General features: G+C 43.6%; 203 protein-coding genes and 2 riboswitches (2 of these 205 running past the window's edge). Of the genes, 30 read left to right on the top strand and 173 right to left on the bottom strand.

From position 1 onward, the window contains the following. The 12 genes from rhaB to BQ7344_RS06430 all read right to left on the bottom strand — a co-directional run. Positions 1-746: the 5' portion of a rhamnulokinase gene (gene rhaB / locus BQ7344_RS06375; RefSeq protein WP_072521899.1), read on the bottom strand. 655 nt of this gene lie to the left of the window's left edge; only the first 746 of its 1401 coding nucleotides appear in the window; it begins with the start codon at positions 744-746; its stop codon lies off the left edge, out of view. A gap of 158 nt (positions 747-904) precedes the next feature. Continuing rightward, complete coding sequence (locus BQ7344_RS06380; RefSeq protein ID WP_022214484.1) at positions 905-1600, bottom strand: L-ribulose-5-phosphate 4-epimerase; 696 nt, start codon at positions 1598-1600, stop codon at positions 905-907. A 20-nt stretch (positions 1601-1620) separates the two neighbouring features. Next, entirely contained in the window at positions 1621-2466 is an 846-nt protein-coding gene (locus BQ7344_RS06385) for an L-ribulose-5-phosphate 3-epimerase (protein WP_072521900.1), read from the bottom strand. A 19-nt stretch (positions 2467-2485) separates the two neighbouring features. Continuing rightward, entirely contained in the window at positions 2486-4000 is a 1515-nt protein-coding gene (locus BQ7344_RS06390) for an FGGY-family carbohydrate kinase (RefSeq protein ID WP_072521901.1), read from the bottom strand. Positions 4001-4030: 30 nt separating this feature from the next. Continuing rightward, positions 4031-5425: a DUF4340 domain-containing protein gene (locus BQ7344_RS06395; protein WP_072521902.1), complete on the bottom strand. Its 1395-nt coding sequence runs from the start codon at positions 5423-5425 to the stop codon at positions 4031-4033. Further along, the gene (locus tag BQ7344_RS06400; RefSeq protein ID WP_072521903.1) at positions 5425-6861 is read right to left on the bottom strand and encodes a GldG family protein; all 1437 of its coding nucleotides are present in this window, start codon (positions 6859-6861) and stop codon (positions 5425-5427) included. Before BQ7344_RS06400 ends, BQ7344_RS06395 begins: the two co-directional genes overlap by 1 nt. Positions 6862-6872: 11 nt before the next feature. Continuing rightward, positions 6873-7736: an ABC transporter permease gene (locus BQ7344_RS06405; RefSeq protein WP_072521904.1), complete on the bottom strand. Its 864-nt coding sequence runs from the start codon at positions 7734-7736 to the stop codon at positions 6873-6875. After that, positions 7733-8674, bottom strand: a complete 942-nt coding sequence (locus BQ7344_RS06410; RefSeq protein WP_072521905.1) for an ABC transporter ATP-binding protein — start codon at positions 8672-8674, stop codon at positions 7733-7735. The genes BQ7344_RS06405 and BQ7344_RS06410 overlap by 4 nt, the downstream gene beginning before the upstream one ends. Positions 8675-8840: 166 nt before the next feature. Beyond that, positions 8841-9983: a substrate-binding domain-containing protein gene (locus tag BQ7344_RS06415; RefSeq protein WP_072521906.1), complete on the bottom strand. Its 1143-nt coding sequence runs from the start codon at positions 9981-9983 to the stop codon at positions 8841-8843. A gap of 70 nt (positions 9984-10053) precedes the next feature. Beyond that, positions 10054-11301 (bottom strand): ABC transporter permease, encoded by a 1248-nt coding sequence (locus tag BQ7344_RS06420; RefSeq protein ID WP_072521907.1) that lies wholly within the window; start codon positions 11299-11301, stop codon positions 10054-10056. Continuing rightward, entirely contained in the window at positions 11301-12287 is a 987-nt protein-coding gene (locus BQ7344_RS06425) for an ABC transporter permease (protein WP_072521908.1), read from the bottom strand. Before BQ7344_RS06425 ends, BQ7344_RS06420 begins: the two co-directional genes overlap by 1 nt. Continuing rightward, positions 12287-13792: a sugar ABC transporter ATP-binding protein gene (locus BQ7344_RS06430; protein ID WP_072521909.1), complete on the bottom strand. Its 1506-nt coding sequence runs from the start codon at positions 13790-13792 to the stop codon at positions 12287-12289. The genes BQ7344_RS06425 and BQ7344_RS06430 overlap by 1 nt, the downstream gene beginning before the upstream one ends. A gap of 376 nt (positions 13793-14168) precedes the next feature. Between BQ7344_RS06430 and BQ7344_RS06435 the strand changes: the two genes are divergently transcribed. Further along, complete coding sequence (locus BQ7344_RS06435) at positions 14169-15035, top strand: helix-turn-helix transcriptional regulator (protein WP_072521910.1); 867 nt, start codon at positions 14169-14171, stop codon at positions 15033-15035. A gap of 132 nt (positions 15036-15167) precedes the next feature. Here the strand turns inward: BQ7344_RS06435 and BQ7344_RS06440 are convergent, their stop codons facing one another. From BQ7344_RS06440 to BQ7344_RS06500, 13 genes are all read right to left on the bottom strand, one after another. Next, positions 15168-16283, bottom strand: coding sequence for a substrate-binding domain-containing protein (locus tag BQ7344_RS06440; protein WP_072521911.1), 1116 nt, complete (start codon positions 16281-16283; stop codon positions 15168-15170). A 136-nt stretch (positions 16284-16419) separates the two neighbouring features. Beyond that, entirely contained in the window at positions 16420-17400 is a 981-nt protein-coding gene (locus BQ7344_RS06445; protein ID WP_015542078.1) for an ABC transporter permease, read from the bottom strand. A 13-nt stretch (positions 17401-17413) separates the two neighbouring features. Beyond that, positions 17414-18928: a sugar ABC transporter ATP-binding protein gene (locus tag BQ7344_RS06450; protein WP_072521912.1), complete on the bottom strand. Its 1515-nt coding sequence runs from the start codon at positions 18926-18928 to the stop codon at positions 17414-17416. A gap of 20 nt (positions 18929-18948) precedes the next feature. Further along, positions 18949-19926 carry an ABC transporter permease gene (locus BQ7344_RS06455; protein ID WP_072521913.1) on the bottom strand — a complete coding sequence of 326 codons (978 nt, stop codon included), beginning with the start codon at positions 19924-19926 and terminating at the stop codon, positions 18949-18951. A gap of 160 nt (positions 19927-20086) precedes the next feature. Then, the gene (locus tag BQ7344_RS06460; protein WP_072521914.1) at positions 20087-21079 is read right to left on the bottom strand and encodes a substrate-binding domain-containing protein; all 993 of its coding nucleotides are present in this window, start codon (positions 21077-21079) and stop codon (positions 20087-20089) included. Then, entirely contained in the window at positions 21076-22863 is a 1788-nt protein-coding gene (locus tag BQ7344_RS06465) for a cache domain-containing sensor histidine kinase (RefSeq protein ID WP_072521915.1), read from the bottom strand. Before BQ7344_RS06465 ends, BQ7344_RS06460 begins: the two co-directional genes overlap by 4 nt. Further along, positions 22860-24479 (bottom strand): response regulator, encoded by a 1620-nt coding sequence (locus tag BQ7344_RS06470; protein ID WP_072521916.1) that lies wholly within the window; start codon positions 24477-24479, stop codon positions 22860-22862. The genes BQ7344_RS06465 and BQ7344_RS06470 overlap by 4 nt, the downstream gene beginning before the upstream one ends. 285 nt (positions 24480-24764) lie before the next feature. Continuing rightward, entirely contained in the window at positions 24765-25766 is a 1002-nt protein-coding gene (locus BQ7344_RS06475) for an aldo/keto reductase (RefSeq protein WP_072521917.1), read from the bottom strand. 41 nt (positions 25767-25807) lie between these two features. Continuing rightward, entirely contained in the window at positions 25808-26737 is a 930-nt protein-coding gene (gene pfkB, locus BQ7344_RS06480; protein ID WP_072521918.1) for a 1-phosphofructokinase, read from the bottom strand. 2 nt (positions 26738-26739) lie between these two features. Then, positions 26740-27792, bottom strand: a complete 1053-nt coding sequence (locus tag BQ7344_RS06485) for a galactitol-1-phosphate 5-dehydrogenase (RefSeq protein WP_072521919.1) — start codon at positions 27790-27792, stop codon at positions 26740-26742. Positions 27793-27937: 145 nt separating this feature from the next. Then, on the bottom strand, positions 27938-29446 hold the full coding sequence (xylB, locus tag BQ7344_RS06490) for a xylulokinase (protein ID WP_072523375.1): 1509 nt from the start codon (positions 29444-29446) through the stop codon (positions 27938-27940). 56 nt (positions 29447-29502) lie between these two features. After that, positions 29503-30513 (bottom strand): LacI family DNA-binding transcriptional regulator, encoded by a 1011-nt coding sequence (locus tag BQ7344_RS06495; protein ID WP_072521920.1) that lies wholly within the window; start codon positions 30511-30513, stop codon positions 29503-29505. 22 nt (positions 30514-30535) lie between these two features. Then, positions 30536-31387: a class II fructose-bisphosphate aldolase gene (locus tag BQ7344_RS06500; protein ID WP_072521921.1), complete on the bottom strand. Its 852-nt coding sequence runs from the start codon at positions 31385-31387 to the stop codon at positions 30536-30538. Between the two features lie 263 nt (positions 31388-31650). Between BQ7344_RS06500 and BQ7344_RS06505 the strand changes: the two genes are divergently transcribed. Beyond that, entirely contained in the window at positions 31651-32094 is a 444-nt protein-coding gene (locus BQ7344_RS06505) for an RbsD/FucU family protein (RefSeq protein ID WP_015542067.1), read from the top strand. 104 nt (positions 32095-32198) lie between these two features. Here the strand turns inward: BQ7344_RS06505 and BQ7344_RS06510 are convergent, their stop codons facing one another. The 16 genes from BQ7344_RS06510 to BQ7344_RS06590 all read right to left on the bottom strand — a co-directional run bounded on the left by BQ7344_RS06510 (position 32199) and on the right by BQ7344_RS06590 (position 59845). After that, complete coding sequence (locus BQ7344_RS06510; protein ID WP_072521922.1) at positions 32199-33233, bottom strand: PD-(D/E)XK nuclease family transposase; 1035 nt, start codon at positions 33231-33233, stop codon at positions 32199-32201. A 208-nt stretch (positions 33234-33441) separates the two neighbouring features. Further along, positions 33442-39849 carry a DUF5057 domain-containing protein gene (locus tag BQ7344_RS06515; protein ID WP_072521923.1) on the bottom strand — a complete coding sequence of 2136 codons (6408 nt, stop codon included), beginning with the start codon at positions 39847-39849 and terminating at the stop codon, positions 33442-33444. A gap of 77 nt (positions 39850-39926) precedes the next feature. Next, on the bottom strand, positions 39927-42104 hold the full coding sequence (locus BQ7344_RS15845; RefSeq protein ID WP_083585499.1) for a type II secretion system protein: 2178 nt from the start codon (positions 42102-42104) through the stop codon (positions 39927-39929). 66 nt (positions 42105-42170) lie between these two features. Next, complete coding sequence (locus BQ7344_RS06530; protein ID WP_072521924.1) at positions 42171-42764, bottom strand: prepilin-type N-terminal cleavage/methylation domain-containing protein; 594 nt, start codon at positions 42762-42764, stop codon at positions 42171-42173. 30 nt (positions 42765-42794) lie between these two features. Beyond that, positions 42795-45182 (bottom strand): type IV pilus modification PilV family protein, encoded by a 2388-nt coding sequence (locus BQ7344_RS06535; protein ID WP_072521925.1) that lies wholly within the window; start codon positions 45180-45182, stop codon positions 42795-42797. 18 nt (positions 45183-45200) lie between these two features. Continuing rightward, on the bottom strand, positions 45201-46790 hold the full coding sequence (locus tag BQ7344_RS06540; protein WP_072521926.1) for a type IV pilus modification PilV family protein: 1590 nt from the start codon (positions 46788-46790) through the stop codon (positions 45201-45203). An 82-nt stretch (positions 46791-46872) separates the two neighbouring features. Continuing rightward, complete coding sequence (locus BQ7344_RS06545; protein ID WP_072521927.1) at positions 46873-47787, bottom strand: hypothetical protein; 915 nt, start codon at positions 47785-47787, stop codon at positions 46873-46875. Between the two features lie 15 nt (positions 47788-47802). Further along, a complete protein-coding gene (locus tag BQ7344_RS06550) occupies positions 47803-49422 on the bottom strand; it encodes a type IV pilus biogenesis protein PilM (protein ID WP_072521928.1) in 1620 nt (539 codons plus the stop codon). Between the two features lie 141 nt (positions 49423-49563). Continuing rightward, entirely contained in the window at positions 49564-50328 is a 765-nt protein-coding gene (locus tag BQ7344_RS06555) for a prepilin peptidase (RefSeq protein WP_072521929.1), read from the bottom strand. Between the two features lie 77 nt (positions 50329-50405). Next, complete coding sequence (locus tag BQ7344_RS06560; protein WP_072521930.1) at positions 50406-50915, bottom strand: type II secretion system protein; 510 nt, start codon at positions 50913-50915, stop codon at positions 50406-50408. A 154-nt stretch (positions 50916-51069) separates the two neighbouring features. Next, entirely contained in the window at positions 51070-52284 is a 1215-nt protein-coding gene (locus tag BQ7344_RS06565; RefSeq protein WP_072521931.1) for a type II secretion system F family protein, read from the bottom strand. A 17-nt stretch (positions 52285-52301) separates the two neighbouring features. Then, positions 52302-53363 carry a type IV pilus twitching motility protein PilT gene (locus tag BQ7344_RS06570; protein ID WP_072521932.1) on the bottom strand — a complete coding sequence of 354 codons (1062 nt, stop codon included), beginning with the start codon at positions 53361-53363 and terminating at the stop codon, positions 52302-52304. Positions 53364-53460: 97 nt separating this feature from the next. Then, positions 53461-55134, bottom strand: coding sequence for a GspE/PulE family protein (locus BQ7344_RS06575; RefSeq protein WP_334292790.1), 1674 nt, complete (start codon positions 55132-55134; stop codon positions 53461-53463). An 807-nt stretch (positions 55135-55941) separates the two neighbouring features. Further along, positions 55942-57087 (bottom strand): hypothetical protein, encoded by a 1146-nt coding sequence (locus BQ7344_RS06580; protein ID WP_072521934.1) that lies wholly within the window; start codon positions 57085-57087, stop codon positions 55942-55944. 343 nt (positions 57088-57430) lie between these two features. Next, positions 57431-57886, bottom strand: a complete 456-nt coding sequence (locus BQ7344_RS06585) for a PBECR3 domain-containing polyvalent protein (RefSeq protein WP_072521935.1) — start codon at positions 57884-57886, stop codon at positions 57431-57433. A gap of 162 nt (positions 57887-58048) precedes the next feature. Next, positions 58049-59845 carry an L-fucose isomerase gene (locus BQ7344_RS06590; protein WP_015542048.1) on the bottom strand — a complete coding sequence of 599 codons (1797 nt, stop codon included), beginning with the start codon at positions 59843-59845 and terminating at the stop codon, positions 58049-58051. A 202-nt stretch (positions 59846-60047) separates the two neighbouring features. On the opposite strand from BQ7344_RS06590, the gene BQ7344_RS06595 reads away from it, so the two are divergent. Then, complete coding sequence (locus BQ7344_RS06595; RefSeq protein ID WP_072521936.1) at positions 60048-60896, top strand: helix-turn-helix transcriptional regulator; 849 nt, start codon at positions 60048-60050, stop codon at positions 60894-60896. A 67-nt stretch (positions 60897-60963) separates the two neighbouring features. On the opposite strand, the gene BQ7344_RS06600 is transcribed toward BQ7344_RS06595, so the two are convergent. The 16 genes from BQ7344_RS06600 to BQ7344_RS06675 form a co-directional block, all read right to left on the bottom strand. Beyond that, on the bottom strand, positions 60964-62022 hold the full coding sequence (locus BQ7344_RS06600; RefSeq protein ID WP_072521937.1) for a cob(I)yrinic acid a,c-diamide adenosyltransferase: 1059 nt from the start codon (positions 62020-62022) through the stop codon (positions 60964-60966). Between the two features lie 26 nt (positions 62023-62048). After that, entirely contained in the window at positions 62049-63200 is a 1152-nt protein-coding gene (locus BQ7344_RS06605) for a 1-propanol dehydrogenase PduQ (protein ID WP_072521938.1), read from the bottom strand. Between the two features lie 16 nt (positions 63201-63216). Further along, entirely contained in the window at positions 63217-63990 is a 774-nt protein-coding gene (locus tag BQ7344_RS06610; protein WP_072521939.1) for a DeoR/GlpR family DNA-binding transcription regulator, read from the bottom strand. Positions 63991-64024: 34 nt separating this feature from the next. Continuing rightward, positions 64025-64573 (bottom strand): BMC domain-containing protein, encoded by a 549-nt coding sequence (locus tag BQ7344_RS06615; protein WP_015542044.1) that lies wholly within the window; start codon positions 64571-64573, stop codon positions 64025-64027. A gap of 16 nt (positions 64574-64589) precedes the next feature. Further along, a complete protein-coding gene (locus tag BQ7344_RS06620; RefSeq protein ID WP_072521940.1) occupies positions 64590-65918 on the bottom strand; it encodes a 4Fe-4S dicluster domain-containing protein in 1329 nt (442 codons plus the stop codon). Between the two features lie 4 nt (positions 65919-65922). Further along, positions 65923-66189, bottom strand: a complete 267-nt coding sequence (locus BQ7344_RS06625; RefSeq protein ID WP_015542042.1) for a EutN/CcmL family microcompartment protein — start codon at positions 66187-66189, stop codon at positions 65923-65925. Between the two features lie 71 nt (positions 66190-66260). Next, positions 66261-66872: a phosphate propanoyltransferase gene (locus BQ7344_RS06630; protein ID WP_408609891.1), complete on the bottom strand. Its 612-nt coding sequence runs from the start codon at positions 66870-66872 to the stop codon at positions 66261-66263. Between the two features lie 82 nt (positions 66873-66954). Further along, entirely contained in the window at positions 66955-67233 is a 279-nt protein-coding gene (locus BQ7344_RS06635; protein WP_005427721.1) for a BMC domain-containing protein, read from the bottom strand. 35 nt (positions 67234-67268) lie between these two features. Further along, on the bottom strand, positions 67269-67586 hold the full coding sequence (locus tag BQ7344_RS06640; RefSeq protein ID WP_072521942.1) for a BMC domain-containing protein: 318 nt from the start codon (positions 67584-67586) through the stop codon (positions 67269-67271). Between the two features lie 27 nt (positions 67587-67613). Continuing rightward, positions 67614-67892, bottom strand: coding sequence for a BMC domain-containing protein (locus BQ7344_RS06645; protein WP_015542040.1), 279 nt, complete (start codon positions 67890-67892; stop codon positions 67614-67616). Positions 67893-67954: 62 nt separating this feature from the next. Beyond that, positions 67955-68269 carry a BMC domain-containing protein gene (locus tag BQ7344_RS06650; protein ID WP_005427726.1) on the bottom strand — a complete coding sequence of 105 codons (315 nt, stop codon included), beginning with the start codon at positions 68267-68269 and terminating at the stop codon, positions 67955-67957. Between the two features lie 25 nt (positions 68270-68294). After that, positions 68295-69524 (bottom strand): zinc-dependent alcohol dehydrogenase, encoded by a 1230-nt coding sequence (locus tag BQ7344_RS06655; protein WP_072521943.1) that lies wholly within the window; start codon positions 69522-69524, stop codon positions 68295-68297. A gap of 18 nt (positions 69525-69542) precedes the next feature. Then, positions 69543-70931: an aldehyde dehydrogenase family protein gene (locus BQ7344_RS06660; RefSeq protein ID WP_072521944.1), complete on the bottom strand. Its 1389-nt coding sequence runs from the start codon at positions 70929-70931 to the stop codon at positions 69543-69545. 42 nt (positions 70932-70973) lie between these two features. Beyond that, positions 70974-71843, bottom strand: coding sequence for a class II aldolase/adducin family protein (locus BQ7344_RS06665; RefSeq protein WP_015542037.1), 870 nt, complete (start codon positions 71841-71843; stop codon positions 70974-70976). 189 nt (positions 71844-72032) lie between these two features. Beyond that, positions 72033-72824 carry a glycyl-radical enzyme activating protein gene (locus BQ7344_RS06670; RefSeq protein WP_072521945.1) on the bottom strand — a complete coding sequence of 264 codons (792 nt, stop codon included), beginning with the start codon at positions 72822-72824 and terminating at the stop codon, positions 72033-72035. Between the two features lie 150 nt (positions 72825-72974). Further along, positions 72975-75494 carry a glycyl radical protein gene (locus BQ7344_RS06675; protein WP_072521946.1) on the bottom strand — a complete coding sequence of 840 codons (2520 nt, stop codon included), beginning with the start codon at positions 75492-75494 and terminating at the stop codon, positions 72975-72977. A 317-nt stretch (positions 75495-75811) separates the two neighbouring features. On the opposite strand from BQ7344_RS06675, the gene BQ7344_RS06680 reads away from it, so the two are divergent. Continuing rightward, positions 75812-76525 carry a phosphatase gene (locus tag BQ7344_RS06680; RefSeq protein WP_072521947.1) on the top strand — a complete coding sequence of 238 codons (714 nt, stop codon included), beginning with the start codon at positions 75812-75814 and terminating at the stop codon, positions 76523-76525. Positions 76526-77259: 734 nt separating this feature from the next. Here the strand turns inward: BQ7344_RS06680 and BQ7344_RS06685 are convergent. Continuing rightward, a complete protein-coding gene (locus BQ7344_RS06685; protein ID WP_072521948.1) occupies positions 77260-77565 on the bottom strand; it encodes a cysteine-rich small domain-containing protein in 306 nt (101 codons plus the stop codon). 330 nt (positions 77566-77895) lie between these two features. Continuing rightward, positions 77896-78088: riboswitch (cobalamin riboswitch) on the bottom strand. A gap of 283 nt (positions 78089-78371) precedes the next feature. On the opposite strand from BQ7344_RS06685, the gene nudC reads away from it, so the two are divergent. Both nudC and BQ7344_RS06695 read left to right on the top strand, forming a co-directional pair. After that, a complete protein-coding gene (nudC, locus tag BQ7344_RS06690) occupies positions 78372-79220 on the top strand; it encodes an NAD(+) diphosphatase (protein WP_072523377.1) in 849 nt (282 codons plus the stop codon). Between the two features lie 118 nt (positions 79221-79338). After that, complete coding sequence (locus BQ7344_RS06695) at positions 79339-81264, top strand: GGDEF domain-containing protein (RefSeq protein WP_072521949.1); 1926 nt, start codon at positions 79339-79341, stop codon at positions 81262-81264. A gap of 3 nt (positions 81265-81267) precedes the next feature. Here BQ7344_RS06695 and garR read toward each other — a convergent pair whose 3' ends face one another. The 7 genes from garR to BQ7344_RS06730 all read right to left on the bottom strand — a co-directional run bounded on the left by garR (position 81268) and on the right by BQ7344_RS06730 (position 88055). Next, entirely contained in the window at positions 81268-82155 is an 888-nt protein-coding gene (gene garR / locus BQ7344_RS06700) for a 2-hydroxy-3-oxopropionate reductase (protein ID WP_235816061.1), read from the bottom strand. A gap of 187 nt (positions 82156-82342) precedes the next feature. Further along, positions 82343-83644: a glycoside hydrolase family 32 protein gene (locus tag BQ7344_RS06705; protein WP_072521950.1), complete on the bottom strand. Its 1302-nt coding sequence runs from the start codon at positions 83642-83644 to the stop codon at positions 82343-82345. Between the two features lie 14 nt (positions 83645-83658). Next, positions 83659-83895, bottom strand: coding sequence for an HPr family phosphocarrier protein (locus BQ7344_RS06710; RefSeq protein WP_072521951.1), 237 nt, complete (start codon positions 83893-83895; stop codon positions 83659-83661). Between the two features lie 14 nt (positions 83896-83909). Continuing rightward, on the bottom strand, positions 83910-85004 hold the full coding sequence (locus BQ7344_RS06715) for an ABC transporter ATP-binding protein (RefSeq protein ID WP_005427758.1): 1095 nt from the start codon (positions 85002-85004) through the stop codon (positions 83910-83912). 6 nt (positions 85005-85010) lie between these two features. Continuing rightward, a complete protein-coding gene (locus BQ7344_RS06720) occupies positions 85011-85862 on the bottom strand; it encodes a carbohydrate ABC transporter permease (RefSeq protein ID WP_072521952.1) in 852 nt (283 codons plus the stop codon). Then, complete coding sequence (locus tag BQ7344_RS06725) at positions 85834-86706, bottom strand: carbohydrate ABC transporter permease (protein ID WP_330392820.1); 873 nt, start codon at positions 86704-86706, stop codon at positions 85834-85836. The genes BQ7344_RS06720 and BQ7344_RS06725 overlap by 29 nt, the downstream gene beginning before the upstream one ends. A 26-nt stretch (positions 86707-86732) precedes the next feature. Next, positions 86733-88055, bottom strand: a complete 1323-nt coding sequence (locus tag BQ7344_RS06730; RefSeq protein WP_072521954.1) for an ABC transporter substrate-binding protein — start codon at positions 88053-88055, stop codon at positions 86733-86735. A gap of 293 nt (positions 88056-88348) precedes the next feature. Between BQ7344_RS06730 and BQ7344_RS06735 the strand changes: the two genes are divergently transcribed. Continuing rightward, positions 88349-89386 carry a LacI family DNA-binding transcriptional regulator gene (locus tag BQ7344_RS06735; protein ID WP_072521955.1) on the top strand — a complete coding sequence of 346 codons (1038 nt, stop codon included), beginning with the start codon at positions 88349-88351 and terminating at the stop codon, positions 89384-89386. Positions 89387-89423: 37 nt separating this feature from the next. Here BQ7344_RS06735 and BQ7344_RS06740 read toward each other — a convergent pair whose 3' ends face one another. From BQ7344_RS06740 to pcrA, 28 genes are all read right to left on the bottom strand, one after another. Next, positions 89424-90164, bottom strand: coding sequence for an amino acid ABC transporter ATP-binding protein (locus tag BQ7344_RS06740; protein ID WP_072521956.1), 741 nt, complete (start codon positions 90162-90164; stop codon positions 89424-89426). Beyond that, a complete protein-coding gene (locus BQ7344_RS06745) occupies positions 90161-90952 on the bottom strand; it encodes an amino acid ABC transporter permease (protein ID WP_200793059.1) in 792 nt (263 codons plus the stop codon). Before BQ7344_RS06745 ends, BQ7344_RS06740 begins: the two co-directional genes overlap by 4 nt. Positions 90953-90967: 15 nt before the next feature. Continuing rightward, complete coding sequence (locus BQ7344_RS06750) at positions 90968-91765, bottom strand: transporter substrate-binding domain-containing protein (RefSeq protein ID WP_417182470.1); 798 nt, start codon at positions 91763-91765, stop codon at positions 90968-90970. Positions 91766-92029: 264 nt separating this feature from the next. Further along, positions 92030-93406: a C40 family peptidase gene (locus tag BQ7344_RS06755; RefSeq protein ID WP_072521959.1), complete on the bottom strand. Its 1377-nt coding sequence runs from the start codon at positions 93404-93406 to the stop codon at positions 92030-92032. A gap of 391 nt (positions 93407-93797) precedes the next feature. Beyond that, positions 93798-95450 carry an N-acetylmuramoyl-L-alanine amidase family protein gene (locus tag BQ7344_RS06760; protein ID WP_072521960.1) on the bottom strand — a complete coding sequence of 551 codons (1653 nt, stop codon included), beginning with the start codon at positions 95448-95450 and terminating at the stop codon, positions 93798-93800. A gap of 232 nt (positions 95451-95682) precedes the next feature. Beyond that, positions 95683-96669 carry a diaminopimelate dehydrogenase gene (locus BQ7344_RS06765; protein ID WP_072521961.1) on the bottom strand — a complete coding sequence of 329 codons (987 nt, stop codon included), beginning with the start codon at positions 96667-96669 and terminating at the stop codon, positions 95683-95685. Positions 96670-96830: 161 nt separating this feature from the next. Continuing rightward, positions 96831-97469, bottom strand: coding sequence for a J domain-containing protein (locus tag BQ7344_RS06770; protein WP_072521962.1), 639 nt, complete (start codon positions 97467-97469; stop codon positions 96831-96833). Further along, the gene (locus tag BQ7344_RS06775) at positions 97462-98307 is read right to left on the bottom strand and encodes a DUF5685 family protein (protein WP_072521963.1); all 846 of its coding nucleotides are present in this window, start codon (positions 98305-98307) and stop codon (positions 97462-97464) included. The genes BQ7344_RS06770 and BQ7344_RS06775 overlap by 8 nt, the downstream gene beginning before the upstream one ends. 35 nt (positions 98308-98342) lie before the next feature. Further along, positions 98343-98753, bottom strand: a complete 411-nt coding sequence (locus BQ7344_RS06780; RefSeq protein ID WP_072521964.1) for a hypothetical protein — start codon at positions 98751-98753, stop codon at positions 98343-98345. A 66-nt stretch (positions 98754-98819) separates the two neighbouring features. Next, on the bottom strand, positions 98820-100022 hold the full coding sequence (locus BQ7344_RS06785; RefSeq protein WP_072521965.1) for a class I SAM-dependent rRNA methyltransferase: 1203 nt from the start codon (positions 100020-100022) through the stop codon (positions 98820-98822). Positions 100023-100380: 358 nt separating this feature from the next. Further along, complete coding sequence (locus BQ7344_RS06790) at positions 100381-102057, bottom strand: DUF1002 domain-containing protein (RefSeq protein WP_235816062.1); 1677 nt, start codon at positions 102055-102057, stop codon at positions 100381-100383. A 157-nt stretch (positions 102058-102214) separates the two neighbouring features. Next, positions 102215-103249 (bottom strand): XdhC family protein, encoded by a 1035-nt coding sequence (locus BQ7344_RS06795; protein WP_072521967.1) that lies wholly within the window; start codon positions 103247-103249, stop codon positions 102215-102217. A gap of 168 nt (positions 103250-103417) precedes the next feature. Then, positions 103418-104602 (bottom strand): iron-containing alcohol dehydrogenase, encoded by a 1185-nt coding sequence (locus BQ7344_RS15850; protein ID WP_083585501.1) that lies wholly within the window; start codon positions 104600-104602, stop codon positions 103418-103420. Positions 104603-104644: 42 nt separating this feature from the next. Beyond that, the gene (locus BQ7344_RS15855) at positions 104645-106168 is read right to left on the bottom strand and encodes an APC family permease (protein WP_083585502.1); all 1524 of its coding nucleotides are present in this window, start codon (positions 106166-106168) and stop codon (positions 104645-104647) included. A 4-nt stretch (positions 106169-106172) separates the two neighbouring features. Next, positions 106173-106793: a cytidylate kinase-like family protein gene (locus tag BQ7344_RS06805; protein WP_072521968.1), complete on the bottom strand. Its 621-nt coding sequence runs from the start codon at positions 106791-106793 to the stop codon at positions 106173-106175. A gap of 108 nt (positions 106794-106901) precedes the next feature. Then, complete coding sequence (locus BQ7344_RS06810) at positions 106902-108119, bottom strand: aspartate aminotransferase family protein (RefSeq protein ID WP_072521969.1); 1218 nt, start codon at positions 108117-108119, stop codon at positions 106902-106904. A gap of 280 nt (positions 108120-108399) precedes the next feature. Beyond that, the gene (locus tag BQ7344_RS06815; protein ID WP_072521970.1) at positions 108400-109098 is read right to left on the bottom strand and encodes an HAD family hydrolase; all 699 of its coding nucleotides are present in this window, start codon (positions 109096-109098) and stop codon (positions 108400-108402) included. Between the two features lie 63 nt (positions 109099-109161). Next, entirely contained in the window at positions 109162-109722 is a 561-nt protein-coding gene (locus BQ7344_RS06820; protein ID WP_072521971.1) for a helix-turn-helix domain-containing protein, read from the bottom strand. Between the two features lie 3 nt (positions 109723-109725). Continuing rightward, the gene (locus BQ7344_RS06825) at positions 109726-110088 is read right to left on the bottom strand and encodes an ArsR/SmtB family transcription factor (RefSeq protein ID WP_072521972.1); all 363 of its coding nucleotides are present in this window, start codon (positions 110086-110088) and stop codon (positions 109726-109728) included. 41 nt (positions 110089-110129) lie between these two features. Further along, positions 110130-112016: a heavy metal translocating P-type ATPase gene (locus tag BQ7344_RS06830; protein ID WP_072521973.1), complete on the bottom strand. Its 1887-nt coding sequence runs from the start codon at positions 112014-112016 to the stop codon at positions 110130-110132. A 63-nt stretch (positions 112017-112079) separates the two neighbouring features. After that, positions 112080-112298 carry a cation transporter gene (locus BQ7344_RS06835; RefSeq protein WP_072521974.1) on the bottom strand — a complete coding sequence of 73 codons (219 nt, stop codon included), beginning with the start codon at positions 112296-112298 and terminating at the stop codon, positions 112080-112082. A gap of 215 nt (positions 112299-112513) precedes the next feature. Continuing rightward, a complete protein-coding gene (gene rlmD / locus BQ7344_RS06840) occupies positions 112514-113902 on the bottom strand; it encodes a 23S rRNA (uracil(1939)-C(5))-methyltransferase RlmD (protein ID WP_072521975.1) in 1389 nt (462 codons plus the stop codon). A 229-nt stretch (positions 113903-114131) separates the two neighbouring features. Next, positions 114132-114374 (bottom strand): hypothetical protein, encoded by a 243-nt coding sequence (locus tag BQ7344_RS06845; RefSeq protein ID WP_072521976.1) that lies wholly within the window; start codon positions 114372-114374, stop codon positions 114132-114134. A gap of 77 nt (positions 114375-114451) precedes the next feature. Further along, on the bottom strand, positions 114452-115357 hold the full coding sequence (locus BQ7344_RS06850; RefSeq protein ID WP_072521977.1) for a phosphatidylserine decarboxylase: 906 nt from the start codon (positions 115355-115357) through the stop codon (positions 114452-114454). Further along, the gene (locus BQ7344_RS06855) at positions 115354-116031 is read right to left on the bottom strand and encodes a CDP-alcohol phosphatidyltransferase family protein (RefSeq protein ID WP_072521978.1); all 678 of its coding nucleotides are present in this window, start codon (positions 116029-116031) and stop codon (positions 115354-115356) included. The genes BQ7344_RS06850 and BQ7344_RS06855 overlap by 4 nt, the downstream gene beginning before the upstream one ends. Next, the gene (locus BQ7344_RS06860; protein ID WP_072521979.1) at positions 116028-117074 is read right to left on the bottom strand and encodes a lysylphosphatidylglycerol synthase transmembrane domain-containing protein; all 1047 of its coding nucleotides are present in this window, start codon (positions 117072-117074) and stop codon (positions 116028-116030) included. The genes BQ7344_RS06855 and BQ7344_RS06860 overlap by 4 nt, the downstream gene beginning before the upstream one ends. Positions 117075-117081: 7 nt before the next feature. After that, positions 117082-117774 carry a phosphatase PAP2 family protein gene (locus BQ7344_RS06865; protein ID WP_072521980.1) on the bottom strand — a complete coding sequence of 231 codons (693 nt, stop codon included), beginning with the start codon at positions 117772-117774 and terminating at the stop codon, positions 117082-117084. Between the two features lie 97 nt (positions 117775-117871). Continuing rightward, positions 117872-120106 (bottom strand): DNA helicase PcrA, encoded by a 2235-nt coding sequence (gene pcrA / locus BQ7344_RS06870; RefSeq protein WP_072521981.1) that lies wholly within the window; start codon positions 120104-120106, stop codon positions 117872-117874. A 201-nt stretch (positions 120107-120307) separates the two neighbouring features. Between pcrA and BQ7344_RS06875 the strand changes: the two genes are divergently transcribed. Next, the gene (locus tag BQ7344_RS06875) at positions 120308-120931 is read left to right on the top strand and encodes a DUF1836 domain-containing protein (RefSeq protein ID WP_072521982.1); all 624 of its coding nucleotides are present in this window, start codon (positions 120308-120310) and stop codon (positions 120929-120931) included. Positions 120932-120976: 45 nt separating this feature from the next. Here the strand turns inward: BQ7344_RS06875 and BQ7344_RS06880 are convergent, their stop codons facing one another. Beyond that, positions 120977-121714, bottom strand: a complete 738-nt coding sequence (locus tag BQ7344_RS06880) for an SH3 domain-containing protein (protein WP_072521983.1) — start codon at positions 121712-121714, stop codon at positions 120977-120979. 118 nt (positions 121715-121832) lie between these two features. Between BQ7344_RS06880 and BQ7344_RS06885 the strand changes: the two genes are divergently transcribed. Further along, entirely contained in the window at positions 121833-123548 is a 1716-nt protein-coding gene (locus BQ7344_RS06885) for a serine hydrolase (RefSeq protein ID WP_072521984.1), read from the top strand. A gap of 114 nt (positions 123549-123662) precedes the next feature. Here the strand turns inward: BQ7344_RS06885 and BQ7344_RS06890 are convergent, their stop codons facing one another. Next, the gene (locus tag BQ7344_RS06890) at positions 123663-123977 is read right to left on the bottom strand and encodes a YerC/YecD family TrpR-related protein (protein WP_015541997.1); all 315 of its coding nucleotides are present in this window, start codon (positions 123975-123977) and stop codon (positions 123663-123665) included. Between the two features lie 103 nt (positions 123978-124080). Continuing rightward, entirely contained in the window at positions 124081-124803 is a 723-nt protein-coding gene (locus tag BQ7344_RS06895; protein WP_072521985.1) for a phosphatase, read from the bottom strand. A gap of 155 nt (positions 124804-124958) precedes the next feature. Between BQ7344_RS06895 and BQ7344_RS06900 the strand changes: the two genes are divergently transcribed. Continuing rightward, positions 124959-126278 carry a replication-associated recombination protein A gene (locus tag BQ7344_RS06900; protein ID WP_072521986.1) on the top strand — a complete coding sequence of 440 codons (1320 nt, stop codon included), beginning with the start codon at positions 124959-124961 and terminating at the stop codon, positions 126276-126278. Between the two features lie 51 nt (positions 126279-126329). Here the strand turns inward: BQ7344_RS06900 and BQ7344_RS06905 are convergent, their stop codons facing one another. From BQ7344_RS06905 to infC, 13 genes are all read right to left on the bottom strand, one after another. Further along, positions 126330-126842: a DUF4364 family protein gene (locus BQ7344_RS06905; RefSeq protein ID WP_072521987.1), complete on the bottom strand. Its 513-nt coding sequence runs from the start codon at positions 126840-126842 to the stop codon at positions 126330-126332. 25 nt (positions 126843-126867) lie between these two features. Continuing rightward, positions 126868-127833 (bottom strand): tRNA modification radical SAM protein MnmL/YtqA, encoded by a 966-nt coding sequence (locus BQ7344_RS06910; protein ID WP_200793037.1) that lies wholly within the window; start codon positions 127831-127833, stop codon positions 126868-126870. Beyond that, positions 127830-128495 carry a YesL family protein gene (locus BQ7344_RS06915; protein WP_072521988.1) on the bottom strand — a complete coding sequence of 222 codons (666 nt, stop codon included), beginning with the start codon at positions 128493-128495 and terminating at the stop codon, positions 127830-127832. The genes BQ7344_RS06910 and BQ7344_RS06915 overlap by 4 nt, the downstream gene beginning before the upstream one ends. A gap of 123 nt (positions 128496-128618) precedes the next feature. Then, positions 128619-129338, bottom strand: coding sequence for a polysaccharide deacetylase family protein (locus tag BQ7344_RS06920; protein WP_072523380.1), 720 nt, complete (start codon positions 129336-129338; stop codon positions 128619-128621). Positions 129339-129596: 258 nt separating this feature from the next. Next, positions 129597-130223, bottom strand: a complete 627-nt coding sequence (locus tag BQ7344_RS06925; protein WP_072521989.1) for a cytidylate kinase-like family protein — start codon at positions 130221-130223, stop codon at positions 129597-129599. Between the two features lie 12 nt (positions 130224-130235). Then, positions 130236-130946: an ABC transporter ATP-binding protein gene (locus BQ7344_RS06930; RefSeq protein WP_072521990.1), complete on the bottom strand. Its 711-nt coding sequence runs from the start codon at positions 130944-130946 to the stop codon at positions 130236-130238. Positions 130947-130958: 12 nt separating this feature from the next. Beyond that, positions 130959-131717, bottom strand: coding sequence for an ABC transporter ATP-binding protein (locus BQ7344_RS06935; protein ID WP_072521991.1), 759 nt, complete (start codon positions 131715-131717; stop codon positions 130959-130961). Between the two features lie 2 nt (positions 131718-131719). Beyond that, entirely contained in the window at positions 131720-132790 is a 1071-nt protein-coding gene (locus BQ7344_RS06940; protein WP_072523381.1) for a branched-chain amino acid ABC transporter permease, read from the bottom strand. A gap of 12 nt (positions 132791-132802) precedes the next feature. Beyond that, complete coding sequence (locus BQ7344_RS06945) at positions 132803-133687, bottom strand: branched-chain amino acid ABC transporter permease (RefSeq protein WP_015541988.1); 885 nt, start codon at positions 133685-133687, stop codon at positions 132803-132805. 104 nt (positions 133688-133791) lie between these two features. Further along, positions 133792-134952 (bottom strand): ABC transporter substrate-binding protein, encoded by a 1161-nt coding sequence (locus BQ7344_RS06950; RefSeq protein WP_072521992.1) that lies wholly within the window; start codon positions 134950-134952, stop codon positions 133792-133794. A gap of 228 nt (positions 134953-135180) precedes the next feature. Continuing rightward, positions 135181-135537, bottom strand: a complete 357-nt coding sequence (gene rplT / locus BQ7344_RS06955; protein ID WP_015541986.1) for a 50S ribosomal protein L20 — start codon at positions 135535-135537, stop codon at positions 135181-135183. Between the two features lie 45 nt (positions 135538-135582). Next, on the bottom strand, positions 135583-135780 hold the full coding sequence (rpmI, locus tag BQ7344_RS06960; protein WP_015541985.1) for a 50S ribosomal protein L35: 198 nt from the start codon (positions 135778-135780) through the stop codon (positions 135583-135585). Positions 135781-135867: 87 nt separating this feature from the next. Next, a complete protein-coding gene (gene infC, locus BQ7344_RS06965; protein WP_015541984.1) occupies positions 135868-136362 on the bottom strand; it encodes a translation initiation factor IF-3 in 495 nt (164 codons plus the stop codon). A 385-nt stretch (positions 136363-136747) separates the two neighbouring features. Here infC and BQ7344_RS06970 point away from each other — a divergent pair, with 385 nt between their 5' ends. Further along, complete coding sequence (locus BQ7344_RS06970; RefSeq protein WP_072521993.1) at positions 136748-137071, top strand: DUF1540 domain-containing protein; 324 nt, start codon at positions 136748-136750, stop codon at positions 137069-137071. 74 nt (positions 137072-137145) lie between these two features. Here BQ7344_RS06970 and ftsZ read toward each other — a convergent pair whose 3' ends face one another. From ftsZ to BQ7344_RS07110, 28 genes are all read right to left on the bottom strand, one after another. Further along, positions 137146-138297: a cell division protein FtsZ gene (gene ftsZ, locus BQ7344_RS06975; protein ID WP_072523382.1), complete on the bottom strand. Its 1152-nt coding sequence runs from the start codon at positions 138295-138297 to the stop codon at positions 137146-137148. Between the two features lie 146 nt (positions 138298-138443). Continuing rightward, positions 138444-139688, bottom strand: coding sequence for a cell division protein FtsQ/DivIB (locus BQ7344_RS06980; protein WP_072521994.1), 1245 nt, complete (start codon positions 139686-139688; stop codon positions 138444-138446). Then, complete coding sequence (murA, locus tag BQ7344_RS06985) at positions 139669-140958, bottom strand: UDP-N-acetylglucosamine 1-carboxyvinyltransferase (protein ID WP_334292785.1); 1290 nt, start codon at positions 140956-140958, stop codon at positions 139669-139671. The genes BQ7344_RS06980 and murA overlap by 20 nt, the downstream gene beginning before the upstream one ends. 106 nt (positions 140959-141064) lie before the next feature. Beyond that, on the bottom strand, positions 141065-142420 hold the full coding sequence (gene murD, locus BQ7344_RS06990; RefSeq protein WP_072521996.1) for a UDP-N-acetylmuramoyl-L-alanine--D-glutamate ligase: 1356 nt from the start codon (positions 142418-142420) through the stop codon (positions 141065-141067). A 21-nt stretch (positions 142421-142441) separates the two neighbouring features. Further along, the gene (mraY, locus tag BQ7344_RS06995; protein WP_072521997.1) at positions 142442-143398 is read right to left on the bottom strand and encodes a phospho-N-acetylmuramoyl-pentapeptide-transferase; all 957 of its coding nucleotides are present in this window, start codon (positions 143396-143398) and stop codon (positions 142442-142444) included. Positions 143399-143464: 66 nt separating this feature from the next. Continuing rightward, complete coding sequence (locus BQ7344_RS07000) at positions 143465-145174, bottom strand: peptidoglycan D,D-transpeptidase FtsI family protein (protein WP_235816063.1); 1710 nt, start codon at positions 145172-145174, stop codon at positions 143465-143467. A 146-nt stretch (positions 145175-145320) separates the two neighbouring features. Beyond that, positions 145321-147477 carry a penicillin-binding transpeptidase domain-containing protein gene (locus BQ7344_RS07005; protein WP_235816064.1) on the bottom strand — a complete coding sequence of 719 codons (2157 nt, stop codon included), beginning with the start codon at positions 147475-147477 and terminating at the stop codon, positions 145321-145323. A 105-nt stretch (positions 147478-147582) separates the two neighbouring features. After that, positions 147583-148125 (bottom strand): hypothetical protein, encoded by a 543-nt coding sequence (locus tag BQ7344_RS07010; RefSeq protein ID WP_083585504.1) that lies wholly within the window; start codon positions 148123-148125, stop codon positions 147583-147585. 39 nt (positions 148126-148164) lie between these two features. Further along, a complete protein-coding gene (gene rsmH / locus BQ7344_RS07015; RefSeq protein ID WP_072521999.1) occupies positions 148165-149109 on the bottom strand; it encodes a 16S rRNA (cytosine(1402)-N(4))-methyltransferase RsmH in 945 nt (314 codons plus the stop codon). A gap of 36 nt (positions 149110-149145) precedes the next feature. Then, the gene (gene mraZ / locus BQ7344_RS07020) at positions 149146-149577 is read right to left on the bottom strand and encodes a division/cell wall cluster transcriptional repressor MraZ (RefSeq protein ID WP_015541975.1); all 432 of its coding nucleotides are present in this window, start codon (positions 149575-149577) and stop codon (positions 149146-149148) included. Between the two features lie 437 nt (positions 149578-150014). Beyond that, positions 150015-151115, bottom strand: coding sequence for a prolipoprotein diacylglyceryl transferase (gene lgt / locus BQ7344_RS07025; RefSeq protein WP_072522000.1), 1101 nt, complete (start codon positions 151113-151115; stop codon positions 150015-150017). A 53-nt stretch (positions 151116-151168) separates the two neighbouring features. Then, positions 151169-152266 (bottom strand): redox-regulated ATPase YchF, encoded by a 1098-nt coding sequence (ychF, locus tag BQ7344_RS07030; RefSeq protein WP_072522001.1) that lies wholly within the window; start codon positions 152264-152266, stop codon positions 151169-151171. 102 nt (positions 152267-152368) lie between these two features. Further along, positions 152369-153199 carry an HAD family hydrolase gene (locus tag BQ7344_RS07035; protein ID WP_072522002.1) on the bottom strand — a complete coding sequence of 277 codons (831 nt, stop codon included), beginning with the start codon at positions 153197-153199 and terminating at the stop codon, positions 152369-152371. Beyond that, entirely contained in the window at positions 153196-154128 is a 933-nt protein-coding gene (locus BQ7344_RS07040; RefSeq protein ID WP_072522003.1) for a GTP-binding protein, read from the bottom strand. Before BQ7344_RS07040 ends, BQ7344_RS07035 begins: the two co-directional genes overlap by 4 nt. Positions 154129-154155: 27 nt before the next feature. After that, complete coding sequence (locus BQ7344_RS07045) at positions 154156-154758, bottom strand: GDSL-type esterase/lipase family protein (protein ID WP_072522004.1); 603 nt, start codon at positions 154756-154758, stop codon at positions 154156-154158. A 23-nt stretch (positions 154759-154781) separates the two neighbouring features. Beyond that, positions 154782-155327 (bottom strand): M48 family metallopeptidase, encoded by a 546-nt coding sequence (locus BQ7344_RS07050; RefSeq protein WP_235816065.1) that lies wholly within the window; start codon positions 155325-155327, stop codon positions 154782-154784. Positions 155328-155339: 12 nt separating this feature from the next. After that, a complete protein-coding gene (locus BQ7344_RS07055; protein ID WP_330392823.1) occupies positions 155340-156011 on the bottom strand; it encodes a thiamine diphosphokinase in 672 nt (223 codons plus the stop codon). Further along, positions 156008-156682: a ribulose-phosphate 3-epimerase gene (gene rpe / locus BQ7344_RS07060; RefSeq protein WP_072522006.1), complete on the bottom strand. Its 675-nt coding sequence runs from the start codon at positions 156680-156682 to the stop codon at positions 156008-156010. Before rpe ends, BQ7344_RS07055 begins: the two co-directional genes overlap by 4 nt. Then, entirely contained in the window at positions 156683-157561 is an 879-nt protein-coding gene (gene rsgA / locus BQ7344_RS07065; protein WP_072522007.1) for a ribosome small subunit-dependent GTPase A, read from the bottom strand. 3 nt (positions 157562-157564) lie between these two features. Continuing rightward, positions 157565-159793: a Stk1 family PASTA domain-containing Ser/Thr kinase gene (pknB, locus tag BQ7344_RS07070; protein WP_072522008.1), complete on the bottom strand. Its 2229-nt coding sequence runs from the start codon at positions 159791-159793 to the stop codon at positions 157565-157567. Further along, the gene (locus BQ7344_RS07075) at positions 159787-160533 is read right to left on the bottom strand and encodes a Stp1/IreP family PP2C-type Ser/Thr phosphatase (RefSeq protein WP_072522009.1); all 747 of its coding nucleotides are present in this window, start codon (positions 160531-160533) and stop codon (positions 159787-159789) included. The genes pknB and BQ7344_RS07075 overlap by 7 nt, the downstream gene beginning before the upstream one ends. Position 160534: 1 nt before the next feature. Beyond that, positions 160535-161575, bottom strand: coding sequence for a dual-specificity RNA methyltransferase RlmN (gene rlmN, locus BQ7344_RS07080; RefSeq protein ID WP_072522010.1), 1041 nt, complete (start codon positions 161573-161575; stop codon positions 160535-160537). Between the two features lie 2 nt (positions 161576-161577). After that, on the bottom strand, positions 161578-162930 hold the full coding sequence (gene rsmB / locus BQ7344_RS07085; protein ID WP_072522011.1) for a 16S rRNA (cytosine(967)-C(5))-methyltransferase RsmB: 1353 nt from the start codon (positions 162928-162930) through the stop codon (positions 161578-161580). Then, on the bottom strand, positions 162923-163633 hold the full coding sequence (locus tag BQ7344_RS07090) for a zinc metallopeptidase (protein WP_015541962.1): 711 nt from the start codon (positions 163631-163633) through the stop codon (positions 162923-162925). The genes rsmB and BQ7344_RS07090 overlap by 8 nt, the downstream gene beginning before the upstream one ends. 5 nt (positions 163634-163638) lie before the next feature. Next, positions 163639-164586, bottom strand: a complete 948-nt coding sequence (gene fmt / locus BQ7344_RS07095) for a methionyl-tRNA formyltransferase (protein ID WP_072522012.1) — start codon at positions 164584-164586, stop codon at positions 163639-163641. A 56-nt stretch (positions 164587-164642) separates the two neighbouring features. Further along, entirely contained in the window at positions 164643-165116 is a 474-nt protein-coding gene (def, locus tag BQ7344_RS07100; RefSeq protein ID WP_072522013.1) for a peptide deformylase, read from the bottom strand. Positions 165117-165167: 51 nt separating this feature from the next. Next, positions 165168-167387 carry a replication restart helicase PriA gene (priA, locus tag BQ7344_RS07105; RefSeq protein ID WP_072522014.1) on the bottom strand — a complete coding sequence of 740 codons (2220 nt, stop codon included), beginning with the start codon at positions 167385-167387 and terminating at the stop codon, positions 165168-165170. Further along, positions 167388-168863, bottom strand: a complete 1476-nt coding sequence (locus BQ7344_RS07110; RefSeq protein WP_072522015.1) for a UDP-N-acetylmuramoyl-L-alanyl-D-glutamate--2,6-diaminopimelate ligase — start codon at positions 168861-168863, stop codon at positions 167388-167390. A gap of 152 nt (positions 168864-169015) precedes the next feature. After that, a riboswitch (TPP riboswitch) is annotated at positions 169016-169124 on the top strand. A gap of 109 nt (positions 169125-169233) precedes the next feature. On the opposite strand from BQ7344_RS07110, the gene thiW reads away from it, so the two are divergent. The 5 genes from thiW to thiC all read left to right on the top strand — a co-directional run bounded on the left by thiW (position 169234) and on the right by thiC (position 173408). After that, positions 169234-169743, top strand: a complete 510-nt coding sequence (gene thiW / locus BQ7344_RS07115; RefSeq protein WP_072522016.1) for an energy coupling factor transporter S component ThiW — start codon at positions 169234-169236, stop codon at positions 169741-169743. A 3-nt stretch (positions 169744-169746) separates the two neighbouring features. Continuing rightward, the gene (locus tag BQ7344_RS07120) at positions 169747-170607 is read left to right on the top strand and encodes a hydroxyethylthiazole kinase (RefSeq protein ID WP_072522017.1); all 861 of its coding nucleotides are present in this window, start codon (positions 169747-169749) and stop codon (positions 170605-170607) included. Next, a complete protein-coding gene (gene thiE, locus BQ7344_RS07125) occupies positions 170564-171199 on the top strand; it encodes a thiamine phosphate synthase (RefSeq protein ID WP_072522018.1) in 636 nt (211 codons plus the stop codon). The genes BQ7344_RS07120 and thiE overlap by 44 nt, the downstream gene beginning before the upstream one ends. 39 nt (positions 171200-171238) lie before the next feature. Further along, the gene (gene thiD, locus BQ7344_RS07130; protein ID WP_072522019.1) at positions 171239-172024 is read left to right on the top strand and encodes a bifunctional hydroxymethylpyrimidine kinase/phosphomethylpyrimidine kinase; all 786 of its coding nucleotides are present in this window, start codon (positions 171239-171241) and stop codon (positions 172022-172024) included. A 73-nt stretch (positions 172025-172097) separates the two neighbouring features. Continuing rightward, positions 172098-173408 (top strand): phosphomethylpyrimidine synthase ThiC, encoded by a 1311-nt coding sequence (thiC, locus tag BQ7344_RS07135; protein WP_072522020.1) that lies wholly within the window; start codon positions 172098-172100, stop codon positions 173406-173408. Positions 173409-173439: 31 nt separating this feature from the next. Here the strand turns inward: thiC and BQ7344_RS07140 are convergent, their stop codons facing one another. Continuing rightward, positions 173440-174810, bottom strand: coding sequence for a COG1470 family protein (locus tag BQ7344_RS07140; RefSeq protein WP_072522021.1), 1371 nt, complete (start codon positions 174808-174810; stop codon positions 173440-173442). A gap of 407 nt (positions 174811-175217) precedes the next feature. Continuing rightward, positions 175218-176096, bottom strand: a complete 879-nt coding sequence (locus tag BQ7344_RS07145) for an aldose 1-epimerase family protein (protein WP_072522022.1) — start codon at positions 176094-176096, stop codon at positions 175218-175220. Positions 176097-176282: 186 nt separating this feature from the next. Between BQ7344_RS07145 and arcC the strand changes: the two genes are divergently transcribed. Together arcC and eutJ are read left to right on the top strand one after the other, a co-directional pair. Next, positions 176283-177215 (top strand): carbamate kinase, encoded by a 933-nt coding sequence (arcC, locus tag BQ7344_RS07150; RefSeq protein WP_072522023.1) that lies wholly within the window; start codon positions 176283-176285, stop codon positions 177213-177215. A 20-nt stretch (positions 177216-177235) separates the two neighbouring features. Continuing rightward, positions 177236-178075 (top strand): ethanolamine utilization protein EutJ, encoded by an 840-nt coding sequence (gene eutJ, locus BQ7344_RS07155; protein WP_072522024.1) that lies wholly within the window; start codon positions 177236-177238, stop codon positions 178073-178075. 68 nt (positions 178076-178143) lie between these two features. Here eutJ and BQ7344_RS16165 read toward each other — a convergent pair whose 3' ends face one another. The 6 genes from BQ7344_RS16165 to BQ7344_RS07180 form a co-directional block, all read right to left on the bottom strand. Further along, positions 178144-178311 (bottom strand): hypothetical protein, encoded by a 168-nt coding sequence (locus tag BQ7344_RS16165; protein ID WP_159431361.1) that lies wholly within the window; start codon positions 178309-178311, stop codon positions 178144-178146. A 305-nt stretch (positions 178312-178616) separates the two neighbouring features. After that, positions 178617-181646 (bottom strand): type I restriction endonuclease subunit R, encoded by a 3030-nt coding sequence (locus BQ7344_RS07160; protein WP_072522025.1) that lies wholly within the window; start codon positions 181644-181646, stop codon positions 178617-178619. A gap of 3 nt (positions 181647-181649) precedes the next feature. Further along, on the bottom strand, positions 181650-182942 hold the full coding sequence (locus BQ7344_RS07165) for a restriction endonuclease subunit S (protein ID WP_072522026.1): 1293 nt from the start codon (positions 182940-182942) through the stop codon (positions 181650-181652). A gap of 2 nt (positions 182943-182944) precedes the next feature. Further along, positions 182945-184726, bottom strand: coding sequence for a type I restriction-modification system subunit M (locus BQ7344_RS07170; protein WP_072522027.1), 1782 nt, complete (start codon positions 184724-184726; stop codon positions 182945-182947). Positions 184727-184979: 253 nt separating this feature from the next. Beyond that, positions 184980-187115, bottom strand: coding sequence for an anaerobic ribonucleoside-triphosphate reductase (gene nrdD / locus BQ7344_RS07175; protein WP_072522028.1), 2136 nt, complete (start codon positions 187113-187115; stop codon positions 184980-184982). Between the two features lie 172 nt (positions 187116-187287). Continuing rightward, positions 187288-188073, bottom strand: a complete 786-nt coding sequence (locus BQ7344_RS07180) for a hypothetical protein (RefSeq protein WP_072522029.1) — start codon at positions 188071-188073, stop codon at positions 187288-187290. 128 nt (positions 188074-188201) lie between these two features. Between BQ7344_RS07180 and asnA the strand changes: the two genes are divergently transcribed. Further along, positions 188202-189209 carry an aspartate--ammonia ligase gene (gene asnA / locus BQ7344_RS07185; RefSeq protein WP_072522030.1) on the top strand — a complete coding sequence of 336 codons (1008 nt, stop codon included), beginning with the start codon at positions 188202-188204 and terminating at the stop codon, positions 189207-189209. A 180-nt stretch (positions 189210-189389) separates the two neighbouring features. Next, a complete protein-coding gene (locus BQ7344_RS07190; RefSeq protein ID WP_072522031.1) occupies positions 189390-189836 on the top strand; it encodes a CBS domain-containing protein in 447 nt (148 codons plus the stop codon). A 63-nt stretch (positions 189837-189899) separates the two neighbouring features. Here BQ7344_RS07190 and BQ7344_RS07195 read toward each other — a convergent pair whose 3' ends face one another. From BQ7344_RS07195 to BQ7344_RS07210, 4 genes are all read right to left on the bottom strand, one after another. After that, positions 189900-191339 carry a M20 family metallopeptidase gene (locus tag BQ7344_RS07195; RefSeq protein ID WP_072522032.1) on the bottom strand — a complete coding sequence of 480 codons (1440 nt, stop codon included), beginning with the start codon at positions 191337-191339 and terminating at the stop codon, positions 189900-189902. A 120-nt stretch (positions 191340-191459) separates the two neighbouring features. Then, positions 191460-192236 carry an amino acid ABC transporter ATP-binding protein gene (locus BQ7344_RS07200; RefSeq protein WP_072522033.1) on the bottom strand — a complete coding sequence of 259 codons (777 nt, stop codon included), beginning with the start codon at positions 192234-192236 and terminating at the stop codon, positions 191460-191462. After that, positions 192220-193005 carry an amino acid ABC transporter permease gene (locus BQ7344_RS07205; RefSeq protein WP_072522034.1) on the bottom strand — a complete coding sequence of 262 codons (786 nt, stop codon included), beginning with the start codon at positions 193003-193005 and terminating at the stop codon, positions 192220-192222. Before BQ7344_RS07205 ends, BQ7344_RS07200 begins: the two co-directional genes overlap by 17 nt. A 240-nt stretch (positions 193006-193245) precedes the next feature. Continuing rightward, positions 193246-194103, bottom strand: a complete 858-nt coding sequence (locus BQ7344_RS07210; protein WP_072522035.1) for a transporter substrate-binding domain-containing protein — start codon at positions 194101-194103, stop codon at positions 193246-193248. Between the two features lie 274 nt (positions 194104-194377). Here BQ7344_RS07210 and hydF point away from each other — a divergent pair, with 274 nt between their 5' ends. The 4 genes from hydF (at position 194378) to BQ7344_RS07230 (ending at position 197355) form a co-directional block, all read left to right on the top strand. Beyond that, complete coding sequence (gene hydF / locus BQ7344_RS07215; RefSeq protein WP_072522036.1) at positions 194378-195604, top strand: [FeFe] hydrogenase H-cluster maturation GTPase HydF; 1227 nt, start codon at positions 194378-194380, stop codon at positions 195602-195604. Positions 195605-195756: 152 nt separating this feature from the next. Next, positions 195757-196614: a diaminopimelate epimerase gene (dapF, locus tag BQ7344_RS07220; protein ID WP_072522037.1), complete on the top strand. Its 858-nt coding sequence runs from the start codon at positions 195757-195759 to the stop codon at positions 196612-196614. Positions 196615-196667: 53 nt separating this feature from the next. Next, on the top strand, positions 196668-196958 hold the full coding sequence (locus tag BQ7344_RS07225; RefSeq protein ID WP_015541940.1) for a nucleotidyltransferase family protein: 291 nt from the start codon (positions 196668-196670) through the stop codon (positions 196956-196958). Further along, entirely contained in the window at positions 196945-197355 is a 411-nt protein-coding gene (locus BQ7344_RS07230) for an HI0074 family nucleotidyltransferase substrate-binding subunit (protein WP_072522038.1), read from the top strand. Before BQ7344_RS07225 ends, BQ7344_RS07230 begins: the two co-directional genes overlap by 14 nt. Positions 197356-197652: 297 nt before the next feature. Here BQ7344_RS07230 and aroE read toward each other — a convergent pair whose 3' ends face one another. From aroE to BQ7344_RS07295, 15 genes are all read right to left on the bottom strand, one after another. Then, a complete protein-coding gene (gene aroE / locus BQ7344_RS07235) occupies positions 197653-198519 on the bottom strand; it encodes a shikimate dehydrogenase (RefSeq protein ID WP_072522039.1) in 867 nt (288 codons plus the stop codon). Between the two features lie 270 nt (positions 198520-198789). Then, a complete protein-coding gene (locus BQ7344_RS07240) occupies positions 198790-198972 on the bottom strand; it encodes a tyrosine-type recombinase/integrase (RefSeq protein WP_072522040.1) in 183 nt (60 codons plus the stop codon). Between the two features lie 38 nt (positions 198973-199010). Next, positions 199011-199382: a hypothetical protein gene (locus tag BQ7344_RS16475; protein ID WP_235816067.1), complete on the bottom strand. Its 372-nt coding sequence runs from the start codon at positions 199380-199382 to the stop codon at positions 199011-199013. A 61-nt stretch (positions 199383-199443) separates the two neighbouring features. Further along, positions 199444-199836, bottom strand: a complete 393-nt coding sequence (locus tag BQ7344_RS16480) for a recombinase family protein (protein ID WP_235816068.1) — start codon at positions 199834-199836, stop codon at positions 199444-199446. Between the two features lie 45 nt (positions 199837-199881). Further along, the gene (locus BQ7344_RS07250) at positions 199882-200727 is read right to left on the bottom strand and encodes a recombinase family protein (RefSeq protein ID WP_235816069.1); all 846 of its coding nucleotides are present in this window, start codon (positions 200725-200727) and stop codon (positions 199882-199884) included. A 27-nt stretch (positions 200728-200754) separates the two neighbouring features. Next, the gene (locus tag BQ7344_RS07255) at positions 200755-201126 is read right to left on the bottom strand and encodes a helix-turn-helix domain-containing protein (RefSeq protein WP_072522041.1); all 372 of its coding nucleotides are present in this window, start codon (positions 201124-201126) and stop codon (positions 200755-200757) included. A 101-nt stretch (positions 201127-201227) separates the two neighbouring features. Next, entirely contained in the window at positions 201228-202121 is an 894-nt protein-coding gene (locus BQ7344_RS07260) for a ribokinase (RefSeq protein WP_072522042.1), read from the bottom strand. A 75-nt stretch (positions 202122-202196) separates the two neighbouring features. Beyond that, entirely contained in the window at positions 202197-203252 is a 1056-nt protein-coding gene (locus BQ7344_RS07265) for a nucleoside hydrolase (protein ID WP_072522043.1), read from the bottom strand. 22 nt (positions 203253-203274) lie between these two features. After that, the gene (locus BQ7344_RS07270) at positions 203275-204243 is read right to left on the bottom strand and encodes an ABC transporter permease (protein WP_072522044.1); all 969 of its coding nucleotides are present in this window, start codon (positions 204241-204243) and stop codon (positions 203275-203277) included. Between the two features lie 42 nt (positions 204244-204285). Then, the gene (locus BQ7344_RS07275; protein WP_072522045.1) at positions 204286-205422 is read right to left on the bottom strand and encodes a sugar ABC transporter substrate-binding protein; all 1137 of its coding nucleotides are present in this window, start codon (positions 205420-205422) and stop codon (positions 204286-204288) included. Positions 205423-205501: 79 nt separating this feature from the next. Beyond that, positions 205502-206455, bottom strand: coding sequence for an ABC transporter permease (locus BQ7344_RS07280; protein ID WP_072522046.1), 954 nt, complete (start codon positions 206453-206455; stop codon positions 205502-205504). 12 nt (positions 206456-206467) lie between these two features. After that, positions 206468-207970: a sugar ABC transporter ATP-binding protein gene (locus BQ7344_RS07285; protein ID WP_072522047.1), complete on the bottom strand. Its 1503-nt coding sequence runs from the start codon at positions 207968-207970 to the stop codon at positions 206468-206470. Beyond that, the gene (locus tag BQ7344_RS16170; protein ID WP_159431362.1) at positions 207928-208068 is read right to left on the bottom strand and encodes a hypothetical protein; all 141 of its coding nucleotides are present in this window, start codon (positions 208066-208068) and stop codon (positions 207928-207930) included. The genes BQ7344_RS07285 and BQ7344_RS16170 overlap by 43 nt, the downstream gene beginning before the upstream one ends. Before the next feature lie 112 nt (positions 208069-208180). Further along, entirely contained in the window at positions 208181-209743 is a 1563-nt protein-coding gene (locus BQ7344_RS07290) for a sensor histidine kinase (protein WP_159431363.1), read from the bottom strand. A 163-nt stretch (positions 209744-209906) separates the two neighbouring features. Further along, positions 209907-211481: a response regulator transcription factor gene (locus tag BQ7344_RS07295; RefSeq protein WP_072522049.1), complete on the bottom strand. Its 1575-nt coding sequence runs from the start codon at positions 211479-211481 to the stop codon at positions 209907-209909. A gap of 515 nt (positions 211482-211996) precedes the next feature. Between BQ7344_RS07295 and BQ7344_RS07300 the strand changes: the two genes are divergently transcribed. Further along, complete coding sequence (locus BQ7344_RS07300) at positions 211997-212848, top strand: hypothetical protein (protein WP_072522050.1); 852 nt, start codon at positions 211997-211999, stop codon at positions 212846-212848. Positions 212849-213279: 431 nt separating this feature from the next. Here the strand turns inward: BQ7344_RS07300 and BQ7344_RS07305 are convergent, their stop codons facing one another. The 4 genes from BQ7344_RS07305 to BQ7344_RS07320 all read right to left on the bottom strand — a co-directional run bounded on the left by BQ7344_RS07305 (position 213280) and on the right by BQ7344_RS07320 (position 218373). Beyond that, complete coding sequence (locus BQ7344_RS07305) at positions 213280-214074, bottom strand: Cof-type HAD-IIB family hydrolase (protein ID WP_072522051.1); 795 nt, start codon at positions 214072-214074, stop codon at positions 213280-213282. Between the two features lie 226 nt (positions 214075-214300). Continuing rightward, positions 214301-215191 (bottom strand): quinate/shikimate dehydrogenase, encoded by an 891-nt coding sequence (locus tag BQ7344_RS07310; protein WP_334290851.1) that lies wholly within the window; start codon positions 215189-215191, stop codon positions 214301-214303. Between the two features lie 123 nt (positions 215192-215314). Beyond that, a complete protein-coding gene (locus tag BQ7344_RS07315) occupies positions 215315-217336 on the bottom strand; it encodes an oxidoreductase (protein ID WP_072522052.1) in 2022 nt (673 codons plus the stop codon). 98 nt (positions 217337-217434) lie between these two features. Further along, on the bottom strand, positions 217435-218373 hold the full coding sequence (locus BQ7344_RS07320; protein WP_072522053.1) for a LysR family transcriptional regulator: 939 nt from the start codon (positions 218371-218373) through the stop codon (positions 217435-217437). Between the two features lie 254 nt (positions 218374-218627). On the opposite strand from BQ7344_RS07320, the gene BQ7344_RS07325 reads away from it, so the two are divergent. From BQ7344_RS07325 to BQ7344_RS07345, 5 genes are all read left to right on the top strand, one after another. Then, a complete protein-coding gene (locus BQ7344_RS07325) occupies positions 218628-219842 on the top strand; it encodes an MFS transporter (protein ID WP_072522054.1) in 1215 nt (404 codons plus the stop codon). Positions 219843-219883: 41 nt separating this feature from the next. Then, positions 219884-220645, top strand: coding sequence for a type I 3-dehydroquinate dehydratase (aroD, locus tag BQ7344_RS07330; protein ID WP_072522055.1), 762 nt, complete (start codon positions 219884-219886; stop codon positions 220643-220645). Between the two features lie 135 nt (positions 220646-220780). Further along, entirely contained in the window at positions 220781-221407 is a 627-nt protein-coding gene (locus BQ7344_RS07335; protein WP_072522056.1) for a TRAP transporter small permease, read from the top strand. Continuing rightward, the gene (locus tag BQ7344_RS07340; protein WP_072522057.1) at positions 221407-222696 is read left to right on the top strand and encodes a TRAP transporter large permease; all 1290 of its coding nucleotides are present in this window, start codon (positions 221407-221409) and stop codon (positions 222694-222696) included. Before BQ7344_RS07335 ends, BQ7344_RS07340 begins: the two co-directional genes overlap by 1 nt. Positions 222697-222706: 10 nt before the next feature. After that, positions 222707-223756 carry a TRAP transporter substrate-binding protein gene (locus tag BQ7344_RS07345; RefSeq protein WP_072522058.1) on the top strand — a complete coding sequence of 350 codons (1050 nt, stop codon included), beginning with the start codon at positions 222707-222709 and terminating at the stop codon, positions 223754-223756. Positions 223757-224380: 624 nt separating this feature from the next. Here the strand turns inward: BQ7344_RS07345 and BQ7344_RS07350 are convergent. The 5 genes from BQ7344_RS07350 to BQ7344_RS07370 form a co-directional block, all read right to left on the bottom strand. After that, positions 224381-225439, bottom strand: coding sequence for a substrate-binding domain-containing protein (locus BQ7344_RS07350; protein WP_072522059.1), 1059 nt, complete (start codon positions 225437-225439; stop codon positions 224381-224383). Beyond that, the gene (locus BQ7344_RS07355; protein ID WP_072522060.1) at positions 225436-227031 is read right to left on the bottom strand and encodes a response regulator; all 1596 of its coding nucleotides are present in this window, start codon (positions 227029-227031) and stop codon (positions 225436-225438) included. Before BQ7344_RS07355 ends, BQ7344_RS07350 begins: the two co-directional genes overlap by 4 nt. 41 nt (positions 227032-227072) lie before the next feature. Continuing rightward, positions 227073-228590, bottom strand: coding sequence for a sensor histidine kinase (locus BQ7344_RS07360; protein ID WP_072522061.1), 1518 nt, complete (start codon positions 228588-228590; stop codon positions 227073-227075). Continuing rightward, the gene (locus BQ7344_RS07365) at positions 228587-229609 is read right to left on the bottom strand and encodes a substrate-binding domain-containing protein (protein WP_235816070.1); all 1023 of its coding nucleotides are present in this window, start codon (positions 229607-229609) and stop codon (positions 228587-228589) included. Before BQ7344_RS07365 ends, BQ7344_RS07360 begins: the two co-directional genes overlap by 4 nt. A 105-nt stretch (positions 229610-229714) precedes the next feature. After that, positions 229715-230686: the 3' portion of an ABC transporter permease subunit gene (locus BQ7344_RS07370; RefSeq protein ID WP_072522063.1), read on the bottom strand. It continues 186 nt past the right edge of the window; the window shows 972 of its 1158 coding nt (coding positions 187-1158); its start codon lies off the right edge, out of view; its stop codon occupies positions 229715-229717.

The following is a 230686-nucleotide window of genomic DNA, read 5'->3' on the forward strand; positions in this document are numbered from 1 at the left end:
TTTGCCGGTACTGCAAGGACTGCGGATCCTGTATCATGTGTTGCCGGTGCGACAACTTCTACGTCAAAGCCGACTTCTTTCTGAAGTTCTTCAGTCAGATGTCCTACACTTGTGCCAGGCATGATCAGTTTCTGGAAAATTCTTCTCGGATATCCCAGTTTGTCGATGATCTCATAATCCCAGTCTTTTGTCTGTGCATTTACCATCTGGCCTGTTGTAGCCTCTGTATACTCACAGGTCTTCTGTCCTGTCAGAAGGAAGTGGAAGTAATCCGGTACATGAAGAAGAGTCTCTGCCTGCTCCAGATATTCCGGATGTTTTGTCTTAACTGCCATAAGCTGATAAATAGTATTGTAAATAGCTTTCTGAATACCTGTTCTTGCATACAGTTCTTCAAATGGAATGATCTTGTAAACTTCTTCATCCATTCCCTCTGTACGATGGTCGCGGTATCCGACTGTGTTACCAAGTACCTTGTCATCTTTATCAAGAAGAACGAAGTCAACACCCCAGGTATCAACGCCCATGCTTACCGGAATCTTGCCAATCTCTTTACATTTCTTAAGACCTGCAACGATTTCTTTAAAAATACGGTCAAATTCCCAGCAGAGTTCTCCATCTTTCTTTACCATACCATTCTCAAAACGATGAATCTCCTCAAGCTCCATTCTGCCATTCTCCATGTGTCCAAGGATCAGACGTCCACTGGATGCTCCCATGTCTACTGCTGCGTAATACTTAGCCATTGTAAAAACCTCCTAAATGTTTTTCTTTTATACAGCAAATTTCTTTGTGCAAACTGCTGTATATCCATTCTCGTTTTCTTCTTAATAATAACATAATACAACAAGGTTCTTCAAGTGTGAAGAACCTTGTTTGTTTAAAAAAGTGTCTTTATTTGCAATCATTTTACAATCTGCCCATAATAAGCGTTTGCGCCGTGCTTTCTGTAATAATGTTTATCCTGAAGTTCCTGTGGTGCCGGTTTTACCTGCGGATTGATAAGTTCACAGCGAGATGCCATTTTTGCAACTTCCTCAAGTACAACTGCATTATGTACTGCCTCATGAGCATCTTTGCCCCAGGTGAATGGTCCGTGGTTTTTGCAGAGTACTGCAGGAACTGCCTCGTAATCTTTGTCCTTAAAGTAATCAGCGATCAGCACTCCTGTATTTTTCTCATATGCCTCGTCGATTTCTTCTTTTGTGAGGTTTCGCACACAAGGTACTTCTCCATAGATATAGTCTGCATGTGTGGTTCCATAGCACGGAATGCCTCTTCCTGCCTGTGCCCAGCTTGTTGCCCAGGAAGAATGTGTATGTACGATTCCACCTATGTTCGGGAATGCATTGTACAGCACAACATGTGTTGCGGTGTCAGAGGACGGATTGTACTCACCTTCTACTTTGTTTCCCTGAAGGTCAACAACAACCATATCTTCCGGTTTGAGCTTATCGTAATCCACACCGCTTGGTTTAATTACAAAAAGTCCCTTCTCACGGTCGATGCCGCTGACATTGCCCCATGTAAATGTCACCAGCCCATATTTCGGCAGATCCATATTTGCTTTGTAAACTTCTTCTTTTAATTTTTCTAACATTGTTCTTTCCCCCTACCATTTTATTTCTGAACATCCAGTATCGGACACATCATTTTTACTGCACCATCAAGATCTTTTTTCCATTCCGGATTTCCTGTGTACCAGAATTCCGTCACAAATCTGCGCACTCCCAGATCCCATGCCTTCTTTATTGCCGCCTCAAAATCCACGTGTCCGGTTCCATACGGAATTTCCCTGAATTTTCCAGGAACTGTTTCCTTAAGATGAAGAGAAGTCAGATTTCCTCTGCCAAGTTCCATATCCTCAAGTACATCTGACTTGTAAAGAACCGCTGCATTGGTGAGATTTCCGATATCCGGATAGACTTTAAGATAATTGGAGCCACACAGTGTTACATATTTCATGGCTTTCTCAACCGTATTCATAAATTCATTTTCCATCGTCTCAAGTCCGATGAGCACGCCGGTCTTTTCTGCCAGTCTTGCAGCCTTTCTCAGATTTTCAAGAAATCTGTGTTTTGTATCCAGTGTTGATTCTTCATAATAAACATCATATCCCGGGATCATCACAACACGGATTCCAAGATCATCTGCTAGCTGAAGTGATTTTTCCAGGATCGCCATTCCTCTTGCACAGCATGCTTCATCACTGCTTCCGATCGCATATTTGGTAAGTGCACTGACACACATTGTCCGGATCGGAATTCCGGTCTCATACATGGTTTTTACAAGTTCCAGGCGTGATTCTCTGTCCATATCCAGCCGGGCGATTTTTTCTTCTGTTGCATCAATACTGATTTCAACATAATCATAGCCTGCTGCCTTTGCCGCCTCCAGTCGTTCTTTCCATGTCAGCGTACCCGGCATTGCCTTTTCATACAGTCCAAGCTCATATGCCTTACTCATTCTGTGGTTTCTCCTTTTCCTAGTTTCTGAAATACTTCCACGCACCATTCAGTCCGTCGATCACCGCACGGTATGCCTCATATTTTTCTTTGTAGATATCTGCATATTCCGGTCTTGGCTGTATTGTCTTGGTGATCTTCACTGTACGTCTCATTGCATCCTGATAATCTTTATAGATTCCTGCTGCGATACCGGCCGCCATAGCTGCACCCTGTGCACCAAGCTCTTTGTCCTCGATCACATCGATCGGAAGCTGAAGTGCGTCTGCAAAAATCTGTACCCATACATCTGAATTTGCAGCGCCTCCGGAAAGTCGTACACTCTTCGGACGTTCACGGTTTCTCAGCAGTTTGTTGACATGGGTCACATGGGAGAAAACAATTCCCTCATAAACTGCACGAAGCATATGTTTCTTATTATGGTAAGCAGTCAGGCCTACAAAGGTTCCCTTTGCCAGTGGATCTTCGTTGGAGCCGTTCAGGAATGGAAGGAAGATGATATTGTTGTCCTGCGGCTCGATAGAAGCTACCCACTCATTGGTGATATCGTATACGGAGCCTCCGTTTTCTTTCGCTTCTGCTTTTTCATAACTCATAAGATTGCGGATGAACCACTCCATATTTCCGGCAGATGTCGGGCTGCTCTCCTCGATCAGATAATATCCCGGCATACAGAACAGAGAATTCAGTGCAACTGTGCCGTTTGTCACAGGTTCTTTCGAAATATACTCGTTGATACTCCAGGTTCCGGCCACCATACACATCTGTTCTTCATCAGAAAGTCCGGATGCGATTCCGCATGCGTTGATATCAAACATACCTGCAGCTACCGGGATTCCCTCCGGAAGACCGGTCTTCTCACTCGCTTCTTTTGTCACATGTCCACAGATATCGGCAGCGTTGCGAAGCGGTGGAAGCTTGTCGTAGCATTCTTCCAGATCAAAAAGCTTCATCAGTTCACGGTCATGTTCGTGTGTGATCATATTGACAAGATTTGATCCGGAACAGTCTGTGTATTCACTGTATGCCTCTCCTGTCAGCATGTAACGGATATAATCTTTTACTGCAAAGATATACTGTGTTCTCTCAATGACTTCCGGCATATTTTCTTTGAACCATGCCAGGATGCTTACCGGCTGTACTGCCAAAATGTCCTGCAGAGTTTTCTCATAAACCTTTTTGTCAGTGCCATCCTCATGCCATCTTTTGACCTGTGCCCAGGCTCTTGTATCCGTAGAAATGATTCCGTTATAGGAAGGCTTTCCATCATAGCCTACCATGTACAGACCTTTTCCATGTCCTGAAAAAGAAACCCCTGCAATGTCCTTTGGATCGATATTACTCTTCTCGATCGCATTACGTACAGCCTGTGCATTTACCTCCCAGAGTTCATCCATATCCCTTTCTGTATAACCTGGCTTCGGAGTGATCGTCACAGTCGGTACACTGGCCACAGAAATCTGCTTTCCGTCTTCATCAAAGAGCGCTGCCTTTGAAAAAGTACCCCCATTGTCAATCCCCATTAAGTATTTCATGCCATACCTCCTCTTTTTATATATGATTTTTTATTTTAATTCTTCCAGAAGTCTGTCCAGCTTCTCTGTCATTGTCTTTACATACAGTTTATTTGTATGTGCTGCTTTTGTGCCATCCTCATAGATGACCGTGTAGAAATTCTGGTCTTCTTCATAATATGTAATTTCTTTCTTTGAACCATCCGTCAGTGTATATACAAGCTTCAAAGCCTCATCTCCGGTTTCTTCCGGCACGCTCTCCAGACGTTCCTGGGCGGTCACACTGACACATGCATAGTAGAAATCTGTAAATAATTTTTCATCCACTTCCTGCTCATCTACAAGCCATTTTACTGACTCCAGACCACCCTTTGTCGTCTGTGTTTCTTTTCTGAGCACATGCGTTGCACCATCTCTTGTAACTTCAAGTTTATCAAGATCCCCAATCGAAACAAAGCTGTATGTCAGACTCCAGTAAGAAGCCGCACTGGATTTCAGAAGGTCTGTCAGATACTCTCCACGAATCGTATGAATCTCCGGAAGTTCATTCAGCCTTGCATAATAGTTGCCGTTTTCATCCTCATCGCCTACGGAGAGTTCAAACTCTTTTGCTTCTTCTCCGTCTTTGTATTTTACGGTGAGTACCATCTGCGGATCGTCCAATCCATATTTTACATAATCGGAACAATTGTATTCAAGATCCTGATACCAGATAATATTGGACACATTATCCTGGACCATGCCGACCAGATTCAGGTTTGCAAGCTGGCTTTCTCCCTCTTCATCCTCCACCGTACACTGGTCATCCCCTGTCATGATAAGGACATAAGAATCTTCTTCCTTGTCCACATCAAACTCTGTCATCGTTTCCGGTTTTACCTTCGGGAAGTCCGTATAGGCTGCAAAATCCTGCAGCTTACCTGCGAAATCCGAGTCAAAGGCAGTTTTTGTCATATAAACCTTATCTAATTTTTCTTCTGTCTGGAAGTACAGTTCATGCGTGGACGTATTCTTATCTCCGATATACAAATCCCTCTCTGTTCCGTCAGAAAGTGATATCTGAATCGTATTTGCCGGTTCTTCCAGTCCGAACTGCGCCAGATCCCCCCTTGCGTCCAGCTCTCTGGTACAGCTCACAGAAGAAATATCTGCAAGCAGCTTCTGGATCTTATTTTCATTCATCTGAAATACAGAGTCATCCGGACAGATCCAGGTGTCATTCTTTTTTTCAAAGGTCAGTATCCCGTCGTCACCGCTGAAAGAAATACTGCTCACTTCATCCGTGTCTGTCTCAAACACAACAGATGCCGCAGCCTCTTCCTGCTCTTTCTGGCTCTCTGCCTCTTTTTGTTTATCTGAGTAACGCAGAAGAAACAGATAGGCCAGTCCTGCAAGGATGACCAGGATCAGTGCAATGACCAGTTTTTTTATTTTTTTTCCATCCATCAGCGTTTTCTCCTTGATGCCCAGACTGCCAGTCCTGCAATAATAAACAGAAGTGGAAGTGTAAATACACAGATCGCTGTCCATATATTTGCTGCCCGGTCTGTCAGTGTCAGATATTTGACCTGAAGGCTCTTGGTCTGTACTGCTGCTGAAGTTTTTTCTCCATTGCAGAGGTAATTTACAGTTCCGCCGAGAAGCTGTGCATTGCTTCCGGATACAGCCTGATTATAATTGGATTCCAGCAAATATCCTGTACTGTAATAGACGATCTCCGTATCAGCCTCATCATCGTTGTTCGTATCTTCCTGGATCAGCATACCGATCGTAAACGGACCGCTCTTATCTCCCTTTTCCTTCTCAGAGGTTGTCATGTTTTCCACATCTTCTTTGCTGTAGGATGTATCAGAAGTCGTCAGAAACGGCTGATAGGTGATGGAATCTCTGTGTGAATCCGAAGTAAGGATTCCCTGGCTCATCGGTGCCAGAACAGAACCATTGCCATATACATTTTCGGTAATTGCCGAATAACTGATATCCGGAACCAGACAATACTGATAAGACATATATTTATCAGAGTCGCCTTCCAGGATGATTCCTTTTTCTCTTTCAACTCCATAATTTGCGAGGATGGAGTCAAAATTCGGCATATCCTCTACGGTATAATTTGAGAAGATAATTGCTTTGCCTCCGTCTTCCAGATAATCAATGATCTTCTGTGCTTCTTCCTCAGAATAATCTACCGTCGGCGTATTGATAAGAATTGCATCTGCATCATCCGGAACCTTATCTGTGGTCATCAAATTCAGCGTCAGTGGATTTACATTATCCTTGGAGATCACATCTCCAAATGCACTTCCAAGTGCTGTCTCACCGTTTCCGCTTAAGATATACAGATTCGGGATGTCTTTGGCTGTCACATAATCTACAGCACTTGTTATCATTCCCTCGCCGTCAAATCCGGTCTTTACATAACTGTAAGTATTATAGTTCATGCTCTCCACATACATGGAATCCGCATTCACTACCTTGCTCACATCACCGCTGACCGCGATCACACTGTTATTCGCAACATCTTCCTGGGTATATTTGGAAGTAAATCCCGGATACAGTGCCGGATCGATCTGCTCTACCTTAATGTGGGAGGATGCAGACTCATAACGGTCCAGAAGCTTCTGGATCGTGTCGTCTTCTTTTCCGCCTTCACAGATATAATAAAGTTCCACATCCTGATCCAGATTTTTGAGTATTCCTGTCGTAGTATCGGTCAGTGTATACAGTTTTGCGTTGCTGAAATCAAACTGGGTTACTTTGACCGGAAGATGATTCACGATCAGATTCACTATGATCAGTCCTGCCAGAAGCAGTACGGTAAGCAAAATACTGTAAGAACCGTTTATCAAAATTTTGCTGCTCTGTTTGTTGTCTTTATTCTTCATGTCCCTACCTCCTAGTTCCAGCGTCTTTTTGCAATCGTCTGAACTGTCAGGAACAAAAAGAAAACAATAACAGATACATAGTACACGATCGCGGATATATCCAGAATACCGTCAAAGAAATTTGTCAGCCTTCCATTCATATAAAATACAGACAGAACCTTGCGGAAGCTTCCTTCCAGAAGAGATGCTTTTGCAAAATAAACCACCTGGAGTGCCACCTCAAGAAGCACGCCTGCTCCGATCACAACCTTGAGATTTCCGATCATATTATAGACCAGGGCCATCACAAGAACAATCACTACAGTAAATGCACTCACAGATGCGATTGCAGTATTAGGAACCATTTTTCCGATCGTGTTCATCAGATAGCAGACCAGCAGAGTTCCGAATGTCATAACCGCTGAGATCACCGGATTTTCTGTGACCGATGAGAAAAATACTCCGATTGCAATATTGGCACAGCCGAGGAGATAGAATCCAAGGATTGAAAAATATGCTGCCGGAAGGTTTACTGTTCCAAACATAGTAAGAATCAGCGGATAAATGCAGATGATCAGCATCGGAATGGTGAACAGAACTACAACTGCCAGATATTTACCGATCACAATGTCTTTTACTGTCATTGGCAATGTAAGTAATAACTGATCTGTTTTCTGTTTTTTCTCCTCTGCCAGAACACGCATCGTCAGGATTGGGACAAATACCAGAAAAATAAACTGAACATTCTGGAGTACCAGTTCAAATCTCGGCGAAGCAAGATTCAGATTCTGATAGGCAAAATATAGGCTTACGACTGCCAGCATAAATGCAATAAACACATATCCGATCATTGAGATCCGATAACTTCTTAATTCTTTTCTACATACAGCGATCATGCTCTTCCCTCCTCAGTAATTTCAAGAAAGATGTCTTCCAGCGACATTCCTGCCCTGCTGATCTCAAGAAGCGGGATTCCTGCCTCTGCAAAACGGAAGAATAACTGTTTTCTGTAATCCGCCTGATCCTGTACTTTCAGCTGGAACCTGTATGTCTCAGCTTCTTCTGCTTCTTTCATATCAGCGATACTGAGTGCCGGGAATTCACGCAGGATATTCTGGATCTTTTCCAGTTCTCCCTGTGCACTCAGACACAGGATATCCTGTCCCTTAAACAGTTTTTCCAGATTTTCTGTACTGTCACTCACTACCAGATGTCCCTTGTTGATAATGACTACATGGTCACACACTGCCCCGATCTCAGAAAGAATATGCGAGCTTATCAGAACGGTGTGATCTTCTCCCAGCCGCTTTATCAATGTGCGGATCTCTATGATCTGCTTCGGATCCAGTCCGACGGTAGGCTCATCAAGAATAATGATATCCGGATTTCCGATCAGTGTCTGTGCAATTCCGACTCTCTGTTTATATCCTTTGGAAAGATTTTTGATCAGTCGGTCCTTCATATTGGTGATCATCACTTTTTCCATGACATCTCCTATCATGGACTTTCGTTCTGATTTCGGCACGCCCTTGAGATCTGCCACTGTGAACAGATACTCCCAGACTGTCATGTCCATATACAACGGGGGAATTTCAGGAAGATATCCAATATGCTTCTTGGCCTCTTCTGCCTCTTTAAAAATATCATGTCCTTCAATAATGACTTCCCCTGATGTCGCGGCAATGTAGCCGGTCATTATATTCATTGTAGTTGATTTTCCGGCACCATTTGGTCCTAACAATCCATAAATCTTTCCTTTTTCAAGTGAAAAACTGATGTCCTGTATGGCAAAATGATCTCCGTATTTCTTTGTAAGATTTCTAACTTCAATCAAGATATTCCCTCCTGTTGATCAAACTCTTCCCCAATTATAATACATTATCAGAAAATATGCCACTGTCGTCCCTGATATGTATGAAAGAAAAGGCGTCCGCCCGCGGGCGAACGCCTTTGTTATCACACTTCTAATTTATTTCCATTAAACAGAACTGCAATACAGATTAAAGTTTGTCAACCCACTCTGCCATGTTGTCTTTGTAGAATACATAAGGCTGACCTGTAAGAACGCCTGTGCCACCATCGCCATTGTCTTCAGCGGTGAATGTCTCAGCATCATATTCGCCCCAAGCTTCCATATCAACAGTTGATCCTTCGGATCCGTCGAATCCATCATTCTGAACTGCCATCTGGATAGCTGCTGTAGAAGCTCCAAGATGAGATACATCCCACAGCATCATGTATGGGCAAACAAATGAGAACTCATCATCATCTGCTGTAGCCGGCATGTAGTTCTTCATTTCTGAAGGAAGTCCAAGACCTGTCAGTTTGATATCAGATTTAGCCTGTGTAAGAACTTCACCTGCTGCTGCGATACCAACTGTTGTTGGGGAGATGATTGCATCTACATTGTTTTCAGCCAGGAATGCCTGAGCCTGTGTAGTAGATTTTGTTGCTTCGTCATCACCATATTTCTTGTTGAGTTCCGGGCTTACCTTGCCTTTGTAGATGTCTTTCTGAAGTTCCTTCTCCATAACTGCGATCCATCCATTCTGTACAGGTGTATCAATACCAGCGGAAAGAACACCAAGTCTGATCTCGTCTCCGTCGTAATCAGCCAGAGCTGCCTCTACAGTTTTTTCCATTGTTGCGTCTTCCGGATCATAAGCTACGCCAAGAACCTGAAGAACTGCTGCACGAACCTGCATAGCTCCGATATCTTCTGTGGATGCCTGATTGTTGTGAGTTACACGGTAATCAGCAGATGCAGAAGAGTCAACGGATACGATCGGAACACCCTTTTCCTGAGCTTTTCCAAATACTTCATCAAATCCTGTGTCACCATTTGTAGAAATGGAGATGGATTTGCATCCCTGAGTAATTGCTTCGTCAATGAGCTGTACCTGAGCTGCTACAGTTGTCTCAGCCGGTGATTTCTCTGTGCAGTTTTCCCCAACCTGCTCCATATAAGATGAGAAACCTTCATACATGATAACACCAAATGCGTTACCTACGGATTTGAACATAAATACGTGGGAACCAGATACATCTGATGTGTCACCTGCTGCTGAAACTGCTGCCGGAGCTGCCAACGCCATTGTTGTTGCAAGGCCCATAGCCATTGCCTTTTTGAGATTTTTCTTCATGAAACACTTCCTCCTTTTTTATATATATAAACATCTTTGTGTTTATATTTCGTAGTTCAGACAGGTAAGATTATTTGAAACGCTCTTTTGCTTTCTTTGCGTTTTCCTGCTGTTCTGCCCACCACTGAGCAGATTTCTCTTTACATTCTTTCTGAGCTGCTTCGATCTTCTTATTGAGTTTCTCGATCTGAGCTGCCTTGTCAGATGCATTGCCTTTTTCAAGTTCTTTGATCTGTTTCTTCATATCTTTAACAGCAGCTGCTGTTCTGTCATTGATTGCTTCAATGTTCTTATTGTTATGATAGAACAGTCTCAGTTTGATATCTTTGAGCATCTGTTTGTTGATCGTGGAGATCAGGATCGTTACGATAAGGATAACACCGATAACGATTTTCTTTGTGTTCGGGTCGATACCCATAAGTCCCAGTGCATATGTAAGGAAAGCCATGATAAAGGTTGCAATGATAGGTCCCCACATTTTACCTTTACCACCATTGGTAGAAACACCACCTAATACCGCACAGGCGATCGCTGTCATTTCATATCCTGTACCCATGGAAGAGGAAAGACCTCCACCCATACGTCCGATAAAGAAGATAGAACCGATACCTGCCATGAATCCCATGAGGATAAATACCTGCATTTTGACTTTCTTAACACTGATACCTGAATAATTTGCACATGTCGGGTTGTTACCAACAATGTAAACTTTACGTCCAAATGGTGACTTGTGAAGAACAAAGATGAAGATAGCACCCATGATAAGGAAAAGCACCATACTCAGCGGAATGATTCCACCAATGTTCATCCATCCGATCTTGCTGTACCACTTCGGGAAATTCTTCAGAGAATTCTCACCCAGAACGATTTCCACGATACCTCTGAATAACATAGAAGTAGAAATTGTAGTGATAACGGCCGGCATTTCAAGGAAAGCAACACAGAATCCATTGAATGCTCCACAGAGCATACAAACAATGATTCCGACGATAACACAGATGAGTGACGGAAGTCCTTTGTCCATCAGAAGTCCTGTTACCATTCCACCCAGGATCATCTGTGCTGCTACTGACACGTCAATGTCACCCAGCAGAAGGATGAATACCATACCAAGTACAAGCGGAGAAACATCCAGACCTGCATTGATCATTGACTGAACTGTACCGTGGGTAAAATAAAGATCCGGTTTTATAACCGCCAACAGTACATTAATTAAAACCATGATATATACAAGAATCATTTCCCATTTGACAAGGAATTTCTTTAATACAAATCCTTCCTTGACACTGAGGTCTCTGTCGTAATTACTTCCTGGCATTAGATCAACGCACTCCTTTCTTTGAGAGCCTGTCTCTTAGCGGACTGCTCGGTAAAGTAGTTAATTGCAACGGCAACAATGATAATTCCGCCCTGGAGTGCTTTCTGCCATACACTCATACCAGGAATCATACTAATGAAATATGTGATCACAGACATGATAAGTGCACCGATTGCCACACCATCCATACGTCCTTTACCACCGGTGATAGATACTCCACCGAGAACGCAGATTGCGATCGCAGTCATTTCAAAACCGTCTGCCATTCCATAATAACCAATTGCATAGTTTGCAGTATAAAGCATACCTGCCAGACCTGTCACTGCACCACAGATCACGAAAGAATAAAATGTTACTTTTGGTTCTTTGATACCTGCAACTGCTGCAGATTCACGAGATGTACCGATTGCATAGATTCTTCTTCCTGCGGAAGTATATCCAAGGAACAGTCCTGCTACAACCAGCAGAATGATCGTGACCCAGAGGATGATCGGCAGTCCTAAAAACTGTCCGATTGCAAACGTACGGTATCCGTTCAGTTCTTCGTACTGTGCTGCGAACCACCACTGTCCGCCAGAAACAACAAACGCAAGACCACGGAAGATGTACATTGTACCCAGAGTACAGATCATCGGAACCATGTGAAGGTATCCAACCAGGAAACCATTCAGTGCACCACAGAGTGCGCCGAGAACAATTGCAAATAATACCCATACGATTCCAGGGATTCCCGGATGGCTGCATGCAAGAGTGGTACAGGAAATACCAACAAATGCAAGCTGGGAAGCGATGGAAATATCAATACCACCAGTAAGAATAACCATCATCTCAGCAATCGCAAGGAGTGCATAGATTGTATTGTTCTGAAGCATACTTACCAGAGATGTGGCAGTAAACATACCCGGTGTAAGGAAACGGGCGATCACCAGCAAAATGATCAGAACTGCGATCAATCCGGTATTTCTGGATTTTAATAAATTTTTCATTATTTATGCCCCTCTCTTTCTTTCAGAGATGCTTCGAGCAGCATTTCCTGGGTTACAGTTTCCATATCGCCAAACTCACCTGCCACACGGCCGCTCTTCATTACAACGACTCTGTCTGCAACACCAAGAACCTCCGGCATTTCAGAAGAAACCATAATGATTCCGTATCCTTTGCATGCCAGACTGTTCATAATCTCATAAATAGAATATTTTGCACCAACGTCGATACCCTTTGTAGGCTCGTCCATGATCAGAACCTTCTGATCGGAACTCAGCATCTTGGCAACAACGACTTTCTGCTGGTTACCACCTGACAGAGATGACGGCGGTGCTGTAATATCGTTTGCTTTCAATTGGATCTTCTTGCACAGGGCAATCGCATTTTCCATTTCTTTATCTACATCCATCTGTCCGCCCTTTACAAACTGCTTCATGGAAGCGGAAGATACGTTCTGATAAATAGGAAGTTCATTTACAAGGCCCTGGGTCTGTCTGTTCTCCGGAAGAAGTCCGATTCCAAGATTAAGAGCATCGATCGGACTCTTGATATCTACTTTCTTTCCTTCCAGACGGATCTCACCGCTGTCCGGATGCATGATACCATAAATTGTCTGACATACCTCAGTACGTCCTGCTCCTACCAGACCTGTCAGTGCAAGGATCTCACCTTTACGTACATTGAAGGAAATATTCTTGAAATATCCTTCTTTGCTGATATTATCAACCTCAAGTACCACATCACCGATCTTGGCTGTTTTCTCAGGATACATGGAATTCAGTTCACGACCAACCATTGCCTTTACAAGATCTGCATTTGTGATCTTGTCAACATCCCAGGAACCAACATATGTAGAATCACGGAATACGGTAACACGAGTAGCCAGCTCATACATATCTTCAAATCTGTGAGTGATAAAGATAATAGAAACGCCTTTGTCTCTCAGATCCTTTGCGATACGATATAACTGAAGACATTCATTTCTTGTAAGAGAAGCTGTCGGCTCATCCATGATCAGGATTCTTGCGTCACAGGAAAGTGCCTTTGCGATCTCAACCAGCTGCTGCTCTGCAACAGATAAGTTGCCCATCGGTTTGTTTACATCGATCTCTGCACTTAAAGGCTGAATCAGTTCTTTCGCACGCTGTCTCATTGTCTTCCAGTCATAGAAGCCAAATTTATTCTTAATCTCCCGTCCCATAAAAATATTCTCTGTAACAGTCAGATCAGGGAACGCTGTTACATGCTGATAAATAGCAGCAATTCCAAGTTTCGCTGAGTCTGTAGTGTTTCTTAATGTTACCTGCTCACCATCCAGCAGCATGATTCCGCTGTCCGGCTGATGTACACCGGTAATGACCTTAATAAAAGTTGATTTACCAGCTCCGTTTTCTCCCATCAGAGCATGAATCTCGCCTCTTTTTAACTGAAAGTGAACTCCATTCAGAGCTTTAACTCCACCAAATGTTTTTACTACATCTTTCAGTTCCAAGATATACTCACTCATTTTGTGTCTTACTCCTCCCTTTCCTTCGTTGTGATTGAACTGCGTTGCGTTCTTTATGTATCTGATTTTATACAAATCATAGAGTTTTTCAATATATAAAATTGCTTTACAGGTATCAAAAATTGTGTTTTTGGCACTTTTTTATATTTTACAACAAAAAACATCTTATCTTTTAACAATCTTCACATCAATTGCATCTACCTGTCAGTTTTTGTTTATCTATATTGCCAGTAACAGATTTTGCATGAATTTTTTTCTTTATTTTGGTTCTTTGTACACTTTTTTTTCTTCTATATTATTGTTATAATATAAAAATATTACAAGCTGCGTTCACTTTGTCCACAGCAGCTTGCTATCATTTCTTGTGGAGGTTTTTATGCGACTGCCAAAACACATTATGCCTGATGACTATTTTTCAGTCACACCCAAAACAGATATCCAGATCACATCACTTCCTTTCTATATAAAGGAAGCCGGATACTGCAATGACCGTAAATTTATCCGTGGGGCCTGCAATAATTATTCAGACTACTTATTCGTCTATTCCCTGTGTACCATGAAGTTCAAAAAAAACGACGAAAAGTACCCCGTTCATTCCCATGATATCATTGTATCTGCCTGCAACACGCCCCTGAGTTTTTCCCTTCCTCTCTCCTATGGAAAGACACGACGCGAATATCTGTATTTTATCATCGGCGGTTCCCACGCACAGCAGTTTTACAATTATATCAGACGGCATGACTGTACGTTTCATTTCAACAAGCTTCACCATATGCTGGATCTTTTTCTTGAGATTCTTGAGATCGACTATAAATCAGATCCTATGTCAGCACAAATGCATGCCAGTTCTGTAGTGCATCAGATCTACCTGGAGCTCTACATTCTGTCCCAGAATATTCTGAACGCAAAAAAGCAGACTCCTGTGCAGGACAATGCCGTAAACACAGCACTCAAATATATCCAGACGCATTATCAGAGCGATCTGAGCATCGACGCCGTCTGCAACAGTGTCAGTTTCTCAAAATATTACTTCTGCAAGCTGTTTAAAGAGCATATGGGAATCTCAATCCACCAGTATGTCACGGAATTCCGTGTTAATAAGTCCAAAGAACTTCTGAGTTATTCAAAACTCTCCATTTCTGCAATCGCAACCTCTGTCGGATTTAAAAATGCACTTACCTACACGAGAAACTTCGAAAAGCTGGAGCATATGACGCCTTCTGAATACAGAGAATTATACTAAATCTTTCATCGGAAGATATTTCTCTGGTAAGAATCCGGCAGATTCATAGAAAAAAGACATAAAAAGAAGCCCCGGAAAATCCGGGGTTTCTTTTTATGTCTTCAGAACACTGCTTCAAAAGCTGTGTTCAGATTAATCGTACAGGTTTGGAGCGATTTCTTCGTCATCCATGTTTGTGGAATCATACCAGTAACCATCTGTAGGAACATCTTCAAGTTCCTGTCCGTTAGCTGCTGCTGTCAGAGCGTAGATTGCATAGTAGCCCATCATCAGAGGAGACTGTGTAACTGCACCAAGGAATGTTCCATCCTGAACTGCTGCTTTGATGATAGAACCAGCATCGAAACCAACACCGATAACGTCGCCGTTAGCTGCATCAGAACCAAGAACGTTCAGGTTTGCGTTAGCTGCAAGAACACCTTCTGCTGCTGTCTGGTTGGAACCGAAGATAGCGATGCAGTTTTCTTTGGAAAGGATAGCCTGAGCTTCATTGGAGCAAAGCTCTACAGTTGTCTGTGCCGGAACAGCTACCTGGATAACAACATCTGCGTCAGCTTCTGTTGCATCAGCACCTTTAGCTGCGTTTACATAGAATTCGTTACCTGCAACTGCTACTGTTTTGCCATCAGCCTGAAGCAGTTCGATCATTTTGTCGATGAATCCGCCACCACGCTGCTGAATGTTCTGAGCTGTAGCATCCTGGTTAACTTCACCGATAACAACCTGTCCGTCAGCGTTAGCTACAACATCTTTGATTGCATTATACATATTTTCTGCTGCTACGGAACCAGCCTGTGCGTTGTCTGTACAAACTTCGCAAGCGATAGATCCTTCCGGAGCATCTGCGATACCTGTATCAAATGTTACAACCGGGATTCCTTTGTCAGCGCAATCCTTAAGAGCGTCAAGTACAGAAGATGTATCACAAGCTGCCAGACCTAATCCAGCCGGGTTGGAAGCGATTGCTGTGTTAACCATGTTAACCTGGTCAGCGATATCTGACTCACTGTTCGGTCCCTGTGCTGTATAAGTAACACCAAGTTCTTCAGCAGCCTTCTTCATACCTTCCTGAGCTGCATCCCAGTATGTGGACTGGAAAGATTTAACCATCATTGGGAACTCATAAGCTTCGTTTGCTTTGAGATCTTTGAACTGATCCGGAAGATCAGCGGCCATAACTGTTGATGCAGACATACCTGCTACCATTGCTGCACAGATGCTTAATGCTACTACTTTTTTGAAATTCATAATTTACTTCCTCCTTATAAATTATATAGTTTTTTATTATGATGATACGTCAGTAGGAAATTTCTGACGCCCCACATCCTTATGGAATTTTGGTTGTCAAAGCGGATATCAGTAATCCGCTTTGATTTTATACTGCTTACATAGCAGCTTTTTTCTTTTCTTTGATGATATCGATCAGGACTGCGATGATAAGTACAAGACCTGTGATGATCTGCTGCCAGTTTGCCTGCAGGCCGACATATGGAAGACCTGTTTTCAGAAGCATGATGACAAAGATACCAACAAATGTACCGATTACAGAACCGTAACCACCGGTTGCAGCAACACCACCGACGAATACACCGCCGATCGCATCCATTTCAAGTCCGGCACCGGTACCCGGCTGTACAGTAGGTGTAACTGCTGCATAAGCGATAGCTGCAAGACCTACAAACAGACCACATACTACATAAACCATTACATGGTAGAATTTTACGTTGATTCCTGAAAGAGCTGCTGCTTCTTTGTTGGAACCGATTGCGATGGTGTAACGTCCGAATTTTGTATGGTTCAGAACGAATTCCATCAGAAGTACCAGAATGATCATCCACAGGAAACCGATCGGGTAACGGGAAGCGCTTCTTCCTGTACCAACTGTAATCTTGAAGATTGTGTGGAACCATCCACCATCCTGTGTAAGTCCCGGCCATGGTGTAGCACTGCAGAGAGAGCCGGCACCACGGGTGATCATACATGTACAAAGAGTTGCAAGGAATGGCGGCAGGTTCATGATTCCGATCAGGACACCATTCAGTGCTCCGATCGCAATTCCCAGTACCAGGCAAAGTACCATAGCTGCTGCTACCGGCCATCCGTGGCTTCTTACCATTGTTCCGGCGATCAGTGCGTAACACACCATACCGGTTCCGATTGACAGGTCTACACCACCAGTGATAAGCGGGAATGTAACACCGATTGCCATCAGAAGATCATAGTAAGAAAAGTCCAACATACTTAAAAGTGTTGTATACTGTCTGAACTCCTTACTCATAATAGAGAAGATTGCAGACAGTGCAATGATAACAAGTAAAACAATAAATCTCTGATCACTTATAATACTTTTTTTCTTCTTAGTCATGACTGTCCTCCCCTTAATTGATATTTCTTGTTGCCTTATCCATGATGTGTTCCTGTGTTGCCTCAGAAATATCAATATTTCCTGTCACTTTACCTTCACACATTACGATGATACGGTCACTCATACGGAGAATCTCTGTCATTTCAGAAGAAATCATGATAATAGACTTTCCTTCTGCTGCCAGTTTACTCATTAACTTGTAAATTTCGTTCTTCGCACCGACATCGATACCTCTTGTCGGCTCATCGAAGATCAGGATATCACTGTCGCGGGTAAGCCACTTCGCAATAACGACTTTCTGCTGGTTACCACCGGAAAGGTTCACTACCAGCTGATCACCGTTCGGTGTCTTTGTAGCAAGTTCTTTGATGTATTTCTCAGAAACTTCTTTTTCTTTTGCTTTGTTGATGAAGATTCCGCTTGTGAACTGCTCCATCGTTGCCAGTGTTGTGTTTTCATTTACAGATTTCTGAACAACAACACCATATCTTCTTCTGTCCTCAGACAGATAACCGATACCATATTTAACAGCATCCTGTGGGCTGTTGATAGTTACTTCTTTGAGCTGGCCGCTCTGTTTGTCCATGATGGAAATCTTTCCGCTCTGTTTCGGATCGGCTCCAAACAGTGCTCTTGCAGTTTCGGTACGTCCTGCACCCATCAGACCGGAGAAGCCAAGGATCTCACCTTTTCTCAGTTCGAAGCTTACGTCCTGAACCATCTTACCTGCATTCAGGTTTTCTACTCTAAGAACCACCGGTGCATCCGGTGCTACCATGCTGTGTTCCTTAGGATCTTCATAAATAACACGACCAACCATCATGTTGATGATGTCTTCTTTTGTACTGTCTTTTGTAATCAGAGTTCCTACATATCCACCATCTCGCATGACTGTTACACGGTCTGTGATGACTTTGATCTCATCCATACGATGTGAGATATATACGATACCGAGGTTCTTCTCACGAAGATCTCTGATGATTACGAACAGGTCAGCGATTTCTTTTTCTGTAAGAGCTGCTGACGGCTCATCGAAGATGATAACTTCTGCTTTGTGGGAAATAGCTTTTGCAATCTCACACATCTGCTGTTTACCAACTGTTAAGTTGCTCATCTTTTCTCTTGGGTCGATCTCGATGTTCAGATCCTTGAATAATTTCTTTGAATCTTCGATCATTTTCTTATCGTCTACACGGATACCCTTTTTCGGCTCACGTCCGATAAAGATGTTCTGTGCAACGGTCAGGTCACCGACCATGTTTAATTCCTGATGTACGATTACGATACCATTGTCCTGTGCCTCACGTGTATTGTGGAAAGCCACTTCCTGACCTTTGTATGTAATAGTACCGGAATCCTTCTGATAAATACCGGTAAGAACTTTCATCAGTGTTGATTTACCGGCACCGTTCTCTCCCATAAGTGCATGTACTTCGCCGCGTCTTACTTCGAAATTAACGTGATCCAGGGCATGAACACCAGGAAAGGACTTATCAATATCCTTCATTGTTAAAATAACGTCACCCATTGTTTCATCCTCCCTTTCGATCAGTTCTTTCTACGTCTTGCAGAAACGTCGGCATATACAGCTACGATTACGATGATACCTGTGATGATCATCTGCTGTCCTTTACCAAGACCAAATGCCATGATTCCCTGCTGCAGAAGAGAGATAATAAATACACCGATTACAGTACCGCCGATGGAAGCAAGTCCACCAACCATGGATGTACCACCCATTACACAACCAGCAATTGCTTCGTTGTTGTACTGATCGCCATAACCAGGCTGAACGGTTGTATATGTAGCTACGAAAAACAGTGCTCCAATTCCAACTAAAACGCCGCAGATTACATATGAAAGCATGTTCCATTTCTTTGTATCTACACCAGAAAGTCTTACGGCTTCTGTGTTGGATCCGAGGCAGAGGATGTAACGTCCAGGTTTGGTATTGTAAAGAATGATTCCACAGATAATTGCTGCTCCGAGGAAGATCACCAGACCTACCGGAAATCCTTTATAAGATACAATGTTACGGAACCAGCCGTTTGTCGGGTCACTTGCCAGCGGCCAGCTTACGGACTGTGTTTTTGTGAATACAGATGCGATACCTTTTGCAATATTCATGGAAGCCATGGATACGATGAATGGCGGAACTGATAAGTAAGATACCAGCCATCCGTTAAAGATACCAAATGCAAGACCGATCAGTACACAGATTACCATTGCTGCTGCGCATGGAACCTTGTAGCTTGTCATGCAGTAACCGGAAACGAGTGCACAACAGAACATTACCGGTCCGATGGAGAAATCGATTCCTCCTGTTGCGATTACGAATGTGACACCAAGTGACAGGAAGCCAAGGAAATATACATAGTTCAGTGTGGACTTGATACTGTCTCCAACAGGGAACTTACTTCCGAGAACCACCTTAAAAACTACGAACATCAGAATCAGGATGCAGACAAGTAAGATCCTGTTCAGGCCGAGTTTTTTCACGATTGGATTTTGTTTCAGCTTTTCCAATTTTTCGCCCTCCTTAAAAGTTTTACACACACATCTTGCGTTTTCTATATAATACCGTGAATACCGCACAATTGTAATGGAAAATCTTACAAAAAAAGGTTAAATATTTACGGTTCGTCCATAAATATTTAACCCTTTTTATATTTTTTTTACTATTTTACTAGGAAAGCTTCAATGTATTGAACGGAAACAGCAGTTTTTCGATTTCACTGTCATACATATTATCCGGTGTCACAAGTTCGCACCCGGAATTTACATCTTTCTCATAGCTCTTACCGCGGAGCATCAGAATGGTCTCTTTTACACCAATATAACCCATCTTAAAAGCTTTCTGTACAACAAGGCCTTTAAATACTCCGTTTTCCATAAGCTGAACAGCCTCCTGTGAACTGTCGACGCCGACTACCTGGATTCTGTCTTTGGCTCCGGCCGCTTTTACTGCCCGCGCCGCTCCGACAGACGAATACTCATTCATTCCGGCAACCATCTTGAGATTTGGATATTTTTCCATAAGCTCCTGCGTAAGTTTACGTGATTTCTCATACTGGGAATCGCAGTAAACTACTTCAACAATATTTTTTGCCAGATCTCCGAGACCTTTGCGGAAGCCTTCTTCACGCTCGACTGCAGTTGATACTCCTTTGACATGAGCAACAATCGCGATCTGATCATCCGGATCAAGAAGTGTTGCCGCAAATTTCCCCAGTTTTTCTCCTGCCTCGAGGTTATCTGTCGCTACCGTCAGATTCTGTACCTTCTCCTCGGTATAAGAATCGATAAAGCTGATGCAGATACCTTTTTCTTTTGCCTCTTTCAGAAGATCATTGGATTCTGTAAAACTGGATGGTGAAAAAAGGATTGCATCCGGTTCTTCAGAAATAGCTTCTTTCAGAAGTTCATTCTGCCGCTCAATATCATTTTCCTCTGTCGGTGCTTTGATCTCAATATCGGCATTATATTCTTTGGCTGCCATTTTGGTTCCGAGAATCAGTGCTTTCCAGAAATCATTCGTGCTGTCCTCAACTTTTGGAATATAAACAAGGGACATTCTTCTTTCTTCAATTTTTTTCTGGCGGTACCAGGCTGCGCCTCCAATCCCGCCAATCAGGCAGATCACAAGGCAGATACTCAGCCATTTTTTCTTTTTTATCATTTCTGTCCCTCCTGTCTGCCCGGAATCGTGATCGTTGCTGTCGTGCCTTTGCCCACCACACTCTCGTAAGTAATGCCGTAATCTTCACCGTAATAAAGTTTCAGCCGCTTCTGTACATTATATACGCCAACTCCGTTTGAATGATAATTTACTTTGTGGCGGTCATAAATATGAGCCAGCGTTTCTTCATCCATTCCGACACCATCGTCAATGACCTGAAGAACAGCATTTCCGTCTTTCGGAAATCCCTTTATAATAAGAAGTCCTTTGCTCTCTTTGTACTTCAGACCATGGTAAATCGCATTCTCAATAATCGGCTGAAGCACCAGTTTGATCAGTGGGATATGTAATATGGAAGGATCTACATCAATCTGGAATTCCAGTTTATCTTTGTAACGCATTTTCTGGATTGTCAGATAGCCACGTGCATATTCTACTTCATTGGCAATCGGAACAACCTCATCCTCGTTACTTATACTCTGGCGAAGAAGCCTTGCAAGTGAAGCCGTCATCAGGACAACCTCCTCATTTTTCTTTCCTTCTGCCATCCAGATGATAGAATCCAGCGTGTTGTAAAGGAAATGTGGGTTGATCTGAGACTGAAGTGCTTTCAGCTCGCTCTTTCGCTTCTGCTCCTGCTCATGTACATTCTGCTCCATCAGTTCCTGAATACGGTGTGTCATCACATCAAATGATTTTGTCAGACTGCCGATTTCATTTCTGGAATCCACAACAACATCAGAAACGCTGAAATCTCCTTCCTGAACTTTTTTCATGGAATCACGCAGTTTCTGAATTGGAAGTGTAATACTTCTTGCCATAAATCTGGAAAAAAGGAGCGCCACAATCACCAGAACGACCGCTGTCAGCACATAGATACTCTGCGCCTGACGGCTTTTGCTGAGTAGTTCGCGGACATTGGTGCAGTCAACAACGGTCCATCCGGTTTTATCCGATCTGGAAATGGAATATAATTTTCCATTATTCCCGGTTCCGGTCAGTACTGTATCATCGTCTGTATCCATGATCAGACTGATATTCTCCGTCTGAAGTTCGTTATAAAGCTGCTGCTGCTGTGGATGATAGACAATATTTCCCTTTGCATCAAGGATAAATGCATATCCTTTTGTTCCTACTGTACTCTGGTCGCAAAGTCCACTGATCGCACTGTAATTCAGATCAATAAAAAAGACGCCCTCTTTTTCTCCGCTGCCGCTGCGATCACGGATTCCACGGCTTAAAGTGATCACCCACGGACGTTCCCCACTGATAATATGCTGCACATGAGAAGAGGTCAGTGTCGGCCCTTCCGGACTGTTCAGCGCCTGCGTATACCATTCCTGTGTATTGAGATTCAGATCATGATTAACAGATTTGCTTCCATTATTAATAAGCATCCTGCCGCTTTTACTGATGATTCCTACATTTCGAATATCGCTTCGGCTGTCCAGAATAGTCTCAAACTGTTTCAGGATACGATAACGTCCCTCGCTGTCAATTTCGTCCGAAAAAAGATAGTCCTGGACATCCTCGTTGCTCGAAATCAGATAGGCAATATTTTCCATGTAATCGATGTAGGAGTCAATGTTCTGGTTCATCTGCTGGATGATTGTCTGTGTATACTGTGAAGAGTTTTCAAAAATAGAAGTATTTGTAAAACGCATCGAGACACCTGTCACGATTACAACGGCACTCAGAACCAGAACGGCTACCGTCGCAAAAATAACACTCTGAATACTGCTGAATCTTCCGATAAATCTTGCTGACAGATTCTTTTTTTTCATCGGCGTTTCTCCCTTGCATATTCTGTCGGTGTATAGCCTGTCATCTTTTTAAACGAAATACCGAAATAGTGAGGATCGGAAAATCCGACTTTTTCAGCAATCTCATAGTTTTTCATCGTAGTATTTTCCAGAAGTTCCTTTGCCTTCTCCATACGGGTACGGATCAGAACTTCCGTAAAGGTCTCACCGGTTTCTTCTTTAAATATGGTACTGAAATAACTGGTGCTGATATTTAAATAAGAACAGATACTGTTCAGGCTGAGATCCGGAACCATGTAATTTTTCTGTATATAGTCGATTGCAAGACGTGCCTGACGCTCACTGCTTGACGTATTCATTGCAGAAAGAATACTGATCACACGTTTTGTATGGCGGGCAACTACTTCGCATGCCTCTCCGAAAAACTTCTGATCAGTGATCTCGCGGATCAGTTCATCTCGGCCTTCCCGGATCTGCTCCATATCTGCTGAAACATCTTCGCAGGCATTGTCCATGGTTCGTATAACCTGCTGAAGATACATACAGGCACGGCTTTTTTGCATAAGTGCATTACGAATCAAATCTTCAATTGATACAAGCGTCTGAAGAGCCAGGTCTTCCTGTCCGGTTTTTAATGCTTCTTTCAAAACAGAAAGCGGTTCATCTATCGATATTTCCTGTACCGGATGTTTTTCTTCCATATCAATAAGCAGATTTCCGCCCAGGAGATAGCGATACTGCAGGGTATCCTGCGCCATGTTGTGGGACTGTACCAGTTCTTCCGGTTTCTTCACCCATTTACCGATTCCCATAGATACGTCAAATCCCATAACTTCTTTGGTCTTATCCTGAATTTCCCGACAGATTTCTCTTGTCTTTTCGGTGAAGTTGCGGCTCCATTTTTCCTGAAACAGAATTCCGACACGATTGTTACCTTCCTGATATGCAAATCCTGCTTCTTCACGTGTCACGATCTCATCACTGATATTGTAGAGAACAAATGCCATGAGTGCACTTTCCTGCTGTTTTTCGGTATCCAGTTCATACATTCCTGAATAAAGGTCGATATCAAAAAGAGCCACACGATAGCTGATTGCAGAAATGTCGATTCCCATCTCTGCAAGGCGCTGGATGCTTTTGCTCACATCGGTGGTACAATTGACCAGAGCCTCCATGTTTTTAGAACGGATCACCTGTGCATTTTTGCGGTATTTCTCTGAATTTTCGGTCAGCTTGTTCATTTTGTTTTTTTCACTGCGAAGCTGATCGACTTTTTCTTTCATTTTATTGATCACACCGGTAAGTTCCATGGCAGTCACCGGTTTCAGAAGGTATTCGCTGACACCATACTGGATGGCCTTTTTGGCGTATTCAAATTCGCCGAAGCCGCTGAATATCACGATCACGACATCCGGATAATTGTCATGCAGAAATTTACTGAGTTCCATACCGTCCATATATGGCATGAGAATATCGGTCAGAACAATATCCACGGGATGTTCTTTTACAAATTCTGATGCCTGTTTGCCGTTTTCGCAGTCACCCACAAGTTCACAGTCCAGACTTTTCCAGTCGATGTTTTCTTTGATGGCATCACGAACAAGGATTTCGTCATCTACGAGTAGTATTCGATACATGTATTTTGCTCCCCCATCTATATCAATTCATGTACTTCTGGATATTTCCCAGTATTTTATTGTAACATGATTTGGGGTGTTTGGGTACAGGAAATGTGGGAGTTTTGTTAAAAAAAATACAATTCCACCATGTTATTTTCCCAATAAAATACCCCACACGGGCGCTTGCTTTGCGTGGCCAGGTGGGGTGCGCGAGGGGAGAGCGGCCTTCGCAACTGTGAGCGCCCTCCCCTCGCAAGTTTTTTTTAATTGTCAAATTATTTAACGGGTCTGAGGGCAGTTCCCTTATTTTACAATATATCCCTCTTCATCCCACAGATCATGCCAGTCTTTTGCGCCTTCCCACAGAAATACCTGGCCTTTAACCAGTCTGTTTCCTTTTTCGAGTGTACCGATCTTTGCCATTTCCTCATCGGTCAGCGGATCTTCTGTGACGCATTTCAGATTGCTTACATAGTTATGTACTGAGAACGGAATGGAGATTTCTCCTCTCTGATGAGCCCATTTCAGAGCGATCAGTGCCGGATGAACACCATGTGCTTTTGCAATCTCCTGCATTTCCGGTGTCTGCATATCAGCAACATCTTCCGGGCAGATATCTCTTTCCGGTCTTCTCGGTGAACCAAGCGGCATATAGCCTACCGGCTGGATGTTGTGTGCAACAAGATAGTCATACTGCTCCTGCTGCTGGAAGCATGGATGAAGTTCCAGTTCACATGCTGCAGGTTTGATTTTCATTAATGGAAGAACTGCTTCCAGTTTCGGAATGGTCATGTTGGAAATACCGATGTAACGGATTTTTCCTTTTTCTACCAGCTCTTCACACTGACGGTAGGTATCCATGAATTCTTCTACGCTGAACGGTCTGGAATCCGGATTTCTGGAATCTACATCACAAAATGGTGCATGGTAATTCGGGAATGGCCAGTGAATGAAGTACAGATCCACATAGTCGCATTTCAGATCCTGAATGCTCTTTGTGCATGCTTCTTCTACTTTTCTGTGCATGTCATTCCATACTTTTGTCATGATGAAGAGGTCTTTTCTTTCTACGACGCCTTCTTTGATCGCTGCTTCAAAAACTTCACCGATCTGATGCTCATTTCCATAGCATGCTGCACAGTCAAACATACGATATCCGCTGCGGATTGCTCCTGCAACTGCTGCAGATACATCTTCTGCGCTTACCCTGTCAGAACCAAATGTTCCCATACCCATACATGGTACTTCTTCTCCTGACGGAAGTGTTACTTTCGGCACAATTGCCGGATCGATAAATTCTGCCATTTTAATTTCCTCCTGATTTTGATTATATAGTTTTCGTTTTCTTAAAGTCTTTGTATAGCAATCTGCGGTAACAGTTTTTTCATATCTTCCATTACAAAGAACCCGGTCTCTTCACGCATTGCTGCCGCCGCAGAAATTGCGCTTGCTCTTCTTAATGTTTCTTCGAGAGAAAGTCCCTCGCTTAAGCCCAGTGCAAATCCGGCGATCATGGAATCACCACATCCTACAGTATTGACTGCATTGATCTTCGGAACGATTGCACGGAAGATTCCTTCCTCCCCTACTGCCAGCGAACCATCTGCGCCAAGTGAAACCGCAACGATCTCCACGCCATTTGCGTGAATCGTTTTTGCCGCATCAATGATATCCTGAATGTCATCGCAGTGTTTACCGGTCAGCATACGGATCTCATCAATGTTTGGTTTGATCAGTGTCGGGCATGCCTCGATGCCCATCTCCAGGAGCTTACCGCTCGTATCAAGGATTACCGGTCTGCCGGCTTCTTTTACGATCCTGACCAGTCTCTGGTATGCTGTTCCGTCAAGTCCTTTTGGCACACTGCCGGACATGGATACAACGTCTGCATCTTTTACCAGTTCTCTGAATTTCTTTTCGAATCCGGCAAAATCTTCTTCTGTCAGTGTAAATCCCGGCTCCAGAAATTCTGTCTGCACATGATTTACCTCATCCCAGATATTGATGCAGGACCTGCTCTCTGCATTCACATGATAAAAATCACCTTTGATGCCGAATGGTTTCAGCGCATCTTCGATATAGTTTCCTGCATGGCCGCCCACAAATCCGGTGGCAACAACCTCTGCCCCGTAAATGGATGCCGGTTTGGATACATTCAGACCTTTACCGCCGGGAACATAAGAACATTCCCGGACACGGTTGACTTCGCCTGTTTTAAAATCATCTACCACATATCTTTTGTCGATTGCGGCATTCAATGTCACTGTCAGTATCATTTTCACTCTTCCTCGTTTGATAAGAGAATCTTTCCTTTTACAAGTCCCGGTGTCTTAAATAACTGGAATGCTTCCTGTGCCTGACTCATCGGGATCTTTTTGTAAACGAAGCCCGGATCAAATTTAAGCTGGCCTGTTGCAAAATAATGTGCTGTCAGATCCCATTCACGTCCCGGGAATGGTGCACTGTAGGACATCCAGGAACCGGTCAGTTTGAACTCTTTACGATTCATGTTTTCCCACTGCGCAGGTGTGAAGGTCAAATTCTCATGTGGAGTACCGATAAAGCATACATGAGCTTTGTTTGCAGCAAGTTCAAATGCCATATGCATGGTCGGAACCTGTCCTGCTGTCTCGAATACAAATCCGTATCCTTTGCCGCCGGTGATCGCCATTGCTTTTTCCATGTAACCTTCTTCTTTTGTATTGATGACTTCATCTGCACCAAGACGTTTTGCAAGATCAAGACGCTCATCGCTGATATCGAATACAACAACTTTCTTTGATCCGAAGATTTTAGTCCACTGCATGGTGAACATTCCGACTGTACCGCCGCCGAGGATTGCTACATACTCTCCGCCATGATAATCGTTCTGGAATACACCATGGATAGCCACAGTTGCAGGCTCAAACATTGCGCCCTGCTCATAGGAAACGCTCTTGTCAAACGGAACTGCATTCTGCTCCGGAACTACAACATAATCTGCGTTGCTTCCCTGCTGTCTGGAACCGATAAAACTGTAATGTTTGCAAAGGGAGAAGTTGCCCTGCTGGCAGTCGTCACATTTCATGCATGGAAGAAGTGGTGCTCCGGATACACGGTCGCCGACTTTTACCTTTGTTACACCTTCACCGACTTCTACTACATCACCGGAAAATTCATGACCGAGAACGATCGGATAAAAATGAACGCCATGATTCAGAACACGCGGGATGTCAGATCCGCAGATACCGGAATATCTGACTTTGATCTTTACGGCACCTTTTGTTACCTTTGGTTCTTCAATTTCCTGATACTGTACATCTTCATTTGCAACTACTACTGCTGCTTTCATAATATATTACTCCTTTCGTGAAAGGAGGAAATACCGAGGGTGCGTGCGCCGCCCCCTCGAGCTCCCCCTGCGTTTTTTATAAAAACAATCAAGGTTTTTCAGAAAAAACTTCTATTAAACATTCAATTTGCCCAAAATCATTAAATCACTTTGTCATCATATGTGCCAGAGACTTGTAAAGTTCAAGATACGTCTCATAAGTCTTATCATACACTTCTTTATTCTCCGGGTTTGGCTCATGGCGACGTGTTTCTTTTACAGTGATGGAAACGGCTTCATCATAATCTTTGTAAAGTCCGACTCCGACACCTGCAAGGAGTGCGGCTCCAAGCGTTGTTGCTGTATCGGACGCCGGTACAACGATCGGTTTTCCTGTGATATCGGATTTGATCTGTGTCCAGAGAAGAGAATTCGCAGAACCGCCCATTGCTCTTAAGACTTCTGCATTTGCTCCGGCTGCCTCTGCCACCTCAAGATTGTGGCGCAGAGAAAGTGCCACGCCTTCCATGCAGGCACGTACCATATGGCCTTTGGTCTTTGCAAAATCAAGTCCGTAGAAAACACCTTTTGCATATGGATTCCAGATTGGGGAACGCTCACCGGACATATATGGAAGGAATACGACCCCGTCACTGCCCGGATTGATTTTTTCTGCAATCTCATTGAGCTGATTCAAAGAAGATGCTCCTGTCTGTTCCTTCATCATTCGCTCATAATCGGCAAATTCACGTTCAAACCAGCGCATCACTCCGCCGCCACCGGTCGTTCCGCCCTGCAAAAGCCATTTACCCGGAATGACATGATACCCAAGGATCAGTCGTGGATCTGCTTTGTATTCATCAATACAGATGCTCATTCCACCTGCCTGTCCGCCCTGTTCCTGTGTTTCTCCCGGATGAATGACACCGGCACCCAGAGTTCCACAGGCTGCATCCAGACCACCTGCTACAACCGGGGTTCCTTCTGCGAGTCCGCACTCTGCGGCTGCTTTTGCTGTCACGCTACCTACGACATGGTCACATTCGCAGATCTCCGGCAAAAATTCCATCGGAATTCCGAGGTGTCTACACATCTCTTCGTCCCAGCATCCCTTCTTCATATCGAAACAGTGAAGGCCGTATCCCTGAGACATATCCTGTGTGATCGCGCCTGTCAGCTTAAAGGCGATAAAACTGTTGGACTGGAGGATCTTGTCGATCTTTTCATAAACCTCCGGAAGATTTTCTTTGTACCAGATGATCTTTGCTGTCGTATAAGACGGCTGAAGTGAATTTCCTGCAACTTCAAAGATTTTATCCTCACCGATTTTCTTATTCAGCCGTTCACAGATTTCCTGCGCACGGGTGTCCATCCAGATCGGTGTATTGGTAAGTACTTTGCCCTCTTTGTCGAGCGCGATGGCCGACCAGCTCTGTCCGTCAATGCCGACTCCGGCAATCTCCGCCGGATCAATGCCTGCTTTCTGCACGGTTTCTTTCGTTGCCCTGCATACAGCACTCCACCATTCCTCCGGATTCTGCTCCGCCCAGCCTTCCTGTGGATAGTATACCGGATAGTCGCCATTGGCTGCGGCAAGGACTTTGCCCTCTTTATCAAACACCGCTACCTTACAGGCACTTGTTCCGATATCGATTCCAAGTAAATATGATTTCATCATTTTGCTGCTCCCATTTCTCCGGCTGCCCGGAGTTCCTTCTCTTTATCAGATGTTCATACTAAAACCCTTACGGATTTTCCGGCAATAATCTCGGTCTCAAGTTTCTCACTAAAAAGCTCTCCGGATGCCTCGCCGGTATTTTCCAGATGATTCAGCATAACCTTTGCCACTTCTTTTGCAATGCCGTCCGTCGGCTGCGCTACGATCGTCAGCTTCGGATTACATGCTCTCGCAAACTGCAGGTTGTCAAACCCGATCATCGACAGCTGCTCCGGAATCCGGATGCCCAGTTCGTTTACTCCGATCATGGCCCCCATAGTCATTTCATAGTTCGTCACAAACACTGCTGTCATCTCCGGATTATTCTGTACAAGTTCTTCAAGTCCCCGGACACCGCCCTGAATCGTATAGTCTCCATGCCAGATCAGAGATTCACTCACCGGGATCCCGGCACTTTCCAGTGCTTTATAATATCCCGCCATACGCTCCTGTGCAGTAAAAACTTCTTCCGGTCCGCCAATGATCCCAATATTCCGGTGTCCTCTCTCGATAAAATACCGGACTGCATCTTCAGCGGCTTTTTTATTATCAACCAGCACACTGTCACAGTTGATACCCTGAATCTTTCGATCAATCAAAACGATCGGTTTACCCGTCTTCTGAAACCTTTTCAGGTGGTTTCCCTCTTCATCAACCGGCATGTTGATGATACCGTCCACACGCCTGCGAGTCAGGAATTCAACCGCCTCCTGTTCCAGTTTCTTATCGGTTCGGCAGTCGCAGACGATCGTCGCATAACCATGACTTCGCAGGATATCCTCCATACCGGTGATGATCTCGGCACAGAAAGTATTGTTCAGCTCCGGAATGACAACGCCAATCGTTCTGGTCGCGTTCGTCTTTAAACCTCTTGCCACCTCATTGACTTCGTAATGAAGTTCTTCGATAGCTTCCTCAATCTTTATTCTGTTTTTTTCACGGACATTTCCTCCGTTAAAATAGGAAGAAATCGTAGCCAGCCCAAGTCCTGTCCGTCTGGCTATATCCTTCATGGTCGCTGCCATTTCGCCTCACTGCCTTCTGCTTTTATTCTGCTTTACCGTCGCATCCGCAGACTTTCATTCTTGCCATAACCAGTTCTTTCACTGCTGCGATTGCTGTCTTGCCATAAGCTTTCGGATCAATGGTATCCGGTTTTTCTTCAAGAAGTTCTTTGACTGCTTTGGAGTAAGCTGCACGAAGTTCTGTCGCAAAGTTTACTTTGCAGATACCACGTTTTACGCAGTCGCTTACATCTTCGTCACTGAGTCCGGATGCTCCGTGAAGAACCAGCGGAATATCAACAACTTCGCGGATCTCACTTAAACGTTCTTTATCAAGAACCGGTGTACCTACATAGAAACCATGTGCTGTTCCGATTGCAACTGCCAGAGAAGTAACACCTGTACGCTCAACAAATTCTTTTGCTTCCTGCGGATCTGTATTGGTGTCAGCTTCTGCTTCAAGATCATCTTCCTTGCCGCCGACTTTACCAAGCTCTGCTTCACATGGAATATCCAGTGCATTTGCTACATCTGCTACACGTTTTGTCTCTGCAATGTTTGCCTCGAAGTCCAGTTTGGATCCGTCGATCATAACAGAAGTATATCCTGCATGGATTGCCTGCATAGCCAGTTCAAAACTGCTGCCGTGATCAAGATGAAGGCATACCGGAACAGATGCTTTTTTAGCTTCTGCTGCAACGATTGCTGCATAGGTATCCACAGTACCGTACTTTATAGTAGATGGAGTTGTCTGGATCATAACCGGTGCTTTCAGTTCTTCTGCTGCCTGAATAATGGCTTTCACCATTTCCATATTCTCTGCATTAAATGCTCCGACTGCATATCCACCTTCCTGAGCTTTTAACAGCATTTCTTTTGATGTAACAAGTGGCATAACTTTTTCCTCCTTAATGATATATGTATATTTTTTGTTTTACTACTTGTGATTGATCGGAAAATTCCAAAACCGAAACGTTTCCGTTTTGAGTTAATCATACATCGCCTCCCGCATTCTGTCAACCGTAAAATATTTATCTTTTATCGGAAAATTTTCCCTTGCATTGTACAGTAATTACAGGTAAATTGAATATAGAAAGGCGTATTTTAAAAGACTGCGCCGGCGAGAAATCAAATTATCTGAACGGAGGCATAAACGACATGTTAAAAGGTATTCCTGAAATCTTATCACCAGAATTATTAAAAGTATTATGTGAAATGGGACACAGCGATCGTCTTGTTATCGCTGATGGTAACTTCCCGGTAGAATCCATGGGTAAAAACGCTATCACAATCCGCTGCGACGGACATGGTGTTCCGGAAATCCTGGAAGCAATCCTGAAAGTTTTCCCACTGGATACTTATGTAGAACATCCGGTAAACCTGATGGAAGTAATGCCTGGCGATGATGTAGAAACCCCGATCTGGGATACATACAAAGAAATCATCCGCAAATATGATGACAGAGGAGACGCTACTGTAGGAAACATCGAGCGTTTCGCATTCTATGATGAAGCAAAAACAGCTTACTGCATCATTTCCACAAGCGAAAAAGCTCTGTATGCAAACATTATGCTGCAGAAGGGTGTTGTCATCAACAACTAATTATCGGCCATCTTTTTTCAAAAACCCCGGGGATCTTTGGAGACCTCCGGGGTTTTATTTTCTGCGCCTTTCTCCAGCTGTAAAATTGTTCTGTTAGAGACTTTTTATTTTTGAAGCAATTCTATCTGCTTTTTTAATTCTTCAATACTTTCTTGCATTTCCTGCATTTCGCAGATATTTTCTTCTAACTTCCTGTCACGTTCAGCCAGCATTTCTTTCTGTTCATCTATCGTCTCTTTCTGTTCGTCTATCGTCTCCTGCATTTCATCTACCATGTACCTCACTGTGTTCCGATCCATAATTCTTAATTCCTCTGAAAATATCCCCATTACATCCTCCACATTCCGGCATATGTAATACACATGCTCATACATCTCTCTGAATTCCGGATAGGTATTTATCAGCTCGATGATTTTCTCCGCATCATCCATCCCCAGAAATGTCAGCCATCCGTCTATTTTGTTCTTGATACCTTTATTTTCTACATTCTTCTTAAAGATGTCAAGGGGTATAAAAATATATTTCTGCAACAAATCCATCTCCAGTCCTGTATCTGCTTTCTGCATAAAAATATGTATATACTCATCTGGATATTTCTGAAAAACCGCAGGACTTTTTTCCATCAGCACAATCGTATACACGCCCTTTACATCCTTATATGTAAAGTGATCTTTCTTTACACTGCGAGCTTTTTTGTACTGACGAAGCAGCAAATCTGAGGAATAACACGCACTCCGTTCTCCCGGAAATGCATAACCGATCTTCTGCACTTCCACATTACAATATGTTCCATCTTCAAAGCGCACCAGTATGTCCATGATCAGCAGTGACTGCTCATCTGCAATTCTCGTGGAATCTCCCGGCAGGATTTCTATAATCTTTACTTTTTGATTCAGAAGAATACCAAGGAATTCTTCGAGTCGCTCAGGCACTGTTTCCGGATTCATGACTTCTTTAAAAAAAGAATCATACAACATTTTGATTCCACGCACTCCTGTGCAAAAATCCAGAAACTCCTGTCTCTGTGCCTCCCTCCAGCTATAAAATTGTTCTGTAAGTTTCACATTCTCATCAATTTCTCTCAAGATTTCCTCCCTGCTTCTGAGCATAGGAAAATATTTCTGAAGTTTTGTTTGCATAGGCAGGCTTCCTTTCGTCTGATTAGATCTTAATAGATTTCCACTTTATTGGGTTTCTGTTTCAGAATTGAAACATTTTAGAATGCCCTGACGGGCTTAGAATTTAAGATGTAAGAATTATAGCACGCTTTGTACTCAAAAATCAAGAAAAATCATTCGACAAAAAATGGATGTTTCCCCTAAACTACGGAGAAACATCCATAATTCTTTAATCCAGTTCGAAAAGCTGACGCTGTTTCAGGTCGATGGATGACCATACGGTACTTGTATGTTCCTGACCGTACAGATATACAGTACTGGAAACTTTCGCATACAGCTTACAGGACTCTTTATATCCATTGCTGCCATTCTGGTTTCGCAGATACTGTTCGATATCAGAAACTTTCAACGCGTAGGCACTGTTCTGAGACAGATGGAATTTGCCATCACTGCCACTCTCAATTGTACCGATATTTCCATAACCGCTCAGACTTCCGATCTGCGCTGTAATATCAGATACATTCTTCGTGGTCGGGCATCCGTCTTCTACTCTGCCATGTTCATCTTCAATGTAAAACTGAACAGTCATCTCCTGTTTATCGAGTTCTTCCTGACTTAAATCAGCACTTACCATATTGTAATCCCTGACATTGATGTAGAAATCCATATTTTCTTCCAGTGTATTTGCTTCATTAGAATCCCATGATGTCTGGTCTGTCATATAAAATCTGGTGCTCTCTGTCTCTGCTGCCGGATTCAGTGTTTTTACAAAGTTTACTTCCGGTTTTACCGCAGTAACGTTTGCCGCTGCCACGATCGTATTGATAAACAGTTTGATTTCATCATCATTCTGTACCCGCCGATGTCCTGCTCCGGTATAAATAACATTCCCCTTACTGTACAGATAATAATTATTTCGAGCATCATTTGGTGAATTATTATAATAGTGATCCGTCAGACAATACCAGGCAACCACATCGTTCATTCCATCGCTCTGATCATTGATATCTCGATCCTGCTCCATCCCAAGCTGATAATACTGTCCGTGTGTCTCTGCAATGGTAATACTGTCGCCAATCACATAAGGATACTGCGTGATCGCACCATCATTTACCTTTGTTGCCCTTGTTGTCAGTGTATCTCCCGTACCGAGCGTTTTACCGTCCAACATTGCATTTGTATATCCCTGTGTCTGTGCATAGCTCTTTGATTTATCACCGTTTTTATATGCCACATCACCTGCCAGCGTAAGCAATGTCTTAAAGTCCACACTTCCATCTGACAATGGTTTGCCTTTTTTGAGCAGTTCAGAAACCGTCTGATTTCCAATCGTTGCATCAGAAGTAATACCATAGCGGTCCATACCTACTACCGAACGGAGAATTGTATTCAGCGACAGTCCCCAGTTTTCATTTCTTGCAGTATTCCACAGCCAGCTGTCGTTATAAAGACCAATGCTTCCGCCGCTGTTTACTGTTCCATTTGAATTGTAACCGTCCCTTGCGATCTGGCCGTATATTTTTTGATGATCAGTATTGATATAAGAAGTCGTGTCATGTGCAAAAATAACACTCTTTCCGGATCGGATAAATTTCAGGATCTCCTGCACCGCATCTATGGAAATATCCTGATACACATCCTGGAATCCTATGATCAGCATCTGCTGATCATCCAGCAGATTTGCAAAGGTTGTTTTCTGTCCGTTTTTATCCAGAACATTTCCATTATTAATGTCTGTAACATTTCTGGAAATTACATTGATATTGAAGTCCTGCACTCCGGCTATCAGATTCTTAAAAATGCTGCTGTCCGCAAGTGTCCATGTACATGGATTTGAACGATTTACTGAATTATCCTGTGGAACAAGCTGCAGAACATTGATCGTCTGTTTCGCAACCCCATCCGGTTTCTGCTGTTTTGCATAGCCAATCTCAGAAGTATGGATATAGGTGTTACGGTTGCTTGTCAGTTCCAGTTTCCAGGTAATCAGCTTATAGTAATCTGACGGAATTTTTCTGGTAACGGTATATTTCTTTCCAAGCTTCAGTTCATAACGCATATCTCCGCTACCATAATCTTTCTGTGAAAGGACATTTCCGTCTTCATCCTGCACGACCATATATTTGTCCTGCGATTCTTTCTTTGAAAGATTACCGTCAAAGTTCAGATCCAGGTAAAGTTTACAGTCATAAGTTGTCGTTGCCGGGGCTGCATCAGAATCATTTTCTACCGTAAAAGTATATTTCAGCTCCCCGTCAATATATCCTGTATCACTGAGATCCACAGGTGTCTTGAATGTGCCGGCAGTTCCCAGCCGCTGCGGTTCCTTCGGTTTGCCTCCGTTCTCATCAAATTTGATTACCGGCTTTGCCAGATTCATAAAGAAGCTGAGATCTTTTGCTCCGCTTTCCAGTTCTTTATTCGTAGCTACATTTTCATATTTCAGTGCGTCCTTTATGAACTGGTAATAATACGAAGCAGAATCTACTTCCTTTGCATTCGGCTTATCACCATCTACAAGTCCGGATGCCAGCACCACCGGATAACCACTCTTTACAAAATCCATCAGTGAATTGTACTGCTGCTTTGTTATATCATTTCCGGATCCGCGGAAATATCCGGATCCATCTTCATTGTATGTACTGAGCGGTGCGTACCGGAGTTTCCCATCGGACCATGGACCCCGCGCATAATCTGTATCAAGCTGACCCAGCATTTTCGCAAGATTGTTATTTGCAATAATACTTTTTAAATCACCTACATGAGCATATCTGTACTCTCCACTTCCCGTAATCAGGCTGTTTGCATTTTTTTTCTGATCGCCGATGAACACCATATCGTATTCCGAGCCGATATCATCAATATGTCCGACAAATTCTGCTGCTGTCATAGGAGTAATTGTTGCTCCGATATTTACATCTGTTCCACTGTCTGCATAAATGACTCCGAATTCTGAACAGGAACCATACTTGGCATTATTTCCGTTTCCTCCATTACTGTCCAGCGTTCTCAGAAATGTGATTTTCATACTCTGTACTGATCTGATCGTCTTTCCGAACTGTAGCGCAGTCACTTTACCCTGATTATCTGTTGTAATGTTCGTTAATCCGGTTACCGTATCAATCAGCTTCTGTCCGTTCACATCTGAGTATAACTCAGCTTTGTACTCCACAGGAACACCATTCTGGCTGCCATTTTCCTGATATGTACGGTTCTGATAAAAGAATCCCCGAATATCCTGAGCCCCGTCAAAAGTTACCGTAAAATACGGCGGATTATTTTTGCTGTGACCATCTTCATTGTTCCACAAAGTATGCCATCTCGTGTTTGGATCTCCGTCAATCATATTCTCAGCTTTATCATCTTCCTTTGCAGTCTCACTGCAGCAGGCCGTTACACTTTTGATCTTACGGTCTGAACCAGCCACCCATTTCTTCACATTTTCTTTATCCAGCATTTCATTTCCCGTATATGGCATAATTTCCAGTACTTTGAGGTTTTCTTTTACCAGGGTACTTCTCTGATATTTGTAATTAATGATGTATTCAATTGCCCTTGCCTGTGAGATTTCTCTTCCAAGAGGCTCTATTTTCTGTGTAGAAGTATCGCTTCCATCATCCAGATTCGTCTGTTCTGAATTATTATTTTCCAGCTTACGGTACTGGTTTTCGCTATTGATGTATTTGATAATCTCTTCAAATCCATGCATGGTATCGTCAGGATCATAAGTAATGTTTTCCTCAGAATCCACATTTCCATTAAAATTTGTATGGAAAGAAGTATTTACAAGATTATAATCCCCATCTGTTCCCACAAACGTATTTTTGAAAAAGTACATATATGTATTTATATAATGTCCGTCTGCATCTTCTGTCTCATTCCTCACAAACTTCGAAAAAGCATCGGTAAATGCTTTCTCATGCACTCTGGAAGCGTTGACAACACACGGAATGGAAGTCGCTGCAATCGCAGCTGCCACATCAGCCGAAAGAGTACCGTTTACATAGATCAGGTCATACTTATCAAGTGTATCTGCAAAACTGTCTGATACACTGACTCCGTCATCCTGTGCCTGCACATCAACAGATTCATCATCCTGTGTATCAATGTCTTCTGCATCAATGTTCTCTGATTCATCTGCATTCTCCTGTACATCGATGTCCGTTTCATCCTCACCGGCACCATCTTCTGTATCACCGGATTCCGGAACTTCTTCGCTGACATCCGTCTGCTCTGTTGTGTCATCTCCAAATGTATCTTCCGGTTCAAATGTAATCGCCTGCTCTTCATCCTGCGCGAAATTTGCCGCAGTATCATTTCCGCCTGAACTTCCCCCGGAAACTGCCGGTGCATATATATCTGAGGTACCATCCGAAGCCAGCTTTGTATCAACTTCGATGCCAAAATTCTCAAATTCCCCATCTTCACTGTCAGCATCAACTTTTGGATTCAGATGGAAAACATATTTTTTGAACCAGTCATTGTTTGTATAGCCGCCCTGATAATAAAAGCTGTTTACCTGAACAGAGACAGCGGTATCACCGCCAGGTGCAAAATCATAGTTTCCAGTGCCCGGAGTCAGACTGTAAGTTGCCGCTGACACATAATGCGTTGCCACGTCTCCATCAGAAACCGGAAGGTACACATCCTGATTGTCCGGATAGTTTGGATAATACCATCCAAAATAGCTGTACGGAAGCGCAGCCTCACCTTCTGTGTCATTTGATTTACAGCAGAAATATACTTTTGATACGCGGTAATAATAGTTATAGGAAAGTTCATTTGAAATTTCCTGAATTTCATTATAAGGAACGGCACTTCGACCGGTTACAATAGAGATTTCAGATCTGGTAAGTTTTCCGTTCACTTCCTGATAGTACCAATACTCATCATTGTCCAGCACAATACTGCCATCAGTAAGTTCCGCATCCGGGTTCTTCGCAAGATCTGTCGCATTTGCTTTTACATAAGCAAGATCACCGATAACTGTATATTTGTAGTTCGGATATTGGTCAATATTTTCACCGAGATATACATACGGATCTGCCTGTGTTCCTGCTTCCTGCGCATTTGTGATATCGCCGAGAATTGACTGGAAAACAGCGTCGGCATCCATACCGGTCTCATCTGTATCCTGTACAGAAACATTGTCGGAAGTATCTGGCTCACTGTACTCGTTCCACTCTTCTCCGCTGTCTGACTGAACATCCGCAGAAGAAGATCCATCATCTGAAATCCCTGATTCAGAATCTGAGAATGCATCACTGTCACGGAATACATCTGTATCTGATAATTCCACTGTTCTTACATAAGACTGTTGTACAAATTCCGGCTGTCCGCCGAAAGACTGTGCATCGACGCCACTTTCATCACCTGAAAAACTGCCGTTCTCATTGTTTTCATAGGAATTGTCAAACGTAATATCTTCGGAGCTGTCCTCACCGGAATCAGAAGTTCCCCCATCACTGCTGCCATAAGAATCACTTCCATCAGATCCAAACGCATCTTCTCCGCTGGAAAAATCATTATTCCCGGAACCTTCTGTACCGGAATTCTCTTCATCAGAAATCACCTGGCCTGATTCACCGCTAAAACCGCTGTTTTCTGATACAGGATCGGCTGTTTTCACAGCTTCATCTGAAATTTCACGTACCAGAACTGCATTGTCTTCTGTTACTTCATCCGGATTTTCTCCCGGGAACTGATATTTTTTTGCTTCTATCTCATCTGCAATTTCTTTTGTCAGAGACGTGTAGACATTCTCATAATATCCGTATCTGCCACTCGCATAGTCATATTCCGGAAGAAGAGATTTCTGTCCTTTGTCATTCTCATCCGCAAGTGCATTATTGATTTTGGTATTCGGTACTTCTTCAAACTCCAGATAATAAGCACCTCGCGCATCGCTGCCTGTCGATTCTTCAAAGCTCTGGATGTTTTCGCGGAATTTTTCTGACTGCTGGTTATCGGCATCAACGTCTTTTCGGATCGGGTAATATTCCTGATCGCCTTTTGTGTAATCACCGGTACCGGAAGTATTCTCGACATAGGAACCTTTTACCTGTACTGTATCGGTACGGGAATTGCCGTCAAAATCCGTCAGATCTACCTTCGTCCAGTCTGATGCATCGTCACTGTCTGAAAGAAAATATTTTTCCTGATAGTCTGACCCTGACAAAGGATACTTACTCGAATCATCACCTGTTACATCTTTTATCTTTTTGATTCCGGTGCTTATACTTTCATCAATCTGTCCGGAGTCATTCAGACGGACATTCATGACAAATTCCGTTCTCTGCTTCTCCGGCAGCTTACTCAGTGCATCTTTTATTGTAGAAAAATGTACTGTGTGCGTATTCCCATCCGCATCCGTGTATTGATACTGATATAATTTCAGACTTGGTTCCTGCCCCGATATGTAATAACCGATCTCCGCATCATCACTGGAATCAACCAGTTCCAGTATACGAAAAGGATCCTCCTCGGTGCTTTCGCTTACAATGGTTTCAATACCGGGCATCATCTCAGATGACGCCTGCACCGAGAGAACAGACTGCAAAAGAGTCCCCGCTCCCAGTACACCGGCGGCAGCCACCGCCGTGCCGGAGATTAATAGTTTCTTGTGTTTGAATCTCATGTATAAAATTGCCCTCCTGATTTTGCCAAAACAATTCTCGTCAAATACACCTCAAGCGAAAAAGCCAACAAACTTTCTCATTTATTTGTAACGGTAATATTTTTTGTAACTGTCACTTCTGCATCCAGAATCTTATAAGTAGCAAACACTGGGTAAGTAGCCTCCTGCCACTTATTATATGGGGCAAACCTGACTTTGTTATTTATTCCTGTTTTTGTCTCATTTGGAGTCATATTCCCACCGGTTCCATTATAATTTCCACTCCATGTGACCTTTGCATCAACCGGATTTCCATCCATATCTGTCAATGAAAGATAAAATTCTGCTGATTGGTCATATCCAATCTTATCCGGACCAACAATCTCCGCATGATATGCAGGAAGTACTGCTTTTACATTAAACGCTGCATTATAATCCGCATTATCTGTTGGGAAATTGTTATTTGCACTCCAGAAGTTTCCAATATATTTACGCAACTGAAGCGTAATCCGTACATCTTCCGGTTTCGTTGGTGCGTATATCCATCCCTGTCCATCTGCTGACATATTCATTGTCTGATGGTTTGCCTGTACAGTCGTTTCTGCTTTATTTGCTACAATTGGAACATCTGATACATTTCCACTCGCATCATAGACTTCAACTAATGCACGTAGCTGATAAGATTTCGTTACAGTGACCTCATCATTCTCTACTATCTGATGATTGTCTTCATCCCAGAGCTGAAGCTTTGTCTTCGATGCTACTTTAAATTCTCTTTCAACATGCACAGTCTTTCCATTGTCCTTATTTACATAATCCGCACACAAAACAAAGCCATTCACTGCATTTACATTTACAGAAACTGTTTGGTCCGTATTCTGACCGTTTCCCATTGAAATGCCTGCCGGTTGTCCTTTCAAAGACCATGTTACCGAATAATTATTACCACTATCTTTTGGTTTAAAACGGAAACCATAATCATGATAGATTGTACACTGATACGTTTCACCAGCTATAACTGTATCATACTTCGCATCTGCGCCAAGGATAATCTCCCCATCTGTCGGGACTGGTGTCGGCACTGGCGTACTCGTCGGTACCGGTGTTGCGGTCGGGACAGGCGTATTTGTCGGGACTGGTGTCGTAGTCGGCTCCGGTGCCTCAGTCGGTGCCGGTGTCGCTTTCGCCGTAATCTGAATCGTTACCGATGCGGACTCGATCCATTTGCCGGAACTTGTCTTCGCCGAAACTTTGACTGTAATTGATCCTGAAGCATTTTCATTGATGGTCAGTTTGCTGTTGGTATGGTCTTCACCCGGGAAGCTTCCGTTCTGTCCGTCACTGACTACGCTCCATGTAATCGTTGACGGATCAATACTTCCGTTTCCACTCAGATCATATGCGAGCCTGTCTGATGCTCCCGGATCCATGGAAGCCGGCGCATAGGAAATACGGATTCCCACATTGGTCGGCTCCGTATCATCAACAGAATCTGCCGGTTTTTTCACTTTTACTTTATTTCGAAGGCTGACACTGTGCAGTGTCTCAATCTCTTTTTTTCCGTTTTCCGTGCTTAGCTGGAAACGCACAATATTGTCGGATTCCACTCTGGTAAGATCGGCACGGAAATCAAGAATACCTGTTGCAAGGACAGAACGCTTCACCTTTGTACGGGCATTACGCACATTTTGCTCTCCGTCATCTTCTTCATCCAGAGAAAATACTGCTGCATCTCCCTCATCCTCAGAAAATCCTGCTGTTTCTGTATCATCTTTTCCTGCCCCGTCAGAACTGCTTGAAGCTGTATATTCTCTCTGACTGTAATAAACAGTCGCATCTTCTTTATCCCAGTCGATCACATCACAGATGTACTGGCTGGTGTTTCCGTCGTTATTTTTATATTCGTTGCAGACGATGAAAGTCTTGTTTCCATCACTGTTTCCTGCGCCGCTCTGTTTGATATCATTTTTGATCGCGGATCCGATATTCTCACCTGTACCATTCGCATAATAAAGACTTCTGTTGGTATCAATGATCATATCTTCCATTCTGTCGATCAGTTCCTGTGTCTCCATCTGTACCTTCGCACTGCTGGATGTACTTCTGTATGTATTGCTTCCGGTCGTAATAAAGGTCAGTACCACACCGGAAAAAATCGCAATGATCGCAACCGTAATAATCAGCTCGATCAATGTCAGTCCACGATTATCCGTCTGCATCTTTGCGATTCGATTTCTGAATTTTTCTGCTGTATTTTTTATTCTTCTTATCTTCATGGGATCTTCTCCTCCAAAAAATAACAAAATCGCAATTCATACAAAATGTATCTGCTTCACACAGAATTAATTATGTCCGGAAGTTATCTCATACTTGCCGGTCTCCTGAATCAGACTCAGTCTCTTGTAACGGCTGCCGCCACTGACTGTAATCTGTGTACAGTACTCCCCTGTTCTTGTAAGTGGAATATCCTCGCCTGCTTCCAGCACAGAAAGAATTTCTTTCTGTGTCCACGTTTTTTCCTGCAACGGAAGAAATGCACCGGTTGCACGGTCATATGTGATCACAATGCTGTCACCTGCACCAAGCTCCTGCGTTGTACCGGAACTGGTTGTATAACTGATCATTGTTTTTGCCGGAGCAATTTTTTCCGGCTGATCCTGCTTTACGTTTGACTCACCGCTCACTTTGCCGCGGTCCAGATAATAACTGATATAATAACCGTCTTCTCTTTTTTCCAGCTTCATCTCGCCGACCAGACGATTGGAAGCCTCTGTCTTTGTCTTATCCAGAGCTGCCGCGATCGAATTGGCAGCCCGGTTTACCCGAAAGCCCAGAATCGAATTAAGAGAAGGCACGATGATTCCAAGAAGAATGGCAAAAATACTGATGACAATGATCAGCTCCACCAGTGTAAAACCTTTGTTTTTTTGCTTCATAATGCCCTCACCTCTTTCTATTCTGTATATTTATTCTTTTTTCCAGTTCTCATAAGTCACGCAGTCCGCGATGCTGTACGTGTCAGAACCGTTCAGCGTGTCTTTCTTTCCTGATGAAGATGAATTTCCGAGAACATATTTGTCGCCTTCCCAGAAGAAATCCTGCGGTTTGATGCTTGTTCCGTCTCCATAGGAACGCATCTGCGCCTGAAATACTCTTGCTGCCTCCAGAGGAGCCGATTCAAGCTGTGCACCTGCTCTCAGGGTAATCGTGCCTTTTGCCATGATAATACCCTGGAATTTCACACCTGCCTCAATCTCCACATCACCGGTACATACCACGAGACGAAGTTTGTCAGCATCACTTTGGCTGATCTTAAGAGTCTGATTCACTCCGCTTTCTCCGTTATCATACATGATCGCCGTGAGTCCGCCATCCTCAACACTTGCCGTAAATACATATTTCTTTGTACTATCCATCACATTATCATCGATATAATCGATCATTTTCTTTTCATTGACAAGATTATCATATACACTGCGGTCACCGTCTGTCTCATCATGTGTTTTACCTTCGCCATCTTCTTTTACTGCTTTGTTCAGAAGATCATAGCTTGTGATCATCTTGCGGTTCAGTGCATACCAGCTGTTCTGATAACCAACCTGCTCCTGAAGGATCTTCTCTCCCGGATTTACGCTGGTTGCCTGCTGCATATTTCCCTGTGCGTCTGCCCCGCTGTAAGAAAGTGCGTTTCCGTTGGTGATATAGCGCAGATAGGAATCTGCATCTTTGACCGTAATTCCTGAATCTTCCCCTCCGAAATAGAAGGAAAGATATTTATCCATATTTGCTTTAACCGTTGGATTGTTCTGATAATACATCTGCATAAAATCCGCTGATTTCTGTGCATCTGTAAAATTCAGATAAAAATAAACAAATCCATCATTATAAAAAACAGTCTGCACCGGTTTCTCGCTGTCGACACCGATATCACGAAGAGTCCTGCCGCCCCACGCCTCAACTGCAGCATCCCAGTTTACGGAAATATCTTCGGCTCTGTTTAAAAGCGCCAGGTAAGCATCGTAAGTCAATGGATTACCGGATGCCCCGAGAACCTCTTTCGGCACAAGATACGCAAGCTGCGTACCTTTGACAGTCAGACTCTCACCTGTGGCCACATCATTGGTATTGCTCCTGTTATTTGCTTTTACCTTCGAACTTGCAATATAATTTCGACCGGCGATCATCAGTTTCTGTGTATCAGAAAGATCCAGTGTTGTGTTTTTGCCATTGATCACGATCGCGCTGCTCAAAGCAGCTCCCGTCAGTCCGGATTTTTCATACTGGTCTTTTGCCACACAGTCATCCGAAGTTGCCGATTCATAAGAACCATAACCATAATAATTGCCGCTGATCTTTACGTTATTATTTTTGCCTGTGACCGTAAGGTCATCCACAAAATAAGTCGAACCGGAAAGACTCACATTCTGTACAGAATCTGCATTCAGTCCACGTGCCCACAGATTCACACTTTCGGCACTCGTAAAAGTAGAATTCAGACCAACACTGATCTCCCCTTTGCAGACAACCTTATCTCCGGATTCCACATTGAGGCTTGCACCCGGTATTACCTTAATGCTGGTCTCAGAATCCGCAGCCAGTGCAGATGGCAGGTTACCTGCATAAATACTTCCATTGATAGAAGTCGGTGTGCTTTCGGTTCCTTCGCATACGATGCCCTTGTCCGCTACAACGATCATATTCATAAGATCCGGAAGTGTGGACGGTGTCGGGAACTGTACTTCCGGAACAAGCAGACGGATATCCGTACAGATGATCGCTGCTCTTCCTTTTTCATCTACATAGATTACCTTAAGATTTTTCAGAAGGACTCCATTATTCTCTGTATTTTTGCCGACATTTTTGACTGCTTTCATCAAAGGGGCACTTCCGGCCGGATTGGTGATGATCAGAGATTCTTTTGATTCGTCATACTCCAGATCCACATATCCGCGGAGTCTCTCCATATTATAAATATTATCTTCTGTCTTCGACACACGGAGAGTGCGCATAAGTTCTGTGATAAAACAATCCTGAAACTCGCTCTGGCGCTGCCTGTCCATAGAAGAATCTTGTGAACGGTTCTCTACGTTGTAGCTTTCAAGAACCTGCGTATAGGCCTTTGACATGGCATTTCCCACATCCTCCTGCAGTCCGGTACGGATTTCCTCCAGCGCGCGCTCTGCCGTATAAAAGCTGTCCTTGCCCTTCAGGTCTGTGATTTTCATATTAAAATTCGAAAGTGCGATATAAAGTACAAGAAGTCCAAGGATCCCCACAAAAGAAACCGCGATCAGTACGGTAAAAAGTGAAAATCCCTGATTCTGCTGTCTTTTTGTTTTTGTGATGTTTCTCATTGCTTCCTCCCCGGAGGTTTAATCTTCTTTTGCTCCATCAAGTGTCACGACAAGATCACTGTCCGGAAAATTCTTTGCAGCTGCTCCCGCTTTGTACACGCTTACCTTCGCCGTATAAATGCGGTCCTCTGCATCCCGGTCATCCAGACTGTTGCAGTCCAGTACTTTCTTTGCCGATGCATTTGTCACCTTTGCCCCATTGATGCCCTTATCATTAACCGCCTGATAAGTCAGGGACATCTGGCTGATTTTCGGACGGTTCAGCACTTCGTCCATATCACTGATGTTGTAATCAAGATTTGTACGAAGTTTCGTAACCGCCTTATAAAGGCTCGGGTTTGTGCTCCAGTTGCTCTTGTTTCTCGCAGCCGGATTTTCATTGATGATCAGAGACATACGATACTGCACTTCCTGTGCGGAAGTCGGCTCATTATTGGTATCGTCCCTCTGCTTTGTTACATAGAAACTGACTTCATAGTTTGTCGTGTTATCCAGTATGATCTTGTCATATGGATTTGTCGCACTGGTTGAATTGTAGTTCGGATAATAAAAAATAAAAATATTTTTCAGTGCTTCCCCCGTCTCAGAGCTGTAAAATGGTACATACGCACTCTTGTATGTACAGAAACATCCCGGAACATCTTCGTCTTCACCTTTGCCGCCACATGGGCAGAGGCTCATGGTTTCATACTTTGTTCCACCGGATTTCTTATAGTCGTACGCGCTTAAGACATATCTTGCCTCAGCCCTGACCGTTCCGCCACTCTCCTCGATCTTGATATACAGCGTTCTCTTTGTATATTTGTAGACATCCTTCCAGTCCAGTGGCTGATAGGTATCACTGTCTGCCGCATTATTTCCGGCATCCGTATTCATTTTATCGATCGCGGCACTTTTCTGTCCTGCCACCATCTGCTGCATGGCATCTTCATCCCAGTTACGCGGCATGATCAGAAATGCATTTGTCTTGCTGTCCATATCAGAAATCTTCGGTGCAAGATAATCGTTCTTTCCGGTTCCTGTACCGGTGACAGTCTTTTCTTTGTATCCGGAACTTTCGCTTCCATCAAACTCTACCAGCGCATCAAAACTCTCATGATTCACTGTCACATTCGTTAATTCGAAATAATATTTCGATGCATTGGAACCTTTTTTTCGCGGATTAAACTTATAAGTCTTGCCGCCATCTGTCGAGATCACCGATGCCGTCACTTTGGATTCATCCATTCCATCCCTGTACTGACTGACGGAATTATAAGTTGTTCCGCCATTTCCGGAAGCTTTCAGGACTTCACGTATTCCAAGTTCCCCGCTTTTTATCTTATCTTTCTGTGGATTCAAAAAACTGATTCTTGTATCACCATTTAAATCAAACGGATAGTTAAATGCCAGTGAAACTTCCTCGAAAGTTTTTGCCTTGACTTCCTCCATGATGTTCTGCGCTGCTGTCGTTGCTTCCAGGTAAAGATTTGATTTGCGGTTGATCCGGCTGGAAGTAACAAATCCCTGCAGGAGTACAATTGCCGTTATGGAAAAAATACTGACTGCGATAATGACCTCAAGAAGCGTCATTCCGGCATTCGGATTTTTTCTTTTTTGCTCATTCATAGGGTTGCTCCTTTCCAGAATGAAGTATCGATATATAGACAGATAGAGGGGCTTATATTTTCCCCTCTAACATACATACATATTATGACTGTCCCTGATCGTCAGCAGGAGCCGCTGTTTCGTCTGTATTTTCTCCTTCCTGACCGTTATCACTCTGGCCGTCACTGCCATTTTCCTCAGATGTCTGAGCTGTATTTGCTGTTGCCTTCTCAAGCGTTCCGAAAAGGTTGCTCGTTCCGTATGCCACCTGACCGGCATCCGGCTCTGTATAAGTATTTCCGGTTCCCGTCATGGAAAACATGTTGACTACAATACTTCCTGTCAGATAACCAGTAGATGTATCATAGGATGCATTCATATTATCTACGGTAAGTCTTCCTGTCTGCTCCGCAAGATATGCAACTACATCTTTGAGGTTCGCATATGTTCCGGTAAATTCCAGTGTATCCTGTGTACGGTAAAGCACCGGTGTCTGAGAAGTGCTGTCAGTCTGCGCTGCAGCTATATCAGAAGCATTCTGCAATTCCTCTGCCGCCTTGCTGTCCGTACCTTCAATCTCATCGATCTGCTCACGTGTCTGTGAATTTGCCTGTTCCGACATTGTCTCGTTTTGCTCTGCAATCTCTTCTTCTGTACTTCCGTCAATGGAAGCTACAAACTCTTTTGTCGCAATTCCGACATTTGAAATCTGCATGCCAAGAGAGTTTTCTATATTCTGAGCAAGTACGATTCCGTTTTCTTCCTTAACATCAGAAGGAAATTTTGATACATACTCGTTAATCTTATTCTGTGCATTCTCGGTTTCGCTGATATAAAAATCCCTGTTTCCTGCAAGCTCCAGAAGATTGGAAAGTCTTTCTTCGAGCGGTTTGTTGGCAGCTTCGATATTTGCTGCTTCCTCCATCTGCGGACGATATCCGAAAAACCATCCAAGTCCGAATACCGCTACACCGGAAAACATCAGTAATAATTTTTTGTCACGCATTGAAATGTTCATATCCTGTCTGCCTCCTTATTCTGCGGTAACATCCATCGGTGCCGGATTTGCATAGGTACAGATCACACTCATGGACACTGTTCCGTCATCTTCCGTTTCCAGTCCTGTCGTCGTGACTGTCGCAAGACTTTCGAAGGTACGAAGCTGTATCAGGGCATTCGCTGCTGCAGATTTACTTGAAACACGCATAGTGAAGCTGACCTGTGAACCGTCAGAACTGAATGTCTCCAGTGTGATGTCGGACGGCATCTTCTGTTCCATTTCTTCAAGAAATTCCTTCAGCCCTTCATTCGGTGTGTTGGTGTACTGGTACATATTCTGATAGTTATTAAACTGCTCCTGCGCAGTATTGTATGCATTGTAAATTTCTTCAATAGAGCTTTCCTCATCGATTCGCTGATTGAGGTAATCCTGCTGATGCTGCTGATATACACGGCTTGCCACACCTGCCACCGTCAGTGCCACACCGGCTGCCACACCAACTGCGCAGATCAGGATCGCGCCACTTAAAGAATCCTTGTTTTCTTTCTTTTTGCGGGTTACCTTTTCCATAAGGTTTACACCGGAACGTGTTGTCGCAAAAACGGATGTATAAAGATAGATTCCCTCTCCTTCCGGGAAATCCGGATATGTACAGCCGCGGATCGCGTAAAGTATTTCCACGTTCTGTCCGAGTTCGTTGGAAAGAAGACGGTTCATTCCCTTGATTCCCGCACCAAGACCGCAGATTGAAATGGAAAGAAATATCGCATCTGCATTACGGGAAGTATAATAATCCATAATTCGTGAAACGTTGCCGATCAAATAACGGAAACTCTCAGTCACTTCTGCGCGGGCATTTTCGAGCAGTTCTTCCTGCGGATCTGTTCCTTTGTAGCCTGCCCAGTTCAGCGTGTCCTGAATACAGCGCTCATCGTGCAGTACTGCCAGCGCATCCTGCTGACTCAGATCTTCACCAAACTGCGGAAAGGAACGTACCGTCTCGACCGCACTGTCGACACCATAGTTGATGTTTCGCTGCAGTGTAAGTTCTCCGTTTTTGATGATACTGATACTGGTTGAATCAAACTCAATCTTGACCAGCATATGCAATCCATCTGCAAAAGTCGTCTTTACTGCGGAATAAACACTGTCACCGGTAAATCCGATACCTGTCATATTAAGGCCTGCAACCTCTGCAAATTCACGGAGGGCAGTCGAGATCGCCGTCGGTGCCGCATAGACCATCAGATGATACTGGCGAACAGCACCTCCTGTCTCCTGTTCCTTTGATTCAATATCAATAATACTATAGGAAAGTACGTAGCCGGAAATATCAATCGGGAAATAATCCGTTGCATTTTCCTGGATAATGTTTTGAATCTTGTCTTTCTTGACAAACGGAATACGGACCTCCCTGCTGGCTATCCTTGAAGAACCTGCCGCAAAAAATACCTTTTTGGTTTTGATTCCCCGTCTGATAAGTTCTGCTTTCAGAAGCTTTCCGAGGCTTTTTGTATCACGAATCTGTCCGTCATCTACGGCTCCCTGCGGAACAGGCAGTACAAAACAGTGATAAATATGCTGGCCGCGGCTGTCAACCTCTGCCACACGAAGCTGTGCTGTATCAATTTCTATCGTCAAAATTTTCGCCATTTTCAGGTTTCCTCCGTTTATACGATTAAAATCCGAAGATTCTTTTTTATTCTGACATTCAGTTGCAAAAATATAATTTCTGAATTTTGCAGAAAGTATATTTTTATAACCGAAAGTATTTCTCTCAGTTATAAATAGCTGTTACAGACCCAGAAGGGAAAGATACCAGCCGATCCATGTATTGCCCCATAGTGCCGCCAGAAAGATTCCGGCAGAAAGATACGGTCCCATTGCCAGCATATGGCCGGCACCGCTTACCTTAATGCGGATCGTATGTACGACTGAACCAATGATACATCCAAGCAAAAATGCAAGAATGATCTGTTTCCATCCGAGGATCAGCCCGCAGGCTGCCATAAGCTTGATATCACCGCCGCCGATCGCCCTGCCGCCGCTTAACATGAACAAAATTTCCAGAAAAGCGCTGACGCAGACAGCACCGATCAGATGGGAAATCAGATTTCCCCGGTCAGATACGGTTGCTGCGATACCGATAAAAAACAGAAATACATTGATTCCAAAAGGGATTTCATATGTGCGCCAGTCGATCAGACTAAGGGTCAGCAGAGCTGACACCATTAAGCAATACAACAGGCTGACCCATGTCAGTCCGTTGACTGCACATACCAGTACATAGAAGATGCCGTTCAGCGCCTCTATGATCGGATACTGCACAGAAATCTTTGATTTACAGTTACGACATTTTCCACCCAGTACGATCCAACTGAATACCGGAACCATATCGTACCATCGAAGCTTCCTCCCACATGTCATACAGTGGGAGGGAGCCATGATGATGGACTCATGCAGCGGAAGCCTGTAAATGCAGACATTCAGAAAGCTGCCGATCACGATTCCAAATATAAAAATTATGATGTACGGAACAGAGTCAAGGAAAAGAAGCATAGGGAATTCCTTTCAGGGGGTGTGTTTGTTTAGTAAGCAGATAAATGCTGCTGATGTTTCAGTAATTTAAGCTGTTTTTATTCTCCGTCTTTTGTGGCAGCTGAAGAGTTAGCTGTTTTACTTTCCATATAAGTTTTAAAGCTTGAAGTATCTGGTCCATAATTTACAGATGTGCCACCGTCTTTGTTTACCTCAACTTCTGCTGTGATATCGGAAGCAGTACCATCACTTTTCCATTTTTTAGATTTAGTTGTAGTAGATGCCCACTTCGGAATAGCAGAATCAAGTTCAGCTTTCAGTTCCTTGGTAATACTAGAAACTGTAGTTGTTCCACTACTGGAAGACGGAATAGTAACAGTATATTTGCCTGCCGGAAGATCATTATCCGGATCTGCTGCAAATACTTTGATTACTTTTACGATTTCATCCATGTTGGAAGCATCTGCTGTTTTTCTTGATTTCTCAACATATTTTGTATACTGAGGTGCAAGAAGTCCTACCAGGATTGCAAGGATAGCGATTACGATTACAAGCTCTACAAGTGTAAAACCTTTGTTGTTTTTCTTTTTGTTAAGAAGTTTAAACATTTTTGATACATCTCCTTCGTTTATATTGTATTTCCCGTAACCCTCATTCAGCCACCGGGAAATTTATGATGAACACAGGACCCCCATGCAATTCCTGCGCCACATCCCGAAAATTATGCGGAAACTTTTAACGCGGTTCCCAATCGCAAGTGCATTACAGCGAGCCAAGACCATCATACATCGTTCTCATCGGCATAAGCACAGCGATGACCAGTGTACCGACGATCAGTGCCATAAATACGATGATCAGCGGTTCCATTGCCGCCAGCACACTCTGGGTCGTGATCTCGACTTCTTCATCGTAGTAATCCGCAAGCTTGCTGAGCATTTCTTCCATATTACCAGTCTCTTCACCGATTCCGGTCATATGATAAACCATCGGCGGAAATACTTCACTTGCCGCAAGCGGCTCTGACAGCGGAATACCTTTCATTACTTCTTCTTTTGCTTTCTGCAAAGCATTCTTATAATGAATATTGTTGATGATCTTTGACACGGTATCAAGACATTCCGTCGTAGAAATACCGGCTGCCATCAAAGTACTCATCGTCCGCGCAAATTGTGCGCAGGCACTTTTGACAGTCAACTTGCCAAAGAGCGGGATCTTCATCTTGATGTAGTCAATTTTCAGTCTTCCCTGCTCTGTCCCATAGATCAGCCTGTAAATAATAACCACCGCTGCAACTACCGCAAGGATCACATACCAGTGACTGGCCGTCCATTTGCTGACATTCATAACGCCCATCGTCAGCGCCGGCATCTCGATATCGAGATCTGCAAACATATCAATAAAAATCGGGATTACGTACAAAAGCATGACCGCAATAACACCGATAACCGCACAGATCAGAATGATCGGATAAATCGTCGCCTTACGGATCGTCGCCTTTAGCTTCGCTTCCTTCTCAAAATGCGTTGCCATTCGGTTAAATGACATTTCCAGACTACCGGAGGACTCACCTGCCGCCACCATATTGACCAGCATCGGCGGAAAGATATCCGGAATCGCTGCCATGGAATCTGCCAGTGTATTACCTTTTTCGACATTGACCAGTACATCGGCGATTGCCTTTTTGAGCCATTTGTTCTCTGTCTGCTCTGTCATCATCTGCAGAGCTTCTTTCATGGGAACACCCGCCTGAGTGATACTGACGAACTGGCGGCAGAACACACTTAAGTCTCGAGGCTTGACTTTCTTGCCGATGGAAAAATCAATGTCTTTATTTAAAGTTCCCTGTTCTTTGATCTCAACAGGAAAGAGTCCGTCTTTTTTTAGCTGCTGTGAAACCGCATCACGGTTTTCCGCGTCCATTCTGCCACGTTTTTCTTTGCCTTTTTCATTGACGGCAACATAAGTATAACCGGGCATCTGCTCAGTCCTTTCTGTTAAATCTCAAAATTCACCTTACGGTTCATCGCAACCGGATCCTGCGCGTAAGTCACTACCGCTTCCTCGCCGATCTCGCCCTTCATAAAGAGATCATACAGGGCATCGTCCATTGTGATCATACCTGCTCTGCGGCTTGTCTGCATGACAGACGGAATCTGGAAAGTCTTACCCTCACGGATCAGATTACGGATTGCATTGTTTGCAAACAATACTTCCAGTGCTGCTACCCTGCCACCCTGCTCCTTCCGGATGAGCTGCTGGGAAACCACGCATTCGAGGACTGCCGCAAGCTGGATACGGATCTGCTGCTGCTGATCCGGCGGAAATACATCGATGATTCGGTCGATGGTTTTGTCCGCTCCGATCGTATGCAGTGTCGAAAATACAAGATGTCCTGTCTCTGCTGCTGTGATCGCAGTCGAAATGGTCTCAAGATCTCTCATCTCTCCGACCAGAATAACATCCGGATCTTCACGGAGTGCCGCACGGAGCGCTGCTCCATAGCTTCCGGAATCACTTCCGATCTCACGCTGGTTGACAATCGATTTATCATGCCGGTGAAGATACTCGATTGGATCTTCCAACGTAATAATGTGATAAGGATAACTCTGGTTAATTACATGAAGCAGGGATGCCAGAGTCGTGGATTTGCCGCTTCCGGTAGGTCCTGTAACAAGGACCAGCCCCCTCTTACGGTTCGTGACATCTACTACTTCTTTTGGGATACCGAGGTTTTCGGGCTCGGGAATCTCGAACGGAAGGCATCGCATAACGGATGCCAGCGTGCCTCTCTGCTGAAAAACATTGACACGAAAACGTCCCACCCCAGCTATGGCGTAGGCAAAGTCTGTCTGACCATCGCGCTTTAACTCTTCTCTGTGCCGCTCTTCCATAATCGGAAGAAGAAGCTCTTCCAGAGTGTCGGGCATCAGCCTTTCACCCTCGATAGCACTTAAGACACCATCGATACGGTAACATGGCGGTTTGCCCACAGTGAAGTGGACGTCAGACGCATTTTCTTCTATGGATCTCTGTAAAAGATCTTTCAGATCATACATGAATTACTACCTGATTTCTATAATTTTTCAGTTCATACTGCATTTCTCTGTGCAGATGAATTATTGCTGTTCATTCTGCCCACAATAACGATACATCTTATTCTTCGTAAGAAGCCTTCAGCATTTCGCCGATAGAAGTAACTCCCTCGAGTACATAGCGGATGCCATTCTCACGAAGTGTATGCATGCCGTTCTTCTTGGCTGCTGCAATCATTTCCTCAGTCGTTGCATCGTCTGCGATCAGCTTACGCATCTCTTCATTGACCTCCATGATCTCAAATACACCGGTTCTTCCGAAATAGCCTGTATTATTACAGAGTTTGCAGCCACCCGGCTCATAAATCTCAACTTCTTCTGCAAGAGAACGTTTCAGAATAAGTTTTTCTTTATCTGTTGCAGGGTGTTTTTTACGGCAGTGCGGACAGAGCTTACGGACAAGTCTCTGTGCAATGACACCGATGATCGCATCAGAAATCAGATAACGGGCAACTCCCATATCAGCCATACGGTTCAGCGTACCGACTGCATTGTTGGTATGCATGGTCGAAACAACCAGGTGACCGGTGATGGAAGCCTGTACTGCAATCGAAGCAGTCTCCTGATCTCGAATCTCACCGATCATAATGATATCCGGATCCTGACGCAGGATGGAACGAAGCGCTGATGCAAAAGTCAGATCAACTTTGTTGTTTACCTGAATCTGGTTGATACCCTCAAGGTCTGCCTCGACAGGATCTTCAACCGTTACGATATTGACAGCTTCTTTATTTAAGGCACTGAGTGCTGTATACAATGTCGTAGATTTACCACTTCCAGTAGGTCCGGTAACAAACATGATTCCATACGGCTTTGCAAGCATGTGTTGCAGAGTTGCCATCTCTTTCTGATCCAGACCGAGTTCTTTAATATCTCTGGTCAGATTCAGTTTCGAAGAGATACGCATAACAATCTTCTCGCCGTGAACAGTCGGAATCGAAGAAATACGGATATCGTATTCCCGGCGGTCAACCATAACGGACATACGTCCGTCCTGCGGCTTTCTTTTTTCCGAAATGTCCATCCCGCCCATAATCTTGATACGGGTGGAGATTGCCGGAAGGAGACTGTTGTCATAGACCATTTTTTCATAGAGAGCACCGTCAATACGGTAACGCACACGAACTTTTGTCTCCAACGCTTCGATATGAATATCGCTGGCTCTCTGTCGTACCGCCTGCTCGATCAGGGAACGTACCAACTGTACGATCGGGGCATCACTGACATCGGTCTCTGCTGCCTCTTCCACATTTCCACGAAGCTGCTCTCGTTCACGTGTAAATCGTCTCGCAGCATCCATGTTTTCGGACGCACCATAGCAGCGGTCGATTGCCGCCAGTATGTCACGCGGTGTCGCAATATATGGTTCCACCTGCAGGTTCGTGACGATTGAAATATCATCGATTGCTGCCATGTCCATCGGATCAGCCATCGCAAGATGCAGAATATTCGCATTGTACGGGTCAAGTTCAAAAGGAATACACTGGTATTTTTTAAGAAGGTTGACACTGACCAGGCTACGGACTTCCTTCGGAATCGTCACGCCGGTAAGCTCGATCATCTTAAGTCCGAGCTGTGTCTGAAGCGCCCTGGCAATCATTTCTTCGGTGATGAAGCCATTCTCTACAAGAACTTCACCGATCTTTTTGCCGGTTCCTTTCTGCAGTTCCAGTGCTTTTTTCAATTTTTCTTCGGTAAGAACGTCCTGCCTGATGAGCAGATCACCAAGCCTCATTCTCTCTCGTCTTAATGCCACAATGTCATCTCTTTCGTTTTTTTATTCAACATAAAGTACTTTATGTCACAATTAGCCTATTGGAAAATAAATATGCTAAATTTACCATGACTTACATTTCATGTCAATAAATCGTATTTATTTGAACTAAAATTGCATGAAATTTCACATTTATGTAGAATATTTTCCTACCTAATATTAAAACTGACCTTTTGGATAGTCCATAGTTCCAGGTGGCAGCCCAAATCAGGCCGTCTGGATAGTCTATATGATGGTAAGTACAATACGAGGTAACCACATCTCCGGCCTGTCGTTGACTCTTATAATAGTATCTACTATACAAGGTAACCAAATCTCAGGCTGTCCATGACTCTTATAATAGCTTCTGCTATACAAGGTAACCAAATTCAAGCCTGTCGTTGACTCTTATAATAGTATCTACTGTCTCGGCCCACAAAATTAAGTTAAACAAATACCCCTGACCATAGTAAGTTGGAATAGAGTCCACAAAATCTCAATAAATCGGATGACTTATATCGTAGCAAGTGTATTTCAAGGCATTGCAAACACTAAAATTGGATGACTTATATTGTAGTAAGTCTATTCCGAGGCATTGCAAACACTAAAATTGGATGCTTCAAGCATAAGCAACTTCCATCAGAGTCAACGGAAACCCCAGAATCCGTTGATTCCAGTTTTAGTAAGTGCAACGCATGTCAACAACTCTCACCGAAAATTCATTCTTAATGCAAAAAGAGAAGCCTTTTCAGGCCTCTCCTCTGTAAACTTATGAATCATCATGACTTCTTATCGTTTCTTATAATGATAGATCAATAATCCTGCTACTGCCAGAACTGCTGCCGCAATAATCCAGATAAACGGATTCTGGTACCAGTGGCTGGATGTGCTTCTGACATCCTGTCCGGAAGCCTGACGGCTCTCGGCATCTGTCGCATCCTGTGCAGCTTCTGTATTTTCTTTTTCCGGTTCAACTGTCGCTGTTATTTCCGGTGTCTCAGTCGACCCGGTAGCTGCGGTCGACACCGGGGTCTCTGTCGGCTCAGTTGTTACGGTCGGCGCCGGGGTCTCTGTCGGCTCAGTTGTTGCGGTCGGTGCCGGTGTCTCTGTCGCTTTCGGTGTTACCGTTACCTTCGGTGTCGCGGTCGCTTTCGGTGTGGTTGCCGTCGCTGATTTTTCCGTTGTTTTCGAAGCTGCTGCCACTCCTGAATCCTCGACCGGCTCTGCGCCGACTGCATTTTCTGTTGCCGCTCCTGCATCAACTGCCTCTTCTGTCACCGGTTCAGCATCAACGCTTTCTTTCTGCGCTTCCGGATGTTCTTTCAGCCATTCTTCTGTCTTCTCCAGATCCATCCAACCCTCAGTTCCATCTACCGTTGTCACACCCCAGTAACTACCATCAACCATTTCGGCATCTTCAGTAATATGAAGTATTTCGCCATTCTCGATATCACGCACACCCGGAACCTCACCGTATTTCTCTCCCGGTCCCTGATAAAGCTTCTGCGTGCCTTCTTCTGCATAAGCTTTTACATCATAATCCGCACTATAATTTACATGATCCTTTCCTGCAATATACAGTTCTGAGTCAATGGCTTCCTTCCGGGACTGCGCCGGACGGCATTCATCCAGCGGTGCATAACCTTTCATCTTGTGATATTCTGTATATCCCCAGGTCCGGTTATTCTCTTTATCTTCAACCTCTCCTGTAATATGAAGTGCTGTACCATTTGGTATCTGCTCATCATTCAACTTCGTCGAATCAAAATCCGGCTGTGAATAAAAATCAATTCCTCCTGCCTTTGATTCCACGATCATATAATAGTCTGTGCTGTAATCCGGTTCTGTCTTACCTGTCTGCACGTCTGCCATGACATTGACGCTCATAAACAGTCCCACCAAAATGACCAGAAGACTTTTTGCCAGTTTCTTCATTTTGTTTTCTCCCCTTCACTCCATACATCTTCCGTATTTTTCTTAAAGTTATATCTTTTTGAAATCCTGAACTTATCATATCACAGACACAGCACAATGATAATCCTTTTTTGTCATAAAAAAGAAATAAAAAACTGATGTTTTTCGACACAAAAAAAGAGCTGCCACCACTCAGATTCTTTACATCCGTATAGCAACAGCTCTTAATAAACAAATAAAATAGGTAGGGTGACAATCCTACATCTCTTTTAAGACCCATATGGCGCGACGGCTGCCTGTTCCGTCCTCAGATTTTATTTGTTTATATTCTTATATGTTTATTATATTCTATTCTCCCTGAAAGTCAAATATTTTTATCTGGTAAATATTTCCATGCACGTCCTTTATCGATGTAATGAGATAATTGTGCATCCATTAAAGGATACATTGTTCTATATGAGAGCTTCCCATCTCCCGAAATTCTCACTGCGACTGAGATATGTGCCGAAAACTCTTTAATGAACGAAATACTATCGTCTTTGGGATGAATACTTATATAATCCGGTTTTTGAATAATCTCTGGAATCTTTTCAAAACATTCTTGATATTCTACATCAGACATAAAATCATTCTTATGACGTTCTGTATGCGCAACACGATTAGCCCAGAAAATTATTTCCTGCTTTGCTGAAATGATATCCGTCAAGTCTGGTCTTTTCTTTAATATAAATTCAGCAACTTCAGAACTTAGTTTTCCCAGAGAGACACATTTTATATCTTTTGTAAATATTTCTTTATTCAGTTTTGAAACTGTAAGCATTTATTCTATACCTTATACTTGTAGCAGTTCATTTTGTTCTATGTTTACTATAGCATATTTCTATTTATAATTTAAACAAATCTCTCCCTGAAATACAACGACCCCGGAGGATTCTCCGAGGTCATTGCGTTTATCATGGCATTTCAAATAAAGCCTGTTTTATTATTTGTACAGTGGTCCGTAGTTCTTGCATGCACGGAAGTCTGCACCTTCTTTATCCATTCCGAATGCATTCCATGCTGCCGGACGATAGATATCTTTTTCCGGTACGTTGTGCATGGATACCGGGATACGAAGCATAGAGCACATTGTGATCAGGTCAGCTCCGATATGTCCGTAGGAGATAGCACCGTGGTTAGCTCCCCAGTTGTTCATTACATCATAAGCTGTTTTGAACGGTCCCTCTTTGCCATCGCATCTTGGAGCGAACCATGTACACGGCCATGTGTAGTCTGTACGTTTCCAGAGTTTGTCAGATACTTCTGCCGGAAGAGCTACTGTCCATCCTTCAGCGATCTGCAGAACCGGTCCAAGTCCTTTTACAAGGTTCAGACGGATCATTGTTGCAGGCATCTGAGCTTTTGTTTCATAACGGCTGGAGTATCCGCCTCCACGGAAGTATCCGTTGTCGGCCATACACCATTCTGTGTTATCCATGATTGCTTTCTGGTCTTCTTCTGTGATATCCCACCACTGTTTCATAACAGCATTGCCGTTTTCGTCTTTTGCTTCGCCGTTAGCGTCGAGGCATGCAGCACCGGAGTTGATCAGGTGAAGGAATCCGCCAGCTTCTTTAGCTACGCCTTCAAGGTCATATCCTGTAGCTTTCTTAACAGCCTCCGGGCTCCAGTATGTACGAACGTCAGCGAAGATCTGAGCTCTGTTTGTGAGGAGTTTCATGAACATCATTCCAAGACCATTGAGAACATCGTTCTCTGTAGCGAGGATGTATGGCTCACGAGCTCCGTTCCAGTCGAAGGATGTGTTCAGCATAGCTTCTGCGAAGTCACCGTTCGGATAGAAGTCTGTCCACTGTCTCTGTCCCTGGAAACCAGCTGCCAGAGCATTGTGTCCGATTGCTTCTTCGGAGAATGCCGGGTCAAGGTTATCGCAGCCGTTCATCAGCTCTTTGATGATAACTGCCATCTTAACTACGAATTCAAACTGCTCTTCTTTCTTTTCTGGAGAGAACTGCAGTTCTTCTGGGTTTTTATCCCAACCGATCTTACATGTTTCTTTAGCCCATTTGAGAGCTTTTTCGAATTCTGCATGATCGTAGATACCTTCTGTCATACGACGGATGATTTCTACCTCATCAACGGATTCAACACGCATTCCAAGATAGGATTCGATGAAATCGGAATCAATGATAGATCCGCCGATACCCATTGTAACGGAACCGATCTGCAGATAGGATTTTCCTCTCATGGATGCTGCTGCAACTGCTGCGCGGCCGAATCTCAGTAATTTTTCTTTAACGTCATCCGGGATAGATGTGTCATCAGCTTCCTGAACATCATGTCCGTAGATACCGAATGCCGGAAGTCCCTTCTGTGCATGTGTAGCAAGAACGGATGCAAGATAAACTGCTCCAGGTCTTTCAGTACCGTTGAATCCCCATACAGCTTTGATTGTCTGCGGATCCATATCCATTGTTTCTGCGCCATAGCACCAGCAAGGTGTAACTGTAAGTGTGATGTCTACGCCTGCTTTACGGAATTTATCAGCACATGCTGCGCTTTCACCAACACGTCCGATTGTGGTATCAGCAATAACAACCTGAACCGGTTCTCCGTTAGAATATTTTAAATTTTCTTCGAAAAGCTTTGCAGCGGACTTAGCCATGTTCATTGTCTGCTCTTCAAGAGATCCTCTTACGTCAAGGGCTCCTCTACGACCATCGATGGTTGGTCTGATACCGATAACCGGATAGCTGCCTACTAATCTGCTCTTTGCCATGATTGATTACCTCCATTTAATTTATGAAATAGATTGTTTTCAAGAAGTTTTCACTAAAAAACTTCATTGTTTCCTATATTTCATAGTATACAATTGCCAAAGCAGAATTACTTGTGATATAATAGCAAAAAACAGTACAATATTCACTTTTTTTAATTATTTTGTAAAAAATCTATAAACTCAGCACAGGGAGGAACTTATTTTGCACGATCTTGACCGTAACGAAGCCCGTCTCAGAGGAACTTATGACTTTCCTTTTGAATTTCACCATATTGAATCGAACCATCCTCGCTATGTCATGTCTTACCACTGGCATGTCGAATATGAAATCATCCGAATCCTGAAAGGTTCGCTCACCGTCACTTTAAACGAAAAAAGCTTCATCGCGATGCCGGGGGATATCATTTTTGTGCACAGCGGCATCCTGCACAGCGGGATTCCTGATGATTGTGTCTACCAGTGTATTGTCTTTGACGGTAACTTCTTTTTGAAAAACAACTCGGCCTGTGCCGGATATATACAGAAAATCCTGCACCAGGAAATCATGATCTATCATCACTTTTCACCGAAGCATCCAGATATCTGTGATGTTGTAAACAGTCTTTTTGATGCGCTCTGGAAAAAGCCTGTCGGCTACGAAATGACCGTGATTGGACAATTTTACCACTTTTTCGGCCTTGTTTTTGGTAATCATTACTATCTTGAAAGTGTCACACGTACAAGGCGGGATTACAAGAGAATCCTGCAGCTCAAACAGGTCCTGGATTTCATCGAACACAACTATGCTTCTCCGCTTACTTTGCAGCAGCTTTCTGCTTCTGTGTCGATGTCGCCGAAGTATTTCTGCAGATTCTTTTCGGAAATGACACATCAGACACCAATGGATTATCTGAATCACCAGCGAATCGAACATGCATGTTACCAGCTCTCCACTACAGATGATTCGATCACAGAAATTGCCTACCGCAACGGTTTTAACGATCTCAGTTATTTTATTCGGACTTTTAAGAAATATAAGGGAATCACTCCCGGAAAATATAAGAAAGCATAATCAGCGGACGCGCCACCGGTGCCTCCTCGATATGCAATGCAAAAAAGGGACCCCCGAAGGGGTCCTTTTAAAGTATTTCATTCAGTACAGATAATCCATATTCGGCAAGGCTGTGGTCTTCTTCACCGGTTCCACCGCTGATACCCAGGCCCCCGATAATCGTATCTCCAACTTTGAGCGGAACACCGCCTCCAAAGATTACGATCTTACCGTTATCCATCTTGTCTACACCATAGAATGTTCCACCCGGCTGTGCAAGTACACTTAGCTCCTGCGTGGACATCTTGACTGCAACAGAAGTATATGCTTTCTTGGTTGCCACATCAAAGCTTACCAGAAAAGCTCCATCCATCACGTGTACAGCAATCGGATTTCCATCCGGTCCACAGACTGCGATTACGGCCTTTTTGCCGCGGCGCTCTGCTTCCTGTTCAATCTTCTCGATCAGGCGTTTCGCGCTGTCCAGAGAAATTCTTCCCTGAATCCCCATTTTTCTGAGTACTTCCTGAATGACAGTCTCATTTACTGTACCTGTCTGATTTGTTTCCATGGTTCTGACCTCATCTTTTCCACCGTGCACAGCAATTTCTGCTGATTTTTCCACAACAGCAGATGCTTTTCCACTGTTTTTTGCATCGGCATATCTGGCAAGTGTATAAAGATAATCTGCCAGACGGTTCATATATTTTTTGGCCCCGTTATCTGCACCAAATTTGACACTAACTGCAGCCAGTGCTCTCTCCGCGCGTCGTGCCACAGTTCTTGCCACATCTATCTCCGCCGACAGACGGCACTGCCCCGGAAGACGCATCTCCATACTGTGGGGAAAAAGTTCCTCAAGACGGGAGATTTCTTCTTCCAGGAGCTCTGTTTTGTCATCGTCTACCTTATATTCTCTGTTAAAAGGATCTGCCACTCCATCCATGATCATAAGCAAGGTCATCTGCACCTTCTCGAGCATACGGATCGTGTCCGTTTCATCGATCATCGTCTTGACAAGACCCAGATAGCTATTCAATTCATCAAGGTCCCCAAACAGCCGAACGCGGTCATCAGACTTTGAGACATTTTTTGTGTGGACAAGATTTGTTGTCCCCTTATCTCCATTTTTGCTGTAAATGTTCATTCCGGCATCTCCTGCTCACCCGGTCCTTAGAAAGACCAGAGTTTTTTGTAAATCTTCATAATATCCTCTTTTGTCGGGATTCTCGGATTGTTTGTTGTGCATGCATCCGCAAGCGCTGCATCTGCCATCTTGTCGATTGCTCCGAAATATTCATCCGGGCTGATCGTTCCGATTTCCTGAATCGTCATCGGGATATTCATTTCTTTCTGCATAAACTGAATCCAGTTTACGAGAGAACGTACGCTCATCACCTGATTATAATTGCTCAGTCCCAGGATATGTGCGACGGATGCATATCTTTCTACGGAAGGAAGATATGTCTTCTGACTTCTGCTTCGTTTGTTGATATTCGCATTAAATTCTACAATGTGCGGCAGAAGCATTGCATTTGCACGTCCATGAGGAATATGGAACTGTGCACCGAGCTGATGCGCCATACTGTGTGTGATTCCGAGGCCTGCTGTATTGAAAGAAAGACCTGCCAGACAGGATGCTACATGCATTTTCTGTCTTGCGTGCATATCACTTCCGTCAAGATAAGCTCTCAGGAGGAATACGCCACAGATTTCCATTGCTTTTTCAGCAAGTGCTGCTGAAAATTCATTATGATCGGTACTTACATAAGATTCCAGTGCATGTGTAAATACGTCCATACCTGTGTCAGCTGTGATAGCCGGAGGTACGCTTTTTACTAATTCTGCATCGAGAATTGCCTCATCTGCTGTCAGACTTGGTGAAATAAGTGGATATTTTACCTTGGCTTCGGTGTCGTTTACGACTGCAAAGGATGTAACCTCTGAACCTGTTCCGCTTGTTGTAGGAACGGCAATCAGACCAACGTCGCTGTAATGGTTGATCTTCAGTGCAAACTCACGAATTGCCTTGGAGGAATCGATAGCAGATCCACCGCCTACTGCAATAACTGCTTCCGGCTGATAGCTTAAAAATTTCTTAACACCGTCTGCCACCTTATCTACTGGCGCATCCGGAACTACATTACTGAAAATGTCGTACTCAATGCCGCCCTTTGCCAAAGGCTCTGTAATCAGGTCAATCATTTTGCTCTGCACTACAAAAGGATCCGTAATGATGAGTACTCTCTTGTATGGTATCTCTCTCAGACGATCCAGAGCGTTGTCTCCAAAATGAATGACAGTTTTCATTCCAAAGGTCTTCATATCTGTTGCTCCTTTTCTATGACTGCATACCCGGATAACGGCACTCCACGCCTTCATCGGCAAAATGTGCCAGCCATTTATCTGATGGCTTCCGATCGGTCACAATCACATCTATATCCCGCAGTTTTCCCGCAACGGAAAATGCGGTCTGATCAAATTTTGTACTGTCTACTACCAGAATCTTCTCACGGCCGGATGCGATCATTGCCTTCTTGGTTGTTCCAAATGCTTCCTGCGACTCCATGATTCCCCATTCATGATCCAGCGCTTTGCAGGAGATAATTACCTTATCTACAAAATAGGATCGGATTGCTTCCTCAGTTCTGGAACCGAGGAAAGCAAGATATCCTTCTTTCATAACACCACCGGTGGAAATAATATTCCAGCCGGAAACATCTGATAATTCAAGAAGGATCTCCATGGAATTTGTGATCACGGTCAGGCGTTCTTTTTCTTTGAGCGCTTTGGCAACAAAAACTGCCGTCGTACTCGCATCAAGGAAAATATGGTCGCCTTCTTTTACAAGGGAGGCTGCAAGTTCAGCCATCTTCTGTTTACCGCTTACATTCTGGTTCTTTCGAATATTAAAGGGCAAGTCAATACTTACATCCTCTTTTATGACAGCACCACCGTAACTTTTGGTTGCAAGTCCTTCTTTTTCGAGCTTGTCCAGATCACGGCGGATTGTTTCTTCAGAAACTTCATACAGTTGGCTGAGTTCACTTACAACGACTCTTTTTTCTGTCTGTAATTTCTCAAGAATTAAATTCCGTCTTTCTAATGCCAGCATTTACTTTGCCCCCTTTTGAGAACATTTATTTTAATTAAAGAATAGAATCGATCATTCTCTGATCCGGATGAGCGATTACTGAGGAATCCAGATACATTCCCTTGGATGCAACGAGATTCTTAGCTTTCTCAATAGAAGCTTCTACTGCAGAAACCTCACCGGTAAGAAGCATGTAGGATTTTCCACACATACCTTTTGCAATACGTAATTCGATAACGTCTACGATTGCTGTTTTTGCTGCCTGGTCTGCTGCTTCGATGATAGATGCAGCATCATATGTCTCAAGGATACCCAGAGCACTGATTCCTTCAATCTGAGTTGTTCCGTACATAGCCGGGAACAGGGACTCATGAGGATTACCAAGTACAAAGCTGTCGATACATTTGTCCTCGTAAGTAGTTACTGCTGCGTCAACAGCGGCTTTTACTGCACTTAAATCGCCTGTGATAATTGCAATATATTTGCCCGGACATACGGTCTGTGCCTCGACAATCTCGACCTCAGATGTCTTTACCATGGCATCTGCTGCTGTGATACCTGTGGCAGTCGTTTTAAATTCAATCATTCCGATTGCTTTACTCATTTTCTGCACGTCCTTTCTACTTTGCTGCAATTATGATGTGGCGGTCTGTTACTTCTGTTACTTTACCGGAGATACTTGCATGGATGCTTACGCTTAATCCGTCAGCATGCTGCGCGATCATCTGGCCTTTTGTTACCATATCGCCTGTCTTCACAATTGCCTGTGCCGGTGCGCCGATATGCTGGCTTAAAAGGATCTTAACCTTGGATGCCGGAACAACGTTCTCGTCCATCGGTGCGTCCTTATCATATTTGGTCAGTCCCAAACGTGCCATCAGTCGTTCTTCCGGAACCTTACGATATTCTCTTGAAGGCTGTACCGGAACCGGCTGTACTCCCTGAGGAGGTCTGATACCTGCTTTACGAAGTCCGCCCTTCATATCTGCGAGAAGTGTTCTCGGAGCAAGACTCTGTGGGCATGCATACATCTCACATACACCGCAGGAACTGCAGAATGCGGAATCGATATATGGATTCACATCTCTGAAATCACCAGCAGATGCTGCTCTCATAAAGCGGGCCGGATCGATCGGATGTCCGAGGTTATGTCTCGGGCAGAGGTCCGTACAGGTGTTACACTGGCAGCAGATAGATGCTGCACGTTTTAAATCGATTGCAGATGTTCTCTGTTTCTTCATAACGATCTGATGATCTCTTGGAAGAACCAGAACTGCGTTTGTTGTTTTGGTAACCGGATCTGAACCGTTACCGATGCGTCCCATCATCGGGCCGCCTACAAAGTAAACAGGATCTTTGGTTGTAATGTTACCGGCCTGTGCTACTACTTCATCCAAAGTACAGCCCAGCGGAACTTTTACTGTTACCGGATTTTCAACTTCTGCTACAACAGAAACATATTTTTCTGTAACAGGCTTCTGTGCTTCCATTGCCTGATATACGTTATAAATAGTCTCTACGTTGAATACAATGACGCCCTGCTCAATCGGCAGTCCGCCAGGTCTGCAGACACGTCCGGTAGCTTCATAGATCAGCACAACTTCGTCACCCATCGGGTACACTTCATCAAGAAGATGAATCTTCAGACCAGGGAATTCTTCAATGTTCTGCTGCAGTGCTTTGATCGTCTGTACATATGATTTCTTGATTCCGATGATTGCCTGTGAAGCACCAACGGTCTCCATAACCATGTGGAATGTCTTCATGATCTCATATGCATGCTTCTCAAGTAACTGTCTGTGAAGTTTCAGCAATGGTTCACATTCTGCACAGTTCAGAAGAATTGTGTCAGCCTTGTCTGTAAGCTTGGCATATGACGGGAATCCGGCACCACCTGCACCTACAACACCATTGTCCTGCATAATTTTCTGTAAATCTTTGATTTCCATGGCGTTACTCCAATCCTGCACCATCATCGACGATACCGACTATTGCCGCATCGATCGGTGCTGTTTCTTCGCCGCAGCCGATTCTGGCCGCGCTTCCTTGTGCCACCAACACATATTCCCCGATACCTGCACCGATGATATCGATTGCAACGATCTGGGATAAGTCAGTTTTCATATGATGCACCGGCTCCACGATCATGAATTTCTGTCCTATCAACTTGTCACTTTTACGAGTGGAAACAATACTTCCAACTACTTTACCTACTATCATGTGTGTGCCTCCGCATTATCATTTAACCCCTAATGCCGGTGACTTTCGCCACCGGCTGATTCAGAGGGATATTATTTTATGATGGTAACTGTATTGCCTGTGGCAATCTTTGCTGCATTTGCTTCATCTGTATCAATGTGCATTTCCAGTGTAAAGCTGTCGTCTACACGGATAGCAACCTGATTAAAGATAGTTCCACGCTCGTTATCTGCCTTAACAGAAACGATATCGCCGTTTTTGACACCGGCTGCCTGCGCATCTGCCGGAGACATGTGAATGTGACGCATAGCCACGATACATCCCTCTTTCAGATAGATGGCGCCTTTCGGTCCGACGATTGCGATCGGTGCACTTCCTGCAATATCACCGGACATACGAACCGGAACATTCATGCCGAGTTTGATGGCATCTGTAGCAGATACCTCAACCTGTGTGGCACTGCGGACAGGTCCGAGAACGCGAACATTCTCGATCGCACGAAGTTTCAGGCCGATGATGGTAACAGTTTCGTTTGATGCAAACTGTCCGCCCATCAGGTCTTTTTTCTTTGTAAGCTGATAACCTGGTCCAAATAATGTTTCTACGTGTTCCTGTGTCAGATGAACATGTCTTGCAGATACTCCGATTGGAACCATGAAGCCGTTTCCTTTTTCTTCATTCTGATTAATGGCATCGATAACCATTTTTGTAATCAGTTCAATGTTTTTTGATTCCAAGAATACACCTGCTTTCTTCCATTTACCGGAATAAATTTATGTAATAAAATTATTTCAGAACCGGAAGAATTTTTTCTACGTCTGTGTGTGGTCTCGGGATTACGTGTGTAGCTACGAGCTCACCAAGTCTGGATGCTGCTGCGCTTCCGCTTTCTACTGCAGATTTAACAGCTCCTACATCTCCACGAACCATAACTGTTACCAGTCCGGATCCGATTTTTTCTGTTCCAACAAGTGCTACGTTAGCTGCTTTGCACATCTGGTCTGCTGCTTCGATTGCTGCTGTAAGTCCTCTGGTTTCTACCATTCCTAAAGCTTCCTGTGTCATGATTTTTTCCTCCTTGTGGATAAAATGAAAATTGATTATTTATTGTCTGGTTTTGTTTCGTCTGTTTTTTTCTTCCAACGGCTTGCACTTAACTCCACGAGTTTGACAATTTCCTCGTGTGGTCGTGCAATCACTGCATAACTCGCCGGTTTCTTAATAGCGTTTGCAACAGCAGCTTCAACGGCTTCGTTGACTGCTGATACATCGCCTTCTACAATAAGAGTGACAAGTCGTCCGCCCAGCTTACGTTCCCATGACGCCAGCTCAACGTCTGCAGTTTTGCACATGATATCGAGCGCATTGATCGCCGCTACGACACCAGTGATCTCTATAAAACCATATGCTTTACTCATGAGCGAACTCCTTTAATGCTGGATGCATTATTTTATTGTAGGAAGAATTTTTTCTACATCATTGTGTGGTCTCGGAATTACGTGTGTTGCAACAAGCTCACCAAGTCTGGATGCTGCTGCGCTGCCGCTCTCTACTGCTGCTTTAACTGCTCCGACATCACCGCGAACCATAACTGTTACCAGTCCGGATCCGATTTTCTCTGTTCCTACCAGTGCTACTTCTGCTGCTTTTGTCATTGCATCTGCTGCTTCGATTGCTGCTGTCAGTCCTCTGGTCTCTACCATTCCTAAAGCTTCCTGTGCCATTGTTTCTTCCTCCTGAATCATTGTTTATACTTGTTCAAATATTCATACCGGGATATCAGCCATCAGCTTTTATCCAGGGCGCTGATTTTCAGCATCTTTACCGTATCCTCTGTCGGATTTGGTATTACGTAGTGCTGCACTACACCAGTTCTCCGGTTTGCTTCTGCCATTCCTGCTTCCACAGCGGCGGTAACGTCCTCGACGCTTCCGCGGAATTTGATGCATACCAGAAGCGGTACTGGCAGGCTGTCTGCGTTTGCAGGCTTGTTCTTGTCGAACACCTCCAGGCGGACATTTGCCGCCTTACAACCGGCATCTGCCGCTACAAAGGCTGTCGCCAGCCCGAACACTTCCAAAATTCCTACAGCTTCTGCCATTTTGCCTCTCCTTTATATTTCCGGATTATTTATTTACTACGGCAATCTTAAGACCTGTCATAGCCAGGTTTGTCTCAAGTGCTTCGTTGATCTGCTCAAGCGGGAATTTGTGTGTGATCAGATCAGACATCGGCAGTCCGATTGCTTTTGCTCTCTTCAGGAAATCAAATGTTGTTGCATAGTCTCTGAGGTTGTATACCCAGGAACCAACAAGGTTGATTTCTTTGGAGCAAAGATCGAAGTGCGGGTTGATTGTTGCATCTCCACCATTAATGAAGAATCCAAGTTCACAAAGTCCACCGCCGTTACGGATGAATTTGTAGATGTTTGCATGTGCATGCGGATTACCTGTGCACTGGAATGCAAAGTCTGCAAGATGTCCGTCCTGAGCAGCTTTAACGCCCTCTGTAAGAGCTTCGATACCCTGGAACTGTGTGAAATCTACTGTTGTGTTAGCACCCATCTTCTTGGCAAATTCAAGACGTTTTGCATTTCCGTCTACTGCGCAGATGTTCTGAACACCCATGGTGTGAAGAACTGCGATACAGATCAGACCGATCGGTCCGCATCCCTGTACAACAACTCTGCTGTTGAATTTGAGGATACCTGTTGTTTTTGCTCTTTCTACTGCATGTACAAGTACTGCACATGGCTCGATAAGGATACGGGAATCCAGATCCAGATCACTTACATTGAAGAATGTGGAACCGAATTTTCCGCCTCTGATGAAGATGTAATCAGCGAACCATCCGTTGAATTTAACATCGTCATCCGGAAGAAGTCCGTAAACATCAGCGCCGCCAACGTTTTTCTTGTTGAGGTCGAACATTGTGATTTCCGGATCATCTTTGAAGATCATACATGTAACAACTTTATCACCGATCTTAACCGGTTTACCAGCTGTATCAACTTTAACGTTTTTACCCATAGCTACGATCTCACCTGTTCCTTCGTGTCCGAGAACAACCGGGATCAGATTGAATGGGTCATTTTTGTATTCGTGAGCATCTGTACCACAAACGCCACAGCCTTCTACTTTAACAAGGATATCGTCGTCACCGACTTCCGGAAGCGGATACTCCTGAAGTTCGAAGTGTTTCTTTTCTGTCATCATTGCAACTCTTGCTGTTTTCGGGATTCCACCCTGAGCCGGAGCTGCCGGTGCAGCTGTCTGAGCTGCTGCAGGTGCTGTTCCGGTCATTCCGGAGAGAACCTGTTTTACAATTTCTTCAATATTTACATTGTTCATATCCATTTTAAACTTTCCTCCTGATTAGCGAATGCAAAGGCTGTCAGACATTACGCAGCGTCTTCTCTTTGTAAAGGTGCTTGCACTTGTAAGTCCTTCACCTGTACGACTTGCGATTGTAAATGTACAGTATCCTTCTCCACCGAATCCAAGTGCAGAATAGGACGGGCCGTTCTTAACAAGGATCGCTGTGTCGATTGCTTTCGCATATTTGGTAATATTATCAATGTTTTTGGAATGGATGTGTGCTGAATGACGGTTGCCATGCTCAAGCCATACAGCCTGTTCTACAGCATCATCGAAATCTCTTGCTCTTACAATACCAAGGATTGGCATCATAAGCTCTGTTGTGATCAGCGGATGTTCCTTCGGTCCTTCGAAGATGATGCAGCGGGTATTTGCCGGTGCGTTTACTCCGATCATGGAAAGAAGTGTCTTAGCGTCACGTCCAACACATTTACGGTTCAGTTTGCCGCCTGCCAGAACAACTTCTGTCAGTTTGTCCTGCTCTTCTTTGGAAGCGAGGTAACAGTCGTTTTCTGTCAGCATGTAGTGCATCAGTTCATCTACTACAGAAGATACAGCTACAACTTCCTTCTCTGCGATACATGGAAGGTTGTTGTCGAATGTACATCCATTTACAATGTCCTGAGCTGCTTTACGGATATCTGCTGTCTCATCAACAACTGCCGGTGGGTTACCTGCACCAGCTCCGATTCCTCTCTTACCTGAGGAAAGAACTGCTGTAACAACACCAGGGCCGCCTGTTGCAGCGATCAGCGGAATATCTTTATGTTTCATCATGATATTGCTTGTTTCAAGAGTAGGTTTCTCTACTGTTACGGCAATGTTGTCCGGGCCGCCTGCTTCAAGAGAAGCTTCGTTTACCAGATTGATTGCGAAAATAGAGGTTTTGATTGCTGCCGGATGCGGGTTAAATACTACTGTATTTCCGCCTGCCAGCATACCGATTGTGTTACAGAGTACTGTTTCACTCGGGTTGGTACATGGTGTGATCGCACCGATTACACCAAACGGTCCCATCTCGATCAGAGTCAGTCCTCTGTCTCCTGACCATGCAGTTGTTGTGATATCTTCAGTACCAGGTGTCTTGTCTGCTACCAGATGATGTTTCAGGATCTTGTCCCCTACGTTACCCATTCCTGTCTCATCAACACCCATACGAGCCATAACTTCTGCATTTTCTTTGATTTTTTTACGGATGCAGGTGATGATTTTTTCTCTCTGATCCATGGACATTTTCTTAACGATCAGTTCTGCTTTTTTAGCAGCTTCGATCGCATCATTCATTTCTTTGAAAACGCCATGTTTTCCTGTCGGAGCATCTGCAATCTGCATTTTTGCCATTACTTCCTGTACAATATCCTGTACCATGCTCTCACTGATTGGCATGAGATTGTCCTCCTTTAATGTCTACCTTATCTGGTTTTTAGATTATTTCAGTCCAAGCTGTGCCATAACCTGTTTTGTGATGTTTGCAACCAGTTCTGCATCAGCGTTTCCAGCTGCCGGAGCTGCTTCTTTTGAACAGTCACCACCAACGAAATCATACTGATATCCCGGGAACTGTTTGTAATCTTCATTGTGGCAAGCACCGCCGCAGTTATGACAGTTAACACCGTCTTTGTTCTGGCAAAGGCTTGCAGGATGTTTTCCTGGCATACCAAATTTACGACGGATTTCATACAGTTTCTTGATGTTTTCTTTATCGAATTCCTTCGGGCCGCCGAGCAGCTTGCTCTGATACAGAAGCTGTGCGTAGAATTCTACAGATTCCATCTTCATGTATGCAGCGTTCAGGTCTGTGCTCCATGTAAGAGCTCCGTGGTTCTCAAGAAGAACTGCATCGAAGTATGGAAGATATTTTTCAAGGTTGTCCGGAATTTCCATTGTGGAAGGTGTACCGTACTCAGCGATCGGAACGCATCCAAGAGCGATAACTGCTTCCGGCATGATCGGCTGTGTAAGCGGGATACCAGCGATAGCGAAGGATGTAGCATAGATTGGATGAGCATGTACTACAGATCCTACGTCTGGTCTCTTCTGATATACTCTCATATGCATTTTGATCTCAGAAGATGGTTTGAATCCCGGGTTAGCCTGGATTACGTTACCCTGAGCATCTACTTTACAGATGAACTCCGGTGTCATAAATCCTTTGGATACACCTGTTGGTGTGCAGAGGAATTCGTTGTCATTCAGTTTTACGGAGATGTTACCGTCGTTTGCTGCAACCATGTTACGGTTGTAGATACGTCTTCCGATGTCACAGATCTGTTTTTTGATTTCAAATTCGTTTACCATGCTTATTTTCCTCCTAAAGCAATTTGGTTTTGCTTCTGTCCTTCTACTATATTAACAGCAAAAGACAGCCGCAGGTTTTTATTTTATTTCTAAGGAGATTTTACTCCCTATAAACGAGATTGTCAAGAATTTATCGTTGTTTCTTGTTGTTTTTGTTGTGAAAAAGATGTTGTTTTTGTTGTTTTTCGATCATCCACCAATCTGAACGTGTAAAGAACTTACGGATTCTGCTGCTTTCTTCAATGTCTCCATATGTTCTTTCGTCGGCGGCAGGATTCCTTCCATTAAATATGGTCTGCCAAGACCGATGTACTTATCCTGTCCAAGGCGGTGATACGGAAGCAGGTGAAGCTGTTCCACACCCGGAAGGGTATCGGCAAAACGTGCAATTCCCTGGATTTCCTCGATCGTATCATTAAACGTCGGAATAACCGGAACGCGGATGATAAGTTTGCATTTACCCGAAAGTGCAACCTTGCGGGCATTTTCCATCATCAGATCATTCGGTCTGCCGGTAAACTCCTTGTGTTTCGCCGGATTGGTATGTTTGATGTCCATCAGATAAAGATCAAGATACGGCAAAATCGTCTCGATCGTCTCAAACGGAGCACATGCCATACTCTCGAGCGCAGTATTGAGCCCATGTTCCTTGGCTGCGCGGAGAAGATCCCTCGCAAATTCAGGCTGGCAGAGGCTCTCGCCTCCGGAAAGAGTAAGTCCTCCTCCGGAGCGCCGGTAATATGGCCTGTCCTCCTCAACAACCTTGATCATTTCTTCTACAGTCACATCCCTGCCGATCACTTTATCCTCACCAAGTACTTTCATCGTCTGGATTTTGTATTCCTGTGATTCCGGATTACAGCACCAGCGGCATCGAAGTACACAGCCTTTCAGAAAAACGATCGTACGGATTCCCGGACCATCATGAACAGAATAACGCTGGATATCGAAAATACGACCTTTTGTCTTTAAATAGTTCATAGTTTACCTCTTTTCAGATGTGCAGCCTCGATTACGCTATGCTTCATCTCGGTTGAGGGAACCATTCCTATGTCAGATAAAGAATTCATCTGCTTTTGTGCAAGCACATCGCAGATTCTTTCTTTACCTGCCGCACATCTGAGTTTGTAATCAAAATCCCTGTTCTGTACGTCTGATGATATCGTCCTGAAGGGAACGTGACAGAGTTGTAAACAATGCGCTGTATCCGGCAACGCGTACAACCAGGTGTGCGTAATTTTCCGGATGCTTCTGAGCATCAAGTAATGTCTCTCTGTCAACTACGTTGAACTGCATATGCATACCCTTCTGATCAAAGAAGGTACGGATCAGTGCAACAAATTTTTCCAGACCTTCTCTGCCTGCAAGTGCAGACGGATGGAACTTCTGGTTAAACAGTGTTCCGTTGGATACGATGAAGTGATCCAGTCGGGAAACAGAAGTTGCTGCTGCAGTTGGTCCCTTGACATCCTTTCCTGCGGATGGTGAAACGCCATCAGCTACCGGTGTATGTGCATAACGTCCATCCGGTGTAGCTCCTGTCTGTCCGCCAAGCGGTACGTTTGCAGATACCGGGTAAAGTCCTGCCTGATAATGACCGCCACGTGGATTCATGTATTCCTGCAGCGGGCGGCTGTATGTATAAGCAACATCTCTTGCAAAATAATCCACATCGTCGATTGCATTACCAAACTTCGGAACTTCATCGATCATATGATGGATCTCTGTAAATCTGCGAAGCTGATCTTCAGTAGGTTTCAGTCTCATAACAGTCTGAAGAACTGCCTTTGCAGTGTCCGTATTTACTGCCATGCCTGCGTCCTGCATTCCCTTAAGGATCATTTCCGACATATCAGAAACGGACTGCTGATCCAGACCTTTGTCATAGTTCCATGCCAGAGCCTGTTTGTACTCTTCCATGGAGACTTTCTTATCTTCGTATACAAGTTTACGGATCGCATATAAAGAGTCAGCCATATTCGCAATACCGAATCCCTGTGGACCGGTAAAGTTATAAACAGCTCCGCCTTCCTGTACGGAAAGGCCTCTGCTGAGACAATCATCTACCATACAGGATTCATATGGAAGCGGTACCCTCTCCGAATGTGCCACGTCAATCGCATTGTCGGCATTGACCATCAGGGAAATGCAGTATTCCATTTGTTTCTTGTATGCATCAAAGAATTCTTCGAATGTTGTCATTTTGGTAACATCACCGGTCTGAATACCAACCAGTTCACCCTTGTCCATACCATTGGAGAATACGAGTTCAAGCGGGCGGCACATGTTGAAGAATGCTGCATCGTGCCATCCGTCTGTCTTACCTGCTTTCTGTGGTTCTACACATCCGATGATATTGTATTCTCTCGCATCTTCCAGAGTAAGTCCTCTGTTCTGTAATGCCGGAATAATAACTTCATCATTGTAATATGCCGGAAGTCCGATGCCGGTTCTGGTAAGCTCAGCTGCCTTGATCAGCAGTTCATGTGGAGAACCGTTCCATACTCGGATGGAAAGAGACGGCATCGGCAGATGTACATGCATGGATGCAAGGATACACATAACAGAAAGATCGTTTGTCACATCGTTTCCGTATTTGTCCTGTCCGCCTACGATCAGGTTCTGGAAAAGGCTGTAGCCTGCAAACCCCTCTGCAGATGCAGCATCACGTACTTTGTTAAGGTCGTTGAGTTTGACCCAGATACAGTCAAGGAGTTCCTGTGCTGCTTCTCTGGTAATAATACCCTTATCAATGTCTGCCTTATAATAAGGATACATATACTGGTCAAAACGTCCCGGCGAAATAGAATGTCCGCTGGATTCAACCTGCAGAAGCTGCTGTACGAACCAGAAAGACTGACATGCCTCGTAGAAGCTGGTCGCTCCGTTTGCCGGTACACGGCTGCAGTTCTCTGAGATCTGTAAAAGTTCCTGTTTACGTACCGGGTCTGTACATTCTGCGGCCATCTGAGATGCCAGTTCAGCATAACGCTCTGCATACTCGATAACTGCCTGGCAGGAAACGATCACAGCATTAAGGAAATGGCTCTTCTTTGCATAATTACCATCGCCAACCTGACATTTCTCCAGCTCTGCACGGGCTTTATCAATGATGCCTTTATAACCGATTGCAAGAACTTCTTCATATTTAACAGTTACATGCCCTACACCGTTGTAGAAATAGTTACCCGGCGTAAAAATGTTGTGCTCAATTGCTTTAATTGCCTCAGGAGCCATATAGGATGTAGCAAGTTCGCTGGAGGTTTTGCCCTTCCAGTATTTATGTACTTCTCTCAGCTCTGCTTTGGTCTCTTCAGCAATGTAAAACGGATCCGCTGTTCTTGTTGCAACAGTATCCAGTTCATCCTCCAGCCACTGGTAAGAAAATTCCGGGAATGTCTGGCATCCTCTCGGTGCGATCGTGCTGCTTCCTACGATCAGCTCATTATCACGAATGATAATCGGAATATTCCGGAGAATGTGAGCAAAAGCTTCCGCGCGTCTGGTAATCACCGGCTGCCCTTCGGTAGCCTTATAGGATTCCGTAATGAGTTTTGCTCTGGCAGATTCGATCACCGGCATCTTTGCATAAAGTGCTTCGATCAGCTTCGGGATTCTGGATGATTTTGGAATGTCTGTGGTATTAAACATCTCCACACTTCTCCTTTCTCATGGTGTCTAAAAAACGCCATATCTCATATGTATCAGAAGGCGCTGAGACGCCACGATTCATATAAAGTCATTATACCTTACAAGCTTTTATATGTCAACAAAATCCAACATTATTTATTTGTTTTTTGCGAGGTTTTTGTTGTGGTTTTTGTTGGTTTTATGTTGGTTTTTGTTTGAAGTCTGATTTTCGGGTTGACTTTTCAAGAACATACTGCCATACTGGTTTTAGAAGATTTTATATTGTATTGACAGTTCGAATTATATAAAAAATTAATTCCTTGAAAGGGGGATTTTTGATGTATCTTTCTGATATACATACGCATTCGATTGCAAGCGGACACGGAACGTCCTGTACCATCTCAGACATGGCAAAAGCTGCTTCTAAAAAAGGACTGAAACTGCTCGGCATCACGGATCACGGTCCGGGAACGCTTGCCGCAGGAACTTCTTCTTATTTTAGGAGCCTTACTTACGCGCCGAAAAAGCGATTTGGAATCGAGTTATTATTTGGAGCAGAATTAAATATTCTGGATACGGAGGGACATCTGGATCTGAATGACGAACTGCTCAGCGAACTGGATTATGCAATTGCAAGTATGCATGCGCAGAATTATAAGAGTGGTACTGTCGAAGAAAATACGAGTGCTTATCTGAATGCAATGAGACATCCCTGTGTAAAGGTGCTTGGACATTGTGATAATCCTGCTTTTCCGGTAGATTATGAAACGCTGGCTTTCGGCGCAAGGGAATATGGGGTGATTTTTGAGATCAACGAAGCTTCGCTGATGCCTGACGGATATCGCGGGGATACGAAAGAAAATAACCGTGAGATCCTGAAGTATTGTATGAAGTATGAGATTCCGATCGTGCTGTCGAGCGACAGCCATGGAGCAGAACATATCGGGGATTTTACTTATGGGGCAGAGTTTGTACATGAAATGATGTTCCCCGAAAGATTGATATTAAATAATGATATACCCCGGCTGAAGATGATACTGAGCGAGAGATAAATAATAGTTTAATTTATTTTATGACGAAAAAGAGAACAACATCCTGTTTCATTGACACGTTGCATTTCCGGATTCTTCCCGCGCATTTATGGATGACTGCTTTTGCAAACTCGCACCATCCGGTGCTCAGACAGTGCAACGCAGCCATCATTAGCGCAGTCAGAATCTGCGGAAATTTACTATGTCAATTCATCAGGATGTTGTTTCTTTTTTCTGTGTATAGGAATATTTAATAATTTTAAGCAAATATCCTTTTCACCTATAGACTATTATAATTTTATACCATTCATTCCTCTTCTCTTATTTTCCGTATCATCTTTGTGATGCCACCACGCCCCGTGGGTGGACCGCAGCCTTTGGCGGCTGGCCGGCGAGGCCTTCCCGGTCATGGGGAAAGGAGCTGGTTGTGAAATTAAGAGAACATAGGAAAAAGCTATCTGATGTGAAAATACAGAACACGCGGACTGGGAATATCTGCGCGATAAAAAGATACGGCTGTCTTAAAAAATATCCGCTCCGTTTACAGAACTCAGCAAGGCTTCCGCAAATTTCGTACATGCTAGCTGCGGTTGCGGAGCATCTGTCTGAGCGACAGCGAGTTATGCGGAGCAATCGCTAATAAGCGCATGTATGAAATTCGGAAACGCAGCGTGTTCAGTAAACAAAGCGGATATTCATTTGCAAACAGGCAGTATGGGTTTTATCGCACGCAGTTCCCCATCCTCGCGTCCGTACTATTCTTGAGTATCTTTCTCTGCTTCTCTCATTTTCCGCATCAGCTCCGCCAGCTCGCTGTATTTCCCGGTCACGTAACCGTAGTTCTGCGCCTTATGCGGCAGCTGACAGTTCGTGCAGTCTTTAATTTCCTTCTCGGTCATTCTGAAATTCCCGCCACATTTATCTCCCAGTGCATACAGCGGACAGTAGCAGAACAGACAGTTAAAGTTCTCCGGATCTGCGCCTGCATGGCACGGAAAATATTCACATTCCTTATTGCTGAAAAAAGCATAGTGTTTCCCTTCCCAATATGGTTTTTCCATTTACTTTCACCTCGTTATATAAAAAAATCCAGTCACGGCACTGCCGAACTGGTTATCTTCGAAACTTATTTTAGAGGATTTGCGATACTGCTCCGGGGTAGACAATGAATCCGTTCAAATATGCGGAGGGAACGAATGCATCCGGAGTAGTACCGCCTGCCATTTAATCATACCCCTAAAGGGTTCTGGTCTGTGGTGGCAAAACCACAAACGCATAGGTATAATTCATACGAACAGGCGAATTCCATAAAAAAATGCCTGCTTCCAATCAGCAGACAACGCTTTGGGTTGCGGATACCCTAAGTTGGTTGTTACACTTTACACGGAAGTTTAACCTCGCCATACAAAGCAGGTTTCCTGACTTCAGCATCATCGCTTCCTTTCCCCTTCTCATACTATGTACAATGGGATAATGAAAAGTCGCTCCTCTGTTACAGTGACCGGATCGCTCAGGACTTGCACCTGATTCCCTCTTCAGATTGCTACGCGGACAACAATCTGCACTTCATATGTTCAATATGGAATTATACTGACATCATAATAACACGATGCCAGTTTGCTGTCAATAACCCGCATAACATTTTGTCAAATTTTTATCATTTTATGTATTCAGGAAAACACTCTGTTCTGCTATTGTTTTTCTGCCTTTCACATTGGTAATTTTGTCGAGTCAATACACCAGATTTGTTACTGTTCACTCCGTTCACAGCAGCATTGCTTTTTTTCTGCATATGTCCTATACTGAATTATATTTTCCGTCCTGTGTTCCGACAGATACAGGCCAGGCAACCAAAGGAGGATTTTTTATGATTCAGGATATTGCCCCGCACACTTATCACAATGAATATAAACCGGTCGCACCGGATGAAAACAGTATCATTCTTGCCTACGAAAATGGAAAGAGTTTTTTCCGCAAAGAGGACAGTTCCGATGTTATCACACTTCCACGCTTTCGCGAGCTGGAAGACAAAGTAGCCGATCTATATGAAAATTATATTTATCTTTTCTCTATTGACGAGGAACGTTTTTACCTGATTCCGGATCTGGACACTGCTCTGCTGCCAGGCTATGGTTTTTATGAAAACCGTGAACTCCGTTATGTACAGCCACAGTATATCTCTTTCGCAGTGATCACCGGATATCAGCTCTGGTTCTGGTATCGTAACCGCCGTTTCTGTGGATGCTGTGGTCAGCCGATGATACATGACAAGGGGGAACGTATGATGTACTGTCCTTCCTGTGGACGCCAGGAATATCCGGTTCTGATGCCGGCTGTGATCGTCGGTATCACCAACGGTGACAAGATCATCTGTTCCAAATATGAAGGCAGAAGCTTCAAACAATACGCTCTGATCGCCGGCTTCGCAGAAATCGGCGAAACAATCGAACAAACCGTTCACAGGGAAGTTATGGAAGAAGTCGGTCTGAAAGTCAAAAATCTCCGTTACTATAAAAGTCAGCCATGGTCCTTCTCCGGCACTCTGCTCTTTGGATTTTTCTGCGATGTAGACGGCGATGACACGCTGACCGTAGATCACGAAGAACTTTCCGTAGCACAATGGTTTGACCGCGACAAAATCATCGGTCAGGATAACGACAGCAGCCTTACCAATGAAATGATGATGGTCTTCGCCGCCGGGAAAGAGCCAAAATAAAACAAAATCCGGCGGCTTTCACAGGCCGCTCTTTTTTGTATATAATTGCACAAAAATCTGGTTTTTTCGTCAAATTTTGGTATAATAAATACAATTATCATTCTGCGGGAGTATTAGCATGAAAAAAATCGCATTTATCACAAATGGCCAGGCCCGATATCTTACTCATGAATGGCTTCATGGATATCGCCGCTATATCTCTGACCATCATTCTGATATAGATTTATATATTTTTCACTGTTTTGGAAATTTCAGTCAGGATCAAAGCTATAATATCGGAGAATATAACATTTTTCGACTTCCCCGCCTGTCAGACTTCGATGGAATTCTTCTGGATCTTGCTCTTATTTCCGATCATGAACTTAAGGAAGAAATCATAATCCGCGCCCGAAGAGCCTCGGTTCCTGTCATTTCTCTTCTGGATAAAGTACCGGATCTTTACTTCTCCGGAATTGACGACTACCATGCAACCTGCTCTCTGGTGGAACATCTGATCGCTGAACATGGCTGCACAAAGCTCAATTATGTCGGCGGAATCATCGGAAATTATGAAAATCAGCAACGTTTTCTTGCCTACAGGGATACACTCAACAAACATGGCATCCCTTTCGATCCGAACCGCATATATGAACATAATTATGAAGTCGAGACAGGCCTCAGAGCTTTTGCTGCATTTCAGGACAAAGAGCTTCTTCCTGATGCTTTTGTGTGTGCCAACGATAACATTGCTGCCGGCGTCTGTCTTGCAGCACAGGAAGCAGGATTTTCTGTTCCGGACAACTTTCTTGTAACCGGATTCGACAATGCCACAAGGGCCATAAACTTTTATCCGCCTATCACGACTGTTGAATTTTCCAAAGCGCATATTATGTATAATGCACTGGGGCTTCTTGCTGATGTCTGGAATGGCACCGCTAAATCTTCACAGGTGTTTTCGCCTACCCGTTGTATATACCGCGAAAGCAGTGGGTGCACCTCCCTCTTTCCTGCTGATCCCGGAAAATATGTTTCCAGTCAGATCATGGCAGAAGTCCGTCAGGGAAATATGCTCAACTGGATGATGGAACTGGATCGTTTTCTTCTTGACTGCAACAGTTTCACTGAACTGGCAGACCATCTGCATACCTGGCTCACCAGACATGAATGCGGAAGCCTGTATCTGCTCATGAATCCGGATATCTTTATGCTCGAAAATGTGGACAGTCTCCCCGAAGTTCCGGATGACATCTATAAAAGTATCGGCTACCCCGACCGCATGGCTGTCGTTTATCCCCATACATCTGCCGACAAATCTGTTCAGATAGATTTGTCAAAAGGAGAGCTTCTTCCCGATGCGGACAATTCAGAAACTGCACATATTTACCTTTTTGCCGCTGTGCATTTCCGTGAACGTGAAATAGGTTATCTGATTCTCGAAAACTGTGATTATCTGACAGAGCATCAGTTTCTTTTTGAGACACTGCGCACTTTTGTAACTGCCATAGAGGCGCTCTACGGAAAGCTGATTCTGAGAAAAAAGACGAAGCAGCTGTCACAGCTCTATATTCACGATTCGCTTACCGGACTTTATAACCGTATGGCTTACGAAAAATTAGCTCTTCCATTATTTCAGAAATGCATGGGTGAATCCCGTTCTGCCGGAATCATGTTTATTGATGCCGATCATCTGAAATATATCAACGACACTTTCGGACATGATATGGGAAATCTTGCAATCAGCAGTATCGCAGCTGTCATCCGGCAGCACTGCCCTGACAATTCTGTCTCCATGCGCTATGGCGGAGATGAATTTGTATGTGTGATACCAGACTATGATCAGACACAGATGCAAAAGCTTAAACAAAATCTTCTGGATTCCCTTGCCGTGCTTTCCAGAAACAGCCGTATGGCATTCCCTATCGAGGCAAGCATCGGGTTTGTGGTTGCAGATGATTCTGTTTTCTCACTCAATGACTACATCAATCTTGCCGACGAAAAAATGTACACTGACAAAAAAAATCGTAAAGCCGGACGGGAAGATTCACATCCGGCTTCCGTTCTCTGACGGTCATTCTCTTGTAACCGTTGTATTTGAAATTTTTTCGTAGAATTTCACAATACTGGAGTGGTCTTCTTTCTCGTGTCCGTCCGCTTTGAGTGCCTGCATGATCTCCATCAGTTCACTCGTAAGCGGAAGCGGCGCGTTCACTGCATGTCCGGCATTCAAAGCGTTATTCAGATCCTTAATATGCAGTTCAATGCGAAATCCCGGTTTGAAATTTCGATCCATCATCATCGGTGCCTTTGCATCCAGAACCGTGGAACCCGCAAGACCGCCACGGATCGCCTGATACACAAGCTCCGGATCTGTTCCGGCTTTTTTGGCAAGTGTCAGCGCTTCGGATACCGCCGCAATATTGACAGCTACGATGATCTGATTTGCCAGTTTTGCAACGTTGCCTGAGCCAATTGGTCCGACATATACAACAGATCCTGCCATGGTCATCATCAGATCATAATATTTATCAAAAATTTCTTTCTTACCACCTGCCATTACAGAAATCGTTCCATCGATTGCTTTTGGCTCGCCACCGGAAACCGGTGCATCCAGCATCTCAATTCCATTTTTTGCAAGTTCTGCTGCAATTGCCCTGCTTTCCGTAGGATCGATCGAACTCATGTCGATCAGAACACTTCCATCTTTAGCACCTTCGATAATTCCGTCTTTACCAAGTGCCACCTCACGCACCTGCGGAGAATTCGGAAGCATTGTAATAATCACATTCGCCTCTTCTGCCACTTCACGTCCGCATGTTACGGTCTTCGCACCAAACGCTTCCATCTCTTTCAGAGTTTCTTTATTATGTGTGGTGACTACCATTTCATAACCTGCCTTGATCAGGTTTTTACACATCGGTTTCCCCATGATTCCAAGTCCGATAAATCCAACTTTCATTTCTGATTCCTCCTGATTTTCCTGGTAGTTTTCTGCTAATTTTCTGTAGAAATCAGCTACCATCATTATAGCTGATTTCCACAGAAAATTTCAACAAAAGTAAGTACCGGTGAAATATTTTTCAATAAAAAACGTTGTAGAAAATGAAAGCGCTCACTTCCTGCAACGTTTATTGTATTTAAAAAATTCACTCTATTGTTTCTATTGTTATCGCTACATCTGCTTCAATCTTTTCTTCAAGATCATACACGGCATTGGTAATCACCGCTTCACCATCGTTCACAAAAACACTGATCTGGTTCGGATTCACATACACTTCGATTTCAAATCCTTTCATCTCCGGTGTCTCAAATTTCACTCTGTGATTCGGATATTTTCCAAAAAGGCAGCTTCTGTCAGTACAGATTTTATCCCCTTTTCTGGAAATCACATATCCTCCGACATCTACTTTATCCCCATCCTCCAGGGAAAATCTCAGACGATATCCACTTTCGTCCGCCTCAGATGGTGTAGAGATTTCTTTTGTATATGCCGCCTGAACATTCGGATGAACGCGGAAATAGATATGATTTTCTTTTACTTCTACAACACGTGGAATACACATCATTCCCTGCCATTTCCCATCCACCGGCTCCGGCATGCGAAGCCACGCAGTCAGGATTCTTCTTCCCTCCTCATCGAGGGTGCTCTGTGGTGCATAAAGGTCTGTTCCATAATCCAGAAACTGATATTCTTCCGGCAGTTCCATCGCACAGGTTTCTTTATCAAATTTCACCTGCATACAGACGGTCTGTGCATCATCTGCTTTTCCGTCTTTAAATAACTGCATCGGTGAAAAGATTACTACCTGCCTGTTATCTACTTCAAAATAATCCGGACATTCCCACATCCAGCCGAAGTTTTCTCTGGTTACAGAATTCGCAAATTTCCATTCTTCTCCATCTGTACTTGTAAAGAACAAAAGTTTTCCCTGTTTGTCTTCAATGGTGCTTCCAAGTACCATGTACCATCTCTCACCGTCTTTCCAGACTTTCGGGTCTCTTGTGTGGCGTGCATCTCCGATCCCCTCATCATAAATGACTGGAATCACCGTCTTTTTGTCTTTAATATTATCAAAATGAAAGCCATCTTCTGAGGTTATCTTAAGCTGTGCGGAAACAAAATGTTCATCCACACACAAATTGATATCCTCTGGATTTTCTGTAAGATAATTCACACCGGTATAATACAGCTGCATTTTGCCGTCTTCTTCAATGGCGCTTCCGGAAAAACATCCACTCCTATCATCTGTTTTGCTTGGAAACAGTGCAATCCCCTGTTCTTCCCAGTTCACCAGATCTTTGCTGACAACATGTCCCCAGTGCATCCGTCCCCAGCGCGGCGCATACGGGAAACACTGGTAAAAAAGATGATACATACCTTTGTAATATATAAATCCATTCGGGTCATTCATCCAGTAGTCTTTCGGTTTTACATATATTTTCTGCATATTCTACTCACTTTCTATTTTTCTATAAATGGACTGATTACTTCCATTGCTTTTTCTGCTTCAGTGCCTTCTGCATGAATTCTCAGATCAACCGCTTTGGACAGATCCACGCTGAAAATTCCCATGATTGATTTTGCATCGATCACATATCTTCCGGACACAATATCTACATCACAGTCCAGACGCGTCACAGCATTGACAAAATCTTTTACTCTTTCTATTGTCCCTAAACAAATCTTTACTTCTCTCATTATCAACGTCACTCCTATAAATAATTCATCTCAGTTTCTTTATCAAAGAAATGAATCTTGGATGGCATAAATACAAATTCAATTTCATCTCCAACCTGGCTGATCTCATATTTAGAAACTCGTGCAACTGCCTGGCAGCCTCCGAACTGGAAGTACAGGTTATTCTCATTTCCCATGACTTCTGTATCTGTGATCACAGCTTTCATTTTATTTTCTTTATAAAGTTCCAGGTTCTGCGCATCCATTTTAAGATCCTCTCCACGGATACCAAGTGTCATCTCGCCTTCTTTACCATTCAGTTTCTTAAGAATAGCTTCCGGAAGCATCAGTTTATTTCCGTCTTCAAATGTTACTTCGTTTCCTTTTAAGGTAACATCAAAGAAGTTCATCTGAGGAGATCCTATAAATCCTGCAACAAATTTGTTTACCGGATGATCATATAATTCCATTGGTTTTCCAACCTGCTGGATCACGCCCTCTTTCATGATAACGATACGGTCTGCCATAGTCATTGCCTCAACCTGATCATGTGTAACATAGATCGTCGTCGCACCCATTTCACGATGCAGCTTGCTGATCTCCGTTCTCATGCTGACACGAAGTTTTGCATCCAGGTTGGACAGTGGCTCATCCATCAGAAATACCTTCTGATTTTTTACGATTGCACGCCCCAGTGCCACTCGCTGTCTCTGACCTCCAGAAAGATTCTTCGGTTTTCTGTAACGGAATTCCTGCAGTCCCAGAATATCAATTGCCCAGTCTACTTTTTTCTTGATCTGGTCTGCTGGCATCTTCATGTTCTTCAGCCCGTATCCGATATTTTTTTCTACGGTCATATGCGGATACAGGGCATAGTTCTGGAATACCATCGCAATACCACGGTCTCTTGGTGCTGTCTCGTTCACTCTTTTGCCGTCAATATACAGATCTCCTTCTGTAATCTCTTCGAATCCGGCAATCATACGAAGTGTTGTGGACTTTCCACATCCAGACGGTCCTACAAATGCGATAAATTCTTTTTCTTCTATATTAAGATTAAAATCATCTACTGATTTGTGTTCTGCTCCTGCATATTTTTTTCCGATATGTTTAAATTCTATAAAACTCATAATTCATTAACCCTCCTTGGAACCAGTTGATGTTACACCTTCTACAATCTGTTTGGAGAACAGTGCATAAATAATAATAACAGGGATTGTGATCAGTGTGATTACTGCAAGTGTCTGTCCCATTGTTGTATTGTCATTGGATGTTATGGAGTTCAGACCAATCTGCGCGGTCAGAAGATCACTGGATGTAAATACAAGTGACGGCCAGAGATAGTCATTCCATACTCCAAGGAATGTAAACACACTGACAGTTGCAACGACTGTCTTTGACATTGGCAATACCATGGTAAAGAAATATTTTACCGGACTGCAGAAGTCAAGCTGTGCCGCCTCATAAACATCATCCGGCAGACTTACGAAAACCTGTCGGAACAGAAAGATATTAAACGGATTCACGATCATTGGAAGTACATATCCAAGCACGGTATTCAGTAGTCCTGCTTTTGCAATGATCAGAAAGTGTATCGTGATAACGGTTTCTGTCGGTACGATCAGAAGCATCATGATGATCAAAAGCCACTGGTCGCGGAATGGAAAGTTAATCTTTGCAAGTGCATAGCCTGCAAGTCCGTTGACAATAACCCCAAGTACGATCAGCAGTGCCGCATATCCCAGAGTATTAATCATGTAACGAAGGAAATTGGTATCTGTCAGAATCGTAATATAGTTTTCAAAATAATTTTCATTTAAAGCAGGAGGAATAAATGCTGCTATGGAATTCATATCTGCTGTGATCGCTGCATCTGGTTTAAAGGAGTTTGCAAGCATCCAGATCACCGGAAACAGGAAGAATACAGAGAGTAGCAGCAAAACAACTGCCAGAATCCAGTTAAATGTTTTTTGCTTTTTTGTTAACATGTTTTTTCTCCTCCTTTCCTTTGGTCAGTACATTCTGTATGATCGTCAGGATAACAACAAATATTGTAAATACAATTGCCATTGTTGATGCAAGTCCCATCTCCCAGTTCATTGTGCCGGTTTCATAAATGTCATATACAAGTGTGTAGGTTGAGTGATCCGGTCCTCCACCTGTCATGACCATCGGCTGTACCAGCATACGGAACGCACCGATTGTAACCGTGATAAATACAAACACACAAAGTGGTTTCAATTCCGGAAGTGTGATATCTTTAAATTTCTGCCATGCGCTTGCATGATCCATCTCAGCTGCTTCATAAAGCGCCGGGTTAATATTCTGGAGTCCACCAAGGAAGATGATCATCTGATATCCGACACCCTGCCATACACTCATAACTGCGATGGACGGAAGCGCCTGCTTTGCACTGTGAATAAACGGCTGAGCGCTGATTCCAAAATGAGCAAGCAGTGTATTTAAAATTCCCTCCGGACTGTAGATGTCCATCCAGAGTGTAGATACAACTGCCAGAGACATTACAACCGGGATAAAAAATGCTACTTTGAAGTATTTTTTACAATGTGTGACTTTGTTGATTGCAAGTGCCAGAACAAGTGCTCCGATACACTGGCAAGGAACGATGATAATTACAAATTTCACCGTATTGAAGAAGGATTTTACAAACAGTTCATCCTTAAAAATATTAATGTAGTTTTCAAGGCCCACAAAATGTGTCATATCCGGATTCAGCGCAAAGTAATCTGTAAAACTGAATACCAGTGTCAACACCATCGGCAGAAATAAAAACAGCGTAAGAAGTACCAGTGCCGGCCCAAAGAAAGCCATCCCTAAAATTGATTCTTTTTTCTTCATTATTCTCTCGTATAACGTTCCAGTTTCGCGTTAATCCTTTCTACAGATTTATCCAGTTCTGCCTGCGCATCTTTACCGCCCAGTCCAACACTTTCAAGTGCCTGCTGGAAAGATGTACTTACCTGTGGATATACAGGAGTCTTTGGTCTCGGGTGTCCGTATTTACTTAACTGCTGATACAGAGCATTGTAGTTTTCATCTGTCTGGAATATATCAATCTGTTCAAACGCTTTGTATGTAGACGGAAGTGATTTTGCTTCATTCCAGATTCTTACACCACTTTCCACACCACTCATCCATTTGACCAGCTCTGTTGCACCTTCAATGTTGTCTGTCTCTGAGGATGCTGCAAATGCCCAGGAGCCTGTCGGTGTATATCTCTCTCCATCCCAGTCATCACCTACTACATAAGGTGCAACCCCAAGATTCACATCCGGATAGTTCTCATAAATCGTATTGACTTCCCACGCCCCATCAAATTTGAAAGCTGCTCTTCCACTTTCAAACAGATTCTCTATTGGAGCTTCAGACATATATTTGTTCTCTACAATCTGGTGAAAATAATTCATAACTTCAACATTCTTTTCTGAATTGAAATATCCGTCCACTGTCAGTCCGTCTTCGCTTACCAGGTTTCCACCATTTGCCCAGATAAATGGGGCATAATAATAAATACTTGCTTCACCTACCGGGAATGTCATGTCGATCGGATAACCATTCTTCTCATCCATCAGCGGTTTCAGCTTAGCCAGAATATCCATAAATTCTGATGTCGTCCACGGATGATCTGCATCCGGAACTTCGATTCCGGCCTCTTCAAGAATATCTTTGTTGTAGTAAAGACCTACACTGGATTCCATAACTCCAAGTGCATAAAGCTTATCATTATAAGTACCCTGTTCCAGAATGGATTCCAGATATTCTCCTCTTTCTTCCTCTGTCAGCTCTGCAAGTGGCTGTATGATCCCGTTCGCTGCATAAGCTGCCACATTCGGTCCGTCCAGGGTAAGCACATCCGGAAGCCCTCCTGACAGTACAGAAGAATTTACCTTATCTGAATAACCGCCTCCACTGTCATTTCTCGGAATAAATTCAATATCTGCGAAATATTTACCATTATATTTCTCATTAAAGCTGTCTACAGATTCCCTGTAAACCTGTCCTTCCAGAGTATCCTCAATACTGTGGACCCAGATTGAAAGATACTGTTCGCCCTCATCATATCCTGCCACATCGCCGGGCTTTACTTCTTTTTTCTGACATCCTGTAAGACTGACTGCCATAGCCAGACCGGCAAGAAAAATCAGTTTCGCTTTCTTCATGTGCTCCTCCTTTTCCCTGTGCTCGTTCTACGTTACCGGTAAAGTTACCGGTTACTTTATGGTTTGATAATATCACAGCAATGCTATCAAGTCAACCATCATACGCAATTTCATTGCTTTATACAAATTTCATATCTCGACTTTGTAAAGTTTTTACAAAACCGGTTACTTAACCGTTTCTGTTGATTATTTTCATTGTTCTGTTTTGAAATTTCTGCTATACTGTTATCATAAAAGTAATTGACTTCTCACTATAACATGGTAAAATTTTATTTTATCGAAAGGAACCTGATATGGGTAAAAAAAATATAACTTTCAGTGACATCGCCAAATATACCGGTTTTTCCAAAACAACCATTTCCAGATATTTTAATAATCCGGACTCTCTTACCCTGGAAAACCAGCAGATCATTGCAACTGCTCTTGAAAAATTAAACTATAAGGAAAACAAAGTCGCGAGAATACTCGCGAACGGAAAAACAGAGTTTATAGGAATCATTATTCCGAACCTTTATATGCACTACTATTCAGAAATCTTGAATCAGATACTGAAGACCTACGACTCTTTCGGATATAAGTTTCTCGTATTCACCGGAGATGATCACGAATCAACCGAACGAAAATATATACAGGAACTTCTTGCATACAAAATCGAAGGAATGATCATTCTGAGTCATACAATTCCTTCCATAGAACTTGCTTCTTATAATATTCCAATCGTAACGATTGAGCGTGAAGATCAGTATGTGAGCAGTGTCAACACAGACAACTATATGGGAGGTGTACAGGCAACCAGTCTTCTTGCCAAAACAGGTGCTGATATCCTGATCCATATCAATGCAGATATTTCCAGGCAGACACCATCCTATGAACGTATTCAGGGATTTTCTGATATTTGCAAGGAATACAACATTCCTCATGAAATGATTCTTACAGATACCGGACATACTTATGATGAAACATCCCGGATCCTTAAAGACCTTCTTGAAACAATCGATACCAAATATAAAGGGAAAACAAAAGGGATTTTTCTTCCGAACGATACCTTCGCCAACATTATGCTCAACCATCTGATTCAGAAGTATGGCTGCCTGCCTGATGATTACAAGATTATTGGTTTCGATGACTCTCCCGTTTCAAGAGAAGCAATCATCCCGATCAGTACTGTCGGACAGCAGATTGACAAAATCGCTTTATCTGCCATGGACATTCTGAATAACCAGATTGAAGAACGGCATAAAAGAAAACCAACTCTGTCTGTCGAACCAACGCATAAAATCATACCGCCAATTCTTATTAACCGAAAAACAACCCTTCCTGTTGAACGCTGAACAACAGGAAGGGTTGTTTTATCTAAACATCTTAACTTTATGCGTTTCTGAAACGGCTTAAAAATTCTTTTGTCAGTTCTTTCTGCGGATTTTCAAAGATCTGCTGAGACGTACCTTCTTCTACGATGACTCCATCACCCATGAAGATTACGTGCTTCGCCACATCTCTGGCAAATGCCATCTCATGTGTGACAATGATCATCGTCAGACCGTCTTTTGCAAGTGTCCGCATAACTTCCAGCACCTCTCCGACCATCTGCGGATCCAATGCGGAAGTGGGCTCATCAAAGAGCAGGATCTCCGGTTCCATCGCAAGTGCTCTCGCGATCGCAACTCTCTGCTTCTGTCCGCCGGAAAGCTGTTTCGGTTTCGCATTGATATACGGTGCCATACCAACTTTTTCCAGATACATCATCGCATTTCTGTGCGCTTCTTCTTTGCTCTTTTTCAGGACTTTTTCCTGTCCGACCGTGCAGTTCTTAAGAACAGTCATATTATTAAAGAGGTTAAAGTTCTGAAATACCATGCCGACCTTTGAACGGTATTCAGGAACGTTTACATGCTTGTCCATGATATTTGTTCCGTGATAACGGATCTCACCGCAGGATGGTGTCTCCAGAAGATTCATGCAGCGAAGCAAAGTGGATTTTCCGGAACCTGACGGTCCGATGATGCAGGTAACGTCCTTTGGTTTTACAGAGAAATCAATATCTTTTAAGATTTCGTTGTTTCCGAAGGATTTTCCCAGATGCTGTACTTCAAGGATTGTCTCACTCATTCTCTGTCATCCTTCCTTTCTCTGTAAGAATACATACCGCTGGTATGTGTCAGTGTATCCGCTGTGGCCAGATCGTAGTTATCCGGTCCGTCCATCTTGTGTTCCAGCACACGCAGGATACGGGAACAGGTAAAGGTCATGATGAAGTAAATGATCATCGCAATCGTGAATGATTCAAAGTATGTATAAAGTGCACCTGCCACACCTTTGGTCGTATAGAACAGTTCAACTGTACCGATAATGGAAAGTACGCAGGTATCTTTGATGTTGATGATCAGGTTGTTGCCGATCTGTGGCATAATATTTCGAAGTGCCTGCGGAAGAATGACATTGATCATAGTCTGTACATGTGTCATACCGATTGCTTTTGCACCTTCTGTCTGTCCCGGATCGATTGAAAGGATTCCTCCACGGACAGTCTCTGCCATATATGCACCTGTGTTGATCGACACGATAAAGATTGCCGCAAACCACATGGACATATTGATATTAAACACAGCCGCACTACCGAAGTAAATAAACATCGCCTGTGCCATCATCGGAGTTCCACGGAAGAACTCCACATAGCAAGCAAGAATAAATTTCACAATTTTAATCAGGATCTTTTTGGCTGTTGAATCATTCTTATCAACCGGGATCGTCTGCACGATACCAACGAGAAAACCAATGATGCATCCAAAAAGCGTTCCCACCAGCGCCAGCCACATGCTGACTCCGGCTCCCTTCGCAAAAGAAGGACCATATTGCTGAAGAAGATAGATGATTCTTCCCCCAAAACTCTCAGGCAGCATTTTGCTCCTCCTTTATGATTCGGAAAGTGGCTGTACAGAAATAGCCTCATCCATCATTTTATTGAAATCATCCTCTGTCATCTCACTTAAGACACCGTTGATCGCATCTTTGAGTTCATCGTTTCCTTTTTTCAGGGAAATACCGATGTTGATGTCTTCATCAGATACTTCGAATTCTCCGTCTGTTCCTGTGAAATCAAGAAGTTTGAAATCAGGATAAGCTACGCATGCTGCTTTTCCTGTAGGCATATCTGTTACAACCGCATCACATTTGCCGGCTTCAAGCGCTACCAGCATAGCCGGTGCACTTTCCTGTGCCGGAAGGATGTTGCCATCCGGGATCTGCGGCAGGCAGGAATCATACCAGATCGTATTCTGCTGAGATGTCACTGTTGCTCCTTTGAGATCTTCTACGCTTGCTGCATCTTTATAATCACCGTCATTTTTAACAAGAGTGATGATGGATGCATAATAGTATGGATCTGTAAAATCAACCATCTGCTGACGCTCTTTTGTGATAGACTGTCCTGCAATTACACAGTCAACCTGTCCGGACTGTACAGCCGGTACAAGAGAATCCCAGTCAAGTTTTACGATCTCAAGATCATATCCGAGTTCATCGGCAATCTTCTTTGCCATCATAACGTCATATCCATATGCGTAATCGGAACTTCCGGAAATCTGGACAGCACCGTTGGAATCGTCCGGCTGTGTCCAGTTATATGGTGCATATCCGCATTCCATTGCAACTTTCAGAGTTTTCTTGTCATCTGCGCTGACGCTCTGTACTCCAAATAGTCCACATGTCATGGACGCTGCCACTGCAGCAACTGTCATCATTCTCCACATTTTGCTCTTTCTCATTTTCGTTTCCTCCTGAAATGTATATTTTTCATCCATATGTCCTTTCGGAACATATCACCATAAGTGAATCGTTCCAGAATTTATCTGAAACAAAAAAAGAGCGCACGAAACTACTAAGTGCTCCGTTGCGCTTTTGCATCATTTTAATACTTTATATACAGAAAGTCAAGAAAAAAAGCAGTTCCCGAAGGAACTGCCTTTGCTCTTTATTTATGAAGGTCTTCTTACAGAAAGGATTGTTCTGTAAGTAGCATCATTGCTGATCTTGATGCCATCTCTGGAGTTAGATGCATGTACGATCTGTCCGTTGCCCATGTAGATTGCAACGTGTCCACCATAGCAGATCAGGTCACCCGGCTGAGCATCTGCATAGGAAACCTCTGTTCCCCAGTTCTGCTGCTCATAAGATGTTCTCGGAAGGCTGTAACCAAACTGTGCATAAACGCTCTGTGTAAATCCTGAACAGTCAGCACCGCCTGTAAGGCTTGTACCGCCCCATACATACGGATTACCAACAAACTGTGTTGCATAATCTACGATTGAAGAGCCTGAACCTGAACTGGATGAGCTACTGGATGAAGAACTTACACTGTCAGGATCAACTGTGTTGTCGCTGTCGATTACGTTACCGTATTCATCATACTCCACACCATCATCACTGCTTGTCACTTCGCTCGGATCTACTTCATTGCCCTCTTTATCATATACGGTGTCACCGTTTTCTGCAGCTTCATCTGCATCTACTTCATTGCCCTCTTCATCATATACCGTCTGATCTTCCTGCTGTGCAGCTTCTTCTGCTGCTGCGGCGGCAGCGGCTTCTGCTTCTGCCTGACGTCTTGCTTCCTCCTCGGCTGCAATACGTTCTGCCTCAAGCTGTTCAATCTCTGCCTGCTGTTCCTGAATCAGATTTGCATACTCATTTGCCATTTCCTGTGCATATGCAATTTCATTATCGCAGTCTGCAGAGCTGGCTTTCTTTGTATCAATCTGAGTCTGAAGATTTGCAGATTCAGCTTCATATTCCTGTTTCATGCCTTCCAGTTCGGATTTCTCCTGCTGGTACTGATTTCCGAGGTTTGTAACCTGTTCGATCGTATTAGCATATGTCTCAAGGCTCTTTCTGTCGTAATCATACATCTTCTGTGTATATTCTGCTTTTGTCAGAAGATCTGAAAGATTATCTGCACTCATCATCATCTGGAACCATGCATCGCTTCCACCTTTTTCGTACAGATACTGAATACGCTGTTTCATTGCTGCGTACTGTTTGTCTTTGGCATTCTGTGCTTTCTGAAGATCTGCCTGTGTCTGTTCGATATCAGCCTGCTTGTTGCTGATATCTCCCTCTAATGTCTGAATGGAAACCATGACGTTTACAAGATTTGCATCCAGTGTATTGATCTCATCCTGCAACTGCTGCTTGGCAGAATAAAGCTGATCGATCTGGGCATATGTTGCATCAAGCTGTGCGCTTGTTGCGGCCTGTTCCTCTCTCAGTTCCTCTTCTCGTGATGCGCTTACGCTGACTACCTGTGTTGCTGTCATCATTAACGCTAACGTCAGGCAAACAATTCGTTTCTTCATGTTTCTCACCTCATAATCTTAATTGCTATATTCTGTAACATTTACGAAATATCTTTTTCAAGTTCTTATACATATTAACATATACTTCTTACGATTGCAAGTAGGATTCATTAAAAAGTTTAATATTTTGTAACATTTATTAAAAACTATGCAAAAAACAAAGCGGACAAGTCCGCTTCAAACTCCCTGAATCCCTCAATCTTTGAGGGACTTGTTACGCTTTGCGCGCCAGATGCAGTCTGCTTCAGCAGACATGTTCCTCATGCATCTGGTCGCATCCTCGCGGAGCGTTTTTATGTAATAGGAACATTACGGAGTAATTTCCTATTACATAAGAAAGAGATTTCCATATTCAGGAAATCTCTTTGTAATATTTACTTCTTATTTAAACTTAAAAGCCAAACATGATCTTAAGAATCTGATCGGCTGTCTTGCTTTTGAATCCATCCGGATCAGAAAGTGTAGCCGGATACCATCTCAGGTAATTACCACGACGGATAAAATTACCTGTAGTAGTATGATACTCATATTTCTTGTATCCTGCATATCTGGACATGTACTTCTTCGCAAGCGCTGCAGCCTGGCTGCTGGATTTACCTTCTGGTGTCGGGGTACCTGCGATCTGCACACCGGCATCCGGTGTAGAATGTACGATCACTGCACTCCTGTCAGAACACTGTCCGAGGACGATCCATGTATGTCCGTCATCGTATCCGATATCTCCCGGATATAATTTGTAATTGTGCTGGGATAAGTAATTCTGATTTACAACTGTTCCCCACCCCAGTGTCTTTCTATAATAGTTGCCGATATCTCCGGAAACAACCGTATATCCATATCCAACATTGCTTCTTGTCTGCATAACCTGATATGCAGCCCATCCTACAAATCCGGAACAGTCAAGCCCTTTTGCTCTGTTAGTCGTACTCAGATCACGATAATTGTTATAATTGTAGCTGCTGCTCTGACTCAGATAAAATTTCTGCCAGTTTGACTTCACACCCTTCAGCGTGGAATCATACCAGCCGCCGCCCCAGATATAAAGCGCCTGGCCTACAGGCTTCAGTGCACCTGCCAGATAATTCTTGATTGTCTTCGATCCGGTCTGTCCAACAGGCTTCGGGTCATTTTTGAAATATGATGTATCCACTGCTTCAGAATCTGAAGAACCGTCATAAATCATTGCACCGGTAGAACTGAACTGGTAGCTGACACCATTGATTGTTTTGGAGCCGGTAACCATTTTGAATGTTTTTGTATCAAAATAGTATTTGCTTCCATCGATCGTCACCCATCCTCCGGTTGCAATACCTGTACTCTTATTAAAGTAATATGTACTGCCGTCTACTTTATACTTGCCTGCCACCATTACACCATTACTTTTGAAATATCTTTTCTGGCCTTTGCCATTTGTCAGCCAGCCTGTCGCCATCCGGTAATATTTTCTGCGGAAAAATCTGACATTACCCGCTGAGGATTTCACAAAACCATCTCTTGCTGCTCCGGTCTTTCCATCGAAGTAATAGTAATAACTGCCAATCTTATTAAGACTTCTGTACATCTTACCATCACTTCCAAAGTACCATTTCTGGTTCTTGTTATTTGTCATCCAGCCTGTCGCCATCGTATAAGTTTTGGTATTGAAATATCTGTAAAAATTATTTCCGAATTTTACAAATCCACCGACTGAAAATCCTGTCTTTTTATTAAAGTAATAATACTTTCCGGCTACTTTCTGAAAACCTGTATACATTGCTCCGGTTCTGGAATCATAATAGCGTAAAACCCCTTTTGCGCTTCTCATCCAGCCTTTATAGAGCACGCCGGTACTTCTGTTCAGATAATATTTCTTACCATTAAGAGTGAGCCAGCCCTTTACTATCTTTCCATTCTTATAATAGTATGTCTTTCCACTTATTGTCCGGAACCCGTTCGTTGCCGCCTGCGTATCTACAGTTGTCGCCTGAAACGCAAAGCCTGCTGCAAAAAGCATTACTCCTAAAAATATGCCCACGATCCATGACTTTTTGCATACCTTTCCCATACCCATAACCTCTTTCTGTAAACAAAAATGCTTACTTTTTACAATCTTGTTACAATATTATGTAGGTATTATATCGCATGTTTTTCTTTCCGTCAACAAAAAATGTAAAGCACTGTTAATCGTTCCAGTTTTAATGTTTCAAACATAATAAAAACAAAAGGATGAAACCAGCGGCTTCACCCTTTTGTTATTTTTCACTTTTTAATCTGTGCGAGTATCTTCCAGCGAAGAATTAAAGAAGATGTTTTCTTAATTCTGCACCATCAAGTGCACTTAAATATGCCGGTGCAACATCAAATACAGTCTTGCATCCCTTCTGTCCTTCCTGACTCATGCGATATGCAGCTCTTGCATAAGCAACGATAACGGAAGAAGTAAATTCCGGATTGGAATCCAGTTTCAGGCTGTACTCGATCACATGGTTATTTTCATCGTTCCAGCCGGTCTTGCCGGTACGGATTACGAATCCACCGTGCGGGATACCACTGTGATCACGTTTCAGTTCTTCTTCGGAAATGAAATGTACGGTTGTGTCATATTCGTCGAAGTAGTTCGGCATGGTCTTGATCTCTTGCTCGATGCGTGCGAGATCTGCGCCTTCTTCTGCTACTACGAAGCATTCTCTTGTATGTTTCTGTCTGGTAGTCAGCTCCGGATTCTTTCCGCTTCTGACTGCTTCCAGTGCTGCTTCAACCGGAACAGTGTACTGTTTGCCGTCTTTGACACCATCAATACGACGGATTGCATCAGAATGTCCCTGGCTCACGCCTTTGCCCCAGAATGTATAATCTTTACCGTTTGTCAGGATTGCATTTGCATACATTCTGTTGAGGGAGAACATTCCCGGATCCCAGCCTACAGAAATAATTCCGACATGATCACTCTCGGAAGCTGCTTTGTCTACATTTGCAAAATGCTCCGGAATTCTTGCATGGGTATCAAAGCTGTCAACAACATTGAACCACTGTGCATATTTCGGTGTCTGAACCGGAAGGTCTGTAGCGCTTCCTCCACAGAGAATCAGAACATCGATTTTATCTTTCATTTTTTCCGCTTCATCTACATGATATACTTTTGCTGTATCTGTAAGAATCTTTACTGATGCAGGATCACGACGTGTAAATACGGCAACAAGCTCCAGATCCGGATTGTGTTTGACTGCACATTCTACTCCTCTTCCAAGGTTGCCATATCCTAAAATACCAATACGAATACTCATTATGATTTCCTCCTGTAATTATCTTCCCTTACTGTCCTTTGATGCAATAGCACTTTAGTACAGCAATACATTCATTATAATAATATCACTCTTATGAAATGTCAATTTTTTTATGGCAGGATTTTGACCAGGTTGCCGCGAACGAAGTCAACAGTAACTGATCAGCAGCAAAATATACCACTGCCCGGGCAGCACATACCACAGAACATATTTGCAAGACACAGCTTCATGCAGTAATCACTTCCATCCACCGGCATTCCGCCGAATGGATTCTGCTGTTCCTGATACCAGCTTCCTCCGCCTTCCAGTCTCTGAAGAAGCATCCGGTACTGCATATTATCCGGCTCCATATTGACTGCCGTACGTGCATCGTTCATTGCATTTACATTATTACCAAGCCCCATATTCGCCATTGCCGACAGATAATACCACTGCCCGTTTCTCTGACTCAGGGAAGAAAGTACGTTCATTGCCTCCTGAAAATGCTGACTCTGGATGTAGTTTGCCGCTGCCTGTCTGCGAATGGCTTCTTCATCCTGATACGTACTCTGGCTCTGACCGCCAAAGCCGCCGAATCCCCCATAGGAATTGTAATTTCCGGAAGTCCCGTACTCCTTTTCTTTCATGATCTGCTCGTAAGCCTGCTGTACTTCTTTAAATTTCTCTTCCGCCTGCGCCTTGTTCGGGTTGTTGATATTCGCATCCGGATGGTATTTGCGGCTGAGTTTACGATATGCTTTTTTTATTTCTTCATCTGAGGCATCTCTGGAAATACCCAGCACACTATATGGATCAAACATGTTCTTTCTCCTGTTCTTTCTTCCGCTTCCCGGAAACGGTCTCAAATCTGCACCACACTCCGGAATACAGGATATTCCGAAGAATATCGGTATATTTTATAATAGGAAGTTTCTCGAATTCCCGGCAGGTTTCTGCCATCATCATCATAAGCATATTCTTTACCCGGTCATCGAACCCCTTTATTATATAATCTTTCGAAAATGGATTGTAATTTCCTTTTTTGACATCCTCTTCCACGTCATCATAGGCATCCAGCAAATAAATGAACTTGCCGAAATAAAATCCCATACGTCGAAGAGTCGGTTCCCAGACATCTTCTCTGTATGCAAAGATTTCTGCCATGATCCTGCCAAAACAGCCGGACACACGATCGATATCTGTCGCATTTTCTTTTTCGAGCGCAGACAGTTCATCCAGACAGGACACAATCGTCTGCACCTTTTTGCCCCAGAGTTTTTCGCTCTTCTTTTCTTTGCCTTCCAGCAGTTTGCCGAAAGCAAATCCCGGAATACTTCTTTCGTCATTCCAGTCATCTTTGCATTTGTAATAAGTCAGAAAAATATTCATATCCGCGGCATATTCAGTAATCGCATTTTTTCTGACCGGCTGTCTGCGCACCGGATGTACAATGCAGCGCGTCGATCCTTTCTTTGTCGGCGGCTCATAAAGTCCGCTGAGCAGAAGAATCACAAAGGTCATATCATAGGTTAAAGTAATCTGTCCGCTGAGACCGTAACGCTCTTTCAGCTCCCGGCACAGTCCGCAGTAAAAAGAACGGTACATATCAAAATCTTTGAATTTGATTTCCGGTTTGTTCATTACCACATATCCAAACACTGTGTCTCCTCCCTCTGTCGCGCCGACCTGCTTTGTTAGCTTCTTTTAACAAATTTCGTGTGGCATTTCGGGCATTCGATCTCAATCTTGCCCTTACCTCTCGGTATACGGATCTTCTGACCGCATCCCGGACATGAATAAATATGATGTGTCTTTCTCTGATTCATCATACTCTTTTCTCTGTTGAAACGCTGTCTGATTTTTGCAGTTGCAGCAAGATACTTTTCATTTTCCTGATATCTTTTCTGGATATCTCTGGAAAGCATGCGGTAATATGTATACAGCAGAACAAGAAGTCCTACCGTATCAAGAAGTGCCCCCATTCTGCTTCCGCTGCGGAAAAAAATCGAAAGGATGATCGCAACAAGTGCCACACCCATCGTAAAACGTGCAAACGCATCTACTCCATAGCGCCCCTGCATAAATCTGTTAAACTTATCTCTCATGTAAGTCCTTCTTTCTTATATTCTTTTGCCTTTATGTGATCTGTTTCTACTTTATATTTTCTCTGATTATTTCTCATCACATACCTGGAAGATATAGAATTTCAGGTAATAGGATTCGTCGGAAGACCACAAGATCGGATGATCCGGTGCCTGTGTACGGTATTCTACCTGACGAAGTCTCTTGTGTGCACTTCTCGCCGCCTGGCCGATTGTTTTTGTAAACAGCTCATATTCCATAAAATGGGAACAGGAACAGGTCGCAAGGAACCCACCGTCTTTTACCAGTTTCATTCCACGAAGGTTGATCTCACGGTAACCTTTGACTGCATTCTTGACAGAACTGCGGGATTTCGTAAATGCCGGTGGATCAAGAATGACCACATCATACTTTTCTTCCTGCTCTTCAAGCTTCGGAAGCAATTCAAAGACATCCTCGCATATAAATTTCACGGTTTTGTCCAGACCGTTCAGTTTCGCATTTTCCTGTGCCTGGTGAACAGCAAGCTCAGATGCATCTACTCCGGTCACTTCTTTCGCGCCGGCGATTCCTGCATTCAGTGCAAAGGAACCGGTATGTGTGAAGCAGTCCAGTACTCGCGCACCTTTACACAGCTTCTGGATCGCAAGACGATTATATTTCTGATCAAGGAAAAATCCTGTCTTCTGTCCGTCTTTGACATCGACCTGATATCTGACACCGTTTTCCTGAATCTCGACAAGTGTCGGAAATTCTTCTCCGATAAATCCCTTGTACAGTTCCATACCTTCCTGTTTACGGACTTTTGCATCGCTTCGCTCATAAACACCACGAATTGTAATACCGTCCTCAGAGAGAACTTTCTTAATAAGATCCAGAATCAGTTCTTTCCAGCGGTCTATTCCGAGTGCAAGAGACTGCACGACCAGCACATCCTCAAACTTATCAACGACAAGTCCCGGGAAAAAGTCTGCCTCGCCAAAAATTACACGGCAGCTTGAAGTATCCGTAACTTTTTTGCGGTATTCCCACGCATCGCGTACACGTTTCTCAAAGAAGTCTTCATCAATCTTCTGGTTTTCATTTCTTGTCAGAAGGCGAATGGTAATCTTGGAATTTCTGTTGATAAACCCTCTGCCGAGCGGATAACCGTCAAAATCATGTACAAGCACAATATCTCCGTTTACAAAGCTTCCCATGACTGATGCGATCTCATTGTCAAATACCCACATTCCGCCGGACTTCAAAAAACGTCCTTCTCCTTTTTTCAGTGTAACCACTGCCAGACTCATATCGTATCTCCTTTCGGAACTTTTCTTCCTTTTACATCCATTTATACCTGTTTAAGATAAAAACTTCTTCTATTTTACCACAACCAGACAGGAATTTCCACTTTTTCACAGTCTGTTCATAGAAGAGAACAAAGCGGACAAGTCCCCTTCAAACTCCCTGCATCCCTCAATCTTTGATGGACTTGTTACGCTTTGCGTGCCAGATGCAGTCTGCTTTAGCAGACATATTCCTCTTGCATCTGGTCACATCCTCGCGGAGCGTTTTTGCTTTATTGGAAAATTACAGAGTAATTTCCTATAAAGCAAAAAAAGGATGCCGAAGCATCCTTTTTGCATTGACCTGTAAGATCAGCCAGATTTATTCTGTATAATCCTCAGTGTATTCTTCTGTATTCTCCCCGGAAGCAGTATCTTCAGACACATTCTGCGTATCTGTACTCTCTGTCTGAACATCTTCTCCATAAAGTTTTACGAAGAAATTCAGTGTATCGTCATACATCTTCTGTCGCACTTCCGGATCTACGCTGTAGAGAATATCATCTTCTGCCGGATCTGTCTCCGTGCTGAAGATCGTCTTTAATTCCTTATTCATCATATTAAGCTCAGTGGACAGATAAACTTCTGTTCCATCCGGTACATAGGTAGCGCCTGCATCTTTCAGAATATTCAGATAAGTTTCCAGAACCTTCTGGCTGAGTTTTTCTGCAACATCCTGATCCAGTGTTACCGGCGGCTCTGTCACATTCTCTACTACAGACTGAAGTACTGCAAGATCGCCTTCATACTCACCCTTGCAGAAGAGTTTCGCCTGGTCAAATTTTGCCTTGCTTTCTTCGGAAAGATCATCTGTATTTAAAGTATCTTCTGTATTGTCTGCCGTTTCATCTGTACCTTCACCGGATTCGTCTGTTCCTGCGTCTGTTCCATCACCTGTTGCTTCCGGAATGCCATCTGTAGAACTGTCTGTATTTTCTTCAGATCCATCCGGGGTTTCCTGCGGTGTCTCTTCTGTGGTTCCGTCCTCAGTTGTTCCATCGCCTGTTGCTTCCGGAATATTATAATCTCCGCTGTCATCGGAAGGATCTGTATTCTCGGTCTGGTTGGTATCTGCACCTGTATCTTTTGCAAGATTAGCATCCTCTGTGGAAGTCTGTTTAACATCATCGCCAAGTGCCCCGCTGTCAACGTCCTGTGTAATGTCCTCTCCTTCATCCACTGCATCGTCATCAGAACTGTCATCAGAAGAAGTTCCGTTCTTGCTGTCTTCAAGATTCTGCTGGATATCTTCCAGAGTTTTCTTCATTTCCTGAATGTCATAGTTCTGCTGTGCGATCTGCTGCAGAAGGGAAACGATCGTGTCAAGCTCATCCTGGCTTAAAGTGATTCCGTTCTGAACAGCAATGTTGTTTACAATGTTGTAGATTTCATCAGCATTCTGAATATTGTCACCGATGATCTGCATTTTCGCCTGATTGATGATATTGGTTGCATTGTCCTGGCCAACCTGCTGTCCGACATTTCCTGTAACAACGACTTCTTTCGCAGCCAGGTCTTTCTTTGTGGAATCCAGAGCCTGTCCGCTTGCAGATTCGTATGCTTTCATGACACCGGTAAGCGCACCTGTACCAGATACTTCGTACGGGCATGCCGCAACAACTTCACAGTTGTTAACACCTGCTGTAGAAAGTGCTGTCGCGATCATATTACAGGTTACGTAATTGAGGTTCGCGGTACGAACCTTGATACCGCCTGACTGGGTAGGTTTTACGTAAGCACAGCTTAAAGTTCTTGTTCCGATCTGTTCACTCGGAACATAATTACCGAGAAGATCGCGCTCATCCTGATTTGTAACAGTGATGACCTGTACCTGACTGGAATCTGCCTTAAAGTAGTTCATCATTGTATTCTTCTGATCCTGTGTAAGGTCTGCACCAAGCGTTACGACCTTCGTGCCGTCAGCCATTGCCGGGACAGGAGAGCTGACTGCCAGACACATGCTGCAAAGTAACGCAACCATTAAGTTTCTTTTCTTCATATCTTCATCCTCCATATTCTCTTCACAGGAAAATATCTTCTGCTTTCCCTGCGATTACGTATCTCTTTTATTGAATACATGTATTATAGCACAGTTCTGTATATAGTTGTATTTTAAATTTTATTATTTTCGAACAAATGTTTCGCCTCAAAGAAATCTACAGAACTTCCAGAAATACCTGTATGGCACCGCCGCAGACAAGCCCCTCTTCCTCTGCCTCGGAAACGGTCATATCTACTTTAAAGATTCTTCCTTTTCTGTCTCCGTCATGAATAAGGCGCAGACACTGATGCTGCACTTCGCTCTCCATACAGCCGCCGCCGATCGTGCCGATGAGCGTTCCATCGGCAAGGACCAGCATCTTTGTCCCGATTTCCCTCGGTGCCGATCCCCGTCTTTCAATGATCGTTGCAAGTGCCATTCCGTTTTCTGCTTTCTTTCTTCCGGTCAGGTATTCCATCAGGTCTTTTTTGTATCCGCTTGTTTTGCGAAGACTGTTCTTTTCATGAATGAGTTCAGATACGATAGATATCGCAATCTCTTCGGGTGTCTCGGCATTAATCGGCATACCTACCGGCGTATGGATTCCATCCAGCAGTTTCCTGTCGATACCTTCTTCTTCCATCTGTTTCTTAAGAAGTGCCGCACGTCCACGGCTCGCCATCATACCAACATAGCAGTGTGGTTTTTTCAATATAATGTCCAGACATTCCTTATCATACCGGTGTCCTCTGGTCACAACCAGGAAATACGTATCTTCTCTGTCCGGAATCTGATCAAGTCCATGCTCAAAACTGTCGCAGATCACTCGATCCGCCCCCATTCTTCTTGCTTCTCCGGCAAAACTCGGACGGTCTTCCAGTACTGTCACATGAAAACCGACTTTGGCTGCAAGCAGGATCACCTGCTGCGATACATGTCCTGCCCCACAGATCACCAGATGCGCCGGCTGTTTCAATGCTTCCACAAATACTTTCTGACCATCAGCCTCTGTGATCCGGCTCTGCTGTGCCTGTGCGATCTCTTTTAATTGTTCATCCGGGATCGCACCGTCACCGTACACTGTGATAAGGTCTCCCTTTGAAAAGAAATAGCGGCTTCCGCTGTTTTCCCCTTCAAGCACCGTAGCCAGAATATTGTTTTTCTGATTCTGATATTCTTCTATTTTATTATAAAATTCAAAAAGCTCCATGTTTTCCCCCCTGTGAACTTTTTTCTGTTTCTTTTATCCACAAAAGTATAACACTTCCCATGTCTTTCCTGCAAGGACAAAACCGGAGATCTGCTTTTTTACAACAAAACATGCAGATACATCTCACATGAAATATACCTGCATGTCATAAAAAAATTCTTCTTTCTATTATATTGCTTTGTGATAAAGTTCTACAATATCACGCTTCTGAGAAGATCTTGGATTGACGGCAATGTTTCCGCTCTTCATCGCATCATCTGCCATGGCATCGATCTTGCTTTCGATTTCTTCATCAGAAACTTCTCTGCCTTTTGCCGCCTGACGGATCGCTGTTGTCAGATCCTCCGGAATTCCGATATCTTCATTCAGTTCACGGATTGCATCTACTAGCATCAACGGCTCAAATTCATCCTCATATGCCGGAATCGGACTGATATAATTATAGATGGTCAGATATCTGCCATGATCTGCCAGTGCATTGTATTCTGCGATCACCGGAAGCAGTACTGCGTTTGCCACTCCATGTGGTACATCAAAGAAAGCACTTACCGGATGGCTCATTGCATGTACATTTCCAAGACGTGCAAAGGAAAAAGCAATTCCGGCAAAAAGTGAACCGGTCAGCATTGCCTCTGCTGCCTCCAGATCCGTACGTCTTGCGACAAACCGGCGGATATTTTTACCGATCAGTTCCATCGCTTTCTCAGCCATGGCATCCGAAAACGGAGAGGCTGCTGTAGAAACATATGCCTCTTCTGCATGAATAAATGCGTCGATTCCACATACTGCCGCCACAGAGGCCGGCGCAGATGTCAGAAGCTCCGGATCCAGTATTGCATAAGAAGGAAAAAGTTCATAACTGAATACTGTCAGTTTATAATCTCTGCTGTGATCTGTGATAACCGAAAACGCAGTGACCTCTGAACCGGTGCCTGCTGTCGTCGGGATCGCAATGAGTGGGATAATTTTTCCAGGTACTTTATGTGCCCCTTCATATTCTGTAATGCTGCCACCGTATTTTGCGGTTACACCGACAGCCTTGGCAACATCCATTGGAGAGCCGCCGCCCAGCGCCACAATAAAATCTGCCCCGGCTTCTTTAAATGCAGTTGTTGCCTTTTCTACAGTCGTTACTGACGGGTTTGCTTCTATTTCCGTAAAGATATCCACCTTCATGCCGGCATCTTCGAGATATTTTGCTGCTTTATCCACAATTCCCATCTTACGAAGTGTCGGTCCTGACAGCAGCATGGCATGGGTTCCTCCCAGTTTCTGTGCACATTCCGGAAGCCGCACAAGCGTACCTGCCCCAACGATAATATTCTGTGGTATAAAAAATTCAAACGGATTCATAATCTGCCTCTTTTCTCATTTTATATCTATTTTTATCTGACGTCATGCCGGCATTCTCGAGAGTACACGATCAATTGCTGCATCAATAACCAGATCAAGTTCTTTATCATCAGCCTCCGGCATCAGAGATGCTGCATCCTCATCAGAAATGATCTCAATAAGACTGCCGAATTTTTCTTTATATTTCAGTTTGCAGACTGCAAAGAACACAATTCCGAGCAGGCTCCACGCACCAACCATCATCCATTCCTGCATGATCAGAGTACCGCCGGAACCAGGAATACAGTATACGAGTACCATACATCCAGAAAGGAGCACTGCCATGGTTCCGACAAATTTGTACGCCGGAACACGGTAAGGTCTTGGCATATCCGGTTCTTTTTTTCGAAGAATCAGGAATGAAATCGAAACCATACAGTATGCAAGACAGCAGCCGAAGTTTCCTGCGTCACAGATCCACACCATCATGACACGTCCTGCAAAAGGAGCAAGCATGGTAAGAATACCGATCAGAATCAGTGCATTTACCGGTGTTTTGTGCTTCGGATGAAGTTTTGCAAACACCTTCGGAATCATGTAGGATTCTGCCATGGAGTATAAAGCACGGGAACCACCGATCATAAAGGAGTTCCATGAAGTCACGATACCACACATACCGCCTACAATGATGACTTTCGCCATCACGGATGTTCCAAAAGCTTTCGCCATGGCATCCGCGGTAACAAGGCCTGTCGTACTCTGGGAAAGTGCTATTTCCGCCGGGTTCAGGACATATCCTACAGATAAGATTACGAAAGAATAAAATACAACTGCCAGTACAACAGACAGGATCATCATCTTACCTATCTTTTTAAGCGGTACATTGATTTCTTCTGCCGCCTGCGGGATAACATCAAAACCAATAAAGAAAAACGGTGTGATAACGGCAACTTTCAATACATTTTTTACCATTGTTCCCGTTGTTTCACCCATAAACATCTGTCCCTGCAGATTGTCCACATTACCGTTAATCACTGATGCTACGATCAGAAGGATTCCTGCGCCACCGATTATGCAGGTCAGAACAGTCTGGAGTACTGCTGCTGTTTTTGCCCCCAGGATATTGATCATCATAATGAAAAACGCTACGATAATTGCCACGATCAGCCAGGATGCATAAATATCAAATCCTGCTACCGTATAAAGATAACCTTTGAGGAATCCCGGCCACAGATAGGTAATGATCGTCGGAAATGCACATGCCTCAAAACAGGTAACACCGACATATCCGAGAACGATTGCCCATGTACAGATAAAAGAACCCGTCGCCCCCATTGCCTTGTAACTGAATACATGTTCCCCGCCACACTGTGGCATGGCAGCCGTCAGTTCTGCGTATGTAAGACCGACAAAAAAGATCATGACACCACCGATCGCAAATGCAAGTGCTGCACCGACAACACCGCCTGCATCGATCCATGTTCCGGAAGATACGACCCAGCCCCAGCCGATCATAGCTCCGAAAGCGATCACAAGAATATCCCATGCACTGAATACTTTATCAAATTCTGATTTTTTCTGTCCCATAGACTCATTCCTCCCCGCTTCCGAATTTTCTTCTGACAAGTTCCTCGATGTAATCTGCTGTTCCCTCTATCCCAAGATAAGAGCTGTCAATCAGGATATTTCGATTGTGACGGTCACCACGGTTGCTTCCTGTCAGTGCCAGATGACGTTTGTGATATCGTTTATCTTTTTCCAGAAGCAGAATTCTGGCATCCTTCTCTGTAAGATTATGGCTCTCCATAATGTTGTGAATTCTTACATCATCCGGAGCATAGATAAATGCCCTCAGAAGATTGATCTTATCGGAATCTTTGAGAATATAATCCGCAGAACGTCCGATGATCACACAGGATTCTTTCTCTGCCAGTTTGCGGATAATCTGCTTCTGCACATGAATCGCACGATCTGTCAGATCCGCATATTTTGAAAAGGATCCTCTGACATCACCCTCTGCACCTTTACCTGCGATCGTGCCGCCTTCTTCAACTTTTTCCATAATTTCTTTTGGTATTCCGACCTCTTCGATGATCTCGTCCACGAGTTCACGATTATAAAATTTGATATTGAGGTCTTCTGCTATTTTTCTGCCTATGGCATTACCTTTGGCGCCGTATTCACAGCCAATCGTTATTACCAGATGTCTCATACCGATTTCCTCTCACACGAATTTTGTTATTCATTTCCTCTTAATAGAAAAAAGCGCGCGAACCACTTATAATGATCCGCGACGCCCTTGTCACTTTTTCGTTCTTATTTATTTTTCCAGGGATTTGATCGTATCTTCAATGATCGCAACTGCTTTGTCGCAGTCTTCTTCTGTCACGATAAGCGGTGGAATCATACGGATGATATGTGCTCCGATTGCTGTGATCAGAAGTTTGCGATCCAGGCAGCCGTGTTTTACATCTACACCACCGATTGTATCATCAAATTCCACACCAACCAGAAGTCCCTGATGTCTTACTTCTTTTACATGTGGAAGTTTTTCCAGTTTGGATGCAAAGTAGTCACCGACTTTTTTCGCATTTCCTGCAAGATCTCTGTCAAGAAGTTCGTTAACTTCTGCAAGTGCTGCCGCACAGCTTACCGGATGTCCGCCGAATGTAGTTCCGTGGGAACCTGCCGAAAATGCTTTTGCAACTTCTGCTGTCGCACAGATCGCACCGATCGGCATGCCGCCGCCAAGTGCTTTCGCCATGGAAACGATATCTGGTTTGATTCCGTAGTTCATATAAGACATTACTGCACCGGTTCTGCACCATCCGGTCTGTACCTCATCGATCAGAAGAAGCATATCATTCTCATCACAGAATTTACGAAGTCCCTGCATAAATTCCATTGTTGCAGGATGTACACCGCCTTCTCCCTGTACCGGCTCAACCATGATTGCAATGGTGTTTTCGGTACATGCATCTTTAAATGCCTGCAGATCATTATACGGTGCATAGGAGAATCCGTATGTCATCGGTCCGAAACCAACCTGACATCCGTTTCCCGGCTGACCGGTTGCGGACATGGCACCGAAGGTTCTTCCATGGAAGCCCATCTTTGCAGTTACGATATGGTAACGGTTCGGTCCGTATTTTTCTATGCCATATTTACGTGCCATTTTGATCATCGCTTCGTTTGCTTCTGTACCGGAGTTCTGATAAAAGATCTTGTCCATGCCGATCGTCTCGCACACTTTCTCGGCAAGTAATGCCTGCGGAATCGTGTATGGATAGTTGAATGTATGCATGATGTCTTCTACCTGGTCTTTTACCGCTGCCACTACTTTCGGGTTACAGTTTCCTGCACTGTTTACTGCAATACCTGCATAAAAGTCAAGATATGGTGTTCCGTTCTCATCATAGATATACATGCCTTCTGCTGTTTCAGCAAGAAAATCAAAACGCTCATAAGTCTCGATCATATACTTGTTTACTTTGTCTTTGATGTCCTGAAAAGTTAATCCTGTGTCTTTTAATTTCATGGCTGATTCCTCCCTGTATCCTTAAAATAAAAAAAGCAAAGGCAGATTTCCGTTTCCGGTAAGCGCCTTTGCTTAATTTTTCGTGTATTATTTTGTACAACATTACAATATCACTGACAGTATTGTTTGTCAATAGTATTTTTACAAAAAAGATTTTTGCTGATTTTAAAAGACTTTTTGAATTTTCAGGTTATATTTACAGCCATTCATTCTGTGCATTATATTGCACAAAACGTTTTTCTATATTATTCCATTTTCTTTTCCCGACCATTCTGCACTCTTATTGCTGCGTAAGGAAATCATCCACATTAATTTCTGTAAATGAGCGCAGTGTCGGGAAATATCTGCGTTCCGTTGGTTCTTTTTCCTGCGTATACCAGATACCTCTAAGGCCGCTCTCCCATGCACCTTCTATGTCTTTCTTCACATTATCTCCGATGAATACACACTCTTCCGCCCGGACACCTGCTTTTTCCACGCAGAGTTCAAATAAATGATAATGTGGTTTCTCCACACCAGCTTCTTCACTGGTAACCATAAAATCAATATAGACCTCCGCACCGATTGCTTCGAGTTTTTTGTACTGGATATAGGCTGTCATATCTGTACCGATTCCGATGCGTATCTTTCTTTTTCTGAGTTCCATAAGGAAATCCAGGACTCCCGGATTTGGTTCTATATGCTGAAGAAATGCATCCCAGTAAATATGGTACATCTTCTGTACATGCGGAAAAAGAGGCTTTTCCAGCAGTTCCATCATACATTGCAGACGCAGCATACGGCTGTGGATCGCAGCGGTATCTGTACCGATCCTGTTCGCCATAATATATCCGGCTTTTCTGTAATATTCACGCGTCTCCTCTTCAGTTATGCCGAATGTTTCCCTGCAGTAGCCTGCCAGTGCTTCCATACCGTAAATATGATTCGCATCATAGCTGTATAATGTATTATCCAGATCAAATATAACTGCTTTTATCATATGCTGTCCCCTTTTCTGTTCTGATGTTTCTTTCGGACATAAATAACCTTCCGGTGCTTTCTTCTATTTTCCATGATAATCAAGGAAAAAGCAAGTGCAACAGGCTTTCTCGCTGCCTGTATTTTTATATACATGCTCCTGGTCGGTCTCAAATTTAAATATCTGGTCTTTATGAATGCAATAACTCTGCCCGTGGCATTCCACTGTCAGTTCTCCTTCCGTGACCGCCAGATACTCCCGTGTCTTTTCGCCATGGCTTCCGCTGACATAAACCCCGCCCGGCTCCACTTCGATCCGGTATACCTCTACAAGTCTTGTGTCTTCATACGGCAGACAGGTCCATACCCGGTATTGCCCTTCCAGCTCTTTGGTCGGCAGCAGTTCCTGTGGAGTTACAAGGAGACAGTCTTCCCGGGGCGGCTGTATCAACTCCTGAAATTCGATTCGAAGTCCACTTGTGACCTTTCCGAGTACGCCAAGAGAGGGATTGGCAGTCCCTCTCTCTATCTGTGCAAGCATGCTTTTGCTGACTCCGGTCTGTTCTGCGGTCTGGTCCAGACTCATGCATTTTGACTTTCTTATTCTTTTTAAATTTGCCGCTACATTCTTTGACAAATAATCCATACTTTACTCCAGAATATGTTCTCTTCCCATTGAGATGATCGTTCGTACATGATCATCTGCAAGGGAATAAAAAATAGATTTTCCTTCTCTGCGGTTCTTCACCAGCTTGTTCTGCTTCAGGATGCGAAGCTGATGGGAAACTGCAGACTGTGTCATATTCAGGACTTTCGCAAGATCGCAGACACACACTTCTGATTCAAATAACACGAACAGAATGCGGATACGGGTAGAGTCTGCAAATACCTTGAACAGATCTGCCAGATCATACAATTCTTCCTCGTCCGGCATGGTCTCATTTACGATCTTCAGAAGGTCTTCATGGATTTCCTGACATTCACAGCTTAATTCTTCTCTTTCTTCTGTCATATATATCTCTCTTTCTTTCAACCCATCTTTGTAACCTGTAGTTACAATTTCTTTACAAAAAGGGTTCTTATCGCGTTCAGGACAGCAATTACCATAACTCCGACATCAGCAAAGATTGCAACCCACATGTTGGCAATACCAACTGCGCCGAGAATCAGGCAGATAACCTTGATACCGATTGCAAAGTAAATATTTTCATAAACAATACGCATGCATTTCTTCGCAATGCGGATTGCTTTGACGATTTTTTGCGGATCATCATCCATCAGGACGACATCAGCGGCTTCGATCGCAGCATCTGAGCCAAGCGCTCCCATCGCAATACCGATATCGGCTCTGGAAAGTACCGGTGCATCGTTGATACCGTCACCAACAAAGGCAAGTTTTTCTTTCGCTGTCTTTTTTGCAAGGAGTTCTTCTACCTTTGTTACTTTATCAGCCGGCAGAAGTTCACTGTATACACGGTCCACGCCCAGTTCACCGGCTACCTGCTGTGCAACTTTATCGATATCTCCGGTCAGCATGACTGTCTCTTTGATGCCGTGTTTCTTAAGATTTGCAATTGCCTCTTTTGATGTCGGTTTCGGCACATCAGCGATCAGGATATGTCCTGCATAAGCACCGTTGATTGCCACATGAATGACCGTTCCTACCTGATGACATTCGACTGCTTCTACTCCGATACGTTTCATCAGTTTTGCATTGCCGACTGCCACAGAAACTCCGTCTACTTTTGCGGTAACACCATTTCCACTGATTTCTTCTACATCTGTTACACGATTCTGATCAATTTCTTTGCCATAAGCAGTTTTCAGGCTGCGGCTGATCGGATGTGTGGAAAAGCTTTCTGCAAGTGCGGCATATTCAAGGATTTTTGCTTCTTCCATAGTATTGTGATGCACACCGGCAACTTCAAACACACCTTTTGTCAGAGTACCTGTCTTGTCAAATACAACATATTTTGTCTGTGCCAGTGTTTCCAGATAGTTTGATCCTTTGACCAGGACACCGGCATTGCTTGCACCACCGATTCCTGCAAAGAAACTGAGCGGAATACTGATAACAAGTGCACACGGGCAGCTGATTACCAGGAAGGTCAGCGCACGATAGACCCACTGTCCCCACTGCGCAGGATTGTGGAGGAAAAGAAGATTTACAATCGGCGGCAGTAACGCAAGGGCAAGCGCACCATAGCAGACTGCCGGCGTATAATATCGTGCAAATTTTGAAATAAAGTTTTCGGATCTGGATTTACGGGAACTGGAATTCTCGACAAGTTCCAGAATCCTGGATACAGTAGATTCACCAAACTCTTTTGTAGTACGGATTCTCAGCACACCTGTCATATTGATACATCCGCTGATGATCTCATCTCCCGGTTTTGCATTTCTCGGAAGACTCTCACCGGTCAGGGCACTTGTATTCAGAGTTGTACTTCCTTCAATGATCACACCGTCGATCGGAACTTTTTCACCCGGCTGTACTACGATCATGGAACCAATCTCGACTTCATCCGGATCAACCTGTTCCAGTTTGCCGTCTTTTTCGATATTTGCATAATCCGGACGGATATCCATCAGTTCACTGATGTTGCGACGGCTTTTGCCTACTGCATAGCTCTGGAAGAGTTCACCTATCTGGTAAAAAAGCATAACGGCGATTGCCTCATTATAATCTCCACTCTTCTCATAAACTGCCAGTCCGAAAGCACCGACTGTGGCAATCGCCATCAGGAAGTTTTCGTCAAACACCTGACCGTTTTTGATTCCCTTGAAAGCTTTTTTCAAAATATCATATCCGATTTCCAGATAAATCGCCAGATAACAGATGAATCTCGGAATTCCTGTAATCGGAATGAAATGCAGAACGATCAGCAGTGCCGCTGCTATGATAATACGTGTCATCATTTTTTTCTGCTTTTTATTCATTTCTTTTCTCTCCTTTTTGAAAATCGCTCTGCCGCAGCCGCAGCAGAGCAATCAGGTTCATTCTTATAAATAAATTTCGCAGTCGTCTTCAACCTTCTTGCAATTCTTGAGGACTTCTTTCATAACACTCTTCGGATCCTGTCCTTCTTCGAATTCTACGTTCATTTTCAGCATCATAAAGTTTACGGCTGCATCCTTAACACCTGCAGTGTTCTTTGCTGCTTCTTCCATTTTGTTTGCACAGTTTGCACAGTCAACTTCGATTTTGTAAGATTTCTTCATAGTGGGATTCTCCTTTTATATGCTTATTCTTTTCTTTCGCTCTTTCATATGAACAATCATTCATATGTTTGATTGTATTATAACATTCCGGTCACATATGTCAATATATTTCCGATAAATTTTCAAGAATTTTATCAGATATTTGGTTACGTAATAATTTCCTATAACGTAAAAATTCCCGGAATACCATCCAGATACTCCGGGAATTTTTCTTTTTATTCTTTAACAAGCAGGGCTACTGCCTCTGTCCATACGGTTTCGCAGAACTGATCTACGCAGCATGCCTTTTCCAGACGGTAGCCTGCTGCAAGAAATGCCTCCAGGTCACGTGCAAGACTGGTCGCCTTACAGGAAACATATACGATACGGTTCACACCGTAGGAAAGGATCTTCGGCAGTGCTTTCGGATGAATACCATCACGCGGCGGATCCAGCACGATCACATCCGGCTTTTCCGTCAGGTCATCCAGAACTTTCAGAACATCGCCTGCAATGAAACGGCAATTATCCAGCCCGTTCAGCTTTGCATTTTCTCTTGCAGCTTCCACTGCATCCTCTACGATTTCTACTCCGATCACCTCTTTTGCCACCGGCGCAAGAAGCTGTGCGATCGTACCGGTACCACTGTAAAGGTCAAATACCTCCATACCGCTGGTATTCTGAATGTATTCTCTTACAATATTATAAAGTACTTCCGCCGCCAGGGAATTCGGCTGGAAGAAAGAAAAGGTACTGATTCGGAATTTCAGTCCGAGCAGCGTCTCGTAGAAATAGTCCTGTCCATAAAGAATTCTTGTCTCATCGCTCTGCACGACATCTGATAGAGAATCATTGAGAATGTGCATGATCCCGACGATTTTTCCTTCCAGCGGAAGGGCCAAAAGCTGTTCTTTCAGTGGTTCCAGATCATATTCCTCCTGCGTGGTCGTAACAAGATGTACAAGAATCTCACCTGATGTTACACCACGGCGCAGCATCAGATGTCGGAGATAGCCTGTGTGCTGCAGTTTTCTGTAATAAGAAGCTCCTTTTTCTCTGAAAAACTCACGTACGCAGATCAGAATATCGGTCATATCCTTATGCACCAATTTACAGTCATCCGTATTTAAGATGTCGTAAGTACTGCCCTTCTTGTGCAGTCCCAGAGAAAGTGGACCGTCTTTGTACTCATCTCCAAAAGAGAATTCCATCTTGTTACGATAGCCGAACTCAATCGGACTTCCATGGATGCCTTCCCATTCGAAATCCGCCAGACCGTTCTCATCTACCTGACCACCCTGTACCAGTGCATCCTCCAGCAGTTCTTTTATCTGTGTTTCTTTCATTGCCAGCTGATTCTCATAAGACATCGTCTGATACATGCAGCCGCCACATGCCGGAAAATTGCTGCACACCGCCTCTCTTGTCTCAAGAGGAGATTTTTCCAGAACTTCAAGGATTCGTCCCTGTGCTCTGCCGGAACGTTTTTTCTGGATCATAAAGCGTACCTTCTGTCCCGGAATTCCGTTTTTGATCAGCACTTTCTGATCGTCGATACAGACATAACCTTTATTCGGAAAGTCCACCTTTTCTATTACACCTTCGTAAATTTCACCTTTTTTCATTTCAATTATTCCTCATCTATTTTAAATCAAAGCAGACAAGTCTCCTCAAACTACACAACTACTTCAATCTTTGAGTGACTTGTTATGCTTTGCGCGCTAGATGCAGTCTGCTTTAGCAGACATATTCCACTTGCATCTAGTCGCATCCTCGCGGAGCGTGCTGCTCTGTCTTTGACAGAGCAGTAAAACAGCCCCGGTTATCTGCCGGAGCTGCTGATTCATGCTACTCTTACTTTTCCTCGTCTTCGAAATAATCATCAAAATCATCATCGAAATCTTCTTCAAAATCTTCCAGATAATCCGGAGCGAAGAAACGATATACTGCAAACGCAATACCTGCTACTGCTGCAACAGCACCGATGATCGCCAGTACCCAAAGGACTGTATTTTTGTCTTTTTCGTCCTCTTTTTTCTTTAAGGCAGCAAGTAAATCTTCAATTTTTTCGTTCTGTAATAAATGATTCAGATTCATGATGGGCACCTTCCTCTCGTTCAAACTCATTTATAGGTCATAGTATACCACGAATTCCTTCATTTTACCATATCTTCTCATAAATTTTCGCCGATGTAACCACCATCATCTTTTACTTCTGATACACCGATTTTTTCTCCCAGATGTACTCTTGTTTCGATTCCTTTTTCGGAATTCAGGAAAATATCTGGATCCGGCAATACACGATCCTTCTGCGTCATCAATACGATCGTAGAACCTCCGAAAGCAAAATTGCCTTTTTCTTTACCACGCTTCACTCTGCCCCGAAGCGGAACATTCTCGATTCTGCCAACCATCAGGGCACCCACTTCCATCATAAGGACCGTGCCGAAATTGACAGTTTTAAGCAGCGCATATTCTCTTGTATTTTCTTTATAGATCGGATAAACATCGTTTGCCACCGGATTGACGGTGTGCAACGCACCATCAATGTGCACTCTCCTTGATTCAAAACCATCATCAATATAAATATATCGATGGTAATCATCTACACAGAGTCGAAATACCCAGAGATAACCGCCCTCGTAACGCTTCGCAAGTACCGGATTCTTCAGAAGTTCCGCAACCGTATACGGGGTGTGTTTAATTTTCACCCGGCAATTTTCATCAATCGGATAGACGCTTATCCGGCTGTCACACGGACTTACAAAATGCTCCGGTACCATACTGACCGGCCTCGCACCCTCGCGGATCCTTCTTGTAAAGAAGTCATTGTACGACCGGAACTTTCTCTTTTCATAATCCCGCATGTCGATTCCGGCATGACGGATAAATGCCGGTACTGCCAGAGCCGAAAGACGCGAATCAAGAATCCTGCCGCCAAGCTCAGATAAAACCGGATTTACCAGTGGCTTTAATACTGCCCTGCCAGGTGCACAGCCGTACATCTTCTCAAGAAGGCGGTCCTGCCCGGAATCATTTTTACAGATATGTCCCTGTCTGTCTGCTGTATAGCTGCTCACGGAGCCACTCCTTTCAGTTTTGTCACAACACCATGACGAGCCCACCATGCTTCCTTATAGAAAAGAATAAAGAAGACTGCTACTGCCACAACCGAAACCAGAACAACCAGTTCTTTATTTGTCGGTTTACGGAAACGGAAATTAAGTATAAACAAAAATCCAACGATCAGCATTGCAGCATGGAGCAATCCTACAAAATAACGGAATCCCGGAAAAAACATAGATGCCACAAACAGAAACGGCATGATCACAGCCATCGAGGTGATCGGAAGTCCCTGATAATATTTACGGTTTTCGCTTGTCTCACTCTGTCTCTTTGCTTCCATTACATTAAAATATGCCAGACGGATCACGCCTGCCAGACCATAGAACGCAAGTATAACAATGCTGTAAAGCTTGCACATGCCAAGTTTGTATCCAAGGATGATCGGAAAAATTCCGAAACAGACAATATCACACAGAGAATCTATCTGAATGCCAAAGGATTTCTCGTCGTCTGTCCTGTCTTTCTTTGTTCTCGCTATTTTTCCGTCAAACATATCACACAGTCCGGAGAATGCCAGACAGAAAACTGCCACCGTAAGTTTCCCATCGATTGCACAGAACATACCCACTATCGAAGAAACAAGACTGATATATGTAACCACTACCGTATAATCATAAAATCCTATCATTCGTAACTCTCCTTCTCTTTGCTGTCATGCTCCTGTCCGATCGTAAGCTGTGCCACGATGGTAAAAAGAGCACTGATCAAAAGCTCCCCATAATATCCAAGTCCTCTGCTGAGAACCATTCCCGGTAAAAGCAGTGTTCCAAAAACCGGTGTAAAAATCGTCAGAAACAGTGTTTCACTGATTCCCATGCCACCCGGAAGAGGAAGCATATCAACAGAAACAGAAATCACCGCCTGCAGAAACAGCACCGTCCAGAATCCTGTTCCCGACAGCGAAAAGGATCTGTATACAAACCAGGTCACCGCAAACATTGCCATTCTCTGTACAAAGGTAATCCCAATTACGTTTGCGATCACTTTTGAATGAGTTTTGAGATACGCCGCCGTATCTCTGTATGCATCCATAGAGTCTTCCAGCTTCTTAAGTCTTCCGTCTTTCCTGCGGAGAATGTGAAGCTTTTCCAGTATCTTAAGTCCCCATACCATAAAGCTTCTTGCAAGGAGCGGATGAAATACCAGTATTGTCATAAAAGTCACACAGAAAATATTCAGCGCAAGTCCAAGATAAAATACCGGAAGTATCCCTTCAAGATACTGATGTAAAAATCCTCTTCCAAATACCGCCACGCCGATTCCGATCACAACAAGCACCAGTTTGTATGTAATCGTAATTATCATAAGAATCACGGCGGATACCGGTATGGGTATATTTTTCTTTTTCATGTAGTATGCCTGCATCGGCTGTCCGCCACTTGCAGACGGTGTGATACAACTGAAGAAAAAACCCACCGATGAAAAAAGAAAGCATGTTTTCTTTTTTACTTTGATTCCATACGAACGCATCATATACCATATAATGATCGATTCACCCCAGATAAAAAATGCGACCAGCGCAAGCCCGGGTGCAAGCCAGCGCTTATCTGCACTGCGTATGGCATCCATCATAGATTCAAGATCTTCTCCATGAAATACTCCGTAGATGGTAAGTGCAAATACAGTCACCAGAAAGACCCCGTTGAAGATCACTTTTTTATTTTTTTTCATAAGTAGCTCACCCTTCTGTCAGCCTGCGAATTTTCTGTTCGATCCTGCTGCCGAATCTTTCGTATATCCTGTAGAGATCTGTCTTTCTTCCGATGAAGAAACAGGATTCAGCAAGAAGGATTCCTCCTGCCACGTCTACGATCACATGCTGTTTCGTAAGAAGTGTGGATACAAATACCAGAATCGCAATTACCATGGACACGCTCTGATACCAGCGCGGAATTTCTTTCCTGCCACGGATTCCCAGATAACAGAACCAACTTACCAGACAGTGGATGGACGGAAACAGATTGTCTGCCGCGTCAATCGAATACAGCCACAGAGCTGCCTGATTCCACAAACCGCCCCCTGTGATCACCGGTCTTGTATTTGTCGTTGGAAATGCAAGAAAAAACACAAGGCAGATACATCTCGATATAAAATCTCCTGTAAAAAACTGATAGACACTGCGCCGATCCTGCCTTGCAATAAGAATGTAATTGACAGCCCAGAAGACATAACAGCCAAAATAGATCACCAGAAACTCCGGGACAAAAGGAAATCTTCTGTCCACGCCTGTCTCGATATTGTGATGATACCATCCGCCTGCGATCATCCTTGAACCTGAATAGACAAGACAATTAAATACAAAAGAAAATATAACCGGAAAAACTCCATAAGCAGGGAGTATTCTCGTAAGACCTTTTAAAAGCTTTTGCATAATGTACTCCCTTCGTTTTTCATATAAAACAGTATAGCATTCCCTGACAGGTGAGGCAACTAAAGTACGAAAACATTAAGAATTCTTAAGAAAAAAGTTATATTCTTTTCAGCTTTGCAAATGCTGCAAACATTTTTTTTGTACCAAAGCGGTCAAAATCTACGGTAACCTCATAATCTCTGCCGCCTTCTACGATATCTTTAACGATGCCAACACCGAATTTGACATGGCGCACGGTATCACCGACTCCGTAATCAAGGGAATCCGCTTTGGTCACTTTGAAGTTCTGTGGCTGAAATGCCTTCGTATGGAAATTCTTCTTCATCTGAAGATAACTGTTCAGTGAAGATTTCGTCTCCGGCATCTTCGGTTTGCGCTCCTGCACAGTATTTCCGAGTTCTACCAGTTCACGCGGAATCTCCCTCACAAACCTGGATACACGGTTATACTGCGTCTCCCCACGTACCATACGCTGCTGCGCGCTGGTCAGTGTCAGTTCTTTCATTGCACGGGTAATACCTACATAGCACAGGCGACGCTCTTCTTCCATGTCGGAAGGATCTCCCGAAAAGATACTCATGCTGCCCGGAAACATCCCGTCTTCCATACCGGCAAGATAAACATACGGAAACTCCAGTCCCTTTGCACTGTGAAGGGTCATCAGAATCACATAATCCTGATTTTCATCAACTGAATCAATCTCCGCTATCAGGGCAATTTCCTCAAGGAAGCCGGACAGAGTCGCTTCGCGTTCTTCATCCTTCATGGCTTCTTCATAAGAAACCGTCTTGGAAATCAGTTCATCAATATTTTCGATTCTTGCTCTTGCCTCATCAGTATCCTCGGCTTTGAGTTCATCCACATAACCAGTCAGGTCAATGATCTCTTCAAGAAGTTCTGACACAGAATATGCCTGTGCTTTGCTCTTTAATGACTGAATAAAAGTCACAAAGCCCTCGATCTTTGACAGGCTTCTTCCGATTGACGGAACCTCCTCCGCCACACGAAGGGCATCATAAAAACTGATATTCATCATATCCGCATAATCCTGCACCCTGCCGACAGTCGTTGCACCGATGCCACGCTTCGGTACATTTAAGATACGTCGTGCGGCAAGATCATCCGCTGCATTGTCTACAGTCTTTAAATAACACAGAAGATCTTTGATTTCTTTTCGTGCATAGAAATTCACACCACCGACGATCTTGTACGGAATATTGGCAAGCAGACATTTTTCTTCAAAAAGTCGTGACTGGGCATTTGTACGGTAAAGTACTGCACAGTCATGGTAATCTGCCGTACCGTCACGGTGGCGCTTCGCAATATCACCCACAACATATTCTGCTTCTTCATAGCCGTTCATAAACTGACGGAAATGTATCTTCTCCCCTTCCGGATTCTCCGTCCAGAGAGTCTTTTCTTTACGCTCAGTATTGTTGGAGATCACACCGTTTGCCGCATTAAGAATATTCTGTGTGGAACGATAATTCTGCTCAAGACGGATGACTTTTGCATTCGGAAATACTCTCTCGAATCCCAGAATGTTGCCGATATTGGCTCCGCGGAACTTGTAAATAGACTGGTCATCATCACCTACTACACAAAGATTTTCATATCTGGATGCAAGAAGGCTTACAAACTTAAACTGTGCAGTATTCGTGTCCTGATACTCATCAACCATGATATATCGGAACCGCTCCTGATAAGTCTGCAGTACATCATCGCAGTTCTGAAACAGCTCAACAGTTTTTACGATCAGATCATCAAAATCGAGCGCATTATTTCTTCGAAGCGCCGCCTGATATTCACGATAAACCTGCGCAGCTCTTTTCTGATTAAAATCTGCTCCGGCATTCATCTCCATCTCATCCGGATTCAGAAGCTCATCCTTCGCATGGGAAATCTGCGCCAGAAGTGCGCGTTCCTTAACTTTCTTTGTGTCGATGTTCATCTTGCGGCAGATTTCTTTCATCAGGGTTTTCTGGTCATCTGCATCATAGATCGTAAAATTATTATCATAACCAAGGCGATCGATGTGACGTCTCAGAATGCGCACACATGTAGAATGGAAAGTGGATACCCACACACTGCCTCCACCGACGTTGCCTGCGATCCGGTCGACACGCTCACGCATTTCGTGCGCAGCCTTATTTGTGAATGTGATCGCAAGTATATTCCACGGATTGATTCCTTTCTCCACAATCAGATATGCGATCCTGTGTGTCAGTACTCTGGTCTTTCCTGACCCTGCTCCTGCAAGAATCAGAAGCGGTCCTTCTGTATAGAAAACCGCCTCCCTCTGGCGGTCATTTAATGTATCATATATGCTCATCAGATTTCTCCTGTCTCTCATTGGTCAGTTCAGTATGTCGAACTGATGTTTTCATGTCTTTTGTTATTATACATGAAAGCCCTCACGGGGTAAAGGAATTTTAAAAAAACCATTTACAAGTAGTATTTAAAACTATATAATAAAGCCTATAGGTGATGAATCAACATTCTGCCTGCTCATCCAGGCAAAGGAGATGAATATATGTCAGTAACTACAGAATCTATGATTCGCAATATTCTGGAACGCGTTTCCGGAATCGGCTATGTGAAGCCAGAGGACATTCCGAATATAGATCTTTATATGGATCAGGTAACCACCTTTATGGAAGCACAGCTTGCACATTCAAAGCGTTATAAAGACGACAAAATCCTCACCAAGACCATGATCAACAACTACGCAAAGAATAATCTGCTCCCTTCCCCCGAGAAGAAGCGTTATTCCAAAGAGCATCTGCTGGTCCTGATCTTTATCTACTACTTTAAAAACATTCTGTCGATCAACGATATCCAGACACTGCTCGGACCGCTGACCGACAAATACTTTAAATCAGAAGGAAACATGGATCTTACTTCTATTTACACAGAAGTATTCAGCATGGAAAAAGGCCAGATTGAGGCCCTCCAAAAAGAGCTGCTGGAACGTTATGAGATTGCACAGGAGACTTTTGAGGATGCGCCGGAAGAAGACAAAGATTTTCTTAAATTATTTTCCTTTATCTGTCTCTTAAGCTTTGACGTTTATGTCAAAAAGATGCTCATTGAACAGATGATCGACGATCTTCGTGCTTCGACGGATCATGATCCGAAACACAAATCCAAGAAATAATATGCAGAACTTAACTTTCCTGCTTTCTGCAAAAAATTACCTGCATCACTGCAGGTAATTTTTATTTACGTAACCAAATTTTCCAAGTCGTTCAGAGTACACTCTCCAGTAAGTACTGTCACTGGAATCTGCAATCTGTACGATATCACCGGTGTTCAGTCTGCCGATTTCATTCTCGTCATCATATGCCATCTCACTTCGAAGAGCAAGATATCCGCTCGTTACCTTAACGGTCTTACGGATCACACTGACTGCGTCAACAAGATAATCCTTATTCACATATCCACCCTTGCCAAGTCCGGGTGCATATACCAGCCAGTAGGAACTATCACTGGAATCCGCAATCTGTACAGTATCTCCGGTATACAGCTTCCCGATCTCGTTAGAAGATTTGAACGCTTTTTCTGTACGAAGTGCCAGATAACCGCTCTGTACACGGACATTACATTCGTATGCAGAATTTGCAAGATAATTACAGTTCGTATAACCATACTTATCAAGCTTCGGAGAATAAACATACCAGTAAGTACTGTCACTTGCATTCATCACATCTACCGTGTCTCCGCTGTACAGTTTCCCGATCTCATTGGCATCGTTATATGCCTGTGCATTACGAAGTGCCAGATAACCGCTCGCAACAGCAACCGAATACGTATTCATATCTTCTGCACAATAGTCAACTGCTTTTGCCTCTGCCATAACCGGTACTGCCAGAACAAATGTAAGCATCAGCACCAGCAGAGATCTCACTGCCTGTTTCATCCATTTACGATTCTTCCTCATAGTATAGCCCCCTTTTTTCTTTCGACAAACGCTTAACTGTTCTTGTCAAATTTTTTATTATATTATATCATATATGAAACTACTTTCTGTAAAATTAATTCATCAGGAGGATACAAAAATGCGAAAATTTTTATCCCTTTTTCTCGCCGGATGCCTGATTTTTCTGCTTCCGGCTACGATCTGGGCTTCAGCAGAAACTACTTATGAAAGTGAGCAGGGACAGGCTATGATCAAAGCTCCCTCTTCATCTGTGTTTGGCAGCGGAGATTCCACTGATTCAACCGATGATGCGGACAGTTCGGATTCTGACAGTTCAGAAGGCGACGAAGATACTGTTTCTTCCGGAATTGACTGGTCAGCCGCAAATACAGCCTCCCGCGCCACTTCCGATAACTCAGGCTTTACCGTATGTATCGATCCGGGACATCAGGGCAGCTGGGTCGACATGAGCGCACAGGAACCGATGGCTCCCGGCTCTTCCCAGACCAAAAACAAAGCGACGACCGGCACCACCGGCAACTATTCCAAAGTTCCGGAATACGAAGTAAATCTACAGGTATCTCTGGTTCTTGAAAAGGAACTGACTTCCCGCGGATATAAAGTCGTCATGACACGAGAAGACAACGATAAAGCGATCAGCAACAAAGAACGTGCGGAATTTGCCACCTCTGAGGGTGCAGATATTACCGTCCGCATCCATGCAAACAGCGACAACAGCGCATCCGCTGCCGGAGCACTTACTATGGCACCGACCAGCGCCAACCAGTATCTTGATACAGACCTTATCGAAAAAAGTAATACTCTGGCCGAATGTGTCATAAACAGCTACTGTTCTGCCACCGGACTTGCCAACAAAGGCGTGATCTCTGCTGACAATATGACCGGTACCAACTGGAGTACTGTACCTGTTGCGATCCTGGAAATGGGATTTATGAGCAATGAAAGTGATGACATGTATATCACCGATACTTCCCACCACGAAACAATGGCAAAAGGAATCGCCGACGGAATTGATGAGTACTTCAACATCGTTGCATCTGATCTCACCGGATCAGGAAAACATCTTTCCGATCTGACCGATACACTTGAAAAGACTTATGTCGATCCACTTGAAGCAGCTAATGAAACCTGGGCAATTGCTGCCATGGATCTGAGCGACCATGCTTACAGTACTGTAAATGCAGAAGTATCCATGCAGTCTGCCAGTGTGATCAAAGCTTTCATCATGGCTGCTGTCTTCGATAAACTTGTTTACACTGACGGAGCGACGGAACCTTCTTCTGATTATGAAAACAGTCTGAAATCTCTCCTGACCCAGATGATCACGGTCAGTGACAACGACGCCGCAAATGAGCTTGCACGCAGACTTGGCGGCGGGGATTTCCAGAAAGGCGCATCTGTCTTAAATGAATTCTGTCAGGAACACGGATATGCATCTACACATCTCGGGCGGGAATTTCTGGCTTCCAACCCGACCGATGACAATTATACAAGTGCCTCCGACTGCTGCCGTCTCCTGTCTGACATTTACAGCGGAAGCATGGTAAACGCAGATGCTTCCTCCGACATGCTGACACTTCTGAAAGCTCAGACACGCACCGGCAAAATCCCATCCGGCATTCCGTCCGGTGTGGAAACCGCCAACAAAACCGGTGAACTTTCTGCAGGTGACGGTCTCGGTGTAGTCGAAAACGACATTGCGATTGTTTTTGACAAGGAGCATCCCTATGTCATCTGTGTACTCTCAAACAACATCCGGAACAATTCAAGCGCACAGGAAACCATCCAAAAGATTTCCGCGGATGTCTATCAGTATATGACCTCCCGGAAATAAAACAACTTCTGAACAGTTCAGACAGACAATAGAAAAGGAACAGATTATCGGAGTTTACATTGCTCCATAATCTGTTCCTCTTTTTCTTATGTGATCTTTCTTTGATTATGTCGTTTATTCTTCTGTCTTGCCTTCTGCTTCTTTTTCTTTCATTCTGGCAAATACCATCTCATAACCGTCGTTTCCGTAATTCAAAGAACGGTTTACACGGCTGATCGTCGCGGTAGAAGCACCGGTCTTTTCAGAAATATCCAGATATGTGCGCTTGTCTGTCAGCATCTTTGCAACTTCAAAACGCTGTGACAGAGAAAGAAGCTCGTTAATCGTACATACATCCTCAAAAAATGTATAACACTCTTCTTTATTCTTCAGACAAAGGATTGCTTCAAATAAATGGTCAACCTCTTCTGTTCTGATTTTTTTACCCATGATCCCTTCTCCTTTAGTTCCATTTTGTTTTAGTCTTGTTTTCTGTTTTGTGTCTTATTCATATACATCGTATTTTAACACTTTAACATACGAAAAGCAAGGACTATTTTAACGCATTAATATATCCCCTCAATGCATTCACAGAACGATTCACAACCAGCTCCTCCGGAAAATCCAGTTCTTCCAGAAGTCCCCTTGCCGCATCAAATTCCGCAATGTGTGTGTCAAAATGTGCATCACTGTCCATCACGACCGGGACCTGATATTTCATACAGAATTTAAGCATCTTTACATCGTTTTCCCTTGCATTCTGCCGAAATGAAGTCGGTACAAGTGAATGATTGTTTACTTCCAGAATCTTACCATATTCCTTTGCCCCCTGTACAAGAGCTTCATAATCCACTTCATAGCGCCCGTCATCCGGATGTCCGATAATATTGACATATGGATTCTTCATCACATTCAGATAGGCACTTGTATTCTCTTCACGTGAGCCCGGTTTCATACACGGCAGATGAAGACTGGCGATTCCGATGTCTATTCCCCGAAGTTCCTCTTCCTTCAGATCAACCTCTCCTTGTGGATTCAGGATATTAAGCTCCGCTCCCAGCAAAAGTCGTATTCCGTAAAGTTCCCTCGGAACTGTCTTCAGATTATGAAAATAATAATTATAGCAGGTTCCCGGCATCATCGGCGCATGTTCTGTAATTCCCAGAATCTCAAGTCCCCTGTCTGCTGCTGCTTTTGCCATTTCGCGCAGCGTATTATATGCGTGACCGCTTGCAATTGTATGTGTATGCAGATCCATCACGGTTTCGTATCTCATTTCATCTGTCCTCGTCTTTCTTGTATGCTGTCTGTAAACACTAACCAGTATACTACCTTTTTTTCATTTTGTAGATACTCTGTTGAATTTTTTATCAGTCTAAAGTATAATAAGAACAAATGTACGCATTTATGTAATAGAATGGAGGATCTCTTATGGATCTGTTTGAATATGCCAAATCAAAAACCCTTGACCGTGAATCACCTCTGGCTTCCCGTCTTCGTCCGACGACGCTGGATGAAGTGGTCGGCCAGGAACATATCGTCGGCAAAGACAAATTATTATACCGTGCTATCAAAGCCGATAAGCTGACTTCTGTCATCTTTTACGGCCCGCCCGGCACAGGCAAGACAACCCTCGCCAAAGTCATTGCCAATACGACCAGTGCCAATTTTACCCAGATCAATGCCACCGTTGCCGGCAAGAAAGACATGGAGCAGGTCGTACAGGAAGCGCAGAATAATCTTGGGATGTACGGACGCAAGACCATCCTTTTTATCGATGAGATCCACCGCTTCAATAAGGGACAGCAGGATTATCTTCTTCCTTTTGTAGAGGACGGAACAATCATTCTCATCGGGGCTACGACCGAAAATCCATACTTTGAGGTCAACGGGGCTCTTCTTTCCCGTTCCATCATCTTTGAACTGAAAGCCCTGAGTACCGAAAATATCCGTACGCTGCTTCTCCGTGCAGTCAACGACTGTGAGAGGGGCATGGGCAATTACGGTGCTGTGATCGACAATGATGCTCTTGATTTTCTCGCCGATATGGCAGGTGGTGATGCAAGAAGCGCATTAAACGCTGTTGAGCTTGGTATCCTCACCACCCCGAAGAGTACTGACGGACATATCCACCTGACACTGGAAGTTGCTTCGGAATGTATCCAGAAGCGCGTTGTCCAGTATGATAAAAAAGGTGATAACCACTACGACATCATTTCCGCCTTTATCAAGAGTATGCGTGGTTCCGATCCGGATGCTGCAGTTTACTATCTTGCCAAAATGCTCTACGCCGGCGAAGATATCAAGTTTATTGCACGGCGTATCATGATCCTTGCCTCCGAAGATATCGGAAACGCAGACCCGCAGGCGCTTTCTGTCGCAGTTGCCGCAGCACAGGCCGTTGAGCGTGTCGGTATGCCGGAATCACAGATCATTCTCTCTCAGGCAGTCACCTATATGGCATGCGCCCCGAAGAGTAATTCCGCAGTCAATGCGATCTTTGCCGCAATGGATTCCGTAAAACGCACACGCACCACTGTACCGGTTCACTTGCAGGATGCACATTACGGCGGGCACGAAAAACTCGGCAAAGGTATCGGTTATAAATATGCCCACAGCTATCCGAACCACTATGTCGAACAGCAGTATCTCCCGGACGAAATCCAGGGAGAGCGTTTCTATGAACCGGGAGACCTCGGCTATGAGAAAGAGATCAAGGCTTATATGCACAGAATTAAAGGCAGGGAATGAATTCCCCGCCTTTTGCTTATCATTATTTACCTTTCTCATTGCCTGAGAAGCTCAGATCAGCTCGCCCATCAGGTTCTCATAAATCTCCTGACTCTTTTTCGGCCAGTTACTGCAGATGGCCTGTGCCGCTTCTTTTCCCGGAGCTACCAGTGTCAGATCCAGAACCGTCGATTCTTTCTCAATGATCTGACAGCGCACTGCATGTGCGCCCTGTGGTGTCGTATAATAATCTGCCGGTGTCAGGATGCGTTCCTGCCTCTGTCCGCCATGACTTTGCAGATATTCTTTTATTTCATTTTTAATTTCTCCGGACAGCTCCTTCTCAAAATAAGAAAGTGTCTTCGCTCCTTCTTCCGTCAGTTCGTAATAGGAGCTATTGGAGATTGTACGTTTCCGGAGTAATTCTGTTTCGGTCAGCTCCGAAAGCACCTTTTGCAGTTGAAAATAATCCGTGTATTCACGGTCAAGTATAAATTCTGAAATCTGAGAATTTGTCAGTGTTTCCTTTGCATGTTTCGCCATATATAAGACGATCAGCTTGTACGTTGTGAATGGTTCTGCCATTTCAGTCACCTCTTTCTCATACTTCTCATACTGTCTGATGTCTGAACTGTCTGCCCTGCCAGTTTCCCCGTATCTTCATCTCATGATGCAGAAGATTCAAAACTTCTCTCTTACGGCTTGCCCACAGAGGCGCAATCAGAAGATCCGCCGGTCCGTCTCCCGTCATCCTGTGAATCACGATCGAAGGATCCAGATGTTCCAGACACTCAATCAGCAGATTCAGATATTCTTCTCTTTCGTAAACATGAAACTTCCCGGCGAGATAATCATCCGCCAGATCCGTCCCACGAAGTACATGCAGCAGCTGCAGCTTGATACCCTGTATATCCCTTCCGTTCAGATAGTCCATCGTCTCGAGGATATCTGCATCAGATTCTCCCGGAAGTCCCAGTATCGTATGAACAATAACCTGTATTCCATGTGATCTGAGCCGATGTACTGTCTCCTCAAAACAGGAAAGCGGGTATCCTCTTCGGATATAAGCGGCAGTCCGCTCATGTATCGTCTGAAGTCCCAGTTCGATCCACACCGGCTTGATCTGATTAAGCTCATCCAGAAGGGCAAGAACCTCATCTCCGATGCAGTCCGGTCTTGTCCCGATGGACAATGCTACTACGGAAGGATGCCGGATTGCCTCCGTAAAAATCTTTCGAAGGTATACGACCGGTGCATACGTATTCGTGTATGCCTGAAAATAAGCAATATATTTGTGAATCGGACGTTTCGCACGAAGCATCTCGATCTGGCTGTCAATCTGATCGGTTATGGAAAACGCCGGATCTGCTGCAAAATCGCCGCTTCCTCCGGCACTGCAGAAAATACAGCCCCGGCTTCCCAGCTTACCGTCCCGGTTCGGACAGGACATGCCGCCATTCAGAGTAACTTTGTAGACTTTTTCGCCAAACGTCTGCTTAAGCATATAGTCCAGATAATGATACGGCTTGCCGTTCCAGTTTTTTATACTCTGCCCTGCAACCGTCTTTTCACTCATACAGACTCGCCTGCACTTTCCTGCCCGGCTTCTTCTTTTGGCATATAGTTGTCAAAAATCTTCGCAAGGAAATAGGAATTACAATATGCGATCAGTGCAAATCCCATAAGCAGAAACAGCACAAACAGTGTCGACTGTATCTGATAACTTTTCACAAGCAGAAGTAACAGCGGGCATACAGCAATAATTACCATGACAACCGTATACGGAAAATGTCGGATTGCCATAAACAAAGCATTTTTGATCGTATTTTTGATCGTGTTATAAAATCTGGCAAGCACCGGATATACATACAAAAACAGGATAAAATAAATCAGCACAAATGCCATAAAGATAATTTGAAAGATCTGTCCGGCTCCTCCCTGCATTGCTTTTGACACATTCAGGTCTACATAAAGGACCACACCGATCAGCAGCATGATCAGATTAATGATCGTTGCCTGTTTGAAATTCTGCTTAAAAGATTTAAAAAAGCTTCTTAAAATGTACGCTTCTTCATTACGTACCATTTTCAGTGTCACATAGTACATGGCTGTAATCGATGCACCTGCGGTAATGACCGGAATACAACAGACCACACAGATAATATTCAGAATACACAGATCCGCCACCTTACTCATAAACCTGAAAAATTTATTGTCCATATCAAAAATACGTCCCATGTGTATCGCTCCTTTTTTCTTCCCCGGATAACACCGGTCTCTGATAAACAGTATAACGAAAATCTCCACAAAAAGCAATCAAAACCCAAACAGTTGTTTTCTGTCTATAATATTCTCAGGAAGCTACGGCATAATCAGCTCATCTACCTTGACAAGCTCATACCCTTTTTCTTTCAGACTGTCCGCAAGTCTGAGTGCTGCTTCTACTGTCGTCTTATATTCATCATGCATCAGAATGATAGAACCATCTTTTATCTTTTCCTCTACAGTCTTTATGATCTGTTCAGTATTCTGTACCTTCCAGTCCAGCGTGTCAATCGTCCAGAATACTGGCATCATCTCCACACGCAATTCCAGATTCTTTTTCCACGCGCCGAACGGAGGTCGCATATACTGCGGATATCTTCCCGTTGTTTCATAGATCAGGTTGTTCGTCTTTAAGATTTCTTCTCTCGCTTTTGCATCACTCAGTTTATCAAGCTGAACGTGATGATAAGTATGATTTCCGACCAGATGTCCCTCCTCCTGCATACGTCTGACCAGATCCGGATTCTGCTCTACCTTTTCACCCAGAAGAAAAAATGAGACTTTTATATTTCTTGCGCGCAGTCCGTCAAGCAGCACGCTGGTATACCGTGCATCCGGTCCGTCATCAAAGGTCAGTGCGGCTTTTGGATGTTCCACGGACTGTTCTACCAGCCCGAGCATCCCCTGACCTGCTATATTTTCTGCGATCGCTTTTCCGGAAGTACGCCGAACTTCCGGATCTGTACGCTTCCAGCCGACAGCAAGCACAAATACCACTATCAAAATCAGTAAAACACATACTTTTCTTTTTTTCATTAAGGTTCCCGGGCTTTCTTTGATTTTCAGATTCAGGCTCTGTTCAGTATATGAAAGAATGCACAAAAAAAGCACCGGAAGATAAAAAACCTCCAGTGCCATTTTCTTTATTTATTGTAACTGTTCAGTACCCTCACAGTTACGAGTCAAAATGCATTCCAAATCACCTTCGGTGATGGCATTTTGCCTTATAGGTCTCGGGATTTTGGCAAAAAACATGCCAAAACACCTCGCGGGATACTACCTTCTGAATAGTTACTATTTATTCAACATAATCTTAAGCTGTGCCTCGATCGCATCCACACATTTCTCAAATCCAAGCTTTCCGCTGTTCAGACAGAGATCGTAGTTTGTCGCATCGTTCCAGATACCGCCCGCAAACTTACGGTAGTAATCCTGTTTGCGTTTGTCATCTTTGAGAAGGAATTTCTCGACATCTTCTCTTGATCCGGAAATCTTCTCAGAAGCCTTCTCCACACGAAATTCCCAGGGCGCATGGATGAATACGCGTAATGTATTCGGACGATCTTTAAATACATAGTTTACGCAGCGTCCTACGATAACGTAGGATTCTTTTTCCGCAAGATCATTCACTACCTTCGCCTGATAATTAAACAGGTTTTCATCAGAGATGAAATCCTTGCTGCCCGGCTGATGCAGCCCACCTTTGTAAATGCTGTCTTTACTTCCGAAAAGAGAACTTTTGACTTTGTCTCCGGCCTCAACTTTTCCAAAAAGCTTCACGTCTATTCCGCTCTCATCAGATGCCATCTGAATGATCTGTTTGTCATAAAAAGATATTCCCAGACGTTCTGCCAGCATTTTACCAACGGTACGTCCACCGCTTCCGTACTGTCTTGCAATTGTGATTACAACCTGATCCATATCGATTCCTCCTTATTCTCCCAGATATGCTTTCTGGACAGATTCATCATGAAGCAGATCATCTGCTTTTCCTTCCAGAGTGATACTTCCTGTCTCAAGAACATACGCTCTGTCAGCAATGGAAAGGGCTTTCTTTGCGTTCTGCTCAACCAGAAGAACGGTTGTGCCACTTTCACTTACTTCTTTGATAATATCAAAGATCTCATTTACAAAGATCGGGGACAGACCCATGGATGGCTCATCCATCAGAATGATCTTTGGTTTGCTCATCAGAGCACGTCCCATAGCCAGCATCTGCTGTTCACCACCGGAAAGTGTACCGGCACGCTGTCCTGTACGTTCTTTCAGACGTGGGAATCTCTTGTATACCATTTCAAGACTCTGTGCAATCTCATTTCTATCTTTTCTTGTGTAGGCTCCCATCAGAAGGTTTTCGTATACAGACATATCTGCAAAGACACGTCTTCCTTCCGGTACGTGTGCCATACCCATCTCAACAATCTTATGTGCAGGTGTCTTTGTAAGGTCTTTGCCTCCAAAGCTGATGCTTCCTGCTTTTGCCGGAATGATTCCGGTCAGTGTCTGCAGTGTCGTTGTTTTACCTGCTCCGTTTGCACCGATCAGTGCGATAACTTCTCCCTGTTCTACATGAAAGGAAATCCCCTTCAATGCCTGAATGACACCATAATAAACCTGGAGATCTTTTACTTCCAACATTGACATTTGATCTTCCTCCTATTCTCCCAGATATGCAGTAACAACTGCCGGATCTTTCAGAACCTTCAGTGTTTCGCCCTGTGCAAGCACCTGTCCGAAGTTCAGTACGGTTACTTCTTCACAGATACCTCCAACCAGTTTCATATCATGCTCGATCAGAAGAATGGTCATACCAAAATGTTTCTGTACAAAACGGATAGTATCCATCAGTTCCTGTGTTTCATTCGGGTTCATACCTGCTGCCGGCTCATCCAGCAGAAGAAGCTTCGGATTGGTAGCCAGCGCCCTGGCGATTTCGAGCTTACGCTGCTTACCATATGGAAGGTTTCCTGCAAGTGTATCCGCTTCTTTGTCGAGATCAAATACCTTAAGAATCTCCATTGCTTTTTCGTTCATTTCTTTTTCTACTTTGTGGTATTTCGGAAGTCTTAAGATTCCGGTCAGTGTAGAGTACGAATGATGGTTATGAAGTCCGACCTTAACATTGTCAAGAACCGGCATATCCTTAAACAGGCGGATGTTCTGGAAAGTACGCGCGATACCGGCTTTGTTGATCTCGATCGTACTCTTTCCTGTGATATCCTGTCCGTCAAGCTTGATGATACCTTCTGTCGGTTTGTACACACCTGTAAGAAGGTTGAAAATTGTTGTTTTACCGGCACCGTTCGGTCCGATCAGACCATACAGCTGACCTTTTTCGATGGATACATTAAATCCGTCAACTGCACGAAGACCGCCGAACTGGATAGCCAGATGATTTACCTCTAACATTGCCATAGTTAAGCTGCCTCCTTTTTATTCTTAGTGCCTCTGATTTTTTCCATGACACGTGCTCTCCAGTTTCTTGCTGCCGGTGCCCAGTTAAAGAGCATCATAACGATCAGGACAATCGCATAGATCAGCATACGGTAGTTTGCAAATCCACGGAGAAGTTCCGGAAGTGCATAGAGGATGATCGCTGCGATCATAGAACCTCTTAAGTTTCCGATTCCACCAAGCACGACATATACCAGAATCAGGATAGACATATTGTAGTCAAATCCGGATACCTTTAACATAGAAAGGTTATGTGCATACAGTACGCCTGCAACACCTGCAAGAGCTGCTGAAATAGTAAATGCAAGAAGTTTGAACTTCGTCACATCAATACCTACAGATTCTGCCGCAATACGGTTATCTCTGGTTGCCATGATCGCACGTCCGCTTCTGGAGTTTACCAGGTTCTGTACGATAAACAGCGTAAGCAATACCAAAATGATTCCGATCGGGAAGAAATAATGCTTTACGTCTTTATAAAGAGCACCTGTTCCTGAAATACCAAGTGCACCTTTGAGGATCTGTTTGCCGCCTGCTGCAAGCTTGAGATTTGCAGAACTTGTTGCAACATGAAGTCCGTTTTCATCAAAACCGACATACAGGATATTGATCAGATTTTTGATAATCTCGCCGAATGCCAGCGTTACGATTGCGAGGTAGTCACCACGAAGGCGAAGTACCGGGATACCGATGATCACACCAAACACTGCTGCTACTGCTGCACCGATCAGAATTGCAAGGATAAATCTCGGCACCTGCGGGATATCACTTGCAATGTGAGAAAATAATGCACTGGAATATGCACCAACGCACATGAATCCTGCATGGCCAAGGCTCAGCTCACCGGAAAAACCTACAATCAGGTTCAGAGAGATTGCCGCAATCGTATAAACGCAAAGCGGAACCAGCAGACCTGTAAGAAGTCTTGAGAGGTTTCCTGTTCCGGAAAGGATCTCTACAATCACAAAAATTGCGATTACAATTCCATAGTTGATAAAATTGTTTTTTGTTGTTTTGTTCATTGTTTTTTTCATTCTGACCACCCCTTATACTTTCTCCTGGATGTTCTTTCCGAACAGTCCGGTAGGTTTTACAAGAAGTACCACGATCAGAACCGCAAAACAGATCGCATCTGCAACCTGAGAAGAAATATAGGCTTTACCGAAGATTTCGATCACGCCGAGAAGAATACCGCCGACCATGGCTCCCGGAATGGATCCTATACCACCAAATACGGCTGCTACGAATGCCTTGATACCAGGCATGGCGCCTGTATACGGAGTCAGTGTCGGATAGGTCTGACAGAGAAGAAGTCCTGCGATTGCTGCAAGTCCGGAACCGATTGCAAATGTCATCGAAATTGTCGCATTGACATTGACACCCATGAGCTGTGCTGCGTCACGGTCTTCAGAAACGGCCTGCATGGCACGTCCCGGTTTTGTCTTCTGTACAAAAAGCATCAGACCGGCCATAATCACAATACAACTCAGGATTGTTACAATCGTAATTCCCTTAATAACAAGCTGTCCGTCAAATAAAGACACCGACGGTACATCAATAACAGTTACAAAACTCTTGGCATCTGCACCGAAGATCAAAAGTGCCAGGTTCTGAAGCAAATAGCTGACACCAATCGCTGTGATCAGTACAGCCAGGTTGGATGACGCCTTACGAAGCGGACTGTACGCTACTTTCTCGATCACCATACCAAGAACGGTACAGAAGATTACAGAAAGTGCAACGGCCAGCACCGGAGACATGCCTCCTCTGGTAACAGCGGTAAGGATCACATATGCACCGACCATGATGACATCACCATGAGCGAAGTTCAGCATTTTAGCGATACCGTATACCATTGTATACCCCAGGGCAATAATCGCATAGATACTGCCCAGGCTGATTCCATCTTTTAAATAGGATAAAAAACTCATAATGCACCTCTTTAAATAGTTGTCATATTAGCGCAAGAAAGGGGGACCGTCCTGTGATAACAGGCAACCGTCCCCCGTCCTCTGATTACATTATTTTAATCTGATTATTCCATTTCTACGTAAGCGCCGTCCTGGATTTCGAAAGCTTTTGGCTCTTTATCGCACTCGCCGTCTTCTGTCCATTTTGCTTTACCTGTAAGACCATCAAGCTCAACACTCAGCATTGCCTCAGACATAGCTGCGCTGATGTCTTCGTTGGACATATCAGGTGTGATCTCAGCAGCATCTGCTGCTGCTTTCATTGCATAGAGTACATCATATGTATCTGCTGCAAACTGGTTCGGAACCTCATCCTTGTTAGCATCTTCGTATGCTTTAACGAATGCCTGAGATTTCTCATCTTCTGATGTAGCAGAGAATGGTGTCAGAAGCATAACGCCTTCTGCAAGAGATGTATCGAAGTTTTCTACTCCGAGGATACCGTCCATACCGTCTACACCGAATTTCTTAACGTCGTCCATACCTGCATCATGTGCCTGCTGAAGAATCAGAGCATTGTCTGCATAGTAGTTAGGAAGGAACAGAAGTTCTGCACCGCTGTCTTTGATTTTCTTAAGCTGTACAGAGAAATCTGTGTTGCTGTCTGCTGTGTATGCTTCATCAGCTACAATTTCCAGACCGTTTTCTTCTGCTGCTGCAACGAACGCATCGTTGATACCTGAGTTGTAGTCTGCGGATGAATCATAGAGAACTGCTACCTTTGTAGCAAGACTATGCTCACCGATGTACTGTGCGGATTTTGTTCCCTGTGCAGGGTCTGTGAAGCACATACGGAATTCGTTGCTTCCTGCTGTAATACTGTCCACTGCTGTTGCAGATGGTGTAAACATGAATGTGCTTTCTGCTGCTTCTGCTCCGACTGCAATACAGGAACCGGATGTTACAGTTCCGCAAAGCATCTGCATTCCTTTGTCAAGAAGGTCATTGTATGCATTTACTGCCTTCTCCGGGTCAGCCTGATCATCACCTGCGTCAAGAATTTCTACGTTGTATCCGTTGAATCCACCGTTTGCGTTGATTTCCTCTGCTGCAACCTGTGCTGCGTGGTATACACCAAGACCATACTGTGCGTTGTCACCTGTCATAGGTCCGATTACACCGATCTTGAATGTCTCCGCATCATCCGCAAATACAGCCGTCGGCATCATTGTTGCTGTCATGGCTACTGCTGCTGTTACAGCAAGTACTTTTTTCATATTTTTCATAATAAGATCCTCCTATCTTATAATCAGCTCGCTTTACTTTCATTTGCTAAAGCTTTAATGTAGTTGATTATAGCATTCAGTTTCTACGATTGCAAGCAAAATTTTAGAATTTCTTTAGGATTTGTTTATTCAGCAAAAACTACTGTCTTTCTTATACGGACATTTTAGCTATAAAAAAGACCGCAGCCCGATCGCGGCGCTACGGTCTTTTATTCATATAATCAGCTATTATGCAACTGCTTTTTTAGCAATTTCAGCAAGTGCTGCAAATCCTTCTGCATCGTTTACTGCAAGTTCTGCAAGCATTTTTCTGTTGATGTCAACGTTTGCAACTTTCAGTCCGTGCATCATTTTGCTGTAGGAAAGTCCGTTCATTCTTGCTGCTGCGTTGATACGAGCGATCCAGAGCTGTCTGAACTGACGTTTTTTCTGTTTACGTCCTGCATAGGAGCTTGCAAGTGCTCTCATTACAGACTGTTTTGCTACTCTATACTGTTTGGAACGGGCTCCTCTGTAACCCTTTGCCAGTTTTAATGTACGGTTATGTCTTTTCTTTGCGTTTAATCCGCCTTTAATTCTTGCCATTTCTTATTTTCCTCCTGTTCGTCTTCCGATATCGTCTGCTGCTTATTATAAATAAGGCAGTGCTTTCTTAATGTTCTTAAGGTTTGTAGAATCTACAACAGTAGCTTTTCTCAGATTTCTCTTTCTCTTCTGAGATTTCTTTGTTAAGATATGGCTCTTGTAAGCTTTATTTCTCATGATTTTTCCGGTTCCGGTTTTTTTGAAACGTTTTGCTGCTGCTCTACAGGTTTTAATCTTAGGCATAATAAAATCCTCCTTAATTCGTGGTTCTGTTTTTTATTTTATATTATCATAAATATGTGTGTGAAACACGTTATCTCTGATAACTGCTTAACGCTTTTCACTGAGGAACATGGTCATGCTTCTTCCTTCGATCTTCGGAGCTTTCTCTACGACTGCGATGTCTGTGAGAAGTTCTGCAAAATCATCCAGAACATGTTTGCTGCTTGACATATGTGCCATCTCTCTTCCGCGGAAACGTAATGTGACTTTTACGCGGTCGCCCTTGGAGAGAAATTTTCTCGCTGCATTGACTTTTGTCTTCAGGTCATTTGTATCAATGTTAGGAGAAAGACGTACTTCCTTGATGTCGATTGTTTTCTGTTTTTTCTTAGCTTCTTTTTCCTTACGGGAAAGCTCATAACGATATTTACCGTAGTCGATAATCTTGCACACCGGTGGTTTTGCCTGTGGCGCGATCTTTACAAGATCCAGTCCGGCCTCCTGTGCCTTTGCAAATGCTTCTCTGGAAGACACGATACCGAGCTGTGCTCCGTCCGGTCCGATCAAACGTACTTCTTTGTCTCTGATCTGTTCGTTAATCATTAAATTGCTAATTGTAGTACACCTCCATACCTGTAAATGATAAACCTGACTCTCAAGTCACCCTCTGCGTTTGCGAAAACAAAAAAGAGTATGGACAGACTCCACACTCTACTATATCCAGACGCACAAAAAATCATGTGACGTCTACAGCATTAACTGCTGTGCTGCGATATATAAACCCGAGCCGCATCAACACGTGCGCTGAGGTGAGAGTGTAACTCTGCTTTGTTTTCTCCACGTACTTGTATAAGATATCATGTCTTTTATATGATGTCAAGTTTTTTATTATATTATTTTTTGTATATTTTTCTTCGACCTGCAAATACTACTTTTTGCATGGATCTTTATGATTATGTTATTTTATCTGATCAAGGAGGTTACAAACATGACTATTCTGAACTGTTCTGCAACAAAATGTATCTACAACGACAACAAACTCTGTTCCCGCGGTGATATCGAAATCACCGGTGACAACGCACACCGTGCTGATGAAACAAGCTGCGGAAGCTTCCGCGACCGTACGACAGCTGCCATGCAAAACAGCGGTGCCGAACACTGCGGCTGCGAAAAGATCAACATTGACTGCAAAGCACAGGAATGCACCTACAACAACAAATGTAACTGCACCGCCTCCGCCATTGATGTAACGGGATGCAGTACCGATGGCTGTAACGAAACAAAATGCAGCACCTTTGCCTGTAAATGCTGAAAATCAAATACCATGATGTAATGCCAAAAAAAGAGACGCTGTTGATACAGCGTCTCTTTGTCTGTCGAATTGATTTATCTGTTTCTTAAGAAATCCGGGATCTGGATGTCCTTTTTCTGTACAGTGCTGGTCGGGACTTTACCTGTGTAAGAACCACTGTTCATAGTCGGAAGGCTGAAGCTTGGCATAGTCATATTGCCAGCCGGAGCTGCAGAACCTGTTGTGGATTTACGTACGGTAAATGGTGTCGTATTACTTCTGCTTCCAAATGGAGTTGCCTTTGCTGTTGTATCGGATAATCCGGTAGCAATAACTGTGATTCTTGCATAATCTGCAACAGAATCATCATACATAGCACCAAAGATGATGTTTGCATCTTCACCTGTCAGTTCCTGTACATAGCTTGCTGCATCGTTTGCATCCATAAGAGAAATATCACCGGAAATATTGATGATAACATGAGTTGCTCCCTTGATGGTTGTCTCAAGAAGCGGGGAAGCTACTGCCTGCTGAACAGCTTCCATGGCTTTGTCGTCTCCTCTTGCTTCTCCGATACCGATATGTGCAATACCTTTATCTGTCATAACTGTCTGTACATCGGCAAAGTCAAGGTTGATCAGTGCCGGCAGATTGATCAGGTCTGTGATGCCCTGAACTGCCTGCTGCAGAACTTCGTCTGCTTTGCGCAGTGCTTCCGGCATCGTTGTACGACGATCTACGATCTCCAGTAATTTGTCATTCGGGATGACGATCAGTGTATCAACAGCTTTCTTCAGATTTTCGATTCCGGAAAGAGCATTGTTCATACGTGTCTTTGCTTCGAAACGGAAAGGTTTCGTAACAACACCTACGGTGAGGATTCCCATTTCTTTGGCTGCTGCTGCGATTACCGGAGCAGCACCTGTACCGGTACCACCGCCCATACCACAGGTAACGAATACCATGTCAGCGCCTTCAATCAACTGTTTAACTTCTTCTATGCTCTCCTCGGCTGCCTTCTGGCCAACTTCCGGCTGTGCGCCTGCGCCGAGACCCTTTGTAATCTTTTCACCAATCTGAAGTACTGTTGGAGCCTTGCAAAGTGTCAGAGCCTGTTTATCAGTGTTTACACCAACAAATTCAACTCCTCCGATGGCTTCTTCAACCATTCTGTTTACTGCATTATTTCCAGCTCCGCCCACGCCGATTACAATAATCTTAGCGGAGGACTCAGCTTCATTCGACATAATCTCTAACAATGTACTTCCTCCTTTATTTTCCTGACATTAGCGTATCAGGCTACATATAGATATATCATATATTTTTTTTTTGAATTAATCAACCACTATTTTGGTTTTTTTATACTTTTTTCACGATTATTCGCCATGTACGGCTATTCGTAATCACTTTCATCTGAGTATCCGGAATCCCATCCATCATATTCTCCATCCGATTCATCACTGTAGCTGTCATCTTCCGAATAATCCCGGTCTTCATCCGAGTTATCGCTTTCAGCCTCATCAGAACTGTCTGTGGAATCCGTACCGCTGCTTCCCGCATTGTCCGGCATCGGTCCTACATAATTGCCCTCCCGGTCATACTCGCTGACACCGTCGAAGCCGCCGGATTCGTTGTAGCCGCCCTTCCAGTCTCCGAAACTGTCGATCAGTTCCTGTGTCGGTTCTGCGCCAACGTAGTTCAGATCCGCGTCATATTCACCGGAACCTGTATAATCACCTTCTTCATCATAGCCGCCGATCCAGTTTTCTTTTGCATAATCGAGCTCCGTCTTCGGTTTCGCTCCGACGTATTTGCCATTCTCATCATATTCACCGTCACCGGTATAATCGCCATTCTCGTCGTAACCACCTGTCCAGTTCTCGGCTGTCACTTCTTCCTCTTCCTTCTCAAAGGTAACGGTCTTGGAAGATTCCGTGATATTCTCCATATGAAGGATTCCCTTCTCGCCGGTGATCTGCGGAAGGATCGCGATCGTTCGGTTCATCTTATCTTCCAGATAGCGGTCCTTTCCCAGTTTTACCGTAATGTCGCCGTATATCAGATTAAGCGAGTAATCTTCATCCAGCTCAATGTAATCCGGTGTCATATCATTTTTTGCAAAGATCGTAGATAACGCAACTGCTGTATTCAATACCGCATCCTTGATCGGAAGTTTCTCATTCATAACAGTTTTCTTGACGGTAATGCCCTCGAAATACGGCACATCTTCATCTCTCGTCCTGCTGCTTTCGATAAATTTGCCATTACGGTCAAAATAAATATAACTGTCAAGATACGGAATACAGCCGACCACATTTTTTTCTTTTACACCGATCACGATGGAATTTCTTCCGGAACGGCTGACGGAATACGATTCCACATACGGCACATTCTCCACTTTTGCTTTGGAACATGTAATCGGTGCCAGTATCGAATTCGAGGAAAAAGCCCCTGTCAGAATCATTTTTTTCAGCTCTTTCTTACTGTAGTGGGTATTTTCCATAACTTCGACATGCGTTACATGAAAAAAAGAAAAGAAAAAAATAATCCCGGCGAGCAGAATTGCCCCAACTGCCAGCCCGGTCTTTTTCGCTGCACTTTTTGTGAATTTAATTTTTTTATAATTGGATGTTCTCATAAAAAACAGTACCTGTATCCTCTGTTATCAAACCGCCTAATTTCTTAAGGTCGCCGCCTATGTCCTCATATCCGCGCCGGATAAAAGAACATCCGCGTATCACAGAACTTCCCTCTGCTGCAAGCGCCGCCACCAGAAGTGCCGCGCCTCCTCTGAGTTCCTCTGCATAAACACAGTTTCCATGCAGTCTTCCTCCACAGACAACTGCTGTGTTTCCGTCCACCCGAATATCTGCGCCCATTTTGCATAGTTCATTGCAGACCTTAAAACGATTTTCAAATATATTTTCTTTTATTATGCTTTTACCGGGAACAGTTGCCAGAACCGCCAGAAGCGGTGACTGCAGATCTGTGGGAAATCCCGGATAGACCTCTGTCTCCAGAAACGGAAGGGAAAAACATACCCGGCTTCCGTCCGCTATTAGTTTACCACTGTTCCATTCATATTGTCCACCCATTTTCCGATATACTTGAAGGAAGGCATCCAGTTCCCCCTCCGGTGCATTCTCGATCACGATGTGTCCTCTGGTAGCGGCAGCTGCACAGAGATACGTACCGGTCACGATCCGGTCCGCCGGAATCTGCATCTTCGTACCACAAAGTTTTTCTGTTCCCTCGATGCAGATACAATCCTCTCCTGCTCCTTCGATCTTTGCCCCCATTGCATTCAGAAAACGGCAGAGCCATACGATTTCCGGCTCTCTGGCACAGTTTCGAAGCGTGGTAGTACCTTTTGAAAGCGTCGCACACAGAATCGCCTGTTCTGTTGCCCCGACACTCCTTTTCGAAAAAACGATTTCCGTCCCGCAAAGCTTTTTACAGGAGACCGTTATTTTTTTCTCTTCTTCTTTTATTTCCGCCCCAAAACGCCTTAATACATAAAGATGAAGATCCACCGGTCGCTTCCCGATCACACAGCCGCCCGGATAGCCTATCTCCGCCTGCTGATTTCTGGCAAGAATCGGTCCCAGAAGAATGATTGAACTGCGCATCCTGCCGCTGTATATTTCCGGCACATGACTTCCGTCTGCATGGGTACAGTCCAGATACAAATCATGATCTTCCCACCATGTTTCCGCCCCCAGCGCGCGTAAAATTTCTTCCATATAAAAAACATCCGTAATTCGCGGACAGGCTTTCAGTACATTGATGCCACGATAAAGAAGCGCTCCCGCCATCAACGGCAGCACCGTATTTTTAGAACCCTGAACGGTTATATTTCCATGAAGACAGTTTCCCCCGATTACGTGAATTTCATCCAAACATTCCACTCCCTCAGGGACTCTTGCTGTTATTATATGCAAAAGACCAGATCCCGTTCATTTCCAAGCGGAATCTGGTCTTATGAAATCAATATTTATTGCCCTGCCACAGCGATTACAGGTTTCTGACATATTCTTTAAACATATCTCCGCGCTGTTCATAGTTGTCAAACTGTCCCCAGCTTGCACATGCCGGTGAAAGAAGAACGGCATCTCCCGGATTTGCCTTTTCTGCACATACCTTTACTGCCTCTTCAAGGTTTTCACATAAGATGCACGGACATACACCGAGGCGCTCTGCTGCCTCTTTGATCTTGTCGCGTGTCTGGCCGATCAATACCAGATAACGTACTTTGCCATCGAAGGCATTCAGCCATTCATCATAGCTGGAACCTTTGTCATAACCGCCGCCGATCAGAAGTGTCGGACGGTTCATTGCCTGAATGCCTTTGATTGCAGCATCCGGATTGGTTCCCTTGGAATCGTTATAATATGCAACACCATTTTTCTCTGTTACATATTCGATACGATGCTCCACTGCAGTAAATTCACAGATGCTCTTACGGATGCTCTCCACCGGAACACCTGCATAATATGCCATTGCAGATGCAGCCATGACGTTTTCGAAATTGTGCTGTCCGAGAAGTTTGAGTTCTCCGGTATGCACCAGCGGAATCTCTTCTTCATAAGTTTTCAAGATGATCTGATCACCATCCAGATAAATTCCCTCTTCAAGCTTACGTACACTTGAGAAATATACAACCTTCGGAGTAATATTCTGACCAAACTCACGAAGGACCGGATCTTCATAGTTCAGGATACAGAAATCATCCGCTGTCTGGTTCTTAACGATCAGTTCTTTTACACGGATATATTCTTCCATCGTATGATGTCTGTTCAGATGGTCTTCGGTGATATTAAGGATTGCGCTGACCTTCGGTGCAAATTCTTCGATTGTCTCAAGCTGAAAACTGCTGATCTCCGCTACTGTCGTAGTATTATCCTGCATCTCCAGTGCTTTGGAAGTATATGGAGTACCGATGTTTCCGACAACAAAAACAGAATCTTCTGCATCTCTCATGATCTTACCAAGCAGTGCAGTTGTCGTTGTCTTACCGTTTGTTCCGGTAATTGCAAGCACTCTTCCCTTACCTGTGCGATAAGCAAGCTCGACTTCTCCCCAGACCGGAAGCCCCTGCTCATAAAAGCTCTTTACGATCGGGATATCAGTCGGTACACCGGGACTTAATACAACCAGATCCAGTGCTTTTCTTACTTCTTCCGGAAGCTCTCCCGCATATACGCTGATATCTTTACAGTGTTTTACTTTATGTACTACAGCCTCTTTGTCGAGATCTGCATTTCCATCATAGATGATCGGCTCTGCACCAACCTGTCCGAGAAGCTCGGCTGCACCGATCCCGCTTTTGCCGGAACCGAATACAAGCACCTTTTTTCCCTGTAAATTCATAATAATTCCTCCTTGTGACATTTACATTGCCAGAAGTGCGATCAGACACATAACTGCGGTGATCACAGAAAATACGGCAACAATTCTTGTCTCTGACCATCCACACAATTCAAAGTGATGATGGATCGGCGCCATCTTAAAGATACGTTTTCCGTGAGTTGCCTTAAAATACGTAACCTGAATCATAACAGACAACACTTCTACAAGATAGATCAGTCCGATCAGCAGAATAAACAACGGCATCTGCATCATGTAAGCAGCACCTGCAACAAATCCGCCCAAAGCCAGAGATCCTGTATCACCCATAAAAACTCTTGCCGGATATACATTGAACAGAAGGAATCCCATCAGTCCTCCGACTACCGCTCCTGTCACCGGCTCGATACCACTTCCCATACCAATGGAAACAACAGTAAAGAAAACTGCCACGATCAGCGTTACGCTGGATGCCAGACCGTCAAGTCCGTCTGTAAAGTTTACACCGTTTACGGTACCGATCACAGCAAAGAAAAGAACCGGGATCGCCAGCCAGCCAAGATTCAGATAATGATTCGGCCAGAACGGGATACGCATCGCAAGATCCACATTTGTATAGTTCAGTATATAATATACAAAGATTCCGGTTACAACAACCTGAAGACCGAATTTCTGCCATGCCAGAAGACCATCAGAACGTCTCAGTACTACCTTGAGATAATCATCCAGAAAACCGATGATACCAAATCCCAGTGTCAGAAACAGTACCGGAATCACGTTCGGATAATCTTTTGCATAAAAAAGGGTCGTCACCACGGCTGCGATCAGGAAGATCACACCTCCCATGGTCGGAGTACCTGCCTTCTTTAAATGTGACTGTACACCTTCTACACGCTCTGTCTGTCCCATCTTGAGTCTTCTCAGAAACGGGATGACGATCGGTCCCAGAATCACACTGATTGCAAATGAGATCAGTACCGGGAATACAACTTGAATATTCATCCTCACACCTCTTATCATTCTTTCGTTTTTTATCACGTTTGATTATACGGCTTTTACGTAGATTTATCAACCCTCACGTGCCGGACTGTCTGTGATTTCCACTGTTTTTTGCCGTTCGATTCCAAGATATGGAAGTACATTTTCAAAAATGCTCTGGACGACCGGTGCCGCGATCGTGCCTCCATAATAGATTCCCTGCGGATCATGGATAATGCAGAGTGCCAGCACCTTCGGATCATCGACAGGTGCAAATCCGAGAAATGAGGAAATATAACGGTTTGCGCTTCGTGGAAGTGTCTGGGAAGTTGCAGTTTTACCCCCGATCCGGTACCCCTCAATTGCAGCATTTTTGCCTGAACCTTCGGATACGACTTTTTCCAGTATCATACGCACAGTTGCCGAAATATCTTCCGGAAGGATTCCTGTCTCCACCGGGTATTCAAGTTCTCTGACTGTTTCTCCACCGGGATTCTCAACTGCCACTCCAAAATGCGGAGTGATGCGGCGTCCTCCGTTGATCAGGGAGCATACGGTTGTTGCAAGCTGGATAGGTGTGATCTGAAATGACTGACCAAAAGAAACCGTTGCCAGTTCCACCTCTCCCATATTTTCCATCTTATGCATAATCGTTCCCGCTTCACCCGGAAGGTCAATGCCAGTTTTCTTCAAAAGACCAAACTGTCGGAAATAGCTGTAGTATCTTTCTGCTCCGAGGCGCAGTCCCACTTCAATAAACACAGGATTACAGGAATTTTCCGCTCCCTGTATGAAGTTCTGTGCTCCGTGCCCCCGCCGGTTTGCACAATGGATTCGCCGGTCTTCTACCAGCTTATAGCCCGGGCAGTAAAAAGAATCATTGACAGAAACGACACCTGCTGCAAGTCCGGCAGACATCGTGATGATCTTAAATGTGGAACCCGGCTCATACGTATCGTTCAGACATGGATTCCTCCACATCTGATTGAGCAGATCCTGTTTTTCTTTCTCACTCATTCTATCAGTACTGACATCTGTATTCAGTGTAAACGGCTCATTCAGGTCAAACTCCGGCACATTGACACAGGCATAAATTTCTCCATTTTGCGGATTCATAAGCAGAATAGAAACGCGCTCTGCCTGTTTTTCTTCCATAACTTTTTTTGCTGCCTGTTCCGTATATTCCTGAATACATGCATCCAGGCTGATCCGAAGATTGTATCCCTGCTGTGGCTCTTCTCTGTTTTCACCGATTCCGTCCAGTTCAATCCCTCTGGCATCTGTTGTCGTCAGAATCTTGCCTGCTTCTCCTTTCAGGATTTCATCATACTCTGCTTCCAGTCCGATAATGCCCTGATTATCACCGCCGGTAAATCCCAATACCTTGGACGCCAGATCCCCAAGCGGATAATAACGCTTATAGTCTTCATCCACTTTTATCCCGGCAAGTCCGGCATTTCGGATTTCATCACCGGTCTCTTTCTCCACATTTGTTTTGATCCGCTCGATGGAAGAAACTTTTTCCACCCTTTTGCGTACAGTTTCTTCCGATATCCCCAGTTTTTCCGTAAGCAGGTGGATGATTTTTTCCGGCTCTTTTATCTGACTGTGTATCACCGAGACCGTACATACAGTTTTGTTCGCCGCAAGTACTTTTCCGGTCGTATCCAGGATCTTTCCTCTTGCAGCCTTGATGTCACGCTCCCTCTCATGCAGATTCTCTGCTTTTTCATAATAATAATCCGATCGGAATCCCATCAGATAGACCAGCCTTCCAATGAGTCCCGCCGTCATCGCCATGCAAAGTAAAAAGACGATCCATACTTTTCTTTTGTGAAACGTATAATTTCTTTTATAAAATGCATTCTTTTTTTGCACAAAAAATCCCCCGGGCAATGTCATAATAATATATGACGCGTTCCCGGAGGATACTTCTGTTATTTTATTTAGTCAAGTCCGGCCTCTTCGTTGGTAATTCCTTCACTTTCCATATCATTGTTCTCTGTTGTTTCGGACTCATCCTCTTCCGGAGGGGCCGGTACATTTGTATCGGAAATTGCCTCTTTCAGTGTGTCTCCGGACGATGAATCGCCCGTCGATGTGATAATGTGTGTAGATAAAATATACTCGCCGTTATCGTCAAGCTTATGTTCTCCGTTGTCATCCAACAGATAGCCATTCTCATCGATACGGTTGCCTTCCAGATCCACACGGTTTCCGTTTCCGTCTACGAGATTCCCCTGTTCATCTACACTGCTTCCGGATACATCTACCAGATTTCCTTTGAATTTTTCCCAAAGTTCTGTCTCCGGTACACTTCCGTCTTCGGATTCATCCGGAGCGACATTCAGGTACGGAAGAAGTTCTGAAAGAATACCCTGTGCGATATACTGTGGATATTTACTGTCTGCCTGATCTTCTGTATTTGGTTCATCTACAACGACATAGAGAAGTACCTGCGGATCATCTACCGGTGCAAATGTAATAAAAGAAACCAGATATTTGCCGTTGCCTCGCGGAAGTTTTTCTGCTGTACCGGTCTTACCACCTGAACTGTATCCCTCTACCTTAGACGTACGGCTGGTACCTTCCTGCACACTGGCTTCCATGTAAGAACGGATATCTGCGGAAATCTCAGAAGATACAGTCTGTTTCATCAAAATCGGATCGATCTTTTTGACCGTGGAACCGCTGCTGTCACGAATTTCTGTCACGAGATGCGGCTGATAATAGGAACCGCCGTTAATAACCGAACACATCGCATTGATCTCCTGGAGCATCGTACAGGTAAATCCCTGTCCAAATGCAGAGCAGGCAAGCTCGGTCTCTCCCATTGTCTCTTCTGTATGAATTACACCGGAACCTTCATTTGGAAGATCGATACCGGTACGGGATCCGAAATTAAATAACGTCTGCGCTTTCAGGAACTGTTCCGTTCCCATTTTGGCTGCGATCTGCATCATTGCATCATTACAGGAGTTCGCGATTACATCACGAAGCGCTTCTGTACCATGCGCATCCGGCCATACCGCACACTTGATGTACGTATCACCATTTGCACCAAATGTCTGTCCACCGTCACAGTTGAATGTATCTGACTCAGAAATTCTACCCTTTTCAAGCGCCCCTGCCATGACGATCGGTTTTACTACAGATCCGGGCTCATAGGTTTCGGTAATGCAGAAATTGCTCCACATGGAGTTCAGCGCTTCTACCGTCTCCTCATCATTCATCGCGGCGATTTCTTCTTCACTGTGTTTACCGGACAGATCACGCGGATTATTCAGATCATAACGGTCACCGCCATCCATGGCAATGATTTCACCCGTCGAAGGCTTCATTGCGATCACACCGATATTCTTAGCTCCCATTGCAGTTTTAAATCCATTGACATATTTTTCAACAATCTGCTGTGCACCGACATCCAGTGAAGTGACTATACTCTGTCCGTCTTTTGGATCGATGATTGTCTGCTCTACATCGGAATTGTCATTGATATATCCATACTGGCGGCCATCAGCGCCCATCAGAGTACTGTTATAGTAGCTTTCCAGACCTACATCGGCGGTGTCACGTGCCAGAGTAAATCCTACTGTATCGCATGCAAGATCATTAAAAGGATAAGTACGAAGATAATCTTCTTCAAACCATACGCCCTTGACATTGCTACGCTCTGCTTTCTGTGCATCTGAGAGTTCGCTGTCCTCTCCCGGTGTCTGATAATCTTCAAATGCTTTCTTTTCATCCATGGAAATCTGTTTTTTGATTATCTGGTACTGGCTGTTTTTTGTATCTTCTGCCGAAAGCTTCGAACGAATATCTTTTTCGTCCAGCCCAAGAACATCCACCAGCGCCCTCACAGTAGGCTCTACATAATCCTCATCGGAATTGACGGTTTTGCAATCCAGAATCACATTGTAAACCTTCTGGCTCGTTGCAAGAATGTTGCCGTTCCGGTCGTAAATATCACCACGTTTGGCCGGAAGCACATTGCTCTCGTATTTCTGCTGCGCCTGTGTCAGCACCTGTTTCTTGTATTTTTGCCCGCTTATGGCATTGATGTATGTGATTCGCCCCAGCAAACAAACTAAAGCTAGTAACACTACTGCAAATAGTCCTACTAGCTTTCCTCTCATCAAGTGATTAATTTTTTTCTGAGGTTTCCTGTGATTCCTCTGTCTGGTATTACTCAAATTCTCACCTCTTGTTTAATGCACATCCTGATACTGTCTTACATAACTGTTACTCGGCATGCTGTATGTCTTTTTCTGGTCATCTGTCGGATAATTCATACCCAGACGACCGATTGCGAGTTTTTTGATGGTGTTCAGGTCTACATCAGAAGTCACCTGACTTTCGTATGCATTGTTATCTTCTTTTACCTGAGATAATTCTGTCTCCAGAACTGCGACAGTCTTCATTTTGCCTGTAAGATCTGATTTGAGCTGCAGATAATTCACACAGCAAAAAAGTACTGCCACACTGACAACTGCAAGGAACAGTACAAAACCACGTCCCATACTCTTTGCTTTCTCTCTGTTTCTCTGTGTCTCCCGGCTGAGCTGACGGGATTTCTCTGCTGCGCGTTCCTCGCGGACACGTTTGGCTGTCTGCACTCCTGCTGTCTGATATTTTCTTGCAGGTACTTCCTGAAGTCTCCGTGCGGCATTTCCGTCCACGTACATTCCGCGGACATTTCCTGCGTTTGTTCTGTTTTTTCTGGATGTGACCGCTCTGTTTGTCCTCTCCATCTCTGACTCACAACTTTCTATCTAAATTACTTCTTAGTTCTATTTCTTATATCTTCGCTCAAAAATTCTCAGCTTTGCACTTTTTGATCGCGGATTTTCTTCCATCTCGACCTTACTTGGCAGGATTGGTTTTCTTGTAATGACTTTTCCTTTGGATTCCTTACCACATACACATACCGGGAAATCCGGCGGACATGTGCACGGGTTTTCATTTTTGCGGAAAATCGTCTTTACGATCCTGTCCTCCAGTGAATGGAAAGTGATGATGCAGATTCTTCCGCCATCATCAAGCAGATCAATCATACCATCCAGGGATTCTCGAAGGACATCCAGTTCACGGTTCAGTTCGATTCGGATTGCCTGGAAAGTTCTCTTTGCAGGATGCCCTCCGGTCGCCTGAATCTTCATCGGAATGGACTGACGGATAATCTCTGTCAGTTCTCCGGTTGTCTGAATCGGTGCCTTTGCTCTCGCAGCCACAATATGCTTCGCAATATTTTTTGCAAATTTATCTTCTCCGTAATCACGAATGATCCGGTAAAGTTCTTTTTCGTCGTAGCCATTGACAATGTCAGCAGCTGTGCGACTCTGTCTCTGATCCATTCTCATGTCAAGCGGTGCATCTACCCTGTAGGTAAAGCCACGTTCTTCGTTATCCAGCTGATAAGATGAAACTCCCAGATCAAGAACGATTCCATCGACTTTCTGAATGCCCAGATTCTTAAGTTCATTTACCATGTAACAATAATTGCTGCGAATGATCGTCACTCTGTCCTCATAGGCAGCCAGTCTTTCACTCGCAGCAATTATCGCATCTTGGTCCTGATCTATGCCAATAAATCTCCCCTTGGCAGAAAGTCTCTGACACACTTCACTTGCGTGCCCCGCTCCTCCCAGAGTTCCATCCACGTAGATGCCATCTGGTCTGATACTCAGACCTTCAATGGTTTCATCCAGTAATACAGATTTGTGTTTAAATTCCATATCCGTCTCCTGTGGGATTTCTTTCCGGCGTAATGCTTAGATGATGATACCCATATCCTGCATTCCCTCTGCGATACTGTCCATATCATCATAATCGCAGTTCTCGCTCCACTTTTCTTTGCTCCAAACTTCAATGCGGTTCAGATTTCCGGTAAGTACAACGTCTTTTTCCAGACCAGCAAATTCCCGTAACGTCTGTGGTACAAGGATTCTCCCCTGCTTGTCCAGTTCACAGTTTGTCGCACCTGCTACAAAGAAACGTGTGAAGGTTCTGGCGTTTTTATTTGTAAGTGGTAAGGCTCTGAGTTTTTCTTCAAAGGCTTTCCATTCGTCCATCGGATAAATAGAAAGACAACCATCAAGTCCCTTGGTCAGTACGAACTCTTCTCCCAGGAGTTCCCTGAACTTGGAAGGGATGATCAGACGCCCCTTCGCGTCGATTGTATGATTGTATTCGCCCATGAACATTTTACTCACCTACTCTCTCAGATACGATTCTCCCCTTCGTATCCTCGGATGGAAACGGTGGAATCTGCCACATTCCCTCCATCTGCCACCACTATTCACCACTTTCTACCACTTATATTGCCATTCTACCCTATTTACCCCTAAATTACAAGTGGGAATCGTAGATTTTTTCCAAACAATTCAGTACTTTGAAAGTATTATTTTGGTTCTGTTAGAACAAAGCGGACAAGTCCGCTTCAAACTCCCTGAATCCCTCAATCTTTGAGGGACTTGCTACGCTTTGCGCGCCAGATGCAGTCTGCTTTAGCAGACATATTCCTCATGCATCTGGTCGCATCCTCGCGGAGCGTTTTTGTGTAATAGGAACATTACGGAGTAATTTCCTATTACACAAAAAAAGCTCCCCACGTCATAAACATGGAGAACCTTTTGCTCATTTATTCAGTTTGATCATGATCCGATCCAGTTTCCGGCTGAGCGGAAGCTGTTTCTGAAGATCCTTCCTGCTTTTGATCTTCCGGTTCAGTCTGCTCTGAAGGTGCCGAAGTCTCCGGCCTGTCCAGAATTTCTTTGAATTCATCCTGAACATTTTCAAAGTTCTGAACATTCCCGAGTCTGCTTCCATCTGTGTTTTCGTCCGGCACATATGCCTCCTCTCTCCTGCGGCTGCGAAGTGCATTTCGTTTTCTGGAGAGGATATGACGTACCGAAGCCGTCACTCCACAGACCAGAAAGAGCACTGCAGATACAAGAAGGGAAACGGATATTTTAGTTCCCGGAATATACAGGCTGTCCGTGCGGAGCCACTCGATTCCACATTTACCCAGTCCGTATCCGGCAAGATAACGAAGAAAAATTTCTCCCTGAAAACTTTTTCTTCTGCCAAGGATCAAAAGAACGATCAGCAGAAGAAGGCACCAGATACTCTCATAGAGAAACAGCGGATGTACCTGTATAAAAGGTTCATCAAGTACCATCACCAGATTGTCCCTCATCTGTTTGGTCACTGCGCTGCTGTGGACCGATTCCAGTGGAATCTGCATTGCAAACAGACTGTCTGTGTACTCACCAAAGGCCTCTCTGTTAAATGCATTTCCCCATACACCTATTATCTGCCCTGTCAGCAATCCTATACTGACAGTATCTGCCATTTGCCCAAAAGAAACTTTACGTATCTTACAGTAAATAAATCCTGCCAGCGCGCCGCCGAAGATTCCTCCATATATTGCAAGTCCGCCCCCACGGATATTGATGAGTTCTGTCCATGGCTTTCCGCTGAAAGACTCCCACGAAAATGCAAGATAATACAATCTTGCACCGATCAACCCGCCGATCAGTGAGATAAGTACCATTCCCAGATAGAGATTCGGGTTTTCTTTATGCTTTCTGACCTGAAGCATTATAACTGCAAGTCCGAAAAGCATTCCAACCGCTACCAGTATCCCATATACTGTGATCTCAAATCCGAAAACCGTAAACGACTTATTCATCCCCTCAAAATAAGCACTGATATTAGGAAATCGAATTGAAAGATTCATAAAACACCTTCCCTTATTCCGGATCTTAACCAAGATCCTTTATCTGCAATCCATTATACATTGAATCTGAACAGTATCACATCACCATCCTGCACGATGTATTCTTTACCTTCCATACGTACAAGACCTTTTTCTCTTGCACCTGCATAGGAACCACAGTCAAGAAGATCCTGATAATTGACAACTTCTGCCTTAATGAATCCTCTTTCAAAGTCTGTGTGGATCTTACCTGCTGCCTGAGGTGCTTTTGTTCCGGTTTTGATCGTCCACGCACGTGTCTCATCTTCTCCGGATGTCAGAAAGCTCATCAGTCCCAGAAGACTGTAGCTTGCTTTTACCAGCTTCTCAAGACCGGATTCTTTCAGTCCGAGATCCTCGAGAAACATTTTCTTTTCGTCATCATCCAGTTCGGAAATTTCTTCTTCGATCTCTGCACAGATTACGAAAACTTCGCTCTTCTGCTCTGCTGCGTACTTTCTTACTGCCTGTACATAATCGTTGGACGCACCGTCATCTGCCAGATCATCTTCGCTTACATTTGCGGCATAGATCACCGGTTTCCATGTAAGAAGATTGTATGTTCCCATCCATCCTTCTTCATCCTCACTCTCAAGTTCCATAGTGATCGCCATATTACCGTCTTCCAGATGTTTCTTGACTTTCTGAAGGAAATCAAGCTCTTTGGCAGCTTCCTTATCCATACGTGCAGTCTTGGTTACTTTTGCAATTCTTCTTTCAAGAATTTCGATATCAGAGAAAATCAGCTCAAGATTGATCGTCTCGATGTCGCGAAGCGGATCAATACTTCCGTCTACGTGAATGACATTCGGATCTTCAAAGCAGCGCACTACATGTACGATTGCATCTACTTCACGGATATTTGCAAGGAACTGGTTGCCAAGACCCTCACCCTTGGATGCACCCTTTACCAGACCCGCGATATCAACAAATTCGATAACAGCCGGTGTCACCTTCTTAGAGTGGTAAAAATCTCCGAGCAGTTTCAGTCTTTCGTCCGGAACAGTAACCACACCGACGTTTGGGTCGATGGTACAGAACGGATAGTTTGCGGATTCTGCTCCTGCTTTTGTCAGTGAATTAAACAGTGTACTTTTGCCTACGTTTGGCAGACCTACGATTCCAAGTTTCATTTTCTATATTTCTCCATTTCGTATTTTATTATTTGAAATTTATACTCACACAATTTTATCACACACCGGAAGAAAAGTCCATATCTCCCTCCTGTCCGGCTTTCAGTCTTCTCTCAGAATAAACTTACGTATGATCTCTGCCACACCATCATGATTATTGTCATGCTCAGTAACATAATTTCCATATTCTGCGATACCCGGATATGCATTACACATAACGGCTCCGACATGAGCAGCTTTCAGCATTTCAATGTCGTTCTGCGCATCTCCGGCTGCAACGGAATTTTCAATCGGTACGTCCACATAATCGCAGAACCATCTGACCGCAAAGCCTTTTGAAATACCTTCCGGGACAATCTCCTGATAACGGTCATTGGAAAAAAAGCTGTGCACTTCTCCTGTCAGCGGTTCAATTACTTCTCTCTGAAATTTCAGATTTTTAGCTCTTTCCTCTGCTCCTGAGGAAGAGATTGCAATAAGCTTATATGGATCTTTCGGTACCACTGCCGCCGCATCCGCCACAATTTTATATGGAAGGTGGTTCACAGCCGAATACTTTCTTAATTCCTCCGTATCCCGTACAGCAAGAATCTCTGTATCATTATACCCCTGAATGTGCAGGTCACGTTTCAGTGCCTCATTTATGATCTTTACTGCGATTTCTTTCGAAAAAGTCTTACCATAAACGTTTTTTTCATGATATGGATCATAAATCTGTCCGCCATTAAAACAGATCACATAACAGCCTTCTTTATCAAGTCCCGCCTTTGCAGCACAGACCTTGGCACTTGCAAGCGGTCTTCCCGTGCAGACCACGATCTTGTGTCCCTTTGCGAGGGCCTCATCGATAGCCGCCTGATTTCCCGGGGTAACTTCTTTTGCATCGTTTAATAATGTTCCATCAAGATCTGTAAATAAAACTCTTACACTCATTTTTTCAAATATCCTCGTATCTTTTCTTCATTCATCTGTTCGCCTATGACAATCAGCACATCCTGCCCTGCTTCCAGCGGATGCATAGTCAGCTCATGGACTGTCGCATTCAGCTCCTGCCATACATTTCCGTCTTTCAAAAATCCCTTGATACGGAAGACTTGTCCGCATTCCGGGTCTCCAAAAATCTCCCTTACCGCCTCTTTGGCTTTCATTGGAGAAATTCCTTCGTCCATCAAAAACAGTGACTGGAAGATCTCGTCCTGCTCTATATACATTTTTTCATAATCTTCGACCTGATAACCGGATTCCAAAATTTTTTTGTAATCTTTTTCGGAAAAATCTTCCCAGTCTCCACAGATCACTTCATCTTTCAAAGCTCTTTTGCAGTGAATTTTCTCTAAAGCGCGGTTGATATGCGCAACCGTTGCCTTTATCTGTCCCTCTGATGCCTGCTGCGTACGGCTCAGCAAAATGCAGCCCGCATTTGCCGCTTCCGATGCCAGAATATAGTCTGCACCTTCTGAAAGATTTTCTTCCAGACACGCATCCACCACGGTAATGACATTTCCGATCTGATACCATTTATCAAGGGGTTCCTCGTTCAATGCGTCAAAAAAATCATCAACATCAAAAATCCCTGACGGTTCGATCAGCACACGGTCATATCCACACATTCCCATTGCAATAAGTTTTGTGCGAAAACGTCTCCGATAACAGTCTTTATCACATCCGCCCGCAACCATTTCCAGTTCGCAGTTCGCGCCTTCCAGTTCCCGGAGGAGCATCATATCTACATTGATCGCCCCGAAATCATTTTCCAGTATCCCGATATTCTGTCCCTGTTCCATCAGATAGCTCGCATATTTTTTTATAAATGTTGTCTTTCCCGATCCGAGAAATCCTGTGATCAGATCTACCTTTACCATACTGCTCCTCTTTCTCTGCTTTTCATTTTATATCTTTATCTCCTCGCGGATCTTTTCGGCAAACATCCGGTGTCCTTCCTCCGTAAAATGCACTCCATCATAAATGGTCGGAATTTCCCACCCACTTGCATCTGTAAAAGCAACACCTACCCGGCGCGCGATCCTCTGATATTCTTTTCCGAGATTCCGGGATTCCGTAAGAAGTTCCGGCCGGTCCACCCACGCTCCTTCTTGCATCGCAGGAGGCGCAATCAGCCGGAGTTTCATTTTACGGCTTGCAAGCCCCGCTTCCTCCATAAGCCTTTTCAGGAAACGTTCCATACGTTTTGCCACATCTGCCGCTGTAAAATCCGGATTCTCAAGAAGATCATTTGTCCCGAGCATTACCCAGAGCCACACCGAATTCGGACGTCTGTGCCAGTCCCTTACCTGATCACAGGCAAACTTCACAGTGCTTACAGTATGTGGAATACTTCTTCCATTCACTCCGTGATTCTCAATCTTCCAGGATGTCTCCGTCTCAAGGATTCCAGTCCAGCGGACATCCTTCGAATAGCGTCCTTCCATCTGATCATGTGGATCATAACCATACGTATTTGAATCTCCATAGCAGATAATTGTTCCCGGCATATTCTCCCTCTTTTCCTAATGGGTCATCCCAGTTGTCTTCCCAGTATTTTTAATTTTTCCCGCCGATCGCGGTAATCCGGCAGTTCTTTTTCGACTACTGCCCAGAAACGCGGCGAGTGATTCATCTCTTTGCGGTGCGCAAGTTCATGAACAACTACATAATCCAGAAGTTCAGGCGGAATCAGAACCAGTTTCCAGTTAAAATTCAGATTTCCGGCTGAACTGCAGCTTCCCCACCGGGTCTTCTGCTCCCGGATCGTAATGCGGTTATACGTAACTCCCATACGCTTCGCAAAATATGCCGTACGCTCCGGAAAAATTTTCTTTGCCCGTAGTATACCATTTTGCCGCTCTTCTTCTGTAATGATATGTATCTGTTCTCTGTATTTTTCAACCTTTTTCTGCTGCATCCGAATCCAGTCTTCATGCTCCGTTATAAATCTCTCTATCCGATATTTCGCCAGACGAAGCGGTGCCCGTACGATCACGCCGCCATCCGGCTTTACCTGAATCGCCAGAGATTTTCTTCTGGAACGTATCAGCTCATATTCTGTCAAAGCTTTTTCCACTCCGTTCTGTTGTCAGTCTCTTGTCATCAGCATCAGAAGAGTTTTTCCATCAAATGACACGACTGCTTCTTCCGCTTCGATCTCATTGCTGACAGTCAGTCCACTGTCCGAGAATCTGAGATGATAGTGATTAAGCGGATACTTAAATCCCACAAGCGTCAGCCCCGGCATATCGCCCTCAAGAGAAAAAAATGACACATATTTTCCAAACTGCGTTTTCTTCTTAAGCACAGCGCCACTCTCTATCAGTTTCATATAATTCCACTGATCGATCAGCGTGATATCTGCGCCACGCTCTCTGCCAAGCACCAGCAGTCCGAAATTTGCAATCAGATGGTCGATGCGATTACCGGTTGCTCCAAAAATCGTGATGTTTTTCGCCCCTCTGTCAATTGCAAAGTTCACCGCAGACTGCGTATCAGAATCATCTTTTTCCGGTTTCAGGCGTACGATTTCTGTTTCCTTCAAAGTATTCAGGTACTTCTCTCCGGCAGAAGAAAGACTGTCAAAATCTCCAACAGCTATATCCGGCACCCAGTCTGTTCCGACAAAAAATTCCACACCTTTGTCTGCTGCAATCAGGCATGCATTTTCTTTTTTATTTTTCTGTAAAAAATCGAGGGCAAAATCTCTCTGGATATTGCCCCCGCTTACGATGATCACATCTTTCATATTGTTCCTCAATCGATCTTTTCGCTGATCTCTTTCATTCTTTTCTGGATCTTATGCACGTTGGACTCCAGATCACCGTTAAATACATAAGAACCTGCAACAAGAACATTTGCCCCTGCTTTCATAGCGGTTTCGATCGTTTCATCATTGATTCCGCCATCTACCTCTATGTCCACATTCAGCTCTTCTCTGTCAATAATTTCTTTCAGTTCTTCAATCTTTTCTGTACACTCCGTCAGATATTTCTGTCCACCGAATCCCGGCTGTACTGTCATAATCAGTACCATATCAACATCTTCCAGAAGGTGACTGATGTCATTAACCGGTGTAGCAGGCTTTATGGATACTCCGACTTTTACACCGGCATCCTTGATCAGTTCAATTGCCCTTTCAAGATCTTCACAGGCCTCTGCATGTACTGTGATAGAATCCGCTCCACATTCTACGAAATCCTGAATGTAGCGCTCCGGTGCAGAAACCATCAGATGTACATCAAAAAACATTCTGGATTCTTTGCGGATTGATTTGATCACCGGCATTCCGAATGAAATACTTGGTACAAAATCTCCATCCATTACATCAATGTGAAGCCATTTGACTCCGGCCCTTTCAAGAGTCTGAATCTGTTCTCCCAGGCGATTAAAGTCTGCGGACAAAATTGAGGGGCACAATCGATACTCCATTTAATATCTCCTTTTCTCTTTTAATTCTTCATATAAACTAAGATAATCTTCATATCGGATGCTGCTGATTTTTCCGTCCTCGAGTGCTTCTTTTACTCTGCATCCCGGTTCATGAATATGCCTGCATCCCTGAAATCTGCATTCTTCATCATATTTTCGAAACTCCGGAAAATAATCTTTCAGATCCTGCTCTTCCATATCTGTCAGATACAGGGAAGAAAATCCCGGCGTATCCATAAGAAACGTATCTTCTCCGACAGGAATAACCTGCGAGTGGCGTGTCGTATGACGTCCCCTTTTCAGTTTCTTACTGATCTCACCCGTCTCCATCTGCACCTCTCCCTGTAAAAGATTGGTCAGTGATGATTTTCCGACTCCGGACGGCCCGGCAACTACAGTTGTCTTTCCTTTCAGAATCTCATGGATTTCCTCCAGCCCCTCCTTTTCGAGGGCACTGGACAGAATCACATGATAACCACAGTTTTTGTAAGTTTCATAAAGCTCTGTCACTTCCTGCTCCGATGCAAGATCTTTTTTATTAAAACAGATCACTGCCGGAACATCTGACTGTTCCATCATGATCAGGAAACGGTCCAGAAGCATAAAATTCGGTTTTGGATTTTCCATTGCAAAGATCACAAATGCCTGATCCACATTTGCCACAGCCGGACGGATCAGCGAATTCTTACGTGGAAGAATCCTGATCAGATTTCCGGTGTGTTCCTGTTCATCAAGAACTGTAATCTCCACATTATCGCCTACCAGCGGTTTCTGGTTATCTTTACGGAAGATTCCTTTTGCCTTACATTCATAAAGCATCTCATCCTCTCCGTATACATAATAGAAACCGGCAATTCCTTTTATGATTTTTCCCTGCATGGATTACTCGGCTTTCTGGAAAGTGATCGGGTACTGTCCAAGCTGCTGGTAGGTACCATTTATCTGTTCAGATACATACAATGTACCGGCACTGACTCCCGGTGCACCGGTGATATCCAGTGTATATGGGAAAGTAAGTTTTTCTCCGTCCACAACCTGTGTAGATGTCATCTCTCCATTTACTTCCTGAATCAGTTCCAGACGAATTGCTCCGCCCTTATAACCGGTTGGTGTATTTAAAGTCTGTGTACATTTCCATACTTCACCATTTGCCACAGCAGCACTCTGCTGTGCGCTTGTATCAGCTGCTGACTGTGTTGCTGCCGTATTATCTGTCTGAGTATCTGCTACAGAAGCTGTATTATCTGTCTGCGCTGCCGGTGCCTCATTACCACTGCTGACTACGATTGTGATCGGCTGATCCGGATCTGCTGTCGTATCAGCTTCCGGATTCTGAGAAATAACTTCTCCTGCTGCCACATCTGTACTCTGCTGCTCTGTTACCTGAACATCGATCCATTTGCCAAGTGTAGTGATCGCATCGTTTTCTGTCATGCCGACAACACTCGGTACGGATACACTGTTGCCATAATCAAGACCACGGCTGACAACCAGAGTTACTTCATCGCCTGCACTTACACTGCTTCCAGCTTCCGGTGTATAAGAATCTACATATCCCGGATTTACCAGCGGATAACCACTTCCATCATCTTCACTGTATGCTTTCTGAATATTTACTTTAAGTCCGAGATCTTCCAGTGTCTGTTTCGCATCCACTCCGGTCTCTCCTGAAAGGTCAGGCATTGTAACAGTCTGCTGGCCCTTGCTGATGTAGTATTTCAGAGTTGTATACTGTCCAACCTTTGTTCCTGCTGCGATATTCTGAGAAGAGATGCGTCCCTTTTCCTGTGTGGAGATTTCTTCTCCCATCATCTGCTTGCCGAGTTTTTCTTCTTCAAGAAGTGCAGTTGCTTCTTCCTCAGTCTTTCCTACCAGATCCGGAACAACCACCATTCCTTCTTCCTCTGTCGAAGCATCGGTATTCTGTCCTGTCTGTGAAGTGTCTGCACTGCTGTCACCGCCAATGATACCGGCGGCTTTGCCGATAAAGAAGATTGCAGCAACCAGAACAGCCGCACCTGCAAGAAGTGCAAGAATCGTAAGACCGGTATTTGGTGCTTTATGTTTCTTCCTGGATTTCTTATCGGAGGAACGCTTACGGCGATAATCACCATCGTCATCATAATCATCTTCACCGTCATCATAATCGGTGTCGTATTCCTCATCTTCAAGCTGTGCGATATCTGATGTACGTTTCTTCGGACTGTGCTTGATCTCTCCAAGTTCTTCATCAGAAATCACAACAGTCTTTGCCTCATTATCTACAGAAGATAATTTAACGAAATCTCCCTGCGGTTCGATCAGAGAATGCTTCAGGTCTGCAATCACATCTTCCATCTTGCCGTAACGACGGTTTACACTCTTCTGTGTACATTTAAGGATAATCTGCTCAAGGCTGTATGGCAGTTCTTCCGCATACACGCTCGGCGGAACCATTTCTTCCTGAAGATGTTTGATTGCGATTGCCACCGTTGTGTCTCCGTCAAACGGAACACGTCCGGTAACCATTTCATATAAAGTAATACCGAGTGAATAAATATCACTCTTTTCGTCACTATATCCGCCGCGTACCTGTTCTGGTGAGCTGTAATGTACAGACCCCATAACATTGGAACTGATGGTATTGGAGGACGCTGCTCTTGCAATTCCGAAATCAGTAACCTTGACTTTGCCATCTGTTGAAATAATGATATTCTGCGGTTTTACGTCACGATGTACAATTCCATGGTTATGCGCAGCTTCCAGTCCCATGGATACCTGAATGGCAATGCTGGTTGCTTCTTTAATAGAGAGTTTGCCTTTTTTTGCAATGTATTCTTTCAGAGTGATACCTTCAATAAGCTCCATTACAATGTAATAAACTCCCTCGTCATCCCCTACATCAAACACATTGACAATATTCGGATGTGTCAGTCCTGCAGCTGCCTGCGCTTCACTGCGGAATTTACGGATAAATGTAGTATCCTCCCGAAATTCCGGTTTTAATACTTTAACCGCTACAAAACGGTTCAGTTTGTGATCTTTTGCCTTATATACATCGGCCATCCCACCGGTGCCGATCTTCCCTAAGATTTCATAGCGCTCTGCTATGATCATTCCTGTTTTTAACATTTTTCCACCTCATTCGTGAATGGTTCTACCAGTATGACTGCTATGTTATCCTTACCACCGTTCTGGTTGGCTTCTCTCAGAAGTCTTTCACCCTTCTGCGGCAGTTCTTCTGTCTGGTTCAGTATGATTTTTTCGATTTCACTGTCCTCTACCATATTGCTCAGACCATCGGAACACATAAGGATCGTACTGTCCGGTTCCAGTTTCAGGTCAAAAAAGTCAATATCTACGGTACGCTCTGCACCAAGTGCTCTTGTAATAATGTTTTTATCCGGATGGTTTCTGGCTTCCTCTGGTTTAATCTCACCCATGCGGACCATTTCCTGTACAAGGGAATGATCTTTTGTTACCTGATGTATCTCCCCCTGTACCACATACAGACGACTGTCTCCGACATTGGCCACATATGCATAATGTCCCACGATCGTGCAGACTACCATGGTTGTACCCATTCCCCGCAGATTTTCATCACTTCTGGAACGGTCCAGAATCTTCATATTTGCAGTCTCGATGGCATGACGAATCACTTTGATTGGGTTGAAATCCGCGTCTCTTCGAATCTCGTCCACTAAAGTCTGAACTGCATGTGAGGATGCATAATCCCCTGCATTATGTCCGCCCATTCCATCAGCGACGACAAACAGATTCGGAAGATTTCCAACCGGGTTTTCGGAAACGAACACATAGTCCTGATTCATTTTCCTTCTCTGGCCTACATCCGTAGCTGAATATACCCTCATGTCACTTCTCACTTTCTGTTTTTTCCATGTATCTTTTTCTTAGCTGCCCACAGGCACCGTCAATATCGCTGCCCATTTCCCTTCTAATAGTACCATTAATTCCGCATTTTTCAAGATTTATTTTGAAATTCTCCACTGCCTGACGGGTCGAACGCACGAAAGAACGCTCCCTCACCGGATTGACCGGAATCAGGTTTACATGACAGTTCAGGCCTTTCAGGCGGCCGGCCAGTTCCTGTGCATTTTCTTTACTGTCATTCACACCGGCCACCAGACTGTATTCAAAAGTGATCCTGCGTCCTGTCTTGTCAAAATAATATCGGCATGCTTCAAGAAGTTCATCCACGGAATATTTGTTGGCGATCGGCATCAGTTCCCGTCTCTTTTCATCGTTCGGTGCATGAAGCGATACTGCAAGTGTCATCTGGAGCTTTTCATCTGCCAGCTCATAAATTCTCGGAACCAGCCCGCAGGTAGATACCGTAAGATTTCGCTGACTGATATGAATTCCTCCGTCTTCTGTCAGAATATGGATAAATCTGAGAAGATTATCATAATTATCAAGCGGCTCACCGGTTCCCATCACCACCACATTGGAAATACGCTCTCCGATGGAAGTCTGTATTCTGTAAATCTGATCCAGCATCTCCGACGGAAGAAGATTTCTCGTCAGACCACCGATCGTAGATGCACAAAAACGGCAGCCCATGCGACATCCTGCCTGAGAAGAAATGCAGACAGAATTTCCATACTTATAACGCATCAGGACACTTTCAATCATATTTCCATCCGAAAGACGAAACAGATACTTTCTGGTTCCGTCTACTTTTGAAGTCTGTACATCCAGCTCTTCCAGGGCTGTAATAGGATAATCTTTCAGTTTTTCCTTCAGACTCTTCGGAATATTTGCCATTTCATCATAGGAGGTAACAAGATGCTCATGCAGCCAGCCATAGATCTGCTTTGCGCGGAACGGTTTTTCACCAATCTGCGTCATAAGCTCTTTCAGCTCCTCCATATTCATTGATTTTATATCTGTCATAATTATTTCCTTCTGAATTTTGCAATGAAGAAGCCATCTGTTCCATGCACTCCCGGAAGCAGCTGCAGATAACCAAGTGCAGTCGTCTCAGATCGAAGTTCTTCCGGAATACAGTCATCTATGCTTTCAAGCTTAAATGGATGGTTATTCATAAACCACATCATATTATCTTCGTTTTCTTCTTTTGCGATCGTGCAGGTACTGAAGATCAGCACTCCGCGCGGTTTCACATACTCTGCCGCCTTATCAAGGATTGTTCTCTGGAGAATGACCAGTTCATCCTCCTTCTGGGCAGTAGAACGGTATTTGATCTCCGGTTTTTTGCCTATCACACCATAGCCGGAGCATGGTACATCTGCAAGAACAATATCTGCCTTACATTCGGATTCTACATCAAACAGTGTGGCATCCTGCACTTTTGCCTGCACATTGATAGAACCGGTTCTCTGAATATTTTCCTCGATCAGATTCACCTTGTATTGACTGATATCACGGGCATCTACTGTACCAAACCCTTCCATCTTATCTCCCATATGAAGACTCTTTCCGCCCGGTGCAGCACACATGTCAATGACATAATCTCCTCTGGACGGGTTTGCAATCTCCGCCACAAGCATGGAACTTACATCCTGTACAAGGATTTTCCCCTGAATAAATGCATCAAGCGCCAGGATATGATTGTATCCTGAAATGCGCTTTGCATAAGGAAGATATGGCGCCGGTTCAACGGTAACTCCCTGATTTTTCAGGCTGTCGCAAATTTTATCAACAGAATTCAAATATGTACGGCAGCGAATGGTCACTGGTTTTTCTTTAAGGAAATCTGCAAGTATTTTTTCGGCAGTTTCCTCACCATAATCTTCCAGCCAGCGGTTTACCAGCTCCTCCGGCATGGAATAACGAACGGACAGATAGCGGACAAGATTCTCTTCTCTTGACGGGTATTCCAGTTCATTCATCTGTCTTGCCGCAGTCCGAAGAACGCCGTTTACAAAAGGTTTCAGATTATAAAAACCTTTTTTCTGTGCAAGTTTTACCGCCTCATTGCAGACGGCACTGTCCGGCACACGATCCATGAATTTCATCTGATAGATAGCACTTCGTAATATTTCACGTATTGGTGCTTTCATTTTATCAACAGGAATTTTCGAAAAGGAATTAATAATATAATCAATCTGTATTCTGTATTCCAGTGTTCCCTCGCACACTCTTGTGATAAAAGCTCTCTCCTGTTTGGGAAGGAACTGATATTTGGAGAGTGCATTGCGAATTGCAATGTGACTGTGTTCTCCCTCTTCATTGATCTGAAGAAGAATCTCCAGTATCATCTCTCTCGTATTAATTCCGTTAGTCATCCCTTCTTCGTCCTCCTGCAAGTATCAAAAGTCTTAAAAGCTGTAATATGGAAGCTGCCAGCGCTGCCACATAAGTCATTGCAGCTGCGGTCAGTACCTTTCTTGCCCCGCGTGTCTCGTCTGTCCCGAGGATTCCGGTACTCTGCAGCATCTTTAATGCACGTGAGGATGCATTGATCTCAACAGGAAGTGTCACAAGCTGAAACAGTACTGCCAGTGAAAAAAGTACAATACCTGCTGTCACCAGCGGACGGATTCCTGAAAAAAGCCCGATCAGAAAAAGCGGCCAGGAAAGTGTACTTCCAAAATTTGCCACCGGAACAATCGCACTTCGGAATTCAAGCGGTGCATAACCAATCGCATGCTGAATGGCATGTCCGCATTCATGGGCAGCAACACCCACAGCCGCCAGTGAAGTCTGTCCGTAAATATCTTCGGAAAGGCTTACTGTTTTTGTCCGCGGATCATAATGGTCCGTCAGACTTCCGGAAATTGCACGTACATGCACATCTGTGATACCGGCTGCCTGCAGGATTCTTTTTGCTGTTTCTGCACCGGTAAGCCCTGAAGCACTCCGTATTCTCCTGTAATAGGAAAAAGTACTCTTCAGCCTTGCGGATGCAGCAAGTGACAGCAGCATTCCGATAATCAGCAGTATATAAGTCCAGTCGAATCCGTAATATCCATAACCATATCCGTACATCCGCATCACTCCTTATGATCTTTCAGCATAATACCTTCTGTTACCTGATAGCCGCGAAGAAAAGCATCTGTCTCCATCCGCTTCTTGCCTTCCAGTTGTACTTCTTCAAGAACCAGCTTGTCTGTTCCACAGGCTACATGAATTCCTTTTTTATCCACACCGGTGATGGTTCCCGGTGCCTCTTTTCCACAATTTTCACTTTCAACAGAGCATTTCCACACCTTCAGTGTCTTTCCGTTCAGGAAAGTATAGGCGCTCGGCCATGGATTCATTCCACGCACCAGTCGCTCCAGCTCTGTGGCACTCTTTGAAAAATCCATCAGCCCCATTTTTTTACTGATCATTGCCGCATACGGAGTCGGGCTTTCTTCCGGCTGTTTCGTATAGACCGCAGTTCCATCCACGATAGACGGGATCGTACGGATCAGAAGTTCAGCGCCTTCCTCTGCCAGTTTGTCAAAGAGGCTTCCACCCGTTTCATCCGCAGCAAGCGGTACGATTCCCTGGGAGATCATATCTCCGGTGTCCAGTCCGACACCCATTTTCATAATCGTCACCCCAGATTCTTTTTCTCCGTCAATCACAGCCTGCTGAATCGGTGCGGCTCCTCTGTATTTCGGAAGAAGGGATGCATGGATATTCAGACATCCATATTTGGGCATATCCAGAATCGTCTTTGGAATAATCTGGCCAAATGCAGCAACCACGATCATATCCGGCTCAAGTTCTTTTAATGTTTCTACAAATTCCGGATCACGTACCTTAAGCGGCTGATAGACCGGGATGTCATGTTTCATTGCCTCTTCCTTGACAGGAGTCGGCAGAAGTGTCTTTCCTCTTCCTTTTGGTTTGTCCGGCTGCGTTACTACAGCGGTAACCTCATATCCGTTTTTTACAAGTGCGGCAAGCGGCGGCACTGCAAAGTCCGGTGTTCCCATATAAACAATCTTCATATAGTAGTCTGCTCCTCTTTTCTCCGTAATACACGGGTCTGCTTGTAAATACCAGCTCAGTCTTCTTCGTCATAACTGGTTCTGTGCAGTTCGCCCTCAACCAGGTCGGTATACATTTTTCCGTCGAGGTGGTCGATCTCATGGCAGAATGCACGTGCCAGAAGCTCGGTTCCCTCATAAATCACTTCATTCATGTCCTCATCCATGGCTTTTACTTTTACATAGTTTGGTCTTGTTACCTGACCAGCCATTCCCGGAACACTTAAGCAGCCCTCATCGCCGGTCTGCTCTCCGGAAGTTTCCAGAATCTCCGGATTGATCAGAACGATCGGTCCCTCGCCGATATCGATTACAACGATACGTTTCAGGATGCCGACCTGCGGTGCTGCAAGACCAACGCCCATTGCCTCGTACATTGTATCAAGCATATCGTCGATCAAAGTTATGATCTTCGGTGTTACTTCTTTTACCGGTCTGCTGATCTTGCGCAGAACCGGGTCTTCTTCTGTTCTGATTACTCTGATTGCCATTTTTATTTCTTCCTCTCTTTTTTATCTTATGTAATTTTCTACTTTCTAACCCTAAGTGTAATCAAACTGTATATACAGTCTCCTGAATCCGGAATTTAATTCAATGTACTTTTCTGTTTTATCTTTGATATCCATTAGGATGCGTTCATCTCTGTGCTTGAGATACAGAACCTTACGGTAAATATCATTCACCTTTCCGACCGCCGCATACGCAGGGCCAATCACATGGATCCGATATCTGGAAGCGATCCGCTCCACAAACTTCGCAAGATAATCCATTCCCTGCTCCAGAAGCTCTTCATTCTCGCCTGATACCAGCACGGAAAGCATATGCGCCGCCGGCGGATAATCCATCAGCATGCGGTATGCCATTTCTTCCTGATAAAACGCTTCATAATCCTGTTCTGCCGCGGTCCGGATACTGTAATGGTCCGGATGATAGCTCTGAATGATTGCCTCACCCGGCTTCGTTCCACGTCCCGATCTGCCTACCGCCTGTGTCAGAAGCTGAAACGTCCGCTCCGCACAACGGTAATCTGCTGCATTTAAGGAAAGATCTGCTGCAAGCGCCCCTACCAGTGTTACGTCCGGAAAATCGTGTCCTTTGACGATCATCTGCGTACCGACGAGGATGTCAGCCGCATGCGCTGCAAACGAAGACAATATCTTTTCGTAGCTGCCTTTTGCTCTGGTTGTGTCATAGTCCATACGAAGGATACGCGCTTTTGGGAAATTCTTGTGCAGAACCTGCTCGATCTGCTGCGTTCCTGCCTTAAATCCTCCGATATAAGGCGAACCGCATACCGGACATTTTTCCACCCGTGGCTGTTCATATCCGCAATAGTGACAGACCAGTCTGCCATTATTGTGCTCCGTCAAAGCCACATCACAATGCGGGCATTTCAGAACTTCACCACAGGAACGGCAGGAAACAAATCCTGCATACCCTCTCCTGTTCAGAAAAAGAATTGCCTGTTCTCCGCATTCCAGCCTGTTTTCGATAGCATTTGTCAGACTGCGGCTCAAAACCGAACGATTTCCCTCCCGCAATTCTTCTCTGAGATCTACAACGCTTACCTTCGGAAGCGGTCGGTCTTCAAACCGGGCTTTAAGCTTTACAAGACGGAACTCACCATTCTTCGCTTTCGTATAGGCTTCCAGCGATGGTGTCGCCGAACCGAGGACAAGGCGGGCATTTTCCATCTGTGCACGGTAAAGTGCAGTCTCTCTCGCATGATACCTCGGACTGTTTTCGCTCTTGTAGGACTGCTCATGTTCTTCATCTATAATAATAAGACCGAGATTTGAAAACGGTGTAAACAACGCCGAACGCGGTCCTACCATGATCTGGATCTCACCGCGCTTGGCTCTTTTGAACTGGTCGTAGCGTTCTCCGGCGGACAGACGGGAATTCAGTACGGAAACCTTTTCACCAAACCAGCCGTAAAATCTCCGAACTGTCTGATATGTCAGCGCAATCTCCGGAACAAGCACAATAACCTGTTTTCCCTCATCGATCACCTGACGGATCAGTTTCATATAAACCTGTGTCTTGCCGCTTCCGGTGACTCCATGAATCAGAACCGGCCGGGGAGGGTCTGCTTTCCATTCTTCCTGAATCTGGTCAAAAGCTTCCTGCTGCGGTTCTGTAAGAATTGAAAGTTCCTCATGCGGAATGTTCGCCCCGTCTACAGTCATGCGGTAAACTTCATCCTGCACAACCTGAACAATTCCCTCATCCGCAAGCGGACGAAGAACAGAGGCAGTCATACCAAATTCTTTGGATGCTTTTGTATAATCGAGTTTCTTTTCCTCAAGAAGCGCACGCACAAGCCTTGCCCTTGCCTTACATCGTCCACTCTCCAGCTTCCCTGCAATTTTTTCCGCCTCTTCTTCGCTGACGTTCAATATGATATATCGTTTTTCTTTGGCTTTGACCTTTTCTCTCACGGGGAGAACGGTTTTCAGTGCCTGAACCATGGTGGAGCCATACTGTTTTTTCATCCACACGGCAAGCGCAATCAGCCTCTCCTCCGTAGTTTCTTCACTGCTGCAGATACCCGTAAGTTCTTTCATACGTGATGTATCAAATGCCGGTGTATCTGAAAGACCGATCACATAGCCCTTTCGTTCGTGGTTTCCGTTTCCAAAAGGAATCGTCACCACCATTCCCACCTGCAGTTTGTACTGCAGTTCTTCAGGAACTTTATACTGAAAACTGCGGTCAACTTTTTCGTGGGATATGTCCACGATAATATCCGCATAAGTCATTTATTTTTCTGCTCTTTCTTTATCCTCCTGAAGGATTTCTTCGATCAGCACTCTCTCATCCATCGGGTATTTCTTGCCTTTGATCTCCTGATAATCCTCATGACCTTTTCCTGCAAGAACGATGATATCCCCCGGTTCTCCGTGGTGGATCGCATATGCGATTGCTTCCTTACGGTCGCAGATCTCGACATATTTGCCGTCTGTCTTTGAAATACCGATCTTAATATCATTGATGATATCCTGCGGCTCCTCATATCTCGGATTATCGGATGTGATGATCGTCAGATCTGCAAGTCTTCCGGAAACTTCCCCCATCTCATAGCGGCGGGATTTTGCACGGTTTCCTCCACATCCAAACATACATACAAGACGATGCGGATGATATTCACGAAGTGTCGTCAGAAGGCTCTCCAGTGCCATCGCATTGTGTGCATAATCGATCATCAATGTAAATTCATCAGATACTTTGATCATCTCGATACGACCTTTTACTTTTGCAACTTTCAGCGCCTTAATGATGTTTTCCTGTGAAACATTAAAATGACGACAGATTGCAATTGCTGTCAGAGAATTGTAAATGCTGAATTTACCCGGAATGTCGATCTCTACCGGAAACTCCATCAGACCTTTGAGCTGATAGGAAATTCCAAGATAGCCTCTGCCACCTACCATATGTGCATCCTCGGCCCGCAGATCTGCCTCCGGAGAAAATCCGTAAGTCTCAAGTGTGCAGGTATGTCCCTCGATGATCCTCTCGAAATGTTCATCATCGCGATTGACTATTCCGACTTTGCACTGACGGAGCAGCATGGATTTGCATCTTAAATAATCGTCAAAATCCTTATGCTCATTTGGTCCGATATGGTCCGGTTCAATGTTTGTAAAAATACCATAGTCAAAAACAAATCCCTGTGTACGGTGAAGCATCAGTCCCTGTGATGAAACCTCCATAACTACACAGTCACAGCCGGCATCTGCCATCTTGCGAAAATATTCCTGAACCAGATATGATTCCGGTGTCGTATTGTGTGCCGGAATATGCTTATCTCCGATGATTGCCTCGATTGTTCCAATCAGACCAACTTTATAACCGGCATTTTCCAGAATCGATTTTACCATGTAAGTTGTCGTTGTCTTTCCTTTTGTTCCGGTAATTCCAATAGTTTTGAGTTCTTTTGCCGGATGACCGAAATATGCCGCAGAAATAAATGCCATCGCATAACGGGTGTCCGCAACTTTGATCACTGTTACATCTGAAGGAGCCTCAACTTCTTCTTCAACGATCAGAGTTTTTGCACCTTTTTCGATGACATCCGGTACAAATTTGTGTCCGTCCACAACCGCACCACGGATGCAGATAAACAACGAATTTTCTTCTACTTTGCGGGAGTCATACACAACGGTAGTGACTTCCTGTCCTGTACTGCCCTGACAGCAGATATATTCCAAACCTTCTAATAGTGTTGATACTTTCATATTTTCCTCCTCTGCCTCGGGATATATGTGTTATTTACTCCGTTTCTCCCAACGGATATATTCCATTACAGAATAGCACAAGTGCATTCTATTTTCAATGCAGCAGATTTTTTTCTTGCCATCTGTCATTTCCGGCTATATAATATATCTGTAAATAAAAACAGGGGAGTTGGCCTTAAGCCGGCTGAGAGGAAACTTCTTCGTTTCGACCCTTAACCTGATTTGGATAATGCCAACGTAGGGATATACCGAATGCCCATAAAGAGTTTCCATCTGGATTTTCTTTTTGATATCAGACAAGTTGAGAAGGTACCTGCGCGGTATCTTCTTTTTTGTTGCCATCTATCCTCAGGAAAAACAGGAGGTTATTATGAACCAAAATGAAACAACATCAACCCAGAAACTTGCCATTGCCGGCGTTCTGACTGCTGCTGCAGTTGCCGGAAGTCTGATCAGCGTCCCGGTTGCCGGAAGCAAGTGCGCCCCTGTCCAGCACATGGTCAATGTATTTGCCGCCGTCATCCTCGGTCCATGGTGGGGTGTCGGAATCGCATTCTGCGCAAGCCTGATCCGTAATCTTCTCGGCATCGGAAGCCTGCTTGCTTTCCCGGGAAGTATGTTCGGTGCACTGTGCTGCGGACTGGTATTCCGCCTGACCGGAAAACTTGCTCCTACCTGTGCTGCTGAAGCACTCGGAACCGGCATTCTCGGCGGACTTGCCGCATACCCTGTCGCAAAACTGCTTATGGGACTTGCACCGGCTGGATTCACAGTGTACATGCTTCCGTTTTTTATCTCAACCTTCGCAGGAAGTGTCCTCGCTTTTGTACTGCTTCGCGTTTTTGAAAAAAGCCAGATACTTCATACAGTCAGGAGATAATCTATGCCGCATGTTACTAATATAGAAGTAATTTTTCAAAATATCCGCAGGAAAGCGCCCAAAATCCACTGTCTCACCAATCCGGTGACTATGCAGGATGTTGCCAATCTTCTTCTGGCCGCTGGCGGAAGTGCCGTTATGGGGCAGGATGACAAAGAAGCGGCAGAGATCACGGGCTTTTGTCAGGGAACTCTCCTGAACACCGGAGTTCCTGACGATGCAAAAATCAAAGCCTGTATCCATGCCGGAAAAGAAGCCAATGTTCTCGGGCATCCCGTAGTACTGGATCCGGTCGGTGTCGGAGCCAGCATCTTTCGTCAGAAAGCTATAAAAAAACTGCTCGATCAGGTATACCCGGATCTGATCCGCTGTAATCAGGAAGAAGCGGCCGTTCTCTGTGCTCTTTTTTCTGACAGTGTTACTCCCGGCTCCCATGGTGGAGTTGAAAGTGCCCTGCATCTTACCGAATCAGATGTCTGTTCTACTGCAAAGCAAACCGCAAATCTCTTTCGGACAACTGTTCTGATCACCGGAGCTATGGACGTTGTCTCTGATGGAGAAAACACGCAGCTTCTCACTGGCGGTGATTCCAGAATCTGCCGCATTACAGGCGGTGGATGCATGCTTTCCGCACTTTGCACTTTATTCCTGTGCACAGCAGATTCACCGTTTGATGCAGCCTGTGCCGCCGGAACTCTCTGGAGAGAGGTCGCTTATTGTGCCGGACAGCGGACAGATGCCGTCCATGGTGGTATCGGAACTTTCCATACACAGCTTTTTGATGTGCTGGAAAAAAAATTTTTGACACGGAGACAAATCTATGAAAATCAATGCCAGACAATTAAATTTATATGCTGTCACTGACCGGAGCTGGCTGAAACCAGGTGAAACACTGGTCTCTGTCACAGAAGAGCTTCTGAAAGCAGGCGTTACCTGTGTACAGCTTCGTGAAAAGCATATGTCCGATGAAGAAATCCTGACAGAAGCATCTCTTCTGAAAGATTTATGTGATCGTTATCAGGTTCCTCTGATCATCAATGACCGCCCGGATCTTGCAAAGAAATCCGGTGCTTCCGGTGTTCACGTTGGTCTTTCCGATATGGGCATCCAGAAAGCACGAAATCTTCTTGGAAAAGATTTCATTATTGGCGGGAGTGCCCATAATGTTGAAGAAGCTCTTGCCGCCGAAGCTGCCGGAGCTGATTATCTCGGATGCGGTGCCATCTTTGGAAGTACGACCAAAACCAATGTATCACAGCTTCCCATCGAAACCCTGAAAGCGATCTGTCAGGCCGTAAAGATTCCTGTCGTGGCGATCGGCGGTGTAAACAGTGACAATCTTCCATACCTTGCCGGAAGCGGAATTGCCGGAGCAGCTGTCATCAGCGGACTTTTCAAACCAGCAGACAAAACTTCCGCTGTCAGACGTTTGCTCGAACAGCTGAAAACGATATAGCTTTTGAATATATCTAAACATGATAAGGACAAAAACATTATGAAAACTGTATTAACAATTGCCGGCAGTGACTGCAGCGGTGGTGCAGGTATCCAGGCCGACATCAAGACAATGATTATGAACGGTGTTTATGCAATGAGCGCGATCACCGCCCTGACTGCACAGAATACGACCGGTGTTTACGGCATTCAGGAAACATCGTCTGAATTTCTCGATAATCAGCTCGATTGCATTTTTACTGATATTTTTCCGGATGCCGTCAAAATCGGAATGCTCTCTTCTTCTGAAATCATGCGACACGTAGCTTCCAAGCTGCGTCAGTATCAGGCCCGCCACATCGTTCTGGATCCCGTCATGGTATCTACCAGTGGTCATCGCCTGATGAACAAAGACGCAGAAGAAACTCTCCAGAAAGAGCTTTTTCCACTCGCCGAGGTCATCACCCCAAATATTCCAGAGGCAGAAGCCCTCACCGGAATGCAGATCACAGATGCCGCTTCTATGGAAAACGCAGCGCGTGCACTTTATGGAACATTCCATGTTTCCGTCCTTCTGAAAGGCGGACACTGTATTAATGATGCCAACGATCTTCTTTATGCGAACGGACATAGTACCTGGATACATGGTGAACGCGTCGATAATCCAAACACTCACGGTACCGGCTGCACACTTTCAAGCGCAATTGCCTCGAACCTCGCCAGAGGTTTTTCTCTCGAAGCTTCTGTGCGTCGTTCCAAACAGTATCTCACTGATGCTCTGAAATCGCAGATGAACCTCGGTCATGGTTCCGGTCCCCTTGATCACACGCTCGGACGAATCAATTAACGATAATCCACCACAGGATTTATCGTCTCTCAATGCAAACACTTATCATTTACATAAAAGGAGAAAATATTATATGACAACTTACACAACACAGATGGATGCTGCCCGCAAAGGGATTGTAACTCCGCAGATCAAAACCGTTGCAGAAAAAGAACATATGCCGGTTGAGAAATTGATGGAACTGGTCGCAGAAGGCAAAGTTGCGATCTGTGCCAACAAACACCACACCTGCCTGAATCCAGAAGGTGTCGGCAGCATGCTCCGCACAAAGATCAACGTAAACCTCGGTGTCTCCAGAGACTGCAAGGATTACGATATCGAAATGCAGAAAGTCATGAAAGCCGTTGATCTCGGTGCAGAAGCAATCATGGACCTTTCCAGTCACGGCAACACACAGCCATTCCGTCAGAAACTTACACACGAATGTCCTGCCATGATCGGAACCGTTCCGGTGTACGACAGCGTGATCCACTACCAGCGTGATCTCTCTGAACTGACTGCTCATGATTTCATTGATGTCATCCGTCTCCACGCTGAAGACGGTGTAGACTTTGTCACACTTCACTGTGGAATTACCAGAAAAACCATCGAACAGATCAAAAAACACAAACGTAAAATGAATATCGTAAGCCGTGGCGGAAGCCTTGTCTTTGCATGGATGAGCATGACCGGCGAAGAAAACCCGTTCTATGAATATTTCGATGAAATCCTTGATATCTGCGAAGAACATGACGTTACTATCTCTCTCGGTGATGCCTGCCGTCCAGGATGTCTGGCTGATGCCACAGATGTCTGCCAAATCGAAGAGCTTGTCCGTCTGGGCGAACTCACCAAACGTGCATGGGCTCACAATGTTCAGGTTATGGTTGAAGGTCCGGGACACGTTCCGCTCGATCAGGTTGCTGCAAACATGAAAGTTCAGCAGACCATCTGCATGGGTGCTCCTTTCTATGTACTCGGACCTCTTGTTACCGATATCGCACCTGGTTATGACCACATCACGGCTGCCATCGGTGGTGCCGTTGCCGCAATGAATGGTGCAGCATTCCTCTGCTATGTCACACCTGCAGAACATCTCGCTCTTCCTAATGTAGAAGACGTAAAACAGGGCATTATTGCTTCAAAAATCGCTGCACACGCTGCCGATATTGCAAAAGGGATCCCACATGCCAGAGACATTGATGATAAAATGGCAGATGCACGCCGTGTCCTCGACTGGGATGCTCAGTTTGCATGTGCACTCGATCCGGAAACTGCCAAAGCAATCCGCGATGACCGTCTGCCGGAAGATGACCACAGCGATACCTGCAGCATGTGCGGTAAATTCTGTGCTGTCCGCAGCATGAATAAAGCACTTGCCGGTGAGCACATCGACATCCTTTAATTTCTGCTGATAAAGCAAATATTTTAAAATTTCACATCCGGCTGCGGAGCCAACCGACAGCCAGTACAGAACCGGGGATCATAAAAAGCCACAGAAAAGGCTGATATGGATCTCCGGTTTTTGGATGTGTGGATGCCGGCCTGCTCTCATCCTGCTCACTTCCCATCTCTCCATCAATATCGGCATTTGTTTCTTTCTGTTTTTCTTCTTCCGCTGCTTTTACCTGTATTTCAGATTGTGCAATTTTTGTCTGCTCCCCTGTTTCCAGAGTCGTCACCGAAACTTCATTGACCAGATTCTGGTCTTCCAGATCTTCCGGCAGTGTCACGACCGCCTCCAGACCGAAAGCTTCCCCGGGTGCGATCTGCTCAATCTTTGCCTTTGTTTTGGATTTATTCAGTCTGACACCATCTTTTTCCAGAAATCTCACCGGTACATTTCCAAGCTGAAAACGCTCCGTCGTAACAATTGAATGCAATGTGCGCTCTCCGGTATTTCTGATACAGATCAGAAAACGGATCTCATCCCCCGGAACTGCCATAGAACGGTCTGCAGTTTTGGTCACTTCAAATGCAGCCTGCAACGCTTGAATCTGCGTTACAAGCTCTGCATTTTTTACGATTTCTTCTGCTTCTCCTGTATCATTATCTCCTGATACTTTACCGGCTGCTGCTGTCAGCGCTAAAGAAACGGCCGTTGTCCTTTCCTCTGGCAGATGCACCGTCAGATACACAATCTTCGTCGCACTTGCCTCAAGTTTCTCTATATATGCAGTATTTCCCACTGCATCTTCTGCTCCTTCCGGCCACTCTCCGGACAGACCTTTCTCTGAAAAATTGTAGCTGATCCTCAGATCCTTAAGGTCGCATTCCCCTGTGTTTTCGGCAGTTATCGTATATACCAGATCGCTTCCGGCTTTTATCGTATCATCCTCAGCCTGAACTGACAGGCTCAGATCTGCCTGTAAATTTGTATCTGTATCACCACTGCTATCAGAAAATGAATCCGCATTTTCATTTTCCGAAAATAGATTGTCTGAAATTTCCTCTGAATCTTCGCTTCCAATCCGCGGCAATGCATTATCCGGGAGTTCTGCTTCGTCCAGAATTGATTCTACACCCACAGTCTCTGATGCGCCCACAATTTCCTCTGTTACATTTTCCATTACATTCATTTCGTTCGCTTCACTGACTGTTTCTTTATCTTCTCTCACTGCAGGCTTCTCCGTCCCCGCACTTTGCTTCATACTGTCCCCTGCGTCTATGCACGCCTCTTTCCTCTGCCCTGCCTCCGCCGCATAAACTGACACATCTTTCCAGATATATCCGCTTCCCGCCGACATCCCGACAAGGAAAACTGCCATACCTGCCGCCGCTATTTTTCTCATTATTCTGTTTTTCATAAAGAACTCCTTTTCACTTCAAAAAACTTCTGTCAAATAGTTTCAAATAATAAAACACCGGCATTGTTCCTCAGTCCATAGGCATTTCCCCTTTCACATTGCATTCTTCATGGGATCATTGTCGAAATGACGATTGAAAGTTATGAATTTCAAAGAACTGAAATTCAGATAAGCACACTTTAGCACGTTTCGGTCCAGGCTACAAGAGCCTGTAAAAATTAAAGAGTTTCTTTAAATTTTCTTTAGAAGTTTTATTTTTCTTTTAGATTTAGTACACAGTTTAAACATATTTCCTGCTTATAATAGGTATTGGATAGATGAATAACCACTCTCTATCTCCCCCCTCAAAAAGTTAAGGAAACAAGCCGCCTGCGTACAGGCGGCTTTTCCTTTGCTCTTTTCATTTTTTACTTTTCTATGGTAATGCTCCATGTATTTCTGTATTCACAACCACTGTCCAGATGAAGCAGATTCGGCTGTGTCTCCAGATCTTCTGTGATTCCTTTTCGGGATGGCAGAGAACTCCACGGCTCAATGCAGACATAGTTTACTTCCATTTTTGGCCAGTGCCAGATTCCGAGATAATTCATATCCTCATAAACCACGCGAATCTTCCGACAGTCTTTTTTGTTCTCAATCATAAGGCTTTTCGGCATCTCATTCAAAACGATCGCATCTCTGTCAAACAATCCATGCTGCAACGGCAGATAACGATCATCAACAAGCGGCACCGGCACCGTATTTTCCGTCACAAAACAGTCATCTGACAAAACCACCTGGCTCAACTGCGCATTTTCTCCAAAATCAATGCGATAATCTTCAAATGCCAGTCCATCCGCAATCGGCACGCAGAATCCCGGATGACCGCCAATACCGAAATACATCGTCTTTATATCTTTATTTCTGACATAATATGTAATCTGAAGCGTATCTTCTATCAGTTTCCAGCAAATATCCAGTTCAAACAAAAACGGATAACACAGCTCCGTCTCCGGTGTATTCTGAAGCCTGAGAACCAGCTCGTCTTCTTTTTTCTCCACCAGATTCATCTCCATATATGGCAAAAATCCATGGATATACATATGATACGTCTTTCCCTGATAACGATACTGTCCGTCCGTCATCCGCCCGATATACGGAAAAAGATTCGGCCCTCTGTCCGTCCATGAATCCGCATCTCCCTGCCACAGATATTCTTTTCCTTCTGCATCCTGTATAGAACGAAGTTCTCCTCCTTTTGAGGAAATTTCTACAGATAATTTTGAATTACTGATTTTATAATTCATACTGCACCCCCTTATTTTCTCTCAGTATAGCACGTACGCCACAAGGTTTCTAGTTACCTGTGAACAGTAACGGTTTCTATCTTTTTACCTTAATTCCATTGCAATTCCGGTTCCATTCTTTTATAATAGAAAATTATAGAAAACAGCTTCATTTACAGCAAAAATGAAAAGAAACGAGGAATCCATATGAGCGAAAAAACAGTTGTTGTTGCTCTTGGTCACAAAGCCCTTGGCACAACACTTCCTGAACAGAAAACGGCTACCCGTGAAGCAGCAAAAGCAATTGCAGACCTTGTTGAAGAAGGCGCAAATGTTGTCATTTCCCACAGCAACGGACCACAGGTCGGCATGATCCATACCGCAATGAATGAATTCGGAAAAGCACATCCGGACTATACCTTTGCTCCGATGTCTGTATGCTCTGCCATGAGTCAGGGTTATATCGGCTATGACCTTCAGAACGCGATCCGCGCAGAATTACTTTCCCGCGGTATCTACAAGCCGGTTGCAACTATCCTGACACAGGTTGTCATCGATCCATATGATGAAGCATTTGGCGAACCGGAAAAAATCATCGGACGAGTTCTTAATTCCGAAGAAGCTGAATCCGAAGAGGAAAAAGGTAACTTCGTTACAGAGACTGCCAAAGGTGAATACCGCAGAATCCTTGCAGCACCTAAACCGCAGAAAATTATCGAGCTCGAAACTATCCGCACTCTTGCAAATGCAGGACAGGTTGTTATCGCTGCCGGCGGCGGCGGAATCCCGGTTATGGAGCAGGGCATCGACCTTCACGGTGCAAGTGCCATCATCGAAAAAGACCTTGCCAGTGAGCTTCTTGCAGAAGAACTTGATGCAGATACACTTCTGATCCTCACCAGCGTCGAAAAAGTCAGCCTCAACAAAGATACAGACAATGAGACTCTGCTGGATACTGTTTCTGTGGACGATGCCAACAAATATATCGCAGAAAATCAGTTCACTGCAGGTTCCATGCTTCCAAAGATCGAAGCAGCCGTATCCTTTGCATCCAAAGGCAGCGGTCACCGCACTATCATCACCGACATCGCCCATGCAAGAGACGGTTATCGTGAAAAAACAGGTACAATCATCAAATAAACAGCATTGGAGCTACATACATGGAACTGAAAAACCGAACTTTATCTAATTTTGCAGAGCTGGTAGAATCCGGCGAATGCAAGAAATTCCGGGGACGCCTGAAAGTGGGTGTCGACCTTGGTACTGCCAATACAGTCCTTGCCGTTGTCGATACGAATAATCGCCCAATCGCAGGTATTTCCGCACCGTCTCATGCGATTCAGGATGGTGTGATCGTAAACTATTATGAATCCGTCCAGCTTGTCACCAGGCTCAAAGCAGAACTGGAAGAGAGACTTGGTGTTGAACTTCCTTATGCCGCTGCTGCGATCCCTCCGGGAGTTTCCGAAGGTAGCGTCAAAAGCATCGGATATGTACTTGAAGGTGCCGGGTTTGAAGTCACCAACATCGTAGACGAACCGACAGCCGCTGCTGCTGTGCTGAAGATCACCGATGGAGCTGTTGTCGATGTCGGTGGCGGTACAACCGGCATCAGCATCCTCAAAGATGGCAAAGTCATCTACACAGACGACGAAGCCACAGGCGGCAGCCATATGACTATGACCGTTGCCGGACATTACCGCATCCCATACGAAGAAGCCGAAGTCCTCAAGACCACTCCGGAAAAAGAAGACGAAATCTTCCCTGTCATCAAAGCCGTAATCGAAAAAATGGCTACGATCACAGAGAAATTCCTCCACGGATATCAGGTTCCGGCAGTTTATGTCGTTGGCGGTTCTGCAAGCTTTCGTGAATTCACCACTGTATTCGAAAAGAAGCTCGGCCTTCCGGTCTACCGCCCGGTTCATCCGCTTCTCGTAACACCACTCGGCATCGCTTATTACTGCGATCTGCCACCGGTAACACCTAAGAAAAAATAATGCATACAAAAACTGACGCACCCGTAACGGTACGTCAGTTTTTTACCTTAACTAACTTCCTGTAAACCTTAATCCTGCAAACTCTCACGAACTCTTTTTAACTCCCGTTCAAATTTTGCAAGCATTTTGTCATACTCTTTGTTTTTCAGCATCTCAATCTGTTCTTCCAGTTTAATCTCTTCCTTGCGCAGCTCATCTTTAAACTGAATATCGGTTGGCATATCATAACCCTCCATACAATCCCACCTTTCTGATTATCTGTGAACAATTAGTTCTGACTGTTATGTAATCATTATAGTGGATTCTTCATTTTCTGTAAACTCTATTCTTATGTCAAGGTACCTATTATTTTCCGGATTCTGCAGTTTGGAAATCTGAGAGAAATTCTCAATGAATTTTAGAATTATATGTTCTATTCATACTTTAACAGGCATTTACAGGAATTGCAAATAGAATCGTTCAACAAATTTCAGCAAGCCCGCGCAATAACAAACAAGAAAAAAGAGAATCCGACATTTCCTGCCAGATTCTCTCCTCTTATCTACTCCGTAACTTCTTCATTTTTCAATTCATCAAACATTGCCTGCGCCAGTGCATTCATGATGGCGCGATATTTTCCTGCATCCTCAAACAACTTCGTATATGTTTCCGTACTTTCAACATATGCTTCCTGTGCCGCATCATCGAACAGCTGCGGAAAAATGTTCCTCGCAAAGATCTGGCGGCCATCTGTTTTTGCAGCTCGCCTCAGTTTTTTGTTATTTTTCAATTTTTCGTGCAACGCAGTAATTACAACCTTATCCCCTTCAGTAAAGTTTCCTACATACTGCTGGTTGATTTTCTCAATGACCTGCTCCAGTGGACTGAGGGTTTCCGTCATTTTTACAGGCTTTTTCAACTTGGCAGGTTCATAAACACCCTTTTCTTCTTTCACAAGACCAATGGAACCTTCATAAGTTTTTTCAAGATTGTAATACTCAAGTTTCACTCTGTCACCAAGGTCAAACGGCATTGTTGGATCAGCCGGCAAAACCTTCGCAAGGTAAGAACAAAAGATATATTCATCATGCATCTGTTTATCAAACATACGGACGATCTGCGTAATATATCCATACCATTTCACAAATGACCTGCAGAGTTTACGTACCTGATATCTCTGCTCCTGATTCAGTGCGTTGTACTTCTGCTGAATCGGTAACAATGCATTTGTTATCGCTGCCTGAATCTTATTCGCCTTACGTTTATCTTCATCGAAATAGATTTTATTTACCTTTTCAATGTCAGCATCATCATAGATTTTAAAAGCACGCAACATCTTTTGTGTCTTGTAAATCAAGTCAGTATTGATTTCCTGAGCCAATGATGTTTCCTGATAGAACGGCTGGAACGCTTTCAAAATATCTTCTTTTGTATTCACAAAATCAATGATGAACGTATCCTGTTTATCTGGGTGTGTACGGTTCAATCTGCTCAGTGTCTGAACAGCTTTTACACCACGCAATTTCTTATCGACAATCATTGTATGAAGTAATGGTTCATCAAATCCAGTCTGATATTTCTCAGCCACAATCAGAATATTTCCTTCATCATGAAATACCTGTTTTGTCTGTGATTCATTCACACCGTTCAGCTTGCTTTCAGTCCATTCAACATCCTTCTGGTCATCTGGGTCTTTGATAGAACCAGAGAACGCAGCCAAGATTTCCACATCATGATAACCATTTAATTCCAAATAGTTCTTAATCTCATGATAATAACGAACAGCAGCAAGTCTCGATGATGTTACAACCATCATCTTTCCTTTTCCCTTGATTTTCTGCTTCGTTACATTACGGAATGTTTCAACAATAATCGCTGATTTCTGCTGAATGTTATACGGATGCAGCTCTTCGTATTTCTTGATTGTCTTCAATGCCTTTGACTGCGGAACATCAGGATTATCCTTTGTGTTCTTCGCAATCTGATAGCACGTTCTATACGTTGTATAGTTCTGAAGAACATCCAGAATGAATCCTTCTTCAATTGCCTGACGCATCGAATATACATGGAATGGATGATAAGAACCATCATTCCATTCTGTACCGAACATCTCCAATGTTGCACCCTTTGGTGTTGCTGTAAACGCAAAGAATGAAAGATTCTTATGTCTTCCATGAGCAATCATCTCACGCACCAGACGGTCATTGTCATCCAACAATTCATCTTCGGCTTTCCCTTCCAGTTCTGCATACTCTTTCAGAGCATCCGATACATCCGCAAGTGCAGCCTTCAATTTCATTGCAGAGGAACCAGTCTGTGAAGAATGTGCTTCATCTACGATAATCGCAAATCGCTTATCTGTTGTATCATCCACTTCTTCATAAATGACTGGGAATTTCTGTAATGTTGTTACAATGATTCTCTTTCCGGCGTTCAATGCGTCCTTTAAATCCTTAGAGGATTTCTTTTCATCAATCGCACACACACTGCCGAGTGTATGGTCGAACCCTGTGATTGTTTCCTGTAACTGTGCATCCAGATTACGTCTGTCAGTTACGATAACAACAGATGTAAATACAGGCTCATTATCATCATTATGCAAGGATGCCAGACGATACGCTGTCCATGCAATAGAGTTTGATTTTCCTGAACCAGCTGAGTGCTGAATCAGATAATTGTTCCCTGAACCATTCTCACGCACATCAGCAATCAGCTTACGTACTACATCCAGCTGATGAAATCTAGGGAAAATCAGACGTTTCTTTGTAACATTCTTTCCATCTTTCTTTTCGGTCTTCACCTCAAAGCTGATGAACTTCTGGATAATATCCGGCAAACTGTCCTTCTGTAATACGTTTTCCCAGATATAAGATGTCACATAATTATCATCTTCTGCCTGTGGATTACCTGCACCACCGTCATTTCCGGCACCGTTGGAACCCTGATTGAATGGCAAGAAATATGTATCTGTACCTTTCAGTTCCGTAGTCATCCACGCTTCATATAAATCTACTGCAAAATACGCCAGAATACGATGATTCAGCCAAAATGCAGGTTCCCTCTGGTCACGGTCATACTGCCACTGCAATTTTGCATTGTCTACCGTCTGACCTGTCAGCTGATTCTTTAATTCAATCGCAACCACTGGAATACCGTTGATTGCAAGCATCATATCAACTGAATTGTTGTTCTGCTCTGAATAGTGCCACTGTCTGATACACTGACACACATTCTGCTCATATCTTTTTACAGCAACATCATTTAAAGTGGATTCAGGCTTGAAATAGCAAACCTTAAAATCCATTCCACGATGTTTAAATCCATGTCGCATGACAGACAGCAAGCCATCCATCTGTACGGCATCTTCAAAACATTTATAAAACTTCTTGTATGGGTCAGAGTTGCACTGCTTTTCAAAACGCTGCCACTGGGTAGGCTGGGTTGCTTTCACAAACCCAACCAATGTATGAATATCCAACGCCATACCAGAAGATGAGGTATATCCAGCATCTGTTGCCTTTTCATATCCACCAGCAGGTGAGATAAGAAAGGCTTCGATATTGGATTCAAACTGTTTTTCATCTTCAGCCATAGCTTATACCACCCTTCTCTTTCCTGTTACCACTTCGTAAATCAGTGATTTCTTGTATGCTTCAAGGTCATTGATAAGAGATTCTTTTTCAGCAATGAGGGAATCACATTTATCAGTCACCTTATCTAAATGATTTACAATAATATCTTGTTTTGACAACTGCGGAATAGGAATACGCATTTGTGCAATAATTTGTTGATTTATATTAGGGTCTTTCCTTGTTCCAACAGCATATTTCATCCAGTATTTTCGCACAGCCATTATTACATAATGTAAATAATCAGGATTAAGCACTTTTTTATCAGAAACGATTGAACAAATTGCCTGATTAGTTGCGCATTCAACCTCTAAAATACCTGACTTTCCAATAGTTCCTGAACCACCGTACATAGCCACACATACAGTCTTAACTGGCATAATAGAACAACTTGAATTTTTTAATGCTGTTTCTGTTATTTTTTCAGAACTATCAGTTACATGACCATTATTCAAATCTAATGTTCTAACCCATCTTATTACTGCATTGTCATAATATTCTGTTTCTTTACTTCTCAAAGGAGTAGCTCCGCTTGTTGTCCAAGCGACACGATTAATCTTAGCAATGTTCCAATCAACAGGAATTTCACCAATCCACTCAACACCCGAATCTTTCATCTCAACATTCTTATCAAGACCTTTTGTCACTGCTTCAAAAATCACAGACTGTTTCAGTTCCTTATGTTCATCAATACTTGCCTTTGCTTCTGCAATGATTTCATCAATTTTGGAACAAGTTTCGTCCAAATAATCGGCAATGGCTTGCTGTTCAAATATATCTTCCGGAAATGCTATATAAGAATTATTCATACTCTTCATTGTAATAAAACTCATAGTTGTTTCGTGTACATCCGACTTAATCGAATCCGATAATGCTATTAAATAATAGTACGCAAATCTTTTGCTTAAATTATTTAACAATTTAGCTTTCCATATATGATAATGATATATTACTTTTTCGCCGTTCCAAATATATGGACCATATGACATTGACCATGCATATAGCAAATCGCCATTATAACAATATTTATCATCTTCTAATTCGAGATTTGATGAATACCATTTAGGATTAGAAAAAAAATTTCCAACACGCAATATTCTGTATTTACCATCTTCTTCAAATTCAGTATCTTTAAATGCTCTCCCGTTTATCAAAGAAATCACATATTTCTGTTTGCAACAAACCCACGAACTTGGAATATTACCAATCCACTCAATACCTGTATCTTTCATTTCTGTTTCAGGTCTAATCATTGCCATAATCATTCACCCCCGAACAAATCATGCAATTTCGCCATCAAGCTCTTTTCATGTTCTTCAATACGTGCTGCAATCACATCTGATGGTTCAATCTGCTTATATTCATAAAATGTTCTGGTGAACGGGATTTCATATCCTACTTTTGTTTTGGCTTTATCAATCCAAGCCTGCGGATTATACGGAATGACTTCACGTTCAAAGTAAGCATCAATGTCTTCTGCAAGTGGTACATTCTCTGTATCACGCTTTGATGTATCAGCTACAGGCTTCTTTTTCTTCATGACAACATTGCCATCTTCATCCAGCTGAGGTGTTTCCACTACAATCTTATTATAGCCAAGGTCAATGGCATCCATGACCTTACTCTTTACAATGATTGCATTGTCGTTTTCATCCACACCATTGTATGTACCATCTACATAAGCACCATACGCTTCAATAATCAAATCACGGCAAGCCTTTGTAATGTCTACGTTCTTTGAACCGATATTCTTACGTCTTGCTGAACAACAAGCAGATGCATCAATCAGCTGTACTTTGCCCTGATGTGTCACAGGCTTATTCTTCATTACAATCCAGATATATGTTGCAATGCCTGTATTGTAAAAAGCATTGTTTGGCAGCTGTACAATCGCATCCAGCCAGTCATTCTCGATTAAATATCTACGAATCTCAGAAGGACCGGAACCAGCGTCACCGTTGAATAAAGACGAACCGTTCTGGATAATTGCCATCTGACCATCATCTTTCAGCTTCGCAAGACCGTTCAGCATGAACAGAAGCTGTCCATCACCTTTTGCCGGCAGTCCCGGTGCAAATCTTCCGGCTATGCCTTTCTTAAATTCCGCTGTAACCTCTTTTTCCTCACGTTTCCACGGAATACCAAAAGGTGGATTGCTGATAATATAGTCAAACTTATATCCGCTGAACTTGTCATCAGACAAAGTATCACCGAACTGCATATTGTTAGGGTCACCGCCACGGATAAGCATATCAGCCTTTGCAATACCGAATGTAAATGGATTGAACTCCTGACCGAATACAGTAACGTCTGCATCCGCATCCATCTGTTTCAATCTTTCTTCCATACAGGTAAGCATCTGAGATGTTCCCATGGTCATATCATAAACTGTCTTTGAGATACCGTCTCCTGTAAATGCTGATTCATCACCAGCCACAAGAAGGTCACTCATCAGATAGATGATGTCACGGCTTGTGAAATGTGCTCCGGCTTCTTCGTTATATGATTCAGAAAATCTACGAACAAGGTTTTCAAACACATATCCCATATCAACCGCACTGATTTTCTCAGGTGAAAAATCACCCTTATCTGTACAAAAATCAGAGATTACCTGATACAGAAGGCCAGCTTCTTCCATGTGCTTAATCTGAGCATCAAAATCCATACGTGCAAGAATATCCTGTACATTCTCGGAAAATCCATTCAGATACGCCTTGAAATTATCTACGATACTTTCCGGATCCGCAATCAATGTCCTGAATGTAAACGGACTTGTATTATAAAACTGATAACCTGACGCTTTACGCAGAAAACCATCTTTTACAGCCAGTTTTTCCACTTTTTTATATGTATCAAGAACTGCCTGATGTGTTGGTAGCAAACAATCATGGAAACGCTTGATTACTGTCATCGGCAGGATGACAAGACCATATTCATGCGGTTTATATGCTCCTACAAGATCATCTGCAACAGACCATACAAGGGCTGCTGTATCGTTAGAATTTTTATCAACGCTTGTAATTAACTCATCACTATTCGCCATTATAAATATCTCCCCGTATTTTATATAGAAGTAATATTTTCTTTCGTACCATTTATAAAAAAATAATTCCTTTTCGTATAAATTAATACCAGACATTAATTTACATTTTTCGACAAAGAAATTATATCATAATTTCTCCTGCTTCATAACACAAAAAGTTCCCAACGCAAGAAAATCTCGCAGTCCAGGAAAAATCCGAACACAAAAAAGAGAATCCGACATCTCTTGCCAGATTCTCTCATTACTTCTATATTTACATCGATTTTCTTTCGGCGATCTCTGCCATCTTTGCCTCATTCAGTCGTGTATCACCATGCACACGGCTGTAGGAAAGATAACCGTTCATACGATCGATCTTGGTCAGGTTGCGGGAGCCGCATACCGGGCAGACGTCCATCTCAAGTTCCTGATGACCGCAGTCGTCACAATATGCCAGAGAAAGATTGACTCCCTCATAATATCCGAGGTCCATTGCTCTGCGGATCAGTGTCCGGATGGCTTCTTTATTGTAGCCGATCGGATAACGTACATACTGGATCTTACCACCATTACAGAGTTCCCAGAAGCGTCCTTCCAGATCCTGTTTCTCGATTGGAGTCACATCCTCTGTTACATGGCAGTGGAAACTGTTGCTCACATACGGTCTGTCGGATACGCCTTCTACGATTCCGTACATCTTGCGGAACTGCTCAACCTGCAGACCGCAGAGACTCTCAGCCGGTGTGCCGTAGATTGCATAGAGGTAACCATCCTCCTGCTTGAACTGGTTTACCTTGTCGTTGATATATTTCAGTACTTCCAGCGCGAACTGACCGTCCTCACGGATAGATTTGCCATTATAAAGCTCCTGCAGCTCATTCAGTGCGGTGATACCAAAGGAAGCTGTCATCGGTTTCAGAAGTTTGCCGATCTTTTCGTTCGGTTTCAGATGTCCGCCATAGAAACCGCCCTCACAGTATGCCAGTGGGTTCGTGGATGCACGCATCTGACCCAGGTATTCATACGTACGGATATGCAGGTTACGGATCATCTGTAAATAGAAATCCAGCACCTCATAAAAATCTCTGCTCTCCGCTCTTGCTTTTGCAAGGATCATCGGAAGATGAAGGCTGACTGCACCAATATTGAAACGTCCGACAAATACCGGCTTATCCTGATCATCTGCCGGATACATGCCGCCCCGCTCATACCATGGGCTTAAGAAAGCACGACACCCCATAGGGCTGATCACCTTGCCGTACTGTTTGTACATGCTGGCGATATAGCCTTTACCGGTAAGAGAAAGCCAGTCCGGATACATGGTCTTTGCAGAACAGTCTACACCGGCCTCAAAAATATCTTCACACGGTTTGCCCGGTCCGTGAAGGTTTTCATCATAGAGGAAAACAATCTTCGGAAACAGTACCGGTTTCTTGTGGCCTTTCTTGCCCTGTCCGCCCTTGTGCACTTCAAGAAGAGAAATATTACACATCTTCTCGAACTGACCGGTTCCGAGGCCGAGTGTCACAGTAACAAACGGATAGTCTCCACGGGAAGAACCTACGGTATTAAGCTTGTACTCAATTCCCTGCCATCCCTGGTCAAAGTCTCTGCGCACCTTATCCAGTGCGTACTCGATTGCTTTTTCTTCTCTGCCGCTCCAGCTCTCATCAGCATATTTCAAAAATTCACTGATATATTTGTCATAGCTCTTCTGCGCATAAGGTCCGAGGATCTTATCCACTTCCGGTACAGTAAATCCACCATACTGCTGTGCCGCTGTACTTAAGATGATATCTCCCATAACATCAAATGCGGTATCCAGAGTCTTTGGTTCGTTGTACCAGACATTTCCCATCTCAAATCCGCCACGCAGGACTGCACCCACATCAAACAGACAACAGTTCATCGTATCCAGACGTGCAGACTGGTCATGAATATAAATATAACCGTCCTTACATGCCTGCAGTTCATTGCGGTTCATAAAGAATTTTCTGTAAAGTTCCTTATTCAGTTCGTTAAAGATCAGGCTTCGCTTTGTAGCTACAAGCGCACTGTCTGTATTGGCATTGCTCTTGTCACCGATATAACGGATTGCCTGACTCTTGGTATATACATCATCCATCATATGGATGAAATCAAGTTTGTAATTGCGGTAATCACGATAACTCTTGGCAACTGCCGGGTTTACACGCTCCAGAGCGCCTTCTACGATATTGTGCATTTCCTGGATCTCAATCTCGTTTTTGCCGAGGGAATCTGCATGCTCCTGCGCAAAACGGCAGATAAAATCCTTCTCCTCTTGAGAAAATGTATAAAGAATTCGTGCGGCTGACTTGTTTACCGCTTTCACTATTTTCTGTGGATCAAATTCTTCTCTTGTTCCATCTTTTTTGATTACATAGATCATACCTTGTCTCTCCTGTTTGCTGCTTTTATGAGGTTTCTTGCTCCCCATTACTTTCTCCCCATATATTGTGTTGCATATGAGAGTATAGCACAATATCATGTGAAATAAAAGAGTGAATTTCAGTTTTTATTGTCTGAAATCTTACCAAAAAAGAATCAGTTAAAACACTATTTCAGTTTACCCATTCCATCAGATAGATGCTTGCATTTGGATCATCTTCGGACTGCACCTCGATCGTATCACCCTCATCCAGCATCACAAGCAAGGTGTCATCGCCTGTTTTCAGCGGATAACGCTCTTTTTTCGTTCCGTCTTTGGAAGTAACTACAACCACTGCTTTCTCATCAATGGTATAGATTCCGTATCTTCCTGCTTCGATCTGCACACCTGCTGTTACCGGACCATTCCCGGCTGCAAGTGAATAAAACATATATCCATCATCATCCTGCTCGGCAGAAAAATATGTATCCAGCTCTTCGGTATCTGTATATGTATTCCCACTGTCCGACTGGCTGTTCACAACATCCTGAATCATGTCTTTAAAATCGCCAAATGCCGGTGCAAGTGACATCACAAGAATAAAAAGTATCCATACCCATACAAATTTCGAACGTTTCTTCGGCTTTCTGGTGTATCTCTCCGTCGTTCCGGCAATATTTCGCGGCGCAGACATCTTCTGCATTGCATCCTGACGGATCTTTTTCTGCTGGTCCTGAATTGCCTGTCTGGATACAGTTGTCCGGCCGGCCGCACTCTTCGCAGCACCGTTCATTCTCTTCGGTGTGTCCTGCGGTCTCTGCTGTTCGCGCATGATCTTACGCGCCTTATCAGACGCATGCTGGTAATGATCTCTTCGGCTTTCATTCAAATGATATAAAATCTCATCGTTACGGTACGGCATACCACAGTCTTTACATCTTCCATTCACAACAGATCCGTCACATAAAGGACATCTCATAGACAACACCCCCTCATCTTATCGCTGTATGTATTATTGTAGCCTTTTTCCATAAATCTTACAAGGTTAAAATTGCAATCCCATATTTTTCTTGCTATAATGTTTCTATTAAATTTGAGGAGGCTATTATGGAACAAATTAAAATTCCTGCCGGCTATCATTCAGATCTGAATCTGCATGATACGCAGGTTGCAATTAAAACAGTCAAAGACTTTTTCCAGCAGACTCTGGCTCAGAAGCTCAATCTTCTCCGTGTTTCTGCTCCGGTTTTTGTATCCCCGTCATCCGGCCTGAACGACAATCTGAATGGTGTGGAGCGCCCGGTAAGCTTCGACATCAAAGGTCAGGACGAAAACGCTGAGATCGTGCATTCCCTTGCAAAATGGAAACGTTATGCACTTAAGAAATATGGTTTTGCTCATGGTGAAGGACTTTATACAGATATGATCGCGATCCGCCGTGACGAAGATCTGGACAACATCCATTCTGTATACGTTGACCAGTGGGACTGGGAGAAGATTATTACTAAAGAAGAACGCACTATGGAAACTCTGATCAACACGGTACGTTCTATCTACAGTGTTCTTCGCAAAACAGAGAAATACATGGCTGTACAGTATGACTATATCGAGGAAATCCTTCCGAAAGAGATCGCTTTTGTTTCCACACAGGAACTGGTTGACATGTATCCGGATCTCACTCCGAAGGAAAGAGAATACAAGATTGTCAAAGAAAAAGGTGCGGTCTTCCTTATGCAGGTAGGTAAGACCTTAAGCAATGGTGAACGCCACGACGGACGTGCCCCGGACTATGACGACTGGGAACTGAACGGCGACATTCTCGTTTACTACCCGGTACTGGATATCGCTCTTGAACTTTCTTCCATGGGTATCCGTGTAGACGAGAAAACACTCGACCGCCAGCTTACAGAGGCAGGCTGCGATGACCGCAGAGAGCTTCCATTCCAGAAAGCAATCATGAATAAAGAACTGCCATATACTATCGGCGGCGGAATCGGACAGTCCCGTATCTGTATGTTCTTCCTTCGTAAAGCACACATCGGCGAAGTTCATGTATCCTTGTGGCCGGAAGAAGTCACAAAGACTGCTGCGGAAGCAGGAGTAAATCTGCTGTAATCAGGGCATAAGCCGACAATTTGCCATAAGACCGACTTTAAAACAGTCCTTCTATAGTAAAAATTCACCAAATTTTAATAATTGAATTATTGACAGACTGGTACCTTCATACTATCATATCAGTAGCAACTGACCTGAACATTTATCAGTGAACATACAAGAAAGACAGAGGTACCAACTGTGAATATTTTATTTTTTCTGACACCCAAAAGCGACGTAGCCTATATATTTGAAGACGAGACCCTGCGACAGACTGTTGAAAAGATGGAGCACCGCAAGTTCTCCTGTATCCCGATTCTGAATAAAGAAGGAAAGTACACCGGAACGATCTCCGAGGGAGACCTCTTATGGGGAATCAAGCTCCTCAATATCAACAGCACTGATCTCAAAGAAATGGAAAATGTTTCGATCATGGCGATTCCGCGACGTGCCACTTATAAGCCGGTACATGCTGATGCAGATATGGAAGACCTGCTGGACCGTGCCATCAATCAGAACTATGTTCCTGTCGTCGATGACAAGGGATCCTTTATCGGAATCATCACCCGTAAAGAAATTATCAAATATTGCTACAAAGAAATGAAAAAATTAAGTGCCCTGCACGAAAAGCAGGACACATCCGAATAATAAAAGAAGCCGGTTTCCCGTGTATTCATATACATCAGGAAATCGGCCTTTTTGTATCCAGATTTAATCCGGAATTACCGGTACGGCATCTGCCGGAATCGGGCATACGAATCCGGATTTTGTACGTTTTTCAAACTCTGCTCTTGCTTCATCCAGAAGATTGTGATCTTCAAACAGATCGATTGCAGTTGCTGCAATCACCTTACCCGCATGGATTACTGCTTTGTGTCCAATCTCGGTGCAGTCACAGGAAACATTCTGCCAGCTGTGTCCCGGGCATCCGTTCGGCCATGCAGCCACATGGATCTGTGCCGTTGGTGTCAGCCAGCTTACATCACCAACATCGGTAGAACCTGCATTGAACGCATCCTTCTGATAGAGTGGTGCAAGGAATGCATTCATTGCATGACCATACTCCTTCTGCATCTTTTCTACCGCTTCTCTTGCCGCCTCATCGTTTTCGGCTGCCACTCCCGGAATTGCGCTGTGATCATAAGTTTCTGCCAGCGCATCCGCATATTTATTTTCTTCTTCGGTATACTGCGGGACACCAAGCTCCTCAAAGTTTTTATAAAGAACGCGCTCCAGCGCAAAGTTACTTACCGTGTCTGCCAGACCGTCAATAAATTTTTTCTCAAAAGTCGTCTCTGTCATAAGAGCCGCACCTTCGGCAATCTTGTCCACACGTTTCTGAAGCTCCACAGCTTCTGCCACATGATTGGAACGCACCATATATAAAACGCTCGCCTTTGGCTGTACAACATTCGGACTGCATCCGCCGGCATCTGTGATTGCATAATGGATGCGTGCCTTACTGCTCATATGCTCTCTCAGGAACTGTACCCCAATATTCATAAGCTCCACTGCATCAAGGGCGCTCCTTCCCATCTCAGGCGCTCCGGCTGCGTGAGAAGCCGTTCCTGTAAACTTGTACTGCGTCTGAATGCAGGAGTTTGAAGAACCGGTTGCTACCTCATTGACATCTTCCGGATGCCAGGTAAGTGCTGCATCCAGCTTTTTCCAGAGACCGTCACGCGCCATAAACGCTTTTGCCGCGCCGCCCTCTTCACCCGGGCATCCATAAAGAATCACAGTTCCTTCCATTTCATTTTTTTCCAGATATGCTTTGACGCCAAGTGCCGCCGCAAACGCACCGGCGCCCAGAAGATTGTGTCCGCATCCGTGACCATTTCCGCCTTTCTGGATCGCTTTACGCTCAAGCAACCCTGCTTCCTGTGAAAGTCCGGAAAGTGCATCATACTCTGCCAAAATGCCGATATACGGACGACCATGTCCGTAGGATGCCGCAAATGCAGTCTCGATATTACAGGTTCCACGCTCTACCTCAAAGCCCTCTTTTTCCAGTGCTTCGCAGTAAGCGGCTGCGGATTTGAACTCCTGCAGGGAAAGCTCTGCAAATTCCCAGATTTTATCGGCGATTCCTGTAATCAGATCGCGCTTTTCCTCAATTGTCTGCAATGCAGACTGTTTTTCTGCTGTCATAGTATCGTACCTTCTTTCTGTAGATTAAAAACCAATCGGATAAGTCCGTTTCATACTTTATGACTTCCTGTTGTATAAACTCAAAAAGGCAACCAGAATTTTCCGGTCACCTTTTTTATTTTACAGCACCTTAGATAAAAATTCCTGCAGACGCGGATTCGTCGGATTTTCGAAAATTTCCTCCGGTGTTCCATCTACAAGAAGTTTACCGTCTGCCATAAAGAGCACACGGTTTCCTACCTCACGTGCGAATCCCATCTCATGTGTTACAACCACCATGGTCATGCCTTCTTTGGCAAGCTCTTTCATAACATCCAGAACTTCACCGACCATCTCCGGATCAAGAGCAGAAGTCGGTTCGTCAAACAGCATAACGTCAGGCTCCATCGCAAGGGCCCTTACGATTGCCACACGCTGCTTCTGACCACCGGAAAGCTGGATCGGATATGCATTTGCACGGTCAGCAAGACCGACACGGTCCAGAAGCTCCAGTGCTTTTTTCTCCGCTTCTTCTTTTGAAACACCCTTTACTTTCATCGGTGCAAGTGTCATATTATCCAGGATCGTCATATGTGGGAACAGGTTAAAATGCTGGAAAACCATGCCCATCTTCTGACGGAGGCTGTCGATGTCCAATTTTACTTTCTTTCCGGAAGCATCGACATATTTTTTCTTTGTGATATCTACGCCGTTAAAAATGATCTCACCGTCTGTCGGCTCTTCAAGGAGGTTCAGACTTCGGAGAAAAGTAGATTTACCGGATCCGGAAGGTCCGATCACTACCATAACATCACCTTTATTAATATCTGCGGTTACACCATCCAGAGCCTTGATCGCGCCTCTGTGATAATGTTTCTTAAGGTTTCTTACCTGAATCAGACTATCGCTTGTCGCCATGGCTCATTCTCCTTTCAAAATATGCAATCAGTTTGGAGGTCGGGAAGCACAGACAGAAATAAATTGCTGTCGCAACAAGCAGCGGCTCGATGATGATAAAGGTTGCTCCCTTGACTGCGTTTACGGCAGACATGATATCCTGAACACCGATGGTATAAGTGATTGCAGATTCCTTGATGATAACAACGAATTCGTTTGCGATTGCCGGAAGGATATTTTTGAGTGCCTGCGGAAGAATGATATAGCGCAGGTTCATAGTCTGGGAAAGCCCCAGAGAACGTGCAGCTTCTGTCTGTCCCTGATCGATAGACTGGATTCCGGCACGCATGATCTCACAGAGATATGCACCGGAGTTCATGCCAAGTGCAACAACACCCGGGAAAAAACGGTTGAACTTAATAAATCCAAATATCTGGAAAGACGGAAGATCGATCATTCCGAACACACCGTAGTAGATAATAAAAATCTGTACCAGTACCGGGGTGGAACGAAGTATTTCTACGTAAGCAGTTGCTATAAAAGAAAGGGGATTGAATTTGGACAGCCATACCAGCGGTCCTCCCTCTCTCAGATGTCCATTACGGTCTACCGCAAGGGCACGGAACGGACGAATGTTTGACATACGCATCAGCGCAAGGATCAGCGCAAGTACAAAACCGATGGCAACCGTAAACATTGACAGCAATACGGTTACAAGGAGGCCCTGTCTGAATAACTGTGCATATGGGGCAATTTTGCCAAAATTGGATAATTTAATAAAACTGTCCATAAAAACTCCTTTCATGATATCGTTAATTCTTATGTATTATAGCAGAAAATAACGGACAGATAAACAATAATCCTCTGTCACAGGTTACTTTTATCCACCATATAAATATTACCTTGGAACGACAATATGGATTCCTGCCACCAAACGGGCAGGAATCCATTATTTATGCCAAAGTATGCGAGAGAAGCAGCCAGTGGCGGGCTCTCTGTATCACTTTATATGACTCAAAATCGGTCTGGATTATTCAGCGTCGTCTGCTTCCGGAACTGCGCCGTTTGCGTCCAGTGTTCCTTCATATGTCTGACCTGCTGCAAGCTCTGTTGCATCTGCGATGAATTTGTCCATGGAACCATCATCAAGAGCATCTGCGATTGCTTCGTTTACAGCTTTGAGAAGTTCTTCATTTCCTTTACAAACACCGATTGCAGAACCTTCTGTATCATATGGTACGTCGCATACGATCTCAAGATCCGGATAGTTTTTCTGATAGCTTTCTGCTACAGCTGTCTCAATGAATGCGCCATCCATTTTACCTGTCAGAAGCTCTGTGATAAGGTCTGTAACCTTCGGCAGAGATACGATATCTGCATCCGGAGTATTTTCGTTTGCAAGATCAAGCTGGATAGAACCGGTCTGTGCTCCGATAGAGTAATCTTTGTTGTTTGCATCTTCAAGAGTCTTGAACTGATCAGCTTTGTCTTTTACTGTTACGAAAGACTGTCCGCCCTTGTAATACAGATCTGAGAACTCCATAGCATCTGCACGAGCCGGGTCCGGTGAAAGACCTGCCATGCCAAGGTCAACGTTTTTCTGTGAAAGCTCGCTTAATACACCGTCGAAGTCCATCGGAACTACTTCCAGTTCCAGTCCCATCTTGTCTGCGATGTACTGAGCCAGATCCATATCAAATCCGGAAAGTGTCGGGTTGCCATCTTCATCGATTGAATAAAATTCATATGGTGCGAAGTCCGGGCTTGTTGCAACTGTAAGCTTACCATCTGTAACAGTCTCTACCTTATCATCAGCCATTGCCGGAACTGCCATAGAAACAGCCATAACTGCACCAATCATAATTGCTGTAATTTTCTTTAAGTTCATCTTCTCTTCCTCCTCGATTTTCACTGAGAATATTTATGCATGAAAATGCATAATTTCTTTTCATTTTTCTTATTGTATCATACTATTTCAAAATTACAAGCACTACTTTCTTTTATAAGTATACAAATTTTTTTATGCATTCCCTTTTTACCTTGTTAAAACGCCCAAAGTCTTATATAATAAGAAATATTCTTTCATATTTTATTGTGTTAAATTTCTGTTGTTCTGGAATTTTGGCTGTCACTATATTGACAGATATAAGGGGGACTGCTCTATGGGAATGAATCAGACACCCGCATCCGAACGGGTACATATCAGTTTTTTCGGAAAAAGAAATGCCGGAAAATCAAGCGTCATCAATGCCGTGACCGGGCAGGATCTCGCCATCGTTTCGTCTGTCCGGGGTACAACAACTGATCCCGTATATAAGACCATGGAACTTCTGCCGCTTGGCCCTGTCATGATCATTGACACTCCCGGGATTGACGATGAGGGAGAACTTGGTGCACTTCGCGTCCGCAAAAGCTATCAGGTACTGAATAAAACCGACATTGCGATTCTGGTTGTCGACAGTACGACCGGTAAAGGTGAAGAAGAGCTTGCTCTGATCCACCGCTTTCACAAAAAAGGAATTCCATATCTTGTCGTATATAATAAAATTGACCTGCTTTCCGGCGAAGAAATCAAAGATCTTGCCATGTCCGTCCGGCCAGGTGAAGTTCTGGTCAGTGCCGCAGATGGCATGAATATTCAGGAATTAAAAGAAAAAATCGCCACGCTGAAACCTGAGGGCACGCATAAATATCCGCTTCTTCAGGATCTGATTGAGCCACTGGATCTCGTCATTCTTGTTGTCCCAATCGACAAAGCCGCACCAAAAGGCCGTCTGATCCTACCGCAGCAGCAGACGATCCGCGATATTCTGGAACGGGGAGCGCTGTCGCTCGTTGTGCGGGATACCGAGTTAAAAAGTACTCTGGATCATTTTCTGGCGCAGGGTGTCTGTCCGAAGCTGGTCGTTACAGACAGTCAGGCTTTTGCCCGTGTTTCAAAGGATGTACCGGAAAATATCACTTTAACTTCGTTTTCGATTCTTTTTTCAAGATACAAAGGCGAACTGGAAACACAGCTTGAAGGTGTTGCCGCACTTTCTTCCATTCAGGACAACGACCGCATTCTGATTGCAGAGGGCTGTACACACCATCGCCAGTGCGGAGACATCGGAACCTGCAAGATTCCGAACTGGATTCGGAACTATACAGGAAAGAAACCTGTATTTGAATTTACTTCCGGCACGGAATTTCCTGACGATGTTTCTTCCTATAAAATGGTTGTTCACTGCGGTGGCTGTATGCTGAATGAACGCGAAATGAAATATCGCATTGCCTGCTGCCACGATCAGGGTGTGCCGATCACAAACTATGGTCTTTTGATCGCGCAGGTGACCGGAATTCTGAAAAGGAGTCTCGGACCATTCCCGGAGATGCAGAAACTTGTTTAAGGTTTGTTTATATTCCGTTTCTAAAATGACCGGGAAAATTTTAACTTGGTTTCACAAAGACATAACATTTTGGGGTTATACTGGAAACTCGTAAGAAAAAAGGGAAGTATTATATCAGGGAGAATATTAATTTAAATAGGAGGATTTATTTTATGAAATTTACAAAAATGCATGGTATCGGCAACGATTACGTATATGTAAACTGTTTTGAGGAGACCGTCTCCAATCCGTCTGCTGTCGCAAAATTTGTCAGTGACCGTCATTTCGGTATCGGTTCAGACGGCCTGATCCTGATCAAACCATCCGACATCGCAGACTGCGAAATGGATATGTATAATCTGGACGGTTCTCAGGGCGCCATGTGCGGAAACGGCATCCGCTGTGTCGCAAAATATGCCTACGACTACGGCATTGTCAATAAGACAAGTATTTCCGTTGCCACAAAAAGCGGAATCAAATATCTTGATCTTACTCTCGGCAAAGATGGTAAGGTTGCCCTCGTAAAAGTCAATATGGGCGCACCGATTCTGACTTCCAGACAGATTCCTGTTGTTTCTACCAAAGAACAGGTAATCAATGAACCTCTGCATGTGGATGGCGAAACTTACCATATCACTGCTGTCTCTATGGGAAACCCACATGCGATCGTATACATGGATGAGCTGAAAAACCTTGACATCGAAAAACTCGGTCCGAAATTCGAAAATCACATTAATTTCCCGGATCGTATCAATACCGAGTTTGTAAAAGTCATTGACCGCCATACACTCCAGATGCGTGTCTGGGAACGCGGTTCCGGCGAGACACTTGCCTGTGGTACAGGTGCCTGTGCAGTCGCTGTTGCATCCACCCTTAACGGACTGGTAGATGAAGACAAGCCGGTTACCGTAAAACTGCTTGGCGGCGATCTTCAGATTCTGTGGAACCGCCAGGAAAATCTCGTATACATGACCGGTCCGGCAACTACTGTGTTTGACGGGGAGATTGATGTATCTTCTCTTGAAAAATAGAATAAAATTTTATATACTTTCTTAAACAGGTCATATCATCAGGAGGCAGTTGAATGAAGTATAATTTACCGGACAGAGTTTTTCGGGAACTCTCTGCACTGGCCCGTAAATATTCAATTACAAAAATCATTCTGTTCGGTTCCCGTGCAAGAGGAACAAATACCGAAAGAAGTGATATTGACATAGCTGTATATGGTGGAAATTTTGAAGATTTCTATTGGGATGTTAAAGAAAAAATAAATTCTCTTTTGATTTTTGATATAATTCAGGCTGATTCTCAGATTTCAGATGAACTGAAAAAAGAAATTAAAAAGGACGGTGTCGTAATCTATGAAAAAACTTGATAATTTTTCAAATTGTCTGTCCATACTGAAAAACGCTGATTTTAAATTAGCCGAAACTAATGACATTTATCGTACAGGCATTATCGGCCAATTTAATTTATCTTTTGAACTTGCACGGAAAGCTCTGCAGGAAATTATGAGACTACATGGTGTACAGGGCTCTGATACCGGTTCTCCAAGAGAGATTCTGCAGCTTGCTTATAAAGTTGGCTTTATAAATGATTCGTCTGTCTGGCTATTAATGTTAAAGAAAAGAAATACATCTGTCCATATATATAACGAAGCTGAAATTGATGAAATGATCATGCTGATACGCGACAGTTTCCTGCCAGCTTTTACCGATCTCAAAAAGACTCTGCAATGCAAACTGGCAGAAGCAGAAAGTGACTGGGATTAATGGAACTCTGATTATTTTAGAATAATTCTTCACAGAGCGGCTGTGCTTCAGCTCCCCTGCCCCCTCATTCATGAGGGGATAAGGGGTTTCTTTTTTATTTAAAATACTTCATAATATGTGGACAAGATACCTGCGCATGGCAAAAAACGTACCCGGTTATTCTTCGGATTCAAAATGGCAACATTAGATTTTCAAAAGCTATTAGATTACCAATAGCTTAGATTCGTATGCTTCAAATAAGAAAACAGCAGGATTCTTCTCTCATATGGAACAGATATCCTGCTATTCTTATAATTTTTATGAAAAATATTTCTCTTTGATGATCTCTACCGGCATATCTTCTCCGGTCCAGAGCTTGAAGGAAGCAGCTCCCTGATACAGAAGCATGTACATACCGTTTCCGGTCTTGCAGCCGGCTTCTTTTGCTTCACGGAGAAGTCTTGTCTCCTGCGGATTATAGATTACGTCAAATACAAACAAATCTTTGTGGAACATGCTGGTATCAGTGATGATTGTTCTGTCCACATTCGGCGCCATACCTACGGAAGTACCGTTTACAAGGATCGCACTCTCTGCGATGGATGCACGGAGGATTTCCGGATCATCGTAATCATGCAGAGTAACTTTGCACTCTGTCCGTTCATTCAATTTGGCAACGATTTCTTCTGCTCTGCTGAAGAAATTGTCTCTTACGTTGAATACGTTGATCTCAGCCACGCCATCCAGTGCAGCCTGTACAAGAATTGCTGTTGCAGCTCCGCCGGCACCGAGAAGTGTCATCTTTTTACCGATGATGTCGACACCATTTTCGGCAACCGCTCTCATAAATCCAACGCCGTCTGTCGTATAAGCTGTCAGTACACCATTGTCGTTGACGATCGTATTACATGCTCCGGAGATCTCGGATGCAGGAGATACTTTGTCAGCAAGTTTGCACATGATGTTCTTGCCCGGCATGGTAATGTTCCAGCCTCTGGCTCCCATTGTGCGAAGTCCCTGAACAGCTTCCGGCATTTTATCCTCCGGTACGTCAAATGCAAGATATGTATAATCCAGCCCGAGCTGATCGCATGCTTCGTTGTGCATTTCCGGGGAAACGCTGTGTGCAACCGGGCTTCCAAGTAAACACAATAATCCGGTGTGTCCTGTGATATGTTTTGACATAATCCATTTTCCTTTCCGCGTGTAAAAATTGGGCGATTTCCTCTCGCCTCTACATGTGGTTTATTATACACGATTTAAAGTGATAAAGCAAGGCTGTGTTTTATCATGTTTCGTCAAGTGCCAAAAAGCCTTTAAAATCAATGGTTTGCGGATTTCTGAGCAATTTTTATATTTCGTCTGGTTTCATCTTTTTTCTTTCATTTGGTATAAAATTTGGTATAAAATTGTATTTAAAAAGCCATGCCCAATAGTAGGGAATGGCTTTGATTATCACATCACATTTTCCAGTTTTTTCATTTCGTTCTGTACTCGTATTTCATCAACATGATTGTAGACCTCCATTGTAACTGCTATATTTGAATGCTCCATGATTGTTTGCAAAACTTTTACATCCATGCCGGACTCCGCACATCTGGTGCAAAATGTATGTCTTAAGATATATGGATGTGTCAAATATAGGACAAAAAAATTTTATTTTTTTCTACCGAAGACTATCTGACGCTTCCATCAGGTAGTCCCAGCACCTTTATTATCTTCTGATAAGTCATTCTTGTCCTGCTCAAGTTATCTCTGTTCTGAAAAATATCGTCAAAATTCCATTCGATTTCAATTTCATCCTGACTATGAACACGGACCACCTTGATAATCTCACGCAACTTCTCTGTATCGAACTTCTGAATTCCCAAGAAATCTTTTAGTTTTATTTTATCAGAAAGTTCATTTTGTTCAATAAGCTTTTTGCTATTCTCTGCATCTTCTATCTTTCGTTTTATTTCATCCAGCCGTACACTTATCTTTTCAGCTCTCTGCTTATGCGAATCGCGCTCCATACGACCATCTTTGTAATCATCATAGAGTTTCATCCTTTCCGAGGTCAACTGTCGGCTCTGTTTTTGCAATTCTGCAGTATTGATCTCTTTACATTCACATTGCCTTTTGGAAGATACATTCTTTCCTTTTTCCAACATTGACGCTGCATACTGATGGACAAGCCCAAGGATATTCTCCTCCAGCGGTTCCCGCAGGATCACCAGACTTCGGCACACAGGATCTCCATTGGTTCAGGCATCTAAGCATTTCAGTAGATGCTCTGTTTCTTTTAGCAGAGAATGCCCTGTCTATAATTGCCGTATGATGATTTTCCAGGCGAACCCATTCTGTTTCATCATTCAGAACTGCTTTATGACCAGTATGCATACTGCAACGTGTTTTGCCCCAGATTCTTGTTCCAATATAAATCTCATCCCGGACAATTGCCGCTACTGTCGTAGCACTCCAGTGTTTCTTTTTGATCGTGTCAAACCTCTGGAACTGCACCTGATCCCCTCTTGATAATTTCTGCTTATCACAAGTGGCAATCGCCTATCTGTTCAATTCCCTTGTAATATCTGCAAAACTTGTTCCCTCTGCTGCCATCTGAAAAATCATTTTCACAACTTTTGCAGCTTCCGGATCAACTTCTAGCCTTCCATCCTTTCCTTTTTTATAGCCATATCTGGCATTTACCGGAAGACGTGTACCATTTTTTGTTCTCGTCTGCATTGCTAATGAAATTTTCTTGGACAAATCCAGGCTATACATAGGATAATAATTGAATCCACAAAGGCATCTGCCATTTCTTTCTCTGGACAACGTCATACGGTTGCCACAGCCTCCGCACCATATCTTTCCTGTATAGAAATTATGATTTCGAATAGCCCCATTGTTCTGCTGATGTTTCTTCTTATACGCTTCCATATATTCCTGTATTTTAGATTGTACCTTCTGAAACAACTCTCTATCTATAATTCCTTCATGTGTGTTCTCCACATGCAGCCATTCATTCTCTGGTCGGTTTCTCTGTTTATTTCCCTGAAAAACGCTATACTGAAACTTTCCATATACCGAATCACCTGTGCAATGAACCTCCTGAAGAACTCGTTTCACTTCATAATTGTTCCAGGGTTTTGACTCCGGAAGCGGCTTTTTACCGGTTTTATAGAATTTTCTCTGTAAAGTCGGCGATAAAACTCCATCTTTATTGAGCTGCCTTGCAATATCACTATAGTTCCTGCCATCCATATACATAGAAAATATACTTTTCAGATGTTCTGCAGCTTCTTCATCAACAATCAGCTGATGATGGTCTTCTTCTGACTTTCTGTAACCATACAGTCTCCAGGCACTTGTAAATTTTCCTTTTTTCCATAGTAGGCTTATTTCGTGCACCCTGTTTTACCCAATGAATGCTTGGAGTCACGACATTGGTACTGAAAATAGACATTGAAGTATGTTTTTATCATGAAGCTCCCTGATATTTCCTTCCACTGTCGGTTTAAAGCTTTCCGGAAAATGTTGGATCAAATCCAGCACCTGTCTCTGCATAAAATAGCGTTCTCTGCCCACCACACTGATCTGATATGCTTCATAAAAATATTTATGTTCAAATGGTGTCAGTTTCATAAACAGTGACATTTTCTGTACGACATCCTCTTCAGGCAGATTTTCTTTTCCTTGAAGCAATCTGAAAAGATTTTTTCTGTCAATTCCACAGTATCTGGCAAGCTCTGAAATCTGAACATCTTTTTCCTTTATAAATTCTTCCAGCATTATCGAAAATTCTGACATGTCTTTTTACCTTTCTGTTACCATATAAAACGTATAAAAAAGAAGTGCCATATTTATGGTTTAAACGACATGTTATCAGAAATCAATAAATTATCTTAAAATTAATCTTTCATTACAAGCTCTTTTTTCACTTCATCAACTGTCGGAATCGACGGAGTTGCTCCCGGTCTTGACACAGCAATAGATGATGCTTTTGCAGCCATTCTCAAAGCATCTGATACACTTCTGCCTTCAATCATTGCTGCAATAAAATATCCGGTAAATGTATCACCTGCCGCAGTAGTATCAACTGCTTTAACTTTAAAAATATCCTGAAATATTTTTACTTTACCATCATAATAAAAAGCGCCATCACTTCCCAGTGTAAGCACAAAACGAGCATTTGGAAATTTCTCTGCCATGGCATTCAAAATCTGATTCTTGTCTTTATATCCTGTAATCTGTTCCCCCTCAATCTCATTCAGCAGAAACAGGTATATTTTTCCAAGATCACAATTATCCAGTTTTTCATCAAAAGGCGATGGATTCAGAATTATCTTCATCTTTTTTTCGTATGCTTTATCAATAATATAATCAAGCATATTAATTTCATTCTGCAAGATCAGATAATCACCCTCTCCAAAATCTGCCAGCACTTCATCTACAAATTCCTTTGTCTGCATCTGGTTAGTTCCACCATATAAGATAATACAGTTCTGTGCATTTTTATCCACCTGAATCATGGTATGCCCACCCTTTACAGGAAGCCTGCGGATATATTTTTTATTAACTCCGGCATCTTCACATGCTTCCAGCAAAATATCTCCATCAATTCCAACGATACTTGCATGATAGACAGGAATTCCTGCTTTTGCCAGTGCAATAGACTGATTCAGACCTTTACCTCCACTGAACACCTCGAGCTTTGAAGAATGTTCTGTTTCTCCGCCAACTATAATATGATCTACTGTATATACATAATCCACATTCAAAGAACCATAATTTAACACTTTCATAATCTCAACCTCCATATTAAAAGTAAAAGAGCGGCTCAATCTGCTTTCACGATCAGCCGCTCTTTCTATTTGTTATTATTTTGGAGCCTTCTGAAGTTTGCTGAACATATCTCCCAGAAGTGCATCACGATAAATAAAGCGAACAAGTCTCATTTCATGCCGGGTTTCATCCTGTTCCCATTTCAGATCTTGTGTCAGTCTTGGAGTTGGAACCAATGCAGACGGACACCAGTTTGGATTAACTACGTAACCTACGGTAGAAATATCCCAGATAATTCTTGAAGGTGAAAGCATAGAATCCGTTGTCGGCGCACCCTCATCTCCATAATCATCCAATCCGGCACAATATGTCTGATGGAAAAGATCCAGCCAGTTCTGTGCCATTTTCTGAGACATCTGGCTCGTAACTGTTTCGCATAAATAAGTTCCTACTTTGCTCTTTCCTTTGATATGGTATTCCAGTTCTGGACCAGTAACTGATAGATAAGAAGCTACTGACATACACGGTACCAGAACCAGTGGAACTCCGCTATCCAGAATTACCTGCGAAGCCAGAACATCCTGGCCAAGATTAAATTCTATTGCATGCGGCCAATACAGCGGTTGTCCTGACAGCCAGACCACAACCATCTTCTTTATGATTTCAGGATCCATAAGAATTGCTGAGGCAACATTTGTAATCTCGCCAATAGCTATGACATAAAGTACATCCTCGCATTCATGAACTCTCTTTACCAGATCACGGGCTGCATCACTGTCAACAGGCTCATCTTTTACGGTCATATACCTTTCTGATCCGCGGAATATCCTGTCATTGAAGTCTGCCCTTCCAAGGAGTTTCATAAGCTTAAGTATTTCCTGATAGCTCAATTCAAGACCTTCCTGAAGATCTCCTGTCATCGGAATTGCAACTCCATCCGTCTGCATCAGACGTGCAAAAAAGTCAGATGAGAACGGTGCTGCATAAACAGCTTCCATTTCTATTTTTTCCGGTGAAAGCATTGCGTATGAGATTGCGAACTGATCATCCACCTCATTATAAGTATCTGAATCAATTACTGCATGAATTTTTTTTCGTGGAGGTTCCAATCGCTGCCTGCGTTCCTCTGCTGTTAAAACTGGATATTTCATTTTCTGACTCCTTTCCAAACAGTTATGATGCACTCAGTGCTTTCTGTCTGACTTTTCTTTTTTCTCTGAGTTCTTCTATTCTTCCTGAATTTTCAAACAGGATCATTACTATCAGGAGGAATAATCCAAGTACTACATTCTGGAATGTGTCCGGAAGTCCTGCTGCGATCAGGCCAATAAAAATAATGTTTAAAGTAAACTGAGCAATAAATATTCCAATTGTCAGATTACAGATTCTCTGTAATACCAGTGCCAGCAAAATACTGATCAATGGTTTAAACATAATTGTTACACTGCCAAGACTTGTCTGCGCCCCAACTGAACCAGACTGACTAAGGGTAAGAATTGCTGCGATTCCGATAAATACACTTCCGTATACAATTGACTTGCATTTAACCAGATCTGTTTTGATACCAGAATTTTTCGCTACAACTTCGTTACTTCCAACTGCCCGCATATGAAAGCTGAACACAGTACGGTTAAAGATAAAGTAGAACAGAGCTGCTGACAAAACAAAGACAATAACTATGTTCGGTGAAGACCCAAAAATCGCATACTTATTATCAATCTGCACAAATCCGTAGTGTCCTGCAAGTTTTGAACCAATGATCTCAAACACCATCGTCAGTCCCATTGTCAGAACAAGTGACGGAATCTTTAACCACCAGTTAAGAACACCTGTAATAATGCCTACTACAATTGCACTCAGGACTGCTCCCAGGATCATTCCTGCCAGACCATACTGTGCAGCAAGAAGGCCTCCAACCACACCGCTGATAACCAGTCTCGAACCAATTGTAAAATCAAATATTCCACAGATATTTCCATATGCAATAGCATAAGCGGTAATAGTGGGTATAATTGTCTGAAGAAAAATCGTGTAAATACAATTCCAGTTACTGAACCTTTCAAAGCAAATAACCAAGAAGATCAGATAAACGATTACAGGCAGCATGATTACTTTCAGTGTATTTATCAAAAATCGTTTCATATTGGTTTCATCTCCTTATTTTGCAGTTATATCTGCAACTGCTTATTTGCTATGACGCTCAACAACATCAGCAATTGAGAATGTAGAGATAAGATCATTCATATAATCCATATCAATATCAGGATTGTAGAATTTGATCATTTTATCTTTGATTTCATCAGCTGTGTAAACGGCATCATCACCAAGGAAGTATTCATTGAACTGATCGGCCTCTTCTGCTGTTGTAAGTTCAAGATATGGTGTGATAATGTTGGTAGGTCCTTCTTCAACGATAGGGGTACCGATTACTTTGTTTACAAGAATAACTGCTGATACAAGCGGATCGATCTGCTGCTGTCCACCGTAAGATACGTTGAATGTTCCCTCTTTCAGATAATCACCAAGTGTTGTTTCAAAATCAATTCTGCCGACTTTGATATCACCTGCTTTATCATGATCTGCAAGTGCTTTTTCAATTGTCGGAATTGCGCCACCACAATATGTTCCAAGTACAAGAATACCATTCATTTCCGGATATGCTGCGATATAACTTTCAATAGTTTTCGTCATATCTGTTGTTACAGAAATATCATACGTTGTATTTAAAATATTAACTCCTGCTTCTTCTGCACCTTCAGCAGCACCTTTGTCACGGAGATCTGAGGAAGTATCACCTTTTGCAATATTGATGACACCTAAATCTGTAACGCCCATATCTGCCATTGATTTTACAATATTGGAAGCACAGGTTTCATCATCTTCATTGCAGCCACCGGCATACCATTCTGAGTCATACATTGCCTCACGGATATCATCATCACTGATCGTACGGAACATTGTTCCCCAGTAAACACCTGCATCTGCACACATTGCATCAACTGCAGGAAGCATGGAATCGGAAGCCGGCATAAACAGGATACCATCAACATCCCGACTGATAAGTTCGCTGATGTTATCGATCAGTCCATCTGCTGAGTTGTCAGTTACTACATTTACCAGTTCACCACCGGCAGATTCTACAGAAGCTTTTACGTTGTTGTAAATAGAGATCCATGTCGGGTCTGTATTTGCGGTATCCCACGGAAATCCAATTTTAAACGGTTCCGGATCTGAATTATCAGCATATACACTGACCCCTGAGAACATTGTTGCAGACAGAGCTACTGTCATCCCGATTGCTACAAGTCTTCTTAATTTCATATTTCTTTCCTCCTTAAAATTATATAGTTTCTTTTTGTGAGCATTTCTGCTCATAATTACATGTTAATAAATCCAGAATTTATTTAATTACAGCTGCGCTTCTGCGGTCAAAGGAAATAGCCACTACTATAATAAGAATAATTCCCTGAACAACCTGCTGCGTCAGACCATCAATTCCAACAAGTGACATTCCGCTCTTTAATAATGCCATTGCCACGCTTCCGATAATTGCTGCACGGAACTTGACATTCCAGCCACCGGAAAGAGGCATTCCCCCGAACAGAACTGCAAGAAGAACATCAAACTCAAATGCATTTCCTGTTTTTGAAGAAGCTGTACAGGCTCTTACAAGAGTGAAAAATCCAATCAGGCCACATATAAGACCTACTAACATAAACGATATCATCCTTGTTCTTTCAACATTCACACCGGACTGTCTTGCCGCTTCTCTGGAAGCTCCAACAGCACGACAGTTTTTTCCGAATGCGCATTTCTGAAAAAGCACTCCTGAAATTATCAGAACAATTACCATTGTAAGAATTTTTACCCAGTCTTCATCAAACACTCGCATTGAAATCGGAATTCCTACTGAACCATTCAGATAATACGTTGTCAGTCCACGGAAAATAAATGAAACTGCCAGTGTTCCAATAAAAGATTCAACCCGCAGATAAGCCGTTGCAAATCCACTTATGAAACCAATTCCAAGTCCTGTGATCAATGCAACAGGCAAGATCAGTACCGGACTGATCGTTGCTGAAAAAGCCCCCATTGCCGAAGAGAAACCTACAATAGCTCCAACTGAAAGATCCAGTTCGCCAAGAGCCATAACAAATGTATACATCATGGAACATAATGCAATGCTGAAGAAATTGTTAAAAATATTCATCAGATTTCGCTGTCCCAGAAGTTTTCCACCTGTCAGTATCTCAAATAATACAAGAACAAGTACCAAACCAAGAAATGCAAAATTATTTATCAGCAGTTCTTTTATATTTCTCTTTGGAGTCTCTGATACTTTGCTGTTTTCCATCCCGCTCACCCCTTAAATCATTTTCTGTATCAGCTTCGCTTCAGTCAGACCATCACTTCGATGAAATTCTCCTGAAACGGCTCCGTCTTTAAGAAGAATAATTCTGTCAGACATTCCGATCAGTTCCTGCAGTTCCTCTGAAATCAGCAGAATAGATTTTCCTTCTTCTTTCATCTGCATGATCAGCTGATAAATTGCAGCTTTCGTACCAACATCAATTCCTCTGGTAGGACAGTCAAGAATCATTATGTCTGAACCTTTTCCCAGCCATTTTGCCAGTACAACTTTCTGCTTGTTTCCACCGCTCAGCGTATTACAGAAAACTTTGATGGAATCTGCTTTTACCTCCATCCTCTTTGACCATTTTTCTGCAAGCTGTTTCTGCTTCTTATCTGATATTGGACCAACCGGTGTAATGTCTTTCAGAGATGGAAGGCAGATATTATCTGCTATACTGCTGATCAACATCAACGATTCCTGATCTCTGTTCTTTGAAACATAGCCAATTCCATGTTTTACGGCCCAGGAGGCATTTTTTACGCAGTCTTTATGATTTTTCAGTACCACACCTGCTTCAGGCTTCAGAAGTCCAAACAGTGCTTTTCCTACATCATGCATACCACAATCACTCAGGCCGCCAACTCCAAGGATTTCACCTTTATGCAGCTGAATCGTAAGATTTTCCAGGGAACCTGCTGTAACATTCCGGCTCTCAAGAACAACCTCATCACTGACCGGCACACCTTCATCTTCTCTGTAATAATGGCCCGAGAGTTCACGACCAATCAGAAGCTGTCTGATTTTGTCCGCATCAAATTCTTCTTTCTGCAGATTTGCCACAAACAATCCGTCACGCAATACAGTCAGTGAATCACATTTATCCATAATCTCATCAATATCATGAGAAATAAACAGGATTGCCTTTCCCTCATCTCTTTTTTCTTTCATCAGCTTATACAAAAGCTCACGTCCTGAAACAGATAATGCTGTAGTTGTTTCATCAATAATCCAGATTTTCGGAGAAGTATACAACGCTCTCGCCAGCTCAACCAGTTTACGGTCTTCAAATGACAGCTGGTCTATCATCTCATCTGGTTTTATATTGTCTACATAGATACTCTGAAGTGCCCTGGCAGCTTCCTTATTCATCTCCTTAACATTCAGTACTCCGCCTTTTGCAAATTTATTTTCTTTACCAAAAAAGATATTTGCTGCGACAGAAATCTTTGAAATTGTTCCCTGTTCCTGAACTACCATGCTGACTCCATGGTTCACCGCATCTACTGTTCCCGCTGGTTCATATGGTTTTCCATCCAGATACATTGTTCCACTGTCATATTTCTGCATTCCGGCTACAATTGATGAAAAAGTTGATTTTCCTGATCCGTTTTCTCCAACCAGACCTCTTATTTCTCCGGCCTTTATGGAAATATCAAACTCTTTCAGCGCATGTACTGTTCCAAATGATTTGCTTATTTTTTCTGCCCGGAATAAATATTTTTCCTGCTCAGCCATTCTTTCACCCCGCACATCTTTGCATTTCTTTGTGTTTCCTTAATTTCTGGATTTATTATAGGCCAGTTCTTTTGTGCAATAAAGATGATTTTTTTCATATTTTGTTAGATTTTCCGTCTTTTTTTATATTATTTTTTCAACATCATTATGCTATTACACAAAAAAATGCTGTTGCACATGCGTAAATCCGTCATGTCCAACAGCATTCACTTAGTTTTCTCCAAATTCTATTGTTATCTTTGTACCTTTGCCCATCTCACTTTCAATCTGCATACAGTCCGTATTTCCATAAAGATAATAAAGTCGTCCACGGATATTTGACAGTCCGATTTTCTTCCCCCTGTCCTCAGGGTTAAATCTCATACTCTTGACCTCAGCCAGTTTCTCTGTTTCCATTCCGCCTCCATCATCTTCTACAGACAAAACAAGATTGTCTCTTTCATTTTTATATACACCGATTATAATTTTTCCACAGAATTCTCCACTTTCCTCATCGATCAGACCATGAAACAGAGAATTTTCAACTAATGGCTGAATCATGTTTTTAGGAATCTGCTCCTCCATAAATTCTGAAGGAATTTTCCATTCCACATCAAGATTCCCATCATACATAAATTTTTCTATCACGATATACTGGTTTACGATTCTCATTTCATTTGCTACAGTGTCTGTAATCTGTATATCATTCACCCTGAGTCTGTCCTTCAGGATTGCTATAAGTGCTGAATTGACTGTAACAATGTCTTCGCATCTTTTCTTTCTGGCAAGATAATTGATGCTGTTAATTGTATTATAAATAAAATGTGGGTCAATCTGACTGACCAGCAGGCTGAAACGGATCTGCTGTTCCTTTGCCTCTTTCTCTCCGATCACCTCTATACTGTGTTTCAGATCATCAATCATTTTGTTAAAAGAAGATTCAAGCAGCCCAATCTCATCCTGTCTGTCAGACACTACTTTGCAGTCCAGATTTCCCCTTGCGGCCATAAGCATACGCTGTGACAGGATCATAACCGGATTTATCAGGGTATTTACATTTTTGTAATTCATAAACAGAACAAGCACAAGGAATAGCATCAAATTGAGAAACAGTCCCCCAATATATGGAAAAATTGCCATCCATATAGTCTCTTTTTTAATGACTGACGCAATCTCATAACTACAGGTAGCTGATTTGTCATAAAATATAATATCTCCTGTCATTTCATTTCTTTTTTCTTTATCAATAATTTCTACCGTCAGATTTTTGATATCTGCAATATTATCATCGGTCCCATACTCATAGAAAATTTTCCCTTTGCTATCCTTCAGATACCAGGCATCCAGACTACTTCCGGCAAGTCCCTTCATATCTTTCAATGTGTTATTCAGATTTACAAACATAACAATACTGCACCATTGATTATTCAGATAATAATTTCTGGCATATGCAACTGTAAAATAAGACTTTGAACCTATTTTTGTCTGATAAACGGAAGAATAAGAACGGCTGAATCCAGTCTCTATCATCTTCTGAAACTCATCTGATTCTATTATCTTGTAATCTTCTGCCCCAATATTAGTCATAGAATCAATTGTTGGCGCATTCTGACCGGCAATTGCAATTCCTCTGATCATCCCCATATAACTTGTAAGGTTATTAAGTCTTACAGACGCACTGGTGCTGTTTTTTGCATCCGGGTTTTTTAAATAATTTTGAATGTCATTATTCTGTTCTACTGTAGCAGCAACATTTTCCATATAATTTTCAACCAGAGACAGCGTATTTTCCATATGCTGCAACAGGGAAGCCGTTGTATTCTCAGAAATTTTCACTTCACGCTCTTTAAATGTAGGATAAAAAAAACCAAATGAAATCCCTGTTGCCACGATAAAAGCAACAAGCCCTCCTGTAAGAATGCTGGCCATCAGACGTTTTCTGAAAGATGTTTTATATTTAGTTTTCGTTTTTTCTTCCTCCCTGTCTGGAATACTCTGTCGGAAACATTCCTGTTTTCTTATAAAAAGCCTGGCTGAAGTACTGGCTCGAATTATAACCTACTGCTGAACAGATTTCATATATTTTATATTTTCCCTCGTCCATCATTTTTTTTGCAGCATCTATCCTTACATCCGTAAGGTAACTTTTCAGTGTTACTCCTGTTTCTTTTTTGAATTCACTACTCAGATATCCAGGACTCAGATGTACATATGCCGCTACATCATTAAGCGAGAGATCCGGATTCCTGAAAGAGCGGTAAATATACTCCTCTGCATCAGCTACTATTCTGGAATAACCTTTGACTTCCCGTGAAATATATTCATGATAAACTTCCATCTGTTCCTGCAGCCACAAAATAATCTTTTCTGCATCAAGCCAATTTTTCCAACACGTAGTAATCTGTGGAAACTCTTTTTCTTTTCCATTGTATACTTTTCGATAAGCATGTTTTAATGCTATATATCCGGATTGAGCTGCACTTATAAACTGCTCTGCTCCATCATTTCCGGCTATATCAAGAATTTCTTTCAGCTTCCTGGTTCTTGTCTGAGAATCTGTTTCTTTCAGCACTTCTTCCATGGAAATCCCGTTTCTCGTATTGGCTGTATTTCTTTCTTTTTCCAGTTCCTGTACCTGAGAGCAGTCAAGTATGTGTATTTTTCCTGTTCCTTCCAGATATTTCTTCAGAAAAATCCTTTTATTTTCATCATAGAATCTTTTGAACTCATAAAGGCTGATTTTTCCCCTGACAATATAAAGTGTGAATTCGAATCCGGTTCTTTTCTGTAACCTGCTCTGAAATTCATGTGCTGTTTTCAGCAGTTTATTTTCTCTGTCTGAATAATTCTTCTCATCAGGATTCAATGCAATTACCATTTTTCGTCCTGGAATTGCGGTTATGACTTCCAGTTCCCAGCCGTCCGCCTTTTCATCTGTCAGTATTTCAACAAACTTTGATCGGTGAATAATGATTTCCTCAGGTATATTTTCTCCACTTAAACTTACAGGAAGATCCTGCTCTGCCATAATAATATATTCCGGCCTGTTAAGAATTGCTTCAATATCAGTATTCTCAGTCATTTCCTCTGACAGGAAAAACTGTTCCAGCATTCTGTCAGTTATATAGCGTTCTCTTCTTCCTGCTTTTATAATGTTGTTTTTTAACCGAAGCAAAAGGTCTGAAAGTGAATTTGCAGTTATTTCACTTTTTATTATATATTCAGTGATTCCAAGGCTTATCGCTGCTTTTGCATAACTGAAATCCTCATATGCAGTCAGAAGAATTATACTGACTTTTTCATCTGTCTTACGTATTTCAGATATCATTTCAATACCATCCATAAATGGCATTCGTATATCTGTAAAAATCACCTGTGGATGAAGTTCCCTGTATTTTCTGAGCGCCTGCTTTCCGTTAAAAGCTGTTGCAATTATCTGATATCCGGCTGCTTCCCAGTCAATCATAGTACTCAGGTCTTCCAGTATCATTTTTTCATCGTCTACAATCATTACCGATATCAATTCTGACATATTCTTCCCCCAATGTCCCAAATATACGTTTATATTAGTTATTTCTACTTTCTTTGTCAATAAACCATAAATAAAATTCATGTTCTCCATAAAAGTATGTAAAAAAATAACACGAATCGGAATTCCATTTTGTGGAAAAATCATGAAAAGTCTGTCCACAAATACTGCCACATATTGTTACCAGACAAACTGCTCTGTCTAATCAGAATATAGTATCGGCATGTAAAAAAATGAAAAACTGATGCGAAGACAGTTTATTCATATTTTCCTGAAAGCCTGTTCTGCCTCTGAAAGAATCAGCGCGGCCTCCGGAATCTCCCTGTTAAAAATGTCCTGCAGAATCTAGCTGGAAAGAAATGGCGTAATGCATGCCTCCGGCTGGATTCCAATAAGTGATGAATCCTCGAATTCAGAATAAAACATGCTTTGGAATACTTCAATATAATTTTCAGGTGTAAAAATTGTCGTTCTGAAAAGAAAGATGATTTCATGGAATTTGTGAAGACAGAAAAAGGATGGCTGAACTTGGAAACCGAAGAACTTACTCAATTATTGGCCGTAATGATGGAGTAAACGATCACCAAAAAACAATATTTGCATCTGATAAAAGTATTGCGGCAATTATGTTATTTGACTCTAGGCATTCACCTAACGACAGTTTTTATTATTCTGAGCAAGATGTTTATTTGCCGATTTATTTTTCTGATGTTAAACAAATCTTCGGTAATTCAGATAGCCTTTTAAATGATCTCTTAATATACCAAACGCAAGCTCAAATGAGTTTTTTATTAAGTATTTTAACAACTAAACAACGTCATCTTAATTCGGAAGAAGAAAAGCAACTTTACACAGAAGTATTAGATGAATGGCTGCCATTTTTTAATAGCATACAAATACCAACTATAATGAAAAAATTTAATAATCAGTATATGACTGTTTTTATAGTTGAAAACATTGGTTTTCTATATTACCGTGATATTTTGGAATTGATAAATTATAAGTACATACTTAAGAGCTGCCCGATATGTCGAAAGATGTTTGTAAAAAGAGATGGGCGAGCAAATTTTTGTCCTAAATGTTCTGCTGATAAAAAATTCCAAAAGCAATATAACGACCGGAAACGTAAAAGAAATACTATTCAGATTGAACATAAAGCCATTGTTGATATGCTCCGCAATCGTGGCGAAGATTACAATGCTTTTGTTGCAGAATCCTACTACTACAGGGATTTGATCGAGGGAAAAGAAGTTTCTCCTTGTCCAGCTGATTATGACTCATCTATTCAAACTAAAGAGCAATATGAGGAATGGTTAAAAAAGAAACATAAAGAATTGACCAAAAGACCAAAAAAACACCCGGCGCATTAATTTGTACCGGGTAGTCATTTATACATGTTCCAATTTGTTCTAACCCATGCTATACTAATCATGTTGTCCAACCGAGACCCGGCAACGGGAGGAGGTGAACACATGGAAATAGTCATATCTTTTTTGGTGGCTGTTGCGGCAGGTGTGACTTGCCATCTCATTTGCAAATGGTTAGACAGTCATAACAAGGACAACGAATAGCCTAGTGGATGCTCAACCACTGAAATAAAAAGAGAAGAACCCTCGCATGTATTGGTGGTACATACGAGGGTTCGTTCTTTGTTCACATGGAACATCGTCATATCTTTTTTGCCTACTGGCATTATAGCATATGCGTTTCTGTAAATCAATATGTCTGATCTCGGTATTTTATGAATTTCTTTGGCATTTGACATAAAACTACATTCCCGCAATCTTTATCCGGCAGTTGCTTACAGCAACGTTTTCAATACACTCAACACACCGTCTTCTGCATAAGACGGGCATACGGCTTTTGCTGCCATGCGCACTTCTTCTCTGGCATTTGCCACTGCATAGCTGAATCCGGAATCTTTCAGCATCGCGATATCATTGATGTTATCCCCAAAGGCGCAGGTTTCTTCCGGCGATATCCCCAGATATTCCTGAAGAAATGCCACCGCACTTCGTTTATCGGCACCAAGCGGTGTTCCGTCCATCCACTCTTTTCCGGCTGCTGCAAGATTTATCTTGTCTTTCCAGTATGGTGTAAAAACCGGTGCACAAAGTTCTTCGCAGCGTTCCGTATTATATACCGCGATCTTCATGATCTGCTCACCTTCAAGATGCATCATATCCGGAACCTCACGGATATCATATCCATAGGAATCCCTGAGCCAGCAGAACATCTTGCTTTTGGAATCTTCTGCAAAGCATCTGTCTGGTCCCGAAATAAAATAATCACATTCCGGCAGCTCTGTCTTAACCATTTTTGCCATATTCTTCCAGATCTCATCCGGCAGTGTGTGGATCTTCAGTATTTTTTCTGATGTACGGATCAGTGTTCCACCATCTGATACAAAAAAGATCTGGTCTTTTACCAGCGCAAAAAGCTGGCTTTCGCTGCTGTACTGTCTGCCCGAGCATACTGCAAAGTAAACTCCTTTTTTTCTCAGTTTCTTTATAACATCCATATACTCCGGATTGATTTCCAGCGTTCCATCCTTTACCAGAGTACCGTCTACATCACTGACAACAAGTTTTATCATTTGAATTCTCCTCCCCCCCAAAAGCACCGATAGATTTCATAGTATTCTCCTGTGAATCAGATGTCAACAGCTTTCAGCGCATAATTTTTATGTAATAGGAACATTGCGGAGTAATTTCCTATTACATAAAAAAACCGCGCACCGGCTTCATGTCAGTGCGCAGTCCTTATGGAGTTTCACAACTCAAGGGAGAGTCTTCAAAAATATGTTCAGAATCTGAGATTACTTAGATTCCAAGTTTTTCTTTCATGTAATCTACCGGTGTGTCTTTTCCTGTGTAAAGTTTGATGGCGATCAGTGCCTGGAACAGCATCATGCTCATACCATTGTAAACTTTTTCGCATCCTGCTTCTTTTGCCTGTTTCATCATAACAGTTTCGCGTGGTGCATAAACAGTATCTGTTACGATCAGATCTTTCTTGAAGAAAGAAGTATCCGGGATGTTGGAAAGGTCTTCCAGCGGGTGCATACCTACACCTGTTGCATCACAGAAAAGATCTGCTGCGTGCATTTTTTCTTTGAGGAGATCATGATCTGCAAGGTCATTCATAGTAGCCTTGCAGTTTGTGTTTTTGTTGATCAGATCAACGATTTCTTCTCCACGGCTGTAGAATTTATCTTTAATGTTGAAGATTTCAATCTCTGCGATTCCGTCAAGGGCACCACGTACAGCGATTGCAGTTGCAGCTCCGCCGGTTCCGATCAGAACCATCTTCATTCCTTTGAAATCAATGCCTTCTTCTTTGAGTCCCTGCCAGTATCCCATACCGTCAGTGTTGTAGCCTTTAAGCTTTCCGGTAACCTGTCCGTTTTCGTCACGCATGTTTACAACTGTGTTGATCGCACCACATAATTTTGCTGCTTCGTCAACTTCGTCCAGATATTTATGAACAACAGTTTTGTTTGGCATGGAGATGTTGGAGCCGAGCATTTTGAGAGCACGGATACTCTGAACAGCATCTTTCAGGGAATCATTGTCTACTTCGAATGCAAGCTGAATAACGTCATCACCGTTTTTGTCGTATGCAAGGTTGTGTGTTGTCGGTGACTGTGTATGACGGATCGGGTAAGCCATTAATCCTACTAATTCTGTATGTCCTGTTACGTTTGGCATGATTTTTTCCTCTTTTCTTTATATTTATGAAAATCGCTGCTTTCTCTTGTTTGGGCGGGATCCAAGTTCAAATGTCTTGCCATGCAGGCATGACCGACATTTGGACCTTTTCTCCCTTGATATCATTTATTCAAGTGGTTCTAAGTGCAGGTAACCCTGAGATTCCAGCACGTTCAGGATTGCACGGCCTTCCATGGTTCCTTCCATAATACGGCGGGCACGTACGGAATCACCGATGGTGTATACATAAGTATCTGTATCCTTAAATGCTTCTTCAAGTTCCGGAAGCACCGGGTTGTTGGAACGCATTCCGAGGCAGTTGAAGCCAAGATCGAATTCCATGTCCTTAATCTGTCCGTCCGGAAGTTTTACAGTAAATGCATTTTCCTTTACTTCCTGAAGTGCTGTGTTTACATATTCCTTCACGCCATATTTGTCATGTGTTTCACGCATGGAGCATTTGGTGATCGGGTCTGCAAGCATACCAATCTGAGGAAGCATATCAATGATCGTACATTCTGCTCCACGAGGTGCAAAATATTCGATTACATCAAGTCCTACGGATCCGCCGCCGACAACAACGACTTTTTTGTCCTTGCATGCTTCATCCGGGTATTTGCCTGCATTCAGGTTGTTGATCATATCAAAAATTGTAGCCACATTTCCGGCCTCGATGTTTTCTTTGAGACCTTTGATCGGTGGAACAAGCGGTACAGAACCGGTTGCATTTACAACGATGTCCGGCTTAAACTGTTTTACTTTTTCGACAGTTGCTTCTGTATTCAGGAAAACATAAAGATTTTTCAGTCTGGCAGCGCGTGCTTCCAGATATTTCGGAAAATCTTTCATACGGGTCTTGCTCGGAAGGTCTGAAATAAATGTGGAGAGACCTCCAAGGTGATCCTTCTTTTCCAGAACGAATACGTTGCATCCGACTTCTGCCGCTGTACATGCAGCTTCCAGTCCCGCTGTACCACCACCTACAACTACAACATTGCAGTTTTTGTTAACTTTGAGTGCTTTATAAATATCGCCTTCCGGTACAGCCGGGTTAACTGTACAACGGATCGGACGATTTACACCGATACGGTTTCCGGCACATCCCACGTTACATGAGATACATTTACGAATAATATCTTCCTCGCCGTTTTCTACTTTTTTTACCCAGTTCGGGTCTGCGATAAGACCACGTCCCATTCCGACGATATCTACGTCGCCGCTCTCGAGAATTTTCTCGACAACTTCAGGATCACGGTAGTTACCTGCATTGATAACCGGTTTCTTAAATTTATCTTTTACGGCTCTTGCCATATAAGATCTCCATCCATCCGGAAGATAGTTGGAGTCGATCTGATACTGAAGAGATGGATTCAGACCGCAGGAAACATCGTACATATCAATAAACTCATCGATATACTCCAGATATTCCAGTGTATCTTCCAGAGTATTTCCACCCGGTACTCTCTCTTCTGCAGAGATACGAACGATGATCGGGAACCACGGTCCTACATTTTTACGTACTTCTTCAAGTACCATACGAGGGAAACGCAGACGATTTTCTACAGAACCGCCGAACTCGTCTGTTCTCTTATTATAGTAAGGGGATATGAACTGGCTCATCAGATAGGAATGTCCACAGTGAATCTCGATTGCGTCAAATCCGATTGCCTGAACACGCTTTGCAGCCTCTCCATATTTTTTAACAGTTGTAAGGATTTCTTCTTTTGTCATCGGACGCGGTGTTTCGCCGCCGGCTTTTGTCGGGATGTTCGAAGAAGAAACTGTTTCCATTCCGGTTCTTGATGAAGATGCGGAAGCACCGGCATGGTTTACCTGAATTGCGACTGTAGCACCATTCTTATGAAGGTTTTCTACGAGCTGATAATAACGCGGCATAAAGCTGTCATGGTCAATACGGATCTGGCTTGTACCATTGGATCCTGCCGGATATTCGATATTTGCATTCTCGAGAATGATAAGACCTGTGCCGCCTTTTGCACGGAGTGAGTAATAATTCATATGACGGTTACTCATCTCACCGCTTGTCTCACCGTAGTTGGTTCCCATCGGGGTCATTGCAATACGGTTTTTAATTGTAGTTCTTTTAATTGTGATCGGTTCAAAAATCTTTGGGTATTCACTCTTCATGAAATTATCTCCTTATCAGTAAGTAACATTCACAAATAACATTCATAAACTCGAGTGGCAATCCTTTGTTTGTGACACAATTATCATAACTCTTTGTATTAAAAATTAACAATATCTTTCAGATAAATTTTTGATACGTTTTCGGTATCATTCGCATCTTCATCCTGCTGTGTCTTCATATATTCAATAAAACGCTCAACAGCCGGCAGCCGGTAACGGTCTTTCATCCAGAACATAAATACCTGACGATAGATTTCCAGTCCCTTCAAACTGTGAATATTGATTCCCTCTGCCTGCTCCAATATATCCGTCCTTGGCATCAGTGCGATTCCGAAATTTTCCCTTACAAGAGATACGATCGAATATTCATCCGGACATTCTACAATCATATTTGGACTGACCTGATATTTCTTATATAGATGTTTTGCATACGTCCCCATCCAGGATTCCTTCTCATAGCCAATTACCGGATAATGATTCAGTTCTGCAAGCGGTACTTCCCTTATTCCGGCAAGTGGATGCTGTTTCGGTGTAATTATAACCAGCTCCTGAGCACTGAGTGGAAAAAATTCCATATCATCTTTCTGAAGATAGCCGCCAAATCCAACGTCAAGCTCGCCGGTCCGCACCTTTGCAGCGATTGCCGGTGTATGATTCTGCCAGAAATTGAACACCACATTTTTGTTTTCTTCTTTATTTAAAAATTTTCGTACTTTATGTGGAATATAATGCCCCGCAAGCGGAAAAATATAACCGATATCAATCTTTCCGCCATCTGAAGAAAGCTCCTGCATCTTACCGACCGCCACATCACAGTCACCCGCGATCCGGTCTGCATGCTCCAGAAAAAGGTATCCTGCTTTTGTAAGCGTCACTCCTCTGCCTTTCTTTTCAAAAAGAGCCACACCGAGTTCACTCTCTAACGCCGCCATGGAACGGCTCAAAGACGGCTGTGAAATATAGAGTTCTTCCGCTGCCTGATGATAGTTTTCCAATCTTGCTACTTTTTGAAAATACAGAATCTGATTCAGTGTCATTTCCTTCTCCTCCTGTATATAATCTCCCATATTCCGGTAATTCCCCGTATTACCTTTTCTGATTATTATACCACACCACCATTAATGCATTCAATGCATTAGTTTTTCCCTTTAAAAGCATTAGACCACATGCATTGTACCTGTTAAAATACAGTTAAATGTTATTTTTTTAACACAATTCACCACGGCATTTCTAAAGTTTGTGACAGAACCCAAAGAAAACCGAAATCACTTTTTAAGAAAAGGAGAACAACATGAACAAGAAATATCTGCCAAGTGCATTGATTTTGTACTTGAACTACTTCATCCACGGTGTTGGATGCTCTATTCTGGGACAAGCAGTTATTAAGGACGCGCTTGCAGGCGCATGGGGCGTTGAGGCAATGGCAATCACAGCAATCTCTGCTGCACTCGGACTCGGCCGTCTGATCGCACTTCCATTCGCAGGACCGCTCTCAGACAAACTTGGCCGCCGCATTTCCACAGCAATCGGAAGTGCTTCTTATGCAATCTACCTGATCGGTCTTGCACTTGCATTTAATGCCGGAACAAACGGTGGTTACACCATCGCTTATGTATGTGCAATCCTCGGTGGTATCGCAAACTCCTTCCTTGATACAGGTATCTACCCGGCAGTTTCCGAGATCATCTACAAAGCTCCAGGCGTTGCAACTATGGGAATCAAATTCTTCATCGCAATCGCACAGATGCTTCTTCCATTCGTACTGGGCGCTACAGTAGCTACAACAGCTGCAGGACTTACTTCCTACAACCGCCTGTTCTACGGATGCGGTATTATCTATATCGTACTTTTTGTACTTGTATTCCTGTTCCCGCTTCCGGATGCTGACCAAAAAGCAGCCGGCAAAAAAGAAGGACTTATCGACAGCCTGAAACACACACATTTCTCTTTCGAATCCATCGCAATGATCCTGATCGGATTCACATGTACAGGTACTTTCCAGTTATGGCTGAACTGTGCACAGAACTTTGCAAAAGAAAATGTAGGCTGGGCTGATCCGTCCATCATGCAGACATACTACTCTGCAGGTACTCTGATCGCACTTATAGTAACTGCACTCCTTACAAGAAAAATCAAAGATGTTCGCTTCATCGTTATCTACCCGGTTATCTGCCTTGCAACTCTGATCGTTGTTCTTACAGGCCAGAGCCAGACACTGATGATCGCCGGTGCATTTATCATCGGATGGGCAGGTGCAGGCGGACTTCTTCAGATTGCAACATCCGTATGCAACATGTTGTTCCCTAAGATCAAAGGAACTGTTACAGCACTTGTTATGATTGCATCTTCTCTGTGTAACTACACAATCCTGACAGCAGCATCCAAAATGCAGCCTTCTCAGGTTATGATCATGAACATCGTACTTACTGCAGCAGGTGTTGTACTTGGTCTCTTTGTAAACATTCGTTACAAAAAAATGGTTGCTCTTGCTGAGGCAGACAATTAAAATAATATCAGGGTGAAAATTCAAAAAGAAAGGAAATCATCATGAATACAGTTAAAATCCGTGACATTGAGATTGGTACAGGCGCACCGAAGATCATCGTTCCGATCGTTGGCGTCACAAAAGAAGACATCATTGAAGAAGCAAAAACATTTGATTCTATTCCGATCGACGTTGTTGAATGGCGTGTAGACTGGTTTGAAGGTGTATTTGATTTTGCAAAAGTAGAAGATGTACTGAAAGACCTTCGCGAGGTTCTTGGAAACATCCCGCTTCTTATGACTTTCCGTACTTCCAAAGAAGGCGGCGAAAAAGCTATCGAACCGGAAGCTTATGCTGAACTGAACATCAAAGCTGCACAGACCGGATATGTAGATCTCGTTGATGTTGAAATCTTTACCGGAGATGATATCGTAAAAAAAATCATCGACGGTGCTCACGCAGCCGGAGTCAAAGTCATCGCTTCCAACCATGACTTCTTCAAAACTCCTGCAAAAGCAGATATCATCTATCGTCTCCGCAAGATGCAGGATATGAACGCTGATATTCCGAAGATTGCAGTTATGCCTCAGAATAAAAAAGATGTTCTGACACTTCTCGCTGCTACAGAAGAAATGACCACAAACTATGCAGACAGACCGATCATCACCATGTCAATGGCAGGTACCGGCGTTATCAGCCGTCTCTGCGGTGAAGTATTCGGTTCTTCCATGACCTTCGGTGCTGCAAAGAAAGCCTCCGCACCGGGACAAATGGGAGTAAATGATCTGAATACAGTCCTTGGACTTCTTCATAGCGCAATGTAATGCAGCTATAATTACTTCTTGAAAATGCCGGTATTTTTATTTAAAATAAAAGTACCGGTGTTTTTTATAACTGTAAAGCGTTAAACAGTTATTCGTGAAAAAATATCTATACTTAATTTTTAAGGGAGGTCCTTCATGAAAAAAATACTTCACTGGCTGGACGAGAACCTCGAAGAATTTATCCTTGTTCTTTTCCTGATCGCCATGACGCTGATCATGGGTGTCCAGGTCTTTTGCAGATATGTTCTTGGCATGTCCCTGTCCTGGTCTGAGGAACTTACCAGATACCTCTTTATCTGGTGTGGATTTTTGAGCGTCAGCTACTGCAGCAAAAAATGTCTTTCTATCAAAATCGAGCAGTTCGTTGCGATTTTTCCCCGTCGTGGTAAAGCTTTATTTAAAGTAGTCAACCATACTTTTGAGCTGATCTTTTTCATCTATATGATTCCATTTGCCTGGTCTTATATGATGTCTTCTGTTCACAGTGGACAGCTTTCACCGGCTTGTGGTATTCCAATGTATTATGTACAGGCAGCACCTCTTGTCTCCTTTGTTCTGGTTGCCTTCCGTGTCCTGCAGCGCTGGATCATCGAGTTCCGTGTTGCACGCGGCGAAAATGTATTTGATCCGGCTCATCCGGAACGCAATACTCCTGAGTCCTTCATCCAGGCAAACGCCGAATCACTCGGCGAAAATGCGCTGGAATCCGGTATCGACAACCGTATCAATACCATCAAAAATTCGAATGAGGAGGAACGCTAATGCCAGTCGTAGTTTTATTTATTATCTTTGTAGCCTTACTGGTCATCGCAGTTCCGGTATCCATCACTCTTGGGATTACATCTGTTCTTCCGTCCGTGTTTGATCCGTCCTTTACTGTCGGTGCCAAATATCTGATCCGTGCCATGTTCGGCGGTCTGGACTCTTTCCCGCTCCTTGCGGTTCCGATGTTTGTCCTTTCCGGTATCATCATGGCAAAAGGTGGTATTTCCAAAAAACTGTTTGATGTTTTTGCATACTTCCTCGGAAAGTTCACCGCTGGTATGCCGTGTGCTGTTATCGTCACCTGCCTTTTCTATGGTGCGATCTCCGGTTCTGCTCCTGCAACTGTTGCCGCGGTCGGAAGTATGACGATCCCGATCCTTACAATGCTGGGATATGACCTTACGTTTTCTACTGCGATCGTAGCCGTAGCCGGCGGTCTCGGTGTTATCATTCCACCGAGTATTCCGTTTATCATGTATGGTATGGCTTCCGGTGCCTCTGTCAGTGATCTGTTCCTTGCAGGTATCATCCCGGGACTGATGATCGGCGCACTCCTTATGGTCTATGCCATCTATCACTGCAAACGCTACGGTGAAGACAAAGAAAAGATTCACAGCGAAGTACAGATGCTTCACGACAAAGGTCTTCTGAAGGTTCTGAAAGAAAGTTTCTTCGCCCTTTTAAGTCCGGTCATCATTCTCGGATGCATTTATACCGGTGTTGCTTCTCCGACTGAGGCCGCCGTTATCTCTGTATTCTATGCACTGATCATCAGCCTGTTTGTATACAAGAGTATCAAGATCCGTGATATCTGGCCGATCCTTGTGGAGGCAATCCGTACCTTTACACCGATTCTTTTCATTCTGACAGCATCTACCGCCTTTTCCAGAGTCCTTACTCTGATGCAGGTACCACAGACTGTCAGTGAATTTATCCTGAACAACTTCCACAGCCCGGTTGCGATCCTGCTGATCATCAACGTATTCCTGCTGATCGTCGGTATGGTCATGGATACCACACCGGCAATCCTGATCCTTACACCGATTCTTCTGCCGATCGTAGAAGCCATCGGAATGAACCCGATCCAGTTTGGTGTTATCATGGTTGTCAACCTTGCGATCGGATTTGTTACTCCGCCAATCGGTGTTAACCTGTTTGTTGCAAGTTCTCTGACGGATGTTCCGGTTATGCAGATTGCAAAGAAAGCCATGCCAATGATCGCCTTCTTCCTTGTTGCACTCCTGCTGATCACCTTCATCCCGGCACTTTCTATTGGAATCTTATAGGAGGAAAGACATGAAAAAATTTACTACAGCTACTACAGACATAAAAAAGCGTCGCATCCTCCATGCAGTTCCGGTGCTGGCAGCTGCCGGTATCTTAAGCGTTGTTCTTACCGGATGTGGTTCTTCCGATGAGGAAGTGCAGCGTTATTCCTGGCCACTGGCAACTGCAAGCCCGGAAGATACCGTCACACAGCTTTTTGCAGAAAAATTCGCCGAAGAAGTATCTGACTTAAGTAATGGCAAAATGAAAATTCAGGTATATGCAAACTCCACACTCGGAGGCGACCGTGACCTCCTGGAGACCTGTTCCGACGGTGATATCCCGTTTGTCGTACAGAATACAGCTCCGCAGGTTTCCTTCATGAGTGATCTGGCAGTCTTTGACCTTCCATGCGTGTTTGATTCTCTAGATGACTGCCGTAAAAAAATCGATGATCCGGAATTCTACAGTCTGATCAGTGATGTTTATACAGACGGCGGCTATCATCTGCTTGGTATGGCAGATCAGGGATTCCGTGTTATGAGTACAAATAAACCAGTCAACAGTTTTGCAGATTTCAAAGGTCAGAAGATCCGTACCATGGAAAACAGTTATCATCTGGCATTCTGGAAAGCGCTTGGTGCAAACCCGACTCCGATGAGTTTCAGTGAGGTGTATATCGGTCTGCAGCAGCACACGATCGATGCGCAGGAAAACCCGTATGAAGTTATTGTTTCCAACAATCTGTATGAGCAGCAGGATTACGTCGTGGAGACGAATCATCTGCCGCATCTTATTTCCCTGATTGTCAATGATGAGTTCTTTAAAGACCTTCCAAAGGATGAGCAGGAAATCATGACGGAGGCTGCACAGCTTGCTACAGAGTATGCAAGAGAACAGTCTGATGCACGAATTGCAGATAAGATTGCAACGATCAAAGAAAGCGGAACAGAGATCATCACACTCTCTGACGAAACACGTAAAGAGATCCGTGAAGCAGCAAAAGGTGTGTATGAATCGATCAGGGAAGTGATTGATCCTGCAATCTATAATTCTTACATGGATGGTATTGAAGAATAGTAATATAGTTCCAAAAAAGTAGTATCCTGTCTGATTTCTACAGGCGGTTTCAAAAATTCGGATATACTAAGGAAAGAAAATCCTACAAAAAACGTCCATCAAAATGCCAAACTCGCTTACGCTCAAACAGTGTCATTTTGATGGACAAAGTAGTATTTTATTTCCAAAGTATATCTTCGAATTTTCTCAAGGCCTGTATAATCCAGACAGGATACTCTTTTTTACTGTATTCCCCTTCTCCCCACCTACACATAGCAAATTCAGGTCTTCCCTCTTCGCTCTCCACTTTCTGACTCGATTCCGGTGGGCTAGCGCCGCAAGCGTCGCGGCATCGACTCGCTCACGCGCGTCCGCGCGCTACTCCAGCTTCCCCTTATGATACGTATGTCAAATATAAAAAATATCCCTTCTGATTATACAAGCCTTGGAGAAATCTTTAGAAGTACTTAGAGAATAAAAGATTACTTTGCTACTAAAAATGGCGCTGTCTGAGCGTTAGCGAGTTTGACATTTTTAGTAGCGTTTTTTGTAAGCTTTTCTTCTCTTAGTACTTCAAGATTTTTACAATAGCTTGTAAACATCAGAAGAGATATTTAATTTATATACTGCATACGCTATCATATTTTACTTCACATTCAGATATACATCCTCTCTTGTATGGAATCCTCCATCTATGATCACTTCATCCATATTCTCCGCGGTCACGGCCACAGGTGTGATCTTGTAATACGGTATGTCATTCGAACCGTCATTGAAAGTCTCATTAACGGAAATCCCATTTTCTTCCTTACTGATATCCTCTCCGTTTCCAAGTCTGACGGCAAGTTCTGCCGCCGTCGAAGCCTCCTGTTCGATCGGTTTGTACACAGTCATTGTCTGGGTACCTTCCACGATCCGCTGGCATGCTGCAAGGTCCGCATCCTGTGCTACAACAGCCACCCGTCCGGCAAGACGATTCTCTGACAGCACTTTTACCGCCTGGCTTGCAAGGTCATCATTTCCACACATAACCCCGACAACATCATCCGTAATCTCCAGACCTTTATTTACATGTGCAGCCGCCAGCTCTGCCAGCCAGTTATCACAGTACCCACTGTAAACTATATTCAGATTACTGCCTTTTAAGGCTTCTTTAAAGCCCCTCTCAACTTCCTCTACATTCTTATCAGTCGGAGACCCGTAAATGGCAAAGATATTTCCACCATCAGGGCAGGCTTTGATCAGAGATTCTCCCATCAGCGTTCCAACCATCTCATTGTCAATCGTGATATACAGGTCTGCATTTACATTAGGTGTGATCCTGTCATAACAGATAACATAAATCCCCATGCTCTTTGCTTCTTTCACAACATCATACAATGCATCACCGTCAATCGGGATGATTACGATCACATCCATCTTCTTCTGGATAAAATACTCGATCTGAGAAATCTGCTCATCCACATCGCCTCCGGCGACCTGCACATTTACTTCTGCCCCCAGCCCCTGTGCTGTCGATACAAACATATCGCGGTCACGCAGCCATCGCTCAATAACAAAAGAATCAAAACTCAACCCAATCTGAAGTTTATCAACTTCTTTTGAATCCTCACTGGCAGTTTCCTCTGTTCCGGTTCCGCATCCGGTCAGAAGAATCAGCACCAACACTCCAATTATCAGAAAAATACCCGTTTTTCTTTTCATTCCCCATACCTCGTTTTGTATTCACTTGGTGTCATATCCGTCTGTTTCTTAAAAATTCTGCTGAAATAGTTCGGATCTGTATAACCACTCCGTATTCCGGCTTCCTTGATACTGATGTCCGGTTTTACTAGAAATTCCTTCGCTTTTTCAATACGGATCTTCGTCAGATATTCAATAAAATTCTCACCGGTCTCTTCTTTAAAAATCTTACTGAAATAATACGGACTGATATTCACAAGGCCCGAAACATCGTCAAGTGAAATATCTTTGCTGTAGTTTTCCTGAATATACAGCATTGCTTTCTTTGCTGCGGAATTGGACCGCTCTTCCTTCTGATCCCGGATTGCCCGGCAGGCATTGACCATTTTATCAAGGAACCATTTACGGAGTTCTTCATAGTTTTTGCAGGCCATCGCCACATCCAGATAGTCGCGGCGATAACTGAATCCATAATTGACTGCGCCCGCCTCAAATGCTTTCTTTTCGCCCCAGATAATATATTCCAGTACTTTCAGACGGATGTTGTTCATGTCCTCCGCATAATGCGCCAGCATCCAGTCAAAGAACTCATTCATCTCCTGTACGCATTCCTTTTCTTTCCCTTCTTCCAGATAGCGAAAAATACTTTTTTCCATTTCTACCGGAAATTCTTCATCATATACACCATTCTGAGAAAGGTCTTCAATATGTATCACACGGCTCTTGCTTCCGTTCAATGCACGAAGTGCCTCACGGTAAGAGCGCTCCATTTCCTGCATTTCCCGCACCCTTCCGATACCAATTCGGAATTTTGCCTCAATCCTTCCCTCAAGCTTCGAGATCAGACTCCTCGAACTTTCTACAAGGTCGATTCTCTCCTCATAAGAATTGGCCGAAATCGGACACGGAACAACGATTGGAATGCGATTTGACATGATAGAACCAACTACACAGGAAAAATAAGATTTCACAATATCCCGAATTTCTCCATAAAATTCCTGTGCTTTTACATTCATGCCCACCGGGCTGACCAGTCTGCCTTTCTCATAAGACTGACCAAACTGCAGGATCATGACATATCCCTGCCTGTCTTCAATGTCCAGAAGCTGCTGGTAATAATCTGCCGCCTGCATTTCCTGCTGAAAAAGCAGACTTCCGACGAAACTGTTCTCCACAACCGGAATGACTGTCTCCAGTTTTTCCTGAATCTTTAAGAGATTACTTCTCTGATTTCGCTTTGCATCAACTTTTCCGATTGCCTCCTCTACAGCCGCAATGATCTTTGCTCTGGATATCGGCTTCGTCAGATATCGCTCCACGCCCAGATCGATAGCCTCTTTGGCATAATCAAATTTGTCATATGCCGATACTACATAAAAAAGCGCTGTTGTATTGAATTTACGTATTTCCCTCATTGCCTGAATACCGTTGATTCCGGGCATATGAATATCCATAAACACCACATCCGGATGGAAAGTTTCAGCAATCTCCGTAACTGCCCTTCCGGTCTTTGCAGTCTCAACGACACATTCCTCTCCAAATGCACCGGCTATGACACTTTTGAATGCTTCCAGCATAATTCCCTCATCATCTGCTACCAAGATTCGATACATACTCTCATTTCCCCTTTTGCTTACCTTCTGTTGTCTGATTTCTATTCTCCATCTTTTGGAATCTCCGTGTCATCTTTTTCAACAGGAATCATAATATGAACTGTGGTTCCGGTATCCGGACCATCACTTTCAATCGTAAAAAACTCTTTTTGTTTATAATAAAGCTGCAGCCTGTCGATTACATTTCGAACTGCAATTCCCGTCGAAAAACGATCTTCATTATCCTGTGAAGCACTTCCTGACATTACTTTTGCAATCATTTCTTCTGTCATTCCGGCGCCATTGTCACTGATCGTAATATCCAGCATATCTTCATTCTGATGAATCGACATCCGGATCCATCCTGTTTCCATACAGTCATGAATACCATGCTGCACCGCATTTTCAACAAGTGGCTGAAGGATCATACTCGGAATACGGATATTTTCGATTCCTTCATCTACTTCTTTGATATAAGTAATGTCGCCCGCAAAACGGACATTCAGAATATAAATATAATTATCAACAGCCTCTACTTCTTCCCATAGCATCGCATCTTCTTCCATCTTGCGTACATTATATCGGAAAAAATCCGCCATTTTTTCCAGAAAAGCACCTGTCTTGTCCGCATCTCCCATCATGGCAAGCTGCGCGCCTGCATTGAGACTATTAAACAGAAAATGCGGGTTGATCTGTGCCTGCAGATATTTGAGCTGTGCTTCTTTAAGATGTGTTTCCATAAGAAGCTCCCGTTCTTTCATCTGTGCCTGACGCTCCATACTGTCTTTCAGCTGCTCAATATTCTGACGGATGCTTTCCAGCATCTGGTTAAAGCTTCGGGTTACAATTCCAACTTCATCCTCTACCACAACCGGAAGCTGCGGGACATTTAAATTTCCCTTCGCCACTTCATGTGCCGTATTGGACAGTGCGGTAAGCGGCCGGATCATGTTGCGTACCAGAAGTGTCGTTACCACGAGGCCAAGTGCATAAACCACCAGCATGACCGCGATACACAGTTTGTACAATACATTCATCGCCGATAAAAGGAGCTGATAGTTTGCAGAGTTCATCTTGAACCGCAGATTATTCAGCTTATAGCTATACGAATTGATATATTCATACAGTTTATGTTCATCCTCATAGGAGGTCTTGTACTTCTCAACATTTCTGCCTCGCTTTGCCTGTACCGTTTCATTTGTCTGATCCAGATAAGTTTCTGACATCCTTCGGATGTTTTTTTCAAGCATTTTTGCTTCATTATCCAGATTCCGGTCATTCAGGTCTTCGAGCAGATTCCTGTAATTCTGTTCATAGCGGTAATAATTTTCCAGCGCCTGCGAACTGTTTGTATTCAGATATTCATAAACGGTACTTTCCACCTGTTCAATAGAATCTGAAAGCTCATTTATAGCCGTATTGCTGGAAAAAACCGCATCAATTCTTCCCACCGCCGTACGGATCTGGGCAAAAATAAACACATTGATACCAAGCGCAAAAATCAGGACCAGAAGCATAACACCACTCAGTCTGGTCTGTATGGAATTTTTTACAGCGGAGAATTCTTTTTCATCTTTCATTTCTCATCCTCCGTCCTGTATTCCCTGGTGTTGTCCTTCGTAATCACATGCTGGTCAACACTATAATAGTTATTGCTATGTCCAAAAGATATATATTCGTCCAGTGCATTGACACTGTACCTTCCGATTTCTTCCATATCAAGAGCAATTGCAGAAGAAATAATTCCCTTATCGATCGCATTCAGGGTTACATTAGAATAATAATATCCGATTACTTTTACATTACCAACCTGATTATAGTCTACCAGTGCCTGACAGACACATTCTGTTACAACCTCATCCATACAGACAATCACATCCGGAAGGCTTTCATCACTGACAAACATATCCCGCACAAATTCTTCTGTATCAAAGTCTGCGCTGCTGTCCACACAGTATTCCGTCAGATCTATCGACTGTCCTGTTTTTTTCCGGGATTCCAGTTCTTTTTTGACCTGCGAATAAACAAGATTTGTTTCCTGCGTTTTTGAGCTGGATGTCGATAAAAACATCACACTTGTAGAACCTTTTTCTTTCAGCATCCCCTGAATCTGTTCTGTATAGGCACTTCCCATCTGATAACTGTTCAGTCCTACAAAGCTGATGCGGCTCGTCGCAGTATCATCTGTCATAACTGTAACAACCGGTATTCCATCCTTCAATGCCTCTGTGATCAGATGCTGTTCTTCTTTACTTCCGTCCGCTTCCAGAATGATTCCATCCACTTTTGAGGCAATCCCGATCTTAAGGCAATCCGCCTGCGAGTATCCATTCATCTGTTCCGGAGAGAGTAGTTCCACATATGCATCTTTGCTTTCTGCTTCTTTTGAGGCGCTTTCATAGACTGACTGCCACATGCCGGTATCCTTATCGTTGGCGATCATCAGATAATGCCGCTGATAGGCTGTAGCGCGCTCTCCTTCTCCCAGTTCGACCCGGTCCAGATTTTTCTGAAAATAGATCCAGATCCCCGAGAGAAAAAAGATACACCCAGCCAATATGCAAAAGATTGTCAGTGTAGATTTTTTCATAGTTTCCATTCTTTCTGATTATTTTTCTTTCTATCAGTGTATCACATTTTTTCTGATACTTCAAAAGGGCCATTGCGCCACACGCAATGACCCTTACCATTCATCTAATTTTCATTATCCGTTCTTTCTGTTGGATAATACATCGAATACAACTGCGATCAGAAGTACGGCACCTTTTACTACATACTGCCAGGAATCACCGATACCCATGATAGACATACCCATGTTGATAACACCAAGAAGAAGGGCACCGATTACTACACCACCAACAGTACCGCTGCCGCCGTATGCAGAAGCACCACCGATGAAACAGGAACCGATTGCATCCATCTCGAAGGATGTACCTGTACTACCGTTTACAGAACCTACACGTGCTGCACAGAGAAGACCTGCAAGACCTGCAAGAAGTCCCATGTTTACATATGCAATAAAGTAAACTTTGTTTGTATCAATACCAGAAAGCTGTGTAGCTTTCTCATTACCACCGATTGCGTAGAAATAACGTCCGAATGCTGTTTTGGATGTAATGAAACTGTAAATCAGGCAGATTGCAACTACCCAGATGAACATAACGGAGATACCTTTGTACTGGAACAGTTTGTAGCAGTACCACAGGATAACAACTGCAATGATCACTGCTTTGCTGTAATCAGAAAATGCTGTATTCTGACGATAACCTTTTTTCGCTTTGTTTGCTCTGGAACGAATAACATTAAAGATTACATAAACAGCTACTACAACACCAACGATCAGTGCGGAATAGTTTGCAGTATCATCAAGTCCAGGAATATTGATATAGGATGTAAATACTTTCAGGAAATCTTGGCTCTGGATAGATACAGTCTTGTTATCCAGGATCAGACGTCCGAATCCACGGAAGATGAACATACCTGCAAGTGTTGTGATAAATGGAGGAATACGTTTGTAACCGATCCAGTAACCCTGCCAGATACCTACCAGAAGACCAACAACCAGGCAGATGATGATGGTCAGATATGGGTTCATTCCCTTGTTGCTGATAAGTACTGCTGCAAGACCACCAACCAGGCAGATTACAGCACCAACAGAAAGGTCGATGTTACCACC

This window comes from Blautia sp. Marseille-P3087 (assembly GCF_900120195.1).
Classification (GTDB): domain Bacteria; phylum Bacillota; class Clostridia; order Lachnospirales; family Lachnospiraceae; genus Blautia_A.

Coding starts and splice junctions, on each gene's coding strand:
- BQ7344_RS06380 (WP_022214484.1), bottom strand. CDS start 1,600: ATGTTAGAAAAATTAAAAGAAGAAGTTTACAAAGCAAATATGGATCTG.
- BQ7344_RS06385 (WP_072521900.1), bottom strand. CDS start 2,466: ATGAGTAAGGCATATGAGCTTGGACTGTATGAAAAGGCAATGCCGGGT.
- BQ7344_RS06390 (WP_072521901.1), bottom strand. CDS start 4,000: ATGAAATACTTAATGGGGATTGACAATGGGGGTACTTTTTCAAAGGCA.
- BQ7344_RS06395 (WP_072521902.1), bottom strand. CDS start 5,425: ATGGATGGAAAAAAAATAAAAAAACTGGTCATTGCACTGATCCTGGTC.
- BQ7344_RS06400 (WP_072521903.1), bottom strand. CDS start 6,861: ATGAAGAATAAAGACAACAAACAGAGCAGCAAAATTTTGATAAACGGT.
- BQ7344_RS06405 (WP_072521904.1), bottom strand. CDS start 7,736: ATGATCGCTGTATGTAGAAAAGAATTAAGAAGTTATCGGATCTCAATG.
- BQ7344_RS06415 (WP_072521906.1), bottom strand. CDS start 9,983: ATGAAGAAAAATCTCAAAAAGGCAATGGCTATGGGCCTTGCAACAACA.
- BQ7344_RS06420 (WP_072521907.1), bottom strand. CDS start 11,301: ATGCCAGGAAGTAATTACGACAGAGACCTCAGTGTCAAGGAAGGATTT.
- BQ7344_RS06425 (WP_072521908.1), bottom strand. CDS start 12,287: ATGAAAAATTTATTAAAATCCAGAAATACCGGATTGATCGCAGTTCTG.
- BQ7344_RS06430 (WP_072521909.1), bottom strand. CDS start 13,792: ATGAGTGAGTATATCTTGGAACTGAAAGATGTAGTAAAAACATTTGGT.
- BQ7344_RS06435 (WP_072521910.1), top strand. CDS start 14,169: ATGCGACTGCCAAAACACATTATGCCTGATGACTATTTTTCAGTCACA.
- BQ7344_RS06440 (WP_072521911.1), bottom strand. CDS start 16,283: ATGAATTTCAAAAAAGTAGTAGCATTAAGCATCTGTGCAGCAATGGTA.
- BQ7344_RS06445 (WP_015542078.1), bottom strand. CDS start 17,400: ATGACTAAGAAGAAAAAAAGTATTATAAGTGATCAGAGATTTATTGTT.
- BQ7344_RS06450 (WP_072521912.1), bottom strand. CDS start 18,928: ATGGGTGACGTTATTTTAACAATGAAGGATATTGATAAGTCCTTTCCT.
- BQ7344_RS06460 (WP_072521914.1), bottom strand. CDS start 21,079: ATGATAAAAAAGAAAAAATGGCTGAGTATCTGCCTTGTGATCTGCCTG.
- BQ7344_RS06465 (WP_072521915.1), bottom strand. CDS start 22,863: ATGAAAAAAAAGAATCTGTCAGCAAGATTTATCGGAAGATTCAGCAGT.
- BQ7344_RS06470 (WP_072521916.1), bottom strand. CDS start 24,479: ATGTATCGAATACTACTCGTAGATGACGAAATCCTTGTTCGTGATGCC.
- BQ7344_RS06475 (WP_072521917.1), bottom strand. CDS start 25,766: ATGGCAGAATTTATCGATCCGGCAATTGTGCCGAAAGTAACACTTCCG.
- pfkB (WP_072521918.1), bottom strand. CDS start 26,737: ATGATACTGACAGTGACATTGAATGCCGCAATCGACAAAAGATATGTG.
- BQ7344_RS06485 (WP_072521919.1), bottom strand. CDS start 27,792: ATGAAAGCAGCAGTAGTAGTTGCAAATGAAGATGTACAGTATCAGGAA.
- xylB (WP_072523375.1), bottom strand. CDS start 29,446: ATGAAATCATATTTACTTGGAATCGATATCGGAACAAGTGCCTGTAAG.
- BQ7344_RS06495 (WP_072521920.1), bottom strand. CDS start 30,513: ATGGCAGCGACCATGAAGGATATAGCCAGACGGACAGGACTTGGGCTG.
- BQ7344_RS06500 (WP_072521921.1), bottom strand. CDS start 31,387: ATGCCACTTGTTACATCAAAAGAAATGCTGTTAAAAGCTCAGGAAGGT.
- BQ7344_RS06505 (WP_015542067.1), top strand. CDS start 31,651: ATGTTAAAAGGTATTCCTGAAATCTTATCACCAGAATTATTAAAAGTA.
- BQ7344_RS06510 (WP_072521922.1), bottom strand. CDS start 33,233: ATGCAAACAAAACTTCAGAAATATTTTCCTATGCTCAGAAGCAGGGAG.
- BQ7344_RS06515 (WP_072521923.1), bottom strand. CDS start 39,849: ATGAGATTCAAACACAAGAAACTATTAATCTCCGGCACGGCGGTGGCT.
- BQ7344_RS15845 (WP_083585499.1), bottom strand. CDS start 42,104: ATGAAGATAAGAAGAATAAAAAATACAGCAGAAAAATTCAGAAATCGA.
- BQ7344_RS06530 (WP_072521924.1), bottom strand. CDS start 42,764: ATGAAGCAAAAAAACAAAGGTTTTACACTGGTGGAGCTGATCATTGTC.
- BQ7344_RS06535 (WP_072521925.1), bottom strand. CDS start 45,182: ATGAGAAACATCACAAAAACAAAAAGACAGCAGAATCAGGGATTTTCA.
- BQ7344_RS06540 (WP_072521926.1), bottom strand. CDS start 46,790: ATGAATGAGCAAAAAAGAAAAAATCCGAATGCCGGAATGACGCTTCTT.
- BQ7344_RS06545 (WP_072521927.1), bottom strand. CDS start 47,787: ATGAACATTTCAATGCGTGACAAAAAATTATTACTGATGTTTTCCGGT.
- BQ7344_RS06550 (WP_072521928.1), bottom strand. CDS start 49,422: ATGGCGAAAATTTTGACGATAGAAATTGATACAGCACAGCTTCGTGTG.
- BQ7344_RS06555 (WP_072521929.1), bottom strand. CDS start 50,328: ATGCTTCTTTTCCTTGACTCTGTTCCGTACATCATAATTTTTATATTT.
- BQ7344_RS06560 (WP_072521930.1), bottom strand. CDS start 50,915: ATGTTTAAACTTCTTAACAAAAAGAAAAACAACAAAGGTTTTACACTT.
- BQ7344_RS06565 (WP_072521931.1), bottom strand. CDS start 52,284: ATGCCCGGTTATACTTATGTTGCCGTCAATGAAAAAGGCAAAGAAAAA.
- BQ7344_RS06570 (WP_072521932.1), bottom strand. CDS start 53,363: ATGTATGATCTGAAAGATCTTTTACAGAGATCCATAGAAGAAAATGCG.
- BQ7344_RS06575 (WP_334292790.1), bottom strand. CDS start 55,134: ATGAGGCTTGGTGATCTGCTCATCAGGCAGGACGTTCTTACCGAAGAA.
- BQ7344_RS06580 (WP_072521934.1), bottom strand. CDS start 57,087: ATGAAGAAACTGGCAAAAAGTCTTCTGGTCATTTTGGTGGGACTGTTT.
- BQ7344_RS06585 (WP_072521935.1), bottom strand. CDS start 57,886: ATGCTTACAGTTTCAAAACTGAATAAAGAAATATTTACAAAAGATATA.
- BQ7344_RS06590 (WP_015542048.1), bottom strand. CDS start 59,845: ATGGCAAAGAGCAGATTAGTAGGCAGCTATCCGGTTATCGGTATCAGA.
- BQ7344_RS06600 (WP_072521937.1), bottom strand. CDS start 62,022: ATGAACATTTACAGCAAAAATGGAGATAAGGGGACAACAAATCTTGTC.
- BQ7344_RS06605 (WP_072521938.1), bottom strand. CDS start 63,200: ATGAAGACCTTTGGAATGAAAACTGTCATTCATTTTGGAGACAACGCT.
- BQ7344_RS06610 (WP_072521939.1), bottom strand. CDS start 63,990: ATGCTGGCATTAGAAAGACGGAATTTAATTCTTGAGAAATTACAGACA.
- BQ7344_RS06615 (WP_015542044.1), bottom strand. CDS start 64,573: ATGAGTAAAGCAATCGGAATGATTGAATTTAAAACGACTGCCACAGGT.
- BQ7344_RS06620 (WP_072521940.1), bottom strand. CDS start 65,918: ATGGAAATCAAAGATTTACAGAAAATTATGCAGGACAATGGTGTTGTA.
- BQ7344_RS06625 (WP_015542042.1), bottom strand. CDS start 66,189: ATGATAGTAGGTAAAGTAGTTGGAAGTATTGTTTCCACTCGTAAAAGT.
- BQ7344_RS06630 (WP_408609891.1), bottom strand. CDS start 66,872: ATGGTTATCGATGCCATTAATCAGAATGAAGAAAAAGGAAACGGCTTC.
- BQ7344_RS06635 (WP_005427721.1), bottom strand. CDS start 67,233: ATGACACAGGAAGCTTTAGGAATGGTAGAAACCAGAGGACTTACAGCA.
- BQ7344_RS06640 (WP_072521942.1), bottom strand. CDS start 67,586: ATGAGTAAAGCATATGGTTTTATAGAGATCACTGGTGTCGTAGCGGCG.
- BQ7344_RS06645 (WP_015542040.1), bottom strand. CDS start 67,892: ATGGCACAGGAAGCTTTAGGAATGGTAGAGACCAGAGGACTGACAGCA.
- BQ7344_RS06650 (WP_005427726.1), bottom strand. CDS start 68,269: ATGGCAGAAGCTGTAGGAATTTTGGAAGTGTTCGGGCTGGCGACAGCC.
- BQ7344_RS06655 (WP_072521943.1), bottom strand. CDS start 69,524: ATGGATATGAACAATGTAAATATTGAAGAAATTGTAAAACAGGTTCTC.
- BQ7344_RS06660 (WP_072521944.1), bottom strand. CDS start 70,931: ATGCCAATCAGTGAGAGCATGGTACAGGATATTGTACAGGAAGTAATG.
- BQ7344_RS06665 (WP_015542037.1), bottom strand. CDS start 71,843: ATGGTAAACGAATTTGAAATCAAAAAACAGATCTGTGACATCGGAAGA.
- BQ7344_RS06670 (WP_072521945.1), bottom strand. CDS start 72,824: ATGAACTATTTAAAGACAAAAGGTCGTATTTTCGATATCCAGCGTTAT.
- BQ7344_RS06675 (WP_072521946.1), bottom strand. CDS start 75,494: ATGTTTAATACCACAGACATTCCAAAATCATCCAGAATCCCGAAGCTG.
- BQ7344_RS06680 (WP_072521947.1), top strand. CDS start 75,812: ATGTATCTTTCTGATATACATACGCATTCGATTGCAAGCGGACACGGA.
- BQ7344_RS06685 (WP_072521948.1), bottom strand. CDS start 77,565: ATGGAAAAACCATATTGGGAAGGGAAACACTATGCTTTTTTCAGCAAT.
- nudC (WP_072523377.1), top strand. CDS start 78,372: ATGATTCAGGATATTGCCCCGCACACTTATCACAATGAATATAAACCG.
- BQ7344_RS06695 (WP_072521949.1), top strand. CDS start 79,339: ATGAAAAAAATCGCATTTATCACAAATGGCCAGGCCCGATATCTTACT.
- garR (WP_235816061.1), bottom strand. CDS start 82,155: ATGAAAGTTGGATTTATCGGACTTGGAATCATGGGGAAACCGATGTGT.
- BQ7344_RS06705 (WP_072521950.1), bottom strand. CDS start 83,644: ATGCAGAAAATATATGTAAAACCGAAAGACTACTGGATGAATGACCCG.
- BQ7344_RS06710 (WP_072521951.1), bottom strand. CDS start 83,895: ATGAGAGAAGTAAAGATTTGTTTAGGGACAATAGAAAGAGTAAAAGAT.
- BQ7344_RS06715 (WP_005427758.1), bottom strand. CDS start 85,004: ATGAGTTTTATAGAATTTAAACATATCGGAAAAAAATATGCAGGAGCA.
- BQ7344_RS06720 (WP_072521952.1), bottom strand. CDS start 85,862: ATGTTAACAAAAAAGCAAAAAACATTTAACTGGATTCTGGCAGTTGTT.
- BQ7344_RS06725 (WP_330392820.1), bottom strand. CDS start 86,706: ATGGCTTTCTTTGGGCCGGCACTGGTACTTCTTACGCTGTTTTTATTT.
- BQ7344_RS06730 (WP_072521954.1), bottom strand. CDS start 88,055: ATGAAGAAAGCGAAACTGATTTTTCTTGCCGGTCTGGCTATGGCAGTC.
- BQ7344_RS06735 (WP_072521955.1), top strand. CDS start 88,349: ATGGGTAAAAAAAATATAACTTTCAGTGACATCGCCAAATATACCGGT.
- BQ7344_RS06740 (WP_072521956.1), bottom strand. CDS start 90,164: ATGAGTGAGACAATCCTTGAAGTACAGCATCTGGGAAAATCCTTCGGA.
- BQ7344_RS06750 (WP_417182470.1), bottom strand. CDS start 91,765: ATGACATGTGGACTATTTGGAGTACAGAGCGTCAGCGCAGATGACAAG.
- BQ7344_RS06755 (WP_072521959.1), bottom strand. CDS start 93,406: ATGAAGAAACGAATTGTTTGCCTGACGTTAGCGTTAATGATGACAGCA.
- BQ7344_RS06760 (WP_072521960.1), bottom strand. CDS start 95,450: ATGGGAAAGGTATGCAAAAAGTCATGGATCGTGGGCATATTTTTAGGA.
- BQ7344_RS06765 (WP_072521961.1), bottom strand. CDS start 96,669: ATGAGTATTCGTATTGGTATTTTAGGATATGGCAACCTTGGAAGAGGA.
- BQ7344_RS06770 (WP_072521962.1), bottom strand. CDS start 97,469: ATGTTTGATCCATATAGTGTGCTGGGTATTTCCAGAGATGCCTCAGAT.
- BQ7344_RS06780 (WP_072521964.1), bottom strand. CDS start 98,753: ATGAGAGATAAGTTTAACAGATTTATGCAGGGGCGCTATGGAGTAGAT.
- BQ7344_RS06785 (WP_072521965.1), bottom strand. CDS start 100,022: ATGAGTCTGGCAGTGGTTACACTGAAAAAAGGAGAAGGACGTTTTTTG.
- BQ7344_RS06790 (WP_235816062.1), bottom strand. CDS start 102,057: ATGAAGAAAAGAAACTTAATGGTTGCGTTACTTTGCAGCATGTGTCTG.
- BQ7344_RS06795 (WP_072521967.1), bottom strand. CDS start 103,249: ATGGAGCTTTTTGAATTTTATAATAAAATAGAAGAATATCAGAATCAG.
- BQ7344_RS15850 (WP_083585501.1), bottom strand. CDS start 104,602: ATGAATCCGTTTGAATTTTTTATACCACAGAATATTATCGTTGGGGCA.
- BQ7344_RS15855 (WP_083585502.1), bottom strand. CDS start 106,168: ATGGGACAGAAAAAATCAGAATTTGATAAAGTATTCAGTGCATGGGAT.
- BQ7344_RS06805 (WP_072521968.1), bottom strand. CDS start 106,793: ATGAGACATCTGGTAATAACGATTGGCTGTGAATACGGCGCCAAAGGT.
- BQ7344_RS06810 (WP_072521969.1), bottom strand. CDS start 108,119: ATGAAATTAAAAGACACAGGATTAACTTTTCAGGACATCAAAGACAAA.
- BQ7344_RS06815 (WP_072521970.1), bottom strand. CDS start 109,098: ATGATAAAAGCAGTTATATTTGATCTGGATAATACATTATACAGCTAT.
- BQ7344_RS06820 (WP_072521971.1), bottom strand. CDS start 109,722: ATGGATTATTTGTCAAAGAATGTAGCGGCAAATTTAAAAAGAATAAGA.
- BQ7344_RS06825 (WP_072521972.1), bottom strand. CDS start 110,088: ATGACAGAAGAAAGAGAAGAATTAAGCTGTGAATGTCAGGAAATCCAT.
- BQ7344_RS06830 (WP_072521973.1), bottom strand. CDS start 112,016: ATGAATAAAAAGCAGAAAAAAATGATGACACGTATTATCATAGCAGCG.
- BQ7344_RS06835 (WP_072521974.1), bottom strand. CDS start 112,298: ATGAAGAAATCTTACAAAATCGAAGTTGACTGTGCAAACTGTGCAAAC.
- rlmD (WP_072521975.1), bottom strand. CDS start 113,902: ATGAAAAAAGGTGAAATTTACGAAGGTGTAATAGAAAAGGTGGACTTT.
- BQ7344_RS06845 (WP_072521976.1), bottom strand. CDS start 114,374: ATGAATCTGAATCATTTATTACAGAACGAAAAAATTGAAGATTTACTT.
- BQ7344_RS06855 (WP_072521978.1), bottom strand. CDS start 116,031: ATGATAGGATTTTATGATTATACGGTAGTGGTTACATATATCAGTCTT.
- BQ7344_RS06860 (WP_072521979.1), bottom strand. CDS start 117,074: ATGAAAAAAAATAAAAAAGTGATCTTCAACGGGGTCTTTCTGGTGACT.
- BQ7344_RS06865 (WP_072521980.1), bottom strand. CDS start 117,774: ATGCAAAAGCTTTTAAAAGGTCTTACGAGAATACTCCCTGCTTATGGA.
- pcrA (WP_072521981.1), bottom strand. CDS start 120,106: ATGAGCATATATGATACATTAAATGACCGCCAGAGGGAGGCGGTTTTC.
- BQ7344_RS06875 (WP_072521982.1), top strand. CDS start 120,308: ATGTCAGTAACTACAGAATCTATGATTCGCAATATTCTGGAACGCGTT.
- BQ7344_RS06880 (WP_072521983.1), bottom strand. CDS start 121,714: ATGAGGAAGAATCGTAAATGGATGAAACAGGCAGTGAGATCTCTGCTG.
- BQ7344_RS06885 (WP_072521984.1), top strand. CDS start 121,833: ATGCGAAAATTTTTATCCCTTTTTCTCGCCGGATGCCTGATTTTTCTG.
- BQ7344_RS06890 (WP_015541997.1), bottom strand. CDS start 123,977: ATGGGTAAAAAAATCAGAACAGAAGAGGTTGACCATTTATTTGAAGCA.
- BQ7344_RS06895 (WP_072521985.1), bottom strand. CDS start 124,803: ATGAGATACGAAACCGTGATGGATCTGCATACACATACAATTGCAAGC.
- BQ7344_RS06900 (WP_072521986.1), top strand. CDS start 124,959: ATGGATCTGTTTGAATATGCCAAATCAAAAACCCTTGACCGTGAATCA.
- BQ7344_RS06905 (WP_072521987.1), bottom strand. CDS start 126,842: ATGGCAGAACCATTCACAACGTACAAGCTGATCGTCTTATATATGGCG.
- BQ7344_RS06910 (WP_200793037.1), bottom strand. CDS start 127,833: ATGAGTGAAAAGACGGTTGCAGGGCAGAGTATAAAAAACTGGAACGGC.
- BQ7344_RS06915 (WP_072521988.1), bottom strand. CDS start 128,495: ATGGGACGTATTTTTGATATGGACAATAAATTTTTCAGGTTTATGAGT.
- BQ7344_RS06920 (WP_072523380.1), bottom strand. CDS start 129,338: ATGAAAAAAAGAAAAGTATGTGTTTTACTGATTTTGATAGTGGTATTT.
- BQ7344_RS06925 (WP_072521989.1), bottom strand. CDS start 130,223: ATGGATCAGGTTGTAATCACAATTGCAAGACAGTACGGAAGCGGTGGA.
- BQ7344_RS06930 (WP_072521990.1), bottom strand. CDS start 130,946: ATGTCAATGTTGGAAGTAAAAGATCTCCAGGTTTATTATGGTGTCATT.
- BQ7344_RS06935 (WP_072521991.1), bottom strand. CDS start 131,717: ATGGCAATGTTAGAGGTAAATCATCTGGCTATCCAGTTCGGCGGTCTT.
- BQ7344_RS06940 (WP_072523381.1), bottom strand. CDS start 132,790: ATGAAAAAAACAATGAACAAAACAACAAAAAACAATTTTATCAACTAT.
- BQ7344_RS06945 (WP_015541988.1), bottom strand. CDS start 133,687: ATGAGTTTTTTATCCTATTTAAAAGATGGAATCAGCCTGGGCAGTATC.
- BQ7344_RS06950 (WP_072521992.1), bottom strand. CDS start 134,952: ATGAAAAATATGAAAAAAGTACTTGCTGTAACAGCAGCAGTAGCCATG.
- rplT (WP_015541986.1), bottom strand. CDS start 135,537: ATGGCAAGAATTAAAGGCGGATTAAACGCAAAGAAAAGACATAACCGT.
- rpmI (WP_015541985.1), bottom strand. CDS start 135,780: ATGCCTAAGATTAAAACCTGTAGAGCAGCAGCAAAACGTTTCAAAAAA.
- infC (WP_015541984.1), bottom strand. CDS start 136,362: ATGATTAACGAACAGATCAGAGACAAAGAAGTACGTTTGATCGGACCG.
- BQ7344_RS06970 (WP_072521993.1), top strand. CDS start 136,748: ATGACTATTCTGAACTGTTCTGCAACAAAATGTATCTACAACGACAAC.
- ftsZ (WP_072523382.1), bottom strand. CDS start 138,297: ATGTCGAATGAAGCTGAGTCCTCCGCTAAGATTATTGTAATCGGCGTG.
- BQ7344_RS06980 (WP_072521994.1), bottom strand. CDS start 139,688: ATGAGAACATCCAATTATAAAAAAATTAAATTCACAAAAAGTGCAGCG.
- murD (WP_072521996.1), bottom strand. CDS start 142,420: ATGAATTTACAGGGAAAAAAGGTGCTTGTATTCGGTTCCGGCAAAAGC.
- mraY (WP_072521997.1), bottom strand. CDS start 143,398: ATGAATATTCAAGTTGTATTCCCGGTACTGATCTCATTTGCAATCAGT.
- BQ7344_RS07000 (WP_235816063.1), bottom strand. CDS start 145,174: ATGGCGATGACGGCGGGACTCATTGGAAGGCTGGTCTATCTGATGGGA.
- BQ7344_RS07010 (WP_083585504.1), bottom strand. CDS start 148,125: ATGGAGAGGACAAACAGAGCGGTCACATCCAGAAAAAACAGAACAAAC.
- rsmH (WP_072521999.1), bottom strand. CDS start 149,109: ATGGAATTTAAACACAAATCTGTATTACTGGATGAAACCATTGAAGGT.
- mraZ (WP_015541975.1), bottom strand. CDS start 149,577: ATGTTCATGGGCGAATACAATCATACAATCGACGCGAAGGGGCGTCTG.
- lgt (WP_072522000.1), bottom strand. CDS start 151,115: ATGAATCTTTCAATTCGATTTCCTAATATCAGTGCTTATTTTGAGGGG.
- ychF (WP_072522001.1), bottom strand. CDS start 152,266: ATGAAACTTGGAATCGTAGGTCTGCCAAACGTAGGCAAAAGTACACTG.
- BQ7344_RS07035 (WP_072522002.1), bottom strand. CDS start 153,199: ATGAGTGTAAGAGTTTTATTTACAGATCTTGATGGAACATTATTAAAC.
- BQ7344_RS07040 (WP_072522003.1), bottom strand. CDS start 154,128: ATGGTAAAGGTAGATCTGATCACAGGATTTCTCGGATCGGGAAAGACA.
- BQ7344_RS07045 (WP_072522004.1), bottom strand. CDS start 154,758: ATGCCGGGAACAATTATCTGCTATGGAGATTCAAATACGTATGGTTAT.
- rpe (WP_072522006.1), bottom strand. CDS start 156,682: ATGGAGTATCGATTGTGCCCCTCAATTTTGTCCGCAGACTTTAATCGC.
- rsgA (WP_072522007.1), bottom strand. CDS start 157,561: ATGCAGGGAAAAATCATAAAAGGAATTGCCGGTTTCTATTATGTATAC.
- pknB (WP_072522008.1), bottom strand. CDS start 159,793: ATGTTAAAAACAGGAATGATCATAGCAGAGCGCTATGAAATCTTAGGG.
- BQ7344_RS07075 (WP_072522009.1), bottom strand. CDS start 160,533: ATGAGGGTATATTCAGCTACGGATGTAGGCCAGAGAAGGAAAATGAAT.
- rlmN (WP_072522010.1), bottom strand. CDS start 161,575: ATGACAGATATAAAATCAATGAATATGGAGGAGCTGAAAGAGCTTATG.
- rsmB (WP_072522011.1), bottom strand. CDS start 162,930: ATGACTAACGGAATTAATACGAGAGAGATGATACTGGAGATTCTTCTT.
- BQ7344_RS07090 (WP_015541962.1), bottom strand. CDS start 163,633: ATGTACGGATATGGTTATGGATATTACGGATTCGACTGGACTTATATA.
- fmt (WP_072522012.1), bottom strand. CDS start 164,586: ATGAAGATTGTTTATATGGGAACACCGGACTTTGCAGTGCCGCCGCTT.
- def (WP_072522013.1), bottom strand. CDS start 165,116: ATGGCAATCAGAGTAATCAGAACAGAAGAAGACCCGGTTCTGCGCAAG.
- priA (WP_072522014.1), bottom strand. CDS start 167,387: ATGACTTATGCGGATATTATCGTGGACATATCCCACGAAAAAGTTGAC.
- BQ7344_RS07110 (WP_072522015.1), bottom strand. CDS start 168,863: ATGAAAGTATCAACACTATTAGAAGGTTTGGAATATATCTGCTGTCAG.
- thiW (WP_072522016.1), top strand. CDS start 169,234: ATGAACCAAAATGAAACAACATCAACCCAGAAACTTGCCATTGCCGGC.
- BQ7344_RS07120 (WP_072522017.1), top strand. CDS start 169,747: ATGCCGCATGTTACTAATATAGAAGTAATTTTTCAAAATATCCGCAGG.
- thiE (WP_072522018.1), top strand. CDS start 170,564: ATGAAAATCAATGCCAGACAATTAAATTTATATGCTGTCACTGACCGG.
- thiD (WP_072522019.1), top strand. CDS start 171,239: ATGAAAACTGTATTAACAATTGCCGGCAGTGACTGCAGCGGTGGTGCA.
- thiC (WP_072522020.1), top strand. CDS start 172,098: ATGACAACTTACACAACACAGATGGATGCTGCCCGCAAAGGGATTGTA.
- BQ7344_RS07140 (WP_072522021.1), bottom strand. CDS start 174,810: ATGAAAAACAGAATAATGAGAAAAATAGCGGCGGCAGGTATGGCAGTT.
- BQ7344_RS07145 (WP_072522022.1), bottom strand. CDS start 176,096: ATGAATTATAAAATCAGTAATTCAAAATTATCTGTAGAAATTTCCTCA.
- arcC (WP_072522023.1), top strand. CDS start 176,283: ATGAGCGAAAAAACAGTTGTTGTTGCTCTTGGTCACAAAGCCCTTGGC.
- eutJ (WP_072522024.1), top strand. CDS start 177,236: ATGGAACTGAAAAACCGAACTTTATCTAATTTTGCAGAGCTGGTAGAA.
- BQ7344_RS16165 (WP_159431361.1), bottom strand. CDS start 178,311: ATGGAGGGTTATGATATGCCAACCGATATTCAGTTTAAAGATGAGCTG.
- BQ7344_RS07160 (WP_072522025.1), bottom strand. CDS start 181,646: ATGGCTGAAGATGAAAAACAGTTTGAATCCAATATCGAAGCCTTTCTT.
- BQ7344_RS07165 (WP_072522026.1), bottom strand. CDS start 182,942: ATGGCAATGATTAGACCTGAAACAGAAATGAAAGATACAGGTATTGAG.
- BQ7344_RS07170 (WP_072522027.1), bottom strand. CDS start 184,726: ATGGCGAATAGTGATGAGTTAATTACAAGCGTTGATAAAAATTCTAAC.
- nrdD (WP_072522028.1), bottom strand. CDS start 187,115: ATGATCTATGTAATCAAAAAAGATGGAACAAGAGAAGAATTTGATCCA.
- BQ7344_RS07180 (WP_072522029.1), bottom strand. CDS start 188,073: ATGAGATGTCCTTTATGTGACGGATCTGTTGTGAATGGAAGATGTAAA.
- asnA (WP_072522030.1), top strand. CDS start 188,202: ATGGAACAAATTAAAATTCCTGCCGGCTATCATTCAGATCTGAATCTG.
- BQ7344_RS07195 (WP_072522032.1), bottom strand. CDS start 191,339: ATGACAGCAGAAAAACAGTCTGCATTGCAGACAATTGAGGAAAAGCGC.
- BQ7344_RS07200 (WP_072522033.1), bottom strand. CDS start 192,236: ATGGCGACAAGCGATAGTCTGATTCAGGTAAGAAACCTTAAGAAACAT.
- BQ7344_RS07205 (WP_072522034.1), bottom strand. CDS start 193,005: ATGGACAGTTTTATTAAATTATCCAATTTTGGCAAAATTGCCCCATAT.
- BQ7344_RS07210 (WP_072522035.1), bottom strand. CDS start 194,103: ATGAACTTAAAGAAAATTACAGCAATTATGATTGGTGCAGTTATGGCT.
- hydF (WP_072522036.1), top strand. CDS start 194,378: ATGGGAATGAATCAGACACCCGCATCCGAACGGGTACATATCAGTTTT.
- dapF (WP_072522037.1), top strand. CDS start 195,757: ATGAAATTTACAAAAATGCATGGTATCGGCAACGATTACGTATATGTA.
- BQ7344_RS07225 (WP_015541940.1), top strand. CDS start 196,668: ATGAAGTATAATTTACCGGACAGAGTTTTTCGGGAACTCTCTGCACTG.
- BQ7344_RS07230 (WP_072522038.1), top strand. CDS start 196,945: ATGAAAAAACTTGATAATTTTTCAAATTGTCTGTCCATACTGAAAAAC.
- aroE (WP_072522039.1), bottom strand. CDS start 198,519: ATGTCAAAACATATCACAGGACACACCGGATTATTGTGTTTACTTGGA.
- BQ7344_RS16475 (WP_235816067.1), bottom strand. CDS start 199,382: ATGAAACTCTATGATGATTACAAAGATGGTCGTATGGAGCGCGATTCG.
- BQ7344_RS07255 (WP_072522041.1), bottom strand. CDS start 201,126: ATGTCAGAATTTTCGATAATGCTGGAAGAATTTATAAAGGAAAAAGAT.
- BQ7344_RS07260 (WP_072522042.1), bottom strand. CDS start 202,121: ATGAAAGTGTTAAATTATGGTTCTTTGAATGTGGATTATGTATATACA.
- BQ7344_RS07265 (WP_072522043.1), bottom strand. CDS start 203,252: ATGAAATATCCAGTTTTAACAGCAGAGGAACGCAGGCAGCGATTGGAA.
- BQ7344_RS07270 (WP_072522044.1), bottom strand. CDS start 204,243: ATGAAACGATTTTTGATAAATACACTGAAAGTAATCATGCTGCCTGTA.
- BQ7344_RS07275 (WP_072522045.1), bottom strand. CDS start 205,422: ATGAAATTAAGAAGACTTGTAGCAATCGGGATGACAGTAGCTCTGTCT.
- BQ7344_RS07280 (WP_072522046.1), bottom strand. CDS start 206,455: ATGGAAAACAGCAAAGTATCAGAGACTCCAAAGAGAAATATAAAAGAA.
- BQ7344_RS07285 (WP_072522047.1), bottom strand. CDS start 207,970: ATGGCTGAGCAGGAAAAATATTTATTCCGGGCAGAAAAAATAAGCAAA.
- BQ7344_RS16170 (WP_159431362.1), bottom strand. CDS start 208,068: ATGAAAAAAATCATCTTTATTGCACAAAAGAACTGGCCTATAATAAAT.
- BQ7344_RS07290 (WP_159431363.1), bottom strand. CDS start 209,743: ATGGAAAATACGCTGTCTCTGGTTGAAAATTATATGGAAAATGTTGCT.
- BQ7344_RS07295 (WP_072522049.1), bottom strand. CDS start 211,481: ATGTCAGAATTGATATCGGTAATGATTGTAGACGATGAAAAAATGATA.
- BQ7344_RS07300 (WP_072522050.1), top strand. CDS start 211,997: ATGGCTGAACTTGGAAACCGAAGAACTTACTCAATTATTGGCCGTAAT.
- BQ7344_RS07305 (WP_072522051.1), bottom strand. CDS start 214,074: ATGATAAAACTTGTTGTCAGTGATGTAGACGGTACTCTGGTAAAGGAT.
- BQ7344_RS07315 (WP_072522052.1), bottom strand. CDS start 217,336: ATGAAGAGTGAATACCCAAAGATTTTTGAACCGATCACAATTAAAAGA.
- BQ7344_RS07320 (WP_072522053.1), bottom strand. CDS start 218,373: ATGACACTGAATCAGATTCTGTATTTTCAAAAAGTAGCAAGATTGGAA.
- BQ7344_RS07325 (WP_072522054.1), top strand. CDS start 218,628: ATGAACAAGAAATATCTGCCAAGTGCATTGATTTTGTACTTGAACTAC.
- aroD (WP_072522055.1), top strand. CDS start 219,884: ATGAATACAGTTAAAATCCGTGACATTGAGATTGGTACAGGCGCACCG.
- BQ7344_RS07335 (WP_072522056.1), top strand. CDS start 220,781: ATGAAAAAAATACTTCACTGGCTGGACGAGAACCTCGAAGAATTTATC.
- BQ7344_RS07340 (WP_072522057.1), top strand. CDS start 221,407: ATGCCAGTCGTAGTTTTATTTATTATCTTTGTAGCCTTACTGGTCATC.
- BQ7344_RS07345 (WP_072522058.1), top strand. CDS start 222,707: ATGAAAAAATTTACTACAGCTACTACAGACATAAAAAAGCGTCGCATC.
- BQ7344_RS07350 (WP_072522059.1), bottom strand. CDS start 225,439: ATGAAAAGAAAAACGGGTATTTTTCTGATAATTGGAGTGTTGGTGCTG.
- BQ7344_RS07355 (WP_072522060.1), bottom strand. CDS start 227,031: ATGTATCGAATCTTGGTAGCAGATGATGAGGGAATTATGCTGGAAGCA.
- BQ7344_RS07360 (WP_072522061.1), bottom strand. CDS start 228,590: ATGAAAGATGAAAAAGAATTCTCCGCTGTAAAAAATTCCATACAGACC.
- BQ7344_RS07365 (WP_235816070.1), bottom strand. CDS start 229,609: ATGGAAACTATGAAAAAATCTACACTGACAATCTTTTGCATATTGGCT.